General features: G+C 52.4%; 212 protein-coding genes, 12 tRNA genes, 1 other RNA gene and 2 pseudogenes. 135 read left to right on the plus strand and 92 right to left on the minus strand.

The window, feature by feature from the left end:
• Window positions 1-47 precede the first annotated feature (47 nt).
• The gene (locus GFC06_RS20400; RefSeq protein WP_016152329.1) at window positions 48-866 is read left to right on the plus strand and encodes a pyridoxal phosphatase; all 819 of its coding nucleotides are present in this window, start codon (window positions 48-50) and stop codon (window positions 864-866) included.
• Here the strand turns inward: GFC06_RS20400 and modC are convergent, their stop codons facing one another.
• From modC to GFC06_RS20420, 4 genes are all read right to left on the minus strand, one after another.
• Window positions 867-1,925, minus strand: coding sequence for a molybdenum ABC transporter ATP-binding protein ModC (gene modC / locus GFC06_RS20405; protein WP_016152328.1), 1,059 nt, complete (start codon window positions 1,923-1,925; stop codon window positions 867-869).
• Window positions 1,926-1,927: 2 nt separating this feature from the next.
• Window positions 1,928-2,617, minus strand: coding sequence for a molybdate ABC transporter permease subunit (modB, locus tag GFC06_RS20410; protein WP_016152327.1), 690 nt, complete (start codon window positions 2,615-2,617; stop codon window positions 1,928-1,930).
• Window positions 2,617-3,390 carry a molybdate ABC transporter substrate-binding protein gene (modA, locus tag GFC06_RS20415; RefSeq protein WP_153690593.1) on the minus strand — a complete coding sequence of 258 codons (774 nt, stop codon included), beginning with the start codon at window positions 3,388-3,390 and terminating at the stop codon, window positions 2,617-2,619. The genes modB and modA overlap by 1 nt, the downstream gene beginning before the upstream one ends.
• Window positions 3,391-3,591: 201 nt before the next feature.
• Window positions 3,592-3,741 (minus strand): AcrZ family multidrug efflux pump-associated protein, encoded by a 150-nt coding sequence (locus tag GFC06_RS20420; RefSeq protein WP_003023026.1) that lies wholly within the window; start codon window positions 3,739-3,741, stop codon window positions 3,592-3,594.
• Between the two features lie 130 nt (window positions 3,742-3,871).
• Here GFC06_RS20420 and modE point away from each other — a divergent pair, with 130 nt between their 5' ends.
• From modE to galM, 6 genes are all read left to right on the plus strand, one after another.
• Window positions 3,872-4,660, plus strand: coding sequence for a molybdenum-dependent transcriptional regulator (modE, locus tag GFC06_RS20425; protein WP_016152325.1), 789 nt, complete (start codon window positions 3,872-3,874; stop codon window positions 4,658-4,660).
• Window positions 4,661-4,727: 67 nt separating this feature from the next.
• Complete coding sequence (gene modF, locus GFC06_RS20430) at window positions 4,728-6,200, plus strand: molybdate ABC transporter ATP-binding protein ModF (RefSeq protein ID WP_153690594.1); 1,473 nt, start codon at window positions 4,728-4,730, stop codon at window positions 6,198-6,200.
• A 217-nt stretch (window positions 6,201-6,417) separates the two neighbouring features.
• Complete coding sequence (gene galE / locus GFC06_RS20435) at window positions 6,418-7,434, plus strand: UDP-glucose 4-epimerase GalE (RefSeq protein ID WP_016152323.1); 1,017 nt, start codon at window positions 6,418-6,420, stop codon at window positions 7,432-7,434.
• A 9-nt stretch (window positions 7,435-7,443) separates the two neighbouring features.
• Window positions 7,444-8,490 carry a galactose-1-phosphate uridylyltransferase gene (gene galT, locus GFC06_RS20440; protein ID WP_016156021.1) on the plus strand — a complete coding sequence of 349 codons (1,047 nt, stop codon included), beginning with the start codon at window positions 7,444-7,446 and terminating at the stop codon, window positions 8,488-8,490.
• 3 nt (window positions 8,491-8,493) lie between these two features.
• The gene (galK, locus tag GFC06_RS20445; protein WP_047359465.1) at window positions 8,494-9,642 is read left to right on the plus strand and encodes a galactokinase; all 1,149 of its coding nucleotides are present in this window, start codon (window positions 8,494-8,496) and stop codon (window positions 9,640-9,642) included.
• Entirely contained in the window at window positions 9,636-10,676 is a 1,041-nt protein-coding gene (gene galM, locus GFC06_RS20450; protein WP_019076309.1) for a galactose-1-epimerase, read from the plus strand. The genes galK and galM overlap by 7 nt, the downstream gene beginning before the upstream one ends.
• Window positions 10,677-10,726: 50 nt before the next feature.
• Here the strand turns inward: galM and chbG are convergent, their stop codons facing one another.
• The 4 genes from chbG to chbC form a co-directional block, all read right to left on the minus strand.
• On the minus strand, window positions 10,727-11,485 hold the full coding sequence (chbG, locus tag GFC06_RS20455; protein WP_049282663.1) for a chitin disaccharide deacetylase: 759 nt from the start codon (window positions 11,483-11,485) through the stop codon (window positions 10,727-10,729).
• Complete coding sequence (locus GFC06_RS20460) at window positions 11,463-12,854, minus strand: 6-phospho-beta-glucosidase (RefSeq protein WP_052137983.1); 1,392 nt, start codon at window positions 12,852-12,854, stop codon at window positions 11,463-11,465. The genes chbG and GFC06_RS20460 overlap by 23 nt, the downstream gene beginning before the upstream one ends.
• Before the next feature lie 73 nt (window positions 12,855-12,927).
• Window positions 12,928-13,746, minus strand: a complete 819-nt coding sequence (gene chbR, locus GFC06_RS20465) for a transcriptional regulator ChbR (protein WP_047497788.1) — start codon at window positions 13,744-13,746, stop codon at window positions 12,928-12,930.
• 12 nt (window positions 13,747-13,758) lie between these two features.
• Window positions 13,759-15,117 (minus strand): PTS N,N'-diacetylchitobiose transporter subunit IIC, encoded by a 1,359-nt coding sequence (chbC, locus tag GFC06_RS20470; RefSeq protein WP_153690595.1) that lies wholly within the window; start codon window positions 15,115-15,117, stop codon window positions 13,759-13,761.
• Between the two features lie 407 nt (window positions 15,118-15,524).
• Between chbC and gpmA the strand changes: the two genes are divergently transcribed.
• Window positions 15,525-16,277 (plus strand): 2,3-diphosphoglycerate-dependent phosphoglycerate mutase, encoded by a 753-nt coding sequence (gene gpmA, locus GFC06_RS20475; RefSeq protein WP_003022999.1) that lies wholly within the window; start codon window positions 15,525-15,527, stop codon window positions 16,275-16,277.
• A 156-nt stretch (window positions 16,278-16,433) separates the two neighbouring features.
• Here the strand turns inward: gpmA and aroG are convergent, their stop codons facing one another.
• Entirely contained in the window at window positions 16,434-17,486 is a 1,053-nt protein-coding gene (gene aroG, locus GFC06_RS20480) for a 3-deoxy-7-phosphoheptulonate synthase AroG (protein ID WP_016152319.1), read from the minus strand.
• 317 nt (window positions 17,487-17,803) lie between these two features.
• Here aroG and GFC06_RS20485 point away from each other — a divergent pair, with 317 nt between their 5' ends.
• Together GFC06_RS20485 and zitB are read left to right on the plus strand one after the other, a co-directional pair.
• Window positions 17,804-18,178 (plus strand): YbgS-like family protein, encoded by a 375-nt coding sequence (locus GFC06_RS20485; protein WP_016152318.1) that lies wholly within the window; start codon window positions 17,804-17,806, stop codon window positions 18,176-18,178.
• 113 nt (window positions 18,179-18,291) lie between these two features.
• A complete protein-coding gene (zitB, locus tag GFC06_RS20490; protein ID WP_019076308.1) occupies window positions 18,292-19,233 on the plus strand; it encodes a CDF family zinc transporter ZitB in 942 nt (313 codons plus the stop codon).
• Here the strand turns inward: zitB and pnuC are convergent.
• The 19 genes from pnuC to cydA form a co-directional block, all read right to left on the minus strand.
• Window positions 19,230-19,949, minus strand: coding sequence for a nicotinamide riboside transporter PnuC (gene pnuC / locus GFC06_RS20495; protein WP_016152316.1), 720 nt, complete (start codon window positions 19,947-19,949; stop codon window positions 19,230-19,232). The genes zitB and pnuC overlap by 4 nt on opposite strands.
• A gap of 27 nt (window positions 19,950-19,976) precedes the next feature.
• Entirely contained in the window at window positions 19,977-21,020 is a 1,044-nt protein-coding gene (nadA, locus tag GFC06_RS20500; protein WP_053389683.1) for a quinolinate synthase NadA, read from the minus strand.
• 269 nt (window positions 21,021-21,289) lie between these two features.
• Window positions 21,290-21,415, minus strand: a non-coding RNA gene (locus GFC06_RS20505) — RtT sRNA.
• Window positions 21,416-21,444: 29 nt separating this feature from the next.
• Window positions 21,445-21,520, minus strand: a tRNA-Lys gene (locus tag GFC06_RS20510).
• A 32-nt stretch (window positions 21,521-21,552) separates the two neighbouring features.
• Window positions 21,553-21,628: transfer RNA gene (locus GFC06_RS20515), tRNA-Lys, on the minus strand.
• Window positions 21,629-21,780: 152 nt separating this feature from the next.
• Window positions 21,781-21,856, minus strand: a tRNA-Lys gene (locus GFC06_RS20520).
• A 3-nt stretch (window positions 21,857-21,859) separates the two neighbouring features.
• Window positions 21,860-21,935 (minus strand) — tRNA-Val (locus tag GFC06_RS20525).
• A gap of 26 nt (window positions 21,936-21,961) precedes the next feature.
• Window positions 21,962-22,037, minus strand: a tRNA-Lys gene (locus GFC06_RS20530).
• 165 nt (window positions 22,038-22,202) lie between these two features.
• The gene (gene cpoB / locus GFC06_RS20535; RefSeq protein ID WP_047359468.1) at window positions 22,203-22,991 is read right to left on the minus strand and encodes a cell division protein CpoB; all 789 of its coding nucleotides are present in this window, start codon (window positions 22,989-22,991) and stop codon (window positions 22,203-22,205) included.
• 9 nt (window positions 22,992-23,000) lie between these two features.
• A complete protein-coding gene (gene pal, locus GFC06_RS20540) occupies window positions 23,001-23,519 on the minus strand; it encodes a peptidoglycan-associated lipoprotein Pal (protein ID WP_003022983.1) in 519 nt (172 codons plus the stop codon).
• Window positions 23,520-23,553: 34 nt separating this feature from the next.
• Window positions 23,554-24,846 carry a Tol-Pal system beta propeller repeat protein TolB gene (gene tolB, locus GFC06_RS20545; protein WP_003022981.1) on the minus strand — a complete coding sequence of 431 codons (1,293 nt, stop codon included), beginning with the start codon at window positions 24,844-24,846 and terminating at the stop codon, window positions 23,554-23,556.
• 127 nt (window positions 24,847-24,973) lie between these two features.
• Entirely contained in the window at window positions 24,974-26,230 is a 1,257-nt protein-coding gene (gene tolA / locus GFC06_RS20550) for a cell envelope integrity protein TolA (RefSeq protein ID WP_016152313.1), read from the minus strand.
• Between the two features lie 64 nt (window positions 26,231-26,294).
• A complete protein-coding gene (gene tolR / locus GFC06_RS20555; protein WP_003022978.1) occupies window positions 26,295-26,723 on the minus strand; it encodes a colicin uptake protein TolR in 429 nt (142 codons plus the stop codon).
• A 3-nt stretch (window positions 26,724-26,726) separates the two neighbouring features.
• Complete coding sequence (tolQ, locus tag GFC06_RS20560; protein ID WP_016152312.1) at window positions 26,727-27,419, minus strand: Tol-Pal system protein TolQ; 693 nt, start codon at window positions 27,417-27,419, stop codon at window positions 26,727-26,729.
• Window positions 27,416-27,820: a tol-pal system-associated acyl-CoA thioesterase gene (gene ybgC / locus GFC06_RS20565; RefSeq protein WP_003831439.1), complete on the minus strand. Its 405-nt coding sequence runs from the start codon at window positions 27,818-27,820 to the stop codon at window positions 27,416-27,418. Before ybgC ends, tolQ begins: the two co-directional genes overlap by 4 nt.
• A gap of 330 nt (window positions 27,821-28,150) precedes the next feature.
• Window positions 28,151-28,444 carry a cyd operon protein YbgE gene (gene ybgE / locus GFC06_RS20570; RefSeq protein WP_016152311.1) on the minus strand — a complete coding sequence of 98 codons (294 nt, stop codon included), beginning with the start codon at window positions 28,442-28,444 and terminating at the stop codon, window positions 28,151-28,153.
• Window positions 28,444-28,557: a cytochrome bd-I oxidase subunit CydX gene (cydX, locus tag GFC06_RS20575; RefSeq protein ID WP_003022970.1), complete on the minus strand. Its 114-nt coding sequence runs from the start codon at window positions 28,555-28,557 to the stop codon at window positions 28,444-28,446. Before cydX ends, ybgE begins: the two co-directional genes overlap by 1 nt.
• A 14-nt stretch (window positions 28,558-28,571) precedes the next feature.
• Window positions 28,572-29,711: a cytochrome d ubiquinol oxidase subunit II gene (cydB, locus tag GFC06_RS20580; RefSeq protein ID WP_016152310.1), complete on the minus strand. Its 1,140-nt coding sequence runs from the start codon at window positions 29,709-29,711 to the stop codon at window positions 28,572-28,574.
• Between the two features lie 15 nt (window positions 29,712-29,726).
• A complete protein-coding gene (gene cydA / locus GFC06_RS20585; protein ID WP_016152309.1) occupies window positions 29,727-31,295 on the minus strand; it encodes a cytochrome ubiquinol oxidase subunit I in 1,569 nt (522 codons plus the stop codon).
• A 1,217-nt stretch (window positions 31,296-32,512) separates the two neighbouring features.
• Between cydA and glmS the strand changes: the two genes are divergently transcribed.
• The 10 genes and pseudogenes from glmS (at window position 32,513) to cobO (ending at window position 43,666) form a co-directional block, all read left to right on the plus strand.
• Complete coding sequence (gene glmS / locus GFC06_RS20590; RefSeq protein WP_016152308.1) at window positions 32,513-32,962, plus strand: methylaspartate mutase subunit S; 450 nt, start codon at window positions 32,513-32,515, stop codon at window positions 32,960-32,962.
• Window positions 32,962-34,350 (plus strand): methylaspartate mutase accessory protein GlmL, encoded by a 1,389-nt coding sequence (glmL, locus tag GFC06_RS20595; protein ID WP_047497777.1) that lies wholly within the window; start codon window positions 32,962-32,964, stop codon window positions 34,348-34,350. The genes glmS and glmL overlap by 1 nt, the downstream gene beginning before the upstream one ends.
• A gap of 18 nt (window positions 34,351-34,368) precedes the next feature.
• Window positions 34,369-35,814, plus strand: coding sequence for a methylaspartate mutase subunit E (locus tag GFC06_RS20600; protein WP_153690596.1), 1,446 nt, complete (start codon window positions 34,369-34,371; stop codon window positions 35,812-35,814).
• Complete coding sequence (locus tag GFC06_RS20605; protein WP_016152305.1) at window positions 35,814-37,055, plus strand: methylaspartate ammonia-lyase; 1,242 nt, start codon at window positions 35,814-35,816, stop codon at window positions 37,053-37,055. Before GFC06_RS20600 ends, GFC06_RS20605 begins: the two co-directional genes overlap by 1 nt.
• Window positions 37,056-37,058: 3 nt before the next feature.
• Window positions 37,059-38,429, plus strand: a complete 1,371-nt coding sequence (locus tag GFC06_RS20610) for an acyclic terpene utilization AtuA family protein (protein WP_016156013.1) — start codon at window positions 37,059-37,061, stop codon at window positions 38,427-38,429.
• On the plus strand, window positions 38,426-38,743 hold the full coding sequence (locus GFC06_RS20615; protein WP_016152303.1) for a DUF4387 domain-containing protein: 318 nt from the start codon (window positions 38,426-38,428) through the stop codon (window positions 38,741-38,743). Before GFC06_RS20610 ends, GFC06_RS20615 begins: the two co-directional genes overlap by 4 nt.
• Before the next feature lie 168 nt (window positions 38,744-38,911).
• Window positions 38,912-40,193, plus strand: a pseudogene (locus GFC06_RS20620) (dicarboxylate/amino acid:cation symporter); the annotation flags it as partial.
• 148 nt (window positions 40,194-40,341) lie between these two features.
• A complete protein-coding gene (gene glsA / locus GFC06_RS20625) occupies window positions 40,342-41,343 on the plus strand; it encodes a glutaminase A (protein WP_016152301.1) in 1,002 nt (333 codons plus the stop codon).
• Between the two features lie 58 nt (window positions 41,344-41,401).
• Entirely contained in the window at window positions 41,402-43,054 is a 1,653-nt protein-coding gene (locus GFC06_RS20630) for a class I fumarate hydratase (RefSeq protein ID WP_153690597.1), read from the plus strand.
• 9 nt (window positions 43,055-43,063) lie between these two features.
• Window positions 43,064-43,666 carry a cob(I)yrinic acid a,c-diamide adenosyltransferase gene (cobO, locus tag GFC06_RS20635; protein WP_016156012.1) on the plus strand — a complete coding sequence of 201 codons (603 nt, stop codon included), beginning with the start codon at window positions 43,064-43,066 and terminating at the stop codon, window positions 43,664-43,666.
• A gap of 82 nt (window positions 43,667-43,748) precedes the next feature.
• Here cobO and GFC06_RS20640 read toward each other — a convergent pair whose 3' ends face one another.
• Window positions 43,749-44,651 (minus strand): LysR substrate-binding domain-containing protein, encoded by a 903-nt coding sequence (locus GFC06_RS20640; protein WP_047359471.1) that lies wholly within the window; start codon window positions 44,649-44,651, stop codon window positions 43,749-43,751.
• 406 nt (window positions 44,652-45,057) lie between these two features.
• Here GFC06_RS20640 and cobA point away from each other — a divergent pair, with 406 nt between their 5' ends.
• On the plus strand, window positions 45,058-45,846 hold the full coding sequence (cobA, locus tag GFC06_RS20645) for a uroporphyrinogen-III C-methyltransferase (RefSeq protein WP_053090133.1): 789 nt from the start codon (window positions 45,058-45,060) through the stop codon (window positions 45,844-45,846).
• Here the strand turns inward: cobA and GFC06_RS20650 are convergent.
• Window positions 45,825-46,718 carry a PocR ligand-binding domain-containing protein gene (locus GFC06_RS20650; RefSeq protein WP_016152296.1) on the minus strand — a complete coding sequence of 298 codons (894 nt, stop codon included), beginning with the start codon at window positions 46,716-46,718 and terminating at the stop codon, window positions 45,825-45,827. The two genes, cobA and GFC06_RS20650, sit on opposite strands and share 22 nt — an antisense overlap.
• 372 nt (window positions 46,719-47,090) lie before the next feature.
• On the opposite strand from GFC06_RS20650, the gene otnK reads away from it, so the two are divergent.
• From otnK to GFC06_RS20690, 8 genes are read left to right on the plus strand one after another with little or no spacing between them, the layout of a single operon-like run.
• Window positions 47,091-48,347: a 3-oxo-tetronate kinase gene (gene otnK / locus GFC06_RS20655; RefSeq protein WP_153690598.1), complete on the plus strand. Its 1,257-nt coding sequence runs from the start codon at window positions 47,091-47,093 to the stop codon at window positions 48,345-48,347.
• The gene (otnC, locus tag GFC06_RS20660; RefSeq protein WP_016152294.1) at window positions 48,344-48,988 is read left to right on the plus strand and encodes a 3-oxo-tetronate 4-phosphate decarboxylase; all 645 of its coding nucleotides are present in this window, start codon (window positions 48,344-48,346) and stop codon (window positions 48,986-48,988) included. The genes otnK and otnC overlap by 4 nt, the downstream gene beginning before the upstream one ends.
• 9 nt (window positions 48,989-48,997) lie before the next feature.
• Window positions 48,998-49,804, plus strand: a complete 807-nt coding sequence (locus GFC06_RS20665) for a DeoR/GlpR family DNA-binding transcription regulator (protein WP_046274719.1) — start codon at window positions 48,998-49,000, stop codon at window positions 49,802-49,804.
• The gene (locus GFC06_RS20670; RefSeq protein WP_141874984.1) at window positions 49,785-50,561 is read left to right on the plus strand and encodes a hydroxypyruvate isomerase family protein; all 777 of its coding nucleotides are present in this window, start codon (window positions 49,785-49,787) and stop codon (window positions 50,559-50,561) included. Before GFC06_RS20665 ends, GFC06_RS20670 begins: the two co-directional genes overlap by 20 nt.
• A 28-nt stretch (window positions 50,562-50,589) precedes the next feature.
• Window positions 50,590-51,402 (plus strand): BKACE family enzyme, encoded by an 813-nt coding sequence (locus GFC06_RS20675; RefSeq protein ID WP_049269273.1) that lies wholly within the window; start codon window positions 50,590-50,592, stop codon window positions 51,400-51,402.
• A 21-nt stretch (window positions 51,403-51,423) separates the two neighbouring features.
• On the plus strand, window positions 51,424-52,770 hold the full coding sequence (locus GFC06_RS20680) for a bile acid:sodium symporter family protein (protein WP_153690599.1): 1,347 nt from the start codon (window positions 51,424-51,426) through the stop codon (window positions 52,768-52,770).
• A 5-nt stretch (window positions 52,771-52,775) separates the two neighbouring features.
• Complete coding sequence (locus tag GFC06_RS20685; RefSeq protein ID WP_016152289.1) at window positions 52,776-53,195, plus strand: GlcG/HbpS family heme-binding protein; 420 nt, start codon at window positions 52,776-52,778, stop codon at window positions 53,193-53,195.
• Entirely contained in the window at window positions 53,192-53,845 is a 654-nt protein-coding gene (locus GFC06_RS20690) for an aspartate/glutamate racemase family protein (RefSeq protein WP_016152288.1), read from the plus strand. Before GFC06_RS20685 ends, GFC06_RS20690 begins: the two co-directional genes overlap by 4 nt.
• A 53-nt stretch (window positions 53,846-53,898) precedes the next feature.
• Here the strand turns inward: GFC06_RS20690 and mngB are convergent, their stop codons facing one another.
• Window positions 53,899-56,532, minus strand: coding sequence for a mannosylglycerate hydrolase (gene mngB, locus GFC06_RS20695; RefSeq protein WP_153690600.1), 2,634 nt, complete (start codon window positions 56,530-56,532; stop codon window positions 53,899-53,901).
• Window positions 56,533-56,556: 24 nt separating this feature from the next.
• Complete coding sequence (mngA, locus tag GFC06_RS20700; RefSeq protein WP_019076294.1) at window positions 56,557-58,473, minus strand: PTS 2-O-a-mannosyl-D-glycerate transporter subunit IIABC; 1,917 nt, start codon at window positions 58,471-58,473, stop codon at window positions 56,557-56,559.
• Window positions 58,474-58,657: 184 nt separating this feature from the next.
• On the opposite strand from mngA, the gene GFC06_RS20705 reads away from it, so the two are divergent.
• The gene (locus tag GFC06_RS20705) at window positions 58,658-59,374 is read left to right on the plus strand and encodes a GntR family transcriptional regulator (RefSeq protein ID WP_047497745.1); all 717 of its coding nucleotides are present in this window, start codon (window positions 58,658-58,660) and stop codon (window positions 59,372-59,374) included.
• Window positions 59,375-59,455: 81 nt separating this feature from the next.
• On the opposite strand, the gene sucD is transcribed toward GFC06_RS20705, so the two are convergent.
• The 8 genes from sucD to sdhC all read right to left on the minus strand — a co-directional run bounded on the left by sucD (window position 59,456) and on the right by sdhC (window position 69,100).
• Window positions 59,456-60,325, minus strand: a complete 870-nt coding sequence (gene sucD, locus GFC06_RS20710) for a succinate--CoA ligase subunit alpha (RefSeq protein WP_003022929.1) — start codon at window positions 60,323-60,325, stop codon at window positions 59,456-59,458.
• The gene (gene sucC / locus GFC06_RS20715; protein ID WP_003022927.1) at window positions 60,325-61,491 is read right to left on the minus strand and encodes an ADP-forming succinate--CoA ligase subunit beta; all 1,167 of its coding nucleotides are present in this window, start codon (window positions 61,489-61,491) and stop codon (window positions 60,325-60,327) included. The genes sucD and sucC overlap by 1 nt, the downstream gene beginning before the upstream one ends.
• 90 nt (window positions 61,492-61,581) lie before the next feature.
• On the minus strand, window positions 61,582-62,805 hold the full coding sequence (gene odhB / locus GFC06_RS20720) for a 2-oxoglutarate dehydrogenase complex dihydrolipoyllysine-residue succinyltransferase (RefSeq protein ID WP_016156001.1): 1,224 nt from the start codon (window positions 62,803-62,805) through the stop codon (window positions 61,582-61,584).
• Between the two features lie 14 nt (window positions 62,806-62,819).
• On the minus strand, window positions 62,820-65,621 hold the full coding sequence (sucA, locus tag GFC06_RS20725) for a 2-oxoglutarate dehydrogenase E1 component (RefSeq protein ID WP_016152283.1): 2,802 nt from the start codon (window positions 65,619-65,621) through the stop codon (window positions 62,820-62,822).
• A gap of 235 nt (window positions 65,622-65,856) precedes the next feature.
• Complete coding sequence (gene sdhB, locus GFC06_RS20730) at window positions 65,857-66,573, minus strand: succinate dehydrogenase iron-sulfur subunit SdhB (RefSeq protein WP_003022921.1); 717 nt, start codon at window positions 66,571-66,573, stop codon at window positions 65,857-65,859.
• A gap of 15 nt (window positions 66,574-66,588) precedes the next feature.
• On the minus strand, window positions 66,589-68,355 hold the full coding sequence (sdhA, locus tag GFC06_RS20735; protein WP_003022919.1) for a succinate dehydrogenase flavoprotein subunit: 1,767 nt from the start codon (window positions 68,353-68,355) through the stop codon (window positions 66,589-66,591).
• The gene (sdhD, locus tag GFC06_RS20740; protein WP_005122550.1) at window positions 68,355-68,702 is read right to left on the minus strand and encodes a succinate dehydrogenase membrane anchor subunit; all 348 of its coding nucleotides are present in this window, start codon (window positions 68,700-68,702) and stop codon (window positions 68,355-68,357) included. The genes sdhA and sdhD overlap by 1 nt, the downstream gene beginning before the upstream one ends.
• On the minus strand, window positions 68,696-69,100 hold the full coding sequence (gene sdhC, locus GFC06_RS20745; protein ID WP_016152282.1) for a succinate dehydrogenase cytochrome b556 subunit: 405 nt from the start codon (window positions 69,098-69,100) through the stop codon (window positions 68,696-68,698). The genes sdhD and sdhC overlap by 7 nt, the downstream gene beginning before the upstream one ends.
• A 437-nt stretch (window positions 69,101-69,537) precedes the next feature.
• Here sdhC and GFC06_RS23630 point away from each other — a divergent pair, with 437 nt between their 5' ends.
• The 8 genes from GFC06_RS23630 (at window position 69,538) to GFC06_RS20775 (ending at window position 75,838) form a co-directional block, all read left to right on the plus strand.
• Complete coding sequence (locus tag GFC06_RS23630) at window positions 69,538-69,591, plus strand: hypothetical protein (protein ID WP_418135082.1); 54 nt, start codon at window positions 69,538-69,540, stop codon at window positions 69,589-69,591.
• Between the two features lie 206 nt (window positions 69,592-69,797).
• Window positions 69,798-71,081 (plus strand): citrate synthase, encoded by a 1,284-nt coding sequence (locus GFC06_RS20750; RefSeq protein WP_016152281.1) that lies wholly within the window; start codon window positions 69,798-69,800, stop codon window positions 71,079-71,081.
• 228 nt (window positions 71,082-71,309) lie between these two features.
• Window positions 71,310-73,049: a type VI secretion system tube protein TssD gene (tssD, locus tag GFC06_RS20755; RefSeq protein WP_153690601.1), complete on the plus strand. Its 1,740-nt coding sequence runs from the start codon at window positions 71,310-71,312 to the stop codon at window positions 73,047-73,049.
• Window positions 73,036-73,320, plus strand: coding sequence for a bacteriocin immunity protein (locus tag GFC06_RS20760; RefSeq protein WP_153690602.1), 285 nt, complete (start codon window positions 73,036-73,038; stop codon window positions 73,318-73,320). Before tssD ends, GFC06_RS20760 begins: the two co-directional genes overlap by 14 nt.
• A 299-nt stretch (window positions 73,321-73,619) precedes the next feature.
• The gene (locus GFC06_RS23505; RefSeq protein ID WP_323741284.1) at window positions 73,620-73,904 is read left to right on the plus strand and encodes an HNH endonuclease; all 285 of its coding nucleotides are present in this window, start codon (window positions 73,620-73,622) and stop codon (window positions 73,902-73,904) included.
• The gene (locus GFC06_RS20765; protein ID WP_153690603.1) at window positions 73,905-74,180 is read left to right on the plus strand and encodes a bacteriocin immunity protein; all 276 of its coding nucleotides are present in this window, start codon (window positions 73,905-73,907) and stop codon (window positions 74,178-74,180) included.
• Window positions 74,181-74,256: 76 nt separating this feature from the next.
• Window positions 74,257-74,661: a DUF2251 domain-containing protein gene (locus tag GFC06_RS20770; protein ID WP_153690604.1), complete on the plus strand. Its 405-nt coding sequence runs from the start codon at window positions 74,257-74,259 to the stop codon at window positions 74,659-74,661.
• A 130-nt stretch (window positions 74,662-74,791) separates the two neighbouring features.
• A complete protein-coding gene (locus tag GFC06_RS20775; protein ID WP_153690605.1) occupies window positions 74,792-75,838 on the plus strand; it encodes an AbrB family transcriptional regulator in 1,047 nt (348 codons plus the stop codon).
• Here GFC06_RS20775 and nei read toward each other — a convergent pair.
• The 8 genes from nei to ybgI are packed head-to-tail and all read right to left on the minus strand — an operon-like array spanning window position 75,835 to window position 82,130.
• Window positions 75,835-76,626 carry an endonuclease VIII gene (gene nei, locus GFC06_RS20780; protein WP_153690606.1) on the minus strand — a complete coding sequence of 264 codons (792 nt, stop codon included), beginning with the start codon at window positions 76,624-76,626 and terminating at the stop codon, window positions 75,835-75,837. The genes GFC06_RS20775 and nei overlap by 4 nt on opposite strands.
• Window positions 76,627-76,640: 14 nt before the next feature.
• Complete coding sequence (pcp, locus tag GFC06_RS20785) at window positions 76,641-77,285, minus strand: pyroglutamyl-peptidase I (RefSeq protein ID WP_016155998.1); 645 nt, start codon at window positions 77,283-77,285, stop codon at window positions 76,641-76,643.
• A 9-nt stretch (window positions 77,286-77,294) separates the two neighbouring features.
• Complete coding sequence (locus tag GFC06_RS20790) at window positions 77,295-78,290, minus strand: DUF979 domain-containing protein (protein ID WP_153690607.1); 996 nt, start codon at window positions 78,288-78,290, stop codon at window positions 77,295-77,297.
• Window positions 78,287-79,009 carry a DUF969 domain-containing protein gene (locus tag GFC06_RS20795; RefSeq protein ID WP_003831395.1) on the minus strand — a complete coding sequence of 241 codons (723 nt, stop codon included), beginning with the start codon at window positions 79,007-79,009 and terminating at the stop codon, window positions 78,287-78,289. The genes GFC06_RS20790 and GFC06_RS20795 overlap by 4 nt, the downstream gene beginning before the upstream one ends.
• 55 nt (window positions 79,010-79,064) lie before the next feature.
• Window positions 79,065-79,799: a 5-oxoprolinase subunit PxpA gene (gene pxpA / locus GFC06_RS20800; protein ID WP_153690608.1), complete on the minus strand. Its 735-nt coding sequence runs from the start codon at window positions 79,797-79,799 to the stop codon at window positions 79,065-79,067.
• Window positions 79,789-80,721: a 5-oxoprolinase subunit PxpC gene (gene pxpC, locus GFC06_RS20805; RefSeq protein ID WP_047497731.1), complete on the minus strand. Its 933-nt coding sequence runs from the start codon at window positions 80,719-80,721 to the stop codon at window positions 79,789-79,791. The genes pxpA and pxpC overlap by 11 nt, the downstream gene beginning before the upstream one ends.
• The gene (gene pxpB, locus GFC06_RS20810) at window positions 80,715-81,371 is read right to left on the minus strand and encodes a 5-oxoprolinase subunit PxpB (protein ID WP_046274709.1); all 657 of its coding nucleotides are present in this window, start codon (window positions 81,369-81,371) and stop codon (window positions 80,715-80,717) included. Before pxpB ends, pxpC begins: the two co-directional genes overlap by 7 nt.
• A 15-nt stretch (window positions 81,372-81,386) precedes the next feature.
• The gene (ybgI, locus tag GFC06_RS20815; protein ID WP_016152273.1) at window positions 81,387-82,130 is read right to left on the minus strand and encodes a radiation resistance protein YbgI; all 744 of its coding nucleotides are present in this window, start codon (window positions 82,128-82,130) and stop codon (window positions 81,387-81,389) included.
• Window positions 82,131-82,419: 289 nt separating this feature from the next.
• Between ybgI and dtpD the strand changes: the two genes are divergently transcribed.
• Window positions 82,420-83,901, plus strand: a complete 1,482-nt coding sequence (gene dtpD, locus GFC06_RS20820; RefSeq protein ID WP_049281833.1) for a dipeptide permease DtpD — start codon at window positions 82,420-82,422, stop codon at window positions 83,899-83,901.
• A gap of 49 nt (window positions 83,902-83,950) precedes the next feature.
• Here dtpD and GFC06_RS20825 read toward each other — a convergent pair whose 3' ends face one another.
• The 3 genes from GFC06_RS20825 to GFC06_RS20835 form a co-directional block, all read right to left on the minus strand.
• Window positions 83,951-84,883, minus strand: a complete 933-nt coding sequence (locus GFC06_RS20825) for an Rpn family recombination-promoting nuclease/putative transposase (RefSeq protein WP_153690609.1) — start codon at window positions 84,881-84,883, stop codon at window positions 83,951-83,953.
• A gap of 161 nt (window positions 84,884-85,044) precedes the next feature.
• On the minus strand, window positions 85,045-86,463 hold the full coding sequence (gene phrB, locus GFC06_RS20830) for a deoxyribodipyrimidine photo-lyase (protein WP_153690610.1): 1,419 nt from the start codon (window positions 86,461-86,463) through the stop codon (window positions 85,045-85,047).
• Window positions 86,464-86,587: 124 nt separating this feature from the next.
• The gene (locus tag GFC06_RS20835; RefSeq protein WP_003022870.1) at window positions 86,588-86,794 is read right to left on the minus strand and encodes a YbfA family protein; all 207 of its coding nucleotides are present in this window, start codon (window positions 86,792-86,794) and stop codon (window positions 86,588-86,590) included.
• Window positions 86,795-87,102: 308 nt separating this feature from the next.
• On the opposite strand from GFC06_RS20835, the gene kdpF reads away from it, so the two are divergent.
• The 9 genes from kdpF to potE all read left to right on the plus strand — a co-directional run bounded on the left by kdpF (window position 87,103) and on the right by potE (window position 99,040).
• The gene (gene kdpF, locus GFC06_RS20840; protein ID WP_001670793.1) at window positions 87,103-87,192 is read left to right on the plus strand and encodes a K(+)-transporting ATPase subunit F; all 90 of its coding nucleotides are present in this window, start codon (window positions 87,103-87,105) and stop codon (window positions 87,190-87,192) included.
• Complete coding sequence (gene kdpA, locus GFC06_RS20845) at window positions 87,192-88,871, plus strand: potassium-transporting ATPase subunit KdpA (protein ID WP_115190822.1); 1,680 nt, start codon at window positions 87,192-87,194, stop codon at window positions 88,869-88,871. The genes kdpF and kdpA overlap by 1 nt, the downstream gene beginning before the upstream one ends.
• Window positions 88,872-88,891: 20 nt before the next feature.
• Window positions 88,892-90,940, plus strand: coding sequence for a potassium-transporting ATPase subunit KdpB (gene kdpB, locus GFC06_RS20850; protein ID WP_153690611.1), 2,049 nt, complete (start codon window positions 88,892-88,894; stop codon window positions 90,938-90,940).
• 8 nt (window positions 90,941-90,948) lie between these two features.
• Window positions 90,949-91,515, plus strand: a complete 567-nt coding sequence (gene kdpC, locus GFC06_RS20855) for a potassium-transporting ATPase subunit KdpC (RefSeq protein WP_046274706.1) — start codon at window positions 90,949-90,951, stop codon at window positions 91,513-91,515.
• A gap of 10 nt (window positions 91,516-91,525) precedes the next feature.
• Window positions 91,526-94,210: a two-component system sensor histidine kinase KdpD gene (kdpD, locus tag GFC06_RS20860; protein WP_153690612.1), complete on the plus strand. Its 2,685-nt coding sequence runs from the start codon at window positions 91,526-91,528 to the stop codon at window positions 94,208-94,210.
• Window positions 94,207-94,884, plus strand: a complete 678-nt coding sequence (gene kdpE, locus GFC06_RS20865) for a two-component system response regulator KdpE (protein WP_016152265.1) — start codon at window positions 94,207-94,209, stop codon at window positions 94,882-94,884. Before kdpD ends, kdpE begins: the two co-directional genes overlap by 4 nt.
• A gap of 279 nt (window positions 94,885-95,163) precedes the next feature.
• Window positions 95,164-95,268, plus strand: coding sequence for a leader peptide SpeFL (speFL, locus tag GFC06_RS20870; RefSeq protein ID WP_114149115.1), 105 nt, complete (start codon window positions 95,164-95,166; stop codon window positions 95,266-95,268).
• A gap of 257 nt (window positions 95,269-95,525) precedes the next feature.
• Window positions 95,526-97,724 carry an ornithine decarboxylase SpeF gene (gene speF / locus GFC06_RS20875; RefSeq protein ID WP_153690613.1) on the plus strand — a complete coding sequence of 733 codons (2,199 nt, stop codon included), beginning with the start codon at window positions 95,526-95,528 and terminating at the stop codon, window positions 97,722-97,724.
• Window positions 97,721-99,040, plus strand: a complete 1,320-nt coding sequence (gene potE, locus GFC06_RS20880) for a putrescine-ornithine antiporter (RefSeq protein ID WP_016155987.1) — start codon at window positions 97,721-97,723, stop codon at window positions 99,038-99,040. The genes speF and potE overlap by 4 nt, the downstream gene beginning before the upstream one ends.
• 71 nt (window positions 99,041-99,111) lie before the next feature.
• Here potE and pgm read toward each other — a convergent pair whose 3' ends face one another.
• On the minus strand, window positions 99,112-100,752 hold the full coding sequence (gene pgm, locus GFC06_RS20885; protein WP_016152262.1) for a phosphoglucomutase (alpha-D-glucose-1,6-bisphosphate-dependent): 1,641 nt from the start codon (window positions 100,750-100,752) through the stop codon (window positions 99,112-99,114).
• 24 nt (window positions 100,753-100,776) lie between these two features.
• Window positions 100,777-101,319 carry a replication initiation negative regulator SeqA gene (seqA, locus tag GFC06_RS20890; RefSeq protein ID WP_016152261.1) on the minus strand — a complete coding sequence of 181 codons (543 nt, stop codon included), beginning with the start codon at window positions 101,317-101,319 and terminating at the stop codon, window positions 100,777-100,779.
• A 194-nt stretch (window positions 101,320-101,513) separates the two neighbouring features.
• On the opposite strand from seqA, the gene ybfF reads away from it, so the two are divergent.
• From ybfF to tcuC, 9 genes are all read left to right on the plus strand, one after another.
• Window positions 101,514-102,287, plus strand: coding sequence for an esterase (ybfF, locus tag GFC06_RS20895; RefSeq protein ID WP_032947058.1), 774 nt, complete (start codon window positions 101,514-101,516; stop codon window positions 102,285-102,287).
• Window positions 102,288-102,415: 128 nt separating this feature from the next.
• A complete protein-coding gene (gene ybfE / locus GFC06_RS20900; protein ID WP_003022842.1) occupies window positions 102,416-102,703 on the plus strand; it encodes a LexA regulated protein in 288 nt (95 codons plus the stop codon).
• A gap of 155 nt (window positions 102,704-102,858) precedes the next feature.
• Complete coding sequence (gene fldA / locus GFC06_RS20905) at window positions 102,859-103,389, plus strand: flavodoxin FldA (protein WP_003022839.1); 531 nt, start codon at window positions 102,859-102,861, stop codon at window positions 103,387-103,389.
• 210 nt (window positions 103,390-103,599) lie between these two features.
• Entirely contained in the window at window positions 103,600-103,686 is an 87-nt protein-coding gene (locus tag GFC06_RS20910) for a ryhB-regulated fur leader peptide (RefSeq protein WP_049259739.1), read from the plus strand.
• Window positions 103,679-104,125 (plus strand): ferric iron uptake transcriptional regulator, encoded by a 447-nt coding sequence (gene fur / locus GFC06_RS20915; RefSeq protein ID WP_003022836.1) that lies wholly within the window; start codon window positions 103,679-103,681, stop codon window positions 104,123-104,125. Before GFC06_RS20910 ends, fur begins: the two co-directional genes overlap by 8 nt.
• Window positions 104,126-104,253: 128 nt before the next feature.
• A complete protein-coding gene (tcuR, locus tag GFC06_RS20920; RefSeq protein WP_049281838.1) occupies window positions 104,254-105,180 on the plus strand; it encodes a tricarballylate utilization LysR family transcriptional regulator TcuR in 927 nt (308 codons plus the stop codon).
• Window positions 105,181-105,277: 97 nt separating this feature from the next.
• On the plus strand, window positions 105,278-106,681 hold the full coding sequence (gene tcuA / locus GFC06_RS20925; RefSeq protein WP_047415161.1) for an FAD-dependent tricarballylate dehydrogenase TcuA: 1,404 nt from the start codon (window positions 105,278-105,280) through the stop codon (window positions 106,679-106,681).
• Window positions 106,668-107,807 (plus strand): tricarballylate utilization 4Fe-4S protein TcuB, encoded by a 1,140-nt coding sequence (gene tcuB / locus GFC06_RS20930; RefSeq protein WP_103766026.1) that lies wholly within the window; start codon window positions 106,668-106,670, stop codon window positions 107,805-107,807. Before tcuA ends, tcuB begins: the two co-directional genes overlap by 14 nt.
• 53 nt (window positions 107,808-107,860) lie before the next feature.
• Window positions 107,861-109,156 (plus strand): MFS transporter, encoded by a 1,296-nt coding sequence (tcuC, locus tag GFC06_RS20935; RefSeq protein ID WP_016152256.1) that lies wholly within the window; start codon window positions 107,861-107,863, stop codon window positions 109,154-109,156.
• Window positions 109,157-109,207: 51 nt separating this feature from the next.
• Here tcuC and chiQ read toward each other — a convergent pair whose 3' ends face one another.
• Together chiQ and chiP are read right to left on the minus strand one after the other, a co-directional pair.
• On the minus strand, window positions 109,208-109,540 hold the full coding sequence (chiQ, locus tag GFC06_RS20940) for a ChiQ/YbfN family lipoprotein (protein WP_016155980.1): 333 nt from the start codon (window positions 109,538-109,540) through the stop codon (window positions 109,208-109,210).
• Window positions 109,541-109,589: 49 nt separating this feature from the next.
• On the minus strand, window positions 109,590-110,996 hold the full coding sequence (chiP, locus tag GFC06_RS20945) for a chitoporin ChiP (protein ID WP_016152254.1): 1,407 nt from the start codon (window positions 110,994-110,996) through the stop codon (window positions 109,590-109,592).
• Between the two features lie 636 nt (window positions 110,997-111,632).
• Between chiP and GFC06_RS20950 the strand changes: the two genes are divergently transcribed.
• Genes GFC06_RS20950 through GFC06_RS20960 form a run of 3 tightly spaced genes read left to right on the plus strand, consistent with a single transcriptional unit; the run spans window position 111,633 to window position 116,094 of the window.
• Window positions 111,633-112,634 (plus strand): LacI family DNA-binding transcriptional regulator, encoded by a 1,002-nt coding sequence (locus tag GFC06_RS20950; protein WP_153690614.1) that lies wholly within the window; start codon window positions 111,633-111,635, stop codon window positions 112,632-112,634.
• A 34-nt stretch (window positions 112,635-112,668) separates the two neighbouring features.
• Complete coding sequence (locus tag GFC06_RS20955) at window positions 112,669-114,777, plus strand: ADP-ribosylglycohydrolase family protein (RefSeq protein ID WP_153690615.1); 2,109 nt, start codon at window positions 112,669-112,671, stop codon at window positions 114,775-114,777.
• Between the two features lie 33 nt (window positions 114,778-114,810).
• Window positions 114,811-116,094: an ABC transporter substrate-binding protein gene (locus tag GFC06_RS20960; RefSeq protein WP_153690616.1), complete on the plus strand. Its 1,284-nt coding sequence runs from the start codon at window positions 114,811-114,813 to the stop codon at window positions 116,092-116,094.
• Window positions 116,095-116,152: 58 nt separating this feature from the next.
• Here the strand turns inward: GFC06_RS20960 and glnS are convergent, their stop codons facing one another.
• Window positions 116,153-117,820 carry a glutamine--tRNA ligase gene (gene glnS, locus GFC06_RS20965; protein ID WP_016152250.1) on the minus strand — a complete coding sequence of 556 codons (1,668 nt, stop codon included), beginning with the start codon at window positions 117,818-117,820 and terminating at the stop codon, window positions 116,153-116,155.
• 187 nt (window positions 117,821-118,007) lie between these two features.
• Window positions 118,008-119,957, minus strand: a complete 1,950-nt coding sequence (nagE, locus tag GFC06_RS20970) for a PTS N-acetyl glucosamine transporter subunit IIABC (RefSeq protein WP_016152249.1) — start codon at window positions 119,955-119,957, stop codon at window positions 118,008-118,010.
• A gap of 342 nt (window positions 119,958-120,299) precedes the next feature.
• Here nagE and nagB point away from each other — a divergent pair, with 342 nt between their 5' ends.
• The 12 genes from nagB to GFC06_RS21030 all read left to right on the plus strand — a co-directional run bounded on the left by nagB (window position 120,300) and on the right by GFC06_RS21030 (window position 127,295).
• Window positions 120,300-121,100: a glucosamine-6-phosphate deaminase gene (gene nagB / locus GFC06_RS20975; protein ID WP_003022803.1), complete on the plus strand. Its 801-nt coding sequence runs from the start codon at window positions 120,300-120,302 to the stop codon at window positions 121,098-121,100.
• 60 nt (window positions 121,101-121,160) lie between these two features.
• Window positions 121,161-122,309, plus strand: a complete 1,149-nt coding sequence (gene nagA, locus GFC06_RS20980) for an N-acetylglucosamine-6-phosphate deacetylase (protein WP_046274596.1) — start codon at window positions 121,161-121,163, stop codon at window positions 122,307-122,309.
• Between the two features lie 8 nt (window positions 122,310-122,317).
• The gene (gene nagC, locus GFC06_RS20985) at window positions 122,318-123,538 is read left to right on the plus strand and encodes a DNA-binding transcriptional regulator NagC (RefSeq protein ID WP_016152247.1); all 1,221 of its coding nucleotides are present in this window, start codon (window positions 122,318-122,320) and stop codon (window positions 123,536-123,538) included.
• Window positions 123,539-123,695: 157 nt separating this feature from the next.
• Window positions 123,696-124,448, plus strand: a complete 753-nt coding sequence (gene nagD, locus GFC06_RS20990) for a ribonucleotide monophosphatase NagD (protein WP_005121413.1) — start codon at window positions 123,696-123,698, stop codon at window positions 124,446-124,448.
• A gap of 252 nt (window positions 124,449-124,700) precedes the next feature.
• On the plus strand, window positions 124,701-126,365 hold the full coding sequence (asnB, locus tag GFC06_RS20995; RefSeq protein WP_003835552.1) for an asparagine synthase B: 1,665 nt from the start codon (window positions 124,701-124,703) through the stop codon (window positions 126,363-126,365).
• Window positions 126,366-126,587: 222 nt separating this feature from the next.
• Window positions 126,588-126,664 (plus strand) — tRNA-Met (locus tag GFC06_RS21000).
• A 9-nt stretch (window positions 126,665-126,673) separates the two neighbouring features.
• A tRNA-Leu gene (locus tag GFC06_RS21005) sits at window positions 126,674-126,758 on the plus strand.
• Between the two features lie 23 nt (window positions 126,759-126,781).
• Window positions 126,782-126,856: transfer RNA gene (locus GFC06_RS21010), tRNA-Gln, on the plus strand.
• 37 nt (window positions 126,857-126,893) lie between these two features.
• Window positions 126,894-126,968 (plus strand) — tRNA-Gln (locus GFC06_RS21015).
• A gap of 21 nt (window positions 126,969-126,989) precedes the next feature.
• Window positions 126,990-127,066 (plus strand) — tRNA-Met (locus tag GFC06_RS21020).
• A gap of 43 nt (window positions 127,067-127,109) precedes the next feature.
• A tRNA-Gln gene (locus GFC06_RS21025) sits at window positions 127,110-127,184 on the plus strand.
• A 36-nt stretch (window positions 127,185-127,220) separates the two neighbouring features.
• Window positions 127,221-127,295: transfer RNA gene (locus tag GFC06_RS21030), tRNA-Gln, on the plus strand.
• A gap of 103 nt (window positions 127,296-127,398) precedes the next feature.
• Here GFC06_RS21030 and ubiF read toward each other — a convergent pair.
• Entirely contained in the window at window positions 127,399-128,574 is a 1,176-nt protein-coding gene (gene ubiF, locus GFC06_RS21035) for a 3-demethoxyubiquinol 3-hydroxylase (RefSeq protein ID WP_153690617.1), read from the minus strand.
• A gap of 145 nt (window positions 128,575-128,719) precedes the next feature.
• Between ubiF and miaB the strand changes: the two genes are divergently transcribed.
• The 12 genes and pseudogenes from miaB (at window position 128,720) to GFC06_RS21095 (ending at window position 140,789) form a co-directional block, all read left to right on the plus strand.
• Window positions 128,720-130,150, plus strand: coding sequence for a tRNA (N6-isopentenyl adenosine(37)-C2)-methylthiotransferase MiaB (gene miaB, locus GFC06_RS21040; RefSeq protein ID WP_103766019.1), 1,431 nt, complete (start codon window positions 128,720-128,722; stop codon window positions 130,148-130,150).
• Window positions 130,151-130,341: 191 nt separating this feature from the next.
• Window positions 130,342-131,388, plus strand: coding sequence for a PhoH family protein (locus tag GFC06_RS21045; protein WP_019076268.1), 1,047 nt, complete (start codon window positions 130,342-130,344; stop codon window positions 131,386-131,388).
• Window positions 131,385-131,852: an rRNA maturation RNase YbeY gene (gene ybeY / locus GFC06_RS21050; RefSeq protein ID WP_003835559.1), complete on the plus strand. Its 468-nt coding sequence runs from the start codon at window positions 131,385-131,387 to the stop codon at window positions 131,850-131,852. Before GFC06_RS21045 ends, ybeY begins: the two co-directional genes overlap by 4 nt.
• A 162-nt stretch (window positions 131,853-132,014) precedes the next feature.
• On the plus strand, window positions 132,015-132,893 hold the full coding sequence (gene corC / locus GFC06_RS21055) for a CNNM family magnesium/cobalt transport protein CorC (protein WP_005121418.1): 879 nt from the start codon (window positions 132,015-132,017) through the stop codon (window positions 132,891-132,893).
• Window positions 132,894-132,917: 24 nt separating this feature from the next.
• Complete coding sequence (gene lnt, locus GFC06_RS21060; protein WP_137381013.1) at window positions 132,918-134,456, plus strand: apolipoprotein N-acyltransferase; 1,539 nt, start codon at window positions 132,918-132,920, stop codon at window positions 134,454-134,456.
• Between the two features lie 357 nt (window positions 134,457-134,813).
• On the plus strand, window positions 134,814-135,722 hold the full coding sequence (gene gltI / locus GFC06_RS21065; protein ID WP_016152242.1) for a glutamate/aspartate ABC transporter substrate-binding protein GltI: 909 nt from the start codon (window positions 134,814-134,816) through the stop codon (window positions 135,720-135,722).
• A 288-nt stretch (window positions 135,723-136,010) separates the two neighbouring features.
• On the plus strand, window positions 136,011-136,751 hold the full coding sequence (gltJ, locus tag GFC06_RS21070) for a glutamate/aspartate ABC transporter permease GltJ (RefSeq protein ID WP_016152241.1): 741 nt from the start codon (window positions 136,011-136,013) through the stop codon (window positions 136,749-136,751).
• Window positions 136,751-137,425 (plus strand): glutamate/aspartate ABC transporter permease GltK, encoded by a 675-nt coding sequence (gene gltK / locus GFC06_RS21075; RefSeq protein WP_003022757.1) that lies wholly within the window; start codon window positions 136,751-136,753, stop codon window positions 137,423-137,425. Before gltJ ends, gltK begins: the two co-directional genes overlap by 1 nt.
• Window positions 137,425-138,150: a glutamate/aspartate ABC transporter ATP-binding protein GltL gene (gene gltL / locus GFC06_RS21080; protein WP_003022754.1), complete on the plus strand. Its 726-nt coding sequence runs from the start codon at window positions 137,425-137,427 to the stop codon at window positions 138,148-138,150. Before gltK ends, gltL begins: the two co-directional genes overlap by 1 nt.
• A gap of 116 nt (window positions 138,151-138,266) precedes the next feature.
• Window positions 138,267-139,202, plus strand: a complete 936-nt coding sequence (gene rihA, locus GFC06_RS21085) for a pyrimidine-specific ribonucleoside hydrolase RihA (RefSeq protein ID WP_153690618.1) — start codon at window positions 138,267-138,269, stop codon at window positions 139,200-139,202.
• Between the two features lie 172 nt (window positions 139,203-139,374).
• Complete coding sequence (locus tag GFC06_RS21090; RefSeq protein WP_153690619.1) at window positions 139,375-140,088, plus strand: hypothetical protein; 714 nt, start codon at window positions 139,375-139,377, stop codon at window positions 140,086-140,088.
• Between the two features lie 221 nt (window positions 140,089-140,309).
• Window positions 140,310-140,789: pseudogene (locus GFC06_RS21095) on the plus strand (Hcp family type VI secretion system effector).
• Window positions 140,790-140,838: 49 nt separating this feature from the next.
• On the opposite strand, the gene GFC06_RS21100 reads toward GFC06_RS21095, so the two are convergent.
• Window positions 140,839-141,321, minus strand: a complete 483-nt coding sequence (locus GFC06_RS21100; protein ID WP_003022748.1) for a zinc ribbon-containing protein — start codon at window positions 141,319-141,321, stop codon at window positions 140,839-140,841.
• A 235-nt stretch (window positions 141,322-141,556) separates the two neighbouring features.
• On the opposite strand from GFC06_RS21100, the gene leuS reads away from it, so the two are divergent.
• The 4 genes from leuS to nadD are packed head-to-tail and all read left to right on the plus strand — an operon-like array spanning window position 141,557 to window position 146,421.
• The gene (gene leuS / locus GFC06_RS21105) at window positions 141,557-144,139 is read left to right on the plus strand and encodes a leucine--tRNA ligase (RefSeq protein ID WP_049040670.1); all 2,583 of its coding nucleotides are present in this window, start codon (window positions 141,557-141,559) and stop codon (window positions 144,137-144,139) included.
• Window positions 144,140-144,153: 14 nt separating this feature from the next.
• Complete coding sequence (gene lptE / locus GFC06_RS21110; protein WP_047501746.1) at window positions 144,154-144,747, plus strand: LPS assembly lipoprotein LptE; 594 nt, start codon at window positions 144,154-144,156, stop codon at window positions 144,745-144,747.
• Complete coding sequence (holA, locus tag GFC06_RS21115) at window positions 144,747-145,778, plus strand: DNA polymerase III subunit delta (protein WP_047501748.1); 1,032 nt, start codon at window positions 144,747-144,749, stop codon at window positions 145,776-145,778. The genes lptE and holA overlap by 1 nt, the downstream gene beginning before the upstream one ends.
• Window position 145,779: 1 nt before the next feature.
• Window positions 145,780-146,421 (plus strand): nicotinate-nucleotide adenylyltransferase, encoded by a 642-nt coding sequence (gene nadD, locus GFC06_RS21120; RefSeq protein ID WP_087121840.1) that lies wholly within the window; start codon window positions 145,780-145,782, stop codon window positions 146,419-146,421.
• Here nadD and cobD read toward each other — a convergent pair.
• A complete protein-coding gene (gene cobD, locus GFC06_RS21125) occupies window positions 146,396-147,490 on the minus strand; it encodes a threonine-phosphate decarboxylase CobD (protein WP_153690620.1) in 1,095 nt (364 codons plus the stop codon). The genes nadD and cobD overlap by 26 nt on opposite strands.
• A gap of 96 nt (window positions 147,491-147,586) precedes the next feature.
• Between cobD and GFC06_RS21130 the strand changes: the two genes are divergently transcribed.
• The 10 genes from GFC06_RS21130 to lipA all read left to right on the plus strand — a co-directional run bounded on the left by GFC06_RS21130 (window position 147,587) and on the right by lipA (window position 157,042).
• Window positions 147,587-148,198, plus strand: a complete 612-nt coding sequence (locus tag GFC06_RS21130) for an adenosylcobalamin/alpha-ribazole phosphatase (RefSeq protein WP_153690621.1) — start codon at window positions 147,587-147,589, stop codon at window positions 148,196-148,198.
• Window positions 148,199-148,452: 254 nt separating this feature from the next.
• Window positions 148,453-148,770 carry a ribosome silencing factor gene (gene rsfS / locus GFC06_RS21135; protein ID WP_003022728.1) on the plus strand — a complete coding sequence of 106 codons (318 nt, stop codon included), beginning with the start codon at window positions 148,453-148,455 and terminating at the stop codon, window positions 148,768-148,770.
• 3 nt (window positions 148,771-148,773) lie between these two features.
• On the plus strand, window positions 148,774-149,241 hold the full coding sequence (rlmH, locus tag GFC06_RS21140; RefSeq protein WP_003022725.1) for a 23S rRNA (pseudouridine(1915)-N(3))-methyltransferase RlmH: 468 nt from the start codon (window positions 148,774-148,776) through the stop codon (window positions 149,239-149,241).
• A 30-nt stretch (window positions 149,242-149,271) separates the two neighbouring features.
• Window positions 149,272-151,173, plus strand: coding sequence for a peptidoglycan DD-transpeptidase MrdA (gene mrdA / locus GFC06_RS21145; RefSeq protein WP_016152233.1), 1,902 nt, complete (start codon window positions 149,272-149,274; stop codon window positions 151,171-151,173).
• A gap of 2 nt (window positions 151,174-151,175) precedes the next feature.
• Window positions 151,176-152,288: a peptidoglycan glycosyltransferase MrdB gene (mrdB, locus tag GFC06_RS21150; protein ID WP_006685529.1), complete on the plus strand. Its 1,113-nt coding sequence runs from the start codon at window positions 151,176-151,178 to the stop codon at window positions 152,286-152,288.
• A gap of 10 nt (window positions 152,289-152,298) precedes the next feature.
• On the plus strand, window positions 152,299-153,408 hold the full coding sequence (rlpA, locus tag GFC06_RS21155; RefSeq protein ID WP_047359497.1) for an endolytic peptidoglycan transglycosylase RlpA: 1,110 nt from the start codon (window positions 152,299-152,301) through the stop codon (window positions 153,406-153,408).
• 142 nt (window positions 153,409-153,550) lie between these two features.
• Entirely contained in the window at window positions 153,551-154,762 is a 1,212-nt protein-coding gene (gene dacA / locus GFC06_RS21160) for a D-alanyl-D-alanine carboxypeptidase DacA (protein WP_003022711.1), read from the plus strand.
• Between the two features lie 106 nt (window positions 154,763-154,868).
• The gene (ybeD, locus tag GFC06_RS21165; protein ID WP_003022706.1) at window positions 154,869-155,132 is read left to right on the plus strand and encodes a DUF493 family protein YbeD; all 264 of its coding nucleotides are present in this window, start codon (window positions 154,869-154,871) and stop codon (window positions 155,130-155,132) included.
• Between the two features lie 96 nt (window positions 155,133-155,228).
• On the plus strand, window positions 155,229-155,870 hold the full coding sequence (lipB, locus tag GFC06_RS21170) for a lipoyl(octanoyl) transferase LipB (RefSeq protein ID WP_016152231.1): 642 nt from the start codon (window positions 155,229-155,231) through the stop codon (window positions 155,868-155,870).
• A gap of 206 nt (window positions 155,871-156,076) precedes the next feature.
• Window positions 156,077-157,042 (plus strand): lipoyl synthase, encoded by a 966-nt coding sequence (lipA, locus tag GFC06_RS21175; protein WP_003022702.1) that lies wholly within the window; start codon window positions 156,077-156,079, stop codon window positions 157,040-157,042.
• Between the two features lie 76 nt (window positions 157,043-157,118).
• On the opposite strand, the gene tatE is transcribed toward lipA, so the two are convergent.
• On the minus strand, window positions 157,119-157,322 hold the full coding sequence (tatE, locus tag GFC06_RS21180; protein ID WP_016152230.1) for a twin-arginine translocase subunit TatE: 204 nt from the start codon (window positions 157,320-157,322) through the stop codon (window positions 157,119-157,121).
• 128 nt (window positions 157,323-157,450) lie between these two features.
• Window positions 157,451-158,239: a deaminated glutathione amidase gene (locus GFC06_RS21185; RefSeq protein WP_153690622.1), complete on the minus strand. Its 789-nt coding sequence runs from the start codon at window positions 158,237-158,239 to the stop codon at window positions 157,451-157,453.
• A gap of 90 nt (window positions 158,240-158,329) precedes the next feature.
• On the opposite strand from GFC06_RS21185, the gene crcB reads away from it, so the two are divergent.
• A complete protein-coding gene (gene crcB / locus GFC06_RS21190) occupies window positions 158,330-158,713 on the plus strand; it encodes a fluoride efflux transporter CrcB (RefSeq protein ID WP_003831281.1) in 384 nt (127 codons plus the stop codon).
• Window positions 158,714-158,764: 51 nt separating this feature from the next.
• Here the strand turns inward: crcB and cspE are convergent, their stop codons facing one another.
• The gene (gene cspE, locus GFC06_RS21195) at window positions 158,765-158,974 is read right to left on the minus strand and encodes a transcription antiterminator/RNA stability regulator CspE (protein ID WP_000034825.1); all 210 of its coding nucleotides are present in this window, start codon (window positions 158,972-158,974) and stop codon (window positions 158,765-158,767) included.
• 189 nt (window positions 158,975-159,163) lie between these two features.
• Entirely contained in the window at window positions 159,164-159,727 is a 564-nt protein-coding gene (pagP, locus tag GFC06_RS21200) for a lipid IV(A) palmitoyltransferase PagP (RefSeq protein WP_016155963.1), read from the minus strand.
• Between the two features lie 451 nt (window positions 159,728-160,178).
• On the opposite strand from pagP, the gene dcuC reads away from it, so the two are divergent.
• Complete coding sequence (gene dcuC / locus GFC06_RS21205; protein ID WP_153690623.1) at window positions 160,179-161,561, plus strand: anaerobic C4-dicarboxylate transporter DcuC; 1,383 nt, start codon at window positions 160,179-160,181, stop codon at window positions 161,559-161,561.
• Between the two features lie 149 nt (window positions 161,562-161,710).
• On the opposite strand, the gene dpiA is transcribed toward dcuC, so the two are convergent.
• On the minus strand, window positions 161,711-162,391 hold the full coding sequence (dpiA, locus tag GFC06_RS21210) for a two-component response regulator DpiA (protein WP_016152226.1): 681 nt from the start codon (window positions 162,389-162,391) through the stop codon (window positions 161,711-161,713).
• The gene (gene dpiB / locus GFC06_RS21215) at window positions 162,360-164,021 is read right to left on the minus strand and encodes a sensor histidine kinase DpiB (protein WP_046274583.1); all 1,662 of its coding nucleotides are present in this window, start codon (window positions 164,019-164,021) and stop codon (window positions 162,360-162,362) included. Before dpiB ends, dpiA begins: the two co-directional genes overlap by 32 nt.
• 389 nt (window positions 164,022-164,410) lie before the next feature.
• Between dpiB and citC the strand changes: the two genes are divergently transcribed.
• The 8 genes from citC (at window position 164,411) to rna (ending at window position 172,065) form a co-directional block, all read left to right on the plus strand.
• Window positions 164,411-165,487 (plus strand): [citrate (pro-3S)-lyase] ligase, encoded by a 1,077-nt coding sequence (citC, locus tag GFC06_RS21220; protein ID WP_016152224.1) that lies wholly within the window; start codon window positions 164,411-164,413, stop codon window positions 165,485-165,487.
• Complete coding sequence (gene citD, locus GFC06_RS21225; RefSeq protein ID WP_003831276.1) at window positions 165,484-165,780, plus strand: citrate lyase acyl carrier protein; 297 nt, start codon at window positions 165,484-165,486, stop codon at window positions 165,778-165,780. Before citC ends, citD begins: the two co-directional genes overlap by 4 nt.
• A complete protein-coding gene (locus GFC06_RS21230; RefSeq protein ID WP_019076252.1) occupies window positions 165,777-166,685 on the plus strand; it encodes an aldolase/citrate lyase family protein in 909 nt (302 codons plus the stop codon). Before citD ends, GFC06_RS21230 begins: the two co-directional genes overlap by 4 nt.
• A gap of 9 nt (window positions 166,686-166,694) precedes the next feature.
• The gene (gene citF, locus GFC06_RS21235; RefSeq protein WP_016152222.1) at window positions 166,695-168,227 is read left to right on the plus strand and encodes a citrate lyase subunit alpha; all 1,533 of its coding nucleotides are present in this window, start codon (window positions 166,695-166,697) and stop codon (window positions 168,225-168,227) included.
• Between the two features lie 3 nt (window positions 168,228-168,230).
• Window positions 168,231-168,785 carry a citrate lyase holo-[acyl-carrier protein] synthase gene (citX, locus tag GFC06_RS21240; protein WP_153690624.1) on the plus strand — a complete coding sequence of 185 codons (555 nt, stop codon included), beginning with the start codon at window positions 168,231-168,233 and terminating at the stop codon, window positions 168,783-168,785.
• Entirely contained in the window at window positions 168,754-169,659 is a 906-nt protein-coding gene (gene citG / locus GFC06_RS21245; protein ID WP_047501763.1) for a triphosphoribosyl-dephospho-CoA synthase CitG, read from the plus strand. The genes citX and citG overlap by 32 nt, the downstream gene beginning before the upstream one ends.
• Before the next feature lie 25 nt (window positions 169,660-169,684).
• The gene (citT, locus tag GFC06_RS21250; protein WP_016152219.1) at window positions 169,685-171,148 is read left to right on the plus strand and encodes a citrate/succinate antiporter CitT; all 1,464 of its coding nucleotides are present in this window, start codon (window positions 169,685-169,687) and stop codon (window positions 171,146-171,148) included.
• Between the two features lie 110 nt (window positions 171,149-171,258).
• Window positions 171,259-172,065: a ribonuclease I gene (gene rna / locus GFC06_RS21255; protein ID WP_153690625.1), complete on the plus strand. Its 807-nt coding sequence runs from the start codon at window positions 171,259-171,261 to the stop codon at window positions 172,063-172,065.
• 41 nt (window positions 172,066-172,106) lie between these two features.
• Here the strand turns inward: rna and GFC06_RS21260 are convergent, their stop codons facing one another.
• A complete protein-coding gene (locus GFC06_RS21260; RefSeq protein WP_047359504.1) occupies window positions 172,107-172,730 on the minus strand; it encodes a flavin reductase family protein in 624 nt (207 codons plus the stop codon).
• Between the two features lie 96 nt (window positions 172,731-172,826).
• Window positions 172,827-173,657 carry an alpha/beta fold hydrolase gene (locus GFC06_RS21265; RefSeq protein WP_053388577.1) on the minus strand — a complete coding sequence of 277 codons (831 nt, stop codon included), beginning with the start codon at window positions 173,655-173,657 and terminating at the stop codon, window positions 172,827-172,829.
• 275 nt (window positions 173,658-173,932) lie between these two features.
• Here GFC06_RS21265 and rnk point away from each other — a divergent pair, with 275 nt between their 5' ends.
• On the plus strand, window positions 173,933-174,343 hold the full coding sequence (gene rnk, locus GFC06_RS21270) for a nucleoside diphosphate kinase regulator (RefSeq protein WP_005120853.1): 411 nt from the start codon (window positions 173,933-173,935) through the stop codon (window positions 174,341-174,343).
• Window positions 174,344-174,530: 187 nt separating this feature from the next.
• Window positions 174,531-174,959: a universal stress protein UspG gene (uspG, locus tag GFC06_RS21275; protein ID WP_016152215.1), complete on the plus strand. Its 429-nt coding sequence runs from the start codon at window positions 174,531-174,533 to the stop codon at window positions 174,957-174,959.
• A 250-nt stretch (window positions 174,960-175,209) separates the two neighbouring features.
• Here uspG and ahpF read toward each other — a convergent pair whose 3' ends face one another.
• Together ahpF and ahpC are read right to left on the minus strand one after the other, a co-directional pair.
• Window positions 175,210-176,775 carry an alkyl hydroperoxide reductase subunit F gene (gene ahpF, locus GFC06_RS21280; RefSeq protein WP_153690626.1) on the minus strand — a complete coding sequence of 522 codons (1,566 nt, stop codon included), beginning with the start codon at window positions 176,773-176,775 and terminating at the stop codon, window positions 175,210-175,212.
• Between the two features lie 154 nt (window positions 176,776-176,929).
• Window positions 176,930-177,493 carry an alkyl hydroperoxide reductase subunit C gene (gene ahpC / locus GFC06_RS21285; RefSeq protein WP_004859485.1) on the minus strand — a complete coding sequence of 188 codons (564 nt, stop codon included), beginning with the start codon at window positions 177,491-177,493 and terminating at the stop codon, window positions 176,930-176,932.
• A gap of 374 nt (window positions 177,494-177,867) precedes the next feature.
• On the opposite strand from ahpC, the gene dsbG reads away from it, so the two are divergent.
• From dsbG to GFC06_RS21305, 4 genes are all read left to right on the plus strand, one after another.
• Window positions 177,868-178,614, plus strand: a complete 747-nt coding sequence (dsbG, locus tag GFC06_RS21290; protein ID WP_153690627.1) for a thiol:disulfide interchange protein DsbG — start codon at window positions 177,868-177,870, stop codon at window positions 178,612-178,614.
• Window positions 178,615-178,819: 205 nt separating this feature from the next.
• The gene (citR, locus tag GFC06_RS21295) at window positions 178,820-179,740 is read left to right on the plus strand and encodes a DNA-binding transcriptional repressor CitR (RefSeq protein WP_049282450.1); all 921 of its coding nucleotides are present in this window, start codon (window positions 178,820-178,822) and stop codon (window positions 179,738-179,740) included.
• A 149-nt stretch (window positions 179,741-179,889) separates the two neighbouring features.
• The gene (locus GFC06_RS21300; protein ID WP_049282451.1) at window positions 179,890-181,113 is read left to right on the plus strand and encodes a phosphoadenosine phosphosulfate reductase; all 1,224 of its coding nucleotides are present in this window, start codon (window positions 179,890-179,892) and stop codon (window positions 181,111-181,113) included.
• Complete coding sequence (locus tag GFC06_RS21305) at window positions 181,098-181,715, plus strand: IbrB-like domain-containing protein (protein ID WP_047501774.1); 618 nt, start codon at window positions 181,098-181,100, stop codon at window positions 181,713-181,715. The genes GFC06_RS21300 and GFC06_RS21305 overlap by 16 nt, the downstream gene beginning before the upstream one ends.
• On the opposite strand, the gene GFC06_RS21310 is transcribed toward GFC06_RS21305, so the two are convergent.
• Complete coding sequence (locus tag GFC06_RS21310; protein ID WP_153690628.1) at window positions 181,716-182,876, minus strand: pyridoxal phosphate-dependent aminotransferase; 1,161 nt, start codon at window positions 182,874-182,876, stop codon at window positions 181,716-181,718.
• 132 nt (window positions 182,877-183,008) lie between these two features.
• Between GFC06_RS21310 and GFC06_RS21315 the strand changes: the two genes are divergently transcribed.
• The gene (locus GFC06_RS21315) at window positions 183,009-184,097 is read left to right on the plus strand and encodes an oxidoreductase (RefSeq protein WP_153690629.1); all 1,089 of its coding nucleotides are present in this window, start codon (window positions 183,009-183,011) and stop codon (window positions 184,095-184,097) included.
• Window positions 184,098-184,201: 104 nt separating this feature from the next.
• Here the strand turns inward: GFC06_RS21315 and GFC06_RS21320 are convergent, their stop codons facing one another.
• The 7 genes from GFC06_RS21320 to entC form a co-directional block, all read right to left on the minus strand.
• The gene (locus tag GFC06_RS21320; protein WP_019076244.1) at window positions 184,202-184,399 is read right to left on the minus strand and encodes a YbdD/YjiX family protein; all 198 of its coding nucleotides are present in this window, start codon (window positions 184,397-184,399) and stop codon (window positions 184,202-184,204) included.
• 63 nt (window positions 184,400-184,462) lie between these two features.
• The gene (cstA, locus tag GFC06_RS21325; protein WP_016152202.1) at window positions 184,463-186,568 is read right to left on the minus strand and encodes a pyruvate/proton symporter CstA; all 2,106 of its coding nucleotides are present in this window, start codon (window positions 186,566-186,568) and stop codon (window positions 184,463-184,465) included.
• A gap of 184 nt (window positions 186,569-186,752) precedes the next feature.
• Window positions 186,753-187,166: a proofreading thioesterase EntH gene (entH, locus tag GFC06_RS21330; protein ID WP_029139447.1), complete on the minus strand. Its 414-nt coding sequence runs from the start codon at window positions 187,164-187,166 to the stop codon at window positions 186,753-186,755.
• Window positions 187,167-187,168: 2 nt separating this feature from the next.
• Window positions 187,169-187,924 carry a 2,3-dihydro-2,3-dihydroxybenzoate dehydrogenase EntA gene (gene entA, locus GFC06_RS21335; protein WP_153690630.1) on the minus strand — a complete coding sequence of 252 codons (756 nt, stop codon included), beginning with the start codon at window positions 187,922-187,924 and terminating at the stop codon, window positions 187,169-187,171.
• Entirely contained in the window at window positions 187,924-188,781 is an 858-nt protein-coding gene (locus GFC06_RS21340; protein WP_153690631.1) for an isochorismatase, read from the minus strand. The genes entA and GFC06_RS21340 overlap by 1 nt, the downstream gene beginning before the upstream one ends.
• Before the next feature lie 13 nt (window positions 188,782-188,794).
• Window positions 188,795-190,405: a (2,3-dihydroxybenzoyl)adenylate synthase EntE gene (entE, locus tag GFC06_RS21345; RefSeq protein WP_153690632.1), complete on the minus strand. Its 1,611-nt coding sequence runs from the start codon at window positions 190,403-190,405 to the stop codon at window positions 188,795-188,797.
• 33 nt (window positions 190,406-190,438) lie between these two features.
• Window positions 190,439-191,614: an isochorismate synthase EntC gene (gene entC, locus GFC06_RS21350; RefSeq protein WP_141874955.1), complete on the minus strand. Its 1,176-nt coding sequence runs from the start codon at window positions 191,612-191,614 to the stop codon at window positions 190,439-190,441.
• A gap of 187 nt (window positions 191,615-191,801) precedes the next feature.
• On the opposite strand from entC, the gene fepB reads away from it, so the two are divergent.
• Window positions 191,802-192,758, plus strand: coding sequence for a Fe2+-enterobactin ABC transporter substrate-binding protein (fepB, locus tag GFC06_RS21355; protein ID WP_095715178.1), 957 nt, complete (start codon window positions 191,802-191,804; stop codon window positions 192,756-192,758).
• A 58-nt stretch (window positions 192,759-192,816) separates the two neighbouring features.
• Here fepB and entS read toward each other — a convergent pair whose 3' ends face one another.
• Window positions 192,817-194,055 (minus strand): enterobactin transporter EntS, encoded by a 1,239-nt coding sequence (gene entS / locus GFC06_RS21360; RefSeq protein WP_016152195.1) that lies wholly within the window; start codon window positions 194,053-194,055, stop codon window positions 192,817-192,819.
• 109 nt (window positions 194,056-194,164) lie between these two features.
• On the opposite strand from entS, the gene fepD reads away from it, so the two are divergent.
• Genes fepD through fepC form a run of 3 tightly spaced genes read left to right on the plus strand, consistent with a single transcriptional unit; the run spans window position 194,165 to window position 196,955 of the window.
• Window positions 194,165-195,172, plus strand: a complete 1,008-nt coding sequence (gene fepD, locus GFC06_RS21365) for a Fe(3+)-siderophore ABC transporter permease (RefSeq protein WP_153690633.1) — start codon at window positions 194,165-194,167, stop codon at window positions 195,170-195,172.
• A complete protein-coding gene (gene fepG / locus GFC06_RS21370; protein ID WP_016152193.1) occupies window positions 195,169-196,161 on the plus strand; it encodes an iron-enterobactin ABC transporter permease in 993 nt (330 codons plus the stop codon). Before fepD ends, fepG begins: the two co-directional genes overlap by 4 nt.
• Window positions 196,158-196,955 (plus strand): iron-enterobactin ABC transporter ATP-binding protein, encoded by a 798-nt coding sequence (gene fepC, locus GFC06_RS21375; protein WP_046275116.1) that lies wholly within the window; start codon window positions 196,158-196,160, stop codon window positions 196,953-196,955. Before fepG ends, fepC begins: the two co-directional genes overlap by 4 nt.
• Window positions 196,956-197,001: 46 nt before the next feature.
• Here fepC and wzz(fepE) read toward each other — a convergent pair whose 3' ends face one another.
• The 4 genes from wzz(fepE) to fes all read right to left on the minus strand — a co-directional run bounded on the left by wzz(fepE) (window position 197,002) and on the right by fes (window position 203,717).
• A complete protein-coding gene (gene wzz(fepE) / locus GFC06_RS21380; RefSeq protein WP_047501786.1) occupies window positions 197,002-198,135 on the minus strand; it encodes an LPS O-antigen length regulator Wzz(fepE) in 1,134 nt (377 codons plus the stop codon).
• Window positions 198,136-198,363: 228 nt separating this feature from the next.
• Window positions 198,364-202,254: an enterobactin non-ribosomal peptide synthetase EntF gene (gene entF / locus GFC06_RS21385; RefSeq protein WP_153690634.1), complete on the minus strand. Its 3,891-nt coding sequence runs from the start codon at window positions 202,252-202,254 to the stop codon at window positions 198,364-198,366.
• Entirely contained in the window at window positions 202,251-202,469 is a 219-nt protein-coding gene (locus tag GFC06_RS21390; RefSeq protein ID WP_153690635.1) for an MbtH family protein, read from the minus strand. Before GFC06_RS21390 ends, entF begins: the two co-directional genes overlap by 4 nt.
• 30 nt (window positions 202,470-202,499) lie before the next feature.
• Window positions 202,500-203,717: an enterochelin esterase gene (fes, locus tag GFC06_RS21395; protein WP_153690636.1), complete on the minus strand. Its 1,218-nt coding sequence runs from the start codon at window positions 203,715-203,717 to the stop codon at window positions 202,500-202,502.
• A 253-nt stretch (window positions 203,718-203,970) separates the two neighbouring features.
• Here fes and GFC06_RS21400 point away from each other — a divergent pair, with 253 nt between their 5' ends.
• The 6 genes from GFC06_RS21400 (at window position 203,971) to GFC06_RS21425 (ending at window position 211,252) form a co-directional block, all read left to right on the plus strand.
• Window positions 203,971-206,244, plus strand: a complete 2,274-nt coding sequence (locus GFC06_RS21400) for a TonB-dependent siderophore receptor (RefSeq protein ID WP_016155941.1) — start codon at window positions 203,971-203,973, stop codon at window positions 206,242-206,244.
• A 50-nt stretch (window positions 206,245-206,294) separates the two neighbouring features.
• Complete coding sequence (entD, locus tag GFC06_RS21405; protein WP_153690637.1) at window positions 206,295-206,957, plus strand: enterobactin synthase subunit EntD; 663 nt, start codon at window positions 206,295-206,297, stop codon at window positions 206,955-206,957.
• Between the two features lie 117 nt (window positions 206,958-207,074).
• The gene (locus GFC06_RS21410) at window positions 207,075-208,016 is read left to right on the plus strand and encodes a D-ribose ABC transporter substrate-binding protein (RefSeq protein ID WP_016152186.1); all 942 of its coding nucleotides are present in this window, start codon (window positions 207,075-207,077) and stop codon (window positions 208,014-208,016) included.
• 11 nt (window positions 208,017-208,027) lie between these two features.
• Window positions 208,028-208,636, plus strand: a complete 609-nt coding sequence (locus GFC06_RS21415; protein ID WP_016152185.1) for a DUF2291 family protein — start codon at window positions 208,028-208,030, stop codon at window positions 208,634-208,636.
• Window positions 208,636-210,162 (plus strand): sugar ABC transporter ATP-binding protein, encoded by a 1,527-nt coding sequence (locus GFC06_RS21420; protein ID WP_194831206.1) that lies wholly within the window; start codon window positions 208,636-208,638, stop codon window positions 210,160-210,162. The genes GFC06_RS21415 and GFC06_RS21420 overlap by 1 nt, the downstream gene beginning before the upstream one ends.
• A 1-nt stretch (window position 210,163) precedes the next feature.
• Window positions 210,164-211,252, plus strand: a complete 1,089-nt coding sequence (locus GFC06_RS21425) for an ABC transporter permease (protein ID WP_016152183.1) — start codon at window positions 210,164-210,166, stop codon at window positions 211,250-211,252.
• Between the two features lie 82 nt (window positions 211,253-211,334).
• Here the strand turns inward: GFC06_RS21425 and GFC06_RS21430 are convergent, their stop codons facing one another.
• Window positions 211,335-212,285, minus strand: coding sequence for a sugar-binding transcriptional regulator (locus tag GFC06_RS21430; protein WP_047358065.1), 951 nt, complete (start codon window positions 212,283-212,285; stop codon window positions 211,335-211,337).
• Window positions 212,286-212,601: 316 nt separating this feature from the next.
• Here GFC06_RS21430 and GFC06_RS21435 point away from each other — a divergent pair, with 316 nt between their 5' ends.
• Genes GFC06_RS21435 through GFC06_RS21450 form a run of 4 tightly spaced genes read left to right on the plus strand, consistent with a single transcriptional unit; the run spans window position 212,602 to window position 217,369 of the window.
• The gene (locus GFC06_RS21435; RefSeq protein WP_049282468.1) at window positions 212,602-213,432 is read left to right on the plus strand and encodes a transketolase; all 831 of its coding nucleotides are present in this window, start codon (window positions 212,602-212,604) and stop codon (window positions 213,430-213,432) included.
• Window positions 213,425-214,372 carry a transketolase family protein gene (locus GFC06_RS21440; RefSeq protein ID WP_153690638.1) on the plus strand — a complete coding sequence of 316 codons (948 nt, stop codon included), beginning with the start codon at window positions 213,425-213,427 and terminating at the stop codon, window positions 214,370-214,372. Before GFC06_RS21435 ends, GFC06_RS21440 begins: the two co-directional genes overlap by 8 nt.
• A 37-nt stretch (window positions 214,373-214,409) precedes the next feature.
• Window positions 214,410-215,828, plus strand: a complete 1,419-nt coding sequence (locus GFC06_RS21445) for an L-fucose/L-arabinose isomerase family protein (RefSeq protein ID WP_047358063.1) — start codon at window positions 214,410-214,412, stop codon at window positions 215,826-215,828.
• A gap of 32 nt (window positions 215,829-215,860) precedes the next feature.
• Window positions 215,861-217,369: an FGGY family carbohydrate kinase gene (locus GFC06_RS21450; protein WP_141874949.1), complete on the plus strand. Its 1,509-nt coding sequence runs from the start codon at window positions 215,861-215,863 to the stop codon at window positions 217,367-217,369.
• Between the two features lie 75 nt (window positions 217,370-217,444).
• Here the strand turns inward: GFC06_RS21450 and GFC06_RS21455 are convergent, their stop codons facing one another.
• Window positions 217,445-218,149, minus strand: coding sequence for a GNAT family N-acetyltransferase (locus GFC06_RS21455; RefSeq protein ID WP_141874948.1), 705 nt, complete (start codon window positions 218,147-218,149; stop codon window positions 217,445-217,447).
• A 169-nt stretch (window positions 218,150-218,318) separates the two neighbouring features.
• Between GFC06_RS21455 and GFC06_RS21460 the strand changes: the two genes are divergently transcribed.
• Both GFC06_RS21460 and GFC06_RS21465 read left to right on the plus strand, forming a co-directional pair.
• Window positions 218,319-219,437, plus strand: a complete 1,119-nt coding sequence (locus GFC06_RS21460; protein ID WP_137367285.1) for a YbdK family carboxylate-amine ligase — start codon at window positions 218,319-218,321, stop codon at window positions 219,435-219,437.
• Between the two features lie 66 nt (window positions 219,438-219,503).
• A complete protein-coding gene (locus tag GFC06_RS21465; RefSeq protein WP_016152175.1) occupies window positions 219,504-219,752 on the plus strand; it encodes a DUF1158 domain-containing protein in 249 nt (82 codons plus the stop codon).
• Between the two features lie 21 nt (window positions 219,753-219,773).
• Here GFC06_RS21465 and GFC06_RS21470 read toward each other — a convergent pair whose 3' ends face one another.
• Together GFC06_RS21470 and GFC06_RS21475 are read right to left on the minus strand one after the other, a co-directional pair.
• A complete protein-coding gene (locus GFC06_RS21470) occupies window positions 219,774-220,115 on the minus strand; it encodes a RamA family antibiotic efflux transcriptional regulator (protein WP_003021996.1) in 342 nt (113 codons plus the stop codon).
• 17 nt (window positions 220,116-220,132) lie between these two features.
• A complete protein-coding gene (locus GFC06_RS21475) occupies window positions 220,133-221,245 on the minus strand; it encodes an MBL fold metallo-hydrolase (RefSeq protein ID WP_016152174.1) in 1,113 nt (370 codons plus the stop codon).
• A gap of 189 nt (window positions 221,246-221,434) precedes the next feature.
• Between GFC06_RS21475 and GFC06_RS21480 the strand changes: the two genes are divergently transcribed.
• The 4 genes from GFC06_RS21480 (at window position 221,435) to GFC06_RS21495 (ending at window position 224,467) form a co-directional block, all read left to right on the plus strand.
• Window positions 221,435-222,016 carry a TetR/AcrR family transcriptional regulator gene (locus GFC06_RS21480; protein WP_016152173.1) on the plus strand — a complete coding sequence of 194 codons (582 nt, stop codon included), beginning with the start codon at window positions 221,435-221,437 and terminating at the stop codon, window positions 222,014-222,016.
• Window positions 222,016-222,384 carry an MmcQ/YjbR family DNA-binding protein gene (locus GFC06_RS21485; RefSeq protein ID WP_016152172.1) on the plus strand — a complete coding sequence of 123 codons (369 nt, stop codon included), beginning with the start codon at window positions 222,016-222,018 and terminating at the stop codon, window positions 222,382-222,384. Before GFC06_RS21480 ends, GFC06_RS21485 begins: the two co-directional genes overlap by 1 nt.
• 119 nt (window positions 222,385-222,503) lie before the next feature.
• Window positions 222,504-223,157 carry an oxygen-insensitive NAD(P)H nitroreductase gene (nfsB, locus tag GFC06_RS21490; RefSeq protein WP_153690639.1) on the plus strand — a complete coding sequence of 218 codons (654 nt, stop codon included), beginning with the start codon at window positions 222,504-222,506 and terminating at the stop codon, window positions 223,155-223,157.
• A 65-nt stretch (window positions 223,158-223,222) separates the two neighbouring features.
• Window positions 223,223-224,467, plus strand: coding sequence for a mechanosensitive ion channel family protein (locus GFC06_RS21495; RefSeq protein ID WP_153690640.1), 1,245 nt, complete (start codon window positions 223,223-223,225; stop codon window positions 224,465-224,467).
• A 3-nt stretch (window positions 224,468-224,470) separates the two neighbouring features.
• Here GFC06_RS21495 and GFC06_RS21500 read toward each other — a convergent pair whose 3' ends face one another.
• From GFC06_RS21500 to pheP, 5 genes are all read right to left on the minus strand, one after another.
• Complete coding sequence (locus tag GFC06_RS21500; protein WP_016155936.1) at window positions 224,471-225,451, minus strand: LacI family DNA-binding transcriptional regulator; 981 nt, start codon at window positions 225,449-225,451, stop codon at window positions 224,471-224,473.
• A gap of 77 nt (window positions 225,452-225,528) precedes the next feature.
• A complete protein-coding gene (locus tag GFC06_RS21505; protein WP_141874945.1) occupies window positions 225,529-226,680 on the minus strand; it encodes a Gfo/Idh/MocA family protein in 1,152 nt (383 codons plus the stop codon).
• On the minus strand, window positions 226,677-227,705 hold the full coding sequence (locus GFC06_RS21510) for a sugar phosphate isomerase/epimerase family protein (protein ID WP_153690641.1): 1,029 nt from the start codon (window positions 227,703-227,705) through the stop codon (window positions 226,677-226,679). The genes GFC06_RS21505 and GFC06_RS21510 overlap by 4 nt, the downstream gene beginning before the upstream one ends.
• 15 nt (window positions 227,706-227,720) lie before the next feature.
• A complete protein-coding gene (locus tag GFC06_RS21515; RefSeq protein WP_153690642.1) occupies window positions 227,721-228,962 on the minus strand; it encodes an MFS transporter in 1,242 nt (413 codons plus the stop codon).
• A 165-nt stretch (window positions 228,963-229,127) separates the two neighbouring features.
• Window positions 229,128-230,522: a phenylalanine transporter gene (gene pheP, locus GFC06_RS21520; RefSeq protein ID WP_047415083.1), complete on the minus strand. Its 1,395-nt coding sequence runs from the start codon at window positions 230,520-230,522 to the stop codon at window positions 229,128-229,130.
• Window positions 230,523-230,686 lie beyond the last annotated feature (164 nt).

The raw sequence follows: 230,686 nt of genomic DNA on the forward strand, positions 1-230,686 counted from the left end.
GTACCATTCCAGCAGACAAAATTCTCAACCTTAATCTGGAAATAACTATGACCGCACGCGTGATTGCCCTGGATTTAGACGGTACCCTGTTGACCCCGAAAAAAACCTTGCTGCCATCCTCTCTTGAAGCGCTCGCGCGCGCCAGAGAAGCAGGATACCAACTTATCATTGTCACAGGTCGCCATCACGTTGCTATTCATCCTTTTTATCAGGCACTGGCGCTGGATACACCTGCAATTTGCTGCAACGGCACCTACTTGTATGATTATCAGGCAAAAACGGTACTGGAATCCGATCCCCTTCCGGTAAACCAGGCATTACAGCTGATCGAAATGCTGGATGAACATCAGATCCACGGGCTGATGTATGTGGATGAGGCCATGCTGTATGAGCGCCCAACCGGGCATGTGGTGCGTACCGCTAACTGGGCACAAACCCTGCCGCCGGAACAGCGCCCGACCTTCACCCAGGTACCTTCGCTAGCGCAGGCCGCACATGACGTTAACGCCGTCTGGAAATTTGCCCTCACCGACGAAGATATTCCGAAACTGCAGCAGTTTGGTAAGCATGTTGAACAGCAGTTGGGGCTGGAGTGTGAATGGTCCTGGCACGATCAGGTCGACATAGCCCGTAAAGGCAACAGCAAAGGACGACGCCTTACCCAGTGGATTGAAGCACAGGGCGGGTCAATGGAAAACGTCATTGCCTTTGGTGACAACTTTAACGATATCAGCATGCTGGAAGCCGCAGGTACCGGCGTGGCGATGGGTAATGCGGACGACGCGGTCAAAGCCCGCGCCAACATCGTAATTGGTGACAACACCACCGACAGCATCGCGAAATTTATCTACTCCCACCTGCTGTAATCACGCGGTAATCGATACGCTCTTAATTTGCGCGTACAGCCACAGGCCAGGTTTGATACCCAGTTCATCCCTGGCCCACGGGCTGATCCTCGCCCACAGCGTTTTACCGCCCACTTCAAGCTGAACCTCCACCTGACCATTATCGTCATAGCACTGCGCGACTTTCGCCCGCAGCACGTTACGAATACTGGTCTGCTGCGGCGGTTGAAGCACCAGCGAAACATCAGATGCCTGAATACGAATACGCAGCGCAGTTTGCAGCGGTTGATCCAGCTTATTGACCCATAGATGCTGATCGCCAAGCGCCAGTGCAGTCATTGCGTAATGTGGATGATGTTCCAGCACGCTGACTTTCAGAATGCTGCTTTGCTGTTCCTTTGGTAGCCACGGGTGCATCACGCTGCTGCCCCAGACATCTTCCAGCGAACCGAACGCTTTGACCTGCCCGTTTTCCAGCACCATCACTTTGTCTGCCAGGTGCAAGATTTCATCGAGCGAGTGGCTGACGTACAGCATCGGAATATTAATTTCACGCGCCAGGCGTTGCAGGTAAGGCAACAGTTCGCGCTTACGCGGGATATCCAGTGAGGCTAACGGCTCATCAAGCAACAACAGTTCCGGCGCGGTAAGCAGCGCCCGACCGATGGCTACGCGCTGTTTTTCACCGCCAGAAAGACCGCCAGGCAGACGGTCAAGCAGCGATTCAATGCCCAACAGGGCCACCAGCTTATCAAACTGTCCGGCCATACTTTTCGCCATACCGTAACGCAGGTTGCCGCGCACTTTATAATGCGGAAACAGGCGCGCATCCTGGAAAACATAGCCCACCCGGCGTTTTTCGGGCGTTAAACAGATACCGTTCTCGACGTCGTTCAAAACCCGTCCGTTAAGCACGATGCGCCCGGACTGCGGCTGCGTCAGGCCGCTAATGGCGTTAATCAGCGAGGTTTTACCCGCGCCGGAAACGCCAAAAATAGCGGTGATCCCACTGGCTGGCAGCGTTTCGTTAAGCGTCAGGCAATGCGTCCCCAGCGTCTGGGAGAAATTAAGTTCCAGCATGATTACCGCCCCGTCCGTTCACGGCTAATACGCGCCAGCCATTCAGAAATCAGCAGTGAAATCAGCGCTAACACAATAGAAATGATACATAACCTTGCCGCCGCGCTTTCGCCGCCGGGGGTCTGGATCAGGGTATACATCGCCGACGGGATAGTGCGGGTTTCGCCAGGAATATTGGAGACAAAGGTAATCGTTGCGCCAAATTCCCCGAGGGAACGCGCGAACGCCAGCACCGTACCGACAATAATGCCAGGTAGCATCAGCGGTAAAGTAATCGTGACAAATACGCGCCAGCGTCCAGCGCCCAGCGTGCGGGCCGCCTGCTCCAGCTTGACATCGACACCTTCCAGCGCCAGACGAATAGCCCGAACCATAAGCGGGAAAGACATCACCGCCGCAGCCAGTACCGCACCGCGCCAGCTAAAGGCAAAGGTAATGCCAAACCAGTCGTACAGCCATTCGCCAATGAATCCGCGGCGTCCCATGGCGACCAACAGCAGATAGCCCACCACGACCGGCGGCAGTACCAGCGGCAAATGCAGAACGCTGTCGAGCAGCGCTTTGCCCGGGAACTTGCATCGCACAAGCAGCCAGGCAAAGAAGATCCCAAACGGCAGACTAAACAACACAGCCAGGGAAGAAACTTTCAGGCTCAGTATGACGGCCTGCCATTCAGGATCGGTCAGTATCATTACTTGGTCGTAAATCCATAACGTTTAAAGATTTCAGCAGCCTGCGGTCCTTTCAGGTAATCATAGAACGCGCTGACCGTTGCGTTTTTGTGCCCATCAACAATTGCGATAGGGTATTCCACTTTTTTGTGTGAATCTTCCGGGAAAGTCGCAACAACTTTTACGCCCTTGCTGGCGACAGCATCGGAACCATAGACGATCCCCAGCGGCGCTTCGTTACGCTCTACCAGCGCCAGCGCACCGCGCACATCTTCGGCAGGTGCCAGTTTCGGGGCCAGGGTATCCCATGCCCCCAATTTTTGCAGCGCTTCTTTAGCATAAATGCCCGCCGGAACATGTTCCGGATCGCCAACGGCCAGACGCCCACCATTTAACAAACGAGTCCAGTTGGTTTTGCTGTCGATGGTGAAGTCTTTCTGCGCACTGTCTTTCGGTGCGACAACCACCAGGCTGTTACCCAACAGCGTTTCACGCGTGGCGGTATCAACCGACTTTTTGTCTACCGCGTAATCCATCCATTTCTGATCGGCAGAGATAAACAGATCGGCCGGAGCGCCTGCTTCAATCTGGCGCGCCAGCGTGGAAGAAGACGCAAAAGAGGAGACAACATCAACGTTCTTCTCTTTTTTGTATTGCGTCGCAATATCCTGCATCGCGTTAGTCAGTGAAGCCGCTGCGAAAACAGTAATTTTTCCTTCATCCGCCAGCGCATGCCCGGCAACAGTAAGAGAAAGTGTTGCCCCGGCAAACAAGCGTAACCATGTACGTGCCATCTGTAACTCCCTTGCGTTTCGTTATGTAGTCGCAAATATAACGAGTAAACCAGGATTTTCCCAGTGGTTATTGATACCAATTTGAGGTTACACGAAGAAAATATCGGCAGGGAAAGCAGGATCTTGAGAAACGGTAGACAGAGAAAACGGGTTGGAAGGCGTAAAAAATATAAACGCCCGACTGAGCGGGCGTTTGGGGAATCAATGATTCTGTCTGGACTGGTCTTTTTGACCGATACCGGAGAAAATGTTGAACACTTCACCCAGTCCGTAAATCAGACCCAGAATGATGGCCATTACCACAGGTACCATGATTACGGCGAATACCAGACTTTTCAATAACTCTAACATGGTCAACTCCAGATGTAGTCCTTAGCTGTATTCTAACCACATAACGCAGAAAAGCACTCCCCTTTTGTGCGGTCGGCTTTGCTCAGGCACGGTTTTCCGTCACAATACCCTTTTTTGCCAGGAGCTTGTGATGCAGGCCGAAATCCTTCTTACGCTGAAACTTCAGCAAAAACTGTTTGCCGATCCCCGTCGCATTTCTCTGCTTAAGCATATTGCGCTTTCCGGCTCCATCAGTCAGGGCGCGAAGGATGCAGGTATTAGCTACAAAAGCGCCTGGGATGCGATTAACGAAATGAACCAACTCAGCGAGCAAACGCTGGTTGAGCGCGCCACAGGCGGCAAAGGCGGCGGCGGCGCGGTATTAACGCGCTACGGCCAACGCTTAATTCAGTTGTATGATTTGCTGGCGCAGATCCAACAAAAAGCCTTTGATGTTTTGAGCGATGACGATGCGCTACCGCTCAATAGCCTGCTGGCGGCTATCTCTCGATTTTCACTGCAAACCAGCGCCCGTAACCAATGGTTTGGCACAATCACCGCCCGCGACCACGATCAGGTCCAGCAGCATGTCGACGTCCTGCTGGCCGATGGCGAAACGCGCCTGAAAGTGGCGATCACTGCGCAAAGTGGCGAGCGTCTGGGTCTTGAGGAAGGCAAAGAAGTACTGATTCTGCTGAAAGCGCCGTGGGTGGGAATCACTCAGGACGACGCCATCGCTCAGGCCGCCGATAACCAGTTGCAGGGCACGATTAGCCATATTGAACGCGGTGCGGAACAGTGTGAAGTGCTGATGACGTTACCAGACGGCCAGACGCTGTGCGCCACCGTTCCGGCCCAGGACGCCGCAACGCTGCAAGAAGGCGCTAACGTCACCGCCTGGTTTAATGCTGACAGAGTGATTATCGCCACGCTGTGCTGAGTAGATTGACATCAGCCTGAAGAACACGTATCCCTGTTATTAATCGCTGCAAATAATGGGATACAAAATGTCATCGTTGCAAATTTCGCAAGGCACGTTTCGTCTTAGCGACACAAAAACGCTCCAGTTAGATGCGTTGACGTTAAACGCGGGTGATAGCTGGGCGTTTGTTGGCGCTAACGGGAGCGGGAAATCCGCGCTGGCCCGCGCACTGGCGGGAGAGCTGCAGCTTCTGAAAGGCGAGCGCCACTGTCAGTTCACGCGTATTACCCGACTCTCCTTTGAGCAGCTACAAAAGCTAGTCAGCGACGAGTGGCAGCGAAACAACACCGATCTTCTTAGTCCCGGTGAAGACGATACCGGGCGCACCACCGCCGAAATCATCCAGGATGAGGTCAACGATCCCGCCCGCTGCGCTGCGTTGGCGCAGCAGTTTGGCATCTCTTCCCTGCTCAACAGGCGTTTCAAATACCTTTCCACCGGTGAAACACGCAAAACCCTGCTCTGTCAGGCGTTAATGTCCGCGCCGGATTTACTGATCCTTGATGAGCCCTTTGACGGGCTGGACGTGGCGTCACGCCGTCAGTTAGCAGAACTGCTCGCGGAGTTGCATCAGGCCGGCTTTACGCTGGTGCTGGTACTTAACCGCTTTGATGAAATTCCCGAGTTCGTGCAGTTTGCTGGCGTACTTGCCGATTGCACACTGACAGAAACCGGCGCAAAAACCGACCTTCTGCAACAGGCATTAATCGCTCAGCTTGCCCATAGCGAGCGGCTGGAAGGAATTCAGTTACCTGAACCGGACGAGCCTTCGGTGCGCCGTACGTTGTCAGATAACGAGCCGCGAATTGTGCTTAACGATGGCACGGTCTCGTATAACGATCGCCCTATCCTTCACCATTTGAGCTGGCAGGTAAATCCGGGGGAACACTGGCAAATCGTCGGCCCCAACGGAGCGGGAAAATCAACTCTGCTCAGTTTAATCACCGGCGATCACCCCCAGGGCTACAGCAACGACCTGACCCTGTTTGGCCGTCGCCGTGGCAGCGGTGAAACTATCTGGGATATCAAAAAACACATCGGCTACGTCAGCAGCAGTCTGCATCTGGATTACCGGGTGAGTACCACAGTTCGCAACGTTATTCTCTCTGGTTATTTTGATTCAATCGGCATCTATCAGGCCGTTTCCGACAGGCAGCACAAGCTGGTGCAACAGTGGCTGGATATCCTTGGCTTCGATAAACGTACCGCGGATGCGCCATTTCATAGTTTTTCCTGGGGACAGCAGCGGCTGGCACTGATTGTTCGGGCGCTGGTTAAACACCCGACGTTGTTGATCCTTGACGAGCCTTTGCAAGGGTTAGATCCGCTCAATCGCCAACTGATTCGCCGTTTTGTGGATGTGCTAATCGGTGAAGGTGAAACTCAACTGCTGTTCGTCTCTCACCACGCCGAAGATGCCCCAGCCTGCATTACCCATCGACTGGAGTTTGTGCCCGAGAACGACATCTACGCCTATCGACTAACGTCTCTGCGTTAGTTTTCATTGCAGGGCGTTTATCACGCCCTTTTTTTCTGCTTTTTTTCAGACAAACGCTGAAATAGCAACCTAACATAATGATTTAAAATAAAATAACCATTAAAAATGCGTGAAACTTATGGAGTGTAAACGATTCCACTAATTTATTCCATGTCACACTTTTCTCATCTTTGTTATGCTATGGTTATTGCATACCATAGGCTTAACGGAGCGAATTATGAGAGTATTGGTTACAGGTGGTAGCGGTTACATTGGAAGCCACACTTGCGTGCAGTTGTTGAAAAACGGTCACGAGGTGGTGATCCTGGACAATCTCTGCAACAGCAAACGCAGCGTTTTGCCCGTCATTGAGCGTTTAGGTGGCAAGCAGCCGACCTTCGTGGAAGGGGATATCCGTAACGAAGCGCTGATAACCGAAATTCTGCACGATCATGCCATTGACACGGTCATCCATTTTGCGGGTTTAAAAGCCGTTGGAGAATCCGTTGCCAAGCCGTTGGAGTACTATGACAACAACGTCAATGGCACCCTGCGTCTGGTGAATGCAATGCGCGCCGCCAACGTGAAAAACTTCATTTTTAGTTCCTCCGCGACCGTCTATGGCGATCAGCCGCAAATTCCTTACGTTGAAAGCTTCCCCACCGGCACGCCGCAAAGTCCGTACGGCAAAAGCAAGCTGATGGTAGAACAAATCCTGACCGACCTGCAAAAAGCACACCCCGACTGGAGTATCGCCTTACTGCGCTACTTTAACCCGGTTGGTGCTCATCCGTCGGGCGATATGGGGGAAGATCCGCAAGGTATTCCCAACAACCTGATGCCTTACATCGCACAAGTTGCCGTGGGCCGCCGCGAGTCCCTTGCCATATTTGGCAACGACTACCCAACTGAAGATGGCACCGGCGTTCGCGACTACATCCACGTGATGGATCTCGCCGACGGCCACGTCGTCGCGATGGAAAAACTGGCGGGCAAACAGGGTGTGCATATTTACAACCTCGGAGCAGGCATCGGCAGCAGCGTACTGGACGTGGTCAACGCCTTCAGCAAAGCCTGCGGTAAACCCATTAATTACCATTTCGCCCCGCGCCGTGATGGCGATCTTCCAGCTTACTGGGCAGATGCCAGCAAAGCCGATCGCGAGCTTAACTGGCGCGTGACCCGCACACTGGATGAAATGGCACAAGACACCTGGCACTGGCAGTCACGCCACCCGCAAGGATATTCGGATTAAGGACCAATCATGACGCAATTCAATCCTGTCGATCATCCACATCGCCGTTTTAACCCGCTCACCGGGCAGTGGATCCTCGTATCACCGCATCGCGCCAAACGCCCGTGGCAAGGGGCGCAGGAAACCCCGTCTAAGCAGGTACTGCCTGCACATGACCCGGACTGTTTCCTGTGTGCTGGCAATACGCGCGTTACCGGTGATGTAAATCCGGATTACACCGGGACCTATGTTTTTACCAATGATTTTGCGGCGCTGATGTCCGATACCCCGGACGCGCCGGACAGTCACGATCCGTTGATGCGTTGCCAGAGCGCGCGCGGTACCAGCCGCGTAATTTGCTTCTCGCCCGATCACAGCAAAACGCTGCCAGAACTCAGCGTCCCTGCGCTGACAGAAATCGTAAAAACGTGGCAGGAGCAGACCGAAGACTTAGGGAAAACCTATCCCTGGGTGCAGGTATTTGAGAATAAAGGCGCGGCGATGGGGTGCTCGAACCCGCACCCGCACGGTCAAATTTGGGCCAACAGCTTTTTGCCTAACGAAGCTGAACGTGAAAATCGCCTACAGAAAGCATACTTCGCCGAACAGGGCGCGCCGATGCTCGTTGATTACGTCCAGCGTGAACTGGCAGACGGCAGCCGTACGGTCGTTGAAACTGAGCACTGGCTGGCGGTTGTCCCTTACTGGGCCGCGTGGCCGTTCGAAACGCTGCTGCTGCCGAAAGCGCATGTGCTGCGTATTACCGATTTGACCAACGAGCAGCGTGCTGACCTGGCGCTGGCGTTGAAAAAACTGACCAGTCGTTACGACAACCTGTTCCAGTGCTCATTCCCCTACTCCATGGGCTGGCACGGCGCGCCGTTTAACGGTGAAGAAAACGAACACTGGCAGTTGCACGCGCACTTTTACCCGCCGCTGCTGCGTTCCGCGACCGTGCGTAAATTTATGGTCGGTTATGAAATGCTGGCAGAAACCCAGCGAGACCTGACCGCAGAACAAGCGGCTGAGCGACTGCGTGCGGTCAGCGACATCCATTTTCGCGAATCCGGAGTGTAAATAATGAGTCTGAAAGAAAAAACACAATCTCTGTTTACAGAAACGTTTGGCTACCCTGCCACCCATACTATTCAGGCACCGGGTCGTGTAAACCTGATCGGCGAACATACCGATTATAACGACGGCTTCGTTCTGCCCTGCGCCATCGACTATCAAACCGTCATCAGCTGCGCGGCACGCGACGATCGAAAAGTACGCGTCATCGCCGCTGATTACGACAATCAGGTTGATGAGTTCTCTCTCGATGCGCCAATTATCGCCCACGACAGCCAGCAGTGGTCAAACTACGTGCGTGGCGTGGTAAAACATCTGCAAAAGCGCAATAACGCCTTTGGCGGCGCGGATCTGGTGATCAGCGGTAACGTCCCGCAGGGTGCGGGCTTAAGCTCTTCTGCCTCACTGGAAGTCGCTGTTGGTACGGTATTCCAGCAGCTCTATCATCTGCCGCTCGACGGCGCGCAGATTGCCCTGAATGGCCAGGAAGCTGAAAACCAGTTTGTCGGTTGTAACTGCGGCATCATGGATCAGCTGATCTCCGCGCTTGGCAAGAAAGATCATGCGCTGCTGATCGACTGCCGTACGCTGGGCACCAAAGCCGTTTCTATGCCTGAGGGCGTAGCGGTGGTGATCATCAACAGCAACTTTAAACGCACGCTGGTCGGTAGCGAATACAACACCCGTCGCGAACAGTGTGAAACCGGCGCGCGTTTCTTCCAGCAGCCAGCGCTGCGTGATGTCAGCCTTGAAGCGTTTAACGCTGTCGCCCACGAGCTGGATCCGATTGTTGCCAAACGCGTGCGCCACGTCATCACGGAAAATGCGCGTACCGTTGAAGCCGCGCAGGCACTGGAAAAAGGCGACCTGCTGCGCATGGGCCAGCTGATGGCGGAATCTCACGCCTCAATGCGCGATGACTTTGAAATCACGGTGCCGCAAATTGATACGCTGGTAGAGATTGTCAAAGCGACCATCGGTGATAAAGGCGGTGTGCGTATGACCGGCGGCGGCTTCGGCGGCTGCATCGTGGCGCTGATCCCGCAAGATTTGGTTCCTGCCGTACAGCAGGCTGTCGCCGCACAGTACGAGGCAAAAACCGGTATTAAAGAAACATTCTACGTCTGCAAACCTTCACAAGGAGCCGGACAATGTTAAACGAAATCCCCGTGCAGGCTCCGGACGGTCAACCGTTTCGCCTGCTCACCCTGCGCAATGACGCAGGGATGGTAGTCACGCTCATGGACTGGGGCGCGACCCTGCTCTCTGCGCGTATTCCGCTTAGCGATGGTAGCGTGCGCGAAGCATTACTCGGCTGCGCCAGTCCAGAACAATACCCGGAACAGGCTGCATTTCTGGGGGCTTCGATTGGCCGCTACGCGAACCGTATCGCCAACAGCCGCTATACCTTTGCTGGCGAAACCGTTGAATTACTGCCAAGTCAGGGCAATAACCAACTGCACGGCGGACCAGACGGTTTCGACAAACGTCGCTGGCAGATAGTCAATCAGAATGACCGTCAGGTGCTGTTCGCCTTAACGTCTGACGATGGCGATCAGGGCTTCCCAGGCCATCTTTGCGCCACCGCGCAGTATCGCCTGACGGATGATAATCGTATTTCGATAACTTATCGTGCCACGGTCGATAAACCCTGCCCGGTGAATCTGACGAATCACGTCTATTTTAACCTCGACGGCGATAAAACGGATGTGCGCCAGCATAAGCTGCAAATTCTGGCGGACGAGTACTTACCGGTTGACGAAATGGGTATCCCGCATGATGGACTGAAATCCGTCGCCGGTAGCACGTTCGATTTCCGCACCCCTAAAATCATCAGTAGCGAATTTCTGGCCGATGACGATCAGCGCAAGGTGAAAGGCTACGATCACGCCTTCCTGCTTCAGGCACAGGGCAACGCGCGTACGCCGGTCGCTCAGTTGTGGTCACAGGATGAAAAACTGCAAATGGTGGTCTACACCTCGGCCCCGGCATTGCAGTTTTACTCCGGTAACTTCCTCGGTGGTACGCCTTCCCGCGGGCCAGAGGCCTACGAAGACTGGCAAGGCCTGGCGCTGGAAAGTGAATTTCTGCCGGACAGCCCGAACCACCCTGAGTGGCCACAGGCGGATTGCTTCCTGCGTCCGGGTGAAGAGTATGCCAGCGTGACGGAATATCAGTTTATTCCAGCCTGATGTCGTCCTCAATGTAAAATGCCCGGCGATGTAAACCGCCGGGTAATACATCACAGATCGCGATAGGTTCCCAGCCGGAATCCCAACTCCACCACTGCACGTTGCAGTGCAGGCGAAGTCAGTACCTCCAGTTCATCCAGTCGCGGAAAACAATAACTGCTGGCCATCCCTGTTTTGTCGATAAAAGCAGGATGACACATCAGCTCGACAGATTGTTCATCACCCAGTGTTGCCCGTCTTAGCGCTTCAAGAACGAAGCGATCAGAGACATTTTCAGCATAAAAATCATTGATAAAGCGTTCAACTCCGCGTACCCCTTGTACCGGGATATTGTGCTGCCGGATCGCCTGCCAGTCGAGGCGTACTGGTACGCCTTTTTTACGTGCAAAATCTGACACATGCTGCCAGACCTGAGGAATAAAATGGACATGATGATGGCTATCAATATGGGTTGGCTGACGCCCAAAAAGCGAGACAAAGCGGTCAAACTGCTGGTGTAATTCAGCCACAATATCCTCATCCGCCAGTGAGCCCTGTTTTGCTACCTCCCACACCCATTTCCCTAAATGACCTTCTCTCACCAGGGAAGGCATCGCGGACAGTGGCCTGCCATAACTGAGAACAAAATGTAAACCAACACCTAGCAAGGGATAATCAGCGCTGATCTCAGCCGCATGTTCGATACCCCCGGCATTCATCATTGCTGTCGTTGAGGTAACTAAGCCATGGCGATGTGCCGCAATAATGCCGTAATTTACCCCCGGGCTTAGTCCAAAATCATCGGCATTAACAATCAATAATTTCATCATGTCGCTGGTCCTTTGGTTGATTGTCTGGTTGCAGGAATAAGTGAAAAGCATCAGCAAACTGGGGCAAGTACTGTTGATTAGCCAGCAGCATTTCCCGCGCCAAAACTTCAGCGCCCAGGTCTGAATTCACCAATGGATTAAGATTCAACGCCAGCAAAATGTCGTTAAACTGACCGCTCAGGGATGCATGTGAAGCAGCGATTTCAAACGCTTTTATGGTGTGGATCAACCCCAGTACTTTCTCATCAAAATGCGTAATACGCGGGTGCGGTGTAGCGCCATGCTTACCCAGCAAACAGGTCATTTCTACAGCCCAATCCGCTGGGATATTATCAATATGTCCATGATGCGGTACATTAATATAATGTTCAGTTTGCTTATCGTTATAAATAGCATTAATTACTTCGCAAGCCGCATCTGAATAGTAAGCTCCCCCACGGGCTTCAAGTTCCGCAGGTTTAGTATCCAACTGAGGATTTTTATAGATTTCAAATAGCTGTTTTTCCAACTTCTGAACTATCTGTGCGCGAACGTTACCTTTGTAATACTCACCTATTTCTATCGCCAACATCTCTTTATGTTTGAAATAATAGAGAAGATATGAACACGGTAGTAAATTAAGTGAACGCAACAAACCTTCACTAAACGGTAGACTATAAATATTTTTGACTGAACTGCCGCCAATCGTTCCCGAAGCAACCCGTTCCATTACCTCAGCAAAACGTGATTGCCCATTTACCCAAACATCACGAATGAAAACCAAATGATTCAACCCAAACAGATCAAGAGAAACGTCATCTTGTTTGGTTAACGCCAATAGATCTTCTAACAACATCCGCATTCCTATCGGGACATTGCAGACACCAATAAAACGTTTAAAATCGGTATAGCGATATACAGCTTCTGTTACCATTCCTGCAGGGTTGGTAAAGTTAATAATCCAGGCCTGAGGACAAATATTCTGTACATCTTGCACAATATCTAAAATAACAGGTATTGTACGTAGCCCCTTGAATAGCCCACCGGCACCATTGGTCTCTTGCCCCAGATACCCCTGTGACAACGGTATACGCTCATCCTGTTCACGTGCCTTTAGCTGCCCAACTCGAAATTGTGTAGTAACAAAATCCGCATTTTGTAACGCTTCCTGCCGGTTAAGACTTTTATGGATGGTCATCGGCACGCCCGCCTTCGCCACCATACGCTGGCATAACGCGAAAATGATATCGAGTTTGGCTTGACCTTCTTCAACATCCACCAGCCATAACTCGCTGACAGGTAACTCGTGATAGCGCTTAATAAATCCATCGAGCAATTCCGGAGTATAGCTACTGCCTCCCCCAATGGTGACTACTTTTAATTTTTTCATTTCGACTCCTGAAAGCAGTCTCCTGCAATCTGTTGTTATTTACTTAACTCACTAGCGCCTGATACCAAAAGTGCTAATGATTGGTGTTGACCAACTGCCTGCGATAATTACCCGGCGTAAATGATGTCAATTTTTTAAAATTATTAATAAAAATCCCTGGGCTACTGAAACCTGCTTCAAAAGCAATATCCGTCACAGAAAAATTAGTTGTCTCCAACTGCTTCTTACAATAATCAATACGAATATCATTAATTATTTGCCCAGGTGTTTTCTGGTAATAACGATTTGTTGCACGCGTAAGATACGATTGGGTTTTTCCGGAGAGTCTGACCATGTTATTTAATGCCTGATCTGCAAACATTGATTTTTTGTGCATTTCTCTTATCAGTTGAGATAACCAGCCGGGCACGGAATCTGACCGTGGATTGTCTTCATAATGCTGTAGCCGATTGACGATATAAAAAGTAAGTAATTTATTGAATTCATCGCACTCGCTCTGATGTACGCCCAACGTTGATAATGTAGATTCTATGCAGGTCAAAAATGCATTTGACATCGTATAACGTTGTGATGCCACAAAACATGAGGGCAGCATATTCAAATAATGTTCATCAAAATAGCACTTACTGACTCCCATATTTAAAATGCGAGTAACACCGTAATCATAAAAAGTTTGATGATATGACCCCACAGGAATAAACACAAAATCACCACGCTCCATTATAACGTGTTTACCATTAATCTCCTGACAACAACTTCCCGTCAGCACAAGGGTAAACTCATAATAATCATGCTGGTGTAATCCACTAATACTCTCCGTTTTATCAAGGATAAAGAAGTAAAAGTCCTTACCCTTTAAAAACTGATTTTCATGAACAGTGTTAATTTCCATGGTAGTTCCTCATTAAAACTTCAAAGCATTAGCGATATCTTCCTCGCTCTCTTCCTCATCAATAACGTTTTGCGCTTTATTAGCAATAACAACAAATGGCAGATAAATTATCGTTGCCATGGCAAGATTCACTAATGCCATAATCAAAGCGGCAACACTACCATTTGAATTGAAAAATGCTCCCAGTCCAGGCGGCATCGTCCACGGTGCAAAGTTTGTGGATGGAGGGATAATACCTAATGAATACACCAGCAGGGTGATTCCCGCCAGGATTGGCTGAATAAGCACAAAGGGGATCATCAACACTGGATTCATAATGATTGGCAAGCCAAACAAAATAGGCTCGTTAATATTAAAGAGTCCCGACGGCAGCGCCATTTTGGCCACCTGACGATAATCCGCACGGCGCGAGGCAATAAAAATGGCAACAATCAGACCAAGCGTCGCTCCCGTTCCCCCAAGGTAAACATACGATTCCAGCATTGGGCCTGTCCAAAAGTGGAAGCTTTTACCCGCGGCCAGTGCTGCATCGACAGAACCAAAATGGGTGTAGGTCTCCATGTTTTCCATTCCCCACGGGCCGAGGATACCGCTATTCAGCGCAGTTAGCGCCAGGCCTCCGTGCACGCCGAAAAACCAGAGTAATGAATTAAATATGACATATGCCCATCCCACAATACTGCCAAGTGACGCCAGTGGAGTGGAGATCGAATTAATAATCACCTGGTGGAAATGGGTACCCGCCAGAGAAAGCCCCCATGACATGAGCCCCATAATTAAAAGAATGATGAAACCGGGGAGCAAAGCAGTAAATGAACGAGAGACTGACTCCGGTACGCTATCGGGTAGCTTGATAACCCATTGACGGCGGATAATAAAAGCAAACATCTCAGCAACGACCAGACCTATTACAATCCCTGAGATAATATTCGCGCCGCCAAGCCAGTTTGCGCCAATGGCACTCGCCTGCTCTACGGTAAATGGTGTTACGGTCATAAAAGACGCGATTGATAATAAGCCAGCGGCCAGAGCATCGACTTTACGCTCTTCAGCAAGTGCCATACCAATAAAAAATGGTGTCATTAATGACATTATCCCCAGCGTGCCGTTATAAACGCTGCCACCAATGACTTTTAATTGTTCCAGAGAAGCAATTGTTCCTCCATCCAGCCGCACCCCCATTGACCAGAAGAATGATCCTTCACCAAAATTAAGTAGCACATTGTTAATAAGAACAAACATTGCCCCAACCAGCGTTAAAGGCATTAACCTGATAAAGCCATTTTTAATGGCATTGACATGTACCTGTTTTCCCAGTTTTACGGCAACAGGTAAGATCACCCTTTCCAGAGAGCTTATTGCACCTGACATGATAAATATCCTCAAATATGAAATCTGATAAGGAAATGAATTATTGTGAAATTCTTTGACGGAAAATTAATCGTTCGAACATTTACTCAGAAATTATGAATAGCATACTTGAAGACATTCAAAGGCAGTAATGAGTAAGGTACTTGAATTCCGTTTGATTGACTTTTTGGTATGAGGATTTTCACATTTTGAACAATTTTCAGGCTCTGCATTCACTGAAAATCTCGCCCCTTTTCTCTCAGGTGCTCAGTCACTTACCTTGCTCTCCCTACACAACCTCTCATTTACATGTTTCTTACATTAATGACTAATTTTCGCTATTGTATAAGGATAAGCATTGCCGCTGACGGATTACGGCAATATAATGAGAATTATTATCATTCGATATGATTTATAGGAGTGAATGTATGGCTGTAACTAAGCTGGTTCTGGTACGTCACGGTGAAAGTCAGTGGAACAACGAAAACCGTTTTACCGGTTGGTATGATGTTGATCTGTCCGAGAAAGGCGTGGGCGAAGCAAAAGCGGCAGGAAAACTGCTGAAAGAGGAAGGCTACAGCTTCGATTTTGCTTATACCTCTGTGCTGAAACGTGCCATCCACACCCTGTGGAACGTACTGGACGAACTGGATCAGGCCTGGCTGCCGGTTGAGAAATCCTGGAAACTGAACGAACGCCATTACGGTGCGCTGCAGGGTTTGAACAAAGCAGAAACCGCGGAAAAATACGGTGATGAGCAGGTTAAGCAGTGGCGTCGCGGCTTTGCGGTTACCCCGCCGGAACTGACCAAAGACGACGAACGTTACCCGGGTCACGATCCGCGTTATGCGAAGCTGACCGACAAAGAGTTACCGGTTACCGAAAGCCTGGCGCTGACCATCGATCGCGTTATCCCTTACTGGAATGAAACCATTCTGCCGCGCATGAAAAGCGGTGAGCGCGTAATTATCGCCGCTCACGGTAACTCTCTGCGTGCGCTGGTTAAATACCTGGATAACATGGGCGAAGATGAGATCCTTGAACTGAACATCCCGACCGGCGTACCGCTGGTGTATGAGTTCGACGAAAACTTCAAGCCGATCAAACACTACTATCTGGGTAACGCTGACGAGATCGCAGCAAAAGCGGCGGCCGTTGCGAACCAGGGTAAAGCGAAGTAATTTTCGCGGTAAGTTAAAGAAAAAGCGTGGATTTCTCCACGCTTTTTTTATTTCGACACGACCAGAAAATGTAGGCCAAATAAGGCATCGCCGCCATCCGGCAGTCTGCACCGGAATGCCTGATAGCACTACTCTTCTCAGGCCCAGGGGACTTGGTTAACCGCGACGCGCTTTTACCGCATCCGCCAGTTGACGCAACACCGCATCGGTATCTTCCCAGCCAATGCAGGCGTCGGTGATACTCTTACCGTAGGTCAGCGGCTCACCGCTATCTGGATTCTGATTACCTTCCACCAAATGGCTTTCGATCATCACGCCAATAATTGCTTTTTCGCCACCGGCGACTTGTCCGCAAACATCCTTCGCAACATCCATCTGCTTTTTGAACTGCTTGCTGGAGTTGGCATGGCTGAAGTCGATCATCACTTGCGCAGAGAGTCCTGCTTTGACCAGGCCTTCTTTCACGTCCGCAACGTGCTGAGCGCTGTAGTTCGGCTCTTTGCCACCGCGCAGAATGATATGGCAATCGCCATTACCACTGGTATTCACGATCGCTGAATGACCCCATTTGGTGACAGACAGGAAGCAGTGCGGTGCCCCTGCAGCGTTGATTGCATCAATCGCCACTTTGATGGTGCCATCGGTTCCGTTTTTAAAACCAACCGGGCAGGACAGACCCGATGCCAGCTCGCGGTGCACCTGAGATTCTGTTGTACGTGCCCCAATCGCGCCCCAGCTCATCAGATCGGCGAGATATTGTGGGGTGATCATATCGAGGAATTCACCCGCAGTCGGCAATCCGCTGTCGTTGATATCCAGCAGCAGTTTACGCGCAATACGCAGCCCATCATTGATCTGGAAGCTGTTGTCCATGTGCGGGTCGTTGATAAGCCCTTTCCAGCCAACGGTGGTACGCGGTTTTTCAAAATAGACGCGCATGACGATTTCAAGCTCACCTTTTAACGCTTCGCGCAGCGCCAGCAGACGAGTGGCATACTCTTTGGCAGCTGCCGGATCATGAATAGAGCACGGCCCAATCACCACCAGAAGGCGATCGTCGCTCCCTTTCAGAATTTTATGAATCGCCTTACGGGCATGAGCCACCGTATTGGCGGCATTTTCAGTAGCGGGGAATTTTTCCAGCAGTGCGACTGGTGGTAATAACTCGTTGATCTCTTTAATGCGTAAATCGTCGTTCTGATAATTCATGATTATTCCAGCGTTGCCATACTTATATAAATGAATGCAATCCCTCCAATCTATATCTTCAGTCATAAAGTGTAAACGGGGTTTTACACTTTGGACGGATTAATCCTGGAATTGGCCAAAAAAACGCAATAAAGTAGCGAAAAACGAGATCCAAACTACAATTTCTAACTGTAACAGCTTTAATTTTCATAGATTTCAAGATTCTATGCTGGTTTTAATTTCCATAGCAAAACGATTAACCACATATTGATGATGTAACTGGCACATGCACTGTTGGAAGACGTTATCCGACATATCGACCTTAACAGGAGCATAATATGCATATGACAAAGCTGGCTTCACTCTTCCTTACCGCTACACTCAGCCTCGCCAGCGGCGCGGCACTGGCTGCTGAAAGCAACGCGCAGTCCAATAACGGTCAGGCAAATTCCTCGGCTGATGCAGGACAAGTCGCCCCAGACGCCCGCGAAAACGTGGCGCCAAATAATGTCGACAACAGTAACGTGAATTCAGGTGGCACAATGCTGCACCCGGACGGTTCATCAATGAACCATGAAGGGATGACCAAAGATGAGATGCACAAAAACACGATGTGTAAGGACGGTCGCTGCCCTGATGTGAATAAGAAGGTTGAGACCGGAAACGGCATCAACAATGATGTTGATACAAAAACTGATGGCACCACGCAGTAACGCTGAAATTAAAGCTAATAACGGGAGAGCAATAGCTCTCCTTTTTAATTTTATCATCCCAAAAACGGTATGATGGCATACAGTAAAGATTAGAATAACAAAGGGATGGCATAATGGCGCACGCACATACTCATACTTCCTCTGAGCAACCCAAGGACAATAATGCCCGCCGACTGATGTTCGCATTCTGCATTACAGCCGGATTTATGTTGGTTGAAGTGGTGGGTGGCATACTTTCTGGTTCACTGGCCTTGCTGGCCGACGCCGGGCACATGCTCACGGATGCTGCGGCGCTGCTTTTCGCGCTGCTGGCCGTCCGGTTTTCCCGTCGCCCGCCCACAATACGACACACCTTCGGCTGGCTGAGGCTCACGACGCTGGCCGCATTTGTTAATGCCATCGCATTGGTCGTTATCACCATTTTAATCGTCTGGGAGGCGATTGAGCGCTTCCAGACACCTCGCCCCGTGGCTGGCGGCATGATGATGGTTATTGCTGTCGCGGGTCTACTGGCCAACGTGCTCGCTTTTTGGGTTTTACATCGCGGCAGTGAAGAGAAAAATCTGAACGTCCGCGCCGCGGCGCTGCATGTGATGGGCGATTTACTCGGCTCTGTCGGGGCAATCATCGCTGCGCTGATTATTATCTGGACGGGCTGGACGCCCGCGGACCCAATTCTCTCGATTCTGGTTTCCGTACTGGTGCTGCGTAGCGCCTGGCGATTGCTAAAAGATAGCGTTAATGAATTACTGGAAGGTGCCCCGCTGACGCTGGATATCGCCGCACTACAGCGCCATCTCAGCCGGGATATCCCTGAAGTCCGCAACGTTCACCATGTCCATGTCTGGATGGTGGGCGAAAAACCGGTAATGACGCTGCATGTTCAGGTGATCCCGCCACACGATCACGATGCGTTGCTGGAGCGTATTCAGCATTTCCTTATCCATCACTACCAGATTGAACACGCCACAATCCAGATGGAGTATCAGCCGTGCAATGGGCCGGACTGTCACCTGTATCAGGGCGTGTCCGGCCATTCACATCATCACCATTAATGAGAAAGCGCGTGGGAACCCCGCTCACGCGCGCTGTTAATCCACATCCTGCTACCGTTCAGGGCGATAACCGTCAGGATCATATATTCCAGCGACATGGCATATACGCCTTGCAGGGCAAAGATCACCACGCTAATGACGTTAATGATCACCCACAGCAGCCAGTTTTCAACGTATTTGCGCGTCATCAGGATCATCGCTGCAATCGACAGCACCATCATGCAGGAGTCCCAGAACGGGAATGCATCGGGTTGTAGTTCAGGCACAACAACCTGTAATCCCAATGCCTGCATAATATTCACCGCAATGCCTGTCAGGAACGCAAAGACCGGATCGATATAGATCGACATCAGGCCGATCGCCACCACGCAAGCCGCCAGCCAGCCGATCGCTTTTGGAAGCGGTAGCCAGCGAATTTTCAGTTCCGCTTCATGCTGGTTGGTTTGCCGGGACCAGGCATACCAGCCGTAGATATTTGCGGCAAAGAAGAAAACTTGCAGCAACAAGCTGGCATAGAGCTGGATCTGAAAGAAGATAATTGCAAACAGCGTGACGTTTATCAGACCGAAGAAGTAATTGCTGATTTTCTCAAGGCTCGCCAGGCCAATACACAGCAACCCGGCGATCGTTCCCACGGCTTCGATCCACGACAAATCGTAACCACCCGCGCCAATCGGAATATGTACCAGAATGTTCTGCGTGCTAAAAAAGTCCATCTTTTCCCCCAGAGCAAAAATAAATAATTACGCTCGAAGTGTAGCCGCAAATTCCAACATACGGTTTAACGGCAACAGCGCCCCTTCTCTCAGCGAGTCCTCAACATGTATCTCATGAGCCGCGCCGCCATGTTCCAGGCCCTCAGCAATCGCCTTCAGGCCATTCATCGCCATCCACGGACAATGCGCACAGCTGCGACAGGTTGCCCCCTCGCCAGCCGTCGGAGCTTCAAGCAGCTCTTTATCCGGAACGGCCTGCTGCATTTTGTAAAAAATGCCCCGGTCAGTCGCCACAATCAACTGCTTATGCGGTAACGATTTAGCCGCGTTGATGAGCTGGCTGGTTGAGCCAACCGCATCTGCCATATCAACGATAGACTGAGGGGACTCCGGGTGCACCAGCACCGCGGCATCAGGGTAAAGCCCTTTCATGCGTGTTAAAGCCTGGGTTTTAAACTCGTCGTGGACGATACAGGCCCCCTGCCAACAGAGCACGTCTGCGCCGGTCTGTTTTTGCACGTAGTTGCCCAAATGTCTGTCCGGAGCCCAGATGATTTTTTCACCTAAACTATCAAGATGTTCAATAAGTTCAACCGCGATACTGGAAGTCACGACCCAGTCCGCACGTGCTTTAACGGCAGCAGAGGTATTGGCGTAAACCACCACGGTACGATCCGGATGCGCGTCGCAAAATGCGCTGAACGCGTCAATCGGACAGCCCAGATCTAATGAACATTCCGCCTGTAAGGTCGGCATCAGGATGGTCTTTTCCGGGCTGAGAATTTTGGCAGTTTCTCCCATAAACCTCACGCCCGCAACCAGCAGCGTAGAGGCAGTATGCTTTGCACCGAACCGCGCCATCTCCAGAGAATCAGAAATACAGCCCCCGGTTTCTTCCGCTAACTGCTGAATTTCAGGATCGGTGTAATAATGCGCGACCATAACGGCATCACGCTCTTTCAGCAGGCGCTTAATTTTTTCACGATAAAATTGCTTTTCATCCACACTTAGCGGTACTGGCTTCGGCGGAAACGGATAAATTGCTGCTTCTGGATCAAACATCACGCTCATCTTGCTTTCTCGTTTCACTGGCTTAACGAAATAACCGATTAAAAGCGTGACGCACGCCATATTCGGTTTGATTTGTTTTGTATGCTAAACAAGATAGCGGATTGGCGCAGAAAAGTCACAATAATTGCGTGTGATGAATGCCGGATGGCGTCTGACGTCTTATCCGGCCAACGCGAGTAGTGTCGTCTGTAGACTGATAAGCAAAGGACATCAGGCAATCTTATAAATCGCAGATAGCAAAAAGGCGCCTTTAGGGCACCTTTTTACACTGGTGGGGCGTGCAGGATGACTCGCTTCGCTTGCCCTTCGGGCCGTCGCCGTGAACGGCTCCGTTGTCTCACTGCGTTCGACCCGAACCTGCTGCAGGTTCGAATCTTATAAATCGCAGATAGCAAAAAGGCGCCTTTAGGGCGCCTTTTTACACTGGTGGGGCGTGCAGGATTCGAACCTGCGACCAATTGATTAAAAGTCAACTGCTCTACCAACTGAGCTAACGCCCCCGTATGGGGTTTACTGCTTCAATTATTCAGGATGGTGGGTCGTGCAGGATTCGAACCTGCGACCAATTGATTAAAAGTCAACTGCTCTACCAACTGAGCTAACGACCCGCTCGGATGTCACCTGAAAAATTCTTTACTCGACACCAATATAACAATTGATATGGCGGCGTGCAGGATGACTCGACTTCGTCTCGCCCTAACGGGCCGTTGCTAAAGCAACGTTATCCTTCACGTTTAACACCTGAGTACAATGTTAAAGTTGGTGGGGCGTGCAGGATTCGAACCTGCGACCAATTGATTAAAAGTCAACTGCTCTACCAACTGAGCTAACGCCCCGAGTGGTGGGTGATGACGGGATCGAACCGCCGACCCCCTCCTTGTAAGGGAGGTGCTCTCCCAGCTGAGCTAATCACCCGATACTACGCTGGATACTGCATTAAGTGGTGGGGCGTGCAGGATTCGAACCTGCGACCAATTGATTAAAAGTCAACTGCTCTACCAACTGAGCTAACGCCCCACTTTTTTCGCCGCTTTCGGGCTGTTTGATATCCCTTGGCAACGGCGGCATATATTACTGATTTCAGATTTTAGCGCAACAAAAATTTCGATGTAAATAACTCAACTGCTTAGGAATCACACGACACGACCAGAAATAACACGATTTCTGGTCGCATGGTGGTCATTACATCGCGCCAAGGCGTTTTTGCGCTTGTTTCGCGCCATCAGTGCCAGGATATTTAGTGATAACCTGCTGATAAACCGCTTTAGCTTTTGCTGTGTCACCTTTGTCCTGCATGATGACGCCGACTTTATACATCGCGTCTGCAGCCTTAGGTGATTTGGGGAAGTTTTTAACTACCGAAGCAAAATAGAACGCAGCATCATCTTTTTTACCCTTGTTGTAATTCAACTGACCCAGCCAGTAATTCGCATTGGGCAGGTAAGTAGAGTCCGGGTACTTTTTGATGAAGTTCTGGAATGCTTCAATCGCGTCATCCTGGCGGGATTTATCCTGCACCAGAGCAATCGCTGCATTGTAATCGGTATTCGCATCGCCAGTTTGCACGGGAGCCCCTGACGTTGCTGCAACTCCCGCATCAGGTGCAGGGGTTGCCGCCCCACTCTGATCGCCACCTGTAGACTGTGCCGCAGGCGCACTACCGCTGCCAAGATTATTCATCTGCAGCAATATCTGCTTCTGTCGCTCAACAACCTGATTCAGCTGATATTGATTTTCCTGAATTTGACCACGCAGGGAATCGATATCGGACTGATTATCGGAGAGTTGTTGCTGGAGTTGGGTTAAAAGCTGACTGTGAGCGTTAGAAATACGCTCGAGTTGAGTGACACGGTCTTCGACCGAGCCTGAGCCGACACTACTGATTGGCGCCTGTGCAAAAGCGGCCCAGGGGGCCGCTATGCCAACCAGTAACGACAGACTCAACAGGTGATGTCTGAAGTTACTGCTCATGCAATTCTCTTAGTAAACCAGTACGGCGCGACGGTTTTTGGCGTAAGCCGCTTCGTCATGACCCAGTACTGCAGGTTTTTCTTTACCGTAAGAAACGATGGAGATCTGGTCAGCAGAAACGCCTTTACCCTGCAGGTACATCTTAACGGCGTTCGCACGACGCTCACCCAGGGAGATGTTGTACTCAGGAGTACCACGTTCGTCCGCATGACCTTCTACGGTGACTTTGTAAGACGGGTTGCTACGCAGGAAGTTAGCGTGAGCATCCAGCATTGCAGCGAAGTCAGAACGGATATCGTACTTGTCCAGATCGAAGTAAACGATGTTGTTCTGCTGCAGCTGTTGCATCTGAAGACGCGCTTGCTCTTCAGAAGACATGTTGCCGCTGCCGTTTGCATCCATACCAGTGCCGGCACCCAGCATGCCTTCGCTGCCGTCATTGCTGGCGTTCTTGTTAGAAGAACACGCTGCAATAGCCATAACAGGCAGAGCAATCATCAGCCCTTTCAGCACTTTGTTCAGTTGCATTTCAATGATTCCTTTATTAATCAATTATTTATTATCACAGATACGGCGACCAGGCAGGGAATTTAACCTGACCATCAGTTGCCGGAAGACGCGCTTTGAAACGCCCATCTGTAGAAACCAAATTCAGCACGGATCCCATCCCCTGAGAAGAGCTGTAGATTACCATAGTGCCGTTAGGTGCCAGACTTGGCGTTTCATCCAGGAACGTTGACGACAGGACTTGTACGCCACCCGCTACCAGATCTTGTTTGGCAATGTGCTGCTGACCATTGGCTGAGCTTACCATTACCATAAACTTACCGTCGCTGCTCACATCCGCATCCTGGTTTTGCGAACCTTCCCAGGTAATACGCTGCGGAGCACCGCCGTTGACGTTAACTTTATATACCTGCGGACGACCGGCCTGGTCAGAGGTAAAGGCCAGGTTTTGGCTGTCCGGGAACCAGGTAGGTTCCGTGTTGTTGCTGCGACCATCCGTCACCTGACGGATCTGACCGGAACCAATGTCCATGACATACAGGTTCAGGCTACCGGTTTTAGACAGGGCAAACGCCAGTTTGCTGCCATCCGGAGAAAACGCAGGTGCACCGTTGTGACGTGGGAACGACGCTACCTGACGAACCGCGCCATTAGACAACGTCTGAATAACCAGCGCAGAACGACCGCTTTCGAAAGTGACGTATGCCAGCTTTGAACCGTCCGGAGACCATGCCGGAGACATCAGCGGCTGCGGAGAACGGTGTACCACGAACTGGTTGTAGCCATCGTAGTCGGATACACGTAATTCGTACGGGAACTGGCCGCCGTTCGTCTGAACAACATAAGCGATACGGGTACGGAATGCACCTTTAATACCGGTCAGTTTTTCAAACACTTCGTCACTTGCAGTATGGCCCGCGTAACGCAACCACTGCTTGTTCACTTTATAGGTGTTCTGTGCCAGTACGGTACCCGGTGCGCCACCGGTATCTACCAGTTGATAAGCAACGCTGTAGGAACCATCCGGATTAGGCGTAACCTGACCTACTACCACGGCATCAATACCCAGCGCAGACCATGCGGCAGGTTGAACTTCCTGTGCGGTACCCGGCTGCTGCGGCAGGCGAGAACGGTCTAACGGATTAAATTTACCGCTGTTACGCAGGTCAGCACCTACGATACCACCGATATCTTCAGGTGCAGCACCCGGCCCTGCCCACTGGAAGGGGACAACACCAATCGGGCGTGCCGAGTCCACCCCCTGGGTGATCTCGATACGTACTTCTGCGTGCAGCACCGCTGCCCACAGCATCAGAAAACCAAATGCTACTCGTAATGCCTGCTTCATCATATCTCCCTTATCTGGACGGAAAGCCCACGATAATTTAGCAGAATGTTAACAAACTCAAATACACAAAACTACCAGAACGCTGTCTCAACCTTAGACCGTTTCCCCTGAATTCTCAGGGACGTTATTACAGTTTAAAGTCCAGCTTGGCATCTTTTACTTTTTCATAAACAGCCTGGCTAGGCGGTTTAGGAATTCTGGCTGTTTTCGCAGCCGTCAGCGCAGCCTGGCACAATGCCGGATCTCCGCCCTCTTCGGTCACATCCAGTAACAGACCATCGGGTGCTAACTTGATATGTAATACGCAAGATTTACCCGCATACAAATCGGCACCATACAGACGGCTCTGGATCGCATTACGAATTTGAGATGCGTAAGCACTGATATCAGCGCCAGATGCACCGCCATTTGCACCACTTGTACCACTATCTTTCGCCGGTTGACCGTTTCCTTTCGCTCCACCACCCGATTTCGGTGCATTCTTACCGGAGCTTAAGTCGCCTAACAAGTCGTCAACGCCAGAGGCTGCAGCTGCTTTTTCGGCCGCAGCCTTTTTCGCAGCCGCCGCTTTATCTGCCGCAGCTTTCTTATCGGCAGCGGCTTTCTCGGCTGCAGCTTTTTTATCTGCTGCTGCTTTTTCCGCTGCGGCTTTCTTATCAGCCGCAGCCTTTTCAGCAGCGGCAGCTTTCGCGGCAGCGGCTTTTTCTGCTTTCTCTGCAGCAGCTTTCTCGGCTGCTGCTTGCTTAGCGGCTTCAGCCTGAGCTTTCTTCGCAGCGTCTGCGGCAGCCTTAGCAGCTTGTGCTTCGGCAATTTTCTTCGCATCAGCGGCGGCTTTAGCGGCTTCAGCCTCTGCTTTTTTCTGTGCGTCCGCAGCGGCTTTCTTCGCGGCATCTGCCGCTTGTTTCGCCTGAGCATCTGCTTTGGCCTTCGCGTCTGCAGCAGCCTTCGCCGCAGCTTCTTCAGCCTGTTTCTGTTGCTCTTGCGCTTTCGCGGCGGCGGCTTCGGCCTGTTTCTGCTGTTCCGCCTGTTCGCGCACTTTTTCCTGCGCGGCTAAACGTTCTTTTTCAAGTTGCTTCAGTCGCTCTTGCTCGGCCGCCTGCTTCTCGCGAAGCTCTTCAGCTTGCTGCTGCGCCTGTTTTTCACGCTGCTCTTCTGCACGTTTAGCACTTGCCTGCTGTTGCTGCTGCCTGTCGTACTGTTGCACAACGGCGCCAGGATCGACCATAACGGCGTCGATGGACGAACCGCCACCGCCGCCGGCTGAAGCATCAATGTGCTCATCGAACGAACTCCAGATCAGCGCTGCAAATAAAATGACATGCAGCACCGCTGAAATAATTATCGCCCTTTTGAGCTTGTCGTTTTGTTCGGTTGCCTTTGACACTCTCGGTTCCCAAAAAACTGTTCGCCTGTTACGCGCTATCTTTCAAGCCAGCAAAACGCAGTCATCAGATTGGCTGCGTCATCAAGCCAACCGATTTTACGCCTGCACTGTGTAACAAGTTCAGCGCTTTAATTATTTCATCATAAGGCACGTCTTTCGCACCACCGATTAAAAAGACCGTTTTCGGATTGGTCTGCAGGCGACTTTTCGCTTCCGCGATAACCTGCTCCGGCGGCAGTTGATCCATACGATCTTTCTCAACGACCACGCTGTATTGCCCTATCCCGGAAACTTCAATAATGACCGGCGGTTCGTCGTTACTGCTGACAGCTTGCGATTCGGTCGCATCCGGCAGGTCAACTTCCACACTCTGCGTAATAATCGGCGCGGTTGCCATAAAGATCAGCAACAGCACCAGTAGTACATCGAGCAGCGGTACAATATTGATTTCGGACTTGAGTTCGCGACGACCTCGTCCACGCGTTCTGGCCATGGCTTACCCCTTGTTGCTCTCGCTAACGGTAAACGCCTGGCGGTGCAGAATCGCGGTGAACTCTTCCATAAAGTTGTCGTAATTCAGTTCCAGCTTGTTCACGCGCTGATTCAGTCGGTTGTAAGCCATAACCGCCGGGATTGCCGCAAACAGACCGATAGCCGTTGCAATCAACGCTTCCGCGATACCCGGTGCGACCATTTGCAGCGTTGCCTGTTTTACCGCGCCTAACGCGATAAATGCGTGCATGATCCCCCAAACGGTACCGAACAGACCGATATACGGGCTGATGGAGCCGACGGTGCCAAGGAATGGAATATGCGTTTCCAGCGTTTCCAGTTCACGGTTCATCGAGATACGCATCGCACGGGATGCCCCCTCAACGACCGCTTCCGGCGCATGACTATTCGCCCGATGCAGACGCGCAAACTCTTTGAATCCGCTGTAGAAAATTTGTTCCGAACCCACCAGATTATCACGACGCCCCTGGCTTTCCTGATACAGGCGCGACAATTCAATGCCGGACCAGAACTTGTCTTCAAATGCTTCAGCTTCACGTGAAGCCGCATTAAGAATACGGGTCCGCTGGATAATAATGGCCCAGGATGCGATTGAGAAACCAATCAAAATCAACATGATAAGTTTAACCAGAAGGCTTGCCTTCAGGAACAAATCAAGGATATTCATGTCAGTCACTGCTTAAACTCCGCGACAATAGACTTGGGAAGCGCACGAGGCTTCATTTTGAGTGGATCAACGCAAACAATCAGAACTTCGGCTTCATTCAGCACGGTGTTCTCTGCGTTGACAATGCGTTGCGTGAAAACCAATGAGGTGCCACGCATTGACGTAATTTCGGTTTGGACTTCGAGCATATCGTCGAGCCGGGCAGGCGCAAAATACTCCAGCGTCATCTTGCGCACCACAAAGGCTACACGTTCGGCCAACAGGACCTGCTGACTGAAGTGATGATGACGCAGCATTTCTGTGCGTGCTCTTTCGTAAAAAGCGACGTAGCTGGCGTGGTATACCACCCCACCGGCATCGGTGTCTTCATAGTAGACACGAACCGGCCATCGAAACATATACTTGTTCATTCTTACTGCCTCTTTGTTGGCTTCGCCCACTCACACCGGTCGCTTAACTTTGTAGGCGCCTGGTGACTCGCGTTCTTGCCGCCGCGATGCTTCAAGAATGTCGTTGTATATCGCGCTGTATTCACTTTACATCCCGGTAATGCAATTAAGTTGCGTCCTGATGGTCCAGTGTCGCCACCGCACACAACTCCAGGGCACAACCTTAGGTTAATGCTTTCAAACTTCGCTACTATACGCGCGGGAATGGTGCTTTGGAATGGGGGAAAGTAAACGGAGAGTAAAAATTTATGGGCTTATGCAAGCCCATAAATATTTAAGGATGTTTCTTATTCAAAAGAAGAAGAAAATCAGACCAACAACCAGGACGATATCCGCGATTAGCGGGCAGAAAATGCCCTGCCAGTGTACGGCGCGAGGACGAAAACCAACGCCGTGAATGATGCCTGCGCAGACCGCCCACATCAGCAGGAGACCATGCCAGATTTCCAGCTCACTGGTTTTGGCCGCGAAACGTGACGGATCCCAGAATATGCAGCCAGCCAACACGATTGCCAGCACAAAGGAAAGCGCCCGCAAGGGGCGCTTATCCATCGCGTTATACTGCATCGCGATAATGTTGGTCATCAGCTATCTTCTTGTCCGGCTTTGCCTGATTCAACGTGCTCAAGCGCCAGCGCTGTGATTATCCCAAATGCACAGGCAAGAAGCGTTCCCAAAATCCATGCGAAATACCACATTTTAAGCTCCTTACTTAGTACAGAGAGTGGGTGTTGCTTTCAATATCTTCTTTGGTGATGCGACCGAACATCTTCCAGTAACACCAGCCGGTGTACAGCAGAATGATCGGAACGAACACACAAGCTACATACGTCATCAGATTCAGCGTCAGCTGGCTGGACGTTGCATCCCACATGGTCAGACTTGCGTTCATCATGGTGCTGGATGGCATCACAAACGGGAACATTGCGATACCAGCCGTCAGGATGATGCAGGCTAACGTCAGTGAAGAGAAGACGAACGCCCATGCCCCTTTCTCCATACGAGAAGTCAGGATGGTCAACAGCGGCAGAACCACGCCCAGTGCAGGAACCAGCCACAGGATAGGTGCATTGTTAAAGTTCACCATCCATGCGCCAGCCACGCGAGCCACTTCTTTGGTCAGCGGGTTAGAGGCGGCATGATGATCCAGTGCTGAGGTCACAACATAACCGTCAATACCGTAAATCACCCACACACCAGCCAGCGCGAAGCAGACCATAGTGACCAGTGCCGCAACCTGCGACGTTGCACGCGCACGCAGATGCAGTTCACCTACCGTACGCATCTGCAGATAGGTCGCGCCCTGGGTGATGATCATCCCAACACTCACGACACCCGCCAGCAGACCAAACGGATTCAGCAACTGGAAGAAGTTACCGGTGTAGTACAAACGCATGTAGTCGTCTACGTGGAACGGAACCCCTTGCAGCAGGTTGCCGAACGCCACGCCAATAACCAGCGGTGGAACGAAGCTACCAATGAAGATGCCCCAGTCCCACATGTTGCGCCAGCGCATGTCTTCAATCTTGGAGCGGTAATCAAAACCGACCGGACGGAAGAACAAAGACGCCAGTACCAGGATCATCGCCACATAGAAACCGGAGAACGCAGCGGCATACACCATCGGCCAAGCAGCGAACAGTGCGCCACCCGCGGTGATGAGCCAAACCTGGTTACCGTCCCAGTGCGGGGCGATGGAGTTAATCATAATTCGACGCTCGGTATCATTACGACCGAGGAAACGGGTGAGCATGCCCACCCCCATGTCGAAGCCATCAGTGACCGCGAAACCAATCAGCAGAATGCCAACCAGCAGCCACCAGATAAAACGCAATACTTCATAATCGATCATTTGACGACTCCTGTCTTAGCGTGCCGGCTGAGAAGTCACAGTGGACTGCTCGTAGTGATAACGACCGGTTTTCAGGCTACTCGGCCCAAGGCGTGCGAACTTGAACATCAGATACAGTTCAGCCACCAGGAACAGGGTATACAGGCCGCAAATCAACAGCATCGAGAAGATGAGGTCGCCAGCGGTCAGCGAAGAGTTCGCTACGGCTGTTGGTAACACTTCACCAATCGCCCACGGTTGGCGGCCGTACTCTGCAACAAACCAACCGGATTCAATGGCAATCCACGGCAGAGGAATCGCATACAGCGCGGTGCGCAGCAGCCATTTTTTCTCACCGATACGGTTACGAATCACGGTCCAGAAGGACACTGCGATGATTGCCAGCATCAGAATGCCGCACGCCACCATAATACGGAAAGCGAAGTACAGCGGCGCAACGCGAGGAATAGAATCTTTCGTTGCCTGCTGAATTTGCGCTTCGGTCGCGTCGGTGACGTTATCTGTATAGCGTTTCAGCAGCAGACCATAACCCAGGTCTTTCTTCATGCTGTTGAACTGGTCGCGAACGGCCTGATCGGTAGTACCCGCACGCAGTTCTTCCAGCAGTTGATACGCTTTCATCCCGTTACGGATGCGCTCTTCGTGCTGCACCATCAGGTCTTTCAGACCAATGACCGGTGTATCAACAGAGCGGGTGGCAATGATGCCCAGCGCATAAGGAATTTGAATCGCAAAATGGTTTTCCTGCGCATCCTGGTCCGGAATACCGAACAGGGTAAAGGAAGCCGGTGCAGGCTGCGTTTCCCATTCCGCTTCAATAGCAGCGAGTTTGGTTTTCTGCACGTCGCCCATTTCGTAACCGGATTCATCACCCAGAACGATAACAGACAGAATAGCAGCCATACCAAAGCTGGCGGCGATTGCAAAAGAACGTTTAGCAAACGCGAAGTCACGACCGCGCAGCATATAGTAGGAGCTGATCCCCAGAACGAACATCGCGCCACAAACATAACCAGATGCCACAGTGTGAACAAATTTCACCTGTGCTACCGGGTTGAGCACCAGTTCAGAGAAGCTCAGCATCTCCATGCGCATGGTTTCAAAGTTGAAATCCGCGGCGATTGGGTTTTGCATCCAGCCGTTCGCAACCAGAATCCACAGTGCGGACAGGTTAGAACCCAGGGCCACCAGCCAGGTGACGCACATATGCTGGACTTTACCCAAACGGTCCCAGCCGAAGAAGAACAGACCTACAAAGGTGGATTCGAGGAAGAAGGCCATCAAACCTTCAATCGCCAGCGGCGCACCGAAAATATCCCCTACATAGTGGGAGTAGTAAGACCAGTTAGTCCCGAACTGGAACTCCATGGTCAGACCGGTTGCCACACCCAGAGCGAAGTTGATACCAAACAACTTGCCCCAGAACTTGGTCATATCTTTATAAATCTGTTTGCCGGAAAGGACGTAGACCGTTTCCATGATGGCCAGCAAGAACGCCATACCTAGCGTCAGTGGCACAAACAGGAAGTGGTACATCGCGGTCAAGGCAAACTGTAAGCGCGACAGTTCGACTATATCTAACATCATGACTCCTTGCTCATCGCATGAAGACTCCGAGAGTGAACCCCGTTAGAAAGGGTCACACGCATGCCCCAATACAAATTTATCTGCTTCCCTCCGCCGCTGCTCTTTCTTCTCATTTGAAGAAAGGACAATGAAGAAAGGTTACAAACATGTTAATAAAACACTCAAATTGATCCCGCAATTATATTACGCCGTAAAATCCTTACAATAAACAGGTTTTTATCGAGGTAAATTTGCATTTTTCGATAGTGATCAATTTATAGCTAATTTATCACTTTCAGACCAATTTGATCTGCAGCAATTTAACCTCTTTTGAGGCTGTTTACCAAGATTTAAACATTGATTTAAATCAATTTTCAAATTTAATGTTAATAGTGTTTAACAGTCAGGCGACTAGTGAACGCCATGTTAACGGTATGTTTTTCAATGAGTAATTGCCGTTACTACAAATGATAGGATATTTATTTAAATCTACACGATCTTTTAACCCGCCCGACTGACAAAATTGCCAGCAGATAAAGAGTCACTATTGCCGGGTAGCTCACAGTTTTTTGTTTAGCAAGTCATGGAATTGTTATTTCATACAAATTATTCATTTAAATTTTACTTATAATTAACACCAAGATGTAACTATCTCAAATGGAAGCGAAAGCGTCCCTCATTGACAGACGCATTGGGTTTGACGTCCTCAGCACAGCGCAGGCGTATCGCTTAAAGCATCACTGAAAGTTATCACTCACTTCTCTTTTTCTCTTATGTGGCAACGTTTAAATATGCCACAAACAATTCATTATCATTTTTATCTTAAATTTAACAAAATATAATTATGTCATATAAGATTAAAAAATAAAAAACCGTTATCCCGTTCACAAGTTATTTAGTAAAGGTAATTTTTTAAATTATAAAAAATGACGCATAAATGAGGCGCACAACAAAATAAGATTTCGATCACAAACATGGCAAGTCATTTATTCGTCATTTTCCTGGTAAATTAAAAAAAACTGCAAAAACAACACCCAACCATCTGATAAACAAGGGTTTTTACAAATAAAAAATATAACAATCATTTTGCGCAGGATATTTTGAAAATAGATCAATTGCTTCCTTTTCCGCTTACACAGAAACTCCGACCCTATTAAGAGGTTGTCACAAGCCATGTTCTAAATATTAGAAAATAATTTTCACTTATTGACCATCAGCCCTACAGAGGATTACCCATGAAGAAATCTACACTTGTTATTGGCGTCATCGGTGCTGACTGCCATGCAGTAGGTAATAAAGTTCTGGATCGCGTTTTTACTGCTCATGATTTTCACGTAATCAACCTCGGGGTGATGGTGAGCCAGGATGAATATATTGATGCCGCGATTGAAACAGGCGCCGATGCCATCGTGGTGTCCTCTATCTACGGTCATGGCGACATTGACTGCCTCGGGTTACGTGAGCGCTGCATCGAACGCGGCCTCGGCGATATTCTGCTGTACGTCGGCGGCAACCTGGTAGTTGGTAAACATGACTTCGGCGATGTGGAAGTGAAGTTTAAGGAGATGGGTTTTAACCGCGTCTTCGCACCGAGCCACGACCTGGAAGATGTCTGCGCGCTTATCACCAATGATATTCGCCAACACAATGGCCTCGAGCAGCGTTGCCTGGAAGAGGCTATCTGATGCAAACAGTTTCTGTCGATATCGGCTCGACATGGACCAAGGCTGCCCTCTTCGCCCATGAAGGCGAGGAATTAACCCTGGTAAACCATGTCCTGACCCCAACCACCACACATCATCTGGCAGACGGTTTTTTTGCCAGCCTGAATCAGGTGCTGAACGTTGCCGATGCTCGCCCGTTACTGAAAAGTGGTGAAGTGCAGTTGAAATACTCCTCCTCGGCCAAGGGTGGACTCGCCGTTGCAGCAATGGGGCTGGTGCCTTCCATTACGCTGGAATCAGCAAAAGTTACCGCCCATTCGGCAGGAGCGAAAATCGCGCAATATTATTCGTACAAACTGAACCGGCATGACATCCAGGAGCTGGAATCATCACCGCCAGACATTCTGTTGTTTACCGGCGGTACAGACGGTGGCGAAGAAAGCTACGGCCTGGCGAATGCGCACGCGCTGGCAGGCTCAACGCTTGATTGCGCCATTATCTACGCCGGAAATCGGGACATTCAGGACGAAATACAAACGATTCTGGGACATAAAGATCTGACCACGGTAGACAACATTCTGCCTGACCTCGATCACCCGAATCCGTTTGCCGCGCGCCAGGCGATTTGCGATGTGTTCTTGTCACGCATTGTCAAAGGTAAAGGTCTGGACGTCATCGTCGGCGAAACCGGCGAAGAGCCAATGCCGACGCCATGGACGGTATATGAGTTAGTCAAAGCCATTAGCGATTACGACAGCGCATGGAAGGAATTCATGCTGATTGATATGGGCGGAGCCACCACGGATGTCTATTCGGCCAGCGCGAATACCCTCTCCCCCGATACCGTCCTGCATGGTGTTCCTGAACCGTTCGTCAAACGTACCGTTGAAGGCGACCTGGGAATGCGCGTTTCCGCCGTCGTGGTGGGAGAAAGCACGCAGGATATGGTGAAAGTCATCTTCGCCCAACAACCGCAGCGCGAGGAAGCGTTTTACCGCTACCTACGTCATCTGGTTGGGCAACCGGATTACCTGCCACTCAGCGAGGAGGAGAAGTATTTCGACACCCTGCTGGCAGGTTTGTGCGTGGGCTATGCCGCTGAGCGCCACGCGGGCACTAAAAAGCAGGTTTGCACCTGCGTGGGTAACGTGGATTTACAGATGGGTCGCGATCTCACCACCGTACGCAAAGTCGTCGGTTCAGGGGGATGGCTCTCTCGCGCCAGCCAGTTCGATATCCATAGCTGGCTCAAATACCGGGAGCTGGACGACCAGGGTAAAAGAATTTTGTTACCGAATCAGTTTGAGTATTACCGCGATTCAAATGGCCTGCTCCCGCTACTGGCAAACGTCGCCAGGCTGTACCCGCAAGCCGCTGCTCGCACCAGCATTCAGTGTTTAACCCTATAAAACTTAAGGCAGCTACGAATGGAACTTCGAAATAAAAAATTGACCCATGACGAATTCATGACCGAAAGGCATCAGGTATTACAAACCTGGGAAACCGGCAAAGACGTTGAGAACTTCGAAGATGGCGTGAAGTACCAGCAATCAATCCCGGATAATAAGCGCTTCTCCCTTGCTCTGCTGAAGGCCGATCAGGAAGGGAAAACCCTGAGCCAGCCGCGCGCAGGCGTAGCATTAATGGATGAGCATATTGCGCTGCTCAAAACATTGCAGGAAGAGTGCGACCTCCTGCCGAGTACTATCGATGCCTATACCCGTCTGAACCGCTATGAAGAAGCCGCCGTCGGGATCCAGAAATCTATCGAAGCAGGTACTTCTAAGCTGAATGGTTTACCGGTCGTCAATCACGGGGTTGCTGCCTGCCGTCGTATGACTGAAGCGCTGGAAAAACCGATCCAGGTTCGTCACGGCACGCCGGATGCGCGCCTGCTGGCGGAAATCGCCATGGCCAGTGGCTTTACCAGCTACGAAGGCGGCGGCATCTCCTACAACATTCCTTACGCTAAACGTGTCACTCTGGAAAAATCCATCCGCGACTGGCAGTACTGCGACCGCCTGATGGGCATGTACGAAGAGAACGGTATTCGTATCAACCGTGAACCGTTTGGCCCACTGACCGGCACCTTGATCCCGCCGTTTATGTCCCACTCGGTGGCGATTATCGAAGGTCTGTTGGCTCTGGAACAAGGCGTGAAGTCAATTACCGTTGGCTACGGCCAGGTCGGTAGCCTGACGCAGGATATTGCAGCGATTCAGTCGCTGCGTGAACTTTCCCACGAATATTTCCATAACCACGGCTTCGACGATTACGAACTGAGTACCGTTTTCCACCAGTGGATGGGCGGATTCCCGGAAGATGAAGCAAAAGCCTTCTCCGTTATCGCCTGGGGCGCAGCGGTTGCCGGTATGTCAGGTGCCACCAAAGTGATCACCAAAAGCCCGCACGAAGCGTTCGGTATCCCAACGGCGGCAGCGAACGCCCAGGGTCTGAAAGCTTCGCGCCAGATGCTCAACATGGTCAGCGACCAGAAATTCCCGCAGTGCGCTGCCGTGGAGCAGGAAGTTGATCTGATTAAGAGCGAAGTCCGCGCGGTGCTGAAGAAAGTCTTCGAACTGGGCAATGGCGACATTGCGCGCGGTACGGTGCTGGCCTTTGAAGCAGGCGTACTGGATGTACCTTTCGCGCCCGCCGCCTGTAACGCCGGTAAGATCCTGCCTGTTCGCGATAACACAGGCGCCATCCGTATTCTCGAAGCCGGATCCGTTCCGCTGCCGAAAGACATTCTCGCCCTGCACCACGACTACGTCGCAGAGCGCGCGCATTTCGAAGGCCGCAAGCCTTCTTTCCAGATGGTCATTGATGACATCAACGCCGTATCCCACAGTAAATTAATAGGAAGACCATAATGAAAATTAAACAGGCCCTTTTCACAGCTGGCTACTCCTCATTTTATTTTGACGATCAGCAGGCCATCAAAAACGGCGCCGGTCATGACGGGTTTATCTATACCGGCGCTCCGGTAACGCCTGGATTTACGTCTGTTCGTCAGGCGGGTGAATGCGTATCCGTACAGCTGATTCTGGAAAACGGCGCAGTAGCAGTGGGCGATTGTGCAGCGGTGCAATATTCAGGTGCAGGTGGACGCGATCCGCTGTTCCTGGCTGAAAACTTCATTCCGTTCCTCAACGATCACATCAAACCGCTGCTGGAAGGCCGCGACGTTGATTCGTTCCTGACCAACGCCCGTTTCTTTGACGAACTGCGTATTGACGGCCATCTGCTGCATACCGCCGTACGTTATGGTCTGTCTCAGGCGCTGCTCGACGCGGCGGCACTGGCTACCGGTCGTCTGAAAGCAGAAGTGGTTTGTGATGAATGGCAACTGCCGTGCGTCCCGGAAGCCATTCCATTATTTGGCCAGAGCGGCGACGACCGTTATATCGCTGTCGACAAGATGATCCTCAAAGGTGTGGACGTCCTGCCGCATGCGCTGATCAATAACGTAGAAGAGAAGCTGGGCTTCAAAGGCGAAAAACTGCGTGAGTACGTCCGCTGGTTATCAAACCGCATCCTGAGCCTGCGCACCAACGAAACCTATCACCCGACGCTGCATATTGATGTCTACGGCACCATCGGTCTGATCTTCGATATGGATCCGGTGCGTTGCGCCGAATACATCGCCAGCCTGGAAGCCGAAGCTCAAGGCCTGCCGCTGTACATTGAAGGCCCGGTAGATGCCGGTAACAAGCCGGATCAGATCCGCATGCTCACCGAGATCACTCAGGAGCTTACCCGTCTGGGTTCCGGCGTGAAAATTGTTGCGGATGAATGGTGTAACACCTATCAGGATATCGTGGACTTCACCGACGCGGGCAGTTGCCACATGGTGCAGATCAAGACCCCGGATCTGGGCGGTATTCACAACATCGTTGATGCGGTGCTGTATTGCAACAAACACGGAATGGAAGCCTATCAGGGTGGTACCTGTAACGAAACGGAAATCAGTGCGCGTACCTGCGTACACGTCGCGCTGGCTGCGCGTCCAATGCGCATGCTGATCAAGCCGGGTATGGGTTTCGATGAAGGTCTCAACATCGTGTTTAACGAAATGAACCGCACCATCGCGCTGTTGCAAACTAAGGATTAAGAGATGGCACGCACATTTAAGATCTTATCGCCTACGGCTATCCTGGGTTATGGCTTCCCGGAAGAAAGTTTTCGTAAAGCCATGGAAGAGTCACCGGATCTTATTGCTGTTGACGCAGGTTCCTCCGATCCAGGCCCCCACTATCTGGGGGCGGGTAAACCCTTTACCGACCGGGCCGGTGTGAAACGCGATCTGCGCTATATGATCGTGGCAGGCGTGAAGAACAACATCCCGGTAGTGATCGGCACGGCCGGTGGTTCTGGCGCAGCTCCGCATCTGGAGTGGTGTCGCCAGATAATCCATGAGATCGCACAGGAAGAAAAACTGTCCTTCTCAATGGCGTTAATCCCGTCTGATGTCGACAAAGAAATCGTTCATCAGGCGCTGGATAACGGCAAAATCACCGCGCTCGATTTTGTGCCTGAACTGACTCACGATGCAATTGAAGAGAGCACCTACATTGTCGCGCAGATGGGCGTCGAGCCTTTTCAGCGTGCGCTCGAAGCTGGCGCGCAGGTGGTTCTGGGCGGACGTGCCTACGATCCGGCCTGCTTCGCCGCGCTGCCAATAATGCAGGGCTTTGATGAAGGTCTGGCACTTCATTGCGGGAAGATCCTTGAGTGTGCTGCCATTGCTGCCACCCCTGGCTCCGGCTCAGATTGTGCGATGGGGATCATTGATGACAACGGCTTTACGCTGAAGGCGTTCAATCCCAAGCGTAAGTTCACTGAAACTTCCGCTGCGGCGCACACCCTGTATGAGAAGTCCGATCCGTACTTCCTGCCAGGACCAGGCGGCGTGCTGAACCTGAAAGCGTGCACCTTTACCCAGGTTAACGAGGGCGAAGTGTATGTCAGTGGTTCACGTCATGAAGAAACACCGTATGCGTTGAAACTGGAAGGCGCGCGTCAGGTTGGCTTCCGTTGCCTGACCATCGCCGGAACGCGCGACCCAATTATGATTGCCGGGATTGACACCATTCTCGAAGAGGTACAAGCAAGCGTGGCGCGTAACCTCTCACTGAATGACGACAGTATCCGCATGACGTTCCACCTGTATGGTAAGAACGGTGTGATGGGCAACCATGAACCGATGAAAACCGCCGGTCATGAGCTGGGGATTTTACTGGATGTCGTTGCGCCGACGCAGGATATCGCCAACAGCGTTTGCTCGCTGGTACGCTCTACCCTGCTGCACTACGGCTATGAAAATCGCATTGCGACTGCGGGCAACCTCGCCTTCCCGTTCTCGCCATCTGATATTCAAAGTGGACCGGTGTATGAGTTCTCGATCTATCACCTGATTGAAGCGAGCGATGCGCTGCGATTTGATTTCCACATTGAACAGGTGACGCCAGAAGGAGTTCAGGCATGAAACACTCAATTTGTTCACTGGCGCAGGTTATTCGCTCCAAAAACGCCGGACCGTACGAACTGGTTTTAGATATTTTATTTAAAACCAGGGAAGACTATCAGCGGGTAAAAGCCTGCGAGCAATTAACGCCGCAGCTTATTGCCAGTTTATATAATGTTGAACCTGACTTCATTCACAATATCGTGTGGTTCGATCCGGCGAATGCCGTAAAAATCGTCATGCCGCGCGATATTATTTCCGGCAACGTCGGTGACAATGATGTTTATGGTGCTCAGCAACACGCTCCATTATTAAGTATTGAGTTCGACTTGTAACAAAACACACAATAACAACCATTGGAGCACTGAATTCAGCGGTATCACAGTGCTTCGAATTATTCATGCGGTTGGTCACAACAGGCGTGCGTCTGAGCTGCTGTCCAGGCTCAGGCGCACGCCACCCTACACAATTCAAATTACCAGCCTTTATCCGATGGAGTACACATGAAGAAAATAAGTTTAACGAAGATGATCATATTAGGCCTGATACTCGGCATGATTGCCGGGGTGGCCATAAATAATATGGCCGCGGCTGAAACAGCAAAATCCTATGCAGCAGATATTTCTATTTTTACCACCATATTCTTACGCATGGTAAAAATGATTATCGCGCCATTGGTTATTTCAACTCTGGTTGTTGGTATTGCCAAAATGGGCGATGCCAAAACGCTGGGACGTATATTTTCGAAAACCTTCTTCCTGTTTATTTGCGCCTCTCTGGTGTCAATTGCACTGGGTCTGGTTATCGTTAACATCTTCCAGCCAGGCGCGGGGATCAACTTCGTGCCACATGACGTCGGGGCCGTTGCCGCCGTTCAGTCAGAGCCATTCACGCTGAAAGTGTTCATCTCGCACGCGGTACCGACCAGTATTGTCGATGCGATGGCGCGTAACGAAATTCTGCAGATCGTGGTGTTCTCAATTTTCCTCGGTTGCAGCCTGGCCGCAATTGGTGAAAAAGCCGAGCCTATCGTGAAGGTTCTGGATTCACTGGTACACGTGATGCTGAAGCTGACGGGCTACGTCATGCTGTTTGCACCATTGACCGTTTTTGCCGCTATTTCTGGTCTGATTGCCGAACGTGGTCTGGGTGTAATGGTCAGCGCCGGGATCTTCATGGGTGAATTCTATCTGACCCTGGGTATGCTGTGGGCAATCCTGATTGGCCTGTCAACCATGATAGTCGGGCCTTGCATCGCGCGTTTGACCAAATCAATCCTCGAGCCTGCACTGCTGGCCTTTACTACCTCCAGCTCAGAAGCCGCCTTCCCGGGCACCCTGGACAAGCTGGAAAAATTCGGCGTTTCTTCAAAAATCGCCAGCTTCGTTCTGCCTATCGGTTATTCCTTTAACCTGGTCGGCTCCATGGCGTACTGCTCATTTGCCACCGTCTTTATTGCTCAGGCGTGCAACATTGAGCTGAGCATGGGCGAGCAAATTACCATGCTGTTAATCCTGATGCTGACCTCTAAAGGGATGGCGGGCGTACCGCGTGCATCAATGGTGGTTATCGCCGCAACCCTGAACCAGTTCAACATTCCTGAAGCTGGTCTGATCCTGTTGATGGGCGTCGATCCATTCCTCGATATGGGTCGTTCTGCTACCAACGTCATGAGTAACGCAATGGGTGCTGCCATTGTAAGTCGCTGGGAAGGTGAACACTTCGGCCAGGGTTGTCGTGGCACTGCGCCAGTGAAGACCCCGGAACAAGAACGTCCGGTTACCGAAACAGAAGTCGCGTTGTCCTGATACGACGTTATTGCCGGATGGCGCTTGCGCTTATCCGGCCTGCATAACGTTTCACTATCCGTTGGCCGGATAAGGCGGTACACCGCCATCCGGCACCATGATGAGTACACCAACAGGATTGCACCATGACTAAAACTCTTCTCGGCGTGAGTATTTTTTCCTTCAGCGTTTTGTTCAGCGCAACGACTCTCGCGCAAACCACGCCGGATTACGCAAAGCTTATCGACCAGGCACATCAAAAATATAAAAGTAACCACGATGGAAAAGTCGCCGACTACATCCCTGCCCTGGCGACCTACAGCCCGAATAACTTTGCCATTACCATTGCCACGGTGGACGGCAAGATCTACCAGGTTGGCGATGTTAACAAACCCTTCCCCATGGAATCCCTGAGCAAAGTCTTCACCATGGCGCTCGCCATGGAACAGCACGGCCCTCAGGTGGTGCTGGATAAACTCGGGGCCAATGCCACTGGCATGCCCTTCAACTCCGGTTTAGCGGTTGAGCTGACCAAAGGCGCACCTGAGAACCCGCTGGTAAACGCCGGGGCGATGAGCACCGTTAGCCTGATTGAAGCTAAAGACAAAACCGATCGCTGGAACAAAATCCTCGACAACCTGAACGTCTGGGCCGACGCCACGCTCACGGTTAATGAGCCGGTCTTTAAATCCGAGATGGAAACCAACCAGCACAATCAGGCGCTGGCGAAGCTGATGGAATCCTATAACAGCTTCTATGGCAATACCGACGAAGCTGTCGAAATTTATACCCGTCAGTGCTCGGTGGATATCACCGTTGAGCAACTGGCCAAAATGGGGGCGGTACTGGCGAACAAAGGCAAATCTCCATTCAACGGCAAGCAGTTGCTGAATGAAAAATATGTTCCGCAGGTGCTGGCAGAAATGGCGATTGCCGGACTATACGACGGCAGCGGTAAATGGCTCTACACCGTGGGCATCCCGGCAAAAAGCGGCGTCGGCGGCGGCATGGTCGCCGTTGTCCCGGGCGAATATGCGATTGCCGTCTATTCTCCGCCGCTGGATGAAGCCGGTAACAGCGTTCGCGCCCAGAAAACGATCGAATATGTCGCCGAAGCGACAAAAGCCAATGTCTTTTTAGCGCATTAAGCAATTACGGATGGCGTGAGCGCCATCCGACATATTAACTAAAAGGTGAGATGTAAACATGTCTAAACCATTTGTCTGGCAGGAACTCTTTGTTCAGAGTAAAGATAATACCGAATATGAATTACTGAGTAACCAGCACGTTGCGGTAACGGAGTTAGACGGAGAGGAAGTGATTAAGGTTGCGCCAGAAGCGCTAACCTTATTAGCCCAGCAGGCATTTTATGAGGCTTCATTTTTCCTGCGCGCCGGACATTTAAAACAGATAGCCAGCATTCTGCACGATCCGCAGGCCAGCAGTAACGATAAGTACGTCGCATTGCAACTGCTACGCAATGCTGAGGTTTCGGCCAAAGGCGTCCTGCCCAACTGCCAGGATACCGGGACCGCAACCATTGTGGCCTGCAAAGGACAGCATGTCTGGACCGGCGGCGATGACGCAGAAGCATTAAGCAAAGGCGTGTACACCACCTTCACTGAAAACAACCTGCGTTACTCGCAAAATGCCCCGCTGGACATGTATACCGAGGTCAATACCCAGACTAACCTGCCGGCGCAAATCGACATCAGCGCCACGCCGGGTAACGAATACCGTTTCCTGTTCGTCAACAAAGGCGGCGGCTCTGCTAACAAAGCGGCGCTGTTCCAGGAAACCAAATCTATTCTGCAGCCGGAAAAGCTCACCGCGTTTCTGATCGAAAAAATGAAATCACTGGGTACAGCCGCCTGCCCGCCGTATCACATCGCTTTCGTCGTTGGAGGCTTGTCCGCCGACCAGACGCTGAAGGTTGCCAAACTGGCTTCAACTAAATATTACGATAACCTGCCCACCAGCGGGAACGAACTGGGTCAGGCATTCCGCGATACAGCGCTGGAAGCCGAGCTGCTCAACGCCAGCCGCGAGTTTGGCATCGGCGCGCAGTTTGGCGGCAAATACTTTGCCCACGATATCCGGGTGATCCGCCTGCCACGCCACGGCGGCTCCTGCCCTATCGCCATGGCTCTCTCCTGCTCAGCCGACCGCAACATCAAGGCCAAAATCAACAAACACGGAATCTGGCTGGAGAAACTCGAGCATAATCCGGGCAAATTTATTCCCGATTCACAGCGGGTAGAAAATAGCGCCCAGACCGTACAACTGGATCTGAATCGTCCGTTGCGCGAGATCCTGCATGATCTCACCACTCTGCCAATTGGGACGCGTTTATCGTTAAACGGCCCGATTGTTGTGGCTCGCGATATCGCGCATGCCAAAATCAAAGAGCGCCTGGATAACGGCGAACCAATGCCAGATTACATGAAAAACCATATCGTCTATTACGCGGGCCCGGCTAAAACCCCCAGTAATCTGGCCTGCGGTTCGCTAGGTCCCACAACCGGCGGGCGCATGGACGGTTACGTCGATGCTTTCCAGGCCGCGGGCGGCAGTCTGATCATGTTGTCGAAAGGCAACCGCAGCGCGCAAGTCACGGATGCGTGTCGCAAACATGGTGGTTTTAACCTTGGCAGCATTGGCGGCGCCGCAGCCTTGTTGGCGCAGCAGTACGTGAAGAGCCTGCACTGCCTTGAATATCCCGAGCTGGGAATGGAAGCGGTGTGGATGATGGAAGTTAAAAATATGCCGGCCTTCGTATTAGTGGATGATAAAGGCAATAACTTCTTTAGCCAGTTTGAGCAGCAGCATCGCTGCGCAACCTGTCCGGCAGGACATTAAGGAGTCACCATGGAAGCGCGAGCCAATAATGACAGACACCGCCAGCGTCAGCAGAAACTGAAAGAACAGGTTGATACCCGCGTGGCGGCGGCAACGGAGAAGAAAGGGATCCTGATTGTCTTCACCGGCAACGGTAAAGGAAAATCCACCGCAGCCTTTGGTACGGCAACGCGCGCGGTTGGTCACGGAAAAACCGTTGGCATCGCGCAGTTTATTAAAGGCCAGTGGGATAATGGCGAGTACAACACGCTGCAACCGCTCGGTGTCGAATTTCATATTATGGGCACCGGATTTACCTGGGAAACCCAAAATCGGCAAGCGGATATCGAGGCGGCAACGGTAGTCTGGCAGGAAAGTAAGCGCATGCTGGCTGATCCGCAGTACGATCTGGTGGTGTTGGATGAGCTTACCTACATGCTGGCTTACCACTATCTGGACACCCAGGAGGTTATCAGCGCCATCGAAAATCGCCCTGCGGAGCAAAGCGTCATCGTGACCGGGCGCGGATGCCATGCGCTGTTACTGGAACTGGCCGATACGGTCAGTGAAATTCGCCCGGTCAAGCACGCGTTTGACCGCGGGATTCAGGCACAGATTGGAATCGACTGGTAGCCGTTCTTTTGCCGGATAACGATGCTAACGCGTCTTATCCGGCCTACCAATCGTTGTAGGCCTGATAAAGCGCAAACCACCATCAGGCAGCCGACACCACGGACTTACTGAGCAACCAGTTACGAAATGTCTGTAAATGCGCAGACTCCGATTTCTCTTCACGCCACGTCATAATGAAACGGTTCCCGGTGCGCATCGGAACATCGCAAGGAATGACCATATCACCATTGTCCAGATCGTGCTGAATGGCAAAACGAGGAAGCAGCGCAACCCCCAGATTAGAACGGACCGCCGCAATCAACATCGACAACAGATCAAATCTCGGGCCTTTATTTACCAGCGGGCTGCTGACGTTGGACAGCGCAAACCATTCCTGCCAGCCTTTGATTCGCGTACTCTGGTGCAACAGCGGGTATTCGTTCAGCAGTTCGTGGACTGACAGTTTCCGTTCCGGTTCGGCCAGCAGGCAGCGGCTGCAAACTGGCAGAATTTCCTCTTCAAACAGGTACTCAACCTCTGACCACGGTGAGTAGAAATCTTCGCGCATAATTGCCGCATCATACTCACGATTAAGAAAATCACCGATATTCGCCAGCGAATGGATGTTCACGATAATATCAGGATTGAGTTTGTTAAACTCGCGCAGGTTGGGGATCAACCAATGCGTACTGAACGTCGGATTTACCGCCAGCTCAATAACCTGTACGGTCGGTTGCCAGGTCATTATTGTGGTCGTATCGCGCTCGAGTTTATTTAACGTTTCTTTAACGATACTTAAATAGTGTTTGCCGGCCGCATTTAAAAAAATACGTTTTTTGGCATGATTAAATAGCGCGGTATTAAGAAAATCCTCCAGTGCATTCACCTGGCGGAAAACAGCACTTTGTGTTAACGCCAACTCTTCAGCTGCCCTGGTATAACTTTCGTGACGCGCAACCACTTCAAAAGTTACCAGCAACTCCGTCTTGGGTATTTTTCCTCTCATAACCTCTTCCATATGCAGCGTACAAAAATAGTTTAATTTATAAAAAATAATTCAAGGCACCCAGATAAGCACCGAGAGTTATATTTTATTTTCTCCATTGATGTCATTGATCCAATCCATGATTTGCTCACACTGATGGCGGATAAATATTAACCAATAATACTCAAGCACAACAATAAACACAATTTAAATAAGGTTAAACTTAAGTAAATAGTGCCAATAAGTTCTTAATAATTTTTCAAGTCTTCTTGTTTATTGCAGAAAAAACTTTGCGAGATTAATCAATATTATCCACGCGCTAATCCTGGATAATTTCACGTTATAACTTACGGGCAAACGACTGCTTTTAATCATTTATTGATGTCGTTTGTGCCATTTTTTTGACAGACGTGATAAAGGACACATTGTGAAAACTTTCGGAAAGGTCTGGCTCGTTGGAGCAGGTCCTGGTGATATTTCATTACTGACCCTCAAAGCAATGATCTGCATTAAACAGGCCGACGTCATTATTTACGATCGGCTGGTCAATCCTAAAATTTTAGAATGGGCATTACCTGACTGCCTGCTTATCAATGTCGGCAAAAATCCAGGCTTCCATTGCGTTCCTCAGGGTGAAATCAACGCACTGCTGGTCCAGTATGCCCAAACACACCACAACATTGTGCGCCTCAAAGGTGGCGATCCGTATGTATTTGGCCGTGGGGCTGAAGAAGTTGAGGATCTGGTTGAAATGGGCATCCCTTTTGAAGTTGTACCGGGTATTAGTTCTACGATTGGCGGCCTGACCTATGCCGGTATCCCGGTGACGCATCGCGATTTTGCCTCCGGCTTTCACGTGGTGACTGGCCACACGCGGGAAGGCAATCAGCAGCAGGACTGGCGTCAACTGGCGAAACTTAATGGCACGTTGGTCATCGTCATGGGTATCGCCAATCTGGCGTTTATCTGTGAAGAGCTGTTGATGGGCGGGAAATCAGCAGACACGCCCGCCGCGCTAATTATGTCCGCGACCCGAGAAAATCAACGCCGCCTGACCTGCACGCTCGGTTCATTATTGAGCAAGGCGCAGGAAGCTAATATTGTTCCACCGGCGCTGATTGTAATCGGAGATGTGGTGACCCTGAGCGATCGGCTCTCTTTTATACCTGAAGCCATCACGCTGCCAGACAATCTTTACTGCGAAAGTCTGGCGTGACGAAAAGACTGGGGCGACGTTTGATGCGCCGCCCGGAAAACGCGGCAAAAGTAACTGGTTTGCGCGTATTGCAATTTCCTGGCAATACTGTCTATGGAATGAACCGGATCGTGTAATAACTCCCCTGCTTTTTGCATTTTTTTCTGACTCACCCAGGTTTTAAAATTAACACCCTGGCGTTTCTTGAAAAACCGGCTGAAATAGTTCGCGCTTAAGCACACATGAGCCGCGACAGATTCCAGAGACAATTCACCATACAAATTCTCGTCAATATAACGCAGCGCCGCCATAAGTTTTTTCTCGTGACGTGAAGGCTCAGTGAAATAATGATGAGCGTAACGGGTTGCCGGAACTACAATCTTCTCAGAGATCAATTGTTCTTTCTCAAAATTATCAACAATAAAACTTAACAAATTTGCTGACGCCACCAGTACATTATTATCCACCATCGCAGACTGGCCCCACTCAGCTTTAATTTCGGGGTTATTAATCCATGAGTTTTTGTTATCAATAGCGATAGTTTTATATTCCTGATACTTTACCCGCACCTGCCCGCAGATAATAAAACCGTAAAGGTGTCCCTCATGAATTAATGGCATCGAGAACAGGCTTAGCCCTGCATGACAGGTGAGTATTCTGGGTTTAAGCTGTTTTAATGCCTCAAAAGCACAGTACTTGTCGCACTTTTGGCAACCTGCTCGATAGCGCTCATCCGCACGCATTAATGTGCAAAACGAATTAAAATTATGACATTCAGACAACGCTATACCGTTAATATCAACGACGACTGTGGCTAACCCAGTGGCTCGGGAGAAGAGTTCTGCGATAGAGAAAAAACGGTGTAAATAGTCATCCTGGATTTTCAGCGGCACGTTATCCTCCGGCATTAACAATATTAAGGCCGCTAATATGCAAAAATTAGCCTCAGGAAAGAATGATGCTCACCGCAAAAAATAATCTCATTTGTGCAGATGATTATGATCAATTGGCAAGAAAATTATAGCGACCACGATAATACTCTGCAGCACACCACCGACTCAGCTTTCTCAAAGATTAACGAATCTTCACACTCTCTTGTGAGACTCTTTTCGCAACGCTCAACACCTAACCTCATTATTTTCAATAAATTACCCGTTTTTAATCTGAATTGATGATGTGCTTATTTGTGATAATCATCATGTGAATGTGAAAGGCCCTCCTGAATAATATGTTCAATTAGCAAACAATCTGAACGGAGTTGATCCATGGCCGTCACCACAGGCGTTATCGCCGACGATTTTACCGGCGCAACGGACATTGCAAGCTTTATGGCGCAGCAGGGGTGGCGCGTCGCGCTTCTGCCCGGTATGCCCGATACCGCGCAATGCTGGAATGAAGAGGTTGACGCTATCGTCATCTCGCTGAAAAGCCGCTCATTACCCGCAGAACAGGCCGTCACCCAATCCCTGTCCTGTGCCCGCTGGCTGAAACAAAATGCAGGTGTCCGCCAGATTTATTTTAAATATTGTTCGACGTTTGACTCCACGCCAACAGGCAATATTGGCCCGGTCAGCGATGCATTGATGAACGACCTGCAGGTTCCGCTGATCGTCCACTGCCCCGCTCTGCCGCAAAACGGACGCACGGTGGTGCATGGTCATCTTTTTGTACACGGTGTACTGCTTAACGAATCCGGGATGGAAAAGCATCCGCTCAATCCAATGAACGATGCCAGCCTGCCGCGCCTGCTGAGCGCGCAAACGCCAGGCGCGGTTGGTTGCATCAACCTCACGACCCTGCGTCAAGGTGTGGAAGCGGTCACTTACGCCCTGGCCCAACTTCAGGCTGAAGGTACGCGTCACGTTATCGTCGATACGCTGGATGAAGCAGATCTCAACACGCTGGCGCAAGCTCTCCATGCCAGCCCTCTGTTAGCCGGGGGCTCCGGGCTCGGCGGCGCGCTGGCCGCCTGCAGCGGAGGCCAGCAATCCATGCCGCCGGACTCTTTTCCACTGCCTGCCAAAACGGTGGTGTTCTCCGGTAGCTGTTCGGCAATGAGCAATCGTCAGGTTAATCGCTATAAGGCCGCGGCAGCGTCTCGTTTGCTTGATGTGTCCCGCTGCCTGTCTGATGCCGAACGCTACACCGATGAACTGAGCGCCTGGGCGATGACGCATATCAGCGACTCATTAGCGCCACTGATATACGCCACCCAGCCGCCAGACGTACTCAAACGTATTCAACAGGAGCACGGCGAACAGGCCGCCAGCCAGGCAATCGAACACGCTTTTGCCCGGCTGAGTTCAAAGCTACGGACTGCGGGTGTAAACACCTTTATCGTCGCGGGCGGAGAAACCTCCGGCACCGTTGTGGAAGCCTTGCAGGTGAAGCGTCTGTCCGTCGGCAAAGCCATTGCGCCAGGCGTGCCGTGGGTATTTTCCTCCGGTCTGGCGCTGGCGCTGAAGTCAGGCAACTTTGGTGACGACGATTTCTTTTTTACTGCCCAGGAGTACGCATTATGAATTCGGTGAGTGAACACCAACTGCGCGAACTACTCGTCCACTATGGCCGTTCCCTGTTTATGCGCGGTTACAGCAGCGGCGGTTCCGGCAATCTTAGCGTCAAAATGCCGGATGGCGGCTATCTGGTGACCCCGACCAACTCTTGTCTGGGCGAGCTTGATCCTGCCACGCTAAGTCGGCTGGATGCCAACGGCGTTCATCTTAGCGGTGACAAACCCTCAAAAGAGGTGCCCATGCATCTGGCGTGGTATCGACATCGGCCATCCTGCGGCGCGGTCGTGCACCTGCATTCTCCATGGCTGACCGCGCTCTCCTGCTTGCCGTGCACCACGCCGAAAAACTGCCTGCCGCCGTTAACACCGTACTATGTGATGCGCGTCGGGCAGTTACCGCTGCTGCCCTATTTCAAGCCTGGCCATGAAGGCATTGCCAGCGCACTGAGTGAAATCGCGGCAGACCATACGGCCGCGCTGCTGGCCAATCACGGGCCGGTAGTAAGCGGTCGCTCGCTGCGTGAGGCGGTGTTTAACGCCGAAGAACTGGAAGACAGCGCCCGCATCTGGCTGACGTTAAAACCGCTTGGCTATGTTCCGCTCTCAGAAGAAGCGGTGGCCGAACTTGAACATTCCCGGCAAGCGTGAGGTGACATAATGATCCCCGAGCAACGACGTGATTTTATCTACCGCTACGTGCACGAAAAAAATGCCGCCTCATTTAATGAACTGGCAGATTTGATGAGCGTGTCGCATATGACCGTGCGTCGCGACATCCAGTTGCTGGAAGAAGAAGGCAAAGTTATCGCCATTAACGGCGGAGTGAAGCTCAATAACCTGCTGAAATCCGAGCTGCCATGGCGGGAAAAAGCCGAGTTGAATCATGACGTGAAACGTAAAATGGGCCAGCTCGCCGCCATGCTCATTGAGCCCGGACAAACGCTGTATCTGGATGCCGGAACGTCGTTGTTTGAAGTGGCGAAAGCGGTCGCCGCCAGCCACTGTTTCAATCTGACGGTAGTAACCAACGATTTTTCCATCAGCCACTATCTGATGGATATGCCGCACATCACGCTCTATCACACCGGTGGTCTGGTGGATCAGCGTAACCGCTCTTGCCTTGGAAAAAGCGCCGCCAGTTTTCTGCGCACCATTAATATTGACGTGGCGTTTCTGAGCTCCTCATCGTGGGATACCGAACGCGGCATGTCGACGCCGAGCGAAGGGAAAGCCTCGGTTAAAGAAGCGGTACTCACCGTTTCCCGGCGTCGGGTGCTGGTCTGCGACAGCAGTAAGTTTGGCAAATACGGCATGTTCCATATCTGTGGGCTGGAACAGTTAACCGACATTATTTCTGATAACCGGTTACCAGAAAACGCCCAGCAAACTCTTGCCAGCCAAGGCGTTAAGCTGCATCTGGTTGATAACCGGGAGGGTGCGCGCCATGCTGAAGTTAGCGGCTAACCTCGACTGGTTGTTTACAGATTTACCGATAGCGGCGCGATTTGCGGCGGCGCAGGCGGCTGGTTTTCGCGGCGTTGAAGGGCTATTTCTCTGGCAGCACCCGCTGGCGCATTTGCACGCTGCACAGCGGGAAACATCCCTGCCGGTGGTGCTGATGAACGCACCGGCGGGTAACTGGGCACAAGGTGAGCGGGGACTAGCCGCACAGCCCGGTCGAGACCAGGAATTTCACCATAGCCTCAACGTGGCGCGTGATTACGCCACGGCGCTGGGCTGTCGTCGGGTTCACGTTATGGCCGGTTCGCGCTGCGACGATCTGACGCTTCACGCTCAGCGCACTCTCCTGGCCAACCGGCTGCGTATCGCCTGCGATATGATGGCTGAAGCGGAAATCGATGTGCTGATTGAACCGTTAAATTCGCAGGATATGCCCGGTTATTTTATTGACAGCTTTCCGTTGGCCGAATCTATTATTCAAGAGGTTGGCAAGAAAAATATCGGTTTACAGTTTGATATTTACCACTGTCAGAAAATTCATGGCAATGTGGCAAAAAATATTGAACGCTACTTCACCTTAATTAAACATTTTCAAATTGCTTCTGTCCCCTATCGCCATGAACCGGGAACAGGTGAATTAAATGAAACATGGCTATTCGATTTTATTAGAAAAATGAATTACCAGGGCTGGATTGGCTGTGAATATCAACCATCAACATCAGGGCCCGACTCATTAAACTGGATAAAGCCTTACCTATAATTTAAATATCTCTGTACCGGAGGAAAATATGTCGGATACTGTTATTATTTCGCTGGCACCCGTTGCCGCGGATTGCCCCAGAGTTATACCCGCAGAACTGGCGCAGGAAATACTCGCCAGCGTAGAGCATGGCGCGTCCATCGTGCATTTACACGTTCGCGATAAACAGGGTCGCCTGACGCCGGATACCACCGATTTTCAGGCGACCATTGATAGCGTCATGCGCCATTCAGACCTGATTATTCAGGCATCTACCGGCGGCGTCTCTTCAATGTCCATCGCCGAACGCTGCGCGCCACTCTCCTGCCCCGGCGTAGAGATGGCTTCGCTGAACGTCGGTTCCGTCAACCTCGGAGATGCGGTGTACTTTAATCCCGGTCCGGACGTGGAATATTGCTCCCGGCAAATAGTCGAGCGCAATATTATTCCCGAGTTTGAAGTTTTTGAAATTGGCATGATTAATAACATCCTGAACCTTGAAGATAAAATAAAATTCCAAAAACCCATGCTCTTTAATATCGTCCTCGGCCATCGCGGCAGTACGCCAGCAACCATTGACGCTTTAATTGCTCTGCGTAGCATGATCCCGCGCGATGCCTTATGGGGTATTACTCATTTTGGCAGAAAGAATTTCGATATTATTGCCGCCGCCGTCGGCATGGGGGCCAGTGAAGTACGAATCGGCTTTGAGGATAGCTATTATTTAAGCGCTGAAGAAAAAGCACAGCATAATTACCAGCAGGTTGCCAAACTCGCCACGCTCATTCGCAGCATGGATAAAAAAGTCGCCACGCCAGAAATTGCGCGGCACATGTTATCTATTCCATCCCGGCAGCAATAACAACAGCAAGGACATTTCAACATGACTATGACCACTGTTATTCACAAAACCGGACTCGGCGTCAGCGTTGCGGGCGCGGCGCTGGCGATTATCGGTGCGCTAATCCAGTCCGCGGCGCTCTGGCAGCCCGGGCTGGTGATGTTCACCGCCGGATTCGCCGCCGGTGCAGGCTACTGGCCGGGTCTACGCAGCTATCAATTTACGCTATGGATCATCGCCGGATTTGTCGCCGCCATGACCTGGTCTACGGATCTGATCGTCTGGGGCGGTTTCAATATCACCCATAAATGGATCGTGTTCCTCGTCATTCAGGCCACCATGTTTAGCATGGGCACTAAGCTAACGATCCAGGATTTTATTGACGTCGCCAAAATGCCGTGGGCGGTGTTTATTGGCACCTTCTGCCACTTCGTCATCATGCCTCTGCTCGGCCTGAGCATTACGCTTATCTTTAACTTTCCGCCTGAGGTGGCGGTCGGGATTCTGCTGATTGGCGCCTGCCCAAGCGGACTCTCCTCTACCGTCATGGTCTATATCGCGAACGCCAACCTGGCGCTGGCGGTCTCGATCGCCGCAGTCTCAACGCTGGCGGCGACGGTGATGACGCCGCTGTGGGTTAATCTGCTGGCGGGGTCGATGATCGATATCCAGCTCACCGCAATGGTAATGGATGTGGTGAAAATCGTATTGATCCCCATCGGCGCGGCAATTCTGCATGACTATCTGAAAACCTATGCGGGCGTGCGCGGACGCCGTGTCGTCAAGATGCTGGCCGGGATCGGCGCTCTTTGGCTGCTGTATATGATTGCTGGCGGCTGGGACGCGCTGTTTGGTCACGCCAGCGCCGACGCGCAAATGTACGCGGTGGTGCTCAACTTCGTGGCAGGCGGTCTCGTCTGGGCATTGTTCTACAACTGGCTGTATGGCCGCGTGGCGGGCGTGAAGAAAATCATGCCGACCATCTCAATGATGGGGATCATTTTCTTTACGACCACCGCAGCCGCAGCCGGGCGCGAGAACCTGGTGCAGGTCGGCTTCCTGCTCTGCTTCGCCATGTTGATGCATAACCTCGGCGGCTTCCTGATTGGCTATCTGATGAGCCGCTGGATCTTCCGCATGGACGTACAGTCTGCACGCACCGTAGCCTTTGAAGTCGGCCTGCAAAACGGCGGCATGGCGTCCGGGCTTGCCGCAGCGATGGGCAAACTGGCAACGGTTGGCCTGGCCTCGGCGGTGATGACTCCACTTGGCAACGTCAGCGGCTCGCTGCTCGCGAACTACTGGCGCAAGAAAGACGCCAGACAGGCGCAGGCCGCCGCAGCCAAAGATCCCGTTCAACCCGCTTGCGAAAATCTGTCAAAAGGATAATCACGATGACAACTCTCACTCTGGGGCATGCCCTGCGCGCCGTGGCCTCTGCGCTCGACCTTGCCGAAACATGTTACGCAAAACGCCCGTTAAGCGTAGCCGTATGCGACGCCAATGGCGAACTACTCAGCTTTGCGCGGATGGATAACGCCAAACTGTTAACCATCGAATTAACCCAGCGCAAAGCACGCACCAGTAGCCGTCTGGGCTGCACCACGCAGGCATTTTTACAGCGCCTGCAGAAAGAGCAACTGGATATCGGTTATTTTGCTGACCCGCTGTTTACGGCGCTGCCGGGCGGGATCCCAATTCTGCACCAAGGAAAATGCCTTGGGGCCGTCGCGGTAGGCGGTTTATCCGCGCAGGAAGATCATGATGCGGCGCTGGCCGTCGCGGAAACGTTACTTAAGGAGATTGCCCAATGAAAAAGGTCGCCATGCTGCATACCAGTGCCGCCACGCTTACGATGATGCAACAGCTGATTGCCGACATCATGCCGGATGTGGAAGTCATGCACCTGGTGGAAGAATCCATGATCAAGCAGGTAATGAAGGCCCAGGGCGTGACGCCCAATATTGCCGCCCGCATCGCCGATTATGTACATATTGCCGAAAAGGCGGACTGCGATATCTTTATTACCGCCTGCTCCTCAATTGGTACTGCGGTGGAGCAATGCCAGTTTATGACCCCACTGCAGCTCGCGCGCATTGACTGCGCAATGGTGGAAGAGGCGATTGAAAAAGGTGAGCGGATCGCCGTACTGGCGACCGTGGCAACCACGCTGAAGCCAACGCTGGATTACGTACAGCGCAAAGTGCAGCAGAGCGGTAAATCGCGAACCATCACGCCTATATTAATGGAGGAGGCATTCCACGCGCTGCTGGCGGGAGACATGGATACTCATGACCGTATCGTCAGTGAAGGGTTACAGAGCGCCTTTACCCAGGCGGATGTTGTGATGCTGGCGCAAGCCTCGATGGCGCGCGTTTTACAGCAGCTCCCTTCCCCGCCGGTGCCGGTAATGACCTCGCCGGAAAGCGGAATTCGCTGGTTGAAAACACTGGCATCATCCTGATAGCGGTCGGTCAGCGCCAGCATAAGATTGCTGGCGCTGACTCATCACTTCTTTCAGGCCAGTTTCAGACTAAACGTCCGCGACTGCCCTGGCCGAAACACGCCGTTAATCCCCTTCGCATCGCTCTGCTCGCCAGCGGGTATTTCATCCATACCGGTTTCGCGGCAATGCATTACGCTTTGGCTAAACGACACGGCGGCATCGCAGCTGACGCTGTCAGAGGGATTAAATAAACGCAGGATGATTTCATCTCTGTCCTCTGCTTTTTTTAGCGCGCTAAGCTGACAGCCAACCGGTGACATACTCAACAGGCTGTAGCTATCGGGAACAGTAAACGCTGCTTTGTTGAGCTTCATCGCATCCCACGGGATTTTGTTATAACACTGGACGGGCGTCAGCCAGGCACGCGCCTGCTGAGCCAGGCCAACGTTAAGCGGCGTCCCGCTATAACTAAACAGGCAAAAGCGCCCGTGCAGCACGCCCCGCATCTGGGAATCCGGTACCGCCATTTTTATGCCTGACGGCCTGCCGGGACGCAATAAGAGATCCTCTTTTCCGAGTAAGCCGACGCCACGGAGCAGCGTCAGAGCAAACGTTTTTTTCTCCTCACCTACTACCTCAAATTCGCGCAATCCTTCGCTAAACACCGCGAGTCCATGACGCCCCTCCTGCAGCGCGGCGTAGTTGAGCAGATTCCAGACCGGCACCGGCGCTTCTTTCCATCCCTCAGCCTGCCAGTTGGCCATCGCTTCATCGTGAACAGGCCGCAGCAGCGAACCAAACTGGGTATCAGCCAACACGTCATTAGTGTGAAATGGCGTGGGGATAAGCACCCGAACTCGGTGATCGTCAGCCTGATTGTCAATGCGAATATCAACCTCAATCCGCCGGCTGTTATGGCTTAGCGTAACACCTATTTCGATGCTAACTTCACCATTGCGCTGACGTGACGCGCGCGCCTCCAGATCCGCCGGAACCGCCATCCGATAGCGAATGATTGCCCGGTCTTGCCATCCCTCGCGGATAATTTCATGCTCAAACGCAACGCCCGCAGACGTGAGGCGCCAATCCTCGCGCGAGGGGGAGTAATCGTACTCATCCCCGTCGTCGGCGCTTTCTTCAATCTCCAGTACGCGTTGATAAACAATCCCTGAGTCCTTATCGCGTAGCTGTAGCGTTCCATCGTCATTGAGATCGATCAGCCAGAACGCGTTCTCCAACAGTGCCTGGGTCGCCGGAGCGGGTATCGCCTGACGGCCAGCAACATGCGGTTCGATATACAGCGTGCAGTAACCCATCGAAGGTAGAATCTGGTTGAGCTGAATATCAAACTCCATAAACGGCTCGTAGTTGCCGTAATGGACGATTTGCCGGTCGATAAGACCAGGATCAAGCTCGTGCACGCCACGAATAAAATAAGGGATTTCATTTCCTCTGCCATCAAGCAGGCGGAACTGGCTGGCGCGAAGACGTACGGTCGTATTGATCACCGCCTCACGCGGCCAGGGCATCAGGTTGAACATCACCAGCTTGTCTTCTTCACTGTGCGCCATGTTGTCAGTGATTTTACGCAGGTAAAAACGAATCAAATTGTCGGCCATATCTTCGGCCAGCACGAAGCGTGAAACGATTTCACGATGCACTTTATCGCTACAACAACAGCCGATGCTGTCGTGGGCATGATTCTTTAAAATCTCTTTCCACATTTTCTCCAGCAGACCGTGGTGATATTCAAAACCTAAACTCCAGGCCAGCGTGGCGAGCGGTTCCAGCAGGTTAACGATTTTATTCTCAATACGCGCATGGATAATTTTGATATCCATTCGTGTGGAGCCAATCGTACGATGCACGCGCATATATTTACCGTCGATAAACTCGCCGTGCAGGGTAGCCAACGTCTCCCGATGCGCTTCGATATGAGCAAAAACCTCCTCGAAGCGGCTCATGACAAATTTTCGCTGCGGGTAGATTTCACGCAGTTTATCCATCACCGCAAAGATGTTTTGCTGTAACGGCATCTGGTCATGCCCGTTGGGTAATAGGATTTCTTTAGTCACCGAGGCGTTCTCCAGCACCTCGAAGTAGCCGTCAAGTCGCTTACGCAGCCCGGCCTCATCCTCGGGTAAGTACTTACCAATCGCATAGCCCAGCGGCAACACCTGTGTCGTGACCTGGCTACCGTCAGCGCTTTGCCATAAAAATTCGGTTTTATCGGTGCCATGACGTTCAGAGCACCCACGCCAGAACAGAGCCCGGTTGATACCAAAACCATTATAAATATGCGGCATCTGCCCGGACATCCCAAATGAATCAGGTAGATAACCTATCTTCATCGGTTCGCCAAAGGCCATACAATCGCGGATGCCGTACATCAGATTGCGGACAATTGACTCACCGGAAACGAGGGTCGTATCCGTTTGCGTGTACCAGGGGCCGATAATAAGCTTCCCAGCCTGCACCAGCGCTTTAACCCGCTGCCGGTTTTCAGGTTTCACCGCAAAATAGTCTTCCAGCACCGCCGTTTGACCATCCAGCACGTAATATTTGTACTCTGCATCCTGCTCAAGGCGAGTCAGGATCTCTTCCATATTGTTAACCAGCAAAATACGCGACTCTTCGGTGGTGAAGTACCACTCACGGTCCCAGTGCATATGCGGCGTAATGTGAACGCGAGATACTGCTTTCATCGTCATTTCCTGTTGAGTAAGTGCTTACGGCATCACGCTATCGGTGACGTATTTCCCCTGTTTAACCGCTTGACGACGCCAGAGCAGTAAAATCGCCGTGGAGATAATCGTCCCAATTAGCGCGGCGCCAAACCAGCCCGCAGCGGCCATCACCGCGCTTAGGTCTGCGGGGATAAGTAAAAAGAGCGAGAAAATCCCGGCACCAGGGGTCGAAAGCCCAATCCCCATGGCCCCAACGATGGCTCCGGTCGCCATCGACCCCATCACTAAAGAGCCAATCACCCGAATCGGGTCCTCAATCGCCAGCGGAATCGCGCCTTCGGTAATCCCGGCAAGGCCGAGCAGCCAGGTGGATTTACCGGTCTCAATCTCAAACTGTTTGAACAGGCGTGGCGCCAGCATGGTTGAGGCGGTGACGGTAAAAGCAGAAACCATTTTTACCGAAGCGAAAATTGCGTAGGGACCGAATACGCCGTTGGCCATCGCGCCCAGACAAAAGGCATACGCCGCTTTATTGACCGGACCGCCAAGATCAAACGAACACATAAAGCCCAGGATCATACCGAGCAGTAGCGCGTTGGTGCCTGATAACCCATTTAGCCAGGCCGTCAGCGAGGTATTGATCCAGGCGACAGGCTCGCCAATCACAAACAACATCAGGCTACCCGCGCCCAACGTGCCAATCACCGGATAGAGGTAGAACGTTAAAAAGCCATTGAATTTGCTGCTTAAACGCAGATGCTGTTTCACCCAACGCATGAGATAACCGGCAATCAGGCCACCGGCAACACCGCCAAGAAAACCCGAGCCGATTAAGTTCGCCGCCAGACCCGCCGCAAAGCCTGGAGCCAGCGCTGGTTTATCCGCCAGCGAATAAGCGGTATAGGCCGACAGTACCGGAACCATCAGCGTGCCCAGCATCCCGCCGCCGAGTTGGCGATACATCCACAGCCAGGATTTCTCTAAGCTGTACACATCCTGTAGGCCGAAAATCTGTGCAATCAATACCGCCACCGCCAGTACCGTCCCTCCGGCGACGATTAACGGCACGGCAAACGAAATTCCGCTCAGCAGTGCTTGTTTCAGGTCGGTTTTCAGCCCCTTTTTCACCTCTGTCTGTGGCTGAGAAACACGCTGGCTTTGCAGAGGCTCCAGCGCTAACGCCTGTTCAATCAGCGCTTTTGCGTGGCGCAACGGTTCGGCAACCGGAACGGAGATCGCCGGGATACCGTTGAAACGTTCACTTTCTTTAATAGCGACCTCTGCGGCGAAAATGCAGGCGCGCGCATCATTCAGTTGTTGAGCCGTTAAGCGGTCTTCAATGCCATTGGCACCCTGTTTTTCCACCACCACGTTAACGCCCATTTGTCGGCCGGCTTTCTCCAGATACTCAGCCGCCATATAGGTATGCGCAATGCCCGCCGGACATGCGGTAACGCAAACAATCGTTGGCGCATCCGCCGTCGCCACTGCGGCCTGCGGCGGTGTTTCGACCACTAATGCCGCCAGCACCGCTTCGGCGCTGGTCGCTGCCATCACGCGAGCACGCAGATCCTCATCCGCAAGGCAGGTGGTCAGTTCGGTCAGGATTTGGATATGAGTCGAACCGGCTTCATCTGGCGGGATCGCCAGCAAAAAAATAAGTTCAACAGACTCCGGGCCATCAATACCTTCCCAGTCCATCGGTTCACTCAGCGTCGCCACCGCGAAAGCCGCCTCTTTCACGGCCGACGATTTACCGTGCGGTACCGCCAATCCTTCGCCAAGCGCCGTAGGTCCCAGCGATTCGCGGTGAAAAACTTCCGCCAGATAAGCGTCGGCATCGGTGATTTTGCCTAATTCGGTCAGCCGCTGCGTAAGTTGGCGGATGGCATCGTCACGATCGGTAAATCTCGCCTGCACACAGACTGCGCGAGGGTGGGACAGTATTGTCAAATTCATCATGGTCCTCAGAGGATTGTCATTATTATGTGCCGCGATTGTCGCAGACAAAACAATACCTTTACGTGATCAATTTCACTAACGAGACAATATTTGTATTTAATTTGTATTATTTACTATTGATAAAATGTACGCATAATTTGTCTTGAATATCTGACTTTATTGCCGACAAAAGCGAAAAGAGATGAGCAAAAAACCGATGTACCGCCAGATAGCCGACGTTCTGCGCGAACAAGTTGCAAAAGGTGAATTAAAACCAGGTGATGCACTTCCCACAGAATCTACGCTACAGAGCCGTTTCGAGGTCAGCCGCGTGACCATCAGGCAAGCACTCAAGCTGCTGATGGAACAGAATATTATCGAGAGCATTCAGGGCAGCGGTTGGTATGTGAAAGAGGAGCGCGTCAATTACGACATTTATCAGCTCACCAGTTTTTATGAGAAGCTTGCCGACCGTCAGGTTGAAACGCACAGCGAAGTGAAGGTCTTTGAGGTCATTCCAGCAGGAGAGATGCTGGCCGAGTGGCTACAGCTGGCGGCTGAAGATAAAGTCTGGCATGTAAAACGGGTTCGTTTTATTAAGCAGAAAGCCGTTACCCTCGAAGAGACATGGATGCCGCTCGCCCTCTTTCCCGATCTCACCTGGGAGGTGATGGAAAATTCTAAATATCACTATATAGAACAGATCAAAAAGATGGTTATCGATCGCAGCGAGCAGGAACTGATCCCGGTTATTCCGGATGAGGATACTGTAGAAATGCTGGGCATGCCGCAGGGGAAACCGGTGCTGGAGAAAATCTCTCGCGGGTTTCTGCTCGATGGACGCGTTTTTGAATACAGCCGCAACACCTTCAAAAGCGACGATTATAAATTTACGCTGGTGGCAAAACGACGCCATTAAAAAAGGCCATCATCAGATGGCCAACCATGTCGAAACGGGACCAGCCCTTGACTATGCAGAGAGTCAGGGCTGTTTTTTTTCTTACTTAATCACTGTTTTCAGCGCTTCGCCGATATCGGCCAGGCTACGAACGGTTTTCACGCCAGCGGCTTCCAGCGCAGCGAATTTCTCATCCGCCGTACCTTTACCACCTGCGATGATCGCACCAGCATGACCCATACGTTTACCTTTCGGCGCAGTCACACCCGCGATGTAACCCACAACCGGCTTGGTCACATGATCTTTAATGTACGCCGCTGCTTCTTCTTCCGCGCTACCGCCGATCTCACCGATCATGACGATCGCTTCAGTCTGCGGATCTTCCTGGAACAGCTTCAGGATATCGATGAAGTTAGAGCCTGGGATCGGGTCGCCGCCGATACCCACACAGGTAGACTGACCAAAACCGTAGTCGGTGGTCTGCTTAACCGCTTCATAGGTCAGCGTACCAGAACGAGAAACGATACCGACTTTACCAGGCTTGTGAATATGACCCGGCATGATGCCGATTTTACATTCGCCAGGGGTGATAACACCTGGGCAGTTCGGGCCAATCATGCGTACGCCAGCTTCATCCAGCTTCACTTTCACAGTCAGCATATCCAGCGTTGGGATGCCTTCGGTGATGGTGATGATAAGCTTGATGCCTGCATCGATAGCTTCCAGGATGGAGTCTTTGCAGAACGGAGCCGGAACGTAGATAACGGTGGCGGTTGCGCCGGTCGCTTCTACCGCTTCACGTACGGTATTGAACACCGGCAGACCCAGATGCGTGGTGCCGCCTTTGCCTGGCGTAACACCACCGACCATTTGCGTACCGTAAGCAATCGCTTGTTCAGAGTGGAATGTCCCCTGGCTACCGGTGAAGCCCTGGCAGATAACCTTGGTATCTTTATTAATTAAAACTGACATTATTTCCCCTCCACTGCGGCAACAACCTGCTGAGCTGCATCCGTCAGACTTTTCGCTGCAATAATATTCAGGCCGCTATCAGCCAATTTTTTCGCGCCGAGTTCAGCGTTGTTACCTTCAAGACGTACCACGACCGGAACGTTAACGCCCACTTCTGCTACCGCGCCGATGATACCGTCCGCGATCAGGTCGCAGCGTACGATACCGCCGAAGATGTTAACCAGTACAGCTTTAACATTGTCGTCAGAGAGGATAATTTTGAACGCTTCAGTTACACGCTCTTTGGTCGCACCGCCGCCAACGTCAAGGAAGTTAGCCGGTTCGCCGCCGTGCAGTTTAACGATGTCCATGGTGCCCATTGCCAGGCCCGCGCCGTTAACCATACAACCGATGTTGCCGTCCAGAGCGACGTAGTTCAGTTCCCACTGTGCAGCCTGTGCTTCACGCGGATCTTCCTGAGACTGATCGCGCATTTCACGCAAGTCAGCCTGGCGGAACAGCGCGTTGCCGTCAGCGCCCAGTTTGCCGTCGAGGCAGATCAGATCACCCTGCTTGGTCACCACCAGCGGGTTGATTTCGATCAGCGCCAGATCGCGCTCAAGGAAGATAGTCGCCAGACCCATGAAGATCTTGGTGAACTGCTGAACCTGTTTTCCTTCCAGACCCAGTTTGAACGCCAGTTCACGACCCTGATAAGGCATCGGACCGGCCAGCGGATCGAGCGCTACTTTGTGGATCAGGTGCGGCGTTTCTTCCGCCACTTTTTCAATTTCCACGCCGCCTTCGGTAGAGGCCATGAAGACCACGCGACGGGAACTACGGTCAACAACTGCGCCGAGGTAAAGTTCTTTACCAATGTCGGTCGCTGCTTCAACCAGAATCTGATTTACCGGTTGACCATGGGCGTCTGTCTGGTAAGTGACCAGACGTTTACCCAGCCAGTGTTCAGCAAAAGCGCGAATGTCTTCTTTGCTGTTCACAACCTTCACACCGCCCGCTTTACCACGGCCACCAGCGTGAACCTGACATTTCACTACCCACGGGCCTGCGCCGATTTTAGATGCAGCTTCTTCAGCTTCACGCGGAGTAGTACAGGCATAACCCACCGGTGCCGGTAAGCCATAGCGGGCAAAAAGTTGTTTTGCCTGATATTCATGTAAGTTCATGTGTTCTGTCCATCCTTCAGGTAATCGTTATCTTTTACCCGTAGGCCTGATAAGCCTCCAGACCTACGGGGCAGGTGATACTCTTATTTACTACACGTCCAGCAGCAGACGCGTCGGATCTTCCAGCAACTCTTTAATGGTTACCAGGAAGCCTACTGACTCACGACCATCGATCAAACGGTGGTCATAAGACAGCGCCAGATACATCATCGGCAGGATTTCAACCTTGCCGTCTACGGCCATCGGACGATCTTTGATGGCATGCATACCCAGGATGGCGCTCTGCGGTGGGTTGATGATCGGGGTAGACATCAGGGAACCGAACACGCCACCGTTAGTGATGGTGAAGTTACCGCCCGTCAGATCGTCGACCGTCAGCTTGCCGTCGCGACCTTTAACTGCCAGCTCTTTAATATTTTTCTCGATGTCAGCCATACCCAGCAGATCCACATCACGCAGGACCGGCGTGACCAGGCCACGCGGCGTGGAGACCGCCATGCTGACATCAAAGTAGTTGTGGTAAACCACGTCATCACCGTCGATGGACGCGTTCACTTCCGGATAGCGTTTCAGCGCTTCAACAACCGCTTTCACGTAGAAAGACATAAAGCCCAGACGGATACCGTGACGTTTCTCGAACGCGTCACCGTACTGCTTACGCAGATCCATGATTGGCTTCATGTTGACTTCGTTGAACGTGGTCAGCATGGCGGTGGAGTTTTTCGCTTCCAGCAGACGCTCAGCTACGCGTTTGCGTAGACGGGTCATCGGAACACGTTTTTCGCCACGAGCGCCCAGTTGAGCCTGTGGTGCAGGCGCGGCGGCCGGCGCTTTGGCTTCTGCTTTCGCAGCCGGTGCTTTGGCCAGATGCTTTTCAACATCTTCACGCGTGATACGACCACCGACGCCGGTGCCATTGATGGCGCTGGCTTCGAGATTATGCTCACCCAGCAGGCGACGGATCGCCGGGCTCAGGGCATCGTTGTTCTGTTCAGCAAGAGACGCCTGCTGGCGTTGTGCCGGAGTAGAATCTTTCTCTTCAGACTTGGCGCTGGTCTCTTTGCCAGAGCTGTTGCCTTCACGCAGGCGACCAAGGATCTGGCGAGAAGTGACGGTTGTCCCTTCATCTTCCAGAACCGCATCAAGAATACCGTCCGCTGATGCCGGTACTTCCAGTACCACTTTGTCAGTTTCGATTTCTACCAGTACTTCATCACGACGTACTGCATCGCCCGGTTTTTTGTGCCAGGTTGCAACCGTTGCATCCGCTACGGATTCAGGCAGGTCGGGAACAAGAATATCTACGCTACTCATTATTTATCCTTTATTTAATCGACGTTCAGCGCGTCATTAACCAGATCTTGTTGCTGCTTCTGGTGAACGGACATATATCCTACTGCCGGAGAGGCAGAGGCCGGGCGACCTGCATAACGCAGGGCTGACCCAAATGGAATTACTTCACGGAAATGATGCTGGCTGCAGTACCATGCGCCCTGGTTGAGCGGCTCTTCCTGGCACCAGACAAAATCATGTACATGAGCAAACGGTTTCAGCGCTTCCTGCACCGCTTTATGCGGGAACGGATAGAGCTGTTCGATACGCACAATGGCGACATCTTTTTGGTCGTTCTTGCGGCGTTGCTCCAACAGGTCGTAATAAACCTTACCAGAACACATCACGACACGCTTCACGCCTTTAGGATCAAGTTCATCTACTTCGCCAATGGCTGGCAGGAAGGTGCCATTTGCCAGTTCGTCCAGCGTGGACACCGCCAGCGGATGACGCAGCAGCGACTTCGGTGACATCACTACCAGCGGACGACGCATTCCGCGCAGCGCCTGACGACGCAGCATGTGGTAAACCTGTGCCGGGGTAGACGGGACGCAAACCTGCATGTTTTGCTCAGCGCAAAGTTGCAGATAACGTTCCAGACGCGCGGAGGAGTGCTCCGGCCCCTGACCTTCATAGCCGTGTGGCAGCAGCATAACCAGACCGCACATACGGCCCCATTTCTGCTCGCCGGAAGAGATGAACTGGTCGATAACCACCTGCGCACCGTTGGCGAAGTCACCGAACTGCGCTTCCCAGATAGTCAGGGTGCGCGGTTCTGCCGTGGCATAACCGTACTCGAATGCCAGCACCGCTTCTTCAGACAGCACGGAGTCCCATACGCGGAACGTGCCCTGGCCGTTATGCACATGCTGCAGCGGAGTGTACGTTGAACCATTCGCCTGGTTATGAATCACCGCATGACGGTGGAAGAAGGTTCCGCGGCCAGAGTCTTCACCCGACAGACGTACAGGAATACCTTCATCAACCAGCGTGGCGTAAGCCAGATTCTCTGCGCCACCCCAGTCGAACAGCTTCTCGCCTGCGGCCATGGCCTGACGGTCGCCGTAAATTTTGGCAACACGCGACTGCATTTCCACCGCTTCAGGCACGGTGCTGATGCGTTTTGCCAGCTCCTGCAGACGCTTCATCTCAACTTTGTTCGGGTAGTTTTCATCCCATTCGTGGTTGAGGTACGGCGACCAGGTGAAGGAGTGCATATTCATTGGACGCCACTCTTTCACCACGCATTCGCCTGCGTCCAGCGCGTCACGATACAGATTGACCATTTCGGTCGCATCTTCCAGCGTAGCGACGTTGTCCGCTTCCAGCTTGTCAGCGTAGATTTTGCGCGGGGTCGGATGCTTTTTGATTTTCTGATACATCAGCGGCTGGGTTGCGCTTGGCTCGTCGGCTTCGTTGTGGCCGTGACGGCGGTAGCACACCAGATCGATAAAGACATCGCGTTTAAAGGTATTACGGAAATCCAGTGCCAGACGCGTTACGAAAGCGACCGCTTCCGGGTCATCCGCGTTCACGTGGAAAATCGGCGCCTGAACCATCTTACCGATGTCGGTGCAGTATGGTGTAGAACGTGCATCTAGCGGGTTAGAGGTGGTGAAGCCCACCTGGTTGTTGATAACGATGCGAACGGTACCGCCCACTTCGTAACCACGCGCTTTCGACATGTTCAGGGTTTCCTGAACCACGCCTTGCCCGGTTACTGCCGCATCACCATGAATAGTGATTGGCAGCACTTTATTGCTGCTCGGCTCGTCCAGACGATCCAAGCGTGCACGTACGGAACCGATAACCACCGGGCTAACGATTTCCAGGTGCGACGGATTAAACGCCAGCGCCAGATGCACCAGACCGCCTTCGGTTTCGATATCCGATGAGAAGCCCATGTGGTACTTCACGTCACCGGTACCGAGGTGTTCTTTATGTTTGCCCGCAAATTCGTCGAATAGATCCTGCGGCTTTTTACCCAGCACGTTAACCAGGACGTTCAGACGACCACGGTGCGCCATACCCAGTACCACTTCACGGGTACCGCTGTTACCAGCGTGGCGGATCATCTCTTTGAGCATTGGGATTAACGCATCACCGCCTTCCAGCGAGAAGCGTTTCGCGCCCGGGAACTTCGCGCCCAGGTAGCGTTCCAGACCTTCCGCTGCAGTCAGTTCGCTGAGGAAGCGTTTCTTCTCTTCACTACTGAATGCAGTACGGCCAGACTCGATACGCTGCTGAAGCCAGCGTTTTTCTTCGGTGCTGGTGATGTGCATATACTCGGCGCCAATCGGGCCGCAGTAGGTTTGTTTCAGCGCGACAACCAGGTCGCTCAGCTTCATCGTGTCTTTGCCACCGGCAAAAGAACCCACGTTAAAGCTTTCCTGGAAATCCGCATCGGTCAGATCGTGGAAGGAGGGATCCAGATCGGCCACATTTTCTTGCTGCCACAGTCCCAGCGGATCGAGATTCGCATGCTGATGACCGCGGAAACGATAGGCGTTAATGAGCTGCAGGACTTTAACCTGCTTCACATTGGCATCAGGGTCGGAAATAGAAGAAGAGTAACGTGGGGTAATCAACGCCTGTCGACGGAAATAATCACGTGTTTTTGAGTGGAGTTGATCCGGTTTGACTCCGGTACCAGGTAACTGCTGGAACGTCGAACGCCAGTTAGCATCTACCGAGTCAGGGTCGGTTAAGAAGTCTTCATAGAGCTGTTCTATCCAGCTCTGGTTAGAACCAGAGAGGTAAGAAGAGTCCAACCAGGCTTTCAAAGCGCTGTTCTGCATCGTGATCCCTTAAGCATTTGTATGCTTATTTCGCCGTGGATACTACCACGCACACCGATGTGCGTGCCGGGGTTCACTTGTTGCGGACTGTCGTGTCATCTGCGTCCGCTAAGGAACCTTTAAAAACTGTCTAATAATCGTCGTCGTTCAGGCTGCGATTATTGCTATCAATGTGGCAGTTTTTAGAGGTTTCCCTGCACGGCCGGGGAATCTCTTCCCCGGCAACTACAACTACTTATGCACTACGTTTGAGCAGCATCGACTTAATATGACCGATGGCGCGCGTCGGATTCAGCCCTTTAGGACATACGCTGACGCAGTTCATGATGCTATGACAGCGGAATACGCTGAAAGCGTCACTTAAACCTTCCAGACGGCTGTCGGTCTCGGTATCGCGGCTATCAATTAAGAAGCGATACGCGGCCAACAGGCCTGCCGGGCCAATAAACTTGTCCGGGTTCCACCAGAATGATGGGCAGGACGTTGAGCAGCATGCACACAAAATACATTCATACAGCCCATCGAGCTTCTCACGCTGCTCTGGCATTTGTAAATGCTCACGAGCCGGAGGATTTTTCCCATTATTCAACAAGTAAGGCTTAATCTTCTCATACTGTGCGTAGAATTGCCCCATGTCTACCACCAAATCGCGCACAACCGGTAAACCTGGCAGCGGGCGAATGACAATTTTCTTGCCCGGCTGATTCAGCGCAGAAATAGGTGTGATACAGGCCAGTCCATTTTTGCCGTTCATGTTCAGACCGTCGGAGCCGCAAACCCCTTCACGGCATGAGCGACGAAACGACAGCGACGGATCTTTTTCTTTCAGCTGCATCAACGCATCCAGCAGCATCATGTCGCGCCCTTCTTCCGCCTCCAGGGTGTAATCCTGCATGCGCGGAGCGTCGTCAACATCCGGGTTATAGCGATAAACTGAAAACTCGAGTTTCATTGTCCTGTCTCCGCATTAATAAGTACGAATCTTCGGCGGGAATGCCGGGCGCAGCTTCGGTTCCATATTGACTTGACGTCGCGTCATGGATTCCGACTCTGGCAGGTACAGGGAATGGCACAGCCAGTTTTCGTCATCACGTTCCGGGAAGTCGAAGCGGCTATGCGCGCCACGGCTTTCGGTACGGAAGTTTGCAGATACTGCAGTGGCGTACGCGGTCTCCATCAGGTTATCCAACTCCAGACACTCAACGCGCTGGGTATTGAACTCGCTGGAGGTATCGTCCAGACGGGCATTTTTCAGGCGTTCGCGAATCGCTTTCAGCTCTTCCAGACCCTTCGCCATCGCATCGCCTTCGCGGAATACCGAGAAGTTATGCTGCATACATTCTTGCAGCGCTTTACGAATTGCCACCGGATCTTCACCGTTACGGTTACCGTTCCAGCGATTCAGACGCGCCAGAGAAGCGTCGATTTCATCTTCGGTTGCATCCAGCAGGTCACCCTGCTCTGCGATAGATTCCTGCAGATGCAGACCCACAGCACGACCAAATACCACCAGGTCAAGCAGTGAGTTGCCGCCCAAACGGTTAGCACCGTGAACCGATACGCAGGCGATTTCACCGACGGCAAACAGCCCTGGGATCACCACATCTTCGCCCTGCTCATTCACAGTCAGCGCCTGGCCGGTGACTTTGGTCGGAATACCGCCCATCATATAGTGGCAGGTTGGAATAACCGGGATCGGCTCTTTCACCGGGTCAACGTGAGCAAAGGTACGGGACAGTTCGAGAATACCCGGCAGACGGGACTCCAGCACTTCTTTACCCAGGTGGTCGAGTTTCAGTTTGGCGTGCGGCCCCCACGGACCGTCGCAGCCGCGACCTTCGCGGATTTCGATCATGATGGAACGCGCCACCACGTCACGACCCGCCAGGTCTTTCGCATTCGGGGCATAACGCTCCATGAAGCGCTCACCGTGTTTGTTCAGCAGGTAGCCACCTTCACCACGACAGCCTTCTGTTACCAGAACACCCGCACCAGCGATACCGGTTGGGTGGAACTGCCACATCTCCATATCCTGCACCGGCACGCCAGCGCGGATAGCCATACCGACGCCGTCACCGGTGTTGATGTGGGCGTTGGTAGTGGACTGATAAATACGGCCAGCACCGCCGGTCGCCAGCACGGTTGCGCGGGCTTTGAAGTAAACCACTTCACCGGTTTCAATACACAGCGCGGTACAACCAACAATCGCGCCATCGGCATTTTTGACCAGATCCAGCGCATACCATTCGGAGAAGATGGTGGTGTGGTTTTTCAGGTTCTGCTGATACAGCGTGTGCAACAGCGCATGGCCGGTACGGTCTGCCGCTGCCGCGGTACGTGCCGCCTGCTCGCCGCCGAAATTCTTCGACTGGCCGCCAAACGGACGTTGATAAATTGTGCCATTATCGAGGCGAGAGAACGGCAGCCCCATGTGGTCCAGCTCCAGAATCGCTTCCGGACCGGTTTTACACATATATTCAATAGCGTCCTGGTCACCAATGTAGTCCGACCCTTTCACGGTGTCGTACATGTGCCATTCCCAGTTATCTTCATGGGTATTACCGAGCGCAACGGTGATGCCACCTTGCGCAGATACGGTATGGGAACGGGTTGGGAACACTTTGGAGAGCAGCGCACAGGTCTGACCGCTCTGGGAAATTTGCAGCGCCGCGCGCATACCTGCGCCGCCGGCACCAATCACAACAGCATCAAATTCTCTGACTGGCAGTTTCATTACACACCCCACACCACAACAAATCCATAAATGACGTAAACCACCAGCGCAACGACGATAGCCAGTTGCAGAATCAGGCGCACGGCCAGCGGTTTAACGTAGTCGGTCAACACCTGCCACATGCCGATCCAGGCATGAATCAAGATGGAGAAAAGAGCCAGCAGGGTGAAGACTTTGGTGAATGCCGATGAGAAGAAACCGGTCCAGACTTCAAACGTCAGTTCGCCGCTGGTGGCGAAGAAGCCGACCATATAGATGATGTATAACGTCAGAACGATAGCGGTAGCACGGACCAGAATGAAGTCATGTACGCCGTTGCGTCCTAATGCGGAGGCGTTGCTTACCATACGAGGACTCCTGCGAGAAGTGAAAGCACGACAATGATAACGAAACAAATTTTGGCGGAACGTGTCCCTGCTTCGAGGGTTTCTTCGATATAGCCAAAATCCATCAACAGATGGCGAATGCCCATTACGGCGTGATATGCCAGCGCAATCAGGATCCCCCACAGAATTAACTCCACAAAGAAGTTATTCATAATGGATGACGCCGCGAGGAAACCTTCAGGGGAGGAAAGGCTGGTACCCAATAACCACAACAGAATCCCGACCGCCACGAAGGTGATCACTCCGGATACGCGATGGAGAATGGACGCTATCGCCGTGATTGGGAACCGGATCGTTTGTAGATCCAGATTGACAGGTCTTTGTTTTTTCACATTTCTTATCATGAATAACGCCCACATGCTGTTCTTATTATTCCCTTTGGACTTCGGGTACAGAAGATGAAGACACCTGTAGCCTGAAAGACGACGGGATTTCCTTCCTCCGGTCTGCGTGCGGGTCAGACAGCGTCCTTACTATAACTACGCGTCATATAAAACACTGCTTCCAGATGCTAAAACGACACGTTACAACGCTGGTTGGCTCGGGATTGCAGGGTATTCCGGAGACCTGGCGGCAGTATAGGACGTTCACAAAATCATTACAATTAACCTACATATAGTTTGTCGGGTTTTATCCCGAACAGTGACATAGGTCACGATAACAACATTATTTTAATTTTTAACCATCTAATTTGACAATCATTAAACAAAGTTGTTACAAACAACACCAGAAAAAGCATATAATGCGTAAAAGTTATGGGGTCACTCTTTCACCGGACATTTAGTTATGTAACAGTGTGGAAGTATTGACCAATACAGTCAGGACAGTTATTAGTGATAGACAGGTTTAATAATTCGGATTGCTAAGTTCTTGATTTGCAGTTTATTCGCCATGAAAAGACCGTTTTACCTGCAAGCGCCCATAGCTCTGTACCCAGGTTATCCCCTCTTTCGCAGAGCGGCGAGCCAAATAACAAACTGGTAACGGTTCATTGATGTACGAAGGCAAATGTGAGTTCCAGCAGTCTTAAGCAATAAGGCGCTAAGGAGACCGTAAATGGCTGATACTAAAGCAAAAATCACTCTAAATGGTGACTCTGCTATTGAACTGGATGTGCTGAAAGGTACGCTCGGTCAAGATGTTATTGATATTCGTAGTCTTGGCTCAAAAGGGATGTTTACTTTTGACCCAGGTTTCACCTCTACCGCATCCTGCGAATCCAAAATTACTTTCATCGACGGTGACGAAGGTATTTTGCTGCATCGCGGCTTCCCGATTGATCAGTTGGCGACCGAGTCGAACTATCTGGAAGTGTGTTATATCCTGCTGTACGGCGAAAAACCGACGCAGGAGGAGTACGACGAGTTCAAAACCACAGTCACTCGCCATACCATGATCCACGAGCAGATCACCCGCCTGTTCCACGGTTTCCGCCGCGACTCTCACCCGATGGCCGTTATGTGTGGTGTTACCGGGGCGCTGGCTGCGTTCTACCACGACTCGCTGGATGTGAATAATCCGCGTCACCGTGAAATCGCCGCCTTCCGTTTGCTGTCCAAAATGCCGACCATGGCAGCGATGTGCTACAAATATTCCATCGGGCAGCCGTTCGTGTACCCGCGTAATGACCTCTCCTACGCCGGTAACTTCCTGAACATGATGTTCTCCACGCCGTGCGAAAAATACGAAGTGAATCCGATTCTGGAACGCGCAATGGACCGTATCTTGATCCTGCACGCTGACCACGAACAGAACGCCTCAACCTCTACCGTTCGTACCGCCGGTTCTTCTGGCGCTAACCCGTTTGCCTGCATCGCGGCCGGTATTGCTTCCCTGTGGGGACCAGCACACGGCGGCGCAAACGAAGCTGCGCTGAAAATGCTGGAAGAAATCAGCTCTGTTAAACACATTCCGGAATTTGTTCGCCGCGCGAAAGACAAGAATGATTCCTTCCGCCTGATGGGCTTTGGTCACCGTGTTTATAAAAACTATGACCCGCGCGCCACCGTCATGCGTGAAACCTGCCATGAAGTACTGAAAGAACTGGGCACCAAAGATGATCTGCTGGAAGTGGCGATGGAACTTGAACACATTGCGCTCAACGACCCGTACTTCATCGAGAAGAAACTCTACCCGAACGTAGATTTCTACTCCGGCATCATCCTGAAGGCGATGGGTATTCCGTCTTCCATGTTTACCGTTATCTTCGCCATGGCGCGTACCGTGGGCTGGATTGCACACTGGAACGAAATGCACACCGACGGCATGAAAATCGCTCGTCCGCGTCAGCTGTACACCGGCTACGACAAGCGCGATTTTAAGTCTGATATTAAGCGTTAATTGTTCAGGCCACCGGGTAATTCCGGTGGCTTTTTTCAGATCCAGTCCTGTTTGTTGCATTTACCTCTTCAATATTATCTCCTATAGTTCACCTGTACTTAAATATATTTAAATTCATCCTAACCCCACTCTATTTAATATAGCATTAATCGCTAATACGTTATTTGATTTTTAAATTCATTAGTTATTTAATCCAGCACGATAAAAACCAGCGCTGGATTAAATGACATGGGCGACCTTATTTATCTGAAGGTAACAGGTGAGCAACAAGGCGAGATCTCTTCTGGTTGTGGTACCGACGCATCGGTAGGCAACCGCTGGCAGGAAAATCATCCTGATGAGATTTTTTCTTTTTCACTCTCTAACGGATTAGTTGGCACAGGTTCTGGTATTAATACCCATGCGCTAAGATTCGAAAAACTAATTGATAAAAGTACGCCATTATTTATTAATGCCATCAATAATAATGAATTTCTGTTTATTGAAATTGATTTCTGGAGAATAAACAGATTTGGCAGATGGGAACGCTACTATTACATTCAATTAAGAAATGCTTCGGTAAAAAGCATACAAACATATGTGACCCTAAATGAGCTTGATACCGAAGAAATTGCGGTATCGTATGACTATATTCTTTGCAAGCACCTGATTGCCAATACGGAGTTTGACTACCTGGCGTTTCCTGCTGAGTACAACCGTTTGTTTATACCGCTTCGCAATCAGCCGACTAGTTCGATAATACCCGTTGCGAAACTCCCTTTCCCCCCAGCACCACACATTCCTGCGGTCACGCCGGTCTATGCCAAATCATGTCTGAAAGAGAAAGGCTGTACAGACGCGGGGAGCAGTGAAGAATCGGCTGAAAACTTCGGACAGATGGCGATTTTCGCACAATCATCCGTCGATGATTGTTGCGGATATGCACAGCCCGCAGAAGCCTCGGTCGCACTGCCGATCTTAGGTGGACTGACGCAGGTGTGGGGCGAGTGGTCTCTCAGTGGCATTCTCAGCGCCGCACGAGGCGTTCCTTATATCGGGGCGCTGGCTTCCGCACTGTATATACCGTCCGCTGGTACGGGCAGTGTACGCGTTCCCGGACGCGATGAGTTCTGGTATGAAGAAGAGTTACGGAAAAAGGCGCTGATCGGCGGCACGGCCACAACCCGGGTTCGTTTTTTCTGGGGAACCGACATTCACGGTAAGTCGCAAGTATACGGCGTGCATACCGGCGAAGGAACTCCGTATGAAAACGTGCGCGTTGCGAATATGGAGTGGAATGATGAACATCATCGCTATGAATTTACGCCCGCCCACAATGTAGATGGGCCGTTAATTACCTGGACGCCGGAAAATCCTGCTACCGGCGATTTACCCACACATACGGGTAGCAATGTTCCGCCGCTTGATCAGACAACGATTCTGGTGACGCCAATTCCGGATGGCAAAAATGAGTACACCACGCCACCGTTCCTGGTGCCGGATGTCGCCGATTTTAACGATTATATTCTGGTCTTTCCGGCCGATTCAGGCATTCAGCCGATATATGTATACCTGAAAACAGCCCGGGACGAACCCGGTACGGCAACAGGCTACGGTGAAACTTTATCCGGAAATGGTCGTTGGCTTGAGGCCGCCAGTTCAGGGCTGGGAGCGCCGATACCTGCACAGGTGGCGGATAAGCTGCGAGGAAGAATGTTTCGCAACTTTGACCATTTCAGAGAAGAATTCTGGCTTGCGGTGTCAGAATGCCCTGAGCTTATGAAGGATTTTAAACCTTCTAACCAAACCCTGATAAGAATGGGGTTAGCACCATATCCTACTCCTTCAGAGCAGGTAGGCGGCAGAACGACTTTTGAACTTCATCACTTAGAAGAAATCCAGCATGGCGGAGAAGTGTTTAATATGGATAATATATACATTACCACTCCTCGCTTACATATAGGAATACATAAAAATGCTAATAGATAATGAAAAAACAATAATCGATTACACTGAGTCAGAGTTCATTGCTCTGCTATCTAACTTTTTTGAGAATAAATATGGGCTAAATGCCAGGGATTTTGGTAAATTTATCGATGACCTACAACTACATGTAGTCAAAATCACCCAGCACCCACTTGGTAATGGACTGATTTTTAATACACCAGATGAGATTGAATGTTCACCCTTAGGAATATTTAAGGAAATAAAAAAATGGAGAGCATCTCATGGCTTAGCGTTATTTAAAGATTCCAAATAAGCGATATATTAAGAGATATCATAACATTCAAAAACTGTCTGAAAGTTTACACTGAGTCTAAAACTTTGGAGTTCTTAAATGAGTTTTTTGCAGCGGACCCGAAGGGGCGAGGCCCATGGATGGGCCGAGTAACAAAGCCAACGCACCTGCAGCTTGAAGTATGATGGGTATAATTATATTATTTTGGAGAAAGTCTATTACATTGAAAATGTGAAGAGTATTTACGATGAGTTATCTACTATCGAATTTACCAAAACAGTATTAGAGGAGACTATTCGACTAGTTAAAAGGCAGATACGCTGCGAGGAAGAACGTTTCGCAACTTTGACCATTTCAGAGAAGAATTCTGGCTTGCGGTGTCAGACTGCCCTGAGCTAATGTCACAGTTTAAAAAATCGAATCAGACAATAATTAGAGATAAGGGATCACCATTCGTTATTGAAGAGGAAGCCGTTGGAGGACGAGATGTCTATGAGTTGTATCACATAGAACAAATCCAACACGATGGACCTGTTTACGACATGGATAACTTACGAGTAAACACGCCACGCAACCATATTCGCATTCATAAAGAGGAGAAATAGATGTTTAAAGAACGCTTAGAAAACTATACAGAAGCAGAGATGTTAGATTATCTTCGTGAATTCTTCGAAAATCCGCAAAAATTAGAAGGAAAAGCCCTGACGGAACATTTTAGTCAATTAGCAAAACATTTAATTAAAATTACTGCTCATTCTGAAGGCAGGGATCTTATCTTTAACCCACCTGAAGACAGAGAGGATTCACCCGAGGGTGTCTTGAATGAAATCAAAAGATGGCGTAAATCCCAGGGATGCCCATTATTTAAAGAATCAACCTAAAAATTTCAAATCAAGCAGTTAAATTATCAATATCAATAATAAAACAGCGTAATTTTATACATCCAGAGAAATTAAAATGACAATAACGGTTACGGTTCAAGCTCAACTCATTGTCGGTGAAGCGCAGGTAATAGAAAGTTTGGCCCCAGAAGGTTCTTACACGGCTGTATTTGAAGATGATGGCCAAACCGGGTATTTCTATGCGCTTGATGACTCTTCAGACGGAAATCCTATCAAAGATGCACTACATATTTACAATGCAGAAGACGTATCAGATGGCCATATCCCATCGGATTTGAAGATCGGTTGGTCAGAAGACAGTAAGAAATGTGTGTTGCTAATAAATGGTTATCCACACGGCGTGTTTGATTTTGAATCTAAAAATGGATACTGCCGGAGCGGTTTTCCTCCTCCAATCAGTCAGGAATGGTCTATCTTCGGACATGCCTGGAATGATGCTGTCGACGATTTTTTCAGATAGCAAGCATATCGTTTTATTCACAGGTTCACCGTTTAGTCCGTTTTTATTGATACCTGATATTTTTTTCAGCGGGCTTTTTCTCTATGCTGTATCAATACGTTAAACGCAGCATATAACTCAGGAGCATGGGATGCCTGTTTTGCAGTGGAGCCTGTTGTTTCTGCTATCGCTCCTTCTTTCCCTGTTCTTTTTGTTTATTCACCTTCCAGGACCGCTGCTGCTCGGTTCGATGATCGTCGGCATCATATTCAGTATGCGCGGCATCTCACTGCACCCTCCCCGCTGCACATTTCTTGGCGCGCAGGCGATTCTCGGCTGCATGATTGCCCAAAACCTGACTGGCTCAATCTTGACGACCCTTACGGCCCACTGGCCGATGGTGATTATCATCCTGCTGGCGACCCTTATCAGCAGCGCGGTAATCGGCTGGCTGCTGGTTCGCTACAGTAACCTACCGGGAAACACCGGTGCATGGGGCTCGTCACCTGGCGGTGCGGCGGCAATGGTGGCGATGGCGCAGGAATATGGTGCCGACATCCGGCTGGTGGCGTTTATGCAGTATCTGCGCGTACTGTTGGTGGTTGGCGCGGCAGCACTGGTCACCCGAATGATGATGGGCGACCAGGCCCAAACGGTCAGTGAGCAAATCGTCTGGTTTCCGCCGCTGAGCAGCAATCTGTTCAGTACCCTGGCGCTGGCCGCCGTTGCCGGTACGGCCGGGCGTCTATTGCGTATTCCCTCTGGCGTCATGTTGCTACCGATGTTGGCAGGCGCATTGCTGAATGCCGGTGGCGTGATGGTGATCGAACTGCCGGAATGGCTGCTGGCGATTGCCTATATGGCCATCGGCTGGCAAATCGGCCTGGGTTTTGACAAGCAGATCTTTTTAATGGCGTTGCGCCCCTTACCGCAAATCCTCTTGTCCATTTTTTCACTGATGGCGATCTGCGCCGCTATGGCCTGGGGACTGGCGCATTACATGCAGATAGATTTTCTTACCGCCTATCTGGCGACCAGTCCAGGCGGCGTAGATTCTGTTGCGGTGATTGCCGCAGGGAGTCACGCCGATATGGCGCTGATCATGGCGATGCAAACCCTGCGGCTATTCAGTATTTTATTGACTGGCCCGGCGGTGGCGCGGTTTATTTCGCTACACGCGCCAAAGCATCCCGCTTAGTGCTGACATCCTGGACACCAGTAAAAGGGTCGTGAAGAGAGTGTCGTTTTTTCGATGATTCCGCCACAGCGCTCACAGGCTTCACCATCCCGGTGAAAGACCTTAAAGCGAAACAGCGCGCCGTGATGTTTATTCTCATCCACCAGCCCGCGGGTGTTATAGGACAAACGAGGAATATCAAGCAGCGCATGCGCCAGCGCATCCAACTGTTCATCTCCGAGCATCGACGCTTTATGCTGCCCGGTCAGCCCTACTTGCCACAGAATCTCTACCCGCAGGTAGTTACCTAATCCCGCCAGAAACGCCTGCTCCAACAGCAGGCCAGAAAACTGGCGATTGCGAAAACGCGGGGATAACAGACGCGCTTTCACGTCATCGGGCGTTAAACGTAAATCCAACACGTCCGGCCCAACCCATTGCAGGAACGGGTGGGTAGCGAGCTGTTCCGGCGTCAGCATGTCGATATCAGAGGCGCTATAGAGCAGAATAGTTTTGTCGTGTGTTTGCAACCTGACACGCAGTACCCGCGAAGTCTGCGGTATTTTTCCGGTATCCACCACTCGCCACACGCCATAGAGCTGATTGTGGCTGTACAGCGTCAATCCATTAGAAAAATGGGTCAGCAATGCTTTACCCCGCGTTTCAAGCTGGGTAACACTCTGCCCAATCAGTTGAGATTGATACGGTTTTAGCTGCTCAAAGGCAAACCAGACATCGGTCAGGGGTTTGCCTTTGACTGCCGCCTCCAGGTTATCCGCCGCGCGGCGGATCTCCGGGCCTTCAGGCATAATACTGTCCTTTTTTAATGTGTTGCACCGCCCGTCACTGCGATATCACTCTCCACCTGCAACGCGGTGGCAATCGCAACTTCCAGCGCCCGGCGCACCGTGTCCGCTGCCATACTTGGCGCCCCGGGATGCTGTGCAGCCTGTTGCGGCAAATAAGGGATATGAATAAATCCTCCCTTCACCGCCGGAACGTCACGTAGTTTATGCAGCAGGCCATACATCACGTGGTTACAAACGAAAGTGCCCGCGGTCTGGGAAACCGAAGCCGGAATTCCCGCGTTGCGCATGGCAACAACCATCGCTTTGATCGGCAACGAACTAAACCATGCTGCCGGACCATCGGCCACAATCGGCACATCTACCGGCTGTTGACCCTGATTATCCGCAATACGCGCATCGTCAACGTTGATCGCCACGCGCTCCACGGTGACATCCGTGCGCCCACCCGCCTGCCCCACCGCCAGCACCAGTGATGGCGACAGCGCGTCAATCGCACCATTGAGTACGGCAAGAGACTCGCCAAAGACGCACGGCAGTTGGCGGGCAACGACGCGGCATCCGCCGATGATAGCATTGTCGAGGCCCGAGACCACTTCCCAGGAAGGGTTAACTGACTCGCCGCCAAAGGGTTCAAATCCCGTGATGAGTACTGTTTTCATCCTGTCTCCTTACAAGAACATCAGGAAATACATCAGGAACACGTTGACCAGCAACAGCAGTATGCCGGTTGGCACCTGCGCTTTAATCACCGCGTTTTTATCCGGCAGCTCCAGCAGCGCAGCAGGAACAATGTTAAAGTTTGCCGCCATCGGCGTCATTAACGTCCCGCAATAGCCAGAGAACATACCAATTGCCGCCATTACTGCCGGATTGCCGCCGTGCTGCAGCACGAGGATCGGAATACCAATTCCGGCGGTCACGATCGGGAAAGCGGCAAACGCATTGCCCATGACCATCGTCAGCAATGCCATGCCGAGGGTGTACACCGCCACTGCGATAAAGCGGCTATCCACCGCCAGGTATTCTTGCGTCAGCCAGGAAATACCGCTGCCTACGCCCGCTGCCGTAAACAACAGCCCGAGCGTGGCCAAAATCTGCGGCAGGATGAACGCCCAGCCGATGGAGTCCAGCAGACGGCGCGCCTCCTGAATCGGTTGATAAACCCGCTCATGGGGCATTTTTATCGCCATCGCCAGACCAATCAACGAGCCTGCGGTCATGGAAAAGAGCGTCACCAGCGTGGCGTGATTACCCGGCCCAAACAGCGCATCCTGTAAGCCCGGAATATGGTTGAACATCAGCACGCCAATAACCGTTACCACCGGAATTGCCAGCGCCGGGAAAAACAGGCGGTTACCCAGACGACTGGCGCTTTCTTCGCGCTGTTGCTGCGTTCGTTGATGGTAGCTTCCCAGCTTCACGCCGCCAAAACCGGCGATCAGGGCCAGCACGACCACCGCAACGCCAACGGCAATATGCACCGTGCGTTTGTCGCCAAACAGCGAATATGTCCAGTCGCCAAGAAGAAACAGTACGCCGTATATGCCCCAAAACAGGCCGGTGGTGAAGCGACGCGGGTTCGCTTTGTCCTGCCAGGACATCAGCGCCACAATCAGTAATACCGCTCCCGCCAGCCAGTAGAGATAGCTTTGTTGAAAATTCATTTCGCTTCCCCTTTCGCTGCGGCATTCGCTTTCGCCACCTCACGTTGCAAGTAGCTATCCAGACGCCACAGACGCGTACCGTGGATCAGGAATGCACAAATTGCCGTTGGGATCCCCCACAAGGCAATATGCAGCGGTTCGGTCTGGATCCCACCAGACTCCAGCATAAAGTTGTGCATAAAAATGATGGCGCCGAAGGCAACAAAGATATCTTCACCGAAGAACAGTCCGACGTTATCGGTCGCAGCTGACATGGCGCGCAGACGATAGCGTACCGCCCCAGGTATCTCGCCGTGATTTTTCTCTGCGGCCCCTTCCGCCATCGGCGCCAGCAGCGGGCGCACCATCTGCGGATGTCCCCCCAGACTGGTCAACCCTAACGCAGCGGTCGCTTCGCGAATGAACAGATAGACAATAAGCAGACGGCCACTGGTGGCGCTGCGGATTTTTGCAATCCACGCCTGAGCACGCTCTTTGAGTCCGTGGCGTTCCAGCAGGCCAATCACCGCCAGCGGGATCAGCAGGATAAATGGCAGGTTGCGGGTGTTAAGAAAACCTTCACCCAGCTTTTCAAGGATAGTGGCGATCGGCATATGCGCCGCCAGCCCCGTGACGATCCCGGCAATAATGACCACCAATACCGGGTTAAAACGTAAAAGAAATCCGACCACGATGACGGCGATCCCCGTCAATGGCCAGAGAGAAATTACCTCTCCCATAATTCAGTCCTGTATATGTTGTTGTGTAATATATTATTGTTTTTTATGAATAAATTTATGCGCTAATTTGAATATTGCGTGCATTGAATGCGGCTCGCAAGCGACGGGCAAAAGCGAGTGCGTGCTCACCATCCCCGTGAATGCATACCGTCTGGGCTGTCACGCTCGCCCACGTTCCACTCTGGCTTTTTACTCTGCCGGATTGCACCATTTCTAGCGTTTGCGCCAGCGCCTGCTCTTCATCCTCAATCAATGCGCCCGGCTGGCTGCGCGGCACCAGACTGCCATCCGCCTGATAACCCCGATCGGCAAAAACCTCCTGACGTGTTACCAGACCATAGCGTTCTCCGGCACGAATCAGTTCGCTTCCCGCCAGCCCTACCAGAACCAGCGACGGATCGCAGGCATACACCGCTTGAGCAATAGCATCCGCCAACTGAGGATCTTTCGCCGCCTGGTTATAAAGCATACCGTGCGGTTTAACATGACGCATTACGCCGCCCTGCGCACGCGTGATGCCAGCCAGCGCACCAATTTGATACAGCGTCTGCGCATACACCGTTTCCACAGGCAGGGTCATGGCGCTACGGCCAAAATTTTCCCGATCCGGAAAACTCGGATGCGCACCTATCGCTACGCCATTTTTTAGCGCTTCGCGCACGCTTAAAAGCATCGTCTGCGCATCACCGGCGTGAAACCCACAGGCGATGTTGGCTGATGACACCAGTTGCAGCAGCGCTGCATCGTTAGGGCATCCCTCACCGAGGTCTGCGTTGAGATCAATTTTCATTGTTAAGTCGCCATGTTAACTGTTCCAGATAACGCTGCCGATCCTGGCGCGCCTTAAGCGCTTCCTCCAGCGAACACTGCACAAAATGAATCGGCTGGCCGAGCGGGATCTGCGCCAGATGATACATATCTGCTTCGATGATACAGGCGATACGCGGATAGCCGCCCGTCGTCTGAGCATCGTTCATCAGCACGATGGGCTGACCATTATGCGGAACCTGCACTACGCCAGGGAGCAAACCATGCGACAATAGCTCGCGATCGGTCGTGCGCGTCAGCGACTGCCCCTGCAGACGATACCCCATACGGTTGCTTTGCGGACTCAGCTGCCACGGGGAGCGCCAGAAAGAAGCCTGCGATACTTCGTCAAACTCCTGGTATTCAGGCCCGGGGAGCGCACGAATGTGGTTGCCCCACATCAGCTGTTTTACGCCCTGCGGCCCGCTGAATTGCCGGGTCGATGCGCCAATTGGCAGCCGATCGCCATCGCGCAGCAGACGCCCTTCCAGCCCGCCAATTCCGACTTTGAGATCGGTACTGCGCGACCCCATTACTTCGGGCACATCAAAACCGCCCGCTACCGCCAGATAGCTGCGCATGCCGTGGTGTGGACGTTTTAGCGTCAGACGCTGCCCGGCTTTCACCGGCAGCCGCCATCCGCTCCATACGGGAGTACGATCCAGGTGCGCTTCACATCCCGCACCGGTCAGGGCAAACCAGCCATCGGTTTCAAATTCCACCACCAACTGCCCCAGTGTGATTTCCAGCGCAGCGGCATTCGCATCATTACCCACCAGCAGGTTAGCAACGTTCAGCGCCGGTTTATCCAGCGCGCCACAGTGACTGATTCCGGATTGACGAAAACTATGGCGTCCCCCGTCCTGTACTGAGGTGTACATGCCAGCGCGAATGATGTTTAACATATCCCCTCCTTCTGCGGGACAAAACGCACGGTATCGCCAGCCCTTAACAGAATCGGCTCCTGCCGTTTTGGATCAAATAACGCAACGGAGGTACGGCCAATCAATTGCCATCCGCCTGGCGTGGAAAGCGGATAGACCCCCGTTTGGGATCCGCCAATACCCACAGAACCTGCCGGAACAAGCAGACGCGGTTCCGCACGCCTCGGAGTATGGAGCGGTTCAGGTAAGCTCCCGAGATAGGGAAATCCCGGCTGAAAACCGATAAACCACACCACATAATCAACCGACGCATGAAGTTCGACGACCTGCTTGTCGCTTAATCCACTGTGCCGGGCGACCTCTGCCAGATCGGGGCCGAACTCACCGCCATAGGTCACGGGAATTTCAATAAAGCGCGAGTCCGGCTCCAGCGCCTCACTCTCTTCCCACCAGCGCTGCAGGCGTTCAATCGCATCCAGCGCCAGCGTTTTCGGGTCGCGCAGGGTAACCGTGATATTGTTCATTCCCGGAATAGCTTCCAGCACATTCGGGGCATCAACCAGACGCTGGGCCAGACGCCAGATGCGTTTCTGAGTCGCCAGCGTAATGGGAGGTTCCAGCTCAAGAACCACCGCACTTTCACCTAACAGATAACAACGCGCTCGCTGCACTTTCGTCCCTCTTTATTACGCTGGATTAGGAATATCGATAAAGGTTACGTCCAGATCGGTATTTTCATTCAGCCATTCGCTCAATGCGCGAATGCCGCCGCGTTCGGTCGCATGGTGACCAGCAGCATAAAAATGCAACCCCTGCTCGCGGGCTGAGTGAATGGTTTGCTCTGAGACTTCACCGGTGATAAAGGCATCGACACCAAACCGGGCTGCGCTATCAATGAAACTCTGACCGCCCCCTGTACACCAGGCGACGCGCTGAACTTTTTCCGGCCCGGTATCACCGCACCATAACGGTTTACGGCCTAAACGCGCTTCAATCCACGATGCCAGCTCCAGCCCCGGAACCGGCATGGAGAGTTCTCCCCATGGCACCAGCGGCTCGATTTCACCCATGACGGTGATCCCCAACAGCGCTGCCAGCTGCGCGTTATTACCCAGTTCCGGGTGAGCATCCAGCGGCAGGTGCCAGCCATACAGGTTGATATCATTTTCCAACAGCGTTTTCAGACGATGGCGCTTCATACCGCGAATAACCGGAGATTCGCCTTTCCAGAAATAACCGTGATGAACGATGACCGCATCCGCCTGCAGGCGTACCGCCTCGTCCAGTAACGCCTGACTTGCGGTCACGCCGGTCACGATTTTATGCACCGTCTCTTTGCCCTCAACCTGCAAACCATTCGGCGCATAGTCGCTAATGGCGGCGCTGTTCAGTTTGTCGTTGATCAGTTGTTCCAGTTCGGTGTTTTTCATCATCGTCCTCGTAGTCATAAATTCTGCCTGCCCAATCAGCAACACAGCTTAGGTTAAAATAGCGTTCCCGCTTGCGTTCGTCGATAGACATTTCACTGACACATCAAGAAACAATCACACCCGATTTGAACGCAATTTGCTTACCCCCACGCGATCTAATTCATGTATATTTATGCAATCAGACAGCATATTGCAAAAATAATCAGATCTGTATCAAAGTTAAAACTTTAAGGAAACACACTCGCGCAGCACGTTCAGCCTGTCGCGAGGCATTTACTTCGAGAAAATAATGAATAAACAAGCATCTCAACCACGGGCGATTTATTACGTCGTTGCGCTACAAATTTGGGAATACTTCAGTTTTTACGGCATGCGTGCATTGCTGATCCTGTATCTCACTAACCAGCTTAAGTACGACGATAATCACGCATATGAACTGTTCAGCGCCTACTGCTCGCTGGTCTACGTCACGCCCATACTTGGGGGATACCTGGCCGATAAAGTGCTCGGCAATCGAATGGCGGTGATGATCGGCGCATTTTTAATGGCAGTGGGGCATCTGGTATTGGGCGCCAGCGAAATGGACCCGGCGTTCCTTTATTTATCGCTGGCGATTATTGTCTGTGGCTACGGTCTGTTTAAATCCAACATCAGTTGCCTGTTAGGCGAGTTGTATCAGCCTGAAGACCCTCGCCGTGACGGTGGATTCTCTCTGCTCTACGCTGCCGGTAATATTGGTTCAATCATCGCGCCTATTGCCTGCGGCTACGTGCAGGAAGAGTACAGTTGGGCGATGGGCTTTGCGCTGGCGGCGATTGGCATGCTGGCGGGGCTGGTGATTTTCGTATGCGGTAATCGCCATTTCGCCCATACCACCGGCGTCAACAAGGCCGTCTTGTGTGCGAAAAAATATATGCTGCCAAACTGGGCCTGGTTGTTAGTTCTGCTGGTTGCAGCACCGCTGCTGATTACCGTTCTGTTCTGGAAAGAGTGGTCCGTTTACGCACTGATCGTTGCTACTGTTATTGGTCTGGCGGTTCTGGCGAAGATTTACCGCCAGGCGCAGACCCAGAAACAGCGCAAAGAGCTGGGGCTTATCGTTACATTGACCTTCTTCAGTCTGTTGTTCTGGGCCTTTGCTCAACAGGGCGGCAGTTCGATTAGCCTGTATATTGACCGCTTCGTTAACCGAGATATTCTGGGATATTCCGTCCCTACCGCGATGTTCCAGTCGGTTAACGCCTTTGCCGTTATGCTGTGCGGTATCGTGCTGGCCTGGGTGGTCAAAGAAAGCGTTAGCGGTAATCGTACCGTACGTATCTGGGGTAAATTTGCCCTTGGCCTCGGTTTAATGAGCGCCGGATTCTGTATTCTGACCTTGAGCGCCCGTTGGTCTGCGGCTTACGGTCACTCTTCCATGCCGCTGATGGTATTGGGGCTGGCGGTCATGGGCTTTGCCGAGCTGTTTATCGATCCGGTGGCTATGTCTCAGATTACACGTATCGAGATCCCAGGAGTGACCGGCGTATTAACGGGTATTTACATGCTGCTTTCCGGGGCCATCGCCAACTACCTGGCCGGCGTTATCGCCGATCAAACCTCACAAGGTTCGTTTGACTCAGCGGGCGCTATCAACTATTCCATCAATGCATATATTGATGTCTTTAGCGAAATAACCTGGGGCGCGCTGGCCTGTGTGGTGCTGGTACTGCTGATTTGGCTGTACCAGTCGCTGAAGTTCAGAAATCGTTCGCTGGCGGTAGAGTCCTGAGTTTACAGGCCCGATGATGTAATAAGATTCGGGCCTGTTTTTCTGGAGATTATGCATGGTTTACAGCCAAATCCGCTTCTGAAACACCGGTCACCAGTTTTACCATTTCGCGTTCGATTCCCTGTTCCAACATGGTTTGTGCTATACGTAATGCCGCTTCTTGTTTTCCTTGTTGTAGTCCTTGTTGTAGACCTTGTTGTAGACCTTCCTGTAATCCATCTAACCGTAACCGCTCTGCAATAGTCATCAGCCTCTCCTTGTGTTGGGGGATCCGTTGTGCCATCTCTTGCATAAACTCATTAAAGCGAGATTCATCGCCAGATTGTAGAATGTAATTAAACATCGCTTGTAATTGCGTGTCATTAGCGCATCCAGTAAGTAGCAGCGTGGTCAGTTGCTCTACCAGCCCCATCAAATCCCGCCGACGGATATGTTTTTGCATTAATTCCAGCAGCGCCATTCGCCTGTGAGCCATGATCTCATCATCGGGTACCACCGTTATGTCGACCAACGGAAATGCGCTGGAATAAAGTTGTCTTGCCGCCACGGAGTCGGCAAAGGCATCCAGCCAGCACAACGAGTACGGATAGGGGCTTCGGCAGCCATGATAAAACAGCATCGGTATCACCAACGGCAGTTCCTTATGCCCTGCGTCCAGATGGCGCTGCATCGCCGCCATCGCATAACGCAACAGACGAAAAGCCATATGCGGCTCGGCTGAACTTTGATGCTCTAAAACCACATAGACATAACCGTCGCCGTCGCGTGTGTGCAAAGACCAGAGCACGTCGGAGTAGCGCGAACGTAAATCCGCTTCAATAAAGCTTTCTGACTCCAGCTTCAGCGAATTCAAATCGCAAAGCGTCCGCAGTTCAGCTGGCAGGTGAATGTCGAGAAAATCCCGCGCAGTTTCGGGATGATGTAAAAACGTTTTAAACACCGCATCGTGCGGTGTGGATGTCGTTGGCGTTGGCGTTGTCATTAATTTCCGTCATCTGAATGAAGATGACAGAAATTTACTGCTGAGGGAAAACTTATGCAGCAGGGTATTCACGGTACTGAGAGCACGTTTCAGCGCTAAAAGCTCCCGGCTGCAACATGTTCATTCTGCTGGAAGGCATTACGCAAAAATCGGTCACATACTTATCCCTTGCGCGCCGCCTCATAGGCCGCCAGCGTCGCCAGTCTTGCTTGTTTATGATCGACAATCGGACGAGGATAGTTAAGCGTAACCTGCGCTTTTTCAGCCCACGTCCACGGATCATGAATGGCTTTACCCGGCACATCGCGCAGTTCCGGCAGCCACTGGCGGATAAACTCGCCGTCGCGATCAAATTTTTCGCCCTGAGTCGTGGGGTTAAAGATACGGAAATACGGTGCGGCGTCGGTCCCGGTTGAGGCCGCCCACTGCCAGCCGCCGTTATTGGCCGCCAGATCGCCATCGATCAGTTGCGACATAAAATATTGCTCGCCTTTACGCCAGTCGATCAGCAGATCTTTCACTAAAAAGCTGGCCGTAATCATGCGTAATCGATTATGCATCCAGCCCGTGGCGTTGAGCTGACGCATCGCCGCATCCACAATCGGGTATCCCGTGTTCCCTGTTTGCCAGGCATGCAAATGTGCCGGATTATTCTGCCATTGCACGCGATCGGTCCAACGGATAAACGGTTGATGCCGACACAGCGCCGGATGGTAAGTCATCAGATGACGATAAAATTCACGCCAGATAAGTTCGTTCAGCCAGACGCTGCCTTCCCCTCCTTCAAGCGCCTGCGGCTGCTCCGCGAGCAGTCGATTCAGGCACTGGCGCGGCGACAATCCCCCTGTCGCCAGGCTCGCGGATAATCGACTGGTACCGTCAACCGCGGGGAAATCACGCTGTTGCTCATATTCTCCCGCGGCCTGCTGGCAAAACTGGCGTAATTGCGCGATAGCCAGTTTTTCTTCTGCCACAAACCGCTGCGCATCAAAATCTTGCTGTGGATAGCTCAGCGTTATTGATGTTAACGGAGCGTCAAGAGCGCCGCTTTCTCTCACCTTCGGGGCGCTAACGCATTCTGGAACACCCTCTTTAATCCGCTTCAGCCAGGCATTTTTAAACGGTGTAAAGACTTTATACATCTCGTGATTGCCGGTCATGACCGCCCCCGGAGTCAGGATCACGCTATCGTCAAACCCTTCACACACCACATGGGGTAATGCCTTCTCAACGGCAACATCACGCTGACGTTCGTTTACTTCGTATTGATAGTTATAAAACAATCGGCTGACGCTATGCTGTGCGCAGACGTTTTTGACGGTTTCCACGCTGGTCGCAAAATCTGCAACTTCATCAAACAGAAGCGGGATGCCTTTTTCCGCCAGCGCCGCCTGCAACGCATTCAACTGCGCACTCACAAATGCCGCCTGACGTGGGGCCATTTCGTGCGCCTTCCACTGCTCAGGAGTAGAGATATATAGCGCGATGACCTGCGCAGTACGATCCCGACAAGCCGCCGCCAGCGCGAGGTTGTCATGCAGACGTAAATCACGTCGAAACCAGACCAGATGGGTGGTCATAATACTCCCGGATATAAATTAATCATTGCCACTCGTTATCTATTACACCGACAAGTGTAGACGTCGGCGCATAAAAAAAACCGCCACATTACTGTGAGCGGTTTTCTTGAGCAAGAACGATAACTTAGTAGAAATCGCAGGTGGCTTTTTCAGCCTGCTCCATCCACACCGGTTTATCACTGGTTTTAGACCAGACGCGGTGCAGGTAGCTGTAAAAACGAGCGCGGTCTTTCCAGAACAGCATGACCGGTAGCGCCAGCACGCCCGCCACTACGGCAAAGGTACGGCGCAAGAAAACAATGTGTGCTGGATATTCTTTATAAAAGTCCATAATCCTCTCCCATATATCTGTTCGGTGAATAGCACCGGAAAAATAAACTTGGTTAACTGATGAAAATAATACCGCCTTGTGTGTAATTTTGCTACTCATCCGACCACTTATTTTTATCTATTGATGCTCCGTTTAGCTTAAAACTGTAATTAAGTTACATAAAAGTTAAATTAATACTAACCATTAGTTAAATAATGGTTTTTGCCATTTTTATACTTTTTTTACACCCCACCCGCTGATTTTTGCGAAATCTTTGCAAGCAAAAACCTACGCTCTGGTTATCACATTTATGCCACTGGAGGTGCACTGTGAGTGCAGGCGTGATAACCGGCATTGTGCTGGTCTTTTTATTATTAGGTTACCTGGTCTATGCCCTGATCAATGCGGAGGCGTTCTGATGGCGGCCCAAGGATTTTTACTCATTGCCAGTTTCTTGCTGGTGCTATTTGTCATCGCCAGACCGTTGGGATTTGGGCTGGCTCGACTGATCAACAATACGCCCCTGCCGGGTCTGGTTGGCGCGGAGCATCTACTCTGGCGCGGTCTGGGCATCTCGCAGCAGGAGATGAACTGGCGGCAGTATCTGCTGGCTATCCTTGCTCTCAATGCGCTGGGCCTGCTGGTCCTGTTTTCGATGCTGATGGCGCAAAACCTGCTACCGTTAAATCCCCAACAACTGCCAGGGCTTTCGTGGGATCTGGCGCTCAACACGGCGGTGAGTTTTGTCACTAATACCAACTGGCAATCCTATGCTGGCGAAACCACCTTAAGCTATTTCAGCCAGATGGCCGGGTTGACCGTGCAGAATTTCCTGTCTGCGGCGACCGGAATTGCGGTGATTTTTGCCCTGACCCGCGCTTTCACACGCCAGAGTATGAACACGCTGGGCAACGCCTGGGTCGATCTGGTTCGCATTACGCTGTGGATCCTCGTCCCTATTGCGTTGCTCATTGCCCTGTTCTTCATTCAGCAAGGTACGTTGCAAAACATATTGCCTTATCAGCCCATCACCACCCTTGAAGGGGTGAAACAGCTGCTGCCAATGGGGCCAGTCGCCTCACAGGAAGCGATTAAGATGCTCGGCACTAACGGAGGGGGATTCTTTAACGCTAACTCATCGCATCCGTTTGAAAACCCAACCGCACTGACCAATCTGGTACAGATGCTGGCTATTTTCTTAATTCCCACTGCGCTGTGTTTTGCCTTTGGTGATGTAGTGGGCGATCGTCGTCAGGGGCGGACCTTACTGTGGGCCATGTCACTGATTTTTGCAGTCTGCGTTGCCGTCGTGATGTGGGCCGAAGTTCAGGGCAACCCGCACCTGATGGCATTCGGTGCCGACAGCAATATCAACATGGAGGGCAAGGAGAGCCGCTTTGGCGTGCTGGCCACGAGTCTCTTTTCCGTCGTCACCACAGCAGCATCCTGCGGGGCTGTCGATGCGATGCATGACTCCTTTACCGCACTGGGCGGCATGGTACCTATGTGGCTGATGCAGATTGGTGAAGTGGTCTTCGGCGGTGTGGGTTCAGGTCTGTACGGCATGCTGCTGTTCGTGCTGCTGGCGGTATTTATCGCCGGGTTAATGATTGGCCGTACGCCGGAGTATCTCGGTAAGAAAATCGACGTGCGCGAAATGAAAATGACCGCGCTGGCGATTCTGGTCACCCCTACGCTGGTCCTGCTCGGTACAGCGATCGCCATGATGAGCGAAACCGGGCGCAGCGCCATGCTTAACCCAGGTCCTCACGGCTTTAGTGAAGTCCTGTATGCCGTGTCGTCTGCCTCGAACAACAACGGTAGCGCCTTTGCCGGATTAAGCGCCAATAGCCCGTTCTGGAACTGCCTGCTGGCCCTGTGCATGTTCTTCGGTCGCTTCGGCGTGATCATCCCCGTGATGGCTATTGCCGGGTCGCTGGTCAGTAAAAAGATCCAGCCAGCAAGCCCAGGCACGCTACCTACCCACGGCGCGCTGTTTGTCGGGTTGTTAATCGGTACGGTGTTACTGGTTGGCGCTCTCACCTTTGTTCCTGCCCTGGCGCTTGGCCCGGTCGCAGAATACCTGTCATTACACTGAGTGATGCGGAGCACATTACTATGAGTCGCAAGCAACTGGCGCTGTTCGAACCCTCTCTGGTCGCACAGGCGCTGATGGACGCCGTGAAAAAATTAAGCCCACATACCCAGTGGCGTAACCCGGTGATGTTTATCGTCTGGCTGGGCAGTTTGTTAACGACCCTGTTAACGGTGGCGATGGCAACAGGTCATATGCAGGGCAGCCCGTGGTTTACCGGCGCGATAAGCCTGTGGCTGTGGATTACCGTTCTGTTCGCCAACTTCGCTGAGGCGCTGGCGGAAGGTCGCAGTAAAGCTCAGGCTAATAGCCTAAAGGGAGTCAAAAAAACCGCCTTCGCCCGCAAACTTCGCGAACCCAAATACGGCGCGGCAATGGATCACGTTCCTGCCGATGATTTACGGAAAGGGGATATCGTGCTGGTGGAAGCTGGCGATATTATCCCATGTGACGGCGAGGTCATTGAAGGTGGTGCATCAGTAGATGAAAGTGCCATTACCGGTGAATCCGCGCCTGTGATTCGTGAATCCGGTGGCGATTTCGCCTCCGTCACCGGCGGGACCCGCATCCTCTCCGACTGGCTGGTTATCGAATGCAGCGTAAACCCCGGTGAAACGTTCCTCGACCGGATGATCGCCATGGTTGAAGGCGCGCAGCGGCGTAAAACGCCCAATGAAATCGCCCTGACGATCCTGCTGATTGCCCTGACCATTATCTTTTTGCTGGCGACTGCCACGCTATGGCCGTTTTCCGCCTGGGGTGGTAGTGCGGTCAGCATCACGGTGCTGGTTGCCTTGTTGGTGTGTTTGATCCCTACGACGATAGGTGGACTGCTCTCAGCGATTGGTGTCGCCGGGATGAGCCGCATGCTGGGCGCGAATGTCATCGCTACCAGCGGACGTGCAGTAGAGGCGGCAGGTGACGTAGACGTACTGCTGCTGGATAAAACCGGCACCATTACGCTGGGTAACCGTCAGGCTTCAGATTTTCTGCCCGCCCACGGCGTGGACGAAAAAACGCTGGCCGACGCCGCACAGCTTTCATCGCTGGCCGATGAAACGCCGGAAGGCCGCAGCATCGTGATCCTGGCAAAACAGCGCTTTAATCTGCGTATTCGCGACGTGCAATCTCTGCACGCTACCTTTGTGCCGTTTACCGCCCAAAGCCGGATGAGCGGCATCAACATCGACAACCGAATGATCCGCAAAGGCTCGGTCGATGCCATTCGTCGGCACGTTGAAGCCAACGGCGGCCACTTTCCCGCCGATGTGGAGCAGAAGGTCGAAAGCGTCGCTCGCCTTGGCGCAACGCCGCTGGTGGTTGCCGAAGGCCCCCACGTACTGGGCGTGATTGCGCTGAAAGATATTGTGAAAGGCGGGATCAAAGAACGTTTTGCTCAACTGCGCAAAATGGGGATTAAAACGGTGATGATCACCGGCGATAACCGCCTGACCGCTGCCGCGATCGCCGCTGAGGCCGGAGTGGATGACTTCTTAGCTGAAGCCACGCCGGAAGCCAAGCTGGCGCTGATTCGTCAGTATCAAGCGGAAGGTCGTCTGGTGGCGATGACCGGCGACGGAACCAATGACGCTCCTGCCCTGGCGCAGGCCGACGTTGCGGTCGCCATGAACTCTGGAACCCAGGCAGCGAAAGAAGCAGGTAACATGGTGGATCTCGACTCCAACCCCACCAAACTGATTGAAGTAGTGCACATTGGTAAACAAATGCTGATGACGCGCGGTTCGCTGACCACTTTCAGTATTGCCAACGACGTCGCGAAGTATTTCGCTATTATCCCGGCCGCATTCGCCGCCACCTATCCACAGCTCAATGCGCTGAACGTGATGGGACTGCATTCGCCAGACTCGGCAATCCTCAGCGCGGTTATCTTTAACGCGCTGGTTATCGTCTTTCTAATCCCGCTGGCGCTAAAAGGCGTGAGCTACAAACCTTTGTCCGCATCCGCGATGTTGCGCCGCAATTTGTGGATCTATGGTCTGGGCGGTTTGGTTGTGCCGTTTATCGGTATCAAAGCGATTGATTTACTGCTGACCCTGCTGGGTCTGGTGTGAGGTTTCAGATGAGTGGATTACGTCCTGCATTATCAACATTGATTTTCCTGATGCTTATCACCGGCGGGGCTTACCCGTTGCTGACGACTGCGCTGGGGCAGTGGTGGTTTCCCCACCAGGCTAACGGTTCGCTTCTTAGCGAAGGTCAGATTGTTCGCGGCTCTGAGCTCATCGGGCAACATTTTACCGCTGCCGGTTATTTTCAGGGGCGTCCGTCTGCCACAGCTGAAATGCCCTATAATCCAATGGCTTCAGGCGGCAGTAATCTGGCAGCCAGCAACCCGGAACTGGATAAACAGCTGCAAAGCCGGATTGCCGCACTGCGTGCCGCCAACCCGCAGGCCAGTCCTGCCGTCCCGGTAGAGCTGGTAACGGCTTCTTCCAGCGGGCTGGATAACAACCTGACGCCAGCCGCGGTGGCCTGGCAAATTCCCCGCGTGGCGCAGGCTCGCAACCTCAGCGTTGAAGAGGTTACGCGGTTGGTTGCACAATATACGCACAAGCCGTTGGTCAGTTTTATCGGTCAGCCGGTGGTGAACCTGGTGGAACTTAATTTAGCGCTGGATAAGCACTGAGAAAAAGGACATGCATAACGAACCCTTACGCCCCGACCCCGATCGCCTGCTGGAGCAGACCACGGCCCCGCACCGGGGAAAACTGAAAATTTTCTTCGGTGCCTGTGCTGGCGTCGGCAAAACCTGGGCCATGCTGGCAGAGGCCCAGCGACTGCGGGCGCAAGGGTTAGATGTGCTGATTGGCGTGGTTGAAACCCATGGACGCAAAGAGACCGCCGCGCTGTTGGACGGCCTCAGCATCCTGCCGCTAAAGCGACAGGCGCGTCACGGCCGCCATATCAATGAGTTCGATCTCGACGCGGCGCTGGCCCGCCGTCCGGCGCTCATTTTGATGGATGAACTGGCGCACAGTAATGCGCCAGGCTCACGGCATCCTAAGCGCTGGCAGGACATTGAAGAGCTGCTGGAAGCCGGGATTGATGTCTTTACTACCGTTAACGTGCAGCATCTGGAAAGTCTCAATGACGTGGTCAGCGGCGTTACCGGCATTCAGGTTCGTGAAACCGTACCCGACCCTTTTTTCGATGCCGCCGACGATGTGGTGCTGGTCGATCTCCCCCCCGACGATTTGCGCCAGCGCCTGAACGAAGGCAAGGTTTATATCGCCGGTCAGGCAGAAAGAGCAATTGAGCATTTCTTTCGCAAAGGTAATCTGATCGCGCTACGTGAACTTGCCCTGCGCCGCACGGCTGATCGGGTAGACGATCAGATGCGCGCCTGGCGAGGACGTCCGGGAGAGGAGAAAGTCTGGCATACCCGCGACGCTATTTTACTGTGCATTGGGCACAATACCGGCAGCGAAAAACTGGTACGCGCCGCCGCACGTCTGGCGGCGCGTCTCGGCAGCGTCTGGCATGCGGTGTATGTCGAAACGCCCGCGCTGCATCGACTACCCGAAAAACAACGCCGCGCAATTTTAAGCGCTCTGCGGCTGGCTCAAGAGTTAGGCGCAGAAACAGCCACCCTTTCCGACCCCGCCGAAGACAAAGCGGTCATCCACTATGCCCGTGAGCATAATCTGGGAAAAATTGTGCTCGGGCGTCCGACTACCCGTCGCTGGTGGCGTAGCGATTCCTTTGCCGACAAACTCGCTCATCGCGCACCGGATCTCGACCTGATGATTGTTGCGCTCGATGAGCCCCCTTCACGCCCTGTGCTGCAAACGGCAGATAGCCGCACCTTTAAGGATAAATGGCGGGTACAAATTCAGGGTTGTGTAGTTGCCGTTGCGCTGTGCGCCATCATTACGCTAATCGCCATGCAGTGGCTAATGGCCTTTGACGCCGCCAACCTGGTGATGATCTATTTATTGGGTGTGGTGGTTATCGCACTCTTTTACGGACGCTGGCCGTCAGTGCTGGCAACCTTTATTAACGTCGCCAGCTTCGATCTCTTCTTTATTGCCCCACGCGGGACGCTGGCCGTTTCAGACGTTCAGTACCTGCTCACCTTTGCCGTAATGCTAACGGTAGGGCTGGTTATTGGTAATCTGACCGCCGGGGTGCGTTATCAGGCGCGGGTTGCGCGTTATCGTGAACAGCGTACGCGTCATTTGTATGAGATGTCGAAAGCGCTGGCCGTCGGTCGGAGTCAGATGGATATCGCCGCCACCAGTGAACAGTTTATCGCTTCAACGTTTCAGGCCCGCAGCCAGGTTTTACTGCCCGGTGAGAACGGCAAGCTGGCCCCGCTCACCCATCAACAGGGCATGACGCCGTGGGATGACGCCATTGCCCAATGGAGCTTTGACAAAGGGCAACCGGCCGGTGCAGGCACCGACACGTTACCGGGCGTGCCATATCAGATTTTACCGTTAAAAAGCGCCGATAAAACGCATGGGCTGCTGGTGGTCGAACCGGGAAATTTACGCCAGCTTATGATCCCCGAACAGCAACGCCTGCTGGAAACCTTCACTCTACTGGTAGCCAGTGCGCTGGAGCGCCTGACGCTGACCGCCAGCGAAGAGCAGGCGCGGTTTGCCAGCGAGCGCGAAAGCATTCGCAACGCCCTGCTCGCTGCTCTGTCCCACGATTTGCGCACGCCGTTGACGGTGTTGTTCGGTCAGGCGGAAATCTTAACACTGGATCTGGCCAGCGAGGGATCGCCGCACGCGCGCCAGGCCAGTGAGATTCGCCAGCACGTTCTGAATACTACCCGACTGGTTAATAACCTGCTGGATATGGCGCGAATTCAGTCTGGCGGCTTTAATCTTAAGAAGGAGTGGTTAACGCTGGAAGAGGTGGTCGGCAGCGCCCTGCAGATGCTGGAGCCCGGTCTCTCTGCCCCAATAAATCTGTCGTTACCTGAACCGTTAACACTGATTCACGTCGATGGTCCGCTCTTTGAACGGGTGCTGATTAATCTGCTGGAAAACGCCGTCAAATACGCGGGGCCACAGGCGCAAATCGGTATTGATGCCAGCGTCGATGGCGCACATCTGCAACTGGACGTCTGGGATAATGGGCCGGGTATTCCGTCGGGTATGGAACAGCGCGTTTTTGACAAATTTTCCCGGGGGAATAAAGAGTCATCGGTGCCCGGCGTTGGGCTGGGGCTGGCAATTTGTCAGGCTATTGTGGACGTGCACGGCGGTACTATTTCGGTCCACAATCGCGCGCAGGGAGGAGCCTGTTTTCGTGTTACACTGCCCCAAGAAATCCCCCCTGAACTTGAAGATTTTCATGAGGATATGTGACGAACGTACTGATTGTTGAAGATGAACATGCCATTCGCCGCTTTCTGCGCACTGCGCTGGAAGCCGATGGCCTGCGTGTATATGAAGCGGAAACGCTGCAACGTGGTCTGTTGGAAGCCGCCACGCGAAAACCCGATCTCATCATTCTCGATCTCGGCCTGCCGGACGGCGACGGCATTGATTTTATTCGCGACCTGCGACAATGGAGCGCGATTCCGGTGATTGTGCTTTCAGCCCGCAGTGAGGAAAGCGATAAAATTGCTGCGCTGGATGCCGGTGCCGATGACTATCTCAGTAAACCCTTTGGTATTGGCGAGCTACAGGCGAGATTGCGCGTGGCATTGCGTCGCCACGCCAGCGGTGCGTCTCCCGAACCGGTGGTACATTTTTCCAACGTCAAAGTGGATATTGCCGCGCGCCTCGTTCACCGTGGTGACGAGGAAATTCATTTGACGCCGATTGAGTTTCGTCTGTTAGCGGTTCTGCTAAATAATGCCGGGAAGGTACTGACGCAACGCCAGTTGTTAAATCAGGTTTGGGGACCAAACGCCGTCGAACATAGTCACTATCTACGTATTTATATGGGACACCTGCGCCAGAAGCTGGAACTGGACCCGGCCCGTCCGCGTCATTTTCTGACCGAAACCGGAATTGGCTATCGGTTTATGCCGTGAATTCTTATTCATTTTTTCTGATTAATTAATAAATATATTTTTCATTACTCATTCCACTGCATAATACTTATTATGCAGCCAGTAGAATATTGTAAAAAAAATAATAAAATACAAATAAATAACATATAAACAACAAAACAGCATCTTGTCTCGTACTATGCATAAATGGCGACTAAATATTTTATAAACGATCGTTTTTTATTGATCTTCTTCACAGTTCATAGCCATTTCCTGGATAAAATACCCGCACCTTCCACTTATCCAGTAAAGGTAACTAAAATGGAAAATAATAGCCGTACAATGCCACATATAAGGCGAACAACGCATATTATGATGTTTGCCCACCGCAACAGTTTCGACTTTCATTTCTTTAATGCCCGTTAGTCTTCCGACTAAGGGCACTCAAGTATACAGGTCTTCCTGACTCTCTGTATCGCAAGCTAACGCCTGTATCCGCAGTGCTCTCCCTGCATAACCCTGTATTACCTGTGACCGGACCGGTTAGGGTTTATTGCATCTTCAAAAAAGCAATTTACTGATTTATTTATCAGCGGTATGACTTTGCTTTTTTTTTCCGGAGTTATCAATTTCTCATTTGAGAAATTGAGGACCTGCTATTACCTAAAAATAAAGAGATGAAAATGTCAGAATTAAAAATTGCCGTAAGCCGTTCCTGTCCTGATTGTTTTTCTACGCAGCGTTCTTGCGTAAATATCGATGAAAGTAATTTTATTGATGTTGCTGCTATCGTATTATCCATCAATGATATTGAACGTGGAAAACTCGATGAAATTGACGCCACCGGCTATGGGATTCCTGTTTTTATCGCCACCGAAAATGAAGAACGTGTTCCATCTGAACATCTGCCGCGCATCTCAGGTGTATTCGAATGTAATGAAGCCCGTACCGCCTTTTATGGCCGGCAGTTAGAAACCGCCGCCAGCCATTATGAAACGCAGTTACGTCCGCCGTTCTTCCGTGCGCTTGTCGACTATGTCAATCAGGGCAACAGCGCCTTTGATTGTCCTGGTCATCAGGGAGGCGAGTTTTTCCGTCGCCATCCTGCGGGTAATCAGTTTGTCGAATATTTCGGCGAAACACTTTTCCGCTCCGATTTGTGTAATGCCGATGTCGCAATGGGTGATCTGCTGATTCACGAAGGCGCTCCTTGCATCGCACAACAGCACGCAGCTAAAGTTTTCAACGCGGATAAGACCTACTTTGTACTGAACGGGACCTCCTCATCGAACAAAGTGGTGCTTAACGCATTGCTCACCCCAGGCGATCTGGTGTTATTCGACCGCAACAACCACAAGTCAAACCACCACGGCGCGTTATTGCAGGCCGGGGCAACGCCGGTATATCTGGAAACCGCGCGTAACCCGTACGGCTTTATCGGCGGGATCGACGCGCACTGCTTTGAAGAAGGCTATCTACGTGAACAGGTGAGTGAAGTTGCGCCACAACGTTCGAAAGATGAGCGTCCGTTCCGTCTGGCCGTGATTCAGTTAGGTACCTACGACGGCACAATCTATAACGCCCGTCAGGTGGTGGATAAGATCGGTCATCTGTGCGACTACATCCTTTTTGACTCCGCGTGGGTTGGCTATGAGCAGTTTATTCCGATGATGGCCGATTGCTCTCCGCTGTTGCTGGATCTTAACGAAAATGACCCCGGCATTCTGGTCACCCAGTCAGTGCACAAACAACAGGCAGGCTTCTCTCAGACTTCGCAGATCCACAAAAAAGACAGCCATATTAAAGGCCAGTCTCGCTACGTGCCTCATAAACGAATGAATAACGCGTTCATGATGCACGCCTCCACCAGCCCGTTCTATCCGCTCTTTGCCGCGCTGGACATCAACGCCAAAATGCATGAAGGCGTCAGCGGGCGCAACATGTGGATGGACTGTGTCGTCAACGGAATTGATACTCGTAAGTTGATCCTGGAAAACTGCCACCATATCCGCCCGTTCGTGCCGGAGATAGTAGAGGGTAAACCGTGGCAGGCTTATCCCACCGCTGAAATCGCCAGCGACCTGCGTTTCTTCCATTTTGTTCCCGGTGAACACTGGCATGCCTTTGAAGGGTATGCCGAACACCAGTACTTTGTGGATCCATGCAAATTGCTGCTCACCACTCCGGGTATTAATGCGCGTAACGGCGAATACGATACCTTCGGCGTTCCGGCTACCATTCTGGCTAACTTCCTGCGCGAAAATGGTGTGGTGCCCGAAAAATGCGACCTCAACTCCATCCTGTTCCTGCTGACCCCCGCAGAAGATATGGCGAAGTTGCAGCAGCTTGTCGCCCTGCTGGTACGTTTCGAAAAACTGCTGGAAGCCGATGCCCCGCTAGCCGAGGTTCTGCCTTCGATCTACAAGCAGCATGAAGCCCGTTACGCCGGTTACACCCTGCGCCAACTGTGCCAGGAGATGCACGATTTGTATGCGCGTCACAACGTGAAGCAGCTCCAGAAAGAGATGTTCCGTAAGGCACATTTCCCGCGCGTCAGCATGAATCCCCAGGATGCCAATTATGCATATCTGCGTGGTGAAGTTGAACTGGTGCGTCTGCCGGACACTGAAGGTCGCATCGCGGCAGAAGGCGCGCTGCCTTATCCTCCGGGCGTACTGTGTGTGGTTCCGGGTGAAATCTGGGGCGGTTCAGTATTACGTTACTTCAGCGCACTGGAAGAAGGAATCAATTTGCTACCGGGTTTTGCGCCTGAACTCCAGGGTGTCTACATCGAAGAACACGACGGTCGTAAACAGGTGTGGTGCTACGTGATTAAGCAACAAAGCGCGCAACACGCTCTGTTGAAAGGGGAAATGTTATGAGCAAAGCCAAATCCAACAAAATGGGCGTCGTCCAGCTCACTATCCTGACCATGGTTAATATGATGGGATCCGGAATCATCATGTTGCCCACCAAGCTTGCAGAAGTCGGTACCATCTCGATCATCTCGTGGCTGGTGACTGCTGTCGGTTCAATGGCGCTGGCCTGGGCCTTCGCAAAATGCGGTATGTTCAGCCGTAAATCCGGTGGTATGGGGGGTTACGCTGAATACGCCTTTGGCAAATCCGGTAACTTTATGGCGAACTACACTTATGGCGTTTCGCTGTTAATCGCCAACGTGGCTATCGCCATCTCCGCCGTTGGCTACGGTACCGAGCTGTTTGGCGCCACACTGACACCGGTGCAGATTGGCCTGGCAACCATTGGTGTACTGTGGATCTGTACCGTGGCTAACTTTGGCGGGGCGCGCATTACCGGGCAGATCAGCAGCATCACCGTTTGGGGCGTCATTATTCCGGTTGTCGGTCTGTGTATCATCGGCTGGTTCTGGTTCAGTCCGACGCTGTACGCTAACTCCTGGAATCCACACCACGTCCCGTTCTTCACGGCTGTCGGTTCTTCCATTGCGATGACCTTGTGGGCTTTTCTGGGTCTGGAATCGGCCTGCGCCAACGCTGAAGTGGTAGACAACCCGGAACGCAACGTGCCCATCGCCGTATTGGGCGGTACGCTGGGCGCGGCGGTGATTTACATCATCTCCACCAACGTGATAGCCGGGATTGTGCCGAATATGGATCTGGCTAACTCTACAGCACCGTTCGGTTTAGCCTTTGCACAAATGTTCACCCCGGAAGTCGGTAAGGTGATCATGGCGCTGATGGTGATGTCCTGCTGCGGTTCACTGCTGGGCTGGCAGTTCACTATCGCTCAGGTATTCAAATCGTCGGCTGATGGGGGTTACTTCCCTAAAATCTTCTCCCGCGTGACCAAAGTAGACGCGCCGGTACAGGGGATGCTGGCTATCGTGATCATCCAGAGTGGTTTATCGCTGATGACTATCAGCCCGTCACTGAACAGTCAGTTCAACGTGCTGGTCAACCTGGCGGTGGTGACGAACATCATTCCGTATATTCTGTCGATGGCCGCGCTGGTAATTATTCAAAAAATGGCGAATGTTCCGTCGTCAAAAGCGAAACCGGCGAACTTCGTGGCGTTTGTTGGCGCATTGTACAGCTTCTATGCGCTCTACTCCTCTGGCGAAGAAGCAATGCTTTATGGTTCTATCGTGACCTTCCTCGGCTGGACGCTGTATGGCCTGGTATCACCGCGTTTTGAACTGAAAAATAAGCATAGTTAAATCCTGGCATAAAAAAGCCCGGTAGCGCTAACGCTTACCGGGCCTACAAAACGCGTCAGTACAAACAAGACTTACGCGTTTTTCAGCACTTCGCTGACAATCTCAACGGCTTCTTTTTCGATCTGCTTGCGATGTTCTTCACCAAGGAAGCTCTCGCAGTAGATTTTATAGGCGTCTTCAGTACCTGACGGACGCGCAGCAAACCAGCCGTTGTCAGTCATCACCTTCAGACCGCCGATAGAAGCACCGTTACCCGGTGCCGCCGTCAGACGTGCCGTGATCGGGTCGCCCGCCAGCGTGCTGGCACTCACCATTTCCGGAGACAGCTTAGACAGGGCCGCTTTCTGCGCGGAGGTCGCGCTTGCCTGCAGTCGGTTGTAGCTTGGCGCGCCGAAGCGGGCTGCCAGTTCGTTGTAGTGCTCTTGCGGATTCTTACCGGTCACTGCGGTAATTTCTGCCGCCAGCAGGCACATGATGATGCCGTCTTTGTCGGTCGACCACGGTGTACCGTCAAAGCGCAGGAAAGAAGCGCCCGCGCTCTCTTCACCACCAAAGCCAAAGCTGCCGTCAAACAGACCGTCAACGAACCATTTAAAGCCAACCGGAACTTCGACCAGTTTACGCCCTAAATCATTCACTACGCGGTCAATCATCGCCGAAGAGACCAGCGTCTTACCGACGGCAACGTCTTTGCCCCACTGCGGACGATGCTGGAACAGGTAGTTGATCGCCACTGCCAGGTAGTGGTTCGGATTCATCAGGCCCGCCGGGGTGACGATACCGTGACGGTCATAGTCCGGATCGTTGGCAAAGGCCAGATCGAACTTGTCACGCAGCGCCAACAGTCCCGCCATCGCGCACTCGGAGGAGCAGTCCATACGGATTGCGCCATCTTTGTCGAGATGCATAAAGCGGAAAGTCTGATCAACGTGATCGTTAACGATAGTCAGGTTCAGGTTGTAGTGCTTGGCAATACGCTTCCAGTATTCGATACCGGAACCGCCAAGCGGATCGACGCCCAGCGTCAGGCCCGCTTTCTGGATCGCCGCCATGTCGACGATGTCGGCCAGTCCTTCAACAAACGGCTGAACCAGGTCCTGCTCTTTTACATGACCAGATGCCAGCGCAGCATCCAGCGACATACGCTTCACGCCTTGCAGGCCGTCAGCCAGCAGAGCGTTAGCCCTGTCTTCCACCACTTTGGTGACGTTAGTATCTGCCGGACCACCGTTTGGCGGGTTGTATTTAATGCCACCATCTTCCGGCGGGTTGTGGGATGGCGTGATCACAATGCCGTCAGCCAGCGGGCCGCCTTTTTTGTTGTGGACCAGGATAGCATTCGACACGGCAGGGGTTGGCGTAAAGCCGTTATTTTCCTGCACGATGACGTCCACGCCGTTCGCTGCCAGCACTTCCAGTACAGAGATAAAAGCCGGTTCAGACAGCGCGTGGGTATCCTTGCCCACGTAGCACGGGCCAGTGATCCCGTTTTTCGCACGTTCTTCAGCAATCGCCTGAGCGATAGCCAGAATATGCGGCTCGTTAAAACTATGACGACCTGCACTGCCGCGATGTCCGGACGTACCGAACTTGACGGCGTGCTCAGCGTTCCCTGCCGTTGGTTTCAGTACATAGTACTGTGCCGTCAGTTGGGCGACGTTAATCAAATCACTCTGTTGCGCAGGTTGACCTGCACGGTTGTGGATTGCCATTGCCTGGTCCTTCTAATGCAAGGATTAAATTGTTCCGCAAACCTTTTCAATCAATTCCGCAGGGAATTGCATTGACTGCATGATGTGCTCAACCATGCTGCATTTACGGCCGGTATTGGTATTGGTGATCACCCAGTACGGCGTGCCTGGCACGTGTTTTGGTTTAGTTTGATTACCATTTTTCAGCAGCGTCTGTTCATCTGCTGCAAAATAAACGCGCGTACGACCATGCAACGATTCCGTTGCTTCGGCGAACGCGTTTTGATCCAGTGAATAGAGTGTAGACAGCACCAGCATAAAGCGATTTACTGCTTTCTTCTGCTCCGCATATTCGTCGGACAGCAGCAGTTCACGCATCGCGCGCACTTTATCTTTTACGGGGTTAACCGGCTTCGCTTCCACGACAGCTTGCACAGCGCGGACTTCTTTTACTACCGGAGTGACAGGCTGTGATGCGGCGGAAAACTTCAACATACGCCGTAAAATGTCGGATGCGCTCTCGCCGATATGCTTGGTGTGGCTGGCAATATAGCTATAGAGTTCATCATCAACTTCAATCGTTTTCATCTTAATCCAGTGCAGTGTTTAGCTGAATACAAGTTGTTGGGGTCAACACGCGTAGTGTAAAGGCAAATCCCAACAGCGGATAGCGTCAAGCCTGGTGGCTGGCAAAACTCAGAGTAACCGTAGTTGTTGCAGCCATGTGGCAGAATGGTCAACATGATACCCTAACCCGTGAGTGTGAAAAAAAGAACTTTGCCATGAAATTGAATATCCGAGCGCAATCTGCGCAAAACCTGCACAATAATTCTCCCATCGTCCTGGTGCACGGCCTGTTTGGCAGTCTGGATAACCTGGGGATCCTGGCGCGCGATCTGGTGGCCGATCACGATATCATCCAGGTTGATATGCGAAATCATGGCCTCTCCCCGCGTTCACCTGTGATGAATTATCCGGCCATGGCGCAAGACCTGCTGGATACGCTGGACGATCAACAGATCGAAAAAGCGATCTTTATTGGTCACTCAATGGGGGGTAAAGCCGTCATGGCGTTAACCGCGCTGGCCCCGGAACGTGTCGAACGGTTGGTAGCCATCGACATTGCCCCCGTTGACTATCATGTTCGCCGTCACGATGAGATTTTTGCTGCCATTAACGCAGTAACTGACGCGCAGTCCTCTTCGCGTCAGCAGGCGGCGAGCGTCATGCGCCAGCATCTGCAAGAGGAAGGCGTGATCCAGTTTCTGCTCAAATCCTTCGTGGACGGCGAATGGCGCTTTAATGTTCCCGTGCTGTGGGAGCAATATCCTCATATTGTCGGCTGGGAGACCATCCCGGCGTGGGAACACCCGGCGCTGTTTATCCCCGGTGGCAACTCACCTTATGTTACCGAAGCGTATCGCGAACAATTGCTGGCGCAATTCCCGCAGGCTCGGGCGCACGTTATTGCAGGCGCGGGCCATTGGGTGCATGCGGAAAAACCGGAGGCGGTACTGCGCGCCATCCGTCGTTATCTGAGCGAACAGGCTAACTGATTAAAAACTCAGCGTCTGCGCGTGATTACGCGCGTGGGCGTTGGCGTGTCTCCCCTGCTGATGTATTATGGCGGGCTATCCATCCGGGCAGACGCCTGGCTGATTGTTTCCCCGAAGTCACCAAGATCATGGCCAAAGAACAAACGGACCGTACGACATTAGATCTGTTCGCGCAGGAGCGTCGCCCGGGACGACCCAAAACTAATCCGCTCTCGCGTGATGAACAGTTACGTATTAACAAACGTAATCAGCTTAAACGCGATAAAGTTCGCGGGCTTAAGCGTGTCGAACTGAAACTGAACGCTGATGCTGTTGACGCTCTGAACGAGCTGGCCGAGGCGCGCAACATGAGTCGCAGTGAACTCATCGAAGAGATGCTGATGAACCAACTCAGCGCATTGCGCGGTCAGGCTTAGTCTGAATTTCTGCTCTAAATCATAAATCGTGTAGCACAGAGTGCAGTCCTGCGTGTTTGCTGTTTCCGCATGCCTGACTGTTCTGCTATGATTGCCCTTATCCGTGGGCAATGCGCCACCACCATTTCAATAAGTTTCAAGAGGTTATTTTACTCATGGCAATCACTGGCATCTTTTTCGGCAGCGACACCGGTAACACCGAAAACATCGCAAAAATGATTCAAAAACAGCTTGGTAAAGACGTTGCCGATGTACATGACATTGCAAAAAGCAGCAAAGAAGACCTCGAAGGGTATGACATTTTGCTGCTCGGCATTCCAACCTGGTACTACGGTGAAGCGCAGTGTGACTGGGACGATTTCTTCCCTACCCTCGAAGACATTGATTTTAACGGCAAACTGGTTGCATTGTTCGGCTGCGGCGACCAGGAAGATTACGCAGAATATTTCTGCGATGCGTTGGGTACAATTCGCGACATCATCGAACCACGCGGCGCAACCATCGTTGGTCACTGGCCAACGGCGGGTTATCACTTTGAAGCGTCCAAAGGCCTGGCGGACGACGACCACTTTGTGGGTCTGGCCATTGATGAAGATCGCCAGCCTGAATTGACCGCCGAACGCGTAGAAAAATGGGTTAAGCAGATCTCTGAGGAGCTGCACCTCGACGAAATCATCAATGCCTGATTTTGTGTGGCGCAGATTTCCATCTGCGCCACATCAATAGATAAAACCAATCAAAATAATTGCTACAAATTTGTAACTTTTTCGTCTGACCCTGTACAATGCCCGGATGCCAATCGGGTATTGCACAGTGTGTTTGTCGGCGATACCACGTTTTGATTAACAATATATGCCAGAGACTTGCAGTTTTCATTTAGCCATGGCAGTTCTATAATGAATCGCATTATCTCAAGTGCAATTTCTGTCACTTCTGTTAATGAAGTGAATCGTTTAGCTACAGGACAGATTCCGCATGACTGACAACAATACCGCATTAAAGAAGGCTGGCCTGAAAGTAACGCTTCCTCGTTTAAAAATTCTGGAAGTTCTTCAGGAACCGGATAACCATCACGTCAGTGCGGAAGACTTATACAAACGTCTGATCGATATGGGTGAAGAAATTGGTCTGGCGACCGTGTATCGCGTGCTGAACCAGTTTGATGATGCCGGTATCGTGACCCGCCATAATTTTGAAGGTGGTAAATCCGTCTTCGAACTGACTCAACAGCATCATCACGATCACCTCATCTGCCTCGACTGCGGCAAAGTGGTCGAGTTCAGCGATGATTCCATCGAGGCGCGCCAGCGTGAGATTGCGGCTAAACATGGTATTCGTTTAACCAACCATAGCCTCTATCTTTACGGTCACTGCGCCGAAGGCGATTGCCGCGAAGATGAGCATGCTCACGACGGTAAATAATGTGATGCTTTCTGAAAAGCCAACCATTCGGTTGGCTTTTTTTATGGGCGTTATCACCCCTTTTCCCCTTCCCTCCACTCCTGTGTTGCTTTAATGTAAAATCTATAGTCCCTTCCCGGAGAGTCGAAATGGAACTTCGCCAGCTACGCTATTTTGTTCGCATTGTAGAAACCGGCAGCATGGGTAGCGCGGCGCTCGATCTCAATATTGGGGTTTCGGCACTCAGCCAGCAAATGTCCCGCCTGGAAAACGAACTCGCTATTCGCCTGCTGCAGCGCACCTCGCGTGGCGTTACGCCCACCAGCGCCGGACTGGCTTTTTACTCCCAGGCGCAGCTGGCGCTCCGCCACGCAGACGATGCAATCCTCGCCGCGCGAGAGTCCCGGCTTTCCGGGCACGTCAGCGTCGGTATGGCCCCCAGTACCGCTTCCGTTCTCGGCATGCCTTTTATTAACGCCATGCGGGAAAGCTATAGTGATGTCCGCCTGCATGTGGTGGAAAGCCTCTCTGGCAACCTGGAACGGATGATTAATACCCGCCAGATTGATCTGGCCGTGGTATTTCAAAAAGAAAAGCTCCTGCGCTGGAGCGCCAGACCGATTCTCGAAGAGCGCCTGTTTTTGATTGGGACTCATGCCTTACTGGCCGATATTGCCGATGAAAATATTGCGCCAGCCCAGTTGGCAAGTATCCCATTGATAATGCCCAGCCCAGGCCACGGTCTGCGCGGCAGGCTGGAAGCAATTTGTCAGGAACACGCACTGCGCATTGAGATCTCCACAGAAATTGATGGTCTGGCGCTGCTAATGCGCGCCGTTCGCAGTGGAATCGGCGCTACTCTCCAGCCCGGCGCGGCGATTTCCCATCTCGATAAAGAGACGCTAAGAGTGATCGGCGTCCATAATCCAATACTGAGTCGCCCCAACTTTCTGGTCAGCCTTTCTGATGATGAGCTCACCCCCGCGGGCCTCGCCGCCCGCGTGGTGCTAACGAAAGTGATGCATCAACTGGTGGAAGCAGGAAGCTGGCCAGGCGCCATCCTTTACAATAACTAAAGCCCTCTTTAGCACTTCGTCATAGCGCCCGCACAAGCTGCACGTATACATTTCAATTACAAATTTAACAATTAGTTAAATGGTAATGGAGTATACGATGGTTGATGTTCTGGTGATTGGCGGTGGCAATGCCGCGTTATGTGCTGCCCTAACCGCCCGGGAGCAAGGAGCTTCGGTACTCCTGCTCGAAGCGGCTCCACGGGAATGGCGCGGGGGAAATTCTCAACACACACGTAATCTGCGCTGTATGCATGACGCGCCGCAGGATGTGCTGGTGGAAAGCTATCCTGAAGAGGAGTTCTGGCAGGATTTGCGGCGCGTCACCGAGGGAAATACTAACGAAGCCCTGGCGCGTCTGGTGATCCGCACCTCTTCACAATGCCGCGACTGGATGCGCCAACACGGCGTTAATTTTCAACCTCCTCTCTCCGGTGCTTTACACGTAGCGCGAACCAACGCCTTTTTTATGGGGGGCGGGAAAGCCCTCGTGAATGCCTATTATCGCAGCGCAGAAAAGTTAGGCGTGCAAATCCGCTATAACACACCAGTGCAGGCGCTTGAACTGCATAATGGTGAGTTTGTGGCAGCGCTGGCAGGCGAAGAGCGCATAACCGCTAAGTCCTGCGTGCTTGCCGCTGGCGGATTTGAGTCAAACCGCGAATGGCTGCGCGAAGCCTGGGGAGAGAACGCCCGCGGCGAGTGGCCTGCGGATAACTTCCTGATTCGCGGCACGCGCTTTAATCAGGGCGTACTGCTTAAATTTATGATGGATGCCGGGGCGGACATCATCGGCGAACCCTCCCAGTCACACTGCGTAGCCATTGATGCCAGAGCGCCATTATATGACGGCGGGATTTGCACCCGCGTGGACTGCGTTTCACTCGGCATAGTAGTCAACCGTGACGCAGAACGTTTTTATGATGAAGGCGAAGATTTCTGGCCCAAACGCTACGCCATCTGGGGACGCCTGGTCGCCCAACAGCCAGGGCAGATTGGCTATTCCATTATCGACAGTAAAGCCATCGGCCACTTTATGCCACCGGTATTCCCCGGCGCACAGGCGAATACGCTGGCGGAGTTGGCGCATCAGTTGGGGCTGGATACCGAACGCTTTACCCACACCGTGACGGCGTACAACAACGCCTGCCAGCCAGGTCAGTTCGACCATACCATCCTGGACAACTGCGCGACGAAGAAGTTAACCCCCGCGAAAACACACTGGGCGCGACCGCTGGACCAGCCACCTTACTACGGCTATGCCCTGCGGCCAGGAATCACCTTCACCTATCTTGGGTTAAAAGTGAACGAACGCGCTGCCGTACACTTTGCCGGGCAGCCAAGCCGCAACCTGTTCGTCGCCGGAGAGATGATGGCGGGCAACGTGTTGGGCAAGGGTTACACCGCTGGCGTGGGCATGTCGATCGGGACAACCTTTGGCCGCATTGCCGGAAAAGAAGCCGCGCTGGCAGCACGTAAGGAGGCACGTCATGAAGCAGCTTGAGAAACTGATCATCGAAGCACAAATTATCACCGAGCCGGAAGCAGAAGTTGAACGTGTGATGCAGGTCTGTAACGCCTGCCGCTATTGTGAAGGTTTTTGCGCCGTGTTCCCGGCAATGACTCAGCGCCTGGAATTCGGTAAAGCGGATATCAATTATCTGGCTAACTTGTGCCATAACTGCGGCGCCTGCCTGCACGCGTGTCAGTATGCCCCACCTCATGAATTTGCCATCAACGTACCGAAGGCGATGGCGGAAGTGCGGCTCGAAACCTATCAGCACTACGCGCAACCCGCCGCCTTTGGCGCGCTTTATCGTCGCGCAGGCATCACCGTGACGCTGGCACTGGTTTTCGGTCTGATCCTGTTTTTACTCCTCGCCATGAGTTTAAAGGGCTCGTTATTCCATCCTCCGCTGGCCGGGGATTTTTATCAGATTTTCCCGCATAACCTGCTCGCATGGATGTTTGGTTCGGTATTTATTCTGGCGATAGGTCTGCTGATGGCGGGCGTTCTGCGCTTCTGGCGCAAAATCTCTCCGGGTGTACCGCGTTCCGCCGAAATTGCTGAAGCCTCACACAATGCGCTGACGCTGAAGTATCTCGATGGTGGGCATGGCAAAGGTTGTAACGAAGCAGATGATGCCTTCACCCTGATGCGCCGCCGTTTCCATCACTTCACCTTCTACGGTTTTATGCTCTGCTTTGCCGCCACCGTGGTGGCAACGGGCTATCACTACTTTGCAGGTATAGAAGCGCCCTATCCGTTCTTCAGCGTTCCGGTAATGCTAGGCACGTTGGGCGGCATTGGACTGGTTGTCGGCCCGGCTGGCTTGCTATGGCTCAATTTTAAGCGCTCACCGCTGCATGGCGACGCACGGCAAAAACCGATGGATCGCGGTTTTATTTTGCTGCTGCTCCTGACCAGTCTGACCGGTTTAGCGCTGCTGGCGGGAAGAGACACGTCCTGGATGGCTATTTTGCTCGCCATTCACCTCGGCGTGGTCATGGCGCTCTTTCTGACCATTCCTTATGGAAAATTTGCCCACGGATTTTACCGCTGCGCAGCCTTACTCAAGTGGGCGATTGAGAAACGGCGCGGCAAACAGGCGGGGGTCGCAGGCGACTAACCCGCAAACTCTTACCTCTATAAATATTATGATAAGACAGTGGAGCAAACCCAATGACACAACAACCATCGCGCGCCGGAACTTTCGGCGCAATACTGCGGGTAACCAGCGGTAATTTCCTCGAACAGTTTGACTTTTTTCTGTTCGGTTTTTACGCCACCTATATCGCAAAGACCTTCTTTCCTGCAGAGAGTGAATTTGCCGGGCTAATGTTAACTTTCGCCGTGTTTGGTTCAGGTTTCTTAATGCGGCCTGTTGGCGCAATAGTGCTGGGTGCTTACATCGACAGAATTGGTCGCCGTAAAGGACTGATGGTGACGCTGGCGATTATGGGCTGCGGAACCCTGCTGATTGCCCTGGTACCTGGTTATCACAGTATTGGTCTGCTGGCCCCTGTCCTGGTATTACTCGGCCGATTATTACAGGGCTTTTCTGCAGGGGTGGAGCTGGGCGGCGTCTCGGTTTATCTTTCTGAAATCGCCACCCCTGGCAATAAAGGCTTCTACACCAGCTGGCAGTCCGCCAGTCAACAGGTCGCCATTGTGGTGGCGGCTCTGATTGGTTACGGCCTGAACGCCACCCTGGGACACGATGAGATCTCTGAATGGGGCTGGCGTATTCCATTCTTTATTGGTTGCATGATTATTCCTTTGATCTTCGTGCTCCGCCGCTCGCTTCAGGAAACAGACGCCTTTTTACAACGTACGCACCGTCCCGACACCAGGGAAATTTTTACTACCATCATCAAAAACTGGCGTCTCATCGCTGCGGGTACGCTGCTGGTGGCGATGACCACAACGACGTTCTACTTTATTACCGTCTACACACCGACCTACGGTAGGGCTGTACTTCACCTGAGCGCTCGCGACAGCCTGATCGTCACCATGCTGGTCGGTATTTCTAATTTTATCTGGCTGCCGATTGGCGGGGCGATTTCTGACCGAATTGGTCGTCGTCCGGTGTTGATGGGGATTACCATCCTTGCACTGATCACCACCTGGCCGGTTATGCACTGGCTCACCGCCGCGCCAGATTTCACGCGCATGACGCTGGTCCTGCTTTGGTTCTCGTTCTTTTTTGGTATGTACAACGGGGCAATGGTCGCCGCACTCACCGAGGTGATGCCTGTCTATGTGCGTACGGTGGGCTTTTCACTGGCATTCAGTCTTGCCACGGCGATTTTTGGCGGCCTTACGCCAGTCATCTCCACAGCGCTGGTCCAGCTAACCGGGGATAAAAGCTCACCGGGGTGGTGGCTGATGTGTGCGGCACTTTGCGGGCTCGCCGCCACGGCAATGCTGTTTGTCCGGCTGAGTCGGAGTTATCAACCGGTGGAATATAAACCCTGAAATGCAAACGGGCGGAAAACTCTCCGCCCGTTGTCTGTTTCATTTTTCGATTTACTGCGCAGTATTCTTGCTACGAATTTCCTGCCAGACCTTGTCGCAATCAGCATTAACGGACTGACCATTACCCGTGCGTGTGGCCTGGATGCATTGCTGATAATCCAGTACGCGTACGCTTTCTTCATTGGCAAACTGCTGATGCTGCTTTTCTTTCTTCAGCACATTCAACACGCTTTGGCAGGCTTCGATTTTCTCCGGCGATCCTTGCGCGGTAGTAATGCACGCGCTGTAGGCTTCTTTCAGACGGCTGTCTTCTTTTGGTGCCGGGGATTGCGCGCAAGCCACCAGCCCGGATGCCATAACAGCGATGAGTATCAGTTTTTTCATAGCACTTTCCTCAACGATGCGGCAGGCGCCCGGCCTGCCGCTGTTGGCATTAGAAGATGGTGAACGGAGCAATAACGATGAATTTCACGTCGCGCTCATCCTGGAAGATGTTGCCGTAACCACCGCCCCAGCTCGGAATGTCTGAATGGTTGTCGTACTGGGTGAAGTGCAGTTTAAACATGGTGCCCTTCGCACGCCCCTCTTGCAGGGTATAGACCGCATCCAGGCTGTAAGAAGATTCTTCGATAGTCCGGTTTTTGTCGTAGTACGCATCCGGATTGATCTGCCAGGTTGATGGCTTGGCATCCCATGCGTAAACGTAGGACGCGCCCACTGCCCAGCCCGGCAAATTCCAGTTCTTCAGGTCATACATTGCGCCGAAGAAGACAGCCTTTTCGCCGTTGGCGTTGAAGTCGGAACGGTTATCCCACCAGATATCCAGGCGACCGTTTGATGAGGCGTAGGTCGGGGTCATACGCTGCAGGAAGTACCCCTGCTGCCCGTCCGCTTTAACCCAGGTCCCTTCCAGACGCAGGTCAACCACTTCCGCCACTTTGTAGCCAAAGGTCAGCGCCTGCAGCCAGGCCGTACCGTCATAAATGTCGTTCACGGTGCGATCATCAACTTTGTCGCGCGCGCCGTAGAACTGGTAGCTGGTGGTAAACGGGTTACCGCCTAAATCGAATTTATAGCTGGCTTTTGCGAAGTACTGATCGACGTAGCCTTCAGACTGACCAAATGCGGCTTCCAGCAACAGGTTATTTTTGAAGTCATATTTCGCGCCGATTGAGTGCAGATAATCTACGCTGGTCTTTTTATCAGCCTGATAGAATTTATCGACTTCAGTGTGCCATGGTGCTTTATATTCGTTGGCCCACATATAGGAGAAGCTCAGTGCACCAGCATCACCATAGTCGAAGTTGGCTCCGGCTTCAGCACCCTGATAGGTACCTGGCATAAAGCTCCAGTGCGGAGCCAACAGAGTCTGTCCGGTTGGTTGAATGTAACCAGCGCGCGCCCAGGTTGGGCCGAATTTAAATTTGGCTGCTGCTTTATAAAGGCTAATTCCGCTCTTATCGCCGGAGTAATCTTCATCATAGCCTTTATTTTTTGACGAGAATGCAATTTCGTTTGGATGGCCGCTTTCGCTACTTTCGTTCATTTCAATAGCGGTAAATGCTGCGATATCAATACCAAACATATCAGCCGCATAACCGGACTGGAAGTCGAGGTTAGCGTTCCAGGTGGAGTGAGAAAGGTTGGTTTTGTATTTGTCGTGATCGGTCACATCTTTACGGTCACGCTCACGCTGCCAGTAATAGATGCCGCCGGTTAAGGTTGAGTCATCAATAAATCCTTCGGCGTGTACCTGGGGAGCGACAACGAAACCCGACATTGCTGTGATACCGGCGATAGCCAGCGCCAGCGTACTACGTTTGCCACTAAACGTACGCATATGTTAATCCTCTTTGACGTATAACCCTTCGTTTTTCAAGCTGCATCGGTGTTGGCTTTACTCGGCCTTTGGCCTCGCCCCATCGGGGACAGCGCACGCGCTGCGTCTCCGCCTTGATGCAACTCGAAATCCATTGGGTATAAAATGCTGCCGACAAAAGCGGACAGCGAAAAAACAAAAATTAAAAAAGTAGCGCTGAGAAAACCTCAGTGACTACAATGAATAGACTATTTTTCGCGACGCGAATTATCAATCTCTTTCTGTAACGAGTATGTAATAGTATGAGCAACCGCACATATTTTCTTGTTTTCTGTTACATTTTGCTTTGGGAGTAAAAAAAGTCAAAAAAACAAGAAAAAACACTTTATATACATATAGATATCTTCAATTTTATTATTATATATATAATTCCACCCCTAATAATTGTCTTTGCATTCGCAAAACAAATTAATTCTCGAGCGTCATTAATTCGCTCTGCAAACAGAACGTTTGAACTCCTGAATTCAATCTCCGTCGTTGATGTGATCGTCCTCGGATTTTCCACACAAATACACTCAATTTATAAGGTTTTTATTGACAGCTACCGGGTGTCCCATTATTCAAAGATGCAGGTTATACGTATAAGTTGATAAATAAATGACAAAACGCATCACGCAGAAAGACGTTGCGGCCCTGGCTGGCGTTTCACAGGCAGTGGTATCCGTGGTACTCACCAAAGGAAATCACACCTATCCACAGGAGACAGTGAGCCGGGTTGAGCAAGCGGCTAATCAGCTGGGATATATACCGAACCGTTTTGCACAAGCGCTGAAAACCAATAAAACCATGTCGATCGCCTGCATCGTGCCGGATATCGCCAACCCTTTTTATGCCTCACTCGTCCGTGGCGTTCAGTCGGTGACGGATAGGTATCACTACGATGCGATCGTGGCCAGCACCGATGGATTACGGGAAAGAGAGCTGCATTTTTTGCGCTGGTCAGCGCAGGGGCGGGTCGACGCCGTGGTGGGGACATTTTTTAACGTCGGGATGAAAGATTTTGCCCCGTATCTTCAGGCAGGGATCCCGATTGCACGTATTGAAGCCAGAATGAAAAAAAACGGCCCGCTACCGCTGCATAATGTTTATATCGACAACGCCGCTGCCGCGCGCAGCGCCGTCGAATATCTGCTGGCACAGGGGCACCGAAATATCACGATGATCGCCAGCGCTGGCGGTCCTGAGCCTGCCAGAGTGGAAGGATATCGCCAGGCGATGACCCAGGCCGGCCGCCTTCCGCGCATCAAAATTCTGCCAGGTTTTAACGAACAGAGCGGCTATCAGATCGCGATGCAGCTGATTAATGACGGTACGCTCCCGGATGCGATTTTCGCCGCCAACGATTTAATGGCTATCGGCGTGATGCGTGCCGCAAGGGAGAAAGGCATCACTATCCCGGAGCAGCTTGCGGTGATGGGGTTCGATGATATTCCCGCCGCCGGGCTGGTAACCCCTTCCCTGACCACTATCGCCCAGTACCCGGAGCAGCTTGGGCAAAAAGCGGCCGCCCTCCTCCTGGCGCAAACTGATATCACCGCACCGCTCCAGGGCAGCACCACAGAAATGCCCTGGGGCCTGGTTAAAAGAGAATCCGCCTGAACGGCTGATAAAACACCACACAAGGATCAAACAGATGGAATTGCCTTCAGATTATGAGTCGCGCGTTTATGCAGGGGTGTTAGGGAAATTAATCGGCGTCTACCTTGGCCGCCCTTTCGAAGGGTGGACCTACGAAAAAATTATGCAGGAGCTGGGGCCGATCCAGTATTACGTCCACGAAAAATTTAACCGTCCGCTGGTTGTCACCGACGATGATGTCGCCGGAACCTTTACCTTTATCCGCGCACTGGAAGATTATGCCCTGCCGCCGGATCTGAGCGCGGAACAGATGGGGCACTGCTGGCTTAATTACATCATTGATAAGCGCACCATTCTCTGGTGGGGCGGCAACGGTAATTCGACGGAACACACCGCCTGGCTGAATCTCAAAAAAGGCATTCCGGCTCCGCTAAGCGGAGCCATTGCGACCAACGGGAAAACGATTGCCGAACAGATTGGCGCACAAATCTTTATTGATAGCTGGGCGCTTGTCGCACCGGGACAACCCCGTCTGGCGGCAGAACTTGCCAAAAATGCCGCCAGCGTGAGCCATGACGGTGAAGCGGTGTATGCCGCTATGCTCTGGGCGGCGATGGAATCACAGGCCTTTATCTGCCAGGAGATCGAACAGCTTATTGACGTCGGATTATCCGTGATCCCGGCAGAGTCGCAAATAGCCCAGCTGGTTGGCGATATCCGTCGCTGGCGACGGGAAGATAACGACTGGCAGACGACCCGCCAGCGAATCGACGACAACTATGGCTATCACAAATATCCCAGCAATTGCCACATCATTCCTAATCATGCGCTGATGATTATGGCGATCCTTTACGCGCCGGACGACTTCCAGCAGGCCCAGTGCATTGTCAATACGTCAGGATGGGACACTGACTGCAATGCGGGGAATGTCGGCTGTCTGTCCGGCATTATACTGGGACTCCAGGGTATTGACGCAGGCCCGGACTGGCGCGGGCCGCTGGCGGACAGAATGCTGATCTCCTCAGCCGACGGGGGGTTCTCCATAAACAACGCCGTGCGGATCACCGATTACCTGGTCGGGCTGGGACACCAGATTGCCGGTCTGCCGCGCCCTGAAGCCAAAAAATCCGGCGCGCAGTACCATTTCTCACTACCGGGCAGCGTGCAGGGTTTCCGCTGGCTTAATGAAGAAAATGCGGCCGCGGTTGAGGTTAAGAATGAGGCGCACCTGGGGCGGCAGATGTTGAGTCTGCACTATCGCCATCTTGCGCCCGGACTTCATGCCAGCGTGACCACGCAAACCTTTACCCCGCCTGAAATCGTGGAAATGCGCAGCTACGATTTAATGGCTACCCCACTTATCTACCCAGGCCAGCGTCTTCAGGCCACACTGATAGCCCCGCCGGATAACACCGCCGCGTTAAACGTGCGGCTCTGCTACCGGGTTTATGATGACAACAATCAGCTGACGCCCCAGTACGGCGACGCGCAGAGTATAGCCCCGGGTGAATCGCTAACGCTGGCGTTGGATCTCCCGGACTGCCAGGGCCAACCGATCGGCGAGATTGGCGTAACAATCAGCACAGATGCCCGCGTTGCCCGCGGTCGCCTGCTCATCGACAGTATGCGCTGGGACGGCACACCTGAGCTGACCCTGCGTAAACCCACAGGGGAAAATAATTTCTGGTGGCGGGCCTGGGTAAACGGCGTGGATCTCTTTTCACGCCACTATCCCACCAGCTTTCGCATCTCCAAAGAGTACGACGAGGGATTGATTATTCACGGAACGCGGCAGTGGGATAACTACCGCGTTCAGAGTGACATTACGCTGCATTCAGGGGAGTACGGCGGTCTGGCTTTTCGGGTGCAGGGGATGAGGCGCTATTACGCCGCGCGCATCCTGCGCGACGGGAAATTACAGATCGTCCGCGTGCGCGACACCAGCACCAAAGTTCTGGCAGAAGCGGCGTTGTCCGACGTGTACGAGCGCCCTGTGTCGTTCGATATTAGCGTCAACGGGCAGATTATCTCCGCGACCGTTGACGGTAAAACGCTGCACGTGGAGGACGCTGAACACGAAGCCTTGATGGATGGCGGGATCGGTTTACTGATTTGTGCGGGTGCGCTGTCGACGGACGCTATCCATATCAGCGCCAGTTGCTAATCAACGGAAATGGACGACAACAAGGGATTAAAAATGAACATATCAAAAACAATGCTGGCGCTGGTAACAGCCGTTTTGCTTTCAGGCTGTGAGGATAAACCGCAGCAGGTGACCATCGAATTTATGCACTCCGCCGTTGAGCAGGAGCGCCAGACCGTCATTGCCGGGATCATCAACCGCTTTCAGCAAGAGAATCCGGATATTATTGTGAAGCAGGTTCCCGTCGAAGAGGATGCCTATAATACCAAAATCATTACCCTTGCCCGCTCAGGATCACTGCCGGAGGTCGTCGAGGTCAGCCATGACTATGCCAAAGTCATGGATAAAGAGCAGCTTATCGACCACAAAGCGGTGAAAACGCTGATCGACAAGCAAGGTGAAAGCGCCTTCTACGACGGCGTGCTGCGCATTGTTCGAACCGAAGACGGAACAGCCTATACCGGCGTGCCGATCAGCGCCTGGCTACAGGGAGTCTGGTATCGGAAATCGGTACTGGCTAAAGCGGGAATCGACGAACCCAAAAACTGGACACAGCTGCTGGAGGCGGCGCGCAGGCTGACCGACAGCGCCGGTAAAAAATATGGCATCGCGCTGCCGACGGCTGAAAGCGTCATGAGCGAACAAACCTTCTCCCAGTTCGCACTTTCAAACGGTGCCAATGTGTTCAACGCAAACGGCGACATCACGGTTAACTCAGCGGAAATGCAGGCCTCGCTGAACTATTATCGCGAACTGGCCCGCTACACCATGCCCGGCTCGAACAACGTAACAGAGATCAAAGACGCCTTTATGAACGGCACCGCGCCGATGGCGGTCTATTCGACCTACATCCTGCCAGCGATTTATCAGGATGGTTCACTGGCGGATTTAGGCTTTGTCGTGCCGAGCGAAAAATCACCTGCCGTATTTGGCGTTATCACATCATTAACGCTCACAGCCGGTCAGACTGAGGCAGAAACGAAAGCCGCCGAAAAATTTGTCAGCTTTATGGGACAGGCGCAGAACGCGGCTGACTGGGTATTGATGTCGCCGGGGGCGATGCTGCCGGTGACGAAGGCCGCCGCGCAAAACGTCAGTTGGAAGGACAACCCTGCCGTCAAAGTCTTTGGAACTCTCCCTGAACAGCTGATTGCCCAGTACCCGAATATGCAGGTCTTTGGATCGGTCGGCGAGAAGAACTTTACGCGGATGGGGGATATTACCGGCTCCATGATCCTCAGTGAAATGGTCAATCAGGCGACGGTGGGTAAGCAGGAGACATCGGTGGTGCTGGAACGCAGCCAGCAGCGGGTTCAGGCGTTAATGCAGCATAAGTAAAACAGAAAAATCCGCCTCAAACGTCGCGTTGGCGGCGTTTGAGGCAGTGTGGCAGGAATTACTCGCCGACTTTAGCCCACGTATCACGCAGACCTACAGTGCGGTTAAATACCAGCTTGTCAGCCGTTGCATAGCGGCTGTCCAGGCAGAAGTAGCCTTCACGCTCAAACTGGAACGCTTTACCTGCAATCGCAGCCTGCAGTGACGGCTCACCGTAGCCCTGCTTAATGACCAGCGATTCCGGGTTGATAACGGACAGGAAGTCTTCCGCCGCTCCTGGGTTTGGCACGCTAAACAGACGATCGTACAAACGGATTTCAATCGGCAGCGCATGGGACGCGCTCACCCAGTGAATAACACCTTTTACTTTACGACCATCAGCCGGATCTTTGCTCAGGGTGTCGGCATCGTAGGTGCAGAAAATGGTGGTGATATTCCCTTCTGCATCTTTCTCTACACGTTCAGCCTTGATCACGTAAGCATTACGCAGACGTACTTCTTTGCCCATCACCAGACGCTTGTACTGCTTGTTCGCTTCTTCGCGGAAGTCTGCGCGATCGATCCAAATTTCACCGCTAAACGGCACTTCACGGCTGCCCATTTCCGGTTTGTTCGGATGGTTAGGCATGGTAACCAGCTCGCTTTCGCCCTGCGGATAGTTTTCGATAACCAGTTTCACCGGATCGATAACTGCCATCGCGCGCGGGGCGTTTTCGTTCAGATCTTCGCGAATGCAGGACTCCAGAGAAGCGATCTCAATGGTGTTATCCTGCTTGGTCACGCCAATGCGTTTGCAGAACTCACGAATAGCGGCAGCGGTATAACCACGACGACGCAGGCCAGAAATCGTCGGCATACGCGGATCGTCCCAGCCTTCAACGTGCTTGTCGGTCACCAGCAGGTTCAGCTTGCGTTTGGACATCACGGTGTATTCCAGATTCAGGCGCGAGAATTCGTACTGGCGCGGGTGAACCGGAATGGTGATGTTGTCCAGCACCCAGTCGTACAAACGACGGTTATCCTGGAACTCCAGCGTACACAGTGAATGCGTAATGCCTTCCAGCGCATCGCTGATGCAGTGGGTAAAATCGTACATCGGGTAGATGCACCACTTGTTGCCGGTCTGGTGGTGTTCGGCGAACTTAATACGGTACAGCACCGGATCGCGCATCACGATAAACGGCGAAGCCATATCGATTTTCGCGCGCAGGCAGGCTTTACCTTCTTCAAAACCACCGGTACGCATTTTTTCGAACAGTGCCAGGTTCTCTTCGACGCTACGATCGCGGAACGGGCTGTTTTTACCTGGCTGCGTCAGAGTGCCGCGGTATTCGCGGATCTCCTCCGCTGACAGTTCATCAACGTACGCCAGGCCTTTATTAATAAGCTCTACCGCATAGGCGTGAAGCTGATCGAAGTAATCCGAAGAGTAGCGAATATCGCCAGTCCAGTGGAAACCTAACCATTCAACGTCGTTTTTAATCGACTCAACGTACTCGATATCTTCTTTAACCGGGTTCGTATCATCAAAACGCAGGTTGCACTGGCCCTGGTAATCTTGCGCAATGCCAAAGTTCAGACAAATGGATTTCGCGTGGCCAATGTGCAGATAGCCATTTGGCTCCGGCGGAAAACGTGTATGGATAGTGGTGTGCTTACCACTGGCCAGATCTTCATCGATGATCTGACGAATAAAGTTACTCGGGCGGGCTTCAGCCTCACTCATCGTGGATTCCTCAAAGCGTAAACAACGTATAACGGAACATGATCTTATAAGCGACGTCAGGAGACAACTATTTGTTGCACAAAAAAGGTGTTTCAACAGGATATATGTGGATATTTGCTGCAAAAAAAAGCGGCGGAGGAATATCCCCCGCCGCTTAAGGCACTTAACTCACTTTACTCAGGAGCAGTTATTTACCTTTAATCTCATACAGTGGTGTTTGACCAGCAACCACATGACCTTCGGCTTTAATGACCAGAGCACCGAAATCATCGCTGTTGCTGCACACAACCGGGCTAATCATGGAACGTGCGTTGGCGTTCAGGAACTCCAGATCCATTTCCAGAATCGGTTGACCTGCAGTCACTTCCGCACCTTCTTCAACCAGACGCTTAAAGCCTTTACCTTCCAGCGCTACTGTATCGATACCCATGTGGACCACGATTTCCGCGCCTTTAACGGTTTCCAGACAGAACGCATGGTTAGTGTTGAAGATTTTCACGATGGTACCGGCAGCCGGAGCAACCACGATTTTATCCGTTGGCTTCACCGCCACACCGTCGCCTACAGCTTTGCTGGCGAAGGCTTCATCAGGTACCTGCTCCAGCGCAACCACGTCACCGGTAATCGGAGAAACTAAAGTTTCAACGGTTACAGCGTTCGCTACAGCTTGCGGTTTAGCAACCGGAGCCGCTGCTGCTGGCGCACTTTCACCAGACGCTGCAGCCACCGGGCCACGCGCAACAACTTTCTTCATTTCGTCGCCGATAGATTCGGCCTTCGCACCCACGATGACCTGGATAGTTTGCTTGTTCAGCTTAACCACTCCAGATGCGCCTAAACGTTTACACATCGCATCATTTACGCGACCGGAGTCGGCAACGGTCAGACGCAGACGAGTGATACAGGCATCAATCGCTTTCAGGTTATCGGTACCGCCAACTGCTGCAATGTAGTTGGTTGCCAGTTGAGCCAGACCTTCTTCAGTGTTGCTGTTCGCTTCTTCAGTAACGATATCGTCTTCTTTATCTTCACGGCCCGGCGTTTTCAGGTTAAACATACGAATAACCGCGCTGAACAACACAAAGTAAATGACGAAGAACACCAGGCCCATCACGACCAGCATCCAGACGTTCTGACTCGCCGCCGGCAGGTTGTACATCAACACGTAGTCGATAGCACCTGCGGAGAAGGAGAAGCCCGCGTGGATCCCCAGCAGTGTTGCAACGAACAGGCTGATACCCGTTAACAGTGCGTGCAGGAGGTACAGCAATGGCGCCAGGAACATGAACAGGAATTCCAGCGGCTCGGTAACACCGGTCAGGAACGCGGTGATCGCAACGGACAGCAGCATACCGCCAACCATCGGACGACGTGCTTTCGGAGCGGCGAAGTACATTGCCAGCGCCGCACCCGGCAGACCAAACATCATGATCGGGAAGAAGCCAGACATGAACATACCCGCAGTGCCGTCACCCGCGTAGAAGCGGTTGATGTCACCATGGAATACGGTACCTGCAGCGTTAGTGAATTCACCAATCTGGAACCAGGCGATGGTGTTCAGCACCTGATGCAGACCGGTTGGGATCAGCAGACGGTTGATGAAACCAAAGATACCGGAACCCAGCGCGCCAGCGCCTACGATCCACTCACCTCCCGCATGGATGGCGTTCTGCACCGGCGGCCACACGTAGCCGAAGATAGCAGCCAGCACCAGACAGAAGAAGCCAGTGGCGATCGGCACGAAGCGTTTGCCGCCAAAGAAGCTCAGGAAGTCAGGTAGTTTGATACCAGACCAACGGTTATATACCGCACCGCCGACCAGACCAGTGATGATACCTGCCAGCACACCCATGTTGATGGCCGGGTTAATGGTAACCATTGCTTTGGTCAATATGAAATAACCAACCGCACCCGCCAGCGCTGCAGCACCCGCGCTGTCTTTTGACCAGCTGGAAGCCACACCGATAGCGAAAATTAACGCCAGGTTATCAAAGATGGCCCCACCCGCTTGCGCGATGAAGGGTACGTTAAGTAAATCTGGTTGGCCGAATCGCAGCAGCAGTGCCGCGACTGGCAGCACAGCGATGGGGAGCTGTAACGCCCTACCCAGCCGCTGGAAAAAACCTAAAATATTCATTTTATTCCCCCTACGAGACCCCGATTAGGCTTCTTTGAAGCCATATTTTTATTGTGCGACCATTCCTGACAGCAAGATTCTGGAACAACAATATTAACCATTCATCTACATTCAGAGTGTGTGAAAATTTAATTCGTATCGCAAATTAAATGCGTGTTTTTTGTGATTCCAGTCACCAAATATCGTTATTAACCCTCCCTTCCACTGGCTAACTACGAAAACTTATTTTATCATTCAAAAAATCGAAACGGATTGATCCTTACCGATGCAAAACCAGGTTACGCTTAATACTGCACAGAGACTCAATCCGCCAATTGCTTACATTTACTTTTGAGGTGAAGAATGAGACTGATCCCCCTGAATACCGCTGAACAAGTCGGCAAATGGGCTGCTCGCCATATCGTTAACCGTATTAACGCGTTCAAACCAACGGCTGATCGTCCGTTCGTTTTGGGCCTGCCGACTGGCGGTACTCCGCTGACAGCCTACAAAGCATTGGTTGAAATGCACAAAGCGGGCCAGGTAAGCTTCAAGCATGTTGTAACGTTCAATATGGACGAATATGTTGGCCTGCCGAAAGAGCATCCGGAAAGCTACCATAGCTTCATGCATCGCAACTTCTTTGATCACGTTGATATTCCAGCAGAAAACATCAACCTCCTCAATGGTAACGCACCGGATATTGATGCAGAATGCCGTCAGTATGAAGAAAAAATCCGTTCTTACGGTAAAATCCACCTGTTTATGGGCGGCGTAGGCAACGATGGTCACATCGCGTTCAACGAACCAGCCTCTTCTTTGGCTTCCCGTACCCGCATCAAAACGCTGACTCACGACACGCGTGTTGCGAACTCACGCTTCTTTGACGGCGACGTCAGCCAGGTGCCTAAATATGCGCTGACCGTTGGCGTGGGCACCCTGCTGGATGCCGAAGAAGTGATGATCCTGGTACTGGGCCACCAGAAAGCGCAGGCGCTGCAAGCCGCCGTTGAAGGCAACGTTAACCATATGTGGACCATCAGCTGTCTGCAGCTGCATCCGAAAGCCGTTGTGGTCTGCGATGAGCCTTCCACCATGGAACTGAAAGTGAAGACGCTGAAATACTTTAACGAGTTAGAAGCGGAAAATATTAAAGGTCTGTAATTGATGTCTCCGCCCTGTCGATAAGTTGCAGGGCGGCATTTTTTGAAATCGGGGGTCGGAATGTATGCTTTAACCCAGGGCCGGATTTTTACCGGTCACGAAATTCTTGATGACCATGCGATTGTTGTCGCCAATGGCCTGATTGACAGCGTTTGCCCACTGACTGAGTTACCGTCAGGAATTGAACAGCGCTCACTGAATGGGGCCATTGTTTCCCCCGGTTTTATCGATGTACAGCTAAACGGCTGCGGCGGCGTACAATTTAACGATACGGCAGAAGCCGTGACCGTTGAAACGCTGGAAATCATGCAGAAAGCCAATGAAAAATCTGGCTGCACCAGCTACCTGCCAACGCTTATCACCACCAGCGATGACCTGATGAAACAAGGCGTTCGCGTCATGCGTGAATACCTGGCGAAACACCCGAATCAGGCACTAGGGCTTCATCTGGAAGGTCCGTGGCTGAATCTGGTGAAAAAAGGCACCCATAATCCGGGATTTGTCCGTCAACCGGACGCTGCGCTGGTTGATTTCCTGTGCAATAATGCCGATGTGATCACCAAAGTGACGCTGGCGCCAGAAATGGTCCCGGTAGAGGTCATTACCAAGCTGGTGAATGCGGGTATTGTGGTTTCTGCGGGTCACTCAAATGCAACGGTAAAAGAAGCAAAAATCGGGTTCCGCGCAGGCATCACCTTTGCGACGCATCTGTTCAACGCGATGCCGTACATTACCGGTCGCGAACCTGGTCTGGCGGGCGCTATTCTTGATGAAGCCGATATCTACTGCGGTATCATCGCCGATGGCCTCCACGTTGATTACGTTAACATTCGTAATGCCAAACGCCTGAAAGGCGACAAGCTGTGCCTGGTCACCGACGCAACCGCACCAGCAGGTGCAAACATTGAACAGTTCATTTTCGCTGGTAAAACAATATACTACCGTAATGGATTGTGCGTTGATGAGAACGGTACACTGAGCGGCTCATCATTAACCATGATTGAAGGCGTACGCAATCTGGTCGAACATGCGAATATCGCTCTCGACGAGGTCTTACGTATGGCAACGCTCTACCCTGCTCGCGCCATTGGCGTCGACAAACAACTCGGCAGCATCGCGCCAGGCAAAGTAGCCAACCTGACTGCGTTCACGCACGACTTTAAAATTATCAAGACCATCGTTAATGGCAACGAGGTCGTTACTGAGTAAGAGAAAGAATGACACCAGGCGGACAAGCTCAAATAGGTAATGTTGATCTCGTAAAACAGCTTAACAGCGCGGCGGTTTATCGCCTGATTGACCAGCATGGGCCAATCTCGCGAATTCAAATTGCCGAGCAAAGCCAGCTTGCCCCCGCCAGCGTAACGAAAATTACGCGTCAATTGATTGAACGCGGGCTGATCAAAGAAGTCGATCAGCAGGCCTCCACCGGGGGCCGCCGCGCTATCTCTATCGTCACTGAAACCCGCAATTTCCATGCGATTGGCGTTCGCTTAGGCCGCCACGATACTACGCTCACGCTCTATGATATGAGCAGTAAAGTGGTCGCTGAAGAGCATTATCCCCTCCCGGAGCGCACCCAGGAAACGCTCGAGTATGCGCTGCTCAACACCATTGCCACCTTTATTGAGAACTGCCAGCGGAAAATCCGCGAGCTGGTTGCGATTTCCGTCATTCTGCCAGGCCTGGTTGATCCTGAAAGCGGCGTCATCCGCTATATGCCGCACATTCAGGTCGAAAACTGGGGGCTGGTCGAAGCACTCGAAAAACGCTTTAAGGTCACCTGCTTTGTCGGTCACGATATTCGCAGTCTGGCGCTGGCCGAGCACTATTTCGGGGCAAGCCAGGATTGCGAAGACTCCATTTTGGTGCGTGTTCACCGCGGAACCGGGGCGGGAATCATCTCCAATGGCCGAATTTTTATTGGTCGCAATGGCAACGTGGGTGAGATTGGCCATATTCAGGTAGAGCCGCTGGGGGAGCGCTGTCACTGCGGTAATTTCGGCTGTCTGGAAACAATTGCCGCCAATGCCTCTATTGAACACCGCGTGCAGAACTTATTGAAACAGGGTTATCCAAGCCGACTCACGCTGGATGATTGCGGCATTAAAGCCATCTGTAAGGCGGCTAATAAAGGCGATAACCTGGCATCAGAAGTCATTGAGCACGTTGGTCGTCACCTGGGTAAAACCATCGCCATCGCCATCAACCTGTTTAACCCACAAAAAATCGTCATTGCGGGCGAAATTACCGAGGCTGATAAAGTGCTGCTGCCTGCTATAGAAAGCTGTATCAACACGCAGGCGTTGAAAGCGTTTCGCCACAATTTACCGGTGGTTCGTTCCACGCTGGATCACCGCTCAGCCATTGGCGCCTTTGCGCTGGTGAAGCGTGCGATGCTCAACGGTACATTGCTGCAACGTTTGCTGGAAAGCTAATACCAAGCTGCCTCTGCGTTAGCTGCATCTGCTCACCTCAGTCACTTACTTCAGTAAGCTTCCGGGGTTCTCAGACTTGTGCCGCCTTGATGCAACTCGAATGATTTAGTGTATTTTGTGTATAGTAATGCCTTCTTTTTTTGATGTCGGATTGTCCATGGCCATTAAGAATGTAATTTGTGATATCGACGGCGTGCTGATGCACGACAATGTTGCCGTACCGGGTGCGGCAGAATTTCTGACTGGGATCCTGGAAAAAGGCCTGCCGTTAGTTTTGCTGACTAACTATCCTTCACAGACCGGGCAGGATTTGGCAAACCGCTTCGCCACCGCGGGTGTGAATGTCCCTGATAGCGTCTTTTATACTTCCGCCATGGCTACCGCTGATTTTCTTCGCCGCCAGGAAGGGAAAAAGGCCTACGTGGTAGGTGAAGGTGCGTTAATTCACGAGCTGTATAAAGCCGGGTTTACTATTACTGACGTGAACCCCGATTTTGTGATTGTTGGCGAGACGCGATCCTATAACTGGGACATGATGCATAAAGCGGCATATTTTGTGGCCAACGGCGCGCGTTTCATCGCCACAAACCCGGATACTCACGGACGCGGTTTTTATCCCGCCTGCGGTGCGCTGTGCGCCGGTATCGAAAAAATCTCTGGCCGCAAGCCGTTTTATGTGGGCAAACCCAGCCCGTGGATTATTCGCGCGGCGCTCAACAAAATGCAGGCGCATTCGGAAGAGACCGTTATCGTCGGCGACAACCTGCGTACCGATATTCTGGCGGGCTTCCAGGCGGGTCTCGAAACCATCCTGGTATTGTCTGGCGTTTCGACGCTCGACGACATTGACAGCATGCCGTTCAGACCAAGCTGGATTTACCCGTCCGTTGCGGAAATTGATGTGATTTGATGCGTAAGCCGGATAAGACGCCCCCGCGTCATATCCGGCCAGAAGAAATCCTTCCATTTAATAAAACCGCCATAAAATTATCGATTCATTAATAAACCCGTCTATTCCGTAATCTTTTTTCACCAATCCACAATGACCATTGCGTTTTTTATTTTCTGACCCGTAATTCACTTGCGCCCTCTCCAGCTTTGCGGCATTTTCTTTATCAAGCAAACATAAAAAGCATCACGCAACAGGTTAACGGAGAAGGTTATGTGTTCTATTTTTGGCGTATTCGATATTAAAACTGACGCAGTTGAACTGCGTAAAAAAGCCCTGGAATTGTCTCGTCTGATGCGCCATCGCGGCCCGGACTGGTCGGGTATTTACGCCAGTGATAACGCCATTCTGGCGCACGAACGTCTGTCCATCGTCGACGTCAACGCCGGTGCTCAGCCGCTGTACAACGTGAAGAAAACGCATATCCTGGCGGTTAACGGTGAAATTTATAACCATCAGGCGCTGCGCGCTGAATACGGCGATCGCTATCAGTTCCAGACCGGTTCCGACTGCGAAGTTATCCTTGCGCTGTATCAGGAAAAAGGCCCAGAGTTTCTGGATGACCTGCAAGGCATGTTTGCTTTTGCTCTGTACGACAGCGAGCAGGACGCTTATCTGATCGGTCGCGATCATATCGGGATCATCCCGCTGTATATGGGTTACGACGAGCACGGTAACTTCTACGTTGCGTCTGAAATGAAAGCCCTGGTTCCCGTGTGTCGCACGATCAAAGAATTCCCGGCCGGTAGCTATTTATGGAGTAAAGACGGCGAAATTCGTCAGTACTACCAGCGCGACTGGTTTGAATACGATGCGGTAAAAGACAACGTTACCGATAAAAACGAGTTGCGTCAGGCACTGGAAGATGCAGTGAAAAGCCACCTGATGTCAGATGTTCCTTATGGTGTATTGCTGTCCGGCGGTCTGGATTCATCCGTCATTTCCGCAATCACCAAAAAATACGCCGCGCGTCGTGTTGAAGATCAGGAGCGTAGCGAAGCCTGGTGGCCGCAGTTGCACTCCTTCGCCGTAGGCCTGGAAGGCGCACCGGACCTGAAAGCCGCGCAAGAGGTGGCGAACCATCTGGGTACTGTGCACCATGAGATCCACTTCACCGTGCAGGAAGGCTTGGATGCTATCCGCGACGTGATTTATCACATCGAAACTTACGATGTTACGACGATTCGCGCCTCGACCCCGATGTACTTAATGTCGCGTAAAATTAAAGCGATGGGCATTAAAATGGTGCTGTCGGGCGAAGGTTCTGACGAAGTATTTGGCGGCTATCTCTATTTCCACAAAGCACCAGATGCAAAAGAGCTGCACGAAGAGACCGTGCGTAAGCTGCAGGCGCTGCATATGTTCGACTGTGCCCGTGCCAACAAAGCTATGTCGGCCTGGGGAGTGGAAGCTCGCGTGCCCTTCCTGGATAAGAAATTCCTTGATGTGGCGATGCGCATCAACCCGCAGGACAAAATGTGCGGCAACGGCAAAATGGAAAAACATGTTCTGCGTGAATGTTTTGAATCCTACCTGCCAGCAAGCGTTGCATGGCGCCAGAAAGAGCAGTTCTCCGATGGTGTCGGTTACAGCTGGATTGATACCCTGAAAGAGGTGGCCGCTGAGCAAGTTTCTGACCAACAACTGGAAACCGCCAGCTTCCGTTTCCCTTACAACACGCCATCTTCTAAAGAAGCGTATTTGTACCGTGAGATTTTCGAAGAGCTGTTCCCGGTTGCGAGCGCTGCGGAATGTGTACCTGGCGGGCCGTCTGTTGCCTGTTCTTCTGCCAAAGCAATTGAATGGGATGAGGCGTTTAAAACCATGAACGATCCTTCTGGTCGTGCGGTTGGCGTACATCAGTCCGCTTATAAATAAGTTAATCCTTAGAAAAGGGCCCTGCGGGGCTCTTTTTTATGTCTATTTTCTGTGCAAAAAAACAATTAATAACTAATAATTGCCGAATATTGCGCCATGCTGTTCGCAACCTAACCAAACAGTCACATTCCAGCTATTTTCAATGAAAAAGGGGTTGACGCTTCAAGGCTCAATACGCATAATGCGCCCCGCAACGCCGATAAGGTTACGCGAAAAAAAGATGGCTACGTAGCTCAGCTGGTTAGAGCACATCACTCATAATGATGGGGTCACAGGTTCGAATCCCGTCGTAGCCACCATCTTTTTTTGCGGGAGTGGCGAAATTGGTAGACGCACCAGATTTAGGTTCTGGCGCCGCAAGGTGTGCGAGTTCAAGTCTCGCCTCCCGCACCATTCACCCGTAAGCGTTGCACGGATGGGGTATCGCCAAGCGGTAAGGCACCGGTTTTTGATACCGGCATTCCCTGGTTCGAATCCAGGTACCCCAGCCATTTTTTCTTCGATGTAGCGGTTCACCGCAACGGTCATTGGGGTATCGCCAAGCGGTAAGGCACCGGTTTTTGATACCGGCATTCCCTGGTTCGAATCCAGGTACCCCAGCCATCGAAGAATATGATAATATCTGGCTACGTAGCTCAGCTGGTTAGAGCACATCACTCATAATGATGGGGTCACAGGTTCGAATCCCGTCGTAGCCACCATATTAAGGACGTATCGACTCGTTCGGTAAATCCAAAAAATTGTTGGGGTATCGCCAAGCGGTAAGGCTCTGGTTTCTGATACCAGCATTCCGAGGTTCGAATCCTCGTACCCCAGCCAATTTCAAAAAGTCGTCCATTCTGTGGATGCACCCGTTGGGGTATCGCCAAGCGGTAAGGCTCTGGTTTCTGATACCAGCATTCCGAGGTTCGAATCCTCGTACCCCAGCCATATTAAAAAAGCTCGCTTCGGCGAGCTTTTTGCTTTCCTGCATTTATTACCTGATGGCGTTATGCTTACCAGGCCTACAACGTTCTCTGTAGGCCTGTCTGAATTACAATCCTAACGCGTACTTGAGTGCCTGACGTTTCAACATACCGGCGCGCTCTGCGGCCATTAGCCCAAGATTACGCATGATACGCAGCGGCTGCAGGTTGTTGCTAAATCCTGCGTAGAACAGATCCATGCCGCTTTGCATGATGAAATTGTCAGTCATGCGACGGTTCTGATAGCGCTTCAGCACCGGCTGACTTGCCCAGGACTCACCGTAGCTGCGCGCATTCACCAGCACGTCAATCAGCGCATCCACATCACGGAACCCCAAATTAACGCCCTGCCCCGCCAGCGGATGAATGGTATGCGCGGCGTCACCCACCAGCGCCAGTCCTGGCTGCACATATTGCAGCGCGTGACGGCGCGTTAGCGGGAATGCCCCCGCTGCGACAGGCGTAACGTTACCGAGTCGCGATGGGAAATGTTTGGCGATCTCCGCCTGCAGTTGCGACATATTCAAACCTTGCAACTGGCGGATACGCGCCGGTGAGTCGTACCACACCAGCGAGGCCCAGTTATCAAACAGCGGTAAAAATGCGCGCGGACCGTCAGGGGTGAATTGCTGCCAGGTGCTGTCTCCCGGCGAATTCTCGCATTGTACGGTTATCAACATACAGGACTGCGCATATTGCCAGGCATGGATACCAATCCCAGCCATTTTCCGCACCTGAGAATTTGCGCCATCGGCGCCGATGACCAGCTTCGCGCTGATTTTTTCGCCACCAGCCAGCTCAAGCTCATGCCGATCGTTATGTTGATGCAGAGAGATCATCGACGCAGGCACCCGCAGCGTGACTTTGGGGTGAACGTCCAGAGCCTGCCAGAGCGCCTGTTGCAGGACCGTGTTTTCCACCATATAGCCCAGTAAGGGCAGCTTAAGCTCGGCGGCATCAAACATCACATGGGCATTTTCCCATTCCCACGTTTCCAGACGACGGTAAGGATGGCTGCGCATCCCCTGAACCGTATCCCAGACGCCCAGCCCTTTTAGCAACGACACGGAGGCGGAGCTGATGGCCGAAATTCTGACATCTGGCTGTCCGTCAGCCACAAACGGCGCGGGAACGGCATGTTCAATGACCGTTACCGTAAATCCATGCTGCGCCAGTCCTAGCGCCAGCGCGCCGCCGACCATCCCCCCGCCGACAATGGCAATTTCCGTTGGTTGATTTGTCATGGTCAATTATCCTGTTACATGTATTGTGTAAGTTTACAGGATTTTTTACCCCTTGAGGCTGACATCCGTCATACTGGTCACAACCGCGCCAAAGCAGTACACTATGCGCCCTGCATTTCAGCCACAATTTCGCAAGAGCAAGTCGATGACCAAAAAACTCCATATTAAAACCTGGGGCTGTCAGATGAACGAATACGATTCATCGAAGATGGCCGATCTGCTGGATGCCACCCATGGGTATCAACTGACCGACGTGGCCGAAGAAGCGGATGTGCTGCTGCTGAATACCTGCTCTATCCGTGAGAAGGCTCAGGAAAAAGTCTTCCATCAGTTGGGCCGCTGGAAGCTGTTAAAAGAGAAAAACCCCAAGCTGATCATCGGTGTCGGTGGCTGTGTTGCGTCTCAGGAAGGCGACCATATTCGCCAACGCGCGCACTATGTCGATATTATTTTTGGGCCGCAAACCCTGCATCGTCTGCCGGAAATGATTAACAAAGTGCGTGGAAGTACCACCCGTAGCCCGGTGGTTGATATCAGTTTCCCGGAGATCGAAAAATTCGACCGCCTACCGGAACCGCGTGCTGAAGGTCCAAGCGCTTTCGTGTCAATCATGGAAGGTTGTAATAAATATTGTACTTACTGCGTGGTGCCATACACCCGCGGTGAAGAAGTGAGCCGTCCGGCGGACGATATTCTGTTTGAAATCGCCCAGCTTGCGGCGCAAGGCGTGCGTGAAGTGAACCTGCTGGGACAAAACGTGAACGCCTGGCGCGGTGAAAACTACGACGGCACGACCGGATCTTTTGCCGATCTGCTGCGTCTGGTCGCGGCGATCGATGGCATTGACCGTATCCGCTTCACCACCAGCCATCCGATCGAATTCACCGATGATATCATTGAAGTGTATCGTGACACGCCAGAACTGGTGAGTTTCCTGCACCTGCCGGTTCAGAGCGGTTCAGATCGCGTACTGAACCTGATGGGACGCACCCATACCGCGCTGGAATATAAAGCGATCATCCGCAAACTGCGCGCAGCGCGTCCGGATATCCAGATTAGCTCCGACTTCATCGTTGGCTTCCCAGGCGAAACCACGCAGGATTTCGAGCAGACCATGAAGTTGATTGCAGACGTCAATTTTGACATGAGCTACAGCTTTATCTTCTCTGCGCGTCCTGGCACCCCTGCCGCCGATATGGTTGACGACGTGCCGGAAGAAGAGAAAAAACAGCGCCTGTATATTCTGCAGGAGCGTATTAACCAGCAAGCCATGGCCTGGAGCCGTCGCATGGTCGGCACGACCCAGCGCATTCTGGTTGAAGGCACATCGCGTAAAAGCATCATGGAACTGTCTGGCCGTACCGAAAATAACCGAGTGGTGAACTTTGAAGGCAACCCGGAGATGGTCGGTAAGTTCGTGGATGTAGAAATTACCGATGTCTGGACGAACTCCCTGCGCGGTAAAGTGGTGCGCACCGAAGACGAAATGGGTCTGCGCATCGCTGAATCCCCTGAGTCAGTTATTGCGCGTACCCGCAAAGAAAACGATCTGGGCGTCGGTATTTATCAGCCTTAATCTTCAATGCCCGATGGCGCTACGCTTATCGGGCTTACTCTTCTGGGCTCGCTGCCCCGGCGGGCCTTGTAATCTACCTCATCATCCCCATATTTATCGCAATGCTTGCGCCTTTCCCCCATGGCGTGAATAATTTCCTTAGATGCCGGTAAATGTTCAGCGTCCGGCAAGACATGCAAAAGAGGAACAGTTTGAACATAGACACTCGTGAAATCACCCTTGAACCCGCAGACAATGCCCGCCTGTTGAGCCTTTGCGGCCCATTTGATGACAACATCAAGCAGCTGGAACGTCGCCTCGGCATCGAAATTAACCGCCGTGATAACCACTTTAAGCTGACCGGTCGCCCAATTTGCGTCACCGCGGCGGCAGATATTTTACGTAGCCTGTACGTCGATACTGCCCCAATGCGTGGTCAGACGCAGGACATTGAGCCTGAACAAATTCATCTGGCAATTAAAGAAGCGCGAGTGCTTGAGCAAAGCGCAGACAGCGTGCCGGAATTTGGCAAAGCGGTGAACATCAAAACCAAGCGCGGGGTAATTAAGCCGCGTACGCCGAACCAGGCACAATACATTGCGAATATCCTCGACCACGACATCACCTTTGGCGTTGGCCCTGCGGGTACGGGTAAAACATATCTTGCGGTTGCCGCTGCGGTTGATGCGCTTGAGCGTCAGGAGATCCGTCGAATTCTGCTGACCCGCCCGGCAGTGGAAGCGGGCGAAAAACTCGGCTTCCTGCCGGGTGACCTCAGCCAGAAAGTCGATCCCTACTTACGACCGCTGTATGACGCACTGTTCGAAATGCTCGGGTTTGAGAAGGTCGAAAAGCTGATTGAGCGTAACGTCATTGAAGTTGCGCCGCTGGCCTACATGCGCGGTCGTACGTTAAACGATGCGTTCATCATTCTTGATGAGAGCCAGAACACCACCATCGAACAGATGAAAATGTTCCTGACCCGTATCGGCTTTAACTCCAAAGCGGTTATCACCGGCGATATCACCCAGATTGACCTGCCGCGAAGCACCAAATCCGGTCTGCGTCATGCCATTGAAGTACTGGCTGAAGTCGACGAAATTAGTTTTAATTTCTTCCATAGCGAAGACGTGGTTCGCCACCCGGTGGTCGCCCGTATCGTCACGGCGTATGAAGCCTGGGAAGAAGCAGAACAGAAACGCAAAGCCGAGCTGGCTGCAGAACGCAAGCGCGAAGCTCAGGAGCAGGAACAAAAATGAGTCAGGTTATTCTCGATTTACAGCTGGCATGTGAAGACGAATCCGGTTTACCAACAGAAAGTCAGTTTCAGGGTTGGCTGGATGCGGTGATCCCACAGTTTCAGGAAGAGTCTGAAGTTACCATTCGTCTGGTCGATGACGCGGAAAGCCACGAGCTGAACCTGACCTATCGCGGGAAAGATAAATCAACCAACGTACTCTCTTTCCCGTTTGAAGCCCCGCCGGGCATTGAAATGCCGCTGCTGGGCGATTTGATCATCTGCCGTCAGGTAGTCGAGAAAGAAGCGCAGGAACAAGGCAAACCGCTTGAGGCCCACTGGGCGCACATGGTGGTGCACGGTAGCCTGCATTTACTCGGTTACGACCACATCGAAGACGATGAAGCGGAAGAGATGGAATCCCTCGAAACAGAGATTATGCTTGCTCTGGGCTATGAGGATCCGTACATTGCCGAGAAAGAATAAGCATTTCGAAATCTTGTAAGCCTGATAAGGCGCAGCCGCCATCAGGTATTGCGCCTTATCCGGCTTACCTGGTTTGAAGTACGATGAAGAGACATGCCGTCAACAGCTGAATATACGCATGACGAGCTTTGTATTAACTAACATGAGAACCCATACGACGCCATGAGCGACGACAATTCACACAGTAGTGACACCTTAAACAGCAAAAAGGGATTTTTCTCCCTGTTACTGAGCCAACTTTTCCACGGTGAACCAAAAAACCGCGACGAACTGTTGGAGCTGATCCGTGATTCCGGGCAAAACGACCTTATCGATGAAGATACGCGCGATATGCTCGAAGGGGTGATGGATATTGCGGACCAACGCGTGCGCGACATCATGATCCCTCGCTCTCAGATGATTACCCTGAAACGCAACCAGACCCTGGACGAATGTCTCGATGTCATTATCGAGTCTGCCCACTCGCGTTTCCCGGTGATCAGCGAAGACAAAGATCACATTGAAGGGATTCTGATGGCCAAGGATCTGCTGCCGTTTATGCGCAGCGATGCCGAAGCCTTCAGCATGGAGAAAGTGTTACGCCAGGCGGTTGTCGTACCTGAAAGCAAGCGAGTTGACCGCATGCTGAAAGAGTTCCGCTCCCAGCGTTATCATATGGCTATCGTCATCGACGAATTCGGCGGTGTCTCAGGTCTGGTGACCATTGAGGACATCCTTGAACTGATCGTGGGTGAAATTGAAGATGAGTACGACGAAGAAGACGATATCGATTTCCGTCAGCTCAGTCGCCACACCTGGACCATTCGCGCTCTGGCGCCGATCGAAGACTTCAACGACGCTTTCGGTACCCATTTTAGCGACGAAGAAGTAGATACCATCGGCGGGCTGGTCATGCAGGCCTTTGGTCATCTGCCCGCGCGCGGGGAGACTATCGACATTGATGGTTACCAGTTCAAAGTGGCAATGGCCGACAGCCGTCGTATTATTCAGGTTCATGTCAGAATTCCGGACGACTCACCCCAGCCCAAACTGGACGAATAAACCCGAAACTGGATCTAAGACTACATGGCATTTGCCCCATTAATTGAACGCCAGCGCATTCGCCTGCTGCTGGCGTTATTATTCGGTGCCTGCGGGACGCTGGCTTTCTCTCCGTATGACATCTGGCCCGCTGCGATCGTTTCGCTGTTGGGCCTGCAGGCTCTTACCTTCAATCGCCGCCCGCTCCAGTCTGCCGCAATCGGCTACTTCTGGGGATTGGGGCTGTTTGGCTCCGGCATCAACTGGGTTTACGTCAGCATCGCGCAGTTTGGCGGTATGCCGGGTCCCATTAATGTGTTCCTCGTGGTTCTGCTTGCCGCATACCTTTCCCTCTACACCGGCCTGTTTGCCGGCGTGTTGGCGCGTCTGTGGCCGAAAACCACCTGGATACGCGTGGCGATTGCCGCGCCGGTCGTCTGGCAAATAACCGAATTCCTGCGCGGCTGGGTACTGACCGGCTTCCCGTGGCTACAGTTCGGCTACAGTCAGATCGACGGTCCGTTAAAAGGGCTGGCTCCGGTGATGGGCGTTGAGGCGATTAACTTCCTGCTGATGGTGGTTAGCGGCCTGCTGGCGCTGGCGCTGGTGACGCGTAACTGGAAGCCGCTGATTGCCGCGCTAGTGCTCTTTGCTCTGCCCTTTCCGCTGCGCTATATCCAGTGGTACACGCTTGAGCCGGAAAAAACCACTCAGGTCTCGATGGTGCAGGGTGACATTCCGCAGTCGCTCAAATGGGATGAAGGTCAGTTACTCAACACCCTGAAGATTTATCTCGACGCCACCCAGCCTGAGATGGGCAAATCACAGCTGATCATCTGGCCAGAATCCGCTATCCCGGACCTGGAAATTAATCAGCAGCGTTTTCTGGGCATGATGGATGACCTGCTGAGATCGAAAAACAGCACGCTGATTACCGGTATCGTTGACGCGCGGCTGAACAAGCAGAATCGTTATGACACCTACAACACCATCATCACGCTGGGTAAAGACAGCCCGTACAGTTACGATTCCAGCAACCGCTACAACAAAAACCATCTGGTACCGTTTGGCGAATTCGTCCCGCTGGAATCGATCCTGCGCCCGTTAGCGCCGTTCTTTGACCTGCCAATGTCGTCTTTCAGCCGTGGGCCTTATGTGCAGCCACAGCTGCATGCGCACGGCTTTAAGCTGACGGCTGCCATCTGCTATGAAATCATTCTTGGCGAACAGGTACGGGATAATTTCCGCCCGGATACGGACTACCTGCTGACGATTTCCAACGATGCCTGGTTTGGTAAATCCATCGGCCCGTGGCAGCACTTCCAGATGGCGCGTATGCGTTCCCTCGAGCTGGCGCGCCCCCTGCTGCGTAGCACCAACAACGGTATTACGGCGGTGATTGGTCCACAGGGTGAGATTCAGGCGATGATCCCGCAGTTTACCCGCCAGGTCCTGACCACCAGCGTGACGCCAACGACGGGCTTAACCCCTTATGCCCGTACCGGTAACTGGCCGCTCTGGCTGCTTACCGCGCTGTTTGGCTTTGGTGCGGTGGTAATGAGCCTGCGCCAGCGTCGTAAGTAACCTTCCTTTCCCGGCCGGATAACGTTTCGCTTATCCGGCCCACAAAACATTTCCCGCTCCCCATTCTGGCACGTCTATTGCTTTGTTCTACAAGACAAATGCAGTTTTGGCTGAATGTGCAACCTGGTCGCACCAACGTTGAGCGCCGGTAGCACCTGAAAAGTGCAACAAGATATTTTTGCCCCCAAATGGTGCGGCGCACCTCGCAAAAATAAACAATAAAACAGCAAATTCTTTACATTCATCCAAACTAAATGTTAACAAACATATACAAGACTGCACGTTTTAGTAGCAAACAATAACAACATCACAATGGGTATCAATGCGTCCCTGGCGCAGACGATAAAGGAGTTGGATATGCAATTACGTAAGCTCGCCACTGCCATGCTGGTCATGGGAATGTCCGCCGGTCTGGCGCACGCAGAAGACGCAGCACCAGCGGCAGGCAGCACGCTGGACAAGATCGCCAAAAACGGCGTGATTGTGGTCGGCCACCGTGAATCATCGGTACCGTTTTCTTACTACGATAATCAACAAAAAGTGGTCGGTTATTCACAGGATTACTCCAACGCGATCGTTGAAGCCGTGAAGAAAAAGCTGAACAAGCCTGACCTGCAGGTGAAACTGATCCCGATTACTTCACAAAACCGTATCCCGCTGCTGCAAAACGGCACCTTCGACTTTGAATGTGGCTCCACCACCAACAACGTCGAGCGCCAAAAACAAGCGGCTTTCTCTGACACCATTTTCGTTGTCGGTACTCGTCTGCTGGCGAAAAAAGGCGGCGACGTCAAAGATTTCGCCGATCTGAAAGGTAAAGCCGTAGTCGTGACTTCGGGTACCACCTCAGAGGTGCTGCTGCACAAGCTGAATGAAGAGCAAAAAATGGATATGCGCATCATCAGCGCGAAAGACCACGGTGACTCTTTCCGTACTCTGGAAAGCGGCCGCGCCGTTGCCTTTATGATGGATGACGCCCTGCTGGCTGGCGAGCGCGCGAAGGCGAAGAAACCAGACAACTGGGAGATCGTCGGCAAGCCGCAGTCTCAGGAAGCTTACGGCTGCATGCTGCGTAAAGATGACCCTCAGTTCAAAAAGCTGATGGATGACACTATCGCCAAGGCGCAGACCTCAGGCGAAGCTGAGAAATGGTTTGATAAGTGGTTTAAAAATCCAATTCCACCGAAGAACCTGAACATGAATTTCGAACTGTCAGACGAGATGAAAGCCCTGTTCAAAGAACCGAATGATAAAGCGCTTAACTAATTAATTAGAAGAGTACACAAAACCTTTCAAGTTATATCGAGGCGGCAACTGAGCGAATTCCCGGGCGCTTACATGAGTAAGTAACCGGGATGAATAAAGGCAGCCAACAACGAGACATCTTGAAGGATGAAGTGTAATCAGGGAGGCTTCCCCTCCCTCTCGATTGCTACTCAGCACGGACAGACTATAAGCCTGATGGTCGTTCCCCATCAGGCCTGAAAACCGCAAAACGCTGAATAACAATCTTCGGGGGTAGCGCTGCTACCCTTTTTTTTCTGGAGTAGATTTATGTCTATAGACTGGAACTGGGGTATTTTTTTACAACAAGCCCCGTTCGGCAACACCACCTATCTCGGCTGGCTTTGGAGTGGTTTCCAGGTCACTGTCGCGTTATCTATCACCGCCTGGGTTATCGCTTTCCTCATCGGCTCTTTATTCGGCATCTTACGTACCGTACCAAATCGTTTCCTTTCCGGGATCGGCACGCTGTACGTCGAGTTGTTTCGTAACGTTCCGCTCATCGTCCAGTTTTTTACCTGGTATCTGGTCATTCCTGAACTGCTGCCGGAAAACATCGGGATGTGGTTTAAGTCAGAACTGGATCCCAACATTCAGTTCTTCCTCTCATCCATGCTTTGTCTGGGGCTGTTTACCGCTGCGCGCGTCTGCGAACAGGTTCGTGCCGCTATTCAGTCTCTGCCTCGCGGGCAGAAAAATGCCGCGCTGGCGATGGGGCTGACGTTGCCGCAGGCCTACCGCTATGTTCTGCTGCCAAACGCTTACCGCGTGATTGTTCCGCCAATGACCTCAGAGATGATGAACCTGGTAAAGAACTCCGCGATCGCCTCCACTATCGGCCTGGTCGATATGGCTGCGCAAGCGGGAAAACTACTGGATTACTCCGCCCACGCATGGGAATCGTTTACGGCCATCACTCTGGCCTACGTACTGATTAACGCCGTCATCATGCTGGTGATGAATCTCGTCGAACGCAAAATCCGCCTGCCTGGCAATTTGGGAGGCAAATAATGTACGAATTTGACTGGAGTTCTATCGTCCCTTCCCTGCCGTATCTGCTGGATGGGCTGATCATCACGCTGAAAATCACCGTCACGGCAGTCGTCATTGGTATCGTATGGGGGACCATCCTTGCGGTAATGCGTCTGTCCAGCTTCGCGCCAATTGCCTGGTTTGCGAAGGGCTACGTCAACGTATTCCGCTCCATTCCGCTGGTGATGGTGCTGCTGTGGTTCTACCTGATTGTGCCCGGCTTCCTGCAAAACGTGCTGGGTCTGTCGCCAAAAACCGATATTCGCCTGATCTCAGCGATGGTCGCATTTTCGATGTTTGAAGCCGCGTACTATTCCGAGATTATCCGCGCCGGTATCCAGAGTATTTCTCGCGGGCAGTCCAGTGCCGCGCTGGCGCTGGGGATGACCCATTGGCAGTCGATGAAGCTCATCATTCTGCCGCAGGCATTTCGCGCGATGGTGCCGCTGCTGCTTACCCAAGGCATCGTACTCTTCCAGGATACCTCGCTGGTCTATGTATTGAGTCTGGCAGACTTCTTCCGTACCGCCTCCACCATTGGCGAGCGTGACGGCACGCAGGTTGAAATGATCCTGTTCGCTGGCGCCGTTTATTTTGTATTCAGTCTGAGCGCATCGTTGTTGGTCAGCTATTTGAAGAAAAGGACAGTTTAATGATTACCCTGAAAAATGTTTCTAAATGGTATGGTCACTTTCAGGTGCTGACCGACTGCTCCACGGAAGTGAAAAAAGGTGAAGTGGTGGTGGTCTGCGGCCCGTCAGGTTCAGGTAAATCAACGCTTATCAAAACGGTGAACGGGCTGGAGCCGGTACAACAGGGCGTCATCACCGTTGATGGTACCGTGGTGAATGATAAAAAGACCGATTTGGCCAAACTGCGCTCCCGCGTTGGCATGGTGTTCCAGCACTTTGAACTGTTCCCGCATCTGTCGATTATTGAGAACCTGACTCTGGCGCAGGTAAAAGTGCTTAAACGCGATAAAAAGCCGGCCCGCGATAAAGCGCAAAAGTTACTGGAACGCGTTGGTCTGTCAGCGCATGCCGAGAAGTTTCCAGCTCAGCTCTCCGGGGGCCAGCAACAGCGTGTCGCCATCGCCCGGGCGCTGTGCATGGATCCTATCGCTATGCTGTTTGACGAACCGACGTCAGCGCTCGACCCAGAAATGATCAACGAAGTACTGGACGTCATGGTTGAACTGGCCAATGAAGGGATGACCATGATGGTGGTTACCCACGAAATGGGCTTTGCGCGTAAAGTGGCGAACCGGGTGATCTTCATGGATGAAGGGAAGATTGTTGAAGACTCACCGAAAGAAGAGTTCTTCGCTAATCCAAAATCAGACCGTGCCAAAGACTTCCTCGCGAAAATCCTGCACTAATCTTGCTGGCGCGCACCTCCATGTGCGCGCCACCTCACGATTTATCTCTTCACTTCTCGAAACAGGCACAGCCCAGCGTTAACCTTGTCACAAAGTCCCACTTACAAGGAGCAACAATGGCACTTCCTATCCTGTTTGATTGCGATCCAGGTCATGACGACGCTATCGCAATTGTTCTAGCCCTCGCTTCACCTGAACTGGATGTGAAAGCGATAACCTCCTCTGCCGGTAACCAGACCCCCGACAAAACGCTGCGGAACGTATTGCGTATGTTAACGTTGCTCAACCGCACGGATATCCCAGTGGCCGGTGGCGCAGTCAAACCGCTGATGCGCGACCTGATAATTGCCGATAACGTCCACGGTGAGAGCGGGCTTGATGGCCCGGCGCTGCCTGAACCCACTTTTGCTCCACAGGACTGCACCGCCGTGGAATTGATGGCGAAAACCCTGCGTAACAGTCAGGAACCGGTGACGATTGTCTCCACCGGGCCGCAAACTAACGTGGCATTGCTACTGAATAGCCATCCTGAACTGCACCCCAAAATTGCCAGTATCGTGATCATGGGTGGTGCAATGGGCCTCGGAAACTGGACGCCCGCCGCCGAGTTCAACATCTTCGTGGATCCAGAAGCCGCTGAGATCGTGTTCCAGTCGGGCATTCCGGTGGTGATGGCTGGACTGGATGTCACGCATAAAGCGCAAATACATCGTGAAGATACCGAACGGTTCCGCGCTATCGGCAATCCCATTTCGACAATCGTTGCTGAACTACTCGACTTCTTCTTTGAATATCACAAAGATGAAAAATGGGGATTTATTGGCGCGCCGCTGCACGATCCATGCACCATTGCCTGGCTGCTGAAACCTGAACTGTTTACCACCGTTGAACGCTGGGTTGGTGTGGAAACTCAGGGCAAATACACCCAGGGAATGACCGTGGTTGACTACTACTCCCTGAGCGGCAATAAGCCAAACGCCACCGTGATGGTGGACGTGGATCGCCAGGGGTTTGTCGATCTGCTAGCGGAGCGTTTGAAATTTTACGCCTGATATTTATCATTGAGTAAGATCGCTATGTTGAATCATAGCGATCTTACTGTTAGCTAATAGCGAACGTGAATACTGCGTTACTTCATTAATTTGTCAGGTAATACTGAATAAATCCCCCCAGCAGATTAATGTATCATGCAACATCCGGCACAACAAATCAGAGGAACACTGAATGAATGCTTCAGATTATCTCAGGGTAAGGTTTCAGAATGACAGGCAGTTATCTATATATATTGAGAATGGATTCACAAATACGATACAGGCCGCAAAAGGCATCGCCTCTGATATTTATTCAGGAATAGAAAGAGCTAGCTGGTATTCGAGCTGTTTAATCCCCAGATATAATGATGTATGTCAGGAATTGAAATCTGAAGAGATAAGGACTGTTTATTCCATCATGTCTATATTCAGATACCACGATGTTATTACATATATGCTGTATTTATATTTCCTGACCGTGAGCAAAGATGTTAGAGAAGGTAACAAAGAAGGTTCTGCCCAAAAGATGGTTCGCAACGCAGCAAACCTTGCTGCTCGTATAACAGTGGCAAGTGGTACACGGTTTGCTGTTGCCTCAGCTATGGCGGAAGCTATTGCACAGTCAGATTTTCTGTCAAAAGCCGTTGCGCAAAAACTGGCTGGTAAAATGCCAGTTGGCGTTTATCTTCTGCAGGTCTATGGGTTTCAGCAAAAAGCAGCTATGGCAACCCGGGCACTGAAAGCAATAGATCCAAGTTATTATTGGATTCTTTACCAAGCAAAGCTGGAGATGCTCTATTACTTCGTTGAGCCAGCTCTTTCAGAAATAATTCAGAAAGTTCATGCTGGTGTCTATTCTAACCTCGATCAGCTTGCCGACGAAATCATGGAAAGATTCGATGTTTAAGAGTCTAATATCAGTTGTACTATATAACCTTGTACTCCCAGCAATCTTGATTTTTTTTGCCGTACTCTGGTTATATTTATTTCCTGAATACTGGTGGGAGCTAATGCTAATCAGTATTATTGTTATTTTTTGGTTTTATCCGTTCATTACAGAAAAATTCGAAAAATTCAAATAGCCCAATATTATATATTTATTAAGCCAATACATAAAAGGAATTTATAATGTCTAATCCAGCTTACCTTTGATTAGTTGATACTAATGGTTCCCCGCTTGTAGGTTCGTCTCTGGTCTCTGATCGAGTAGGTGCTATAGAAATAAAATCCCTTACCCATAATGTAAACATTCCAACAGATGGTAATACAGGGCGGCTAACAGGTACGCGCATTCATGCTCCAATCCAATTTCAGAAAGAATTTGATCGTGTAACTCCCCTGCTATATAAGGCTCAAAGCGGAGGAGCGACACTTAAATGCGCAACGATAAAAATGTACACGCTCACCGAAGCTGGAATGGAAAAGGAGTATTTTAATATCATTCTAAACAATGTAAAAATCACATCCATTACCGCAGATCTTTATCCTGGAGCTTCAACCGGGACACATCTTGAAACCATTCTGCTACGCTATGAAAGCATCACATGGAAGCATTGCGATGGAAATATCATCTATACGGATGCCTGGAATCAACGCGTTGTGGCGTAACACATTCACAATCCCTCACAGAGCCGCGTTAGCGGCTCTCAGGTGAAAATCACGGCTCAAACGGTCGACGCTGGAACTGATCGTGTCCGCATTTCGGGCATAGCGGCAGCACATCAGGAGTGTACACCGCCAAATGGAAGTGGCACTTCTCGCACACCAGATTGCCTAACCCGACCACCTCGCCGCTGTGATAAACCCCGTGATGGCTGAGGTCCTGGAACACTTCGCGCCATTCGAGCTGCGTTTTATCGGTAATATCGGCCAGTTCCTGCCAGATACTCTCTTTGATAACCCGCATAAAGACGCTATCGGTCTCCTCATCGAGGCTTTCTTCATAGCTCAGAGCAAACTCTTCCAGGTCACGTCTGACGGCCCGGGTGAGCTCTTCCACCTCGGTGCGCGTTAACTCCCCGGTCTGCATAACGCGCTGACGCGCCTGTTCCACCAACGCATCAATATCGCGTTCGCCATTACGCAGGCGTTCACTCAGTGAAGCCACCAGTTCACGGTAATATTGAGCAACCTTGTTCATCGCTTCGCCTCCTGGGTCGTTAACTGTCTATAATAATAGACGTTATTTACGCTACGCTTTGCAAGACTGTCCACAGAGTGTGTAAATTCGTGCAAGAATTATCCTTACGGGAATTCAACGTTGAATGCGCGAAAGGCTGTTTTGGCGCGGGCGTTTGGGCTATGCTATGCGGATCTAAAACACCACATCTAGAGCTACGTTTGTAGCTGTATTGAAAACAGGACCACTGGCTGCCATGCAAGAGCAATACCGCCCGGAAGAGATAGAATCCAAAGTACAGCTTCACTGGGATGAGAAGCGCACATTTGAAGTTACCGAAGACGAGAGCAAAGAGAAGTATTACTGCCTGTCTATGCTTCCCTATCCTTCTGGTCGACTACACATGGGCCACGTACGTAACTACACCATCGGTGACGTGATCGCTCGCTATCAGCGTATGCTGGGCAAAAACGTACTTCAACCAATTGGCTGGGATGCGTTCGGCCTGCCTGCCGAAGGCGCTGCGGTTAAAAACAACACCGCCCCGGCACCGTGGACGTATGACAACATTGCATACATGAAAAACCAGCTCAAAATGCTGGGTTTCGGTTACGACTGGAGCCGTGAGCTGGCAACCTGCACCCCGGAATACTACCGCTGGGAACAGAAGTTCTTCACCGAGCTGTACAAAAAAGGGCTGGTGTACAAGAAAACGTCTGCCGTTAACTGGTGCCCGAACGACCAGACCGTACTGGCGAACGAACAGGTTATCGACGGCTGCTGCTGGCGTTGCGATACCAAAGTTGAGCGTAAAGAGATCCCGCAGTGGTTCATCAAAATCACCGCTTACGCTGACGAACTGCTGCGCGACCTGGATAATCTGGATCACTGGCCTGACACCGTGAAAACGATGCAGCGCAACTGGATTGGCCGCTCTGAAGGCGTGGAAATCACCTTCGATGTGAACGATTACGACAACACGCTGACCGTCTACACCACACGCCCGGATACCTTTATGGGTGCGACCTACCTGGCGGTTGCTGCAGGTCATCCGCTGGCGCAGAAAGCCGCTGAAAATAACCCAGAATTGGCTGCCTTCATTGACGAATGCCGCAACACCAAGGTTGCTGAAGCCGAAATGGCGACCATGGAGAAGAAAGGCGTCGACACTGGTTTCAAAGCCGTTCACCCGCTGACTGGCGAAGAGATCCCGGTTTGGGCGGCAAACTTCGTGCTGATGGAATACGGTACAGGCGCAGTTATGGCCGTTCCGGGTCACGATCAGCGCGATTACGAATTTGCGACCAAATATGGCCTGACCATCAAGCCGGTAATTCTGACCGCTGAAGGCGCAGAGCCGGATCTGTCTGAACAAGCGCTGACCGAAAAAGGCGTGCTGTTTAACTCCGGTGAGTTTGACGGCCTCGACTTCGAAGCGGCCTTCAACGCCATTGCTGACAAGCTGGTAGCTAAAGGCGTGGGTGAGCGTAAAGTTAACTATCGTCTGCGTGACTGGGGTGTTTCCCGTCAGCGTTACTGGGGCGCGCCGATTCCGATGGTGACGCTGGAAGACGGTACCGTCCTGCCAACGCCAGAAGACCAGCTGCCGGTTATTTTGCCGGAAGACGTAGTCATGGACGGCATTACCAGCCCAATCAAAGCCGATCCGGAGTGGGCGAAAACCACCGTTAACGGTATGCCTGCGCTGCGTGAAACTGACACCTTCGATACCTTTATGGAGTCGTCCTGGTACTACGCGCGCTACACCTGCCCGCAGTATCAGGAAGGTATGCTGGATTCCGACGCGGCGAACTACTGGCTGCCGGTTGATATCTACATTGGCGGTATTGAACATGCCATCATGCACCTGCTCTACTTCCGCTTCTTCCACAAACTGATGCGCGACGCAGGCATGGTCAACTCTGATGAACCAGCTAAACAGCTGCTGTGTCAGGGGATGGTTCTGGCCGATGCGTTCTACTACGTTGGCGCCAACGGCGAACGTAACTGGGTTTCTCCGGTTGATGCCATCGTTGAGCGTGACGAAAAAGGTCGTATCGTCAAGGCTAAGGACGCAGAAGGCCATGAACTGGTGTATACCGGCATGAGCAAGATGTCCAAGTCAAAAAATAACGGTATCGACCCGCAGGTCATGGTTGAACGCTACGGCGCCGACACCGTACGTCTGTTCATGATGTTCGCTTCTCCGGCTGATATGACGCTGGAATGGCAGGAATCCGGCGTTGAAGGGGCGAACCGCTTCCTGAAACGTGTCTGGAAACTGGTTTACGAACATACGTCCCAGGGAGATGTTGCTGCCCTGAACGTTGATGTGTTGAGCGAAGATCAAAAAGCGCTGCGTCGCGACGTGCATAAAACCATTGCTAAAGTCACCGATGATATCGGTCGTCGTCAGACCTTTAACACCGCGATTGCGGCGATTATGGAGCTGATGAACAAGCTGGCGAAAGCACCGCAGGCAGACGAGCAGGACAGAGCCCTGATGCAGGAAGCATTGCTGGCTGTTGTACGCATGCTTAACCCGTTCACCCCACACGTTTGCTTCACCCTGTGGCAGGCGCTGAAAGGCGAAGGCGATATCGACAACGCGCCGTGGCCGGTGGCGGACGAAGCAGCAATGGTTGAAGACTCAACGCTGGTTGTGGTTCAGGTAAACGGCAAAGTACGTGGCAAAATCACCGTTCCGGTAAACGCCACTGAAGAGCAGGTTCGTGAACGTGCTGGCCAGGAGCATCTGGTGGCAAAATATCTTGATGGCGTTACCGTACGTAAAGTGATTTATGTACCGGGTAAACTCCTCAATCTGGTCGTTGGCTAAGCGCGGGAGGAAGCGTGCGACTTCTGACAACATTGTTGTTATCGCTGGCGGTGCTTGTCACCGCCGGGTGTGGTTGGCATCTGCGTAACACTACGCAGGTTCCACCCTCAATGAAAACCATGATCCTGAACTCTGGCGATCCGAACGGCCCGTTAAGCCGCGCGGTGCGTAATCAGCTGCGTCTGAACGGCGTTACGCTGCTTGAAGACGGTACCATGCGTAAAGATGTGACGTCCTTACGTCTGGGTGCGGTCAGCATTTCGCAGGATACGGCATCGGTATTCCAGAACGGTCAAACGGCTGAATACCAGATGGTGATGTCCGTAAGTGCTACTGTGCTGATTCCAGGTCATGATATTTATCCGATCAGCGCCAAAGTTTATCGTTCGTTCTTTGACAACCCACAGGCTGCACTGGCGAAGGATAACGAGCAGGACATGATCATAAAAGAGATGTATGACAAAGCGGCTGAACAGTTGATTCGTAAGTTGCCAAGCGTACATCTGGCCGATACTCAGTCATCCAATGCTGATGCTGAGCCTGCGGTGAATAAAACCGTAGCGCCTGCGTCATCTCCGGCGCGTGTCTCCACCACGCTGGGTAACTGATGCTCAAGTTGTACCCTGAACAACTCCGCGCACAGCTCAATGAAGGGCTGCGCGCGGCGTATTTACTCTTGGGCAACGATCCCCTCTTATTGCAGGAAAGCCAGGATGCCATCCGTCAGGCTGCCGCAACACAAGGATTCGAAGAACACCACGCCTTCACTCTGGACAACAGCACCGACTGGGGAGAGATTTTTTCACTCTGCCAGGCGATGAGCCTGTTTGCCAGCCGTCAAACCCTGCTTCTGCAATTGCCTGAAAATGGCCCTAATGCCGCCATTAATGAACAGCTCGCGTCACTCGTCACTCTGTTACATGACGATCTGCTGCTGATAGTTCGCGGCAACAAACTCACCAGGGCACAGGAAAACGCCGCATGGTATACCAAACTTGCCAATAATGCGGTGCAGGTAAGCTGCCAGACGCCGGAACAAGCACAGCTTCCTCGCTGGGTTGCCGCCAGGGCGAAACTTAACAACCTGCAACTGGATGACGCGGCCAATCAGCTTTTGTGCTATTGCTATGAAGGTAATTTGTTAGCACTGGCGCAAGCGCTGGAACGATTAGCGTTGCTTTGGCCTGACGGCAAGTTAACGCTGCCTCGCGTGGAGAAAGCGGTTAACGATGCCGCGCACTTTACCCCATTCCACTGGGTAGACGCGCTGCTGATGGGCAAAAGCAAACGCGCGCTGCACATTCTGCAGCAGCTACGCCTGGAAGGTAGCGAGCCGGTTATTTTGCTGCGTACGATCCAGCGTGAGTTGCTGTTGCTGGTTAACTTAAAACGGCAGTCGGCCCATACGCCTTTGCGCACGTTGTTTGATAAACACCGGGTGTGGCAAAATCGCCGGGGCATGATGGGAGATGCGCTAAACCGGCTGAACCCGGCGCAACTGCGTCAGGCTGTTACGCTTTTAACGCGTACGGAAATTACGCTTAAACAAGACTATGGTCAGTCAGTGTGGGCGGAACTTGAGGGGCTTTCCCTTTTGCTCTGTCATAAATCGCTGGCCGATGTTTTTATTGATGGTTGATATGAAATCATTGCAGGCTCTGTTCGGTGGCACCTTTGATCCGGTGCATTACGGTCATCTTAAACCGGTTGAAATTCTGGCGAATCTGATTGGCCTTTCCCGGGTCATCATCATGCCCAATAACGTGCCGCCACATCGTGCGCAGCCCGAAGCGTCCGGTGAGCAACGTAAGCGTATGGTTGAACTGGCCATTGCTGATAAGCCGCTGTTTTCCCTAGATGAACGCGAGCTGAAACGCGATACCGCCTCCTACACCGCGCAAACGCTAAAAGAGTGGCGCGAGGAGCAAGGCCCGAACGTGCCATTAGCGTTTATCATTGGTCAGGATTCGCTGCTTACCTTCCCTTCCTGGCATGACTACCACACGATTCTGGGTAATACCCACCTCATCGTGTGCCGACGTCCGGGCTATCCACTCGAAATGGCGCAGGAAAAACACCAGCAATGGCTGGAGGATCATCTGACCCATTCAGCAGATGACCTGCACAACCTGCCTTGCGGGAAAATTTACCTGGCCGAAACGCCGTGGTTTAACATCTCCGCCACGCTCATCCGTGAGCGCCTGGAAAAGGGCGAGCCGTGCGACGACCTGATGCCAGACGCGGTGCTTGACTATATCAATCAACAGGGACTGTACCGCTAAGCGCCTTGCGTAAGGCCGTCAGCAGGCGGTTATTCTCTTCCTGGCTGCGAACGGCTACCCGATAATAGCGCGCATCCAGCCCCGGATAATTGGCGCAACTGCGAATCAAGACATGTTGTTTCAGCAACGCAAGTTGCAGATCAATATCCGCACGATCGCAGCGTAATAAACGATAATTTGCCCGGCCGGGATACGCCGTCAGGCCGGGCAGATCTTGCAGTTGTTGATCAAAGCGCTCCCCCTCTTGTTCCAGCCATTTCCACGTCGCCCGCTGATACGCGCTATCGCGTAAGATAATCTCGCCAGCCAGGGCAGCAAACGCATTAATTGACCACGGCATTTGTTGGCTGCGCATCTGTGCAACCGCCTGTTCGTTACTGTTGACCAGATACCCCAGACGCAGTCCCGGGATCGCATAGAACTTGGTGAGCGAACGCAGCACCCAAATATGCGGGTTCTCGTGCAGTAACGGGATAAACCCCGACTCCTTGGCAATAAAATCGATAAACGCTTCATCAAGGATCAGGGCGATCCCCAGCGACTCGCAACGCGTGGCAATTTCACGCAGAAGGCGGGTTTCGGGCAACAACCCGGTGGGATTATTGGGCGTACAGAGAAACAGGCAGTCCAGCTCAGGCGTTAACGCATCGAGGATCGCATCGGTAAGCTGCCAGCCATCGTCTTCGCACAGCGCAAACTCATGGATCGTACACTCTCCCCATTGCAGCGCCCGACGATATTCCGCAAACCCGGGCGTCACGATCATCGCGTGGCGTGGCTTCAGGCCATGCACCAGGGTAAAAATGGATTCGGTTTCACCGTTCCCGGCCAGGATCCACGAGGGCGGAATTTGATGATGCTCCGCCAGCGCGGCATGCAGTTGCGCGTAATCGACATCTGGGTAACGCTCCGTGCAGTCCAGATTGTCGATAATCGCCCGTTTTAAACTTACCGGCATACCCAGCGGGTTAATATTAGCGCTAAAATCCAGCAACTGTTCAGGCAAGATGCCCAACAATTCGGCGGCTTCTCGGGTGTTACCGCCATGTGCGCTCTTCAATAAAGACATCGTGCCGCTCCACGTAAAAAAGGGTATTTTAGTGAAAAATCACTGCGCAATCAGGGCAAACATCATATTTTGTGCGAATAGCCTCACGAGGAAAACATGAGACTCTGGTTAGTACGTCATGGCGAAACCGAAGCCAATGTCGCTGGTTTATATAGCGGCCACGCCCCCACACCGCTAACGGAACGGGGGATCGCTCAGGCACAAACGCTGGGTACGCTGTTACGCAATGTCCCTGTCGACAACGTTCTGTGCAGCGAACTGGAACGCGCCCGCCATACAACGAAGTTGATTCTGGCGGAACGCGAAGTTCCTGTGCGCAACATGCCTGAGCTTAATGAGATGTTTTTTGGTGACTGGGAAATGCGTCACCATCGCGATCTGGCGCGCGAAGACGCCGAAAATTACGCCGTATGGTGTAACGACTGGCAGAATGCGACGCCCACCAATGGCGAAGGTTTTCAGGCGTTTTCCCAGCGAGTGGAACGTTTCATTGCCCAGCTTGCTGATTATAAAGCGTGCCAAAATCTGCTGGTGGTGAGTCATCAAGGCGTGCTGAGCGTGTTGATCGCCCGTCTGCTGTCCATGCCCGCTGCGGCAATGTGGCATTTCCGCGTCGAACAAGGCTGCTGGAGCGCAATTGATTTTTGTGACGATTTTGCGGTTCTGAAAGTGCTTAACAGCCGGGCCGTATGGCGCGACGGGGAGTGAAAGCGCTGTTTTTTATGCCGAAGGGCCTCTCTCCCATTGACACCCCATGACAGGCTGTTATTCTCCGCAGCCTGACTTTTCCCGCCCTTCAGAGCTTTGCAGAAATTGTTTTACAAAAATGGCGATGCATTCTGTGGCGTGGGGTGGGATGATAGCGCACTTCACAAGCGCATTCGGAGACATTTGTCCCGATATCGCCTCTGGTTCAGGTATACTAACAGACGTTTTTAACTCTTTTCACCCAGGGGGAACACTTGCAGGGTAAAGCACTCCAGGATTTTGTAATCGACAAAATTGATGACCTGAAAGGTCAAGACATCATCGCCTTAGACGTTCAGGGCAAATCCAGCATCACTGATTGCATGATTATCTGCACCGGTACATCCAGCCGTCACGTTATGTCTATTGCAGACCACGTGGTCCAGGAGTCCCGCACTGCTGGCCTGCTGCCGCTCGGCGTGGAAGGCGAGAATGTCGCTGACTGGATCGTCGTTGACCTCGGCGATGTGATTGTCCACGTGATGCAGGAAGAGAGTCGTCGCCTGTATGAACTGGAAAAACTCTGGAGTTAATGCGTGAAGCTGCAACTTGTCGCTGTGGGTACGAAAATGCCTGACTGGGTACAAACCGGATTTACCGAGTATCTCCGTCGGTTTCCGAAAGATATGCCCTTTGAGCTGATCGAAATCCCGGCAGGAAAGCGCGGCAAGAACGCGGACATTAAACGCATTCTCGACAAAGAGGGTGAGCAGATGCTGGCTGCCGCAGGCAAAAACCGCATCGTCACCCTTGATATCCCAGGTAAACCCTGGGACACGCCGCAGCTGGCGACCGAACTGGAGCGCTGGAAACTGGACGGTCGTGACGTCAGTCTGTTAATTGGCGGGCCGGAAGGTCTCTCTCCTGCCTGTAAAGCGGCAGCGGAACAAAGCTGGTCACTCTCTGCATTAACCCTTCCACACCCTCTTGTTCGGGTTCTGGTCGCGGAGAGTCTGTACAGGGCGTGGAGCATTACCACCAACCATCCTTATCACCGTGAGTGATCATTGATTCTTGAGTAGATTAAGCAGCGGATGAAACTACAGAATTCTTTTCGCGACTATTCGGCTGAGTCCGCGCTGTTTGTGCGCCGGGCGCTGGTCGCTTTTTTGGGGATTTTGCTGCTAACCGGCGTGCTGATCGCCAACCTTTATAATCTGCAAATCGTTCGCTTCACTGATTATCAGACCCGTTCGAACGAAAACCGCATCAAACTGGTGCCTATCGCGCCGAGTCGCGGCATCATTTATGACCGCAACGGAATTCCTCTCGCCCTTAACCGCACCATTTATCAGATAGAAATGATGCCGGAAAAGGTAGACAACATTCAGGATACCCTCGACGCGCTGCGTAACGTCGTAGACCTGACGGACGACGATATTGCTGCCTTTAAAAAAGAGCGCGCCCGTTCACACCGTTTCACCTCAATTCCGGTAAAAACCAACCTGACTGAAGTTCAGGTCGCACGCTTTGCCGTGAATCAATATCGCTTTCCTGGGGTCGAAGTTAAAGGCTATAAACGCCGCTATTACCCATACGGCTCTGCGCTGACCCACGTAATTGGCTACGTATCGAAGATCAACGATAAAGACGTAGACCGCCTGGACAAAGACGGCAAACTGGCTAACTACGCGGCAACGCATGACATCGGCAAGCTGGGTATTGAACGCTATTATGAGGACGTGCTTCACGGCCAAACCGGGTATGAAGAAGTTGAAGTGAACAACCGCGGCCGCGTCATTCGCCAGTTGAAAGAAGTGGCGCCGCAGGCCGGGCACGATATCTATCTCACCCTTGATTTGAAACTCCAGCAGTATATTGAAACGCTGCTGGCGGGCAGTCGTGCCGCCGTGGTAGTTACCGACCCGCGTACCGGTGGCGTTCTGGCGCTGGTATCTATGCCGAGCTACGACCCGAATCTGTTCGTGGATGGTATCTCCAGTAAAGATTACTCCGGGTTGCTCAATGACCCGAACACCCCCTTGGTTAACCGCGCCACACAGGGTGTTTACCCCCCTGCTTCGACGGTTAAACCTTACGTTGCGGTTTCTGCGTTAAGCGCAGGCGTCATCACCCGCAATACCGGCCTGTTCGATCCGGGCTGGTGGCAGCTACCGGGCTCTGAAAAACGTTACCGCGACTGGAAAAAGTGGGGGCACGGCCATCTGAATATCACCCGCTCTCTGGAAGAGTCCGCGGATACGTTTTTCTATCAAATCGCCTATGATATGGGGATTGACCGGCTTTCCGAGTGGATGAGCAAATTTGGCTACGGCAAATATACGGGCATCGATCTTGCCGAAGAGCGCTCCGGCAATATGCCAACCCGCGAGTGGAAGCAAAAACGGTTTAAAAAGCCATGGTATCAGGGTGATACCATTCCCGTCGGCATCGGCCAGGGTTACTGGACAGCAACCCCAATCCAGATGAGTAAAGCGCTGATGATCCTTATCAACGACGGTTTGATAAAAGTCCCGCATCTGCTGATGAGCACGGCAGAAAACGGCAAGCAGGTGCCGTGGGTACAGCCGCACGAACCGCCCGTTGGCGATATTCATTCTGGTTACTGGGAAATCGCGAAAGACGGTATGTACGGTGTTGCGAACCGCCCTAACGGAACTGCGCATAAGTATTTTGCTGGCGCGCCTTACAAAATTGCGGCGAAATCCGGTACCGCGCAGGTCTTTGGCCTGAAAGCTAATGAAACCTATAACGCACATAAGATCGCCGAGCGTTTACGTGACCACAAGCTGATGACGGCCTTCGCCCCCTATGATAAACCCCAGGTCGCTGTCGCCATGATCCTTGAAAACGGCGGTGCGGGTCCGGCGGTGGGTACCATTATGCGCCAGATTCTTGACCATATTATGTTGGGCGACAACAACACCAATCTGCCTGCGGAAAACCCAGCGGTTGCAGCAGCGGAGGACCAATAATCGTGACGGATAATCCGAACAAAAAAACATTCTGGGACAAAATCCACATCGATCCCACAATGTTGCTTATTTTGCTGGCTTTGCTGGTTTACAGCTCACTGGTCATCTGGAGCGCCAGCGGCCAGGATATTGGCATGATGGAGCGCAAAGTCGGCCAGATCGCAATGGGCCTGGTCATCATGGTAGTGATGGCGCAAATTCCCCCCCGGGTGTATGAGGGCTGGGCGCCCTATCTCTATATCTTTTGCATCATTCTGTTGGTGGCGGTAGACGCCTTCGGCGCCATTTCCAAAGGTGCGCAGCGCTGGCTGGATTTGGGTATCGTGCGTTTTCAGCCTTCTGAAATTGCCAAAATCGCCGTGCCGCTGATGGTTGCGCGCTTTATTAACCGTGACGTTTGCCCACCATCGCTAAAAAATACCGCCATTGCGCTGGTGCTGATTTTTATGCCCACGCTGCTGGTCGCCGCCCAACCTGACCTCGGCACTTCAATTCTGGTCGCTCTTTCCGGTCTGTTTGTCTTGTTCCTTTCTGGTTTGAGCTGGCGCTTAATCGGCGTTGCGGTGGTTCTGGTCGCGGCGTTTATCCCGATACTGTGGTTCTTCCTGATGCATGATTACCAGCGTCAGCGCGTCATGATGCTGCTCGACCCGGAAACCGATCCGCTGGGCGCGGGTTATCACATAATTCAGTCTAAAATTGCTATTGGCTCCGGCGGGTTACGCGGCAAAGGCTGGCTGCATGGTACACAATCGCAGCTTGAGTTTTTACCCGAACGCCACACCGACTTTATCTTTGCTGTCTTAGCGGAAGAGCTGGGTCTGGTGGGGATCTTGATTCTGTTGACGCTCTACATTTTGCTGATTATGCGCGGATTATGGATCGCTGCCCGCGCGCAAACCACCTTTGGTCGCGTCATGGCGGGTGGCTTAATGTTGATATTATTCGTTTATGTCTTCGTAAATATTGGTATGGTGAGCGGTATTCTGCCCGTGGTTGGGGTTCCACTCCCACTGGTCAGTTACGGAGGCTCGGCACTTATCGTGCTGATGGCCGGGTTCGGGATTGTTATGTCGATCCACACCCATAGAAAAATGTTGTCGAAAAGCGTGTAAGGGGTACGCAATGCGTAAGCAGTGGCTTGGTATCTGCATCGCAGCAGGAATGCTCGCGGCGTGTTCGAGTGATGATGGTCAGCAACAGGTTGCTGTCGCGCCGCAGCCTGCGGTGTGTAATGGTCCGATTGTTGAAATCAGCGGGGCCGATCCGCGCTTTGAACCCCTGAACCCAACGGCGAATCAGGACTACCAGCGTGATGGTAAAAGCTACAAAATCGTGCAGGATCCCTCCCGCTTTAGCCAGGCCGGACTTGCCGCTATCTATGATGCGGAACCAGGAAGCAACTTAACCGCGTCTGGCGAAGCGTTCGATCCGATGCAGTTGACCGCTGCGCATCCGACGCTGCCAGTCCCCAGCTATGCCAGAATTACCAATCTGGCGAACGGCAGGATGATCGTCGTGCGCATTAACGATCGCGGGCCTTATGGCAACGATCGCGTGATTTCACTTTCGCGCGCCGCAGCCGATCGTCTGAACACCTCCAACAACACTAAAGTGCGTATCGACCCAATCATCGTCGCCCAGGATGGTTCATTGTCCGGACCGGGTATGGCTTGTACCACTGTCGCGAAACAAACTTATGCCTTGCCTGCGCGTCCTGATTTAAGCGGTGGCGGCAATATGGGAAGCATGCCTTCGCCATCGGATGCAGGTCAGCCGCAAGGCGATATTCGTCCGATCAGTAATTCCACGCTGAAAAGCGATGATCCAACCGGTGCGCCAGTAAACAGCAGTGGATTCCTCGGTGCGCCAACCACGCTCGCATCAGGCGTGCTGGAAAGCAGCGAGCCGACTCCGGTGCCGCAATCGACAACCACCGCACCGGTCACGTCAACCGCGCCGGCAGCAACCCCAGCAGCCGTCACAGCTCCTGCGCCTGCGGCAACCGCCAACGGACGCTATGTGGTTCAGGTTGGCGCAGTAAGCGAGCAGTCGCGCGCGCAGCAGTATCAAAAGCGTTTAAGCCAGCAGTTTGGCGTTCCTGGCCGGGTGGTACAAAACGGCGCAGTCTGGCGGATCCAGATGGGGCCGTTTGCCAGCAAAGCTGAAGCCTCCACATTGCAGCAGCGTCTTCAATCCGAGGCGCAATTACAGTCCTTCATCACCGGCGTGTAATAACGTAAATCAGGTATCTGAACTGTCAGTTTCTGTAAATGACATTAACAAAGTCACGCGGAAAGTCAGATGCCTGCCAGTTATGCATTTGCTATAGTAGGGCACTTTTTTTAATTTCATCACGGACGTCGTAGTTCAGACCATGAAGACCACTTTTTCCGCTCGTTTCGTGCAGCGTATGGCGCTCACCGCGGCTCTCTGCGCAGCCTCTCTCTCTGCTGCTCATGCCGATGACCTGAATATTAAAACCATGATCCCGGGTGTTCCGCAGATCGATGCGGAGTCGTATATCCTGATTGATTACAATTCAGGTAAAGTTCTGGCAGAACAGAACGCAGACACTCGCCGCGACCCCGCCAGTCTGACCAAAATGATGACCAGCTACGTCATCGGCCAGGCGATGAAAGCCGGGAAATTCAAAGAAACCGATCTGGTCACCGTCGGCAATGACGCATGGGCTACGGGCAACCCGGTCTTCAAAGGTTCATCGCTGATGTTCCTCAAGCCAGGCATGCAGGTTCCTGTTTCTCAGCTGATCCGTGGTATTAACCTGCAATCCGGAAACGACGCGTGCGTGGCGATGGCAGACTTCGCAGCCGGTAGCCAGGATGCTTTCGTCGGCCTGATGAACAGCTATGTGAATGCGCTGGGCCTGAAAAACACCCACTTCCAGACCGTTCATGGTCTCGATGCTGACGGTCAGTACAGCTCGGCTCGCGACATGGCGATGATTGGTCAGGCTCTGATTCGCGACGTGCCTAACGAATACTCTATCTATAAAGAAAAAGAGTTCACCTTTAACGGCATTCGTCAGTTAAACCGTAACGGCCTGCTGTGGGATAACAGCCTGAATGTCGACGGTATCAAAACCGGTCACACCGATAAGGCTGGCTATAACCTCGTTGCATCCGCAACCGAAGGCCAGATGCGTCTGATCTCCGCCGTTATGGGTGGTCGCACCTATAAAGGCCGAGAAACCGAAAGTAAAAAACTGCTGACCTGGGGCTTCCGTTTCTTCGAAACCGTGAACCCGTTGAAAGTGGGTAAAGAATTTGCCTCAGAACCAGCCTGGTTTGGTAACACCGATCGTGCGTCGTTAGGCGTTGATAAAGACGTCTACCTGACCATTCCGCGCGGCCGCATGAAAGATCTGAAAGCCAGCTATGTGTTGAACACCACTGAACTGCACGCCCCGCTGCAGAAAAACCAGGTTGTCGGCACTATCAACTTCCAGTTGGATGGCAAAACCATTGAACAGCGCCCGCTGGTGGTGCTGCAGGAAATCCCTGAAGGCAACTTCTTTGGGAAAATCATTGATTACATTAAATTAATGTTCCATCACTGGTTTGGCTAAAAATCGAACACTTGAAAGTGTGATTTACGTCCCCATATACTAGGTATCCAGATAACTCCCACGCGCAGTGGGAGTTATTATTTTTTGATGTAACGCCGGAGCTGACATGAAAACCAAACTTAACGAACTGCTTGAATTCCCTACTCCATTTACTTACAAAGTAATGGGGCAGGCGTTGCCTGAGCTGGTTGATCAGGTGGTTGAAGTGGTACAGCGCCATGCGCCAGGTGATTACTCTCCGACGGTAAAACCGAGCAGCAAAGGCAACTACCACTCGGTCTCAATCACCATCACTGCTACACACATTGAGCAGGTTGAAACGTTGTACGAAGAATTAGGCAATATCGATATCGTACGCATGGTGCTGTAAAAACCTGTCGGTTACCCGCTGCATCCCCGCTCGGGTAACCCCTCCCCCCTGTGATATACTTTTCCCCTCTTTAACATTCTCTACGGAGATGCCGTTTTGTATCAGGATAAAATTCTGGTCCGCCAGCTCGGTCTTCAACCTTACGAGCCAGTCTCTCTGGCCATGCATGAATTTACCGATACCCGTGATGAAAACAGTCATGATGAAATCTGGCTGGTAGAGCATTATCCTGTCTTCACCCAGGGTCAGGCAGGTAAAGCTGAGCACGTATTGATGCCGGGAGATATTCCGGTGATCCAGAGCGATCGTGGCGGTCAGGTGACCTACCACGGACCAGGCCAACAGGTTATGTATGTGCTGTTGAACCTGAAGCGTCGTAAACTTGGCGTGCGCGAACTGGTTACGCTGCTGGAGCAAACCGTCGTGAATACCCTTGCGGAAATCGGCATTGACGCCCACCCGCGAGCCGATGCGCCTGGCGTATATGTGGGTGAGAAGAAAATCTGTTCTTTGGGATTACGTATCCGTAAAGGATGTTCATTTCACGGCTTAGCGCTCAACGTGGATATGGACTTGTCACCTTTCCTGCGTATCAATCCTTGCGGTTATGCCGGAATGGAGATGGCGAAAGTATCGCAGTGGGATAGCACAGCCACGACCGAGAGCATTCGCCCCCGCCTGCTGGCCAACATCTTCGCGCTGTTGGGTAACCCACCGCACGAGTACATTGCGGACTGAAAATACGGTCATACTTTGCCACGGCATATGTTGTGGCAAATGGCACAAAACAACAACTATTTTACATTTTGCCAGCCTGTCAGGCTGCTTTCTGGCCCGTTTCAATGATATACTGCGTATCACTAATTCAAAAATAGTTGATAAATGCAACATTCCCTTGAATTGAAACGCTTTCCTTCGTAATTCGCAACTGGAACACGCAAGCTATGAGTAAACCCATTGTGATGGAACGCGGTGTTAAATACCGCGATGCCGATAAGATGGCTCTTATCCCGGTAAAAAATGTGGCAACAGAGCGTGAAGCCCTGCTGCGTAAACCGGAATGGATGAAAATAAAACTGCCAGCTGACTCCACTCGCATCCAGGGCATCAAAGCGGCAATGCGCAAAAATGGCCTGCACTCTGTCTGCGAAGAAGCTTCCTGCCCTAACCTGGCTGAATGTTTCAATCACGGAACAGCAACCTTTATGATCCTCGGCGCAATCTGTACTCGCCGTTGCCCATTCTGTGACGTTGCCCATGGCCGTCCGGTTGCTCCTGACGCCAACGAGCCATTAAAACTGGCTCAGACAATTGCGGACATGGCGCTGCGCTATGTCGTGATTACCTCCGTTGACCGCGACGATCTGCGTGACGGCGGCGCTCAGCACTTTGCTGACTGCATCACCGCGATTCGTGAGAAAAGTCCGTCGATTAAAATCGAAACGCTGGTGCCTGACTTCCGTGGTCGTATGGATCGCGCGCTGGATATCCTCACAGCCACACCGCCGGACGTGTTTAACCACAACCTCGAAAACGTACCGCGTATTTATCGTAATGTACGCCCTGGGGCTGACTACAACTGGTCGCTGAAGCTTCTGGAACGCTTTAAGGAAGCGCACCCGGAGATTCCGACCAAATCGGGTCTGATGGTGGGTCTGGGTGAAACTAATGCTGAAATCATTGAGGTCATGCGCGACCTGCGCAGCCATGGCGTGACCATGCTGACGCTGGGGCAGTATTTACAGCCAAGCCGCCATCACCTCCCGGTTCAACGCTATGTAAGCCCGGATGAGTTCGATGAGATGAAAGCAGAAGCCATGGCTATGGGCTTTACCCACGCTGCTTGCGGTCCATTCGTGCGCTCTTCATACCATGCTGACATGCAGGCCAAAGGGCTGGAAGTGAAGTAATCGTGTAATACTCACTTACATATCAGCAATAAAAAACCGGCAAATCGCCGGTTTTTTTCATGCAGAGTTTGCAGAATTACTCTTTATGAGAAAGCTTCTCAGCCTGAACGCTACCATCAGCCTCTTTCTTGGCATCGGCATTATCGTCGTTCATTGCTTTCTTGAAGCCCTTGATTGCCGTCCCCAGGTCTCCACCCAGAGTACGTAACTTCTTGGTACCAAACAGCAGAACAACCAGTGCGGCAACCACCAGCAGTTTGGTAATACTAATCTCACCCATAGATACCTTCTTGACTTAAACCAGGCTACATAAAGCGCCATATTAACCTGAGAATATTAACGGCCTTTCGACGCGCGCACACAATAGCAATCTGTAACAAGGTGAATCAAGCCTTGTTTAAAAAAACGTCATAATAATTGCGGTGGCGCAAAGCGTCGGTTACTTAACACCGGAAGTTGTGCCCTGACCTGCCTGACCCGCTCGGCGGAAACCTCGGCCATAATGAGCGCGGGCGTTTCAGCCGCCGCCGCAATGGTCACGCCAAAGGGGTCGATGACCCGGCTTTGGCCGATATTCTTGTTACCGCACTCTCCGGCCGCAACCAGATAACACGTGGCATCCAGCGCTCTTGCCGCCAAAAGCGTGGCCCAGTGATGCTCTTTTAACGATCCCCGCACCCAAGCCGCAGGTAAAACGAGAATCTCAGCCCCCTGCAACGCGAGCGCCAGCGCCAGCTCAGGGAAGCGCAGGTCATAGCAGGTCATTAGCCCTACTTTTAATCCGCCTACGTCCAGCAGCGGCGCTATGGCGTCCCCTGCATCGACATTACGTGACTCCTGAATCGAAAAGGCGTCATAGAGATGTAATTTAGCGTAATGGGCCACTACCCGACCAGCCCGTAGCGCCACCAGCATGTTAAATGCCCGGCCTGGCACAGAGGGAACATGAATCGTCAGGATTGTCGTCATCTCATTTTGTGCGCTTTCTCGCAACAAACGCGTCAGAAACCCACCTTCCAAAAGCTGAGCTGATTTCACTGACAGGTCAGGGTCTAAATCGTCACGCGCCAGCAATGCCTCCGGTAATACCAGTAGCGACGCCCCCTCTCCTGCAGCCTGAGATATCAGTAAGGCGCAGGTTTCTGCATTTTTTTCCCATGAAGGTCCCACGGCAAATTGCCCTGCTGCAACGAACATATTCCCTCCAGAAAACTTTGTTAAGCTCGCCAACAACAATTATTCAGCGTTACACTCACCCTCTATACAATCAAATAGCAGGATTACGCAGTGTTACAACTCCTTTTAGCGGTTTTTATCGGTGGTGGCACAGGTAGCGTAGCAAGATGGATGTTGAGTATGCGGTTTAACCCGCTGCATCAGGCCATTCCATTCGGTACGCTGGCTGCAAACTTACTTGGCGCATTTATCATTGGTATGGGTCTGGCATGGTTTAATCGCATGACAAATATTGACCCAATGTGGAAGGTGCTGATTACTACTGGCTTTTGCGGGGGACTGACAACGTTTTCCACTTTCTCTGCTGAGGTAGTGTTTTTACTGCAGGAAGGACGCTTTGGTTGGGCTATGGTGAATGTACTGGTTAATCTGTTGGGATCATTCGCGATGACCGCTCTGGCATTCTGGTTGGTATCTGCCTCTCCCGCACATTGAAGCGAAAAAAACCCGCAATTAAGCGGGTTTTGAATGCTTGCTGTCGTATGCTTACAGAGCGATTACGTTTGCAGCAGAAGGGCCTTTGGCACCGTTAGTGATTTCGAACTCTACACGCTGACCTTCAGCCAGAGTTTTAAAACCATTGGTCTGGATTGCAGAGAAGTGTACGAACACATCTTTGCTGCCATCTTCCGGAGTAATGAAACCGAATCCTTTGGACTCATTAAACCACTTAACGTTACCTTTAATCTTAGACATCAAAATTACCTTTACATGAAAAATAGACACAAATGCTGTGTCGGGTATCAGTACAACAATTGTGGTGCACTTTGTCCAGTCGAACTTTATCAAAAAGTGATAAATGTCGCGTTATTTTTCAGTTAAACTTCCTATCACTATGTTTTTAAAAGACTTTACAATAAACCACCTGACAATACAGGTAGTCCATCAAAACTGGAACCGCATCCACGCAAAGTAGACGTTGCCGTTGTTATACGTTCCAGGAATGTAGGTCATCTGAAACGTTGCCGGACCATAACCAATTGATGCCAGCGGTAACAGCACCGGTACCGGAATGTAGTTCCAGTTATCACGCGCGGTGAAACCGGCGGTAAAGCCGAGACCCGTATGGAAGTTTTCATCAGCCAGCGGTCGCCAGGTTTTTTCCCAGCCATAGCCGCCAATGGGTTCCCATTTATTGTAGGAATCCTTAAACGCCATGATATAAAGTCCGTGCCAGTTACCTTTATCATCCCAACGGGATTGACCAAATCCTGCACCCCACGGCCGTTCATTGTAGCGATCCGTTTTTTCTTTATCGTAGGCAAAACGCGCATGCCAGGTAATAGCAGGTACATACAGATCATAATGTTCCGGCTGCTGCCAGGTTTCACTGACATTATCTTTAAAAGTAGCAAACCAGCCTTTATCTTCAGCAGCAGCCTGGGAAGTGAAAGCTAACTGAATAAAAATAAATGAAAAAATGAGAAAATATCGTTTAGCGAAAATCACAACTTAATTACCATCCTGGGATTTATTATTAATTTTAGCAAACCCAACCTTAATGTCAGCTTAACAAAAATGCGCAAATAAAAAATCAGAATATTCCTCAGCCTATAAGTTATCCCTTTATTTACTGAGCCATTTCATAGGAACTATTTTCTCTTTATTGCCAATAAATTGTGCTTTCCTGCGACGAGAGTTAAATAACATCACAATAAATTAACAATAAGTCATCAATATCACCACAAAACACACACACCAACGCTGCGCTTCACAGTTTTTTATTGTGATATTGTTTTTTTAATCGCGATGCTGAAAAAACGGCTTAGCCATCGCTTGAATCCGTATTTTTATTGATTTCAATCAGCAAGAGTTATCTGTTTATTAGGCACATTCTGTCACCACTTTTTACTTTTTTTAGTTTTTTAACTTTCTGGGCAGCAATGCGACAGGGGAAACAATGTTGACATTTATTGAACTCCTTATTGGGGTTGTGGTTATTGTGGGTGTAGCGCACTACATCATTAAAGGTTATTCCGCGACAGGCGTACTGTTTGTCGGCGGTCTGGTTTTGCTGATTATCAGTGCGTTGATGGGCCATAAAGTTTTGCCGTCTAGCGCAGCAACGACGGGCTATACGGCAACAGACATTGTTGAATATATTAAAATTTTGCTGATGAGCCGTGGCGGCGATCTCGGCATGATGATTATGATGCTGTGTGGTTTTGCCGCCTACATGACGCATATTGGCGCGAATGATATGGTGGTTAAGCTGGCCTCTAAGCCGCTGCAGTATATCAATTCACCTTATCTGCTTATGATTGCCGCCTATTTTGTCGCCTGCCTGATGTCCCTGGCGGTCTCTTCAGCAACCGGTCTGGGCGTATTGCTGATGGCGACATTGTTCCCGATCATGGTTAACGTTGGGATTAGCCGTGGCGCCGCAGCGGCCATTTGCGCCTCCCCAGCCGCTATTATTCTTTCGCCAACATCCGGTGATGTAGTGCTGGCTGCAAAAGCCGCGGAAATGCCGCTGATCGATTTCGCGTTTAAAACCACGTTGCCAATTTCCATTGCCGCCATCATTGCTATGGCGATTGCCCACTTTTTCTGGCAGCGTTATCTGGATAAAAAAGAGAACATTTCTCATGAAATGTTAGATGTGGCTGAAATTACCACTACCGCCCCGTCGTTTTACGCCATCTTGCCATTTACCCCGATCGTTGGCGTCCTGATTTTCGATGGGAAATGGGGCCCACAGCTGCATATCATTACGATTCTGGTGCTGTGCATGCTCATCGCTGCTGTACTGGAGTTCGTACGAGGATTCAACACCCAGAAGGTTTTCTCGGGTCTGGAAGTCGCCTACCGTGGTATGGCGGATGCCTTTGCTAATGTGGTGATGCTGTTAGTCGCGGCGGGCGTTTTTGCCCAGGGTCTGAGCACAATCGGCTTTATTCAGAGTCTGATTTCTATCGCCACCTCGTTTGGCTCCGCGAGCATTATTCTGATGCTGGTACTGGTGATCCTGACTATGCTGGCGGCAATGACCACGGGGTCCGGTAACGCACCTTTCTATGCTTTCGTTGAGATGATCCCGAAACTGGCGCACTCTTCTGGTATTAACCCGGCTTACCTTGCTATCCCGATGCTGCAGGCATCAAACCTTGGACGCACAATCTCTCCGGTCTCCGGTGTGGTTGTCGCTGTCGCAGGGATGGCAAAGATCTCTCCGTTCGAAGTAGTGAAACGTACCTCGGTTCCGGTTCTGGTTGGACTGCTGGTTGTGATTATCGCAACTGAAGTGATGGTGCCGGCGACGTCCGCCCTGATTGGCGGTTAACGATAACTATCAGCATCTGACCTTGATACGCAAAATCATTTAAGCTGCCTCAAAGCGGCAAGTGAAGGCATCCCCAGTACCATAGATAATTATGTGACTGGGGTTTCTTCACGCAGCCCACAAAGAGGCAGCTTCAAGGATGACGTGAATTAGCCGCCGTGATAAATACGCTGCGGCCTCCCCACCTTACCGTGAATAATCTCCGCAATAATCAAATGACGGCTGGCACAGTACTCCAGGTAGCGCCTGGAGGTGGTACGGCTGATAGTGAGCGCCTGGGCGATCGTTTCCGCAGTATGATGTACCGTCGGATCGGCAAATAATTTCAACACCGCATTCAGCGTTAACGCATCAATTCCGGTCGGCAAATCGCCTTTCGGTTCGCCGCGCGCATAAGCATTAAACATTTCATCAATCTGCTTTTGACTGGCGCTGTCATTACCGGCCAACATGCGTCTGCGCTGTTGATAACGCGTCAGCGTCTGTCCCAGGCGCTCGTAGGCAATGGGTTTAACCAGATAATCAAACGCGCCGCTGCGCACGGCCTCGGAGACCGTTTCCATGTCGCTGGCCGCCGTGGTAAACACCACGCCGCCCGGATAACGCGTCTGGGTTAGCTCATGCAACAACGTAATTCCCTTGCCGTCCGGCAAGTAGTTATCGAGCAGAATCAAACCGGGCTTAAAACGCTCAATCATCATCCTCGCTTGCGCAAGATTACCCGCCAGCCAAATCTGGCTGAAACCGGGTATATGGCGGATATATTCAGCATGCATTTCCGCCAGTAGCGTTTCATCCTCAACGATCAATAGCGTTAATGGTTCCGTCATTATTTTTTTTCACTTTCGGAAGAAATAAAGAAAATAAGGTGCCGCAGGGGGAGTTATCTTCGAGTGTAATCACCCCGTTACAGCGCCTCACATAACTTGCAATCAGATACAAACCGATGCCATGTTCACCTGGTTCATCGGTACGGGTGCTCACACCCTGTTCAAATATTTTTTCACGCAATGCTTCCGGTACACCGCATCCCTGATCGGCAACTTCGATGATCACGTCATCCCCTTCATCGCTCAAATAGAGTTCGACGATCTTGTTGCCTTGCTGGGTGCGCAAGCTCGCTTCAAATGCATTATCAAGCAGATTGCCAACAATTGCTGCAAACTCTGTGCTATCCAGCCCCTCGGGGAGTTGATGCAGTTGACTGCCAGGAACGATAGTCATAGTGAGGCCCAGTTCACGCGCACGCTGCACCTTGCCAAACAACAGACCGGCTACCTGACGATCGGCAAACGCGCCGCGCAGGCTGTCAATCAGTTGCTGTTGCGCCTGCGATTCCCCCTGCACCATTGCCAGCACCCGGTCATACTCTTTCATTTGCAGCAGGCCATTAATGGTCGACATCCAGTTAAGGTGTTCATGACGCAGCGTTCTCAGGCTCTCTACATACTGTTTGATCTGCGTTAATTGCGCATTAAGAGTAGCAATTTCATCTTTACTACGAAAACTGATGATTGCCCCAAGCAGTTCATCGCCGGAGCGAATCGCCTCACGGTTAGCGATAACGCTCAGGCCATTAAAGTTCACCATCGCGTCCTGTCGTTTTTCCGCAATCTGCTGGGTGAAAAAGTCAGTCGGCTGAACCACCTCACTAACCGGTTTTCCAAGCCACTTTCGTCCAGGCGAAGACAACCCCAGCATTTTCCTCGCGCTGCGGTTTATTGCGGTGATATACCCATCAGGATCCACGGCGATCAAACCTTCATATACCGAGCTGAATAGCGCTTCCTGCTGACGCACTACCCGCGCAATTTGCTTAGGCTCCATCCCCAACATCTGTCGGCGAATATGGGCGGCAAATAACCAGGAGAGCAGCATAAGTACCAGTAACAGCAGGATAAACACCCCTGCCATTGGGAGTAAAAAGTCCGATCGCCAGCTATCGATTTTACTGATCAGATAGCCAATTGAGACCACGCCAATGATTTTGCCATCGTCATCAAAGATGGGCGTTTTGGCGCGCATCGCCATCCCAATCGACCCTTTGCCGGTAATAAAGTAACTTTCCCCTCTTTCCAGCGCGCCGGGTTTGGTGAACTGCATCGGGTAGCCAATTTTTTCCGGATTTGGGTGGTAAAGGCGGACAGAGTTGGTATCCCCGATCACCACATAGTCGAAGTCAGTCCCGCTCTGCAGTTTGTCGGCAATGGTCGCCAGACGCTTGTAATCACGATGCTTCACCGCCGCGATGATACTGTCGTTAGAGGCGATGATTTTGGCCTGGTTCATCGCCATATCGCGGACATGCGTTGCCAGATAATCTTCAAAACTGGCGGTAAAGTATTGTGCTAACGCGGCGATAATAAAAACAGAAACGACCAAAATAAGCAGAAAGATACGCAATGGAAACGCCAGACTGCGAAAAAAAGGAAACCGTGTTTTATTTTTCTGCTCTGCCATATTTCTTCCTCAGCGACGATACCTGAAACTTATTTCTCATTGTAGTTGTAATAAAAATGTTTTATTTGCAAGTCGCGGTATAAAACAGGATCGTTGCAGATTCCCCACCTTAAATCAATTAAACAAATTAAAACCACACGCTATTTCGGAGTTAAATTAATTAAAAAACTTAAAACCATAAAACACATTAAAACCTTCTAACTTATTGTGAAATAAATCAAAAATTACCTCCAAAATACTCCTTACGATGTATGCAGCAGGGAAAAAAAGAAATACTCCGTAATAAAAAAACATTCCCTTCAATTGCAAACAAGAAGTTATCAGGTTGCTAAACAGAGCAACAAAAACAGAAACCCAGTAACAAATATAGCATCGGGGCTCTATTCACTATGTTCGGTAATAATATATTCACGCAAGTTAAACGCTCAGAAAATAAAAAGATGGCGGCTATCGCGCAATTTTTGAAAGAGAATGATTTGAGCGTTGATACAACTGTCGAAGTATTTATCACCGTCACCCGTGATGACCGCCTGATTGCCTGCGGCGGCATTGCCGGCAATATCATAAAGTGCGTCGCCATCTGCGAATCCGTAAGGGGTGAAGGCTTAGCGTTGACGCTGGCGACCGAGTTAATCAACCTCGCCTATGAGCGCCACTGTACGCACCTCTTCATCTATACCAAAACCGAGTACGAGTCGCTGTTTAAGCAGTGCGGTTTTTCTACGCTGACCAGCGTTCCCGGCATTATGGTGCTGATGGAAAACAGCACCACACGTCTGAAACGCTACGCTGAATCACTGGCGAAACAGCGCCATGAAGGGAAAAAAATTGGCTGTATCGTCATGAACGCCAACCCCTTCACCAACGGACATCGTTTTCTGATCCAACAAGCAGCCGCGCAATGTGACTGGCTGCATCTGTTTTTGGTGAAAGAAGATACCTCGCGTTTTCCGTATGAAGACCGACTGGATCTGGTGCTTAAAGGGACAAAAGACATTCCACGTTTAACCGTTCATCGCGGTTCGGAATACATCATTTCCCGCGCCACATTCCCGTGCTACTTCATCAAAGAGCAGAGCGTTATTAACCACTGCTATACCGAAATAGACCTGAAAATCTTCCGCCAGTATCTGGCCCCGGCTCTTGGCGTCACGCACCGCTTCGTCGGTACCGAGCCGTATTGCACCGTCACCTCCCAGTACAACAACGATATGCGCTACTGGCTGGAGACCCCAACGCTTCCCGCCCCACCGATTGAACTGGTGGAAATTGAGCGGCTGTGCTTCCAGGAGATGCCGATTTCTGCCTCCTGGGTGCGCAAGCTGCTGGTTAAAAAAGATCTCACGGCTATCGCATCCCTGGTCCCTGACGCCACGCTGCACTATCTGCAAAGCATGGTTGAGCGGGCCTCATCGGGTGCGGCAGTCCGCCAAAATACCCCCGCATTAGCAACAGGTGAAAAATGAAAATAAACCAGGCAGCCGTCGCAGGCACACTCGAGTCCGGTGATGTGATGATTCGCATCGCCCCACTCGATTCGCAGGATATTGACCTGCAGGTTAACAGTAGCGTCGAAAAGCAGTTCGGTGATGCCATCCGGGCCACCATTCTGGACGTTCTGTCCCGCTACAACGTACGCGGCGTGCAATTAAATGTTGATGATAAAGGCGCACTGGACTGCATTTTACGTGCGCGACTGGAAGCACTACTGGCCCGCGCTGGCGGTATTCCTGCACTGCCATGGGAGGATTGCCAGTGATTAGTGAATCTTTGCAGCAACGTAAAACCCGTACCCGCCGCAGCATGCTGTTCGTACCGGGCGCCAATGCCGCCATGGTCAGCAACTCGTTCATCTATCCGGCAGATGCGCTGATGTTCGACCTGGAAGACTCCGTCGCGCTGCGCGAGAAAGATACTGCTCGCCGTATGGTGTACCACGCGCTGCAGCATCCGCTGTATCACGACGTTGAAACTATCGTGCGCGTAAACGCCCTCGACTCCGAATGGGGCATTAACGATCTCGAAGCCGTGGTACGCGGCGGCGCTGACATCGTGCGTTTACCGAAGACCGATACCGCGCAGGATGTCATCGACATCGAAAGCGAAATCCTGCGTATCGAGAAAGCCTGTGGCCGTGAGCCCGGCAGTACCGGTCTGTTAGCTGCCATCGAATCGCCGTTAGGCATTACCCGCGCGGTAGAAATTGCCCACGCTTCCGAGCGCCTGATCGGTATTGCACTGGGTGCGGAAGATTATGTGCGTAACCTGCGCACTGAGCGCTCTGCGGAAGGGACTGAACTGCTGTTTGCCCGCTGCTCTATTTTGCAGGCGGCACGCTCTGCCGGCATTCAGGCGTTCGACACCGTTTATTCCGATGCCAACAACGAAGCAGGTTTCCTGCATGAAGCCGCACACATCAAACAACTGGGTTTCGACGGTAAGTCGCTCATCAACCCGCGCCAGATCGAGCTCCTGCACAACCTGTACGCGCCGACACGCAAAGAGCTGGCTCACGCGCGCCTGGTCGTGGAAGCCGCTGAAGCCGCCGCTCGCGAAGGCCGTGGCGTAGTTTCCCTGAACGGCAAAATGGTCGACAGCCCGGTTATCGAGCGCGCCCTTCTGGTTATCTCCCGTGCAGAACTTTCCGGCATTCGCGAAGAATAAGGCATAAAAATGACGCAGAAAATCGAACAGTCTCAACGCCAGGATCGCGTGGCGACCTGGAGCCGTCATGCAGAAAGTGAGCTTTCCGCTTATCAGAGCACCGCAAAAGTTGAATTACAGGCGCAAAAACCGCGCGACAAAAAGCTGTGCGCTAACCTGGAAGACGCCATTCGTCGTTCAGGTTTACAGGATGGCATGACCATCTCTTTCCACCACGCTTTTCGCGGTGGCGATCTGACGATTAACCTGGTGATGGACGCCATCGCCAGAATGGGCTTTAAAAATCTGACGCTGGCCTCCAGCTCCCTGAGCGACTGCCATGCTCCGCTGGTTGAGCACATCCGTCAGGGCGTGGTCAGCCGTATTTACACCTCCGGGCTGCGTGGCCCGCTGGCGGAAGAGATCTCGCGTGGCCTGCTGGCCGAGCCTGTGCAGGTCCACTCCCATGGCGGCCGTGTACACCTGGTGCAAAGTGGCGAACTCAGCATTGATGTGGCGTTCCTCGGCGTACCGTCCTGCGACCAGTTTGGTAACGCTAACGGCTATACCGGTAAAGCGTGCTGTGGTTCACTGGGCTATGCCCGCGTCGATGCCGAAAATGCAAAACAGGTTGTCCTGCTGACTGAACAGCTGCTGACCTATCCACATAACCCGGCCAGCATTACGCAGGATCAGGTGGATCTGATTGTACAGATCGATCAGGTCGGCGATGCGGACAAAATCGGTGCTGATGCGACACGCATGACCACCAACCCGCGTGAACTGTTAATTGCCCGTAGCGCGGCAGACGTCATTGCTAACTCCGGTTACTTCAATGAAGGCTTCTCACTGCAGACAGGAACCGGCGGCGCTTCTCTGGCCGTTACTCGTTTCCTGGAAGACAAGATGCGCAGCCGCGATATCCGTGCTGACTTCGCCCTAGGCGGCATCACCGCTACCATCGTTGACCTGCACGAAAAAGGCCTGATTCGCAAACTGCTGGACGTACAGAGCTTTGACCGTAACGCGGCAGAGTCGCTGGCCCGCAATCCAAACCACATTGAGATCAGTGCCAACCAGTATGCCAACTGGGGCTCAAAAGGCGCCTCCGTCGATCGTCTGGACGTCGTGGTACTGAGCGCGCTGGAAGTTGATACCAGCTTCAACGTTAACGTACTGACCGGTTCTGACGGCGTACTGCGCGGCGCATCCGGCGGTCACTGCGATACTGCGGTTGCCGCTGCGCTTTCCATCATTGTCGCTCCGCTGGTTCGCGGACGCATCCCGACGCTGGTTGATAACGTCCTGACCTGCGTAACCCCGGGCTCCAGCGTAGACATCCTGGTCACTGACCACGGTATCGCCGTTAACCCTGCGCGTCCGGAACTGGCTGAACGTCTGAAAGAAGCCGGTATGAAAGTGGTGTCCATTGAATGGCTGCGCGAACGTGCACAGCAGCTCACCGGTCAGCCACGCGCTATCGAATTCACCGACCGCGTGATTGCCGTTGTGCGTTACCGCGATGGCTCGGTGATTGACGTTGTGCATCAGGTGAAGGAATAAGCCATGCGCCTGCTCCCTGAACACGCCACCCAAAACGCGGTTTCGATTCCCGAGCTGCTCGCCAGCCGGGATGAGAGACAAGTAAGGCAACATGCCTGGCTGACGCGTCATCACGCGCCACTGGTCTCATTTACCGTGGTCGCACCGGGTCCGATTAAAGACAGCGCATTAACCCGTCGCATCTTTAATCACGGCGTCACCGCCCTGCTCGCGCTGGCGGAAAAATTCGCCTGGATTGTCAGGGAGCAAACGGCGCTGGTTTCTGCCAGCGGTCCGGAAGGTCTTTTGTCTATTGAGGCCCCGGCCCACGATCTCAAGCTCGCCACGATTGAACTTGAGCATTCACATCCGCTGGGACGGCTATGGGACATCGATGTCCTGACCCCTGAAGGGGAAATTCTGTCCCGGCGTCATTTCGCACTCCCTGCCCGCCGCTGTCTGCTGTGCGAGCAAAGCGCTGCCGAATGTGCGCGGGGTAAAACCCACGCGCTTTCCGACTTACTCTCTCAGATGGAGGCTCTGCTGCATGATGCCGATTCCCGCAACATCAACCAATAACGCAGTCCTTCCTCTGGATCTGCCTGACGCTTACGCAACGCTTGCGTGGCGGGCCATGTTGACTGAAGTCAACCTGTCGCCCAAACCAGGTCTGGTGGATCGTATTAACAACGGCGCACATAAAGATATGGCGCTGGAAGATTTTCATCGCAGCGCTGAGGCAATTCAGGCCTGGCTGCCGCGTTTTATTGAATATGGGGCGTTTAGCGCACAGCTGTCGCCCGAAGATGTGTTGAAAGGACTGCGCCCACTGGGCATGGCCTGCGAAGCCGATATGTTTCGCGCCACCGAGGGGGTAAACACCCATAAAGGGAGCATCTTTTCACTGGGGCTGCTGTGTGCCGCCATTGGCCGCCTGCACCAGCTCCAACTGACTGTTACCGCTGAAACCCTTTGCTCTACGGTAGCAACATTTTGCCGTGGCCTGACCGAGCGCGAACTGCGCCAGAACAATCAACAACTCACGGCTGGCCAACGTCTTTATCAGCAACTGGGATTAACCGGCGCACGGGGCGAAGCCGAAGCGGGATACCCGCTAGTCATCCAGCATGCCCTGCCGCACTACCGCGCACTGCTGACTCAGGGCCGCGATCCTGAACTGGCGCTACTCGACACGTTATTGCTGCTGATGTCTATCAATGGCGACACCAACGTGGCTTCACGTGGCGGCGCAGAAGGTCTGCGCTGGCTACAGCAGCAGGCCACAACTCTTTTGCAGCAAGGGGGGATTCGCACCCCTGCCGATCTCGAATACCTGCGCCAGTTCGACCAACAGTGCATTGAACGCAACCTCAGCCCAGGAGGCTGCGCCGACCTGCTGATCGTCACCTGGTTCTTAGCTCAGATTTCACAAGTTCATCATTATCACAATTAAAGATCCTTTCCGGAGAATCACACACATGTCTTTAGCAAAAGATAAAATATGGAAATTACTGGCCCCATTGGTCGTAATGGGCGTCATGTTTCTTATCCCTGTCCCTGATGGAATGCCCCCGCAGGCCTGGCACTATTTTGCCGTTTTCGTGGCAATGATTGTCGGGATGATCCTGGAGCCAATCCCGGCAACAGCGATAAGCTTTATCGCCGTAACGATCTGCGTCATCGGCAGCAACTATCTGCTGTTTGATGCTTCAGAGCTGGCCGACCCGGCGTTTAAAGCGGGTAAGCAAGCGCTGAAATGGGGTCTGGCAGGCTTCTCCAGCACTACCGTGTGGTTGGTGTTTGGCGCGTTTATCTTCGCGCTGGGCTATGAAGTCACCGGTCTGGGTCGTCGTATCGCGCTGTTCCTGGTAAAATTCATGGGTAAGCGCACCCTGACGCTGGGCTACGCGATTGTCATCATCGACATACTGCTGGCGCCGTTTACACCGTCCAACACCGCGCGTACCGGTGGTACCGTATTCCCGGTTATCAAAAACCTGCCGCCGCTGTTTAAATCATTCCCGAACGATCCGTCCGCGCGCCGTATCGGCGGATATCTGATGTGGATGATGGTAATCAGTACCAGCCTGAGCTCCTCTATGTTCGTTACCGGTGCTGCACCTAACGTGCTGGGTCTGGAATTCGTCAATAAAATTGCCGGTATTCAAATCAGCTGGTTGCAATGGTTCCTCAGCTTCCTGCCGGTTGGTATTATTTTGCTGATCGTTGCTCCGTGGCTGTCCTATGTTCTTTACAAGCCAGAAGTTACTCACAGTGCTGAAGTTGCCGCGTGGGCTGGTGATGAACTGAAAACCATGGGTAAACTGACGCGTAAAGAGCTGACCCTGATCGGTCTGGTTCTGCTCAGCCTGGGTCTGTGGGTCTTTGGCGGTAAACTGATTGATGCGACCGCTGTGGGTCTGCTGGCAGTCTCGCTGATGCTGGCGCTGCACGTTGTCCCGTGGAAAGACATCACCCGTTATAACAGCGCATGGAACACCCTGGTTAACCTCGCCACGCTGGTCGTTATGGCGAATGGTTTAACCCGCTCAGGCTTCATCGACTGGTTCGCCAACACGATGAGCTCGCACCTGGAAGGCTTCTCGCCTAACGCGACCGTGATCGTTCTGGTGCTGGTGTTCTATTTTGCTCACTACCTGTTTGCCAGCCTTTCCGCACACACCGCCACCATGCTGCCGGTTATTCTGGCCGTCGGTAAAGGCATCCCGGGCGTTCCGATGGAACACCTGTGTATCCTGCTGGTACTGTCCATCGGTATCATGGGCTGTCTGACTCCGTATGCAACTGGCCCTGGCGTTATTATTTACGGCTGCGGTTATGTGAAGTCCAAAGACTACTGGCGTCTGGGTGCTATCTTCGGCGTTATCTACATCTCTATGCTTCTGCTGGTCGGCTGGCCGATTCTGGCAATGTGGAGCTAATCATTCGGGTTCCCGCCTGATGAAAATGATGCCAGTCAGCTAAACCTGACTGGCATTTTTTATGATTAAATAGATGATATTCAGAATTTATATAAGTATCCGAAATCATCATGACATCAACATGGCGTTATTCTTCGCTGCTGGCAGCACTTCTGCTCCCAGTTTCTGCGGCTCAGGCCGATGAACTTCAGGCAAAACAGTACGCTGATTTTGACAGCTACGTGCTGGCCCTCTCCTGGCAAACCGGATTTTGTCAGAGCCAACACGAGAGAAATCGTCAAGAGCCCGCCGAATGTCGTCTGCAAAAAGAGAGCGCGGACAAAGCAGATTTCCTGACCGTTCACGGTTTATGGCCCAGCCTGCCAAAATCCATCGCCGCCCGTGGAGTAGACAACCGCCGCTGGATGCGCTTTGGCTGCGCGACTCGCCCTATTCCCAACCTGCCTGAAGCGCGCGCCAGCCGTAAATGCGCGGCTCCCGAAACGGGCCTGTCGCTGGAAAGCGCGGCAAAACTCAGTGCCGTAATGCCCGGTGCCGGCGGGAGAACCTGTCTGGAACGTTACGAATATGCCAAACATGGCGCCTGTTTCGGTTTTGATCCCGACGCATACTTCGGCACGATGGTACGGATGAATAATGAGGTTAAGAACAGCGAGGCTGGCAAATTCCTCGCGGAAAACTACGGCAAAACCGTCAGCCGCAGCGCATTTGACGCCGCCGTCGCTAAAAGCTGGGGCAGAGAGAACGTTAAAGCCGTGAAGCTAAGCTGCCACGGCAATCCGGCCTATCTCACAGAAATCCAGTTGTCCCTGAAAGCCGACACCATTAACCAGACGTTATCCGCACAGTCATTCTTACCGCAACCGCATCCGGGTAACTGCGGTAAACAGTTTATTATCGACAAAGTGGGATACTGAAAATAACGACCGGCGCGGCAAGCTGGCGTCGGTCCATATGGTTAGCGTTTTGAACGGGCATCCGGGCGAATTAAATCAAAGCGGTGTGTTTCACTTATCGAATAATACGCCGTTGGCCCGCCCGCACGCAGTACCGGTTTTGCTTTCGCCGTCTGGTAGATGCCGCCTTCCAGTAGCGTTTCATCAATATGAATACCCACCACTTCTCCCAGCACCAGCCAGGTTTCAACAGGCGAACCATCAGCGGTGGTCAGTTGCAGACTTTGCGATAAGCGACACTCAAAATTGACCGGGCTTTGCGCCACCCGCGGCACGCTGACTATCCGACTATCTGCTTTGCTAAGCCCGGCGGCAAAAAACTCATCCTCGCCGTGAGGCAAGCTGGCTGACGTTTCGTTCATCGCACTGGCCAACTCAAGAGTCGTCAGATTCCAGACAAACTCACCGGTGTCGATAATATTCTGCACGCTGTCTTTCCAGCCGCTGCTGGCGAAACCAATAATCGGCGGGTGATAATTAAAGCAGTTAAAGAAACTGTACGGTGCAAGGTTATGCCGACCATCGCTGTCGCGGGAGGCAATCCAGCCAATAGGGCGCGGTCCAATGATGGCATTCAGCGGGTCATGCGGTAAGCCGTGTCCTTGTGATGGTTGATAGAAATACATAGTGTTCTCTGTTGAAGTTAACATCAGCGCAGCACAAATTATGCTTCGCTCATCTCCCTGGAAAAAGAAGATCAGCGTAGAACAATCCGCTAAAGATTACGATTGAATAAAGTTGAGCAGATCGCCGTTGATCTGTTGTTTATGGGTAGTGCAAATGCCATGCGAACCGCCAACATACACCTTCAACTGCGCGTCCGGCAGTATTTCCGCCGCAACCTTTCCGCAGGTTTCAAACGGGACAATCTGATCGTCATCACCATGGATCACCAGCGTCGGGATAGTCATCCTTTTGAGATCCTCACGCAGGTCAGTTTCTGAAAACGCGTGAATACAGTCGTACAACGCTTTGATGGAACCTTGTAAGCCCTGTTCAACAAAGCTTTCACGAACGGCTTTCGACGCATTTACGCCCGGGCGGTTGTAGCCATAGAATGCAGCGGTCAGTTCATAGAAGAAGGCAGCGCGATCGTTTATCACTCCCTCACGGATGCCATCAAACACCTCTTTCGGCACACCATTTGGGTTAAAGTCGGTCTTGATCATTATGGGCGTCACCGCGCCGATTAACACCGCTTTGGCTACCCGCTGCGTTCCATGGCGACCAATGTACCTCGCCACTTCCCCGCCCCCGGTAGAGTGTCCGACATGTACGGCATCTTTAAGATTGAGATGCGCGGTAAGTTCAGCCAGATCGTCAGCATACTGATCCATATTGTGACCATCCCAGGGTTGGGCTGAACGCCCATGCCCGCGCCTGTCATGGGCGATCACCCGAAATCCTTTCGACCCGAGGAACAGCATCTGATCCTCAAACGCATCTGCCGTCAGCGGCCAGCCATGGCTAAAGACGATAGGCTGCCCACTTCCCCAATCTTTAAAATGCAAATAGCTGCCGTCTTTCAAGGTAAGTTTGTCGTACTGGCTCATGAGATCTCCTGTCGCGGAACACTGAGTTGTTTGACGCGCCCGCAGCGAGCGCTTAAAAAGCATAATGCAAATTGGAGAACGATCGCGTTTTTCGGCTAAAATCACACCATACGCAACAATATTGATGATTTGCCTGAATGTGAACTAAATCACTTCAAACCTGGGGTAAGTCTCAGTATCATCATAAAAGCTAAACCCTTGCCGCCTGACGGTGAGGGTTTTCTTTTGGGATTATTTACCTGCGCACCCGCAGTATCGACGACATGGAGTAACAAATGTCCAGACCAACTATCATCATTAACGACCTCGATGCGGAACGCATTGACCGCCTGTTGGAGCAACCTGCGTTTGCTGGTTTACCGATTGCCGACGCCCTGAACGCCGAGCTGGATCGTGCCCAAATGTGTTCACCAGAAACCATGCCGCACGATGTCGTGACCATGAACAGCCGCGTGAAATTCCGCAATCTGAGTGATGGCGAAGTCCGTGTGCGTACCCTGGTGTATCCGGCCAATATGACTGACAGCAGCACACAGCTTTCGGTAATGGCACCTGTTGGCGCTGCACTTCTGGGCCTGCGCGTTGGCGACACCATTCACTGGGAACTACCAGGCGGGACCTCAACACACCTTGAAGTCATTGAGCTTGAGTACCAACCTGAAGCTGCGGGCGACTACCTGCGCTAACTCTGTCTTATCAAAGCCACTCGCTTTATCTTACAGGGGATGCATCCGCATCCTCTTTCCGGTTAGTCCTCTGCTCCTGACTCTCACCTTATCTCCTGTTCGCAAAACATAAATCTGTGTCGTGACTGACAGAATCATTTTTAATACTATGCTGATATGTGTTCATGTAATGACAAGGAGAATGTTTATGTACAACACAATCATAATGCCTGTTGATGTATTCGAAATGGAACTGAGCGACAAGGCTATTCGCCATGCAGAATTTCTGGCACAGGAAAACGGGGTTATCCATCTGCTGCATGTGCTGCCAGGCTCAGCAAGCTTAAGCCTGCACCGCTTTGCAGCCGATGTCCGTCGTTTTGAAGAGCATCTACAACACGAAGCGGAAACTCGTCTGCAAACGATGGTCGGTCACTTCAGCATCGATCCTTCCCGTATTAAACAACACGTCCGCTTTGGCAGCGTACGTGACGTCGTCAACGAGTTGGGTGAAGAGTTGAATGCGGATGTGGTCGTCATTGGATCGCGCAACCCATCAATCAGCACTCATCTGCTCGGCTCAAACGCTTCCAGCGTTGTTCGCCACGCTACTCTGCCAGTGCTAGTTGTACGTTAATAGCCTCTAATTTGCTAAAGAAAACCCCTGCCAGGTTAACGCCTGACAGGGGTGACCATGAAAACGTAGTGCAGGTTGATATAATAAAGAAAACGCCTCATCTTTCTTTGATGAAACTAATGATCAGACTCATTAAATGAATGTGTTACGCGGTTTATTGTTTCAAGAATTGACAATCTGAAAGCGTGGAAATAAAAAACCGCCAGCGGATGGCTGACGGTTTTGGCATTGCAGGTGTGTCTTACTTTTTTTATGCTACTGTCGTGCGAATCAGATAATCAAACGAACTCAATGAGGCCTTCGCGCCTTCACCGGTCGCGATGATGATCTGCTTATATGGTACGGTGGTGCAGTCACCAGCGGCGAAAACCCCCTTCACGTTGGTTTCGCACTTGGCATCGATGATGATTTCACCCATGCGATTACGCTCGACGGCACCTTCCAGCCAGTTGGTGTTTGGCAGCAGACCTATCTGTACAAAGATACCCGCCAGTTCCACACTGTGAACGTCGCCACTCACGCGGTCGCGATACTCCAGGCCGGTGACTTTGCTGCCATCGCCTTTCACTTCTGTCGTTTGCGCATTCAGAATAATATCGACGTTTTTCAGACTGCGAAGCTTATTCTGCAGCACCTGGTCAGCCTTCATTTCAGGTGCGAACTCCAGCAGCGTCACATGTTCAACAATGCCTGCCAGATCAATAGCAGCTTCAACACCGGAGTTGCCGCCACCAATCACTGCAACGCGCTTGCCTTTAAACAGCGGGCCATCGCAGTGCGGGCAGTAGGTTACGCCTTTGGTGCGATACTGATCTTCGCCCGGAACGTTCATGTTGCGCCATTTCGCACCGGTGGCAATGATAATGCTGCGTGCTTTAAGCACCGCGCCGGATGCCGTTTCAATCTGATGTAAACCGCCTTCCTGCGCCGCCGGAACCAGTTTACTTGCGCTCTGGCTGTCGATCACATCAACATCATAGTCATCAACGTGTGCTTTCAGCGCGCCCGCCAGTTTCTGGCCTTCGGTTTTCGGTACCGAGATGTAGTTTTCAATATCAACGGTATCAAGAACCTGACCGCCAAAACGTTCGCCCATCAGACCGGTGCGAATACCTTTACGTGCAGAGTACACTGCCGCTGCCGCCCCCGCAGGACCGGAACCGACAATCAGCACGTCATAAGCATCACGTTTGTTCAGCTCTTGTGCCGCACGTTTTTCTGCGCCGCTATCTACTTTCGCCACGATCTCAGTCAGCGTCATACGCCCCTGACCGAACTCTTTGCCGTTCATATACACCGCCGGAACGCCCATCACGTTGCGATCGGTAATTTCGTTCTGGAATGTACCGCCGTCAATCGCCGTATGCTTGATGCGTGGATTCAGTACCGACATCAGGTTCAGCGCCTGTACCACGTCCGGACAGTTATGACAGGAAAGCGAATAATAGGTTTCAAACTCAAAATCACCGTCGAGATCGCGGATCTGCTCCAGCAACGCCTGCGCCTCTTTTGACGGATGACCACCGGTCCACAGCAGCGCCAGCACCAGGGAGGTAAACTCATGGCCCAGCGGAGAACCGGCAAAGCGCGGCCCCTGGTGAGAACCTGGATTAGTGATCAGGAACGATGGCTTGCGTACCGCCAGAGTATTGTCTTCTTTAAAGGTGACTTTTTCTGACAGTTCAGCAATTTCAGTCAGCAGTTCCTTGATTTCTGCCGATTTGGCGCTGTCATCCAGCGTAGCAATCAGCTCAACAGGTTTGGTCAGTTTCTCAAGATAAGCCTTGAGCTGGGTTTTCATATTTGTGTCGAGCATTCTTCTTCCCTCTCTGAAAACATCATCATGCAAGCCGACTTTGCGGGACTGCATTAATGCAACTTGCGTCATGGTGCTGGAATGAAACAGGCGCAAACTGCGCCTGTGGAATGGCCGGATGCACTGCGTTTATCCGGCCGACAAATTATGCGACTTAAATCTTACCGACCAGATCTAAGGATGGAGCCAGGGTCGCTTCGCCTTCTTTCCATTTCGCCGGGCAAACTTCACCTGGGTGAGAGGCAACGTACTGTGCGGCTTTAATTTTACGCAGCAGGTCAGACGCATCACGGCCGATACCTTCAGCGGTAACTTCGATTGCCTGGATGATACCCTGCGGGTCTACAACGAAGGTTGCGCGGTCAGCCAGACCTTCATCTTCACGCATGTTGTCGAAGTTACGGGTCAGGGCGCCAGTCGGGTCGCCGATCATCGCGTATTTGATTTTCGCGATGGTGTCAGAGCTGCTGTGCCACGCTTTGTGGGTGAAGTGGGTGTCAGTAGATACGGAATAGACATCTACGCCCAGTTTCTGCAGTTCTTCGTAATGGTCAGCCACATCACCCAGCTCGGTCGGGCAAACGAAAGTAAAGTCAGCCGGGTAGAAGAAGAAGACGCTCCAGCGACCTTCGGTATCTTTCTCGGTTACTTCGATGAACTCACCGTTTTTGAACGCCTGGTTTTTGAAAGGTTTAATTTTGGTATTAATCAAAGACATCTGTACTTCCTCCGTGTTTTCGTTGAGAGATAAGTTAACGAAAATCTCTTCGCAGGGCTAATGCGTTTCCTTTATCAAATCAATAAGCGTTAACTAACAACCCACTCAAACTCATGTTGTGAACCTAAAGATAAAAGTAAAAAAGGCCCCCTTTGCAGGGAGCCTCATTACCCGAGCTACCCGCAGGTAACGTCAGTGCCAGCAGGGCTGGCTATGTGTTGCGCTCTACATTACCTTAACAAAGGTCGTAACAGCGATTGGGATTACATCACCCCACTCAAGAAAGGGCAATCGACAGACGGTCGATCTTACCTATGGCTGCGATAGGTTTTGCAACTTAGCCCCCTTTCCTTCTGATTTTATAAGGAAAATCAATGTTTAAACGTACCTTACTCTTAACCCTGCTTCCTGCCGTGGTGCACGCCGAAGAACTTCCTGCTCCCGTTAAAGCTATTGAGAAACAGGGCATTACTATTCTGAAACCCTTCGACGCGCCGGGTGGAATGAAGGGCTACCTGGGAAAATACCAGGATATGGGCGTTACTATCTATGTTACGCCTGACGGCAAACACGCCATTTCCGGTTATATGTATAACGAAAAAGGCGAAAACCTCAGTAATACGCTGATAGAAAAAGAGATCTACGCCCCTGCCGGGCGCGAAATGTGGCAGCGAATGGAAAAAGCATCCTGGATTCTGGACGGGAAAAAAGAGGCTCCGGTCATTGTCTACGTGTTTGCCGATCCCTTCTGTCCCTATTGCAAACAGTTCTGGCAGCAGGCTCGCCCGTGGGTGGACTCAGGTAAAGTTCAGTTGCGCACATTACTGGTTGGCGTAATTAAACCCGAAAGCCCGGCTACCGCCGCAGCGATTCTGGCCGCAAAAGATCCGGCCAAGACCTGGCATGACTATGAGGCATCCGGTGGGAAAATGAAGCTACAAATCCCGACTTCCGTCTCACCGGAGCAGATGAAAGTGTTGAATATCAATCAAAAGTTGATGGATGATTTAGGCGCCAACGTCACGCCGGCTATCTATTACATGAGTAAAGACGATACGTTACAACAGGAAGTCGGCTTACCGGATAAGGAGAAATTAAACATTATCATGGGTAATAAATAAATGTGAAAAAATGAGTGGTTGTTATCATTCCCATGTCAATCACTCATTTAAATTAACTTTTTTGGTCAAAATTACGCAACATGTGCTATTTTTAGTTTAAATTAATAATTCATTAAGCACACAAACATAAATCACAAGAATATTCACAACTTAAAATATTTCAGAATTAAATTTTTCAAAACATGACCATCACAGGAAGGTATGTATGGCTAACCTCTATGACCTTAAAAAGTTCGATCTCAATCTATTGGTTATCTTTGAGTGTATTTATCAACATTTGAGTATCACTAAAGCTGCCGAAACTTTGTATATCACCCCCTCTGCCGTTAGCCAGTCACTGCAACGGCTACGCACACAATTTAATGACCCACTGTTTATCCGCTCCGGAAAAGGCCTAACGCCAACGATTATGGGGATTAACCTCCATCATCATCTTGAGAAAAACCTCAACAGTCTGGAGCAGACACTAAACATCATGAATAACTCCAGTCTGAAGAAAAAATTCGTTATTTACTGTCCACAACTGCCAACCATTATCAACATCGAGGAAGTTATTCATTTTCTCAGAGAAGACTCGCATGTCGAAATTGAGCACCATAACATACTGATCACTGCTGAAAGCACGGAAAATCTGTTGGCTTACAGAAAAGCAGATTTAGTCATTGCTACCGCTCCAGTGAGTAATCGTTCGATAATATGCTCGCCATTTAAAACTGCTGAAACAATATTAGTTTGCAACAAAAACCATCCGAGAATTAATGGAGAAAGTACGCTTGAAACAATATTAAAAGAACAGTTCACGCAACTTATCTCTGAAGATCCTGGCGTTAAAGAATACTGGCAAAAAACCAGCGCATTGCTGGCTAATCGAGATATTGGCTTCCGCAGCGACTCATTAATAACGATCATTAATATTATTTCAAACACAGATATCATAGGTCTGTTACCAAGAGATGTTTACGAACAATATATCGGCTCATTTAATTTAAAAGAGATCCGTATCGATATCCCCTTACCCAAAATAAATTTATTTTTAATGTATAACAGAGCGTCACTCAACAATACTGGCTTCGTTAATTTAATTAATAAAATAAATGATAAAAATGACCAAAGGACTAACAAGTAGAGCTTTACCTATTCATTTTATATATTTATGAATGAAGGCAATTCAAAATAACCATGAATGTATTAAAACGTTGCACCTGGAAAAAATTAGCATATCTTATTGTCAGCATTTGTTATTGTTTTAAATAATAATTTTGATATGAGTTTAATATGTCTATTTATAAAATCCCGCTTGATCAAAACGTGCTGGACGCCGCTCTGGAGCGCATAACCTGGGCGCTGGAAACTCTGCCTCGGGTTTGTGTCTCTTTCTCCGGCGGGAAAGATTCAGGACTGATGTTACATCTGACAGCTATGCTTGCACGCCAACTGCATAAAAAAATTGACGTACTATTTATCGACTGGGAAGCCCAATTTTCCTGCACTATTGATTATGTTGAGGCGCTTCGTGCACGTTATTCTGATGTCATCGAGCGCTTTTATTGGGTGGCTTTACCGCTCACCACCCAGAATTCCCTCTCTCAATTTCAGCCAGAATGGCAGTGTTGGGAACCCGGTACTCCGTGGGTTCGCCAGCCTCCCACGGATGCCATAACCGATCCAGAGTATTTCTCCTTCTATCAACCCGGCATGACCTTTGAACAATTTGTTCGCGAGTTCGCTGACTGGTATTCAGAGAAACGTCCAGCCGGCATGATGGTCGGGATCCGCGCCGATGAGTCATATAATCGTTTTGTCGCCATTGCCAATTCGCAAAAGCAGCGCTTTGCCGATGATAAACCCTGGACCACCAGCGCCCCCGGCGGGCATACCTGGTATATTTACCCGATTTATGACTGGAAAACTGCCGATATCTGGACCTGGTTCGCAAAAACCAGAATGTCGTGCAATCCCTTATACAATCTCATGTATCAGGCCGGTGTCCCAACACGTTACATGCGTATTTGTGAGCCCTTTGGCCCGGAACAGCGTCAGGGATTATGGCTATATCACGTCATTGAACCCGAGCGTTGGGCAACCATGTGCGCCCGTGTCAGCGGTGTAAAAAGTGGCGGAATTTATGCCGGTCAGGACAACCATTTTTACGGGCACCGCAAAATATTGAAACCCGAACATTTAAACTGGCAGGAATACGCCATGCTGCTGCTCAACAGCATGCCGGAAAAGACCGCTGAGCATTATCGCAATAAAATCGCCATCTATTTGCAGTGGTATAAGAAAAAGGGCATGGACAATATCCCGCAAACTCAGGAAAAAGATATTGGCTCAGCGGATATTCCGTCATGGCGGCGTATCTGTAAAGTCCTGCTGAATAACGACTACTGGTGCCGGGCGCTGTCATTCAGCCCCACAAAACCCAAAAACTACCAACGTTATAATGAACGCATGAAAATAAAACGCCAGCAATGGGGAATCTTATGCAACACCGACTAACTCAAGAACTCACTGGTTTTCTTTCTGGGCTGTCAGAAGAAGAACGAATTGAAGCAATCAACCAATTCAGAATGGCTATCCACAGCGTCAGCCCTTTTCGCGAAGAGCCAGTAGACTGTGTACTATGGATTAAAAACGAGCATATCTCACCCAATGACTATAACCCTAATAACGTTGCGCCTCCGGAGAAAAAGCTGCTGCAGAAATCCCTCGAAGCAGACGGATTCACGCAGCCCATCGTGGTAGTTCACTCCACGGAGGAAGAATACGAAATTGTCGATGGTTTCCACCGTCATGAGCTAGGTAAAAGCAAACCGTCGCTGAAATCACGCCTGCATGGCTACCTGCCGGTCACCTGTTTACAGCGTGAGCGCCATGAACGCATGGCAGCGACAATTCGTCATAACCGTGCCCGTGGGCGGCATAAAATTCATGCCATGTCGGAAATCGTTCGTGAATTATCACTACTGGGATGGAGCGCAGAGAAAATCAGTAAAGAGTTAGGTATGGACGACGATGAGGTTTTACGTCTGAAACAAATTAACGGTCTGCAAGAGTTGTTTGCCGACCGTCGCTTCTCCAAAGCCTGGACAGTAAAATAACTACAGCGCAACCAGACGTTCGGCTGCCGCCAGCAGCGTCGATTCTTGCTTGGCAAAACATAGGCGAATCAGCTTATGCGGGAAAGGATCGGCGCAGAAAACCGACAACGGGATCGCGGCAACGCCCACTTCTTTGGTCAGCCACTGGCAAAACTCAACGTCGTTAAGCGTGGAGACGGCACTGTAATCGACCAGCAGAAAATAGGTGCCTTCACACGGCAAAATTTCCAGTCGGCTGTCACGCAGCGCGTTCACCAACACATCGCGTTTTTTCTGATAAAAGGCTGGCAACTCACGATAGTGTGTTGGATCCTCCCGCAGCATATCCGCCAGCGCCAACTGAGCCGGCGTATTCACTGAGAACGTCAGATACTGGTGTACCTTGCGTAATTCAGCGCTAATGGCGGCAGGCGCAACGCAGTAGCCGACTTTCCAGCCGGTCATATGGTAGGTCTTCCCAAACGATGAAACGGCAACCGCGCGTTCGCGCAGCTGTGAATGCGCCAGCACGCTGGCATGTCCCTGTCCGGCGAAGCAAATGTGCTCATAAACTTCGTCGCTGATGACAAAGATCTCGCGTTCTTTAATCGCCTGCCACAGGGCATCAAAATCGGCGTGATGCCATACGGTGGCGGAAGGATTGTGCGGCGTGTTAAGGATCACCAGTCGGGTACGATCGCTGAGTACAGCGCTAAATTCCTGCCAGTTGACGCGAAAAGACGGCGGTTGCAGCGCGATACGTTTAACTACGCCGCCGGATAATTCGACCGCGGGCGCATAGCTGTCGTAGCTCGGGTCAAAACAAATCACCTCATCGCCAGGACGCACCAGCGCCGTAATTGCGGCGAACAGCGCTTCTGTGGCTCCCGCCGTCACGGTCACTTCACTATTCGCATCAGGTTTATAGCCGTACAACTGCGCGGTTTTATCCGCAATGGCTTCGCGCAGCGGCTGTACGCCCGTCATCGGCGCATACTGGTTTGCGCCATGCGCGACGTGATACGCCAGACGTTCCTGCAAAAAGAGTGGCCCGTCAAAATCAGGAAATCCCTGCGAGAGGTTAATGGCCTGATGCTGCTGCGCCAGCGCGCTCATTTGCGTGAAGATAGTGGTGCCAAGATTAGGCAGTTTGCTTTGCGGAATCAGCGGGTTATTACTCATTATTGTTATCCCAGCGGGTGATGTTGTGGTTGAAGCCACTATAGCACGATGCTAATATTTGGCAATCAAGACGTTCAGACGTCTATATAAAAATAACCTGCATTGACAGGACAGCCAAAAGGACAACACAACATGAGTAATACCGAGATTCGCGTCGTCACCGGCCCGGCCAACTATTTTTCCCATCCCGGCAGCCTGTCAAGACTCAACGATTTTTTCACCGCAGAGCAACTCTCACGCGCCGTCTGGGTTTACGGTGAACGCGCCATCGACGCGGCCCGCCCTTATCTGCCTGAGGCATTTCATCTTGCCGATGCCAGGCACCTGCTGTTTACGGGACATTGCAGCGAAACCGATGTTACTCAACTGGCAAAAGAGTCAGGAGAGAATCGCAGCGTGGTGATTGGTGTGGGCGGCGGGACATTGCTCGACACAGCCAAAGCGCTGGCTCGTCGTCTGGGTCTGCCTTTTGTCGGTATTCCTACTATCGCAGCGACCTGCGCCGCATGGACACCGCTCTCCGTCTGGTACAACGATGCAGGCCAGGCGCTGCATTTCGAAATTTTCGCTGACGCCAATTTCCTCGTGCTGGTCGAGCCAGAGATCGTTCTCAATGCGCCTGAAGAATACTTACTGGCGGGGATCGGCGACACGCTGGCGAAATGGTACGAGGCCGTCGTGCTCGCACCTGAGCCGGAAAACCTGCCTCTGACCGTACGTCTGGGTATCCATGCTGCGCAGACGATCCGCGACGTCCTGTTGGAAAGCAGCGAGCAGGCGCTGGTCGATAAGCAACAAGGCACGTTAAGCCGCACATTTTGCGATGTGGTGGATGCAATTATTGCCGGAGGCGGCATGGTCGGCGGTCTGGGTGAGCGCTACACCCGCGTGGCGGCGGCGCATTCGGTACATAATGGCCTGACCGTGCTCCCGCAAACGGAGAAGTTTTTGCATGGCACCAAAGTGGCGTACGGCATACTGGTGCAAAGCGCGCTGCTGGAACAAGATGATGTGCTGGCGCAGTTAATTACCGCCTATCAGCGCTTCAACCTGCCAACCCGGTTGGCTCAACTGGACGTGGACATCAACAACCGCGCCGAAATCGACAACGTGATTGCGCACACCCTGCGCCCGGTGGAGTCCATTCATGCGCTGCCGGTAACGTTAACGCCACAGACGCTGCGCGCAGCCTTCGAAAAAGTAGAATCGTTTACGGTGTGATTATGGTGTGGGATGCCTGATGGCGGCAACGCAGCGACCCCCCTGGAGCTTACAAAGGTAAGTGACCAGGGTGAACACACCTGCAGCTTGAATGATGAAGAGCATTAACAGCAGCGTGCGCCGCCTTTCCCCCCGTAGCGCGCATCCTGGCGTTCGCGGAAAAATTCTTCGTAGGTCATTGGTGTCAGGTCCGGATGCGTGACGCGCATATGCTCAACATAGTTGTCGTAATCCGGCACACCTATCATTAATCGGGCGGTTTGACCCAAATACTTCCCGGCTTTAGAGAGCGTTTCAAACATAGTGGTTCCCTGTCGAACAAACGCCCTCCCCATTCAGGAGAGGGCTCGTTGGTTAAGAGAATATTAGTGCGCGCCTTTCGCCTGCGCCACGATCTCTTCGACATTCTCAGGCATCGGTTCGTATGGCGTTTCTTTCGAAGTAGGTTTGTCCTCTTTCAGTGCTGCCAGTGCAGTTTTGATGGAGAACAGACCCAGCACCACAACGACTACCATGAAGAAGATAGTGAGACCCGCATCCAGGCGGTTGTTAAACACCAACTGCGTCAGCTGCGACTGAGTGTACTGCGCCGGAATATTACCGCTGTCGATCATCGCCTGGAACTTGTTAGCGATGGCGAGGAAGCCAATTTTCGCATCCGGGCTAAACGCTTTCTGCCAGCCGGCGGTCAGGGTACAAATCAGCAGCCAGGCCGTTGGCACCAGCGCCACCCACGCGTAGCGCTGACGTTTCATCTTGAACAGCACCACCGCGCAAAGCATCAACGCCATACCGGCCAGCATCTGGTTGGCGATACCAAACAGTGGCCACAGGGTATTAATACCACCCAATGGATCCACCACGCCCTGGTGCAAGAAGTAACCCCAGGCCAGCACGCACAGCGCCGTTGCCAGCAGGTTCGCAGGCAGCGAATCGGTACGTTTCAGACCCGGTGACACCACGCCCAGCAGATCCTGCAGCATAAACCGTGCGGCACGGGTACCGGCGTCTACCGCCGTCAGAATAAACAGGGCTTCAAACAGAATGGCGAAGTGATACCAGAACGCCACATCCATCATGCCGCCCAGCGCACCATGCAGAATATACGCCATGCCCACCGCCAGCGTCGGCGCACCGCCTGCGCGGGAAATAATGGATTGTTCGCCGACATCGTTCGCAATCTGATGCAGCGTATCAGGCGTGATAACAAAGCCCCAACTGCTCACAACCTGTGCCGCTGACGCAACCACATCGGTGGTTCCGGCAGGTGCCAGTACAGCCATCGGGCTGTTCATCGCAAAATAGACGCCCGGGTCGATAACGCAGGCCGCCACCAGCGCCATAATGGCGACAAAGGATTCCATCAGCATCCCGCCGTAGCCAATAAAACAGGCCTGACCTTCATTCGCCAGCATCTTCGGCGTGGTGCCGGAGGCAATCAGCGCGTGGAAACCAGAGACCGCACCGCAGGCGATGGTAATAAACAAGAACGGGAACAGGTTACCGCTCCAGACCGGGCCTGTACCGTCAACAAACTTGGTCAGCGCAGGCATGGTCAGCGTCGGACGCATGATCAGAATCCCTACCGCCAGACCAACAATGGTACCGATTTTCAGGAAGGTAGAGAGATAATCACGCGGTGCCAGCAGCAGCCACACCGGCAACACAGCGGCGACAAAGCCGTATCCCACCAGCATCCAGGTCAACTGTACGCCGGTAAAGTCAAAGTACGGTGCCCAGGTCGGGCTTTCAGCCACCCAGCCGCCGGAAATAATAGCAAACACCAGGAATACCAGACCGATGACCGACACTTCACCAATGCGGCCCGGGCGCAGATAACGCAGGTAAATCCCCATAAAGATCGCCAGCGGGATAGTAAAGGCGACGGTGTAGGTTCCCCACGGGCTGTGGGTCAGCGCTTTCACGACGATCATCGCCAGTACCGCGAGGATAATCACCATGATCATAAAACAGGCCACCAGCGCAATGACGCCCGCCGTTGGGCCCATCTCTTCTTTCACCAGTTCGCCAAGGGAACGACCATCGCGACGGGTAGAAACAAACAGCACCATAAAGTCCTGCACCGCCCCCGCCAGTACCACCCCGGCAAGCAGCCAGATCATACCCGGCAGATAGCCCATTTGCGCCGCCAGCACCGGTCCAACTAATGGACCCGCTCCAGCAATCGCCGCGAAATGGTGGCCAAACAGCACTTTTTTATCGGTAGGAACATAGTCCAGACCATCGTTATGACGCACGGCAGGCGTCATACGCGTCGGGTCCAGCGCCAGTACATTTTTCGCGATGTACAGGCCGTAGAAACGGTAAGCGATAAGGTAGACACAGACCGACGCCACGACTATCCACAACGCGTTGATCTGTTCGCCACGATTTAATGCGATATAGCCGAGGGCAAATGCTCCCATAACGGAGAGCACTGTCCAGACGAGGTACTTCCCTGATTTATTCATACTTGGTTTTCCGTTGTCCTGGTCAGAGAGATGTTACATTTTGTTTCTATAACATCTTTTCTGAATTTAACAACCTGACAACCATGTAAACCCGAAGTATCACTGAGTATTTACATTGCATTGTTAACTGGATCACTTCATTTAGCCGTTAACCCTGCAATTTCATTTTACTTTGTCGGGCGACTCACCCCATCACCGCAGTGCCTAAACGACAGGTGCAACAGCGTCGTCCCTGCTCATCAAAGATGACGATTTCCCAGCTTTGACTCTGACGCCCGAGGTGCAACGGCTGGCAAACGCCGCGCACTTTCCCCTGCGCAACCGCCCGATGGTGCGTGGCGTTCAGTTCCGTACCCACTACACACTGCCCGTCGCGAGTCATCAGATAACCCGCCATCGAACCCAATGTTTCCGCCAGGGCCGCCGACGCGCCGCCGTGCAGCAGACCAAACGGCTGATGCGTCCGGCTATCCACCGGCATTTCGGCTTCCAGCACATCATCCCCCAGTCGGGTATAGACCATGCCTAAATGCGCCACCATCGTGTTCTGACTGGTGGCATTCAGTTCATCCAGCGTTAAATGACGTTTCCAGATCATCGTCATGCCCCCAGCGTGGAGCCGCCGTCCACCACGATATCCTGAAGCGTAATGTGGCTCGCCAGATCGGAAGCGAGGAATAAAATCGTGTTAGCGATTTCCTGTGGACGAGCGATTTTCCCCAGTGGAATGCCGAGCTTAAACTGCTCGACAAACCCACGAATTCGCTGTTGCTCCGCGTCATCGCTGACCCACAACGTACGCTGCATGTCGGTGTCGGTCGAGCCTGGCGAAACCACATTGCAACGCACACCGCTGCCTGCCAGTTCAAGTCCGACGGTCAGTGCCAGGTTTTTCAGCGCGGCTTTTGACGCACCGTATGCGCTCATACCGATACGCGGCGTGTGCGCCGCATCCGACGCGACGGTCACGATTGCCCCGCCCTGCTGGCGACGAAACTGCGCCATCGTCTGCTGAAACAGATTGAACGCCCCACCAACGTTAACCGCAAACGTCTGCTGCCACTCCTCAATACTCAGCGCATCGGTGGCCCCCATACGCAAAATACCCGCCGCATTGACCAACACATCCAACCGCTCGCGCGTTTGCAGGACGCGCTGACACACCTCAGCCACCTGTTCAGCATTCGCCACATCCAGCACTTCGGTGGCAAACGGGTAGTTATCCTGAGAAAATTCACGATCGAATCCTGTCACCTCTGCACCCGCTTTCACAAACGCCAGCGCCGTGGTGTAGCCAATTCCTTTTCCCGCGCCGGTTACCCAGACGGTTTTCCCTGCGAAGTCAAATCCAGACATTACTTCACCTCGCGAGAGAGCAGCGTCCACCAGGCGTCAATGGTCGGGTTTTTCGCCAGCATCACGAAGTCAATATCGCTATGAACCTTACGCCAGCGCGCCGCCAGCGCCATCATGCGCACGGAATCCAGTCCGTAGTCGATCAGGTTTTCGTCATCCATCGGCTCTTCGGACTCATCGAGCAGCGGCAGAATAATGCTGCGTAACGCATCTTTGCTGGCCGGTACCGGCGTCGGTAATAATTCCTGAGTCATCACCACACGCCCGGAGCGTCCCGCCACGTATTTCAGCGACATCAGATGTTCGTCACGGCTAAAGTCTGCCAACGCATCGGCAACCATAAACGGCTTGATGTCGCGCATAAAGGCGTCCGTTGCGGTGGTCATACAGCCAATATGCGCATACACGCCGGTAATGATCAGTTGATTACGTCCGGTTTCCTTAAGCATCTGTTCCAGCGGGGAGCGATGAAATGCGCTGTAACGCCATTTCACCAGGATGGTATCCGCTTCATCCGGCGCCAGCGCCTCAACGATTTTCTGCTGTTCCGGCGAACGCGTCAGTCCCGGTCCCCACATATCATTGAGCAGAGCGCGGTCTTCATCACTCTGTTCTTTCGGCTGAGCGGTGTAATACACCGGAATGTTATGCTCTTTGCAGTACTGACGCAGTGCGGCGATGTTAGCGACTACCTGCTCCATCATCGGGCAGTTATCGCCCCAAAAACCGATAAAATAGTCCTGCATGTCGTGGATCAGCAGCGCGGCGCGTTCGGGGTCAAACGCCCAGTCCACTTTGTTCACCGGAACATCAAGCGCCGTGGGTAGCGCATAAGCCTGCAGTTTAGGAATTGCCATCTCTTATTCTCCTTCAGGCCAGTGAACGTGATGCCAGCCACTGACGTAATTGTTTTTTATCTACTTTCCCAACCGGAGTCAGCGGTAACGACTCAACGCACTCAACGCGGTCAGGTAATTTAAATTCCGCTACGCCCTGTTCGCGTAGAAAACGACGCACCTGCACCGCTCGCAGCGGCTCTTTTACCACCAACCAGGCACAGCTTTTCTCGCCCATCAGTTCGTCATCCATACTGACCAGCGCGGCATGGATCACCATCGGGTGGCGCAGCAGCAGGTTTTCAATCTCTTCTGCAGCGATCTTCTCTCCACCGCGGTTGATCTGATCCTTCTCGCGTCCCTGGACGGTGATGTAGCCATCTCGATCGATGGCGATCAGATCGCCGGAGCAGTAAAAACCGTTGGCGTCAAAGGCGCTGGCATTGTGCTCAGGACTGTTGAAGTAGCCGCGGAAGGTGTATGGGCCACGCGTCATCAGGCGCCCGGTTTCTCCCTCGGCTAAAGGGTTGCCGTCAGCGTCTGCTACCCAGACTTCATCATCGGGACACATCGGGCGGCCTTGGGTATTGATGATGCGTTCAGGACTGTCGTCCAGACGGGTGTAGTTCACCAGCCCTTCCGCCATGCCGAAGACCTGCTGCAGCTGGCAACCAATCTCCGCCGGAATACGCGCCGCAAGCGAGGCGGAAAGCCGTGCCCCACCGACCTGTAGCAGCTTCAGCGAAGCCAATTGCGCATTGCTCCCCCACTCCGCAATTGCCTGCAGCCACAGGCTCACCGCTGGCGGCACCAGCGCCGTGACGTTAACCTGATGCTGTTCAATCAGAGGGAAGCACAGGGTGGCGCTCGGGTCAGCCGCCAGCACGACGGTGCCGCCAGCCAGGAATACCCCCAACGCGCCAGGCGAACTCATCGCGTAGTTATGCGCCGCCGGGATCGCGCATAAATAACGCGTTTCCCCGGTGAAGCGGCAAATCTCATTGCTGCGACGCACGCTGTAGTAGTAATCGTTATGGGTACGAGGAATCAGCTTTGGCGTCCCGGTAGTCCCGCCAGAAAGCTGGAAATAGGCCACCTCATCAGCAGGCGATGGCGTGGCGGAAAAATCAGTCGCAGGCTGGCTTATCGCCGTTTGCAGATTGTGTTCGCCTTCATCATTGCGCAGTTGCACCACGCGCACTGAATTGTGTTCAGCCACAAAAGCGTTAAGAAAATCGTCCCCGCTAAACAGCGCATGCTGACGATCGGCAATCAGCAGCGCCGGTTCAATCTGTTTGGCATAGGCGTTAAGTTCGTTCCGCTGATGGCTGAATAATGCCAGCACCGGGGCTACACCCAGCTTGAGCAGCGCAAAGAAAGTGATATACAACTCAGCCACGTTGCCCAGTTGCACCAGCGCGGTTTCACCGGGTTTGATCCCCTGACGGCGCAGGCTACAGGCGAGATTGTCAGTGGCCTGATTCAGTTGACGATAGCTCAGATGGCGTTCGCCATCGATCACCGCTGTATGGTCGCTGTCGGTGTGACGGGTCAGAATGTCGGTCAGCGGCAAATCCTGCCAGTAACCTTTTTCACGATAGCGGCGGGCAAACTCCTCCGGCCAACGGGTGAAAGGAATACTCATTATCGCTCCTTAGAGGCCTGGTCAATAAGGCTCTTAATGCAGTCCAAAAACATTCAACATCGTGGAGAGTTTGGCTCCCGTTTCACGCCATTCAGCAACCGGGGACGAAGCCGGAACAATCCCGGCACCGGCAAAGAAACGTACCTGATTACGCAGCAGCTTCGCACAACGGATCGTCACCACCCATTCGCCGTTGCCTTGGGCATCACACCAGCCGACAATGCCACCGAACAGTTCGCGATCGAACGGCTCCAGCTCGGCGATCAGTTTGCGCGCAACCTGATGCGGGAAGCCGCTCAGCGCAGGCGTCGGATGCAGCAGGCACGCGAGCGTCAGGGCGTTTTCTTGCGCGTTGGCTTTACCCTCAAACGGCGTGCCGAGGTGCCAGAGCGTAGGCGTGGTGACCAGTTGCGGAGAAGAAGGGAGTTGCAGTTCACGGCTGCGATCGCGCAGGACATTTTTCATGGCCTGCGTCACCAGTTCGTGCTCATGGCGATCCTTTTCGGACGCCAGCAGGCGGATGCCCGCCTCACGGTCCAGCACATCGTCCGGTTGACGACGTGCCGAGCCTGCCAGCGGTAATGAGCTGAAACGATCGCCTTCTTTGCGTAACAGCAGTTCCGGACTGGCGCCAATCAATACGCCACCGTCTTCAAGGGGAACGTGAAAGTTGTAGCTCGCCGGATTTTGCGCCACCAGGCGCTCCAGCAGCGCCCCACTGTCAATATTGGCATCAGCGGTAATATCGATCAGGCGTGACAACACCACTTTGTCGACTTCCGGGGTTGCCGTCAGCGCAGCCGCGCGAGCGACCATATCTTCAAAGAAGTTCTGTTCCGGGATCGATTTACGTTCAACGACGTTCAGCGACTGATGCGCGTTAAAGTAACGAGATGATTGCTGCTTCGCCGTTCGGGAGAACGTCTGCCACGACTGGGGAATAAACAGCGATGACGGCTGGCGGGTGTCAAAAGGAATCGCCCCGACCATGATGGGGTTAGCGATACCCTGCGCTATGGCATCAGCAAACAGCGCATGCATTTTTTGTTGGAAAGGGCTGTCTGGCGAATCGCCATCAATTGCCGGTTCCGCATAGCGGGCGAAGCATCCTGACGTCGTAAAACTACGGTACGGCGACATAAAGAAAAAACTGTCGGGAGCGAGCGTCGGCATAGTCTGCGTTTTTTCCTCGGCCAGTGACGTTTCCATATCATCCTCCAAAAATGATAAAAGCTCTAATAATGATTATCATTTATATTTTCGGTCGCTAACCTAAAAGCAAAGCGGCGGTATGTCAACTCTTGTGGCAGCACAATGTGCGACTTTGGCTTGCATCCTTGTCCACTAACAATGAAAATGAGAAGCATTACTTATACTGATAACAGGATGCTGATTCGTGAGTCTCCCCTCTTTTTGCCGCACCGTGCTCTTACTGGCAGGTTTGTCTATTTCAGGAATTTCTTCAGGTTATGCCGCCGACTGGCCGCGTCAGGTTACCGACAGTCGTGGTACGCATACGCTGGAACATAAGCCGCAGCGAATTGTCTCCACCAGCGTCACCCTCACCGGCTCGCTGCTGGCAATTGATGCCCCGGTCATCGCCAGCGGCGCTACTACGCCGAACAATCGCATCGGCGATGCACAGGGCTTTTTACGCCAGTGGAGCGAAGTGGCAAAGGCACGCAAACTGAGCCGCCTGTATATCGGCGAACCGAGCGCTGAGGCCGTGGCGGCGCAAATGCCGGATCTGATTCTGATCAGCGCCACCGGGGGAGATTCAGCCCTCGCGCTATACGATCAGTTGTCCACCATTGCGCCAACGCTAATCATTAATTACGACGACAAAAGCTGGCAGGCGCTGCTGACGCAGTTAGGTGAAATTACCGGTCAGGAGCAACAGGCGGCTGCGCGTATTGCCGAGTTTGATAAGCAACTGCAGGCGGTCAAGCAGCGTATTACCCTGCCGCCGCAACCGGTCAGCGCGCTGGTGTACACCGCTGCAGCGCACAGCGCCAACCTGTGGACGCCTGAGTCGGCGCAGGGCAAGCTGATGGAGCAGTTAGGTTTCACCCTGGCACCGCTGCCTGCCGGATTGCACACCAGCCAGAGTCAGGGCAAACGCCACGATATCATCCAGCTTGGCGGAGAGAACCTGGCGGCTGGTCTGAACGGCGAAGCGCTGTTCCTGTTCGCTGGCGACAACAAAGATGCCGACGCCATTTATGCTAATCCGCTGCTGGCGCATCTGCCTGCCGTGCAGAATAAACGTGTTTACGCCCTGGGTACGGAAACCTTCCGTCTCGACTACTACAGCGCGACCTTGCTGCTGCAACGTCTGTCAGTTCTCTTTTAATCGCCAGCGCCGGATACGGCTAACGCCTTATCCGGCCTACAAACCGTAGAAGACAACGCTATCCGGCATTCACGGGCATTTGTCGGAATCGGCGCACTTCTCCCAGCAGCAGCAGCAGTAGCAGACCGACAATCACCAGCCCAAACCCACTTACGCTTGCTGAAGCAACCGGTGTCATCATCGCCCCCAATCCCCCTAACAGCGCCGCGCCGATCGCATCTCCTGTTACGTTCTGCGCAGTCCACAAACCGTTAATTCGCCCGAGCATCGCTTCTGGCGTCTGCGTCTGTAACAGGGTGTACTGCAACAAAGAGCTGACCGCACTCAGCCAACCGAACAGCGCCAGGCAGACAACGCCAAGCTCCCAGACCGGCATCAACCCAAACAGACCGATAGCCAGGAACGAAGCCACGGTCGATACCAGCATGATCAGTCCCGGACGCACGCTGTGCGCCAGTTGCCCGCTGGTCAACGCGCCCACCGCCGCGCCAAGAGGAATGGCCGCATACAGCAGACCTATTTGCGCACTCGACATTTGCCAGTTAATCGCCAACGCGGGATACAACACGCGCACGGCGCTCGCCATAGTCAACAGACCGCCAAGCAGCGCAATGCCGCCAATCAGCGGGCTGGCAAGCAGAAAGCGAAATGCTGCCAGCAGCGATTTTAGCGGATGCTCGCGCGGCTGCGGCGGAGGCGGCAGCGCAGGAAGGCTCAGCAACGGCAGCAAGGTAATGAAAGTGCCCGCCGCCGCCAGACCGTAGTTCCAGGCCACGCCACCGGTCGCAAGCAATACCCCGCCAAGCATCGGCGAAATAACCGAACCCAGACGTACCGTCAACATGGTAATCGCCCCGGCCTGCATCAAATTCTCCCGGCCAACCAGCGCCGGTGTTGCCGCCAGCAACGCGGTCACGCCCAGTGAGGCAAAGAAACCGTCCCATAAGCCAAGCAAATAAATCGCCAGTAAAGACGGTTCGGGCAGCAGCGCATTCAGACACAGACCAATAAAACCGATTCCGCAGGTTCCACGAGCCAACAGGATCACTTTTTTACGCTCATAGCGGTCGGCCAGCACCCCGCCCACCATCAGACCAATAAACATTGCGCTGCCGGTCAACGTCACTGACAAACCTACCTGCCAGGTCGACTGGGTCATCATCTGGATCTGTACCGGAACCGCCACGCCGAGTAGCCCCAGAGAGACAATGGAAATAAAACGGGCGAGGAAGACGGCGCGAAATGCAGGGTGGGTCTTTAACAGGCTGAGATTGAGCAGCCAGGATTGTCGATTCATTACAGAGCCTTACCAGGTACTTTTTCAATATCCATTCGATGGCTGCACATGCTAACATATCCAAATAAGATCGATAACGATAATTACTATCATTATCAGGGAAGTTGATATGTCATGCTCTGTTTCCGCGACACGTGCCTTCGCCGTGCCCGGACTATTGTTATTACTTGTTCTCACCACGGTATTAAGTCTGGTTATTGGCGCCAAGTCGCTACCGGCCTCCGTGGTGCTGGATGCACTTACCGGCAGTTGTCAAAGCGCTGATTGCACCATCGTGCTGGACGCGCGACTGCCGCGCACGCTGGCGGGACTGCTCGCCGGTGGGGCGCTGGGTCTGGCTGGTGCATTAATGCAAACGCTCACGCGTAACCCTCTCGCCGATCCCGGCATTCTGGGCGTTAACTCCGGTGCCAGCTTCGCTATTGTGCTGGGAGCCGCGCTGTTCGGTTTTTCCTCCGCGCAAGAGCAACTGCTGATGGCCTTTTCCGGGGCGCTGGCCGCGTCGCTTATAGTGGCATTTACCGGCAGCCAGGGCGGCGGGCAGTTAAGCCCGGTGCGTCTGACGCTGGCGGGCGTTGCGCTGGGCGCGGTGCTGGAAGGATTATCCACCGGAATCGCCCTGCTCAACCCGGATGTCTACGATCAGTTGCGTTTCTGGCAGGCCGGTTCATTGGATATCCGCAGCCTGCAAACGCTGAAGGTCGTCCTGGTGCCGGTACTGATTGCCGCGACTGTCGCGTTGTTCCTTAGCCGTGCTCTGAATAGCCTGAGCCTCGGGAGCGACACCGCCACCGCGCTTGGCAGCAAAGTCGCTCGCACGCAGTTTATTGGCCTGCTGGTGATTACCGTACTGTGCGGCAGTGCGACCGCGATTGTCGGCCCTATCGCCTTTATCGGCCTGATGATGCCGCATATGGCACGCTGGCTGGTGGGGGCAGATCACCGTTGGTCGCTGCCCGTTACCCTGCTGGCAACCCCCTCTCTGTTGTTAATTGCCGATATCATCGGTCGCCTGATTGTCCCCGGTGAACTGCGCGTTTCAGTGGTCAGCGCATTTATCGGCGCGCCGGTGCTTATCTTTCTGGTACGCCGGAAACCGCGCGGGGGTGGCGCATGATGCACCTCTCCCGCCGCCTGATAGTCAGCAGCCTGCTGCTGGTTGTAGGTTGTCTCGCCGTTGGCTTGTGGAGCCTGCGTAGCGGCGTCGTGACGCTGGAAACCCAGCAAATTATTGCCGCTCTGCTTGGCGATGCGCCGCGCAGTATTACGCTGGTGGTGACCGAATGGCGTTTGCCACGCGTGCTGATGGCGCTATTGATAGGCGCGGCGCTCGGCGTGAGCGGTGCAATATTCCAGTCGCTGATGCGCAACCCGCTGGGCAGCCCGGATGTGATGGGTTTCAATACCGGTGCCTGGAGCGGTGTGCTGGTGGCAATGGTGCTGTTCGGACAGCATCTCACCGCTATCGCGCTTGCGGCCATGGTTGGCGGGGTCCTGACGTCTCTGGTGGTCTGGGCGCTCGCCTGGCGCAATGGTATCGACACCTTTCGGCTGATTATTATTGGGATCGGCATACGCGCCATGCTGGTTGCGTTCAACACCTGGCTACTGCTGAAGGCATCATTAGAAACCGCGCTGACCGCCGGACTGTGGAACGCCGGATCGCTCAATGGCCTGACCTGGGCCAAAACCTGGCCTTCTGCCCCACTGATTATCCTTATGCTGGTGTGCGCCACGCTGCTGGTGCGCCGGATGCGTTTACTGGAAATGGGTGATGACAGCGCCTGTGCGCTTGGCGTCAGCGTAGAACGCTCACGTCTGATGATGATGCTGGTTGCGGTTGTACTGACCGCTGCCGCCACCGCGCTGGCTGGCCCTATCTCGTTTATTGCCCTTGTTGCCCCACATATCGCGCGGCGGATTAGCGGCACATCGCGCTGGGGATTAACCCTGTCGGCGCTGTGTGGCGCGTTGCTGCTGTTGATGGCGGATTTATGCGCCCAACAGCTGTTTATGCCTTATCAGCTTCCGGTGGGCGTTGTCACCGTAAGCCTCGGCGGTATTTATCTTATCGTCTTGTTAATTCAGGAGTCCCGCAAAAAATGATCGAATCAGTAGCCCGTTTGCGTGGCGACCAGTTAACGCTGGGTTATGGCAAATTTACCGTAGCGGAAAACCTCAATGTGTCGATTCCAGACGGTCACTTCACCGCAATTATCGGGCCAAACGGCTGCGGAAAATCAACGCTACTGCGCACGCTTAGTCGTCTGATGACGCCCGCGCACGGTAAGGTCTGGCTCGACGGCGAGCATATCCAGCACTATGCCAGCAAAGAGGTTGCTCGCAGAATAGGTTTGTTGGCGCAGAACGCCACCACGCCGGGTGATATTACGGTACAGGAGCTGGTTGCCCGTGGGCGCTACCCGCACCAGCCATTGTTTACCCGCTGGCGAAATGAGGATGAAATCGCGGTCTCAAACGCAATGCAGGCGACGGGAATCACTCATCTTGCGTCACAAAGCGTGGATACCCTTTCCGGTGGTCAACGCCAGCGCGCATGGATTGCGATGGTGCTGGCGCAGGAAACGTCGATTATGCTGCTCGACGAACCTACCACCTGGCTGGATATCAGCCATCAGATAGATCTGCTGGAGCTGCTGAGTGAGCTAAACCGGGAGAAAGGATATACGCTGGCCGCCGTTCTGCACGATCTTAATCAGGCGTGTCGCTATGCGACGCATCTGATTGCGCTGCGTGACGGAAAAATTGTTGCCGAGGGTGCGCCGAAGGAGATCGTCACCGCGCAGCTTATTGAAAAAATCTATGGTCTGCGCTGTATGATTATCGACGATCCGGTTGCCGGAACGCCGTTAGTGGTGCCGCTTGGGCGCAATAAATAGCAAGATTTACCGTCTGGCGGACTGCTCGCCGCCAGACGAAATGTCATCACACCAGTTGTTGATCAATAAACGTCATTTTTTGCTTACGCGCCACCATGGCGTAATTCAGCAGAACACCACCACACGCCACCATGCCACCCAGCAAAGCTGCCAAAATAACGATCATCGATTTTGCCGGACCATCTTTATGCACTGGCAGCGAAGGTGAAAGTTGATATTTAAATGGCGTAAATTTTACATCATTCACATTCATAGCTAACAGCTGTTCAACGTGATATTGGCGGTTACGTAATTCACCGTTAATTTCAGCAACATCCGTTACCGACTTTTCTATTTCTAATTTACGTGCAATGCCGTCAGCGCCCAGTGAAATAGAGAAATCAGGGTCATCTTTCACCGCCTGGCCATTACTGTAGACCGGTTTTTTAATCCCAGCGGCATTCGCAATTTCCAGTGAATAATGCAGTCGCTGGATTTTGGCGTCCAGTTGATTCTTAAGCCTGACGCGATCCATCTCCAGTCTTTCTTTCTCAAAGCTGGTTTTGATGGACAGTTTATTACGAATATCTTCCAGCGTTTCTTTCACCACAGCATCAGAAATATACTGGATATAGCCCTTCAGCACAGACTGGGCTTCTTCAGCCTGGGGCGCGGTAAAACTTAGCGTCCATGCGGTATACAGCGAAGTCTCATTCTTTTTTCCCACATTGCTGTCAACGGCGTTCATTTTTTCACTGAGCCTGACAATTGCCCGATGCAGGTCCATTTCATCGATATCCGCGCCTTTCAGTTGTTCCATCACGTAAGGAGAAGAACGCAGATACTCTTCCAACAATGAGGGTGACTGAAATTTTTTGATAAACAGATTAAATACTTCACCACGGCTAACGTTAATATCCATATCCAGCACGCGCAATTTGGTCAACGTATTTTCGAGGTTCTGCCACTGGACGGGCTCGGCCGGCGTCACGATGGCCTGACTGGTCCATTTTTGCGGTAGTAGAAAAGAGACCAGAATACCCACACAGGCAAAGGCGAAAACGGTCGCCATAATTTTCGTCCTGGCGCGCCATAAGATTTCGATAAGATTAACTAAATCGATTTCATTAGCATTTACCGCTGGCTGAGGATATGCAGTAAAATCCGAAACGTTATCTTGCTTAATATTTAATGATGACATGTGTGTGACCTGAGATCCGTACCCAAAGAAGAACATTTCCGAAAGAGAAGTCTACCAGTTAGTAAGAATTATCCGAAACACTCTTTGTGCTCGAAGCCCTACCAAAAATTATATTCGGAATTTATTCACCCTTTTAATCGCCCTCATCACACCAAAAAAGATCAACCCCATAACATAATTATTACATCATGGGGTTATTTGATCGTCGCGATAGTAAGATTCGCTTTGTTACACCGATTTATTGATCAGGGTGTTTATTATTGGCCCTATCGCCTCAAACGAGCTGGGAGAGATAATATCGACATGCGCGCAGTCCTGACGATATACATCCAGACTGGATATCCACGGTGACCAACTGCGTTCAGGACTGACCCCCGGCACTAAGGTGCGCTCAGCGACGAACAGCGTGGCGTGACCAGCAAACGGCACGCTGTGTGCCGTGGTGAGCAGGCGAACCGCATCGGCGTAGTTGCCTTCGATAGCATTAAATAAGGCCTCTGACGCATTCCCCTGCTGCGCTGCCAGAAACGCTTCACGTTCACGCTCGATCTCGGCCAGTACCGCGGGATCCAACCCATTGGCCTCCTTTTCCTGCCAGTTTTGCGTTTCCGGCGGCCAGGTATCCAGAAGCCCCAGGAATGCAACTGTCTCTCCTCTGGCATGTAAGCGTGCGGCGATTCCCTGCGCCAACGTCCCCCCCAGCGAGTAGCCTAATAAATAATAGGGACCATGAGGCTGCTGGCTGAGCAGCGTTGCCAGGTGATGTTCGCATACCGCATCAAGGTTTTCCGCCGTCTGCATAGGGCCATCCGGTCGCGGCGACTGAATGCCAATAATCGACCACTGCGGACTGAGGTAACGCGACAGCACGCTAAACTGCCAGGCGAAACCCGACGCCGGATGGAAGCAAAACAGCGTTGGGCCATGACTTTCACGCAGCGGCAGCAGCGTCTCGAATCCCAGACGCTGCGACTGTTCATCATCATTGCTCTCCAGCAGTGCACTCAGTTGTTCAACAGTAGAAGCCACCATTATCTGCCCAGGCGTTACCTGACGCTCAAAAATCCGGCTCAACTGCGCTGCCAGCTTCATCGCCAGCAGCGAATGTCCGCCAAGCGCAAAGAAGTCAGCCTCTACGTCATTAACCTCGCAATCCAGCAAAGCCGCAAAAGACTGCGCGATGGCGGTTTCAGTCCCTGCTCGCGGCGCACGTCCTGACGTACGCGACGTCAACTGCGGCATCGGCAGCGCTTTACGATCCAGTTTACCGTTTGCACTCAGCGGCAGCTCCGCCAGTTGCAACAATACCGTCGGCACCATATGCGCAGGCAGTTTTTCACGCAGAGTTTCCCGCAATGCAGACGTATCCAGCGGTAACCCCGATTGCGACACCAGATACCCCACCAACTGTCGCGCATCGCCGCCTGTCGCCGCCGCCTGGTTGAATACGCAGGCGTGGGCTACGGCATGTTCGACATCTGGCAGTTGCTGCATCACCCGATCAATCTCACCGAGCTCAATGCGCTGTCCGCGAATTTTAAGCTGGTCATCGCTGCGCCCGAGGTATTCCACTGCGCCATTCTCCAGCCAGCGCGCCACATCCCCGGTACGGTACATGCGTTCACCAGGGTTAAATGGATCGGCGATAAAGCGGCTCGCGGTTAGATCCGCTCGCCCCAGGTATCCTTGCGCCAGTTGGATCCCCGTCAGATAGAGATCACCTGCCACGCCAAAGGGCACCGGGCGCATCATGGCGTCCAGGATCCGTAAACCGGTATTCCATACCGGATAGCCAATCGGCACGCTATTGCCCGTTACGGCAGCGAGATCGTCCCCCCAGGCCGGATACCAGCTCACATCGACTGCCGCTTCCGTTGGCCCGTATAAATTGTGCAGTGGCGCATGAGTCAACTGTTCCCATTCGCGGCATAAATCTGCAGGTAAGGCTTCGCCGCTGCAGAATACCCGTTTCAGCGAGGCACAGCTCTCCCGCGCGGTTTCCGGCGTCAGTGAAGCAACAAAAGCGGCCAGCATAGAGGGAACAAAGTGCGTGGTCGTCACCCCTGACTGCGCAAAGAACTGCTGCATCGCCAGCGGATCGCGGTGCGCTTCAGGTTCTGCCATGACCAGTTTTGCCCCGGCAATAAACGGCCAGAAAAACTCCCATACCGAGACGTCAAAACTGCACGGCGTTTTTTGCGCCACCACATCATCCGCGGTCAGTGGATAGTGATTTTGCATCCACAGCAAACGGTTAACGATGGCTGTTTGCCCAACCATCACCCCTTTTGGTCTGCCGGTAGAACCGGAAGTAAAAATAATATAGGCCGTATGATTAGGTTGAGATAGCGCCAGCGGTGCAGCATCCTCTTCTGGCAGCGGCGCGTTGTAGCACAGACTTTCCAGCTCCGGAATATCGCTAAAGCGCGCCAGTTGCTCTTCGGTCGCGATCAACAATTTTGGCTTCGCGTCTTCGAGCATCATCCGCAGGCGATCGTCCGGGTATCCGGTATCCAATGGCAGCCAGGCGGCTCCCGCCTCAACAATACCGTGCAGCGCCAGCGTGAGGAACACGGAACGCGGTAATGCCACGGCAACGCTGTCACCAGTCTGTACGCCACGTTCGCGCAGGCGGCGCGCCAGCGCCACAACCTGTTGGCGCATTTCACGATAGCTAAACTGATAGCGGGCATCAGCCAGCGCCGGGGCATCCGGCGTTTTATCGGCCTGCTGTGCCACCAGCGCACTCAGCGTGGTGGACGGGATCGCCACGGTCGTGTCGTTAATCTTCGCCAGCCGCTCATGCTCTGTCGGCAACAGCATCCCGGCATCGCCGCAGCATAGCGACGGATTGTCGGCAAACTGCGCGATAAGCGCGGTTAAACGTGATGCATGTTGCGCCAGCGTCGTGGCATCGTAGCGCTGTTTATTGGCCAGGATTTCAATACTCAGCCCGCCGTTTTCATCCGGGAACAGCGCCAGCTCCAGATCGTTCACCGGACCTGTCGCCAACGTATGGGTTTGCGCCTGAACGCCGGGAATATTCAGCTGATAGTCGAATATTTTCACGTTCAGTACCGGGCCAAACAGGGGTTCGGCACCGGCTGCGCGCCCGCTGTCGCGAACAATTTGCTCAGCATCATATCGCTGATGTCGGCGCATTTTCTTCAACTGTGCGGCCAGTCGTTGGGCAAGTGCAGGCAAGCTTTCAGCCGCATTCAACTGCACGCCAAATGGCAGGACGTTTAAAACCGGTCCGGTGGACGTGAGCGCCGCCGACCCCATACGCCGCATAAAGATAAACCCGGCGGCATATTCCATTCGGCTGCATAAACGTCCGAGCCACAGCGCCACCAGCGCAAGGGCCAGATCCGCACGCTGAACGTCTGGCATACGTGCCGCAAGCCGGCGAAACTCCCCTTCAGGCGCGGTTAACTTCAGACGAATAATATCCGCGCTGGCCGACCGCCCTGGCAGGGGTTTGTTAGACAGCGAAGCCGGAGGTGGGAGTTGCTTTCGCTGCTCGGTCCAGAAGGCGCCGTCGCGTTGCCAGGCATCGCTTTGCCGATACTGTTGATACTCTTCCACCACCTCAGAAAATGGCGTAAAAGGTGATTCCGGCGTGGGCTCGCCATGCAGCCATGCGCGGTAAATTGCGGCTATCTGGCGGGTAATGGCCGGGAAACTGAAGCCATCAACCAGCAGATGATGGTAACGCTGATACCAATACCAACGCTTTTCTCCCACCTGAATGAGCAGGTGAAAAACCAGCGGCTTAGTGCCATCAGCACGGATGTCCTGCTGCAGGTCTGCCTGCATCAAGGCGCGCGCTGCCGCATGCGGATCGGATTTTTCGCGCAGATCGATAATTTCTGGTGGCGCAAAGGCAAGCGCAGAGTCTACCCATTGCCAGACCTCGCCGTTATCTTCGCTAAACCGCATCCTTAGAGTATCGGCCTGCTGCAGACCCGCCACTACCGCTTTCGCCAGCAACGGTGCGTCCAGTTCGCCGGTTAATTCTACGTAGTGCGCCACGCTCCACGCTGAGGGCAATGTGGAGAGTTTTTCCGCCATCCAGATCCCCGGCTGAGCCGCAACTAACGGTAAACGTTGAGTCATGGAGCCTCCTGCACATCGACGTAGTTCGCTGGCGTCAGCGTGGTCCAGTTTGCATCCAGCCATTGCTGGCAGGCTTCCTGTGATTGGGGTGCGCACGCGACCGTCCAGCCAGCAGGAAGTGAGCATTGCTGCGGCCAAAGGCTAAACTGACGTTGGGGATTTTGCAGAATGTAAAACTGGCCCTGCGGATTATCGAAGGGGTTACTGAATTCCATACTCAACTCCTGTCGTGGAACATCGTCCGGTTAAATCGTGTCGGTAAGCGGTTGCCAGAGCGTGATCAGCCCTTGCATCAGTCCGCCGCGCCAGCAAAGCGCATCGTGTCCACCATCAACCTGACGCCAGAAAATAGACTGTGGTACAGAGGGTAACTGGGCATATAGCATCTGATTGGCGCGATAAATAATGGGTTCGCGGATCCCGGCTTCCAGGACAATACGCAGCCCCTGGGCGCTTATCTTTCCGCTCTTCAGTTGCTCAATGATCGCCCCATCCTGATGACCACCACGATGCGGCCACCAATAAGAGCCCGACTGGCTGAGCACACAGCCAAAGCGCGCGGGCCAGTTCAGCCCGGCATACAGCGATGACAGCCCGCCAAAACTTTGCCCGGCGACGACGGTACGCTGCGGGTCGTCACTGAACGCGGTCGTGGTCTTCACCAGCGGCAATAACTCCTGCTGTACCGCCAACCAAAAATCCGCATTACACGGCAATTCGCGGCTGCGGTGAGCCGTGTCGATGGTATCAATCAGGAGATAAACGGCGGGCGGGAGGTGTCCGCGATGGGTGAGTGAAGTCAGCGCAGGCCAGACCGGCATACTTTGTGCCCAAAACTGTCCGTCCAGCAGGATAGCCAGCGGACGCGCTTCCGGCTGGGCTTCACCAGTGGTAAACACCCACACGCGGCGCGTATTGCCGAGCCTGGCGCTACGCCATTGCAGGCAAACTGCGGGCGAGTCGGGGTTTTCAGGTCGATCCCATCCCGGTTGTACGGGTGCATCAGGCATTTCCAGCGCAGACACCGCATGGCCACGACCGCCCTGCCAGCTCTGCGGATTGAGGGGATCGGCAATAGCCTGCGGCAACAATTGCCGCCAGCCTTCACGCAGCACGGTTCGGTCAGGCGCTTCGCCCGGCGTCTGCGCGGCAAAAATATCATTTCGTTCTGTTGGGATAAAACAGTAACTGCCGCGCCAGTTGGCGCTAAGGGAAACACTCCAGCACCAAACATTTGTTCCGTCAATGCGTTGCATCGACTGCGGGGTGGCATTTTGATGGTGGTCGGTGACGCCGGTGATATAGACCCATACGCGATGAATGGCTGACTCTTTTTCCGTTCCCTGCGGGTCGCGCCACCAGAAGGTTACCCGATAATTTCCGTTGTCTTCACGCTCCCACTCCGGGCCTTTTTTTGACTGCCACCACGCCTCGCTTCCCATCTTTAACGTCGTCACCGCCATAACCCCATGTTTATTGTCAAATTTTATGATCTAGCGTGAAATATATTGATAATATTATTGATAACTATTTGCATTTGCAATAGCGTATTGTCGCGCTGTGGGAAGCGCGCACAGTTTTTCACCACTTATAAACCGGCCTGGCGCTGCGTACTTTTTCTGGAATGGAGGGTTTACGCGGATGCGGGCGACATCAGACCAAATGCCGCACCACGGCACATTGGTACTCGTGGCTAAAAGAACAGCAGGACATACAATGAACAACAAGATTCATTCACTGGCCTTATTGGTCAATTTAGGGATTTACGGGGTAGCCCTGCCAGCAATGGCAGAAGATCAAACCGATAGCGCCGCTGTCTCTCATGAAGACACCATCGTGGTTACCGCCGCCCAGCAGAACCTGCAGGCACCAGGCGTTTCAACCATTACCGCTGATGAAATTCGTAAGAATCCTCCCGCTCGCGATGTGTCGGAAATCATCCGTACCATGCCAGGCGTCAACCTGACCGGTAACTCAACTAGCGGTCAACGCGGTAACAACCGCCAGATCGATATTCGCGGCATGGGGCCGGAAAACACCCTGATTCTGATCGACGGCAAACCGGTAACCAGCCGTAACTCTGTGCGTCAGGGCTGGCGCGGCGAGCGTGATACCCGCGGCGATACCGCCTGGGTGCCACCAGAAATGATCGAACGTATTGAAGTGCTGCGCGGTCCTGCCGCGGCACGCTATGGCAACGGTGCGGCTGGCGGCGTGGTGAATATCATCACCAAAAAAGGCAGCAACGAATGGCACGGCTCCTGGGATACCTATTTCAACGCCCCGGAACATAAAGACGAAGGTTCAACCAAACGCACCAACTTTAGCCTGAACGGTCCGCTGGGCGGGGATTTCAGCTTCCGTTTGTACGGTAATCTCGATAAAACCCAGGCCGACGCCTGGGATATCAACCAGGGTCATCAGTCAGAACGTACCGGCACGTATTCAAATACTTTACCGGCCGGTCGTGAAGGGGTGATCAACAAAGACATTAACGGCGTGGTTCGCTGGGATTTCGCCCCGCTCCAGTCACTGGAACTGGAAGCTGGCTATAGCCGTCAGGGCAACCTGTATGCGGGCGACACTCAAAACACCAACACCAACCAACTGGTGAAAGATAACTACGGGAAAGAGACCAACCGTCTTTACCGCCAGAACTACTCTCTGACCTGGAACGGCGGCTGGGATAACGGCGTCACTACCAGTAACTGGGTGCAGTATGAACATACGCGTAACTCCCGTACGCCGGAGGGCCTGGCGGGGGGTACCGAAGGGATTTTCGACCCGAATGCGTCACAAAAATACCTCGACGCCGACCTGAGTGACGTCATGCTGCACAGTGAAATCAGCATTCCGTTAGATCTGCTGGTTAACCAAAATCTGACGCTCGGTACCGAATGGAATCAGCAGCGCATGAAGGACATGTTGTCCAATTCGCAGACCTTTATGGGCGGTGATATTCCAGGGTCCAGCAGCACCAACCGCAGCCCGTACTCAGACGCAGAGATTTTCTCTCTGTTTGCTGAAAACAACATGGAACTGACCGACAGCACCATGCTGACGCCAGGTTTGCGTTTCGATCATCACAGCATTGTGGGCGATAACTGGAGTCCGTCCCTGAACCTGTCCCAAGGTCTGGGCGATGATTTCACCCTGAAGATGGGGATTGCGCGCGCCTATAAAGCGCCAAGCCTGTATCAGCTCAACCCGAACTACATTCTGTACAGTAAAGGTCAGGGTTGCTACGCCACCGGCTCCGCGACCGGTATTGGTTGCTATATGATGGGCAACGATGATCTGAAGGCCGAAACCAGTATCAACAAAGAGATTGGTCTGGAGTTCAAACGCGACGGCTGGCTGGCTGGGGTAACCTGGTTCCGCAACGATTACCGTAACAAGATTGAAGCAGGTACGGTCCCGTTCGACAGAACGTCTATCACCAACAAAGGGAAAACGACTTATACCGATATCTATCAGTGGGAAAACATTCCTAAAGCGGTAGTTGAAGGTCTGGAAGGGACGTTGAACGTGCCGGTTAGCGAAACCGTTAACTGGACTAACAACATCACCTACATGCTGCAAAGTAAGAATAAAGAGACCGGCGAGCGTCTGTCGATTATTCCTGAATACACGCTGAACTCGACCCTGAGCTGGCAGGCACGCGAAGATTTATCGCTGCAGTCAACCTTCACCTGGTACGGCAAACAGCAGCCGAAAAAATACGATTACCAGGGTAAACCCGTTACCGGTAGTTCGGCCAGTGAAGTCAGCCCATACAGCATCGTCGGCCTGAGTGCGACCTGGGATGTGACGAAAAACGTCAGCCTGACCGGCGGCGTGGATAACGTCTTTGACAAACGTTTATGGCGTGAAGGGAATGCCCAGACCACGGGCGATATCGTGACCGGGAACTATATGGCGGGCGCAGGCGCGCACACCTATAACGAACCGGGCCGGACGTGGTTCATGAGCGTTAACACACACTTCTGATAATGTTTTTCCCTCTCCTCGCTGCGGGGAGAGGGAAAGCGTAAGAAATCATGCACACAACGCACATCCCGCTCCCTTTCGCAGATCATACGCTGCACATTGTCGAATTTGATCCCGACACTTTCCATGAGCACGACCTGCTCTGGCTCCCCCACCACACTCAGCTCCACTCCAGTGGGCGTAAGCGTAAAGCTGAGCACTTAGCGGGGCGTATTGCCGCAGTACACGCACTGCGTGAATTTGGCCACAAAACCGTGCCCGGCATCGGTGTGCAACGCCAACCATTGTGGCCGCAGGATCTGTTTGGCAGCATCAGCCATAGCGCAACAACGGCGCTGGCGGTCGTATCAACGCATCCCATTGGGCTGGATATAGAAGCTATTTTTACACCACAAACCGCAGTTGAGCTGGCTGATGGCATTATTGATAACCACGAACATCAGATTTTACAGCATGCCTGCCTGCCCTTTCCGCTCGCCTTAACCCTGGTATTCAGCGCAAAGGAGAGCCTGTATAAGGCGTTTTCCAATCAGGCATCGGGGCTACCAGGTTTCACCAGCGCAAAAATCACCGCACTCACGACTCAGCAATTAACATTACAAATCATGTCGTCATTTTCGGCAAACCTCGGCAATCAAGAAGTTAACGTTCATTGGTTTCAGCGTGATAAAAATATCGTGACGCTATTTCCATCCTCACCATCAGGATCGTGATCCTTTTCTCTTTTTAAGAAATTAGCTGCGCAAATCGTAGACAGTTCGATTATCTCGACTTATCGTTAACTTGAATAATAAATCATATTTGAATAAATATTCAAAGTGGAGAAAGAGATGAACAAGACCTTGATTAAATCCGTATTACTGGCCTCGATCCTTACCACATCGGGTTCGCTGTATGCTGCCGACAACGGACTGATTGCGATTATTACCCCTTCTCACGATAACCCGTTTTTTAAAGCCGAAGCCGACGGTGCAGTCGCCAAAGCAAAAGAGCTTGGATACGCCACGCTGGTTGCCTCTCATGATGATGACGTCAATAAACAAAACCAACTGATTGAGACTGCTATTGCTCGTAAAGCGAAAGCGATCATTCTCGATAATGCGGGTGCAGATGCCACCGTAGGGCCGCTGGAAAAAGCCAAAGCAGCGGGTGTAGCTGCTTTTCTGATCGATCGCGAAATCAATAAAACCGGCATCGCGGTGGCGCAAATCGTGTCGAATAACTATCAAGGCGCACAGCTCGGCGCAGAGAAGTTCGCCAGGTTACTGGACGGAAAAGGGAAGTACGTTGAACTGCTGGGACGTCAATCCGACACCAACGCCCATGTACGCTCGCAGGGGTATCACGATGTACTCGATGACTATCCGGACATGAAAATGGTAGCCCAGCAGACGGCAAACTGGAGCCAAACCGAAGCCTTTACCCGAATGGAAGCCATTCTACAAACCAACCCAGATATCGTAGGTGTGATCTCAGGTAACGACACTATGGCGCTGGGTGCAGAAGCCGCATTAAAAGCGGCGGGGAAAAATAATGTCATCGTGGTCGGTTTTGATGGCAGCGACTACACCCGCGATTCAATCATTAATAAAAGCAATATTAAAGCGACAGTACTGCAGCCCGGCTGGCAGCAGGCGCAAATGGCTGTTGAGCAGGCGGATTACTATCTGAAAAACGGCAAAGCCCAGAAAGAAGAAAAACAGCTCATGGATTGCGTGCTGATTGACGAAACCAATGCCAGCAAGCTGAACAAGTTCAACCTGAGCCACTAAGCGGAGGCACTATGTCGTTAACACAATGGGGTGCCGCGCTGGTTGGATGCGCCACCCTGTTGCTGACGGCCTGTACGGTAGTTGACCTCGACGAAAACGGCAAACCAATTATCCCGGCCGATCCTCAGGCCAAAGCCAGTTTCGACAACCAGACTCCCGATCAGATCGCGCAACAAACCTGGCAATCCCGCGTCCTGGAAGCGGCACAGCAACATGTTCTGGATGCTTCAGCGCTGACCACTCGCCTGAAGGCCCCCTCACCCGCTCCTGAAAGCGTGTTTGTACGCCTGACTAGCCAGATTGATAGCGTCGACACCACCAATGGGCGAGAGCACACCATCGTGGTGAGGGTCAATGATATGCCCGTCACGATTCAGATTGGCCCGGTAATGCGTGGCAATGCTATTCGCGATGCCAGTGGTTTCAAGTTTGAAGATTTTACTAACCAGGTTCAGTTTGCCCAACTGTCACGGGCTTATAACCGTGAAGCGGCGAAACAGTTACCCGCCGTTGACACTAGCTGGCAAGGGAAAACTGCCACGGTGCTGTTCGCCGTGACGTTGAATGCTGGAAAAGCGGAAAACGCAGCAGCACTGACGCTGGAACAGGAGGCTCACTAATGCGCAATACCTCAGCTGATGACATCATCCTGCGCACGCATGCCATTTCAATGCTGTTTCCCGGCACAATTGCGCTGGACAGCGTCGATTATCAGGTCTGGCGTGGCAAGGTGAATGTGATTATTGGTGAGAATGGTGCGGGGAAATCGACGTTGATGAAGATCCTCGCTGGCGTTCAGCAACCCAGTAGCGGTGAGATGTTGCTCAATGGAAATCCCGTGCGCTTTGCCAGCACCCGGGATGCTGCGGCACATGGAATTGGTATGGTGCATCAGGAGTTAAACCTGTTTGAGAACCTCTCCGTCGCGGAAAACATTTTCCTCGGTCGGGAGATTCAAAAAGGCATGGCTCCCATTAATGAGGCCGAGCAAGAGAAACGCACCGCGGAATTATTAACCCGGCTCGATCAGCCGATATCACCGCGCGACCTGGTTGGCAATCTCAAAGTAGGGCAGCAACAGCTGGTCGAAATCGCCAAAGCACTGGCTGAAGATGCAGATATCCTGATTCTTGATGAACCCACCTCAGCGCTCAGTAAAACTGAAGTCGAGATTCTGTTTCGCGTGATCCGTGAACTTACTCGCCAGGGCGTATCGATAATCTATATCTCCCATCGCCTCGAAGAATTGATGGCAATTGGCGATGTGATCACTATTTTACGCGATGGTAAATTTCAAGCCGAAGCCAAGGTTAGCGACATCGATGTCCCGTGGATTGTGCGCGAGATGTTGGGCAGTGATCCGGTAAGCAACTTTCTCGAACCCGGCCGCACGTTTGGAGCTCCGGTTCTGGAAGCTGAACATATCACCTGCGTGAATACCGCTGGCAGCGCAGTCGTCAATGACGTCACCTTTAACGTTCACGCCGGTGAAATTGTCGGTATCTATGGACTTATGGGGGCTGGGCGAACCGAATTGTTCGAGTGCTTGTTAGGTACTGAGCGCAACTACCTCGGAAAACTGTGGCTCGACAGCAAACCGGTCCCGCAGCGCTTAACCACCGCCGATCGCATCCGTATGGGAATGAGTCTGGTGCCGGAGGATCGCAAGCGCACAGGGATTTTCCCCATTTCATCCGTCGCCACCAATCTGACTATTGCCAGCCTTTGGCGGCGTCTGCAACGTGGCTTTGCCATTGCCCGCAAAGATGAAGAGGCCGTGGTCGCCAGCACAATTGGCAATCTGTCGATAAAAGTCTCCTCGCCAGAGGTTGAAATTCAGGCGCTGAGCGGGGGGAACCAGCAAAAAGTGGTGATTGGTCGCTCTCTGCTCACCAATCCCAAAATTCTATTTCTTGACGAACCCACACGCGGCATCGATGTCGGGGCGAAAGCCGATGTGTTCCGCATGATGGTCCAGCTTTCCCAGCAAGGTATTGCTGTGGTCTTTTCCACCTCAGATTTAAAAGAAATTATGGCGGTTTCTGACCGCATTCTGGTGATGTCCGGCGGCAAGCTAACTGCCGATATCGCCCGCGATCGTGCCGAAGAATCGGCGCTGGTAACCGCAAGTGCTCAGGGGTTCTGATATGAAAACACTACAATCTGCCGCCATCGCGCCTCGCTCCACAGTCGCCTTCTCTCGGGAAAATATCCTGCTACTAATCCTAAAACTGCGCACTTTTATTGCACTGTTTTTAATCGTCGGGTTCTTTGCCTTCACCGTACCGGGATTTCTCTCTGGCGGCAGCATGGTCATTATGATCAAGCATATCGCCATTAACGCCTTTCTGGCGCTGGGGATCACGTTTGTCATTATTACCGCCGGGATTGATCTCTCAATTGGCGCTACGCTTGGGCTGTGCGGCATGGTCGCGGGATGGCTAATCACTAAAGGCATTGTATTGCCAATGTTCGGCATCGCAATTTTCCCCAGCGTCTGGGTGATTGTGCCTGTCGTCTTGTTGATTGGTGGGCTGATTGGCGCGGCGAATGGTTGGATCATCACCCACTATAACGTCGCACCGTTTATTTGTACGCTCGGAACCATGTACGTTTTGCGCGGGGCGGCGATGCTGACCTCCGATGGGCAAACCTTTCCCGGGCTTTCCGGCAATCCGCAGCTCGGCAATACCGGTTTTGATGAGATTGGTGCCGGTACACTGTTTGGGATTCCGTGGGCCATCTGGATGATGATTGTGCTGGCACTGGTCATTGCTTACGTCGCTCGTCGTCTACCTTTTGGTCGCCACGTTTACGCCATCGGGGATAACGAACGCGCTGCTGAGCTGTCAGGGGTAAAAGTAAAACAGGTGAAAATCTGGGTGTATACCCTATCCGGACTGTGTGCCGCGATTGCTGGAATTGTGGTCTCGGCACAGCTTTCCGCCAGCCATCCGGCCAACGGTACGGCATTTGAGATGAACGCCATTGCCGCAGTGGTTCTCGGCGGTACGTCACTGGCCGGTGGACGGGGCACGATTTTAGGCACGCTGATTGGCGCTTTCGTTATCGGTTTTCTGGCCGATGGTCTGGTGATGATGGGCGTCAGCGAGTTCTGGCAAATGGTGATTAAAGGTATCGTGATTATCGTCGCGGTCATCATCGACCAGATGCAAAACCGGATGCAGCAAAAAGCCGCGGTGGTAGCACAAAAGGCGGCGATGGAAAGCCAGTAATCCCCTCTGAAAAGTGTGATATGCACAACCAGACAGCTCCAGGGGCCTCCTGGGGCTGTCAATTGTTTAACTCACCGTGACATCACCCTTTCACCAGACTGCGGGCTGTCGGGTAGTCGGTGATCAATACGTCAATATAATTCCCCTGCAATGCCCCGCGTATCGCATTCTGTTTTTCCACACCACCAGCCAAAGCAATCACGTGGTTACACTCCCGGATCTGCGAAAGCTCCATTCCGATGACCGGGTCTTCCTCATGGCTGAGTACCGGGTTACCTGCTGCATCGTAATAATGCAGACAGATATCGCCTACTGCGCCGCGCTCGGCGAGCAGTCGCAACATTTCTTCGTTGTAGTAGTTGCCTGAGTTTTTCAGCAATTGAGAAGGCTCCAGTTCGCCAATACCGACAATTGCCACATCCACTTCAGCAAACTTTTCAACCACCGCGGCAACGTCAGGGCTGTTAACCAACCGTGTACGCTCTTCAACCGAATGCTCAATACTTTGTGAAGGCAGCAGCCAGGCCGGACAGCCAAGGTGCGCTGCCAACTGTTGCGTAAGAATCGTGGCTTGCACGTTACCATTCGGCCCTACGCCGCCCAGCAGTTGGATCACCCCTGCCGCACGGATATTTTGCGGGTGCATCTCATCGACCATACAGCGAATGGTGCTACTCCAGGAGGAAATTCCAACAAGGTCCTCGGCTCGCAAGCGGGTTTCAACGTAATGCGCCGCCGCACTGCCAATAGCATGCTTAATTTGCGTATTGCTGGGGTTGTCACCGACATCCACGACAATCGCCTGACGAATACCAAACTGCTCTTCAATGGCTTTTTCCAGCGCCACAAAGATATTGGTCGGCTGTACGACGGTGATTTTCACCAGCCCTTCTTTCTGACAACGCGTTAAAGCACGGGAGACAAAGGACTGCGACAAATGCAGCAGCGTGGCGATTTCAGACTGTTTTTTATTTTCGGCGTAGTAAAGCGTGGCAATCTTAACCAGCAACCGCTGTTCATCCTGCTTTGACATGGCATTCCCCCTGATAAACTGCCTGTTATTTTTATTCATACCTGAATAGATAACAAGTCATCAGTACCTTTCCAGTTATCACGTTAGTGTGATCCTTTTCTCTTTTCTCCAAAATTTGGTGGCACAAGCCGTAGACAAACCGCCAGACAAGGCATATCTTTAATCGTGAATAATAAATCAGTAGTGAATATTTATTCTAACCAATAACGACTGACTGTTTTATCTGCAGATTACGTAGTGGGTAGAGAGACAGTTGCACTACTGCACTCACATGGAATATTTATTCATTCAAGATTAAACATTCAAGAGGTATCTTATGAATCCGTTTTCGCTCTCAGTACCAGAGCTAGAAAAGAAAGCACGTGCCGTGCGTCGCCGCATTATCGTGTTGAATGCTGAAAGCCCGGCTGGCGGGCACACTGGCGCAGACCTGTCGCAGGTTGAACTGCTGACAGCACTCTATTTTCGCATCCTGAATTGCTCCCCGGAGATTAAAGAGAGCGACGAGCGCGATATCTACATCCAGTCAAAAGGTCACGCTGTGGGCGGTTACTACTGTGTCTTGGCAGAAGCCGGTTTTATTCCTGTGGACTGGCTGGCGACCTATCAACACGCTGATTCGCATCTGCCGGGGCATCCGGTAAAACATAAAACGCCAGGAATTGAATTGAATACCGGAGCTCTTGGTCACGGTCTGCCGGTTGCAGTAGGGATTGCGCTGGCGGCTAAACGCAGCAACAGCAAACGCCGGGTGTTTGTCGTCACCGGTGATGGTGAACTGGCCGAAGGCAGCAATTGGGAAGCAGCACTAGTCGCTGCCCACTATAAACTGGATAACCTGATTATCATCAACGACAAAAATAACCTCCAGCTTGCCGGATCAACCAAAGAGATCATGAACACCGATCCGCTGGATGAAAAATGGCGAGCCTTCGGTATGCAAGTCACAGAGTGTCGCGGGAACGATATGAGCGATGTGGTGCGCACGCTGGAAGGATTAACCCCTGAAGGCAAGCCATATGTCGTCATTGCACACACCACCAAAGGAGCTGGGATCTCTTTTATCCAGGGCCGCCCGGAATGGCACCACCGCGTGCCAAAAGGAGAAGAAGTTGAACTGGCGCTGGAGGAACTGAAAGATGCGTAATAGCGAACACCTCGCCACCGTCATGGTGAACACGTTAATTGCCGCGGTCAAACGTGGAATGGATGTTGTGCCGGTGGTGGCTGACTCAACATCAACAGCAAAAATCGCCCCATTTATGAAGGAATTTCCCGGTCGTCTGGTCAACGTGGGTATTGCCGAACAGACGTTGGTCGGTGCTGCTGCCGGACTGGCGCTGGGCGGTAAAATCGCCGTCACCTGTAACGCTGCGCCCTTCTTGATTTCACGGGCCAATGAGCAAATTAAAGTCGACATTTGCTACAACAATACCAACGTGAAGTTGATTGGCCTGAACGCAGGGGCCAGCTACGGACCGCTCGCCAGTACGCACCACAGCATTGATGATATTTCCGTGCTACGCGGTTTTGGCAATATTGAGATTTACGCCCCGTCCTGTCCGGTGGAATGCCGACAGATTCTCGACTACGCCTTAAGCCACATAGGTCCGGTTTATATTCGCCTGGATGGCAAAGCCTTACCCGAATTACACGACGAAAACTACCAGTTCGCGCCGGGTAATATCGATATTTTGCGCAAAGGAAAAGATGTCGCACTGGTGGCAATGGGCTCAACTGTGCATGAAATTGTCGAGGCTGCCACAGTGCTGAAACAGGCGGGTATTGACGCCAGCGTAATCAGTGTACCGTCAATTCGTCCCTGCAATACCCAACAGTTACTGGCAGCCTTAACCCACTGCAAGGCAGTGGTTAGCGTGGAAGAACATAACATTAATGGCGGCGTGGGAAGTCTGGTGGCTGAAGTGCTGGCAGAAGCTGGCTGTGCTATTCCACTGCGTAGATTGGGGATTGCCGATGGCCAATATGCAATCGCAGCCGATCGTGCAGCAACGCGCGCACGCCATGAAATTGACGCGGCGGGTGTCGTGAAAAACGCCACCGCACTGTTGCTGGCAACACGATAAAACAATAACAACAACAGAACACTTACTGGAGAAAGCGATGTCACGAATTCCTCATCAGTTGACCATGGCGGTGATTATTGGCAATCGGGGATTTTTCCCGAGCTATCTGGTTGCTGAAGCCCGCGAACAAGCCAGCGTGCTCTTTGAGCGGCTGGGCATTAACACCATAATGCTCAACGAAACGCAGACAGAACTCGGCGGTGTTGAAACCCGTCAGGATGCGAAAGTTTGTGCTGAACTTTTCCGCGCTCACCGCGACAAGATTCACGGTGTGGTGGTACTACTGCCGAACTTTGGCGATGAAAAAGCGATAGCGGAAACGCTGCGACTTTCCGGTTTAGATGTCCCGGTTCTGATCCAGGCGCAGGAAGACAACCTGGATAAAATGGGGCTTGCCACTCGCCGTGACAGCTTCTGCGGCAAGATCTCCCTGTGCAATAACATGCGCCAGTACGGTATACCGTTTACGCTAACCACCCAGCATGTCTGCGACCTGTCAGGCGAGGTGTTTGCACAAGACCTGAAACGTTTCGAACAAATCTGTCGCGTGGTCGCCAGCATGCGCGGAGTTCGCGTCGGCGCTATCGGCGCACGTCCAGCCGGGTTTAATACCGTCCGTTACAGCGAAAAATTGCTCGAAAGACTGGGTATTGCCGTCGAAACACTGGATCTGTCTGAAGTATTTACCCGCATCAAACGACTGCGCGACGACGATATCCGGGTGGATGAAAAACGCCGCCTGTTGATGGATAACGCCGACGCCAGCGCCATTCCAGCCGACAAACTGGTCACCATGGCAAAACTGTTTGTCGTTATCAGCGAATGGGTCATCGCTAATGATATTGATACGACTGCCATCCAGTGCTGGACATCGCTGCAGGAAAATTTAGGCATCAACGTGTGCTCAATCATGAGCGTGATGTCCGGGCAGTTAATGCCCAGTGCCTGCGAAGTGGATGTGATGGGCGCGTTGTCAATGTACGCCCTCGCCAGCAGCAACTTAAGTCCAGCATCCATTGCCGACTGGAACAATAATTTCGGCGATGATCGTGATAAATGCGTTCTTTTTCACTGCGGTAATTTCGCATCAGCCAGTCTGGACAGCCCGAAGATGGGGACGGCGGATATCATCGGTACCACCGTCGGTAAAGAGAACACCTGCGGTGCAGTTCATGGTCGTATGAAAAGCGGTGCCTTGACCTACTTCCGCCTGAGTACCGACGATTTAACCGGCGAAATCAAAGCCTACGTCGGCGAAGGGCTATCGGTTGACGATCCGCTGGACACTGTCGGCTGCCGAGCGGTAATCCAGGTGCCTCATCTGGAGAACCTACTGGCCTGGATTTGTCGTAATGGCTTTGAGCATCACGTGGCAATGAACCATTCCGCCAGCGCAGAGGTACTGCATGAAGCTTTCACCCGCTATCTCGGGGTGGATACCTTTTTCCATCGCTAATACTCAGGGAAACCGAAGGGCTGGAGAAAACAATGTCAGCACAAAAAGACATTATTATTGCGCTTGATGAAGGCACCACCAATGCCAAAGCCGTAGCGCTGGATGGTCAGGGAAACGTGGTCGCGAAGTTCTCCCGCGCGCTGGCGATCCACACGCCCCGTGAAGGCTGGGTTGAACAGTCAGGTGATGCACTTCTGGACGCATCGCTGGATGTTGTGGCACAAGCCATTGCCTGCGTCGGCGCACAACGCGTCGCAGCGCTGGCGATCAGCAATCAACGTGAAACGGCGATAGGCTGGTATCGTGCCAACGGTCGCCCTCTCGGCCCTGCTATCACCTGGCAATGTTCGCGCACGGCCGATTTTTGCCGTGCATTACGTGAACAGGGGCACGAGGCGTACATAAAATCCATCACCGGATTACCCGTTGCCCCACTTTTTTCCGCCTCTAAAATGCGCTGGCTGCTGGAGTCAGTCCCCAACGGTATGACGCTCGCACAGCAAGGGGAAATATGTCTCGGGACCATCGATAGCTGGTTACTGTGGAACTTAACGCACGGCAAGGAATTTCGTTGCGACATCTCCAACGCTTCACGCACGCAGTTGCTCAATCTCAACAGCGGACAATGGGATAGCGAGATGTTGGATCTATTCGGTATTCCGCAGCAGGCGTTACCCGAAGTTTGCCCTTCCAGCCACCATTTTGGCGTAACAAAAGGTCTGGAGAGGATACCTGATGGAATCCCTATTCTGGCGATGATTGGCGACTCTCATGCTGCGCTTTTTGCCCATGGGCTGGGTATGGAAGGCTGCGTCAAAGCGACCTATGGCACCGGATCTTCCGTTATGGCTCCCGTATTCTCGGCGCAGTCCGAGGTGAGCGCGCTGGCAACGACCATTGCCTGGCATGACGCTGACACCCTGGTCTACGGGCTGGAAGGTAATATTCCGCATACGGGAGATGCCGTCGCATGGATGGCCGATAGCACAGGTCTTAGCGAATTACCGGAAGAGCAACTGCTTCATGAGCTCAATACGCTGCCCGCCACGGTTGACTCCACGCTGGGCGTCTATTTTGTTCCGGCCCTTACCGGGCTGGGCGCGCCCTGGTGGGATGAAGATGCCCGGGGGTTGATTCACGGTCTCAGCCGCGGAGTGAAACGCGCACATCTGGTACGTGCGGCACTGGAGTCGATTACCTATCAGATTGCCGATGTTGTTTTAGCGATGCGCCAGCACAACGGTTTTCGACTCAGCGCGTTAATGGTTGATGGCGGGCCAACAAAAAATGACTGGCTAATGCAGTATCAAGCCGATTTATTGGGCTGTCCGGTGATGCGCAGCGATATCCCTGAACTTTCCGCTATCGGTGCCGGATTGCTGGCACGCAAGAAGCTGCAAGGTGCATCTACCAGCCAGTTGCGAGATTATCTGCCCGATCACGTATCGTTCCAGCCAAACATGGCGCGCCATGGGAGATTGCAAAAACGCTGGCATGAATGGCAAGGAGCCGTCGAACGCACCCGTTGGCAAACCCGTTAATAAATCAACGCTAATGATAAATGCGCCCGCAGCCATAACTGACTGTGGGCGCACTGTTAATTCTTCAAAAGCGAGCTACTGTTGCTGACACGCCGCCAGCGATCGGCGTTGCTGCCCTTTTTCATCGAAGTTATCGGCAGCCAGCCAGCGCTGCAAAACAGCGTCGCACTGGGGCCATTCGCTATCAATCATCGATAACCAGTCGCTGTCGCGATTACGCCCCTTGCGCACAATCTTCTGGCGAAAACGTCCTTCGAAGATAAACCCAAGGCGCTCCGCCGCCCGACGGGAAGCCGTGTTCAGAGAGTCACATTTCCACTCCACGCGACGATAGCCCAACGCAAACGCCTGGCGCAGCAACAGCCAGATGCTTTCGGTGCCGAGTACCGTATTTTTCATGCGCGGTGACCAGGTTACATGACCAATTTCAACCGAACCATGCTCCCGTTCGATCGCCATAAAACACACCAGTCCCACCGCACGACCGGAACGCTGTTCAATGACAGCATAGGGAACCAGAGATGCATCCGTGGATTTGCCCTCTACCCAGCAAGCTGTGGCCTCAACGCTCATGGGGCGAGAACTTGCAAGCCAGGTCCAGTCGCGATCGTCTGGCGCCTGCGCGTAAGCATCAAACAGATCGGCGGCATGGCTGTCGGCATCCAGGGGAACCAGTCGACAATATTGCCCTGCAAGTTCTTCCCGCGGCAGTACGGCTGCACCATTCCAGTCAGGCACAATATCGCCGACGGTCTGTCCATAAAGATTAATTTCCGGCACGATTCAACCCCTGTTGCGAAGTAAAAAATAGTTATAACACCGGCCATTTCGCCTTCAAAGCATCGCGGGGGGATTTCTGACATCGAACAGAAAATCAGCGGCCCTTCTATATGCAGCTTGCAAGATGACGCGTCTATACTGATTAAAAATCAACGCTGAAGAGAACACTATGTCCCTACCCGATTTTCATGTTTCTGACCCTTTTACGTTAGGCATTGAACTGGAAATGCAGGTGGTCAATCCTCCGGGCTACGACCTGAGCCAGGACTCTTCCCGACTGATTGACGCCGTAAAGCCGCAGCTCACCGCCGGAGAAGTAAAGCACGATATCACTGAAAGTATGCTGGAGATGGCGACCGGGGTTTGTCGCAATATCGACCAGGCGAGTGCTGAATTATCCGCCATGCAGCAGATAATCTCGCGGGTTGCTGCCGAGCATCACCTCGCCATCTGTGGCGGCGGTACGCATCCGTTTCAAAAATGGCAACGTCAGGAAGTCTGCGATGACGAACGCTATCGGCGCAACCTGGAAAATTTTGGCTATCTTATTCAGCAGGCGACGGTATTCGGCCAACATGTGCATATCGGCTGCGCAAACGGCGATGATGCTATTTACCTCCTGCACGGCCTGTCGCGATTTGTTCCCCATTTTATTGCGCTCTCTGCCGCCTCACCTTACATGCAAACGTCCGACACGCGGTTTGCCTGCGCGCGGCTGAATATTTTCTCCGGATTTCCCGATAATGGCCCGATGCCGTGGGTGAATAACTGGCAGGAATTTGAGGGGTTATTTCGTCGACTGGCTTACACCAGCATGATTGATAGCATTAAAGATTTACACTGGGATATCCGCCCCAGCCCGCACTTTGGTACGGTAGAGGTTCGCGTCATGGACACTCCGCTAACCCTTGAACACGCAGTCAATATGGCGGGACTTATTCAGGCTACCGCCCACTGGTTGCTCACTAAACGGCCATTCAAGCACCAGGAGCGTGATTACCTGCTGTATAAATTTAACCGTTTCCAGGCCTGCCGCTTTGGCATGGCGGGAATCATCACCGACGTTAATACCGGCGATGGGCACCGCCTGTCAGATGACACGCTACGGCTACTGGAGAATGTCGCCGCTTCTGCGGACAAAGTGGGCGCGACCAGCGCGATTAAATCCTTACGTCTGCAGGTTAAAAATGGTCATGATGAAGCGCAGAGCATGCGTGATTTTGTCGCCGATGGCGGATCACTAAGCGGTCTGGTGAAAAAACATTGTGAGATTTGGGCCGGGCTGTAAGCGTGGCGTTTGCGTTGCCCACAGAGATCCCGGACAATGGCTTTTTAACTCAAGTTTAACAATGCCATGAAACACCCGCTTGAATCACTGATGACCGCCGCAGGGATCCTGCTGCTGGCTTTTTTGTCTTGCCTGCTGCTGCCCGCCCCCTCACTGGGCATTGTGCTGGCGCAAAAACTCGTCGCCACCTTTCATCTAATGGATCTCAACCAATTTTATACTTTACTGTTTTGTCTGTGGTTTTTACTGCTGGGGGTGATTGAATATTTTGTACTGCGTTTTATCTGGCGGCGCTGGTTCTCGCTGGCGGATTAGGCCCGCGAGAACCCTTTGCCGTTAATGCGTTCGGCTATGATTTTCTTTGCGATACGCGCCCGGCGGCTGGCTGAACGTACGGGTGAAAATTCGCGTAAAGGTCTGCTGCGAATCAAATCCGTATTTCAAACAGATGTCATACACTTTCTGGTCGGTATCGCGTAGATCGCGCGCCGCCAATAGCAGCTTACGCTCGCGGATGTAGCGCCCGAGGCTTTCGCCTTTGTACTGCATAAAAAGACGCTGCAGGTGCCATTTGGAATATCCCGCATGGCGTGCAATATCATCAATGCGCAATGGCTGATTCAAATTATCATCAATCCATTCAACAATCGTATCAATGACCTGAGCAGAAATCGTCATCATGCTCTCCCCTGTATTCATTGAGTCGCCTGTTGCCACCAGGCCGTAAACGGTTGGTCCGGTTCGGACAGTATTACCGGTTCACCCAGCATTGGCGTCAGTAGTCGGTAATCCTGACGACGGCTGGCAAGCGCCAGTCGTTTGTAGGGATCATCCCAGGTATGTTTCGCCAGAACGAAACGGCCGGCATGCCCTGGCAACACGGCTTTCGCATGCAGATCGGCCGCGGCCTGCGCCGTCTCTTCAGGCATCATGTGAATAAACTTCCAGTCCTGGTCATATTGACCGTTCTCCATAATCGCCAAATCAACCGAGCCAAACTGCTCACCGATGGCTTTAAAATGCGGTCCATAGCCGGAATCTCCGCTGTAATAAACGTTCTGCTCCGGCGTTTCGAACATAAAGCTCGCCCATAGCGTCTGGTTGCGCTTGATACCGCGCCCCGAAAAATGACGAGCAGGCAGCACATGAACGATCAGCGAATCCGTCACTCTGACGGACTGATTCCAGTCCCGCTCTTCGATTATCTCGCTGCGCATCCCCCAGTAACGCAGATGCGACCCTACGCCGAGCGGCGTAATCACTCGCTTAATTTTCGGCATTAACGCCTTGATAGTGGCGAGATCCAGATGGTCATAGTGATCGTGCGAGATAATGAGCAGATCGATCTCCGGCATCGTCTGCGCAGTCCACGGATAATCCCCGGCAAAGGCTTTGTTCAGGAATGAAAACGGTGCGGCATAATTGCTAAATACCGGATCAATCAGGATACGTTGACCCGCCAGCTGCAAATACCATGAGGAGTGGCCCAGCCAGACCAGAGTATCCTGCTGTGGCGAAAGTCCGGCGAGATCGGTTGCCACCAGCGGTAACGGCTGCGCCGGGCGCGCATTATCACGCTTAGCGACCAGAAATTCCCACCAGGCCGCCAGCATGCCTTTGTTGCCGGTATAGCCCGGTGTCGGCACCTGGTTATGAAACTGTCCATCACGATAGTGAGGTGACTGTTCAACCAAACTCAGTTGTGCCCCTTGCGGGGCCTGACCAAACCCGGCATTGAGTACAAACGGTAAACTTGCAGCTGCGGCAATAAGCATAATAACAACCACACAAACTGTGAGACGCTTCATATCCTGACCTTAAACGCACCCCTTTCCGCTGGTTTGCGCGACTGACTCTTGATTATGAGTGAGTAAGCACTCATTATAGAAATCGAAAGTTCGCCGTCAAGATGATTTTCAATCTTTGACATTCGCCGTTGCGGTGCTGCAAAGGCCGTGATTCAATCATGTTTTTTACAGACTTAAGGGTAAAGTGTAGTGGCTCGTCCGAAGAGTGAAGACAAAAAACTGGCATTACTGGAAGCTGCAACCACAGCATTTGCACAATCAGGCATTGCGGCATCTACCGCCGTGATAGCCCGCAATGCAGGGGTTGCGGAGGGGACGTTGTTTCGCTATTTCGCAACCAAAGATGATTTGATCAACGAGCTTTACCTCTTTTTGAAGCAAGACCTTTGTCAGTCGATGATGGCAAATTTGGATCGATCGGTGACCGATGCCAAAACCATGACTCACTACATCTGGAACAGCTACATTAGCTGGGGCCTGAACCATACCTGCGGGCATCGCACGATTCGCCAGTTGGCCGTCAGCGAGAAAATCAGCAAAGAAACGGAACAGCAGGCTGACGATATGTTCCCGGAACTGCGCGATCTTTGTCATCGCTCCGTACGACCTGAGTTTATGTCTGACGAGTATCGCGCCTTTGGCGACGCGCTGTTTCTTTCTCTGGCAGAGACCACCATGGAGTTCGCCGCCCGCGACGCGGCTCGCGCAAAAGAATATATTTCGATGGGATTTGAGGCGATGTGGCGCGCACTCACCCGTGAGGAAAAATAATGGACGGCCAGACCTTACATGCCTGTGCAAAGCGCCTTGCGCTCGAACTGCCTTTTACCGAGCACTGCTGGCCATTCGGCCCGGAATACGATGTCTTCAAAGTCGGCGGCAAAATTTTTATGCTGGTCTCAGAGCTTCGCGGACGCCCGCTGGTTAACCTGAAAGCCGATCCGCAAAAGTCACTGTTAAACCAGCAGATCTACCCCAGCATTGAACCCGGCTATCACATGAATAAAAAGCACTGGATATCGGTCTACCCAGGCGACGACATTACCGAGTCATTACTGACGGAGTTGGTAAATGATTCATGGCATCGCGTCGTAGACGGCCTGGCGAAGCGGGATCAAAAACGCCTGCGTCCAGGTTGATTTATCGTTAACTCCGATAAGTGTTTTTGCATTTTCCTGTCTTATCTTTTTCTTGCTAACCCTGTACCCTGCTGAAACAAAACGCACCCGCAGGGTATGAAAAATCACCAGGAGTAGTTATGGATATTGTTTCTGTCGCCTTAAAACGTTACTCCACTAAGGCATTCGATCCGAATAAAAAACTGACCGCTGAGCAAGCCGAAAAATTAAAAACGCTGCTGCAGTTTAGTCCGTCCAGCACCAACTCTCAGCCGTGGCACTTTATCGTTGCCAGCACTGACGAAGGTAAAGCGCGCGTGGCGAAATCCGCAGCCGGCGGCTTTGTATTCAACGAACGTAAAATGCTGGATGCTTCCCACGTCGTGGTGTTCTGCGCCAAAACGGCGATGGACGATGCCTGGCTGGAGCGCGTGGTGGATCAAGAAGAGCGCGATGGCCGTTTCGCCACCCCTGAAGCCAAAGCCGCAAACCACAAAGGCCGTACTTTCTTTGCCGACATGCATCGCAAAGAGCTGAAAGATGACAACCACTGGATGGCAAAACAGGTGTATCTGAACGTCGGTAACTTCCTGCTGGGCGTGGCGGCGATGGGTCTGGATGCGGTGCCGATCGAAGGCTTCGATGCGGCGGTGATGGATGCAGAATTTGGCCTGAAAGAAAAAGGATTCACCAGCGTAGTTGTGGTCCCGGTGGGTCATCACAGCGTAGAAGATTTCAACGCCGCGCTGCCAAAATCTCGTCTGCCGCTGGAAACAACACTGACGGAAATTTAATCCCCCGCATTTGCATAAGCTCTACACAGCGGTCATCATAGACCGCTGTTTATTAAGGAGACGTTATGCAGGAATTGATATCTCAGGTAGAAGAACTCGGCATTGAAATAAATCACACCACCTCACTGGTGATGATTTTTGGCATTATTTTTATCACCGCCATTATTGTTCACGTTATTTTGCACTGGGTGGTATTACGCGCATTTGAAAAGCGCGCCAACGCCAGCTCCCGCCTGTGGCTACAAATCATCACGCAGAACAAGTTATTTCACCGGCTGGCATTCACCCTGCAGGGTATCATTGTCAATATACAGGCCGCACTCTGGTTACAGAAAGGCAGTGAAGCAGCAGAAATATTAGTAACCTGCGCACAGCTGTGGATCATGATGTACGCCCTGTTGTCCTTGTTTTCCCTGCTGGACGTCATTCTCAATCTGTCGCAAAAATTCCCTGCCGCATCGCAATTGCCGCTAAAAGGCATATTTCAGGGCATCAAGCTCATCAGCGCTATTGTCGTCGGAATATTGATGATTTCCCTGCTGATTGGTCAGTCACCGGCAATATTGATAAGCGGTCTGGGTGCCATGGCCGCCGTGTTAATGCTGGTGTTTAAAGATCCGATCCTCGGGCTGGTGGCCGGAATACAGCTTTCAGCCAACGATATGTTGAAGTTGGGTGACTGGCTGGAAATGCCAAAATACGGCGCAGATGGCGCGGTGATTGATATTGGCTTAACCACCGTAAAAGTGCGCAACTGGGATAACACCATCACCACTATCCCAACCTGGTCACTGGTATCGGACTCATTTAAAAACTGGAGTGGGATGTCGGCTTCCGGTGGGCGACGCATTAAACGAAGCATCAGCATTGATGCTACCAGCATTCATTTTCTTGATGAGGATGAGCGTCAGCGGCTGCATAAAGCGCACCTGCTGAAACCGTATTTGACCACGCGTCATCAGGAAATTAACGAGTGGAATCAGCAGTTAGATGCGCCTGAATCGGTATTAAACCACCGTCGGATGACGAATATTGGCACCTTCCGCGCCTATCTGAACGAATATTTGCGTCATCATCCGCGGATTCGCAAAGATATGACGTTAATGGTGCGCCAGCTTGCGCCAGACGATCACGGCTTACCGATCGAAATTTATGCCTTTACTAATACGGTGGTCTGGCTGGAATATGAAAGTATTCAGGCTGATATTTTCGACCATATATTCGCCGTGATCGAAGAATTTGGCTTGCGCATTCATCAGTCGCCCACCGGAAATGATATTCGCGCGCTGTCAGGCGCGTTTCAACGCTAAAGCTCAGGTACTGGCGCGTGAAATATAGCGCCAGTCCATCATCACCCTTTCCGTCTGCGCGTCAGGATTTTCTATTTTATTCAGCAGCAATCCTACCGCTTTGCGGCCTATATCCCGCGAGGGCTGCTCAATGGTCGAAAGCTGTGGGGAAACCATTTCTGCCAGTTCCGTACCGTCGAATCCCACGACGGCGATATCCTGCGGGATCTGTAATCCGGCATTGAAAATAGCACGCATCGCCCCAGCGGCCAGCGTGTCCGATACGGCAAACACCGCGTCGGGTTTCACCTCTGCGGCAAGCAATGTTTTCATCGCCGCAATTCCTGCGCTGGAACTTAATTCGCTGGCGTATTCTACGGCCTGATACTCAAGCGACAGCGCATGCAGCGCCGCTTTATAGCCACGTTCGCGCAACCGGGCGTATTTATAACTCAGATCATGATTGATTAGCGCAATGCGTCGATAGCCCTTTTCCACCAGGTGAGATATTACCGACTGCGCAGCGTCAACATCGTTAATCCCTACGCAGGAAACCGCGCCTTTATCAGCATATTCCGCGCACTGAACCCAGGGAGCGTCGCCAATCAGCGTGGTCAGTTCCGGTAATTTTGAGAATGCATCCATGGTGATAATGCCATCAACGATTTTCCCAGACAGCAGCTTTAGCGCCGATTTTGAGCGGGCGGTATCCGAGCCGGAATTACACAGCAAAATGCGATAGCCATTCTTTTCCGCCTCTTCTTCAATGCCTTTAACAACCTCTGCACAAAAAGGGTTGGCAATGTTGGAAACCATCACCAGAATCATCGAACTGCGTGCCGTACGCAGCTGACGAGCCAGCAGGTTGGGCTGATAATTGCTTTCTTTAATAGCCTGAAGCACGCGCTCGCGATTTTTGGCTTTGACGGTATCACTGTGATTCAGCACACGCGATACCGTCGCCACCGACACACCGGCAAGCTGGGCGATTTTTTGAATAGACATAACGACGACAAGTCCTGCGGTTTAGGCTTTACGTTGAGGCTACCATAAAATCACTGCCCGGCGAACCGGGTGCGTGTTTAGCGCTGCACTGATACCCAGCGCTGCTGCTGATGGCTTTTTATAATCGCATCAATGATATACATCACATCCGCACCATCAGAAAATGACGCAAATCGACGCTCCGCCGTCGCGGGCATTTTGCCAGCCTGCACCGCCTGATAGAACTGTTGCATCATATTCTTGAACGCATCCGGCCAGCCCTCAATATGCCCACCCGGAAAGTGCGCACTGGCAGCAACATCCGCATTCATCAATCCTGGGTCATCCGTCAGGATCTGGTTCGCCTGCTGACGGTGCCCGATCCAAAGCTGTTGCGGCGTTTCCTGATCCCAGTGCAGTGAACTCTGGCTACCGTTAATTTCAAAGCTCAGGTGATTCTTGCGCCCGGCACTCACCTGTGAAACGCTAAAGCAGCCTTTGCTACCATCGTCAAAACGTACCAGCACCGATCCACAATCTTCCGTCGTCACCGCTTTATCCTCAAATTGCAGGTCAGCCGTTTGCTGGCCAAACGTAGCGTTACTGGCGATGCTGGCTTTTCGTACCGGCCAGACGATAGCCAGATCGGCCATCACCTCGACAATACGTTTTCCAGTGACGAATTGCACCGTGTCACACCAGTGGGAACCGATATCCGCAACCGCCCGTGAGTTGCCGCCCTGTTTGGCATCGACCCGCCAGTTGTAGTCAGTTTCCAGCAGCATCCAGTCCTGCAAATAGCTCCCCTGGACAGCAAACAGACGCCCTACGCTACCGCGCCTGACCATGCTGGCAGCCTGTTGTACCATCGCAAACTGACGATAGACAAAGCTCACGCCGTGCACCACTCCTCCCTGCTCCGCCAGCGTTTCCAGTTCACGAGCCTCATCAGGCGTCATACACAGCGGCTTTTCTGAAAACACGTGCAGACCCGCGCGTAAAATCTGCCGATTGATGTCGGCATGCAGATGATTCGGCGTACAGTTATGCACCACCTGCAGTCCGGGATGCGCCAGCAGCGCCTCAACGCTGCCGTACGCCTGAGGAATATGAAGAGCATCTGCACGTTCCTGAGCAACCGCCAGCGAGCTATCACAGAGCGCCACCACGTTCACACCGCCGAGTCGACGCAACGCCTCGATATGTGCAGGCCCAATAAAACCGCTGCCAATAATGCCAACCTGTATCATTTGCGTACCTCATCGCCAGCGGCGAAATCATCAAATGCGCGTGAAGAAACCGGAATAATGTGGCGGCGTATAAAATCGCTCCCCTCACGCGCCCCGGTTTGCGCGTCTTTCAGGCAACACTCCCATTCCAGTACCGCCCAGCCAGGGAAATCATATTGTGTGAGCTTGCTGAAGATGGTTTTGAAATCGACCTGCCCGTCCCCCAGGGAACGGAAACGCCCAGCGCGCTCGAGCCACGGCTGATAACCGCCATAGACACCACTGCGGCTACTGGCGTGGTACTCAGCGTCCTTGACGTGAAACGCTTTAATGCGCGAGTGGTAAACATCGATAAACCCAAGGTAATCCATCTGCTGCAATAACAGATGGCTCGGGTCATAGAGAATGTTGCAGCGAGGATGATGATTAACCAGCGCCAGAAAGCGCTCGAACGTTACGCCATCGTGCAGATCTTCACCGGGATGGATTTCAAAGCAAACATCCACCCCATGATGATCAAAGCGATCGAGAATGGGTCTCCAGCGGCGCGCCAGCTCCAGAAAAGCCTCTTCAAAGCGCTGACGGTTATGCGGTGGCCACGGATAAAAGAAGGGCCAAGCGAGCGAACCAGAAAACGTGGCATGCGCCGTCAGCCCCAGCCTTTGCGAAGCCGCAGCGGCCTGGTGGAGGATTTCGATGGCCCACGCCTGCCTGGCCTGCGGATTAGCGCGTACAGATGGCGGAGCAAATCCGTCAAAAGCGTCATCGTAAGCCGGATGGACGGCAACCAGTTGGCCTTCAAGATGGGTAGATAGTTCGCTAATCACCAGCCCATGCCCGGCCAGCATCCCACGAATATCATCACAATAGGCCTGACTTATGGCTGCTTGTTCGACATCAAACAACGACTTGTGATTACACGGGATTTGTAATGCCTTATAGCCCAGCTCCGCCGCCCATTTTGCTACGCCTTCCAGGGTGTTAAATGGGGGACGATCCCCGATAAATTGCGCCAGAAAAATGCCAGGCCCCTTGATGGTTTTCATAACCCCTCCTGAAAATTACGCCTGCTCTTTGTCGTCATACTTGAAAGAGAAAAGGAAAATCACGGCAATCACTGCGGCAGCCACTGCCGGGATCCACCAGAATGTGGTCCACGCCTGAGGCACCGTTTGCCCCGCCACCAGACGGTTGTAAAGTGCGCCTGAAATTTGCGAACCAAGCAGCATACCGATCCCATAGGTAAACATAACGATCATGCTTTGCGCCTGACCTTTAACTTTCTCCCCGGCGATACGATCGGTGTAAATAAAGCCGACCACGAAGAAGAAGTCGTAGCACACGCCGTGCAGCAGAATGCCGAGATACAGCAGGAATCGGCCCTCTTCGCTGATGCCGAGGGCAAAGAATGCGTAGCGCACAAACCAGGCGCACATCCCGATTAACAACATGTATTTCACGCCCAGACGCCTGAACAGGAACGGGATCACCAGCATGAAGAAAATTTCAGACATCTGACCAAACGACATCGCCGTACTGACATCGCTAACGCCCGCATCAGCCAGAAACGACGCGGTATATGCGTAATAGGTTCCCAACGGTACAGAAATAAGCGTCGCGCAGAGCGAGAAGACAAAAAAGTGACGAACCTTGAGTAAGGCGAAAGCATCCGCACAAAACAGATCGCGCACTTTTACCGGCAGTCCTTTCGCCGGTGCTGGCGTGTTGGGCAACGTCAGGCTGTAGAGCGCCAGAATCACAGAAATAACCGCCGCCAGCGTAAAGATGCCGGTAGTATCCGAGATTCCGGTTACGCCGATAAAAATCCCCGCGACAATCCAGCCAATGGTGCCAAACACCCGCACCACCGGGAAAGTTTTGTCTTTATCCGACAGGCTATGAAAAGCAATGTTGTTGGTAAGCGCCAGCGTTGGCATGTAGCACAATGTGTAGCCAAACAGCAGACCAATCAACAACGCACCGTTTTGCGCCACCAATGCCTGCGGAACAAACCAGAGGATCGCCGCGCCTGCAAGGTGCATCACCGCCATCACCTTTTGCGAGGCAAAAAAGCGGTCTACCAGCATCCCTAAGACGAACGGCGACAGAATAGAGGCAATGGGCCCGGCTGAAAACGCATCGCCAATCAGCAGCGACATGTTGTGCTGGCTCATCACCAGCCCCAGCGTGACGGACCAACTTCCCCAGATAAAGAACTGTAAGAACATCATTAGCGACAGCCGGGGTACCAGCAGCCGGTACTGTACGTTCTGTTTTCCACTACTTTCGGTTGTTGACACCATTTTTTGCCTCACCTTTAAAAAGTAATCGATTACAAAATAGATTCAATAGAAAAGTAATCGATTACAAAATAAAGATCCTGCCAGCAAAGGCAAAATTGCGAGAGCGGTCACGATAAACATTGAGAGAAGATCCGATCCCATCCTGACGATGGGATCGGTAGAAACTTAGCGGGACTTACGACACAGCAGTTTGAAGGCAACGAACAGGAACAGGATCCACACCGGCAGGAGGATAGCTGACAGGCGCATATCGTCCATCGTACACATAAGCACCAGAATCATGCCAAGGAAAGCAATACACAGGTAGTTCCCTGCCGGGTACAGCAGCGCTTTGAACTGCGTCTCACGTCCCTTACGACGCATCGCCGCCCGGAATCGCAGATGGGCCAGGCAGATCATAATCCAGTTCAACAGCAGCGTCGCCACCACCAGCGCCATCAGCAGACTAAAGGCCTTTTGTGGCAGGACATAGTTGATCAGTACGACCAGAGAGGTAATAGCACCGGAGAGGATCAGTGAATTCACCGGTACGCCGCGACGGCTGACGCGGGTTAAGAACTTCGGCGCGTTCCCCTGGACAGAGAGACCAAACAGCATACGGCTGTTAGAGTAGACGCCACTGTTATATACCGACAGCGAAGCCACCAGAATGACAAAGTTCAGCGCAGAAGCCACCACGTTGCTATCAAGATTATGGAAGATCATCACAAACGGGCTGCTGTTGGATTTCACTTCCACCCACGGGTACAGCGCCAGCAGCACCACCAGAGAACCGATGTAAAACAGCAGAATTCGGTACACCACCTGGTTTACCGCCTTTGGAATGCTTTTCTGCGGATCCTGCGCTTCTGCGGCAGTAATCCCGATAAGCTCAAGTCCGCCAAAGGAGAACATAATTACCGCCAGCGACAAGATCAACCCGTTCCAGCCGGTGGCAAAAAAGCCGTTGTAACGCCACAGGTTATCAATGCTGGCATGTTCCCCGCCGTGACCGGAAAACAGCATCCACACGCCAAAACCAATCATGCCGATAATGGCCAGCACTTTAATCAGCGCAAACCAGAATTCCGTTTCGCCATACAGACGTACGTTGACCAGGTTAACCGCGTTGATGATCACGAAGAATGCCGCGGCCCAAATCCAGGTCGGGACATCGGGCAGCCAGTACTGCATGTAGATCCCAGCCGCGGTCAGTTCCGCCATGCCAACCAGCACAAACATCACCCAGTAGTTCCAGCCGGACAGAAATCCCGCGAACGGTCCCCAGTATTTATAGGCAAAATGGGCAAACGATCCGGAAACGGGTTCTTCCACCACCATTTCGCCCAGTTGACGCATAATCAAAAAAGCGATGATCCCGGCAACGCCGTAGCCCAGTAACACCGCAGGTCCCGCCATCTGAATAGCCGGGCCAATGCCCAAAAACAGGCCGGTACCAATTGCGCCGCCCAGCGCAATTAATTGAATATGGCGGTTTTGCAACCCCCGCTGAAGCGTCGGCTCATTCGTTGACGCGGCATCAGACACGCTGGTGTCAGATGCAGTTGACGCGTTTTTCACGCCCTTCCCCTGTGTCGTTTTTATTGAAGGGGCTTCTTTTAACATTTCAACCTGGTTGTCGCAAGGCGCAATAAGGACCCGCTGTGCCCGTGGCATTGCGTTTGTTCATAATTACAGTGAATTATTCTGGACGAAAAGGCATCGCAGGCCACAGAATGCGCTTT

Origin of the sequence: Citrobacter braakii, assembly GCF_009648935.1 — a bacterium.
Classification (GTDB): Bacteria; Pseudomonadota; Gammaproteobacteria; order Enterobacterales; family Enterobacteriaceae; genus Citrobacter; species Citrobacter braakii.

Bases quoted from the DNA above. Each gene is read 5' to 3' on its own strand.
- chbR (WP_047497788.1), bottom strand. From the start codon at position 13,746: ATGGAAATTAACACTGTTCATGAAAATCAGTTTTTAAAGGGTAAGGAC.
- kdpB (WP_153690611.1), top strand. From the start codon at position 88,892: ATGAGTCGCAAGCAACTGGCGCTGTTCGAACCCTCTCTGGTCGCACAG.
- kdpC (WP_046274706.1), top strand. From the start codon at position 90,949: ATGAGTGGATTACGTCCTGCATTATCAACATTGATTTTCCTGATGCTT.
- GFC06_RS20775 (WP_153690605.1), top strand. From the start codon at position 74,792: ATGCCTGTTTTGCAGTGGAGCCTGTTGTTTCTGCTATCGCTCCTTCTT.
- speFL (WP_114149115.1), top strand. From the start codon at position 95,164: ATGGAAAATAATAGCCGTACAATGCCACATATAAGGCGAACAACGCAT.
- GFC06_RS20960 (WP_153690616.1), top strand. From the start codon at position 114,811: ATGAACATATCAAAAACAATGCTGGCGCTGGTAACAGCCGTTTTGCTT.
- nadA (WP_053389683.1), bottom strand. From the start codon at position 21,020: ATGAGCGTGATGTTTGATCCAGAAGCAGCAATTTATCCGTTTCCGCCG.
- GFC06_RS21475 (WP_016152174.1), bottom strand. From the start codon at position 221,245: ATGAAGCGTCTCACAGTTTGTGTGGTTGTTATTATGCTTATTGCCGCA.
- citF (WP_016152222.1), top strand. From the start codon at position 166,695: ATGACGCAGAAAATCGAACAGTCTCAACGCCAGGATCGCGTGGCGACC.
- uspG (WP_016152215.1), top strand. From the start codon at position 174,531: ATGTACAACACAATCATAATGCCTGTTGATGTATTCGAAATGGAACTG.
- pal (WP_003022983.1), bottom strand. From the start codon at position 23,519: ATGCAACTGAACAAAGTGCTGAAAGGGCTGATGATTGCTCTGCCTGTT.
- sdhC (WP_016152282.1), bottom strand. From the start codon at position 69,100: ATGTGGGCGTTATTCATGATAAGAAATGTGAAAAAACAAAGACCTGTC.
- nagE (WP_016152249.1), bottom strand. From the start codon at position 119,957: ATGAATATTTTAGGTTTTTTCCAGCGGCTGGGTAGGGCGTTACAGCTC.
- GFC06_RS20675 (WP_049269273.1), top strand. From the start codon at position 50,590: ATGTCGGATACTGTTATTATTTCGCTGGCACCCGTTGCCGCGGATTGC.
- gpmA (WP_003022999.1), top strand. From the start codon at position 15,525: ATGGCTGTAACTAAGCTGGTTCTGGTACGTCACGGTGAAAGTCAGTGG.
- glmS (WP_016152308.1), top strand. From the start codon at position 32,513: ATGAAGAAATCTACACTTGTTATTGGCGTCATCGGTGCTGACTGCCAT.
- GFC06_RS21445 (WP_047358063.1), top strand. From the start codon at position 214,410: ATGTCACGAATTCCTCATCAGTTGACCATGGCGGTGATTATTGGCAAT.
- chbG (WP_049282663.1), bottom strand. From the start codon at position 11,485: ATGATGAAATTATTGATTGTTAATGCCGATGATTTTGGACTAAGCCCG.
- glmL (WP_047497777.1), top strand. From the start codon at position 32,962: ATGCAAACAGTTTCTGTCGATATCGGCTCGACATGGACCAAGGCTGCC.
- entH (WP_029139447.1), bottom strand. From the start codon at position 187,166: ATGATCTGGAAACGTCATTTAACGCTGGATGAACTGAATGCCACCAGT.
- sdhA (WP_003022919.1), bottom strand. From the start codon at position 68,355: ATGAAACTGCCAGTCAGAGAATTTGATGCTGTTGTGATTGGTGCCGGC.
- modC (WP_016152328.1), bottom strand. From the start codon at position 1,925: ATGCTGGAACTTAATTTCTCCCAGACGCTGGGGACGCATTGCCTGACG.
- zitB (WP_019076308.1), top strand. From the start codon at position 18,292: ATGGCGCACGCACATACTCATACTTCCTCTGAGCAACCCAAGGACAAT.
- GFC06_RS21440 (WP_153690638.1), top strand. From the start codon at position 213,425: ATGCGTAATAGCGAACACCTCGCCACCGTCATGGTGAACACGTTAATT.
- GFC06_RS21425 (WP_016152183.1), top strand. From the start codon at position 210,164: ATGAAAACACTACAATCTGCCGCCATCGCGCCTCGCTCCACAGTCGCC.
- GFC06_RS20690 (WP_016152288.1), top strand. From the start codon at position 53,192: ATGAAAAAGGTCGCCATGCTGCATACCAGTGCCGCCACGCTTACGATG.
- sucA (WP_016152283.1), bottom strand. From the start codon at position 65,621: ATGCAGAACAGCGCTTTGAAAGCCTGGTTGGACTCTTCTTACCTCTCT.
- GFC06_RS20605 (WP_016152305.1), top strand. From the start codon at position 35,814: ATGAAAATTAAACAGGCCCTTTTCACAGCTGGCTACTCCTCATTTTAT.
- ubiF (WP_153690617.1), bottom strand. From the start codon at position 128,574: ATGACAAATCAACCAACGGAAATTGCCATTGTCGGCGGGGGGATGGTC.
- GFC06_RS21185 (WP_153690622.1), bottom strand. From the start codon at position 158,239: ATGTTCGTTGCAGCAGGGCAATTTGCCGTGGGACCTTCATGGGAAAAA.
- citG (WP_047501763.1), top strand. From the start codon at position 168,754: ATGATGCCGATTCCCGCAACATCAACCAATAACGCAGTCCTTCCTCTG.
- dsbG (WP_153690627.1), top strand. From the start codon at position 177,868: ATGTTTAAACGTACCTTACTCTTAACCCTGCTTCCTGCCGTGGTGCAC.
- GFC06_RS21415 (WP_016152185.1), top strand. From the start codon at position 208,028: ATGTCGTTAACACAATGGGGTGCCGCGCTGGTTGGATGCGCCACCCTG.
- nagD (WP_005121413.1), top strand. From the start codon at position 123,696: ATGGCCATTAAGAATGTAATTTGTGATATCGACGGCGTGCTGATGCAC.
- galE (WP_016152323.1), top strand. From the start codon at position 6,418: ATGAGAGTATTGGTTACAGGTGGTAGCGGTTACATTGGAAGCCACACT.
- tcuC (WP_016152256.1), top strand. From the start codon at position 107,861: ATGACACAACAACCATCGCGCGCCGGAACTTTCGGCGCAATACTGCGG.
- modE (WP_016152325.1), top strand. From the start codon at position 3,872: ATGCAGGCCGAAATCCTTCTTACGCTGAAACTTCAGCAAAAACTGTTT.
- nadD (WP_087121840.1), top strand. From the start codon at position 145,780: ATGAAATCATTGCAGGCTCTGTTCGGTGGCACCTTTGATCCGGTGCAT.
- GFC06_RS20705 (WP_047497745.1), top strand. From the start codon at position 58,658: ATGAGCAAAAAACCGATGTACCGCCAGATAGCCGACGTTCTGCGCGAA.
- gltK (WP_003022757.1), top strand. From the start codon at position 136,751: ATGTACGAATTTGACTGGAGTTCTATCGTCCCTTCCCTGCCGTATCTG.
- GFC06_RS20670 (WP_141874984.1), top strand. From the start codon at position 49,785: ATGCTGAAGTTAGCGGCTAACCTCGACTGGTTGTTTACAGATTTACCG.
- tolR (WP_003022978.1), bottom strand. From the start codon at position 26,723: ATGGCCAGAACGCGTGGACGAGGTCGTCGCGAACTCAAGTCCGAAATC.
- galM (WP_019076309.1), top strand. From the start codon at position 9,636: ATGTTAAACGAAATCCCCGTGCAGGCTCCGGACGGTCAACCGTTTCGC.
- ahpF (WP_153690626.1), bottom strand. From the start codon at position 176,775: ATGCTCGACACAAATATGAAAACCCAGCTCAAGGCTTATCTTGAGAAA.
- GFC06_RS20400 (WP_016152329.1), top strand. From the start codon at position 48: ATGACCGCACGCGTGATTGCCCTGGATTTAGACGGTACCCTGTTGACC.
- sucC (WP_003022927.1), bottom strand. From the start codon at position 61,491: ATGAACTTACATGAATATCAGGCAAAACAACTTTTTGCCCGCTATGGC.
- pxpC (WP_047497731.1), bottom strand. From the start codon at position 80,721: ATGTTAAACATCATTCGCGCTGGCATGTACACCTCAGTACAGGACGGG.
- pcp (WP_016155998.1), bottom strand. From the start codon at position 77,285: ATGAAAACAGTACTCATCACGGGATTTGAACCCTTTGGCGGCGAGTCA.
- GFC06_RS20910 (WP_049259739.1), top strand. From the start codon at position 103,600: ATGAATCGCATTATCTCAAGTGCAATTTCTGTCACTTCTGTTAATGAA.
- citX (WP_153690624.1), top strand. From the start codon at position 168,231: ATGCGCCTGCTCCCTGAACACGCCACCCAAAACGCGGTTTCGATTCCC.
- GFC06_RS20610 (WP_016156013.1), top strand. From the start codon at position 37,059: ATGGCACGCACATTTAAGATCTTATCGCCTACGGCTATCCTGGGTTAT.
- GFC06_RS21130 (WP_153690621.1), top strand. From the start codon at position 147,587: ATGAGACTCTGGTTAGTACGTCATGGCGAAACCGAAGCCAATGTCGCT.
- GFC06_RS20615 (WP_016152303.1), top strand. From the start codon at position 38,426: ATGAAACACTCAATTTGTTCACTGGCGCAGGTTATTCGCTCCAAAAAC.
- GFC06_RS20795 (WP_003831395.1), bottom strand. From the start codon at position 79,009: ATGGGAGAGGTAATTTCTCTCTGGCCATTGACGGGGATCGCCGTCATC.
- cspE (WP_000034825.1), bottom strand. From the start codon at position 158,974: ATGTCTAAGATTAAAGGTAACGTTAAGTGGTTTAATGAGTCCAAAGGA.
- cobO (WP_016156012.1), top strand. From the start codon at position 43,064: ATGGAAGCGCGAGCCAATAATGACAGACACCGCCAGCGTCAGCAGAAA.
- holA (WP_047501748.1), top strand. From the start codon at position 144,747: ATGCTCAAGTTGTACCCTGAACAACTCCGCGCACAGCTCAATGAAGGG.
- fldA (WP_003022839.1), top strand. From the start codon at position 102,859: ATGGCAATCACTGGCATCTTTTTCGGCAGCGACACCGGTAACACCGAA.
- rlpA (WP_047359497.1), top strand. From the start codon at position 152,299: ATGCGTAAGCAGTGGCTTGGTATCTGCATCGCAGCAGGAATGCTCGCG.
- nagA (WP_046274596.1), top strand. From the start codon at position 121,161: ATGTATGCTTTAACCCAGGGCCGGATTTTTACCGGTCACGAAATTCTT.
- lipA (WP_003022702.1), top strand. From the start codon at position 156,077: ATGAGTAAACCCATTGTGATGGAACGCGGTGTTAAATACCGCGATGCC.
- phrB (WP_153690610.1), bottom strand. From the start codon at position 86,463: ATGACCACCCATCTGGTCTGGTTTCGACGTGATTTACGTCTGCATGAC.
- citR (WP_049282450.1), top strand. From the start codon at position 178,820: ATGGCTAACCTCTATGACCTTAAAAAGTTCGATCTCAATCTATTGGTT.
- otnC (WP_016152294.1), top strand. From the start codon at position 48,344: ATGAATTCGGTGAGTGAACACCAACTGCGCGAACTACTCGTCCACTAT.
- pxpA (WP_153690608.1), bottom strand. From the start codon at position 79,799: ATGAAAATTGATCTCAACGCAGACCTCGGTGAGGGATGCCCTAACGAT.
- sdhD (WP_005122550.1), bottom strand. From the start codon at position 68,702: ATGGTAAGCAACGCCTCCGCATTAGGACGCAACGGCGTACATGACTTC.
- GFC06_RS20460 (WP_052137983.1), bottom strand. From the start codon at position 12,854: ATGAAAAAATTAAAAGTAGTCACCATTGGGGGAGGCAGTAGCTATACT.
- mrdA (WP_016152233.1), top strand. From the start codon at position 149,272: ATGAAACTACAGAATTCTTTTCGCGACTATTCGGCTGAGTCCGCGCTG.
- tcuB (WP_103766026.1), top strand. From the start codon at position 106,668: ATGAAGCAGCTTGAGAAACTGATCATCGAAGCACAAATTATCACCGAG.
- fepD (WP_153690633.1), top strand. From the start codon at position 194,165: ATGTCATGCTCTGTTTCCGCGACACGTGCCTTCGCCGTGCCCGGACTA.
- GFC06_RS21320 (WP_019076244.1), bottom strand. From the start codon at position 184,399: ATGTTTGAAACGCTCTCTAAAGCCGGGAAGTATTTGGGTCAAACCGCC.
- ybeY (WP_003835559.1), top strand. From the start codon at position 131,385: ATGAGTCAGGTTATTCTCGATTTACAGCTGGCATGTGAAGACGAATCC.
- GFC06_RS20770 (WP_153690604.1), top strand. From the start codon at position 74,257: ATGACAATAACGGTTACGGTTCAAGCTCAACTCATTGTCGGTGAAGCG.
- GFC06_RS21420 (WP_194831206.1), top strand. From the start codon at position 208,636: ATGCGCAATACCTCAGCTGATGACATCATCCTGCGCACGCATGCCATT.
- GFC06_RS20950 (WP_153690614.1), top strand. From the start codon at position 111,633: ATGACAAAACGCATCACGCAGAAAGACGTTGCGGCCCTGGCTGGCGTT.
- corC (WP_005121418.1), top strand. From the start codon at position 132,015: ATGAGCGACGACAATTCACACAGTAGTGACACCTTAAACAGCAAAAAG.
- GFC06_RS20765 (WP_153690603.1), top strand. From the start codon at position 73,905: ATGTTTAAAGAACGCTTAGAAAACTATACAGAAGCAGAGATGTTAGAT.
- dcuC (WP_153690623.1), top strand. From the start codon at position 160,179: ATGTTGACATTTATTGAACTCCTTATTGGGGTTGTGGTTATTGTGGGT.
- cydX (WP_003022970.1), bottom strand. From the start codon at position 28,557: ATGTGGTATTTCGCATGGATTTTGGGAACGCTTCTTGCCTGTGCATTT.
- gltL (WP_003022754.1), top strand. From the start codon at position 137,425: ATGATTACCCTGAAAAATGTTTCTAAATGGTATGGTCACTTTCAGGTG.
- glsA (WP_016152301.1), top strand. From the start codon at position 40,342: ATGACTAAAACTCTTCTCGGCGTGAGTATTTTTTCCTTCAGCGTTTTG.
- speF (WP_153690613.1), top strand. From the start codon at position 95,526: ATGTCAGAATTAAAAATTGCCGTAAGCCGTTCCTGTCCTGATTGTTTT.
- citD (WP_003831276.1), top strand. From the start codon at position 165,484: ATGAAAATAAACCAGGCAGCCGTCGCAGGCACACTCGAGTCCGGTGAT.
- dacA (WP_003022711.1), top strand. From the start codon at position 153,551: ATGAAGACCACTTTTTCCGCTCGTTTCGTGCAGCGTATGGCGCTCACC.
- GFC06_RS20835 (WP_003022870.1), bottom strand. From the start codon at position 86,794: ATGGACTTTTATAAAGAATATCCAGCACACATTGTTTTCTTGCGCCGT.
- GFC06_RS21340 (WP_153690631.1), bottom strand. From the start codon at position 188,781: ATGGCAATTCCTAAACTGCAGGCTTATGCGCTACCCACGGCGCTTGAT.
- lnt (WP_137381013.1), top strand. From the start codon at position 132,918: ATGGCATTTGCCCCATTAATTGAACGCCAGCGCATTCGCCTGCTGCTG.
- nagB (WP_003022803.1), top strand. From the start codon at position 120,300: ATGAGACTGATCCCCCTGAATACCGCTGAACAAGTCGGCAAATGGGCT.
- aroG (WP_016152319.1), bottom strand. From the start codon at position 17,486: ATGAATTATCAGAACGACGATTTACGCATTAAAGAGATCAACGAGTTA.
- GFC06_RS20790 (WP_153690607.1), bottom strand. From the start codon at position 78,290: ATGAATTTTCAACAAAGCTATCTCTACTGGCTGGCGGGAGCGGTATTA.
- otnK (WP_153690598.1), top strand. From the start codon at position 47,091: ATGGCCGTCACCACAGGCGTTATCGCCGACGATTTTACCGGCGCAACG.
- GFC06_RS21315 (WP_153690629.1), top strand. From the start codon at position 183,009: ATGAGTAATACCGAGATTCGCGTCGTCACCGGCCCGGCCAACTATTTT.
- GFC06_RS20750 (WP_016152281.1), top strand. From the start codon at position 69,798: ATGGCTGATACTAAAGCAAAAATCACTCTAAATGGTGACTCTGCTATT.
- leuS (WP_049040670.1), top strand. From the start codon at position 141,557: ATGCAAGAGCAATACCGCCCGGAAGAGATAGAATCCAAAGTACAGCTT.
- GFC06_RS20685 (WP_016152289.1), top strand. From the start codon at position 52,776: ATGACAACTCTCACTCTGGGGCATGCCCTGCGCGCCGTGGCCTCTGCG.
- tcuA (WP_047415161.1), top strand. From the start codon at position 105,278: ATGGTTGATGTTCTGGTGATTGGCGGTGGCAATGCCGCGTTATGTGCT.
- ybgC (WP_003831439.1), bottom strand. From the start codon at position 27,820: ATGAACAAGTATATGTTTCGATGGCCGGTTCGTGTCTACTATGAAGAC.
- tssD (WP_153690601.1), top strand. From the start codon at position 71,310: ATGGGCGACCTTATTTATCTGAAGGTAACAGGTGAGCAACAAGGCGAG.
- GFC06_RS21300 (WP_049282451.1), top strand. From the start codon at position 179,890: ATGTCTATTTATAAAATCCCGCTTGATCAAAACGTGCTGGACGCCGCT.
- nei (WP_153690606.1), bottom strand. From the start codon at position 76,626: ATGCCTGAAGGCCCGGAGATCCGCCGCGCGGCGGATAACCTGGAGGCG.
- GFC06_RS21390 (WP_153690635.1), bottom strand. From the start codon at position 202,469: ATGGAATTCAGTAACCCCTTCGATAATCCGCAGGGCCAGTTTTACATT.
- chiP (WP_016152254.1), bottom strand. From the start codon at position 110,996: ATGCGTACGTTTAGTGGCAAACGTAGTACGCTGGCGCTGGCTATCGCC.
- cydA (WP_016152309.1), bottom strand. From the start codon at position 31,295: ATGTTAGATATAGTCGAACTGTCGCGCTTACAGTTTGCCTTGACCGCG.
- GFC06_RS21310 (WP_153690628.1), bottom strand. From the start codon at position 182,876: ATGAGTAATAACCCGCTGATTCCGCAAAGCAAACTGCCTAATCTTGGC.
- galT (WP_016156021.1), top strand. From the start codon at position 7,444: ATGACGCAATTCAATCCTGTCGATCATCCACATCGCCGTTTTAACCCG.
- sdhB (WP_003022921.1), bottom strand. From the start codon at position 66,573: ATGAAACTCGAGTTTTCAGTTTATCGCTATAACCCGGATGTTGACGAC.
- chbC (WP_153690595.1), bottom strand. From the start codon at position 15,117: ATGTCAGGTGCAATAAGCTCTCTGGAAAGGGTGATCTTACCTGTTGCC.
- GFC06_RS21500 (WP_016155936.1), bottom strand. From the start codon at position 225,451: ATGTCTATTCAAAAAATCGCCCAGCTTGCCGGTGTGTCGGTGGCGACG.
- GFC06_RS20600 (WP_153690596.1), top strand. From the start codon at position 34,369: ATGGAACTTCGAAATAAAAAATTGACCCATGACGAATTCATGACCGAA.
- nagC (WP_016152247.1), top strand. From the start codon at position 122,318: ATGACACCAGGCGGACAAGCTCAAATAGGTAATGTTGATCTCGTAAAA.
- GFC06_RS20825 (WP_153690609.1), bottom strand. From the start codon at position 84,883: ATGACAACGCCAACGCCAACGACATCCACACCGCACGATGCGGTGTTT.
- tatE (WP_016152230.1), bottom strand. From the start codon at position 157,322: ATGGGTGAGATTAGTATTACCAAACTGCTGGTGGTTGCCGCACTGGTT.
- cpoB (WP_047359468.1), bottom strand. From the start codon at position 22,991: ATGAGCAGTAACTTCAGACATCACCTGTTGAGTCTGTCGTTACTGGTT.
- ybeD (WP_003022706.1), top strand. From the start codon at position 154,869: ATGAAAACCAAACTTAACGAACTGCTTGAATTCCCTACTCCATTTACT.
- GFC06_RS20630 (WP_153690597.1), top strand. From the start codon at position 41,402: ATGTCTAAACCATTTGTCTGGCAGGAACTCTTTGTTCAGAGTAAAGAT.
- ybfF (WP_032947058.1), top strand. From the start codon at position 101,514: ATGAAATTGAATATCCGAGCGCAATCTGCGCAAAACCTGCACAATAAT.
- seqA (WP_016152261.1), bottom strand. From the start codon at position 101,319: ATGAAAACGATTGAAGTTGATGATGAACTCTATAGCTATATTGCCAGC.
- fepG (WP_016152193.1), top strand. From the start codon at position 195,169: ATGATGCACCTCTCCCGCCGCCTGATAGTCAGCAGCCTGCTGCTGGTT.
- GFC06_RS21265 (WP_053388577.1), bottom strand. From the start codon at position 173,657: ATGAGCCAGTACGACAAACTTACCTTGAAAGACGGCAGCTATTTGCAT.
- GFC06_RS20420 (WP_003023026.1), bottom strand. From the start codon at position 3,741: ATGTTAGAGTTATTGAAAAGTCTGGTATTCGCCGTAATCATGGTACCT.
- potE (WP_016155987.1), top strand. From the start codon at position 97,721: ATGAGCAAAGCCAAATCCAACAAAATGGGCGTCGTCCAGCTCACTATC.
- dpiA (WP_016152226.1), bottom strand. From the start codon at position 162,391: ATGACGGAACCATTAACGCTATTGATCGTTGAGGATGAAACGCTACTG.
- GFC06_RS20665 (WP_046274719.1), top strand. From the start codon at position 48,998: ATGATCCCCGAGCAACGACGTGATTTTATCTACCGCTACGTGCACGAA.
- fes (WP_153690636.1), bottom strand. From the start codon at position 203,717: ATGGCGGTGACGACGTTAAAGATGGGAAGCGAGGCGTGGTGGCAGTCA.
- entE (WP_153690632.1), bottom strand. From the start codon at position 190,405: ATGAGTATTCCTTTCACCCGTTGGCCGGAGGAGTTTGCCCGCCGCTAT.
- rihA (WP_153690618.1), top strand. From the start codon at position 138,267: ATGGCACTTCCTATCCTGTTTGATTGCGATCCAGGTCATGACGACGCT.
- glnS (WP_016152250.1), bottom strand. From the start codon at position 117,820: ATGAGTGAGGCTGAAGCCCGCCCGAGTAACTTTATTCGTCAGATCATC.
- miaB (WP_103766019.1), top strand. From the start codon at position 128,720: ATGACCAAAAAACTCCATATTAAAACCTGGGGCTGTCAGATGAACGAA.
- chiQ (WP_016155980.1), bottom strand. From the start codon at position 109,540: ATGAAAAAACTGATACTCATCGCTGTTATGGCATCCGGGCTGGTGGCT.
- nfsB (WP_153690639.1), top strand. From the start codon at position 222,504: ATGGATATTGTTTCTGTCGCCTTAAAACGTTACTCCACTAAGGCATTC.
- gltJ (WP_016152241.1), top strand. From the start codon at position 136,011: ATGTCTATAGACTGGAACTGGGGTATTTTTTTACAACAAGCCCCGTTC.
- sucD (WP_003022929.1), bottom strand. From the start codon at position 60,325: ATGTCAGTTTTAATTAATAAAGATACCAAGGTTATCTGCCAGGGCTTC.
- GFC06_RS21460 (WP_137367285.1), top strand. From the start codon at position 218,319: ATGTCCCTACCCGATTTTCATGTTTCTGACCCTTTTACGTTAGGCATT.
- GFC06_RS21465 (WP_016152175.1), top strand. From the start codon at position 219,504: ATGAAACACCCGCTTGAATCACTGATGACCGCCGCAGGGATCCTGCTG.
- fur (WP_003022836.1), top strand. From the start codon at position 103,679: ATGACTGACAACAATACCGCATTAAAGAAGGCTGGCCTGAAAGTAACG.
- GFC06_RS20680 (WP_153690599.1), top strand. From the start codon at position 51,424: ATGACTATGACCACTGTTATTCACAAAACCGGACTCGGCGTCAGCGTT.
- rnk (WP_005120853.1), top strand. From the start codon at position 173,933: ATGTCCAGACCAACTATCATCATTAACGACCTCGATGCGGAACGCATT.
- entC (WP_141874955.1), bottom strand. From the start codon at position 191,614: ATGGAAACGTCACTGGCCGAGGAAAAAACGCAGACTATGCCGACGCTC.
- tcuR (WP_049281838.1), top strand. From the start codon at position 104,254: ATGGAACTTCGCCAGCTACGCTATTTTGTTCGCATTGTAGAAACCGGC.
- modB (WP_016152327.1), bottom strand. From the start codon at position 2,617: ATGATACTGACCGATCCTGAATGGCAGGCCGTCATACTGAGCCTGAAA.
- ybgI (WP_016152273.1), bottom strand. From the start codon at position 82,130: ATGAAAAACACCGAACTGGAACAACTGATCAACGACAAACTGAACAGC.
- modA (WP_153690593.1), bottom strand. From the start codon at position 3,390: ATGGCACGTACATGGTTACGCTTGTTTGCCGGGGCAACACTTTCTCTT.
- kdpA (WP_115190822.1), top strand. From the start codon at position 87,192: ATGGCGGCCCAAGGATTTTTACTCATTGCCAGTTTCTTGCTGGTGCTA.
- GFC06_RS21510 (WP_153690641.1), bottom strand. From the start codon at position 227,705: ATGAAAACCATCAAGGGGCCTGGCATTTTTCTGGCGCAATTTATCGGG.
- gltI (WP_016152242.1), top strand. From the start codon at position 134,814: ATGCAATTACGTAAGCTCGCCACTGCCATGCTGGTCATGGGAATGTCC.
- tolB (WP_003022981.1), bottom strand. From the start codon at position 24,846: ATGAAGCAGGCATTACGAGTAGCATTTGGTTTTCTGATGCTGTGGGCA.
- GFC06_RS21260 (WP_047359504.1), bottom strand. From the start codon at position 172,730: ATGTATTTCTATCAACCATCACAAGGACACGGCTTACCGCATGACCCG.
- GFC06_RS20640 (WP_047359471.1), bottom strand. From the start codon at position 44,651: ATGAGAGGAAAAATACCCAAGACGGAGTTGCTGGTAACTTTTGAAGTG.
- GFC06_RS21090 (WP_153690619.1), top strand. From the start codon at position 139,375: ATGAATGCTTCAGATTATCTCAGGGTAAGGTTTCAGAATGACAGGCAG.
- fepC (WP_046275116.1), top strand. From the start codon at position 196,158: ATGATCGAATCAGTAGCCCGTTTGCGTGGCGACCAGTTAACGCTGGGT.
- GFC06_RS21410 (WP_016152186.1), top strand. From the start codon at position 207,075: ATGAACAAGACCTTGATTAAATCCGTATTACTGGCCTCGATCCTTACC.
- modF (WP_153690594.1), top strand. From the start codon at position 4,728: ATGTCATCGTTGCAAATTTCGCAAGGCACGTTTCGTCTTAGCGACACA.
- GFC06_RS21400 (WP_016155941.1), top strand. From the start codon at position 203,971: ATGAACAACAAGATTCATTCACTGGCCTTATTGGTCAATTTAGGGATT.
- pnuC (WP_016152316.1), bottom strand. From the start codon at position 19,949: ATGGACTTTTTTAGCACGCAGAACATTCTGGTACATATTCCGATTGGC.
- entF (WP_153690634.1), bottom strand. From the start codon at position 202,254: ATGACTCAACGTTTACCGTTAGTTGCGGCTCAGCCGGGGATCTGGATG.
- GFC06_RS21505 (WP_141874945.1), bottom strand. From the start codon at position 226,680: ATGATACAGGTTGGCATTATTGGCAGCGGTTTTATTGGGCCTGCACAT.
- GFC06_RS21430 (WP_047358065.1), bottom strand. From the start codon at position 212,285: ATGTCAAAGCAGGATGAACAGCGGTTGCTGGTTAAGATTGCCACGCTT.
- galK (WP_047359465.1), top strand. From the start codon at position 8,494: ATGAGTCTGAAAGAAAAAACACAATCTCTGTTTACAGAAACGTTTGGC.
- GFC06_RS21495 (WP_153690640.1), top strand. From the start codon at position 223,223: ATGCAGGAATTGATATCTCAGGTAGAAGAACTCGGCATTGAAATAAAT.
- dtpD (WP_049281833.1), top strand. From the start codon at position 82,420: ATGAATAAACAAGCATCTCAACCACGGGCGATTTATTACGTCGTTGCG.
- mngB (WP_153690600.1), bottom strand. From the start codon at position 56,532: ATGAAAGCAGTATCTCGCGTTCACATTACGCCGCATATGCACTGGGAC.
- ybfE (WP_003022842.1), top strand. From the start codon at position 102,416: ATGGCCAAAGAACAAACGGACCGTACGACATTAGATCTGTTCGCGCAG.
- mngA (WP_019076294.1), bottom strand. From the start codon at position 58,473: ATGAATTTGACAATACTGTCCCACCCTCGCGCAGTCTGTGTGCAGGCG.
- entS (WP_016152195.1), bottom strand. From the start codon at position 194,055: ATGAATCGACAATCCTGGCTGCTCAATCTCAGCCTGTTAAAGACCCAC.
- kdpD (WP_153690612.1), top strand. From the start codon at position 91,526: ATGCATAACGAACCCTTACGCCCCGACCCCGATCGCCTGCTGGAGCAG.
- GFC06_RS21485 (WP_016152172.1), top strand. From the start codon at position 222,016: ATGGACGGCCAGACCTTACATGCCTGTGCAAAGCGCCTTGCGCTCGAA.
- citT (WP_016152219.1), top strand. From the start codon at position 169,685: ATGTCTTTAGCAAAAGATAAAATATGGAAATTACTGGCCCCATTGGTC.
- entD (WP_153690637.1), top strand. From the start codon at position 206,295: ATGCACACAACGCACATCCCGCTCCCTTTCGCAGATCATACGCTGCAC.
- ybgE (WP_016152311.1), bottom strand. From the start codon at position 28,444: ATGACCAACATTATCGCGATGCAGTATAACGCGATGGATAAGCGCCCC.
- GFC06_RS21305 (WP_047501774.1), top strand. From the start codon at position 181,098: ATGCAACACCGACTAACTCAAGAACTCACTGGTTTTCTTTCTGGGCTG.
- ahpC (WP_004859485.1), bottom strand. From the start codon at position 177,493: ATGTCTTTGATTAATACCAAAATTAAACCTTTCAAAAACCAGGCGTTC.
- GFC06_RS21470 (WP_003021996.1), bottom strand. From the start codon at position 220,115: ATGACGATTTCTGCTCAGGTCATTGATACGATTGTTGAATGGATTGAT.
- GFC06_RS20760 (WP_153690602.1), top strand. From the start codon at position 73,036: ATGCTAATAGATAATGAAAAAACAATAATCGATTACACTGAGTCAGAG.
- GFC06_RS21435 (WP_049282468.1), top strand. From the start codon at position 212,602: ATGAATCCGTTTTCGCTCTCAGTACCAGAGCTAGAAAAGAAAGCACGT.
- asnB (WP_003835552.1), top strand. From the start codon at position 124,701: ATGTGTTCTATTTTTGGCGTATTCGATATTAAAACTGACGCAGTTGAA.
- GFC06_RS20955 (WP_153690615.1), top strand. From the start codon at position 112,669: ATGGAATTGCCTTCAGATTATGAGTCGCGCGTTTATGCAGGGGTGTTA.
- cydB (WP_016152310.1), bottom strand. From the start codon at position 29,711: ATGATCGATTATGAAGTATTGCGTTTTATCTGGTGGCTGCTGGTTGGC.
- GFC06_RS21450 (WP_141874949.1), top strand. From the start codon at position 215,861: ATGTCAGCACAAAAAGACATTATTATTGCGCTTGATGAAGGCACCACC.
- GFC06_RS21515 (WP_153690642.1), bottom strand. From the start codon at position 228,962: ATGGTGTCAACAACCGAAAGTAGTGGAAAACAGAACGTACAGTACCGG.
- rna (WP_153690625.1), top strand. From the start codon at position 171,259: ATGACATCAACATGGCGTTATTCTTCGCTGCTGGCAGCACTTCTGCTC.
- GFC06_RS21100 (WP_003022748.1), bottom strand. From the start codon at position 141,321: ATGAACAAGGTTGCTCAATATTACCGTGAACTGGTGGCTTCACTGAGT.
- odhB (WP_016156001.1), bottom strand. From the start codon at position 62,805: ATGAGTAGCGTAGATATTCTTGTTCCCGACCTGCCTGAATCCGTAGCG.
- dpiB (WP_046274583.1), bottom strand. From the start codon at position 164,021: ATGGCAGAGCAGAAAAATAAAACACGGTTTCCTTTTTTTCGCAGTCTG.
- cstA (WP_016152202.1), bottom strand. From the start codon at position 186,568: ATGAATAAATCAGGGAAGTACCTCGTCTGGACAGTGCTCTCCGTTATG.
- pgm (WP_016152262.1), bottom strand. From the start codon at position 100,752: ATGGCAATCCACAACCGTGCAGGTCAACCTGCGCAACAGAGTGATTTG.
- citC (WP_016152224.1), top strand. From the start codon at position 164,411: ATGTTCGGTAATAATATATTCACGCAAGTTAAACGCTCAGAAAATAAA.
- GFC06_RS20485 (WP_016152318.1), top strand. From the start codon at position 17,804: ATGCATATGACAAAGCTGGCTTCACTCTTCCTTACCGCTACACTCAGC.
- cobD (WP_153690620.1), bottom strand. From the start codon at position 147,490: ATGTCTTTATTGAAGAGCGCACATGGCGGTAACACCCGAGAAGCCGCC.
- entA (WP_153690630.1), bottom strand. From the start codon at position 187,924: ATGTCTGGATTTGACTTCGCAGGGAAAACCGTCTGGGTAACCGGCGCG.